General features: G+C 67.8%; 225 protein-coding genes, 3 tRNA genes and 4 pseudogenes (2 of these 232 cut by a window edge). 116 read left to right on the forward strand and 116 right to left on the reverse strand.

The window, feature by feature from the left end; genetic code table 11:
• Positions 1–714: the 3' portion of a hypothetical protein gene (locus ACYVF6_RS36215; RefSeq protein ID WP_460528173.1), read on the forward strand. It extends 252 nt beyond the left edge of the window; the window shows 714 of its 966 coding nt (coding positions 253–966); its start codon lies off the left edge, out of view; its stop codon occupies positions 712–714.
• A gap of 157 nt (positions 715–871) precedes the next feature.
• Here the strand turns inward: ACYVF6_RS36215 and ACYVF6_RS36220 are convergent, their stop codons facing one another.
• The 3 genes and pseudogenes from ACYVF6_RS36220 to ACYVF6_RS36230 form a co-directional block, all read right to left on the reverse strand.
• Positions 872–1,447 (reverse strand): tetratricopeptide repeat protein, encoded by a 576-nt coding sequence (locus ACYVF6_RS36220; RefSeq protein WP_460528175.1) that lies wholly within the window; start codon positions 1,445–1,447, stop codon positions 872–874.
• A gap of 3 nt (positions 1,448–1,450) precedes the next feature.
• Positions 1,451–1,807, reverse strand: a pseudogene (locus tag ACYVF6_RS36225) (tetratricopeptide repeat protein); the annotation flags it as partial.
• Positions 1,808–2,442: 635 nt separating this feature from the next.
• Positions 2,443–3,852, reverse strand: a pseudogene (locus ACYVF6_RS36230) (NB-ARC domain-containing protein); the annotation flags it as partial.
• 126 nt (positions 3,853–3,978) lie between these two features.
• On the opposite strand from ACYVF6_RS36230, the gene ACYVF6_RS36235 reads away from it, so the two are divergent.
• Positions 3,979–4,356, forward strand: a complete 378-nt coding sequence (locus ACYVF6_RS36235) for a hypothetical protein (RefSeq protein ID WP_460528177.1) — start codon at positions 3,979–3,981, stop codon at positions 4,354–4,356.
• 277 nt (positions 4,357–4,633) lie between these two features.
• Here ACYVF6_RS36235 and ACYVF6_RS36240 read toward each other — a convergent pair whose 3' ends face one another.
• Complete coding sequence (locus tag ACYVF6_RS36240; protein WP_460528179.1) at positions 4,634–5,179, reverse strand: esterase/lipase family protein; 546 nt, start codon at positions 5,177–5,179, stop codon at positions 4,634–4,636.
• A 43-nt stretch (positions 5,180–5,222) separates the two neighbouring features.
• On the opposite strand from ACYVF6_RS36240, the gene ACYVF6_RS36245 reads away from it, so the two are divergent.
• The 14 genes from ACYVF6_RS36245 (at position 5,223) to ACYVF6_RS36310 (ending at position 15,620) form a co-directional block, all read left to right on the forward strand.
• Positions 5,223–6,053, forward strand: coding sequence for a hypothetical protein (locus ACYVF6_RS36245; RefSeq protein WP_460528181.1), 831 nt, complete (start codon positions 5,223–5,225; stop codon positions 6,051–6,053).
• A gap of 27 nt (positions 6,054–6,080) precedes the next feature.
• On the forward strand, positions 6,081–6,356 hold the full coding sequence (locus ACYVF6_RS36250; RefSeq protein WP_460528183.1) for a hypothetical protein: 276 nt from the start codon (positions 6,081–6,083) through the stop codon (positions 6,354–6,356).
• Positions 6,357–6,370: 14 nt separating this feature from the next.
• On the forward strand, positions 6,371–6,622 hold the full coding sequence (locus ACYVF6_RS36255; protein WP_460528185.1) for a hypothetical protein: 252 nt from the start codon (positions 6,371–6,373) through the stop codon (positions 6,620–6,622).
• 316 nt (positions 6,623–6,938) lie between these two features.
• Complete coding sequence (locus ACYVF6_RS36260; RefSeq protein ID WP_460528187.1) at positions 6,939–7,088, forward strand: hypothetical protein; 150 nt, start codon at positions 6,939–6,941, stop codon at positions 7,086–7,088.
• 87 nt (positions 7,089–7,175) lie between these two features.
• On the forward strand, positions 7,176–7,373 hold the full coding sequence (locus tag ACYVF6_RS36265) for a hypothetical protein (RefSeq protein WP_460528189.1): 198 nt from the start codon (positions 7,176–7,178) through the stop codon (positions 7,371–7,373).
• The gene (locus tag ACYVF6_RS36270; protein WP_460528191.1) at positions 7,374–8,009 is read left to right on the forward strand and encodes a hypothetical protein; all 636 of its coding nucleotides are present in this window, start codon (positions 7,374–7,376) and stop codon (positions 8,007–8,009) included.
• Between the two features lie 93 nt (positions 8,010–8,102).
• Positions 8,103–8,651, forward strand: a complete 549-nt coding sequence (locus tag ACYVF6_RS36275) for a methyltransferase-A70 family protein (protein WP_460528193.1) — start codon at positions 8,103–8,105, stop codon at positions 8,649–8,651.
• The gene (locus ACYVF6_RS36280; protein WP_460528195.1) at positions 8,638–8,880 is read left to right on the forward strand and encodes a hypothetical protein; all 243 of its coding nucleotides are present in this window, start codon (positions 8,638–8,640) and stop codon (positions 8,878–8,880) included. The genes ACYVF6_RS36275 and ACYVF6_RS36280 overlap by 14 nt, the downstream gene beginning before the upstream one ends.
• Positions 8,881–11,091: a type IV secretory system conjugative DNA transfer family protein gene (locus ACYVF6_RS36285; RefSeq protein WP_460528197.1), complete on the forward strand. Its 2,211-nt coding sequence runs from the start codon at positions 8,881–8,883 to the stop codon at positions 11,089–11,091. It abuts the gene before it with no gap.
• Positions 11,092–11,236: 145 nt separating this feature from the next.
• The gene (locus ACYVF6_RS36290; protein WP_460528199.1) at positions 11,237–12,043 is read left to right on the forward strand and encodes a replication-relaxation family protein; all 807 of its coding nucleotides are present in this window, start codon (positions 11,237–11,239) and stop codon (positions 12,041–12,043) included.
• A 105-nt stretch (positions 12,044–12,148) separates the two neighbouring features.
• Positions 12,149–12,547: a helix-turn-helix domain-containing protein gene (locus ACYVF6_RS36295; protein ID WP_460528201.1), complete on the forward strand. Its 399-nt coding sequence runs from the start codon at positions 12,149–12,151 to the stop codon at positions 12,545–12,547.
• Between the two features lie 72 nt (positions 12,548–12,619).
• Entirely contained in the window at positions 12,620–13,237 is a 618-nt protein-coding gene (locus tag ACYVF6_RS36300; protein WP_460528203.1) for an ImmA/IrrE family metallo-endopeptidase, read from the forward strand.
• A 138-nt stretch (positions 13,238–13,375) separates the two neighbouring features.
• The gene (locus ACYVF6_RS36305; protein ID WP_460528205.1) at positions 13,376–13,897 is read left to right on the forward strand and encodes a recombinase family protein; all 522 of its coding nucleotides are present in this window, start codon (positions 13,376–13,378) and stop codon (positions 13,895–13,897) included.
• Complete coding sequence (locus ACYVF6_RS36310; protein WP_460528207.1) at positions 13,854–15,620, forward strand: recombinase family protein; 1,767 nt, start codon at positions 13,854–13,856, stop codon at positions 15,618–15,620. The genes ACYVF6_RS36305 and ACYVF6_RS36310 overlap by 44 nt, the downstream gene beginning before the upstream one ends.
• Here ACYVF6_RS36310 and ACYVF6_RS36315 read toward each other — a convergent pair.
• The 5 genes from ACYVF6_RS36315 to ACYVF6_RS36335 form a co-directional block, all read right to left on the reverse strand.
• A tRNA-Leu gene (locus ACYVF6_RS36315) sits at positions 15,583–15,665 on the reverse strand. The two genes, ACYVF6_RS36310 and ACYVF6_RS36315, sit on opposite strands and share 38 nt — an antisense overlap.
• A 77-nt stretch (positions 15,666–15,742) precedes the next feature.
• Entirely contained in the window at positions 15,743–17,164 is a 1,422-nt protein-coding gene (locus ACYVF6_RS36320; RefSeq protein ID WP_460528209.1) for a class I SAM-dependent methyltransferase, read from the reverse strand.
• A gap of 10 nt (positions 17,165–17,174) precedes the next feature.
• Complete coding sequence (locus ACYVF6_RS36325; RefSeq protein WP_460528211.1) at positions 17,175–18,563, reverse strand: NAD(P)/FAD-dependent oxidoreductase; 1,389 nt, start codon at positions 18,561–18,563, stop codon at positions 17,175–17,177.
• Positions 18,564–18,686: 123 nt separating this feature from the next.
• On the reverse strand, positions 18,687–19,586 hold the full coding sequence (locus tag ACYVF6_RS36330; RefSeq protein WP_460528213.1) for an alpha/beta fold hydrolase: 900 nt from the start codon (positions 19,584–19,586) through the stop codon (positions 18,687–18,689).
• Positions 19,583–20,071: a cysteine hydrolase family protein gene (locus ACYVF6_RS36335; protein WP_460528215.1), complete on the reverse strand. Its 489-nt coding sequence runs from the start codon at positions 20,069–20,071 to the stop codon at positions 19,583–19,585. The genes ACYVF6_RS36330 and ACYVF6_RS36335 overlap by 4 nt, the downstream gene beginning before the upstream one ends.
• Positions 20,072–20,109: 38 nt before the next feature.
• On the opposite strand from ACYVF6_RS36335, the gene ACYVF6_RS36340 reads away from it, so the two are divergent.
• Positions 20,110–20,367, forward strand: coding sequence for a hypothetical protein (locus tag ACYVF6_RS36340; RefSeq protein ID WP_460528217.1), 258 nt, complete (start codon positions 20,110–20,112; stop codon positions 20,365–20,367).
• On the opposite strand, the gene ACYVF6_RS36345 is transcribed toward ACYVF6_RS36340, so the two are convergent.
• Together ACYVF6_RS36345 and ACYVF6_RS36350 are read right to left on the reverse strand one after the other, a co-directional pair.
• The gene (locus ACYVF6_RS36345; RefSeq protein ID WP_460528219.1) at positions 20,360–21,358 is read right to left on the reverse strand and encodes a P1 family peptidase; all 999 of its coding nucleotides are present in this window, start codon (positions 21,356–21,358) and stop codon (positions 20,360–20,362) included. The two genes, ACYVF6_RS36340 and ACYVF6_RS36345, sit on opposite strands and share 8 nt — an antisense overlap.
• A complete protein-coding gene (locus ACYVF6_RS36350; RefSeq protein WP_460528222.1) occupies positions 21,355–21,726 on the reverse strand; it encodes a VOC family protein in 372 nt (123 codons plus the stop codon). The genes ACYVF6_RS36345 and ACYVF6_RS36350 overlap by 4 nt, the downstream gene beginning before the upstream one ends.
• Positions 21,727–21,770: 44 nt before the next feature.
• Between ACYVF6_RS36350 and ACYVF6_RS36355 the strand changes: the two genes are divergently transcribed.
• The gene (locus ACYVF6_RS36355; protein ID WP_460528224.1) at positions 21,771–22,583 is read left to right on the forward strand and encodes an MBL fold metallo-hydrolase; all 813 of its coding nucleotides are present in this window, start codon (positions 21,771–21,773) and stop codon (positions 22,581–22,583) included.
• Positions 22,584–22,690: 107 nt separating this feature from the next.
• Here the strand turns inward: ACYVF6_RS36355 and ACYVF6_RS36360 are convergent, their stop codons facing one another.
• Entirely contained in the window at positions 22,691–23,407 is a 717-nt protein-coding gene (locus ACYVF6_RS36360) for a hypothetical protein (protein WP_460528226.1), read from the reverse strand.
• An 11-nt stretch (positions 23,408–23,418) separates the two neighbouring features.
• Here ACYVF6_RS36360 and ACYVF6_RS36365 point away from each other — a divergent pair, with 11 nt between their 5' ends.
• Positions 23,419–24,027: a TetR/AcrR family transcriptional regulator gene (locus ACYVF6_RS36365; RefSeq protein WP_460528228.1), complete on the forward strand. Its 609-nt coding sequence runs from the start codon at positions 23,419–23,421 to the stop codon at positions 24,025–24,027.
• Here ACYVF6_RS36365 and ACYVF6_RS36370 read toward each other — a convergent pair.
• Complete coding sequence (locus ACYVF6_RS36370; protein ID WP_460528230.1) at positions 24,024–24,416, reverse strand: MmcQ/YjbR family DNA-binding protein; 393 nt, start codon at positions 24,414–24,416, stop codon at positions 24,024–24,026. The genes ACYVF6_RS36365 and ACYVF6_RS36370 overlap by 4 nt on opposite strands.
• A gap of 87 nt (positions 24,417–24,503) precedes the next feature.
• Here ACYVF6_RS36370 and ACYVF6_RS36375 point away from each other — a divergent pair, with 87 nt between their 5' ends.
• Positions 24,504–24,983: an NUDIX hydrolase gene (locus tag ACYVF6_RS36375; protein ID WP_460528232.1), complete on the forward strand. Its 480-nt coding sequence runs from the start codon at positions 24,504–24,506 to the stop codon at positions 24,981–24,983.
• Positions 24,984–25,002: 19 nt separating this feature from the next.
• Here ACYVF6_RS36375 and ACYVF6_RS36380 read toward each other — a convergent pair whose 3' ends face one another.
• The 8 genes from ACYVF6_RS36380 to ACYVF6_RS36415 form a co-directional block, all read right to left on the reverse strand.
• On the reverse strand, positions 25,003–25,374 hold the full coding sequence (locus tag ACYVF6_RS36380) for a VOC family protein (RefSeq protein ID WP_460528234.1): 372 nt from the start codon (positions 25,372–25,374) through the stop codon (positions 25,003–25,005).
• A 119-nt stretch (positions 25,375–25,493) separates the two neighbouring features.
• Positions 25,494–25,739: a hypothetical protein gene (locus tag ACYVF6_RS36385; protein WP_460528236.1), complete on the reverse strand. Its 246-nt coding sequence runs from the start codon at positions 25,737–25,739 to the stop codon at positions 25,494–25,496.
• 34 nt (positions 25,740–25,773) lie between these two features.
• Entirely contained in the window at positions 25,774–26,553 is a 780-nt protein-coding gene (locus tag ACYVF6_RS36390; RefSeq protein ID WP_460528238.1) for an alpha/beta hydrolase family protein, read from the reverse strand.
• A 139-nt stretch (positions 26,554–26,692) separates the two neighbouring features.
• Positions 26,693–27,199, reverse strand: a complete 507-nt coding sequence (locus tag ACYVF6_RS36395) for a DinB family protein (protein ID WP_460528240.1) — start codon at positions 27,197–27,199, stop codon at positions 26,693–26,695.
• A 114-nt stretch (positions 27,200–27,313) separates the two neighbouring features.
• The gene (locus tag ACYVF6_RS36400; RefSeq protein WP_460528242.1) at positions 27,314–27,829 is read right to left on the reverse strand and encodes a hypothetical protein; all 516 of its coding nucleotides are present in this window, start codon (positions 27,827–27,829) and stop codon (positions 27,314–27,316) included.
• 104 nt (positions 27,830–27,933) lie between these two features.
• Positions 27,934–28,734, reverse strand: coding sequence for a uracil-DNA glycosylase (locus tag ACYVF6_RS36405; RefSeq protein ID WP_460528245.1), 801 nt, complete (start codon positions 28,732–28,734; stop codon positions 27,934–27,936).
• A complete protein-coding gene (locus ACYVF6_RS36410; protein ID WP_460528247.1) occupies positions 28,735–29,562 on the reverse strand; it encodes a M55 family metallopeptidase in 828 nt (275 codons plus the stop codon).
• Between the two features lie 10 nt (positions 29,563–29,572).
• Entirely contained in the window at positions 29,573–30,139 is a 567-nt protein-coding gene (locus tag ACYVF6_RS36415; protein WP_460528249.1) for a TetR/AcrR family transcriptional regulator, read from the reverse strand.
• Between the two features lie 89 nt (positions 30,140–30,228).
• Here ACYVF6_RS36415 and ACYVF6_RS36420 point away from each other — a divergent pair, with 89 nt between their 5' ends.
• Entirely contained in the window at positions 30,229–31,224 is a 996-nt protein-coding gene (locus ACYVF6_RS36420) for an NADP-dependent oxidoreductase (protein WP_460528251.1), read from the forward strand.
• On the opposite strand, the gene ACYVF6_RS36425 is transcribed toward ACYVF6_RS36420, so the two are convergent.
• Positions 31,211–32,080: an NAD(P)-dependent oxidoreductase gene (locus ACYVF6_RS36425; protein ID WP_460528253.1), complete on the reverse strand. Its 870-nt coding sequence runs from the start codon at positions 32,078–32,080 to the stop codon at positions 31,211–31,213. The two genes, ACYVF6_RS36420 and ACYVF6_RS36425, sit on opposite strands and share 14 nt — an antisense overlap.
• Before the next feature lie 68 nt (positions 32,081–32,148).
• Here ACYVF6_RS36425 and ACYVF6_RS36430 point away from each other — a divergent pair, with 68 nt between their 5' ends.
• Together ACYVF6_RS36430 and ACYVF6_RS36435 are read left to right on the forward strand one after the other, a co-directional pair.
• Complete coding sequence (locus tag ACYVF6_RS36430; RefSeq protein WP_460528255.1) at positions 32,149–32,493, forward strand: winged helix-turn-helix transcriptional regulator; 345 nt, start codon at positions 32,149–32,151, stop codon at positions 32,491–32,493.
• Between the two features lie 180 nt (positions 32,494–32,673).
• Entirely contained in the window at positions 32,674–33,450 is a 777-nt protein-coding gene (locus ACYVF6_RS36435; protein ID WP_460528257.1) for a hypothetical protein, read from the forward strand.
• A 75-nt stretch (positions 33,451–33,525) separates the two neighbouring features.
• On the opposite strand, the gene ACYVF6_RS36440 is transcribed toward ACYVF6_RS36435, so the two are convergent.
• From ACYVF6_RS36440 to ACYVF6_RS36460, 5 genes are all read right to left on the reverse strand, one after another.
• Entirely contained in the window at positions 33,526–34,461 is a 936-nt protein-coding gene (locus ACYVF6_RS36440; protein WP_460528259.1) for a Ppx/GppA phosphatase family protein, read from the reverse strand.
• Positions 34,452–34,940, reverse strand: coding sequence for a DUF501 domain-containing protein (locus ACYVF6_RS36445; RefSeq protein WP_460528261.1), 489 nt, complete (start codon positions 34,938–34,940; stop codon positions 34,452–34,454). The genes ACYVF6_RS36440 and ACYVF6_RS36445 overlap by 10 nt, the downstream gene beginning before the upstream one ends.
• Positions 34,930–35,580, reverse strand: a complete 651-nt coding sequence (locus ACYVF6_RS36450; protein ID WP_460528263.1) for an FtsB family cell division protein — start codon at positions 35,578–35,580, stop codon at positions 34,930–34,932. The genes ACYVF6_RS36445 and ACYVF6_RS36450 overlap by 11 nt, the downstream gene beginning before the upstream one ends.
• A gap of 21 nt (positions 35,581–35,601) precedes the next feature.
• Entirely contained in the window at positions 35,602–36,891 is a 1,290-nt protein-coding gene (gene eno / locus ACYVF6_RS36455) for a phosphopyruvate hydratase (protein WP_460528265.1), read from the reverse strand.
• A 96-nt stretch (positions 36,892–36,987) separates the two neighbouring features.
• Entirely contained in the window at positions 36,988–37,887 is a 900-nt protein-coding gene (locus tag ACYVF6_RS36460) for a LysR family transcriptional regulator (protein WP_460528267.1), read from the reverse strand.
• 126 nt (positions 37,888–38,013) lie between these two features.
• On the opposite strand from ACYVF6_RS36460, the gene ACYVF6_RS36465 reads away from it, so the two are divergent.
• Positions 38,014–38,898 (forward strand): SDR family oxidoreductase, encoded by an 885-nt coding sequence (locus tag ACYVF6_RS36465; protein ID WP_460528269.1) that lies wholly within the window; start codon positions 38,014–38,016, stop codon positions 38,896–38,898.
• Here the strand turns inward: ACYVF6_RS36465 and ACYVF6_RS36470 are convergent.
• The 4 genes from ACYVF6_RS36470 to ACYVF6_RS36485 all read right to left on the reverse strand — a co-directional run bounded on the left by ACYVF6_RS36470 (position 38,895) and on the right by ACYVF6_RS36485 (position 43,057).
• Complete coding sequence (locus ACYVF6_RS36470; RefSeq protein ID WP_460528271.1) at positions 38,895–39,881, reverse strand: nucleoside triphosphate pyrophosphohydrolase; 987 nt, start codon at positions 39,879–39,881, stop codon at positions 38,895–38,897. The genes ACYVF6_RS36465 and ACYVF6_RS36470 overlap by 4 nt on opposite strands.
• A gap of 7 nt (positions 39,882–39,888) precedes the next feature.
• Positions 39,889–40,497: a SurA N-terminal domain-containing protein gene (locus ACYVF6_RS36475; protein ID WP_460528273.1), complete on the reverse strand. Its 609-nt coding sequence runs from the start codon at positions 40,495–40,497 to the stop codon at positions 39,889–39,891.
• 189 nt (positions 40,498–40,686) lie between these two features.
• Positions 40,687–41,619, reverse strand: a complete 933-nt coding sequence (locus ACYVF6_RS36480) for a DUF1996 domain-containing protein (protein WP_460528275.1) — start codon at positions 41,617–41,619, stop codon at positions 40,687–40,689.
• 28 nt (positions 41,620–41,647) lie between these two features.
• On the reverse strand, positions 41,648–43,057 hold the full coding sequence (locus ACYVF6_RS36485; RefSeq protein ID WP_460528277.1) for a carbohydrate-binding protein: 1,410 nt from the start codon (positions 43,055–43,057) through the stop codon (positions 41,648–41,650).
• A 166-nt stretch (positions 43,058–43,223) separates the two neighbouring features.
• Between ACYVF6_RS36485 and ACYVF6_RS36490 the strand changes: the two genes are divergently transcribed.
• Positions 43,224–44,393, forward strand: a complete 1,170-nt coding sequence (locus ACYVF6_RS36490; protein ID WP_460528279.1) for a LacI family DNA-binding transcriptional regulator — start codon at positions 43,224–43,226, stop codon at positions 44,391–44,393.
• Between the two features lie 191 nt (positions 44,394–44,584).
• Here ACYVF6_RS36490 and ACYVF6_RS36495 read toward each other — a convergent pair whose 3' ends face one another.
• The gene (locus tag ACYVF6_RS36495) at positions 44,585–45,031 is read right to left on the reverse strand and encodes a carboxymuconolactone decarboxylase family protein (protein ID WP_460528281.1); all 447 of its coding nucleotides are present in this window, start codon (positions 45,029–45,031) and stop codon (positions 44,585–44,587) included.
• Between the two features lie 83 nt (positions 45,032–45,114).
• Here ACYVF6_RS36495 and ACYVF6_RS36500 point away from each other — a divergent pair, with 83 nt between their 5' ends.
• Complete coding sequence (locus ACYVF6_RS36500; protein ID WP_460528283.1) at positions 45,115–45,990, forward strand: sigma-70 family RNA polymerase sigma factor family protein; 876 nt, start codon at positions 45,115–45,117, stop codon at positions 45,988–45,990.
• Positions 45,991–46,086: 96 nt separating this feature from the next.
• Here the strand turns inward: ACYVF6_RS36500 and ACYVF6_RS36505 are convergent, their stop codons facing one another.
• Positions 46,087–46,935 (reverse strand): aldo/keto reductase, encoded by an 849-nt coding sequence (locus tag ACYVF6_RS36505; protein ID WP_460528285.1) that lies wholly within the window; start codon positions 46,933–46,935, stop codon positions 46,087–46,089.
• An 82-nt stretch (positions 46,936–47,017) separates the two neighbouring features.
• On the opposite strand from ACYVF6_RS36505, the gene ACYVF6_RS36510 reads away from it, so the two are divergent.
• Genes ACYVF6_RS36510 through ACYVF6_RS36520 form a run of 3 tightly spaced genes read left to right on the forward strand, consistent with a single transcriptional unit; the run spans position 47,018 to position 50,652 of the window.
• Positions 47,018–47,488 carry a GNAT family N-acetyltransferase gene (locus tag ACYVF6_RS36510; RefSeq protein WP_460528287.1) on the forward strand — a complete coding sequence of 157 codons (471 nt, stop codon included), beginning with the start codon at positions 47,018–47,020 and terminating at the stop codon, positions 47,486–47,488.
• Positions 47,475–50,438, forward strand: coding sequence for a protein kinase domain-containing protein (locus ACYVF6_RS36515; protein WP_460528289.1), 2,964 nt, complete (start codon positions 47,475–47,477; stop codon positions 50,436–50,438). Before ACYVF6_RS36510 ends, ACYVF6_RS36515 begins: the two co-directional genes overlap by 14 nt.
• Before the next feature lie 19 nt (positions 50,439–50,457).
• Positions 50,458–50,652 carry a hypothetical protein gene (locus ACYVF6_RS36520; RefSeq protein ID WP_460528291.1) on the forward strand — a complete coding sequence of 65 codons (195 nt, stop codon included), beginning with the start codon at positions 50,458–50,460 and terminating at the stop codon, positions 50,650–50,652.
• Between the two features lie 32 nt (positions 50,653–50,684).
• Here ACYVF6_RS36520 and ACYVF6_RS36525 read toward each other — a convergent pair whose 3' ends face one another.
• The 6 genes from ACYVF6_RS36525 to ACYVF6_RS36550 form a co-directional block, all read right to left on the reverse strand.
• Complete coding sequence (locus ACYVF6_RS36525) at positions 50,685–51,455, reverse strand: CAP domain-containing protein (protein ID WP_460528293.1); 771 nt, start codon at positions 51,453–51,455, stop codon at positions 50,685–50,687.
• A 144-nt stretch (positions 51,456–51,599) separates the two neighbouring features.
• A complete protein-coding gene (mfd, locus tag ACYVF6_RS36530) occupies positions 51,600–55,244 on the reverse strand; it encodes a transcription-repair coupling factor (RefSeq protein ID WP_460528295.1) in 3,645 nt (1,214 codons plus the stop codon).
• Positions 55,245–55,357: 113 nt separating this feature from the next.
• Positions 55,358–55,723: a tetratricopeptide repeat protein gene (locus ACYVF6_RS36535; RefSeq protein ID WP_460528685.1), complete on the reverse strand. Its 366-nt coding sequence runs from the start codon at positions 55,721–55,723 to the stop codon at positions 55,358–55,360.
• Between the two features lie 169 nt (positions 55,724–55,892).
• Complete coding sequence (locus ACYVF6_RS36540) at positions 55,893–56,777, reverse strand: sulfotransferase family protein (protein ID WP_460528297.1); 885 nt, start codon at positions 56,775–56,777, stop codon at positions 55,893–55,895.
• Positions 56,774–57,478: an AMIN-like domain-containing (lipo)protein gene (locus tag ACYVF6_RS36545; protein WP_460528299.1), complete on the reverse strand. Its 705-nt coding sequence runs from the start codon at positions 57,476–57,478 to the stop codon at positions 56,774–56,776. The genes ACYVF6_RS36540 and ACYVF6_RS36545 overlap by 4 nt, the downstream gene beginning before the upstream one ends.
• On the reverse strand, positions 57,453–59,408 hold the full coding sequence (locus ACYVF6_RS36550; protein ID WP_460528301.1) for a hypothetical protein: 1,956 nt from the start codon (positions 59,406–59,408) through the stop codon (positions 57,453–57,455). Before ACYVF6_RS36550 ends, ACYVF6_RS36545 begins: the two co-directional genes overlap by 26 nt.
• 391 nt (positions 59,409–59,799) lie before the next feature.
• Between ACYVF6_RS36550 and ACYVF6_RS36555 the strand changes: the two genes are divergently transcribed.
• The 5 genes from ACYVF6_RS36555 to ACYVF6_RS36575 are packed head-to-tail and all read left to right on the forward strand — an operon-like array spanning position 59,800 to position 65,288.
• A complete protein-coding gene (locus tag ACYVF6_RS36555; RefSeq protein WP_460528303.1) occupies positions 59,800–61,218 on the forward strand; it encodes an O-antigen ligase family protein in 1,419 nt (472 codons plus the stop codon).
• On the forward strand, positions 61,215–62,441 hold the full coding sequence (locus tag ACYVF6_RS36560; protein ID WP_460528305.1) for a hypothetical protein: 1,227 nt from the start codon (positions 61,215–61,217) through the stop codon (positions 62,439–62,441). The genes ACYVF6_RS36555 and ACYVF6_RS36560 overlap by 4 nt, the downstream gene beginning before the upstream one ends.
• Complete coding sequence (locus ACYVF6_RS36565) at positions 62,438–63,646, forward strand: YveK family protein (RefSeq protein ID WP_460528307.1); 1,209 nt, start codon at positions 62,438–62,440, stop codon at positions 63,644–63,646. Before ACYVF6_RS36560 ends, ACYVF6_RS36565 begins: the two co-directional genes overlap by 4 nt.
• Positions 63,643–64,383 (forward strand): CDP-alcohol phosphatidyltransferase family protein, encoded by a 741-nt coding sequence (locus tag ACYVF6_RS36570; protein ID WP_460528309.1) that lies wholly within the window; start codon positions 63,643–63,645, stop codon positions 64,381–64,383. Before ACYVF6_RS36565 ends, ACYVF6_RS36570 begins: the two co-directional genes overlap by 4 nt.
• Complete coding sequence (locus tag ACYVF6_RS36575) at positions 64,380–65,288, forward strand: glycosyltransferase family 2 protein (protein WP_460528311.1); 909 nt, start codon at positions 64,380–64,382, stop codon at positions 65,286–65,288. The genes ACYVF6_RS36570 and ACYVF6_RS36575 overlap by 4 nt, the downstream gene beginning before the upstream one ends.
• On the opposite strand, the gene ACYVF6_RS36580 is transcribed toward ACYVF6_RS36575, so the two are convergent.
• The 4 genes from ACYVF6_RS36580 to pssD form a co-directional block, all read right to left on the reverse strand.
• Positions 65,285–65,776, reverse strand: a complete 492-nt coding sequence (locus ACYVF6_RS36580) for a DUF6653 family protein (protein ID WP_460528313.1) — start codon at positions 65,774–65,776, stop codon at positions 65,285–65,287. The two genes, ACYVF6_RS36575 and ACYVF6_RS36580, sit on opposite strands and share 4 nt — an antisense overlap.
• Positions 65,773–66,384 (reverse strand): TetR/AcrR family transcriptional regulator, encoded by a 612-nt coding sequence (locus tag ACYVF6_RS36585; RefSeq protein WP_460528315.1) that lies wholly within the window; start codon positions 66,382–66,384, stop codon positions 65,773–65,775. Before ACYVF6_RS36585 ends, ACYVF6_RS36580 begins: the two co-directional genes overlap by 4 nt.
• A gap of 85 nt (positions 66,385–66,469) precedes the next feature.
• Positions 66,470–67,027, reverse strand: coding sequence for a glycosyltransferase (locus tag ACYVF6_RS36590; protein WP_460528317.1), 558 nt, complete (start codon positions 67,025–67,027; stop codon positions 66,470–66,472).
• Entirely contained in the window at positions 67,024–67,515 is a 492-nt protein-coding gene (pssD, locus tag ACYVF6_RS36595; RefSeq protein ID WP_460528319.1) for a PssD/Cps14F family polysaccharide biosynthesis glycosyltransferase, read from the reverse strand. The genes ACYVF6_RS36590 and pssD overlap by 4 nt, the downstream gene beginning before the upstream one ends.
• A gap of 236 nt (positions 67,516–67,751) precedes the next feature.
• Between pssD and ACYVF6_RS36600 the strand changes: the two genes are divergently transcribed.
• The gene (locus tag ACYVF6_RS36600) at positions 67,752–69,464 is read left to right on the forward strand and encodes a hypothetical protein (protein WP_460528321.1); all 1,713 of its coding nucleotides are present in this window, start codon (positions 67,752–67,754) and stop codon (positions 69,462–69,464) included.
• On the forward strand, positions 69,461–72,190 hold the full coding sequence (locus ACYVF6_RS36605) for an MATE family efflux transporter (RefSeq protein ID WP_460528323.1): 2,730 nt from the start codon (positions 69,461–69,463) through the stop codon (positions 72,188–72,190). The genes ACYVF6_RS36600 and ACYVF6_RS36605 overlap by 4 nt, the downstream gene beginning before the upstream one ends.
• Positions 72,191–72,373: 183 nt before the next feature.
• On the opposite strand, the gene pth is transcribed toward ACYVF6_RS36605, so the two are convergent.
• From pth to ACYVF6_RS36640, 7 genes are all read right to left on the reverse strand, one after another.
• Positions 72,374–73,003, reverse strand: coding sequence for an aminoacyl-tRNA hydrolase (pth, locus tag ACYVF6_RS36610; RefSeq protein ID WP_460528325.1), 630 nt, complete (start codon positions 73,001–73,003; stop codon positions 72,374–72,376).
• Between the two features lie 42 nt (positions 73,004–73,045).
• Positions 73,046–73,681 (reverse strand): 50S ribosomal protein L25/general stress protein Ctc, encoded by a 636-nt coding sequence (locus tag ACYVF6_RS36615; protein ID WP_460528328.1) that lies wholly within the window; start codon positions 73,679–73,681, stop codon positions 73,046–73,048.
• Between the two features lie 188 nt (positions 73,682–73,869).
• Entirely contained in the window at positions 73,870–74,814 is a 945-nt protein-coding gene (locus tag ACYVF6_RS36620; protein WP_460528330.1) for a sulfite exporter TauE/SafE family protein, read from the reverse strand.
• A gap of 212 nt (positions 74,815–75,026) precedes the next feature.
• A complete protein-coding gene (locus ACYVF6_RS36625; RefSeq protein WP_460528332.1) occupies positions 75,027–76,007 on the reverse strand; it encodes a ribose-phosphate pyrophosphokinase in 981 nt (326 codons plus the stop codon).
• A 124-nt stretch (positions 76,008–76,131) separates the two neighbouring features.
• Positions 76,132–77,583: a bifunctional UDP-N-acetylglucosamine diphosphorylase/glucosamine-1-phosphate N-acetyltransferase GlmU gene (glmU, locus tag ACYVF6_RS36630; protein ID WP_460528334.1), complete on the reverse strand. Its 1,452-nt coding sequence runs from the start codon at positions 77,581–77,583 to the stop codon at positions 76,132–76,134.
• Positions 77,584–77,670: 87 nt separating this feature from the next.
• Positions 77,671–78,129, reverse strand: a complete 459-nt coding sequence (locus tag ACYVF6_RS36635) for a hypothetical protein (protein ID WP_460528336.1) — start codon at positions 78,127–78,129, stop codon at positions 77,671–77,673.
• A 147-nt stretch (positions 78,130–78,276) separates the two neighbouring features.
• Complete coding sequence (locus ACYVF6_RS36640) at positions 78,277–79,071, reverse strand: class I SAM-dependent methyltransferase (protein ID WP_460528338.1); 795 nt, start codon at positions 79,069–79,071, stop codon at positions 78,277–78,279.
• Positions 79,072–79,145: 74 nt separating this feature from the next.
• Here ACYVF6_RS36640 and ACYVF6_RS36645 point away from each other — a divergent pair, with 74 nt between their 5' ends.
• The 3 genes from ACYVF6_RS36645 (at position 79,146) to ACYVF6_RS36655 (ending at position 82,915) form a co-directional block, all read left to right on the forward strand.
• Positions 79,146–79,715 carry a hypothetical protein gene (locus tag ACYVF6_RS36645; RefSeq protein ID WP_460528340.1) on the forward strand — a complete coding sequence of 190 codons (570 nt, stop codon included), beginning with the start codon at positions 79,146–79,148 and terminating at the stop codon, positions 79,713–79,715.
• A 207-nt stretch (positions 79,716–79,922) separates the two neighbouring features.
• Positions 79,923–80,675 carry a DinB family protein gene (locus ACYVF6_RS36650; protein WP_460528342.1) on the forward strand — a complete coding sequence of 251 codons (753 nt, stop codon included), beginning with the start codon at positions 79,923–79,925 and terminating at the stop codon, positions 80,673–80,675.
• Positions 80,676–80,821: 146 nt separating this feature from the next.
• Positions 80,822–82,915 (forward strand): ligand-binding sensor domain-containing protein, encoded by a 2,094-nt coding sequence (locus tag ACYVF6_RS36655; RefSeq protein ID WP_460528344.1) that lies wholly within the window; start codon positions 80,822–80,824, stop codon positions 82,913–82,915.
• Positions 82,916–82,940: 25 nt separating this feature from the next.
• Here the strand turns inward: ACYVF6_RS36655 and ACYVF6_RS36660 are convergent, their stop codons facing one another.
• On the reverse strand, positions 82,941–83,504 hold the full coding sequence (locus tag ACYVF6_RS36660; protein WP_460528346.1) for a dihydrofolate reductase family protein: 564 nt from the start codon (positions 83,502–83,504) through the stop codon (positions 82,941–82,943).
• Between the two features lie 238 nt (positions 83,505–83,742).
• Between ACYVF6_RS36660 and ACYVF6_RS36665 the strand changes: the two genes are divergently transcribed.
• The gene (locus tag ACYVF6_RS36665; RefSeq protein WP_460528348.1) at positions 83,743–86,583 is read left to right on the forward strand and encodes an AfsR/SARP family transcriptional regulator; all 2,841 of its coding nucleotides are present in this window, start codon (positions 83,743–83,745) and stop codon (positions 86,581–86,583) included.
• 80 nt (positions 86,584–86,663) lie between these two features.
• On the opposite strand, the gene ACYVF6_RS36670 is transcribed toward ACYVF6_RS36665, so the two are convergent.
• Positions 86,664–87,203: a hypothetical protein gene (locus tag ACYVF6_RS36670; protein WP_460528350.1), complete on the reverse strand. Its 540-nt coding sequence runs from the start codon at positions 87,201–87,203 to the stop codon at positions 86,664–86,666.
• Positions 87,204–87,491: 288 nt separating this feature from the next.
• Positions 87,492–88,799: a hypothetical protein gene (locus ACYVF6_RS36675; RefSeq protein WP_460528352.1), complete on the reverse strand. Its 1,308-nt coding sequence runs from the start codon at positions 88,797–88,799 to the stop codon at positions 87,492–87,494.
• A gap of 683 nt (positions 88,800–89,482) precedes the next feature.
• Here ACYVF6_RS36675 and ACYVF6_RS36680 point away from each other — a divergent pair.
• The 5 genes from ACYVF6_RS36680 to ACYVF6_RS36700 all read left to right on the forward strand — a co-directional run bounded on the left by ACYVF6_RS36680 (position 89,483) and on the right by ACYVF6_RS36700 (position 92,562).
• Positions 89,483–89,836 (forward strand): hypothetical protein, encoded by a 354-nt coding sequence (locus ACYVF6_RS36680; protein WP_460528354.1) that lies wholly within the window; start codon positions 89,483–89,485, stop codon positions 89,834–89,836.
• 1 nt (position 89,837) lies between these two features.
• Entirely contained in the window at positions 89,838–90,302 is a 465-nt protein-coding gene (locus tag ACYVF6_RS36685) for a phage holin family protein (protein WP_460528356.1), read from the forward strand.
• Positions 90,278–90,853 (forward strand): DUF3618 domain-containing protein, encoded by a 576-nt coding sequence (locus ACYVF6_RS36690; RefSeq protein WP_460528358.1) that lies wholly within the window; start codon positions 90,278–90,280, stop codon positions 90,851–90,853. The genes ACYVF6_RS36685 and ACYVF6_RS36690 overlap by 25 nt, the downstream gene beginning before the upstream one ends.
• Before the next feature lie 153 nt (positions 90,854–91,006).
• Complete coding sequence (locus ACYVF6_RS36695; protein WP_460528359.1) at positions 91,007–91,387, forward strand: hypothetical protein; 381 nt, start codon at positions 91,007–91,009, stop codon at positions 91,385–91,387.
• On the forward strand, positions 91,384–92,562 hold the full coding sequence (locus ACYVF6_RS36700) for a zinc-dependent alcohol dehydrogenase (RefSeq protein WP_460528360.1): 1,179 nt from the start codon (positions 91,384–91,386) through the stop codon (positions 92,560–92,562). The genes ACYVF6_RS36695 and ACYVF6_RS36700 overlap by 4 nt, the downstream gene beginning before the upstream one ends.
• A gap of 146 nt (positions 92,563–92,708) precedes the next feature.
• Here the strand turns inward: ACYVF6_RS36700 and ACYVF6_RS36705 are convergent, their stop codons facing one another.
• The gene (locus ACYVF6_RS36705; protein ID WP_460528361.1) at positions 92,709–93,578 is read right to left on the reverse strand and encodes a manganese catalase family protein; all 870 of its coding nucleotides are present in this window, start codon (positions 93,576–93,578) and stop codon (positions 92,709–92,711) included.
• 194 nt (positions 93,579–93,772) lie between these two features.
• On the opposite strand from ACYVF6_RS36705, the gene ACYVF6_RS36710 reads away from it, so the two are divergent.
• Positions 93,773–93,973, forward strand: coding sequence for a hypothetical protein (locus ACYVF6_RS36710; protein ID WP_460528363.1), 201 nt, complete (start codon positions 93,773–93,775; stop codon positions 93,971–93,973).
• Positions 93,974–93,979: 6 nt separating this feature from the next.
• Here the strand turns inward: ACYVF6_RS36710 and ACYVF6_RS36715 are convergent, their stop codons facing one another.
• Positions 93,980–94,111, reverse strand: a complete 132-nt coding sequence (locus ACYVF6_RS36715; RefSeq protein ID WP_460528365.1) for a hypothetical protein — start codon at positions 94,109–94,111, stop codon at positions 93,980–93,982.
• A 105-nt stretch (positions 94,112–94,216) separates the two neighbouring features.
• Here ACYVF6_RS36715 and ACYVF6_RS36720 point away from each other — a divergent pair, with 105 nt between their 5' ends.
• A complete protein-coding gene (locus ACYVF6_RS36720; RefSeq protein WP_460528367.1) occupies positions 94,217–94,564 on the forward strand; it encodes a VOC family protein in 348 nt (115 codons plus the stop codon).
• Between the two features lie 385 nt (positions 94,565–94,949).
• Here the strand turns inward: ACYVF6_RS36720 and ACYVF6_RS36725 are convergent, their stop codons facing one another.
• On the reverse strand, positions 94,950–96,197 hold the full coding sequence (locus tag ACYVF6_RS36725) for an acyl-CoA thioesterase/bile acid-CoA:amino acid N-acyltransferase family protein (protein WP_460528369.1): 1,248 nt from the start codon (positions 96,195–96,197) through the stop codon (positions 94,950–94,952).
• Positions 96,198–96,505: 308 nt separating this feature from the next.
• Between ACYVF6_RS36725 and ACYVF6_RS36730 the strand changes: the two genes are divergently transcribed.
• Entirely contained in the window at positions 96,506–97,279 is a 774-nt protein-coding gene (locus tag ACYVF6_RS36730; protein ID WP_460528371.1) for an aminoglycoside phosphotransferase family protein, read from the forward strand.
• A gap of 218 nt (positions 97,280–97,497) precedes the next feature.
• Here ACYVF6_RS36730 and ACYVF6_RS36735 read toward each other — a convergent pair.
• A pseudogene (locus ACYVF6_RS36735) lies at positions 97,498–97,656 on the reverse strand (helix-turn-helix domain-containing protein); the annotation flags it as partial.
• A 23-nt stretch (positions 97,657–97,679) separates the two neighbouring features.
• Between ACYVF6_RS36735 and ACYVF6_RS36740 the strand changes: the two are divergent.
• Positions 97,680–98,384: a hypothetical protein gene (locus ACYVF6_RS36740; protein ID WP_460528373.1), complete on the forward strand. Its 705-nt coding sequence runs from the start codon at positions 97,680–97,682 to the stop codon at positions 98,382–98,384.
• 57 nt (positions 98,385–98,441) lie between these two features.
• Here the strand turns inward: ACYVF6_RS36740 and ACYVF6_RS36745 are convergent, their stop codons facing one another.
• The 3 genes from ACYVF6_RS36745 to ACYVF6_RS36755 form a co-directional block, all read right to left on the reverse strand.
• A complete protein-coding gene (locus tag ACYVF6_RS36745) occupies positions 98,442–98,633 on the reverse strand; it encodes a hypothetical protein (RefSeq protein WP_460528375.1) in 192 nt (63 codons plus the stop codon).
• Positions 98,634–99,247: 614 nt separating this feature from the next.
• Entirely contained in the window at positions 99,248–99,766 is a 519-nt protein-coding gene (locus tag ACYVF6_RS36750; protein WP_460528377.1) for a DinB family protein, read from the reverse strand.
• A gap of 108 nt (positions 99,767–99,874) precedes the next feature.
• Positions 99,875–100,447 (reverse strand): DinB family protein, encoded by a 573-nt coding sequence (locus ACYVF6_RS36755; RefSeq protein WP_460528379.1) that lies wholly within the window; start codon positions 100,445–100,447, stop codon positions 99,875–99,877.
• Positions 100,448–101,010: 563 nt separating this feature from the next.
• On the opposite strand from ACYVF6_RS36755, the gene ACYVF6_RS36760 reads away from it, so the two are divergent.
• Entirely contained in the window at positions 101,011–101,625 is a 615-nt protein-coding gene (locus ACYVF6_RS36760; RefSeq protein ID WP_460528381.1) for a DUF2637 domain-containing protein, read from the forward strand.
• A 51-nt stretch (positions 101,626–101,676) separates the two neighbouring features.
• Here the strand turns inward: ACYVF6_RS36760 and ACYVF6_RS36765 are convergent, their stop codons facing one another.
• The 3 genes from ACYVF6_RS36765 to ACYVF6_RS36775 form a co-directional block, all read right to left on the reverse strand.
• Positions 101,677–102,888 (reverse strand): ThiF family adenylyltransferase, encoded by a 1,212-nt coding sequence (locus ACYVF6_RS36765; protein WP_460528383.1) that lies wholly within the window; start codon positions 102,886–102,888, stop codon positions 101,677–101,679.
• Between the two features lie 293 nt (positions 102,889–103,181).
• Positions 103,182–103,541: a hypothetical protein gene (locus tag ACYVF6_RS36770; protein WP_460528385.1), complete on the reverse strand. Its 360-nt coding sequence runs from the start codon at positions 103,539–103,541 to the stop codon at positions 103,182–103,184.
• Positions 103,538–103,795: a multiubiquitin domain-containing protein gene (locus ACYVF6_RS36775; protein WP_460528387.1), complete on the reverse strand. Its 258-nt coding sequence runs from the start codon at positions 103,793–103,795 to the stop codon at positions 103,538–103,540. The genes ACYVF6_RS36770 and ACYVF6_RS36775 overlap by 4 nt, the downstream gene beginning before the upstream one ends.
• A 761-nt stretch (positions 103,796–104,556) precedes the next feature.
• On the opposite strand from ACYVF6_RS36775, the gene ACYVF6_RS36780 reads away from it, so the two are divergent.
• The 6 genes from ACYVF6_RS36780 (at position 104,557) to ACYVF6_RS36805 (ending at position 115,517) form a co-directional block, all read left to right on the forward strand.
• Positions 104,557–105,384 carry a hypothetical protein gene (locus ACYVF6_RS36780; RefSeq protein WP_460528389.1) on the forward strand — a complete coding sequence of 276 codons (828 nt, stop codon included), beginning with the start codon at positions 104,557–104,559 and terminating at the stop codon, positions 105,382–105,384.
• Between the two features lie 27 nt (positions 105,385–105,411).
• Positions 105,412–106,797: a hypothetical protein gene (locus tag ACYVF6_RS36785; protein WP_460528391.1), complete on the forward strand. Its 1,386-nt coding sequence runs from the start codon at positions 105,412–105,414 to the stop codon at positions 106,795–106,797.
• A complete protein-coding gene (locus tag ACYVF6_RS36790) occupies positions 106,790–108,568 on the forward strand; it encodes an ATP-binding protein (RefSeq protein WP_460528393.1) in 1,779 nt (592 codons plus the stop codon). Before ACYVF6_RS36785 ends, ACYVF6_RS36790 begins: the two co-directional genes overlap by 8 nt.
• A gap of 447 nt (positions 108,569–109,015) precedes the next feature.
• Positions 109,016–109,420, forward strand: coding sequence for a hypothetical protein (locus ACYVF6_RS36795; protein WP_460528395.1), 405 nt, complete (start codon positions 109,016–109,018; stop codon positions 109,418–109,420).
• Between the two features lie 239 nt (positions 109,421–109,659).
• On the forward strand, positions 109,660–113,916 hold the full coding sequence (locus tag ACYVF6_RS36800; protein ID WP_460528397.1) for a hypothetical protein: 4,257 nt from the start codon (positions 109,660–109,662) through the stop codon (positions 113,914–113,916).
• Positions 113,913–115,517, forward strand: coding sequence for an LA2681 family HEPN domain-containing protein (locus tag ACYVF6_RS36805; protein ID WP_460528399.1), 1,605 nt, complete (start codon positions 113,913–113,915; stop codon positions 115,515–115,517). The genes ACYVF6_RS36800 and ACYVF6_RS36805 overlap by 4 nt, the downstream gene beginning before the upstream one ends.
• Positions 115,518–115,552: 35 nt before the next feature.
• Here the strand turns inward: ACYVF6_RS36805 and ACYVF6_RS36810 are convergent, their stop codons facing one another.
• Complete coding sequence (locus ACYVF6_RS36810) at positions 115,553–116,284, reverse strand: helix-turn-helix domain-containing protein (RefSeq protein ID WP_460528401.1); 732 nt, start codon at positions 116,282–116,284, stop codon at positions 115,553–115,555.
• A gap of 486 nt (positions 116,285–116,770) precedes the next feature.
• Between ACYVF6_RS36810 and ACYVF6_RS36815 the strand changes: the two genes are divergently transcribed.
• The 3 genes from ACYVF6_RS36815 to ACYVF6_RS36825 are packed head-to-tail and all read left to right on the forward strand — an operon-like array spanning position 116,771 to position 117,710.
• On the forward strand, positions 116,771–117,130 hold the full coding sequence (locus ACYVF6_RS36815; protein ID WP_460528403.1) for a hypothetical protein: 360 nt from the start codon (positions 116,771–116,773) through the stop codon (positions 117,128–117,130).
• Complete coding sequence (locus ACYVF6_RS36820; protein WP_460528405.1) at positions 117,127–117,351, forward strand: hypothetical protein; 225 nt, start codon at positions 117,127–117,129, stop codon at positions 117,349–117,351. Before ACYVF6_RS36815 ends, ACYVF6_RS36820 begins: the two co-directional genes overlap by 4 nt.
• Positions 117,348–117,710, forward strand: coding sequence for a DUF3846 domain-containing protein (locus tag ACYVF6_RS36825; protein WP_460528407.1), 363 nt, complete (start codon positions 117,348–117,350; stop codon positions 117,708–117,710). Before ACYVF6_RS36820 ends, ACYVF6_RS36825 begins: the two co-directional genes overlap by 4 nt.
• Positions 117,711–118,107: 397 nt before the next feature.
• Here the strand turns inward: ACYVF6_RS36825 and ACYVF6_RS36830 are convergent, their stop codons facing one another.
• Positions 118,108–119,457, reverse strand: a complete 1,350-nt coding sequence (locus tag ACYVF6_RS36830; RefSeq protein ID WP_460528409.1) for a GAF domain-containing protein — start codon at positions 119,455–119,457, stop codon at positions 118,108–118,110.
• 413 nt (positions 119,458–119,870) lie between these two features.
• Between ACYVF6_RS36830 and ACYVF6_RS36835 the strand changes: the two genes are divergently transcribed.
• Entirely contained in the window at positions 119,871–120,425 is a 555-nt protein-coding gene (locus tag ACYVF6_RS36835) for an HD domain-containing protein (protein WP_460528411.1), read from the forward strand.
• Here ACYVF6_RS36835 and ACYVF6_RS36840 read toward each other — a convergent pair.
• A complete protein-coding gene (locus tag ACYVF6_RS36840) occupies positions 120,422–120,898 on the reverse strand; it encodes an NUDIX hydrolase (protein WP_460528413.1) in 477 nt (158 codons plus the stop codon). The genes ACYVF6_RS36835 and ACYVF6_RS36840 overlap by 4 nt on opposite strands.
• Positions 120,898–121,638: an XRE family transcriptional regulator gene (locus ACYVF6_RS36845; protein WP_460528415.1), complete on the reverse strand. Its 741-nt coding sequence runs from the start codon at positions 121,636–121,638 to the stop codon at positions 120,898–120,900. The genes ACYVF6_RS36840 and ACYVF6_RS36845 overlap by 1 nt, the downstream gene beginning before the upstream one ends.
• 399 nt (positions 121,639–122,037) lie before the next feature.
• Here ACYVF6_RS36845 and ACYVF6_RS36850 point away from each other — a divergent pair, with 399 nt between their 5' ends.
• The 6 genes from ACYVF6_RS36850 to ACYVF6_RS36875 all read left to right on the forward strand — a co-directional run bounded on the left by ACYVF6_RS36850 (position 122,038) and on the right by ACYVF6_RS36875 (position 126,718).
• The gene (locus tag ACYVF6_RS36850; RefSeq protein ID WP_460528417.1) at positions 122,038–122,448 is read left to right on the forward strand and encodes a hypothetical protein; all 411 of its coding nucleotides are present in this window, start codon (positions 122,038–122,040) and stop codon (positions 122,446–122,448) included.
• Positions 122,445–122,636 (forward strand): hypothetical protein, encoded by a 192-nt coding sequence (locus ACYVF6_RS36855; RefSeq protein ID WP_460528420.1) that lies wholly within the window; start codon positions 122,445–122,447, stop codon positions 122,634–122,636. The genes ACYVF6_RS36850 and ACYVF6_RS36855 overlap by 4 nt, the downstream gene beginning before the upstream one ends.
• 9 nt (positions 122,637–122,645) lie before the next feature.
• Positions 122,646–122,810, forward strand: coding sequence for a hypothetical protein (locus tag ACYVF6_RS36860; RefSeq protein ID WP_460528423.1), 165 nt, complete (start codon positions 122,646–122,648; stop codon positions 122,808–122,810).
• Between the two features lie 1,031 nt (positions 122,811–123,841).
• Positions 123,842–124,186, forward strand: coding sequence for a hypothetical protein (locus tag ACYVF6_RS36865; RefSeq protein ID WP_460528425.1), 345 nt, complete (start codon positions 123,842–123,844; stop codon positions 124,184–124,186).
• Positions 124,167–126,230, forward strand: coding sequence for a hypothetical protein (locus ACYVF6_RS36870; RefSeq protein WP_460528427.1), 2,064 nt, complete (start codon positions 124,167–124,169; stop codon positions 126,228–126,230). The genes ACYVF6_RS36865 and ACYVF6_RS36870 overlap by 20 nt, the downstream gene beginning before the upstream one ends.
• Positions 126,231–126,460: 230 nt before the next feature.
• On the forward strand, positions 126,461–126,718 hold the full coding sequence (locus ACYVF6_RS36875) for a helix-turn-helix domain-containing protein (RefSeq protein ID WP_460528429.1): 258 nt from the start codon (positions 126,461–126,463) through the stop codon (positions 126,716–126,718).
• Here the strand turns inward: ACYVF6_RS36875 and ACYVF6_RS36880 are convergent, their stop codons facing one another.
• A complete protein-coding gene (locus tag ACYVF6_RS36880; protein ID WP_460528431.1) occupies positions 126,719–127,027 on the reverse strand; it encodes a winged helix-turn-helix transcriptional regulator in 309 nt (102 codons plus the stop codon).
• Positions 127,028–127,090: 63 nt separating this feature from the next.
• Between ACYVF6_RS36880 and ACYVF6_RS36885 the strand changes: the two genes are divergently transcribed.
• On the forward strand, positions 127,091–128,248 hold the full coding sequence (locus tag ACYVF6_RS36885; protein ID WP_460528433.1) for a tyrosine-type recombinase/integrase: 1,158 nt from the start codon (positions 127,091–127,093) through the stop codon (positions 128,246–128,248).
• Between the two features lie 80 nt (positions 128,249–128,328).
• Here the strand turns inward: ACYVF6_RS36885 and ACYVF6_RS36890 are convergent.
• Positions 128,329–128,404 (reverse strand) — tRNA-Gln (locus ACYVF6_RS36890).
• A gap of 17 nt (positions 128,405–128,421) precedes the next feature.
• The gene (locus tag ACYVF6_RS36895) at positions 128,422–128,964 is read right to left on the reverse strand and encodes a P-loop NTPase family protein (protein ID WP_460528435.1); all 543 of its coding nucleotides are present in this window, start codon (positions 128,962–128,964) and stop codon (positions 128,422–128,424) included.
• Positions 128,965–128,981: 17 nt separating this feature from the next.
• Between ACYVF6_RS36895 and ACYVF6_RS36900 the strand changes: the two genes are divergently transcribed.
• Entirely contained in the window at positions 128,982–129,395 is a 414-nt protein-coding gene (locus ACYVF6_RS36900; protein WP_460528437.1) for a hypothetical protein, read from the forward strand.
• Positions 129,396–129,941, forward strand: coding sequence for a GNAT family N-acetyltransferase (locus ACYVF6_RS36905; protein ID WP_460528439.1), 546 nt, complete (start codon positions 129,396–129,398; stop codon positions 129,939–129,941).
• Positions 129,942–129,952: 11 nt separating this feature from the next.
• Here ACYVF6_RS36905 and proS read toward each other — a convergent pair whose 3' ends face one another.
• Complete coding sequence (proS, locus tag ACYVF6_RS36910) at positions 129,953–131,365, reverse strand: proline--tRNA ligase (protein ID WP_460528441.1); 1,413 nt, start codon at positions 131,363–131,365, stop codon at positions 129,953–129,955.
• A 227-nt stretch (positions 131,366–131,592) separates the two neighbouring features.
• Complete coding sequence (locus ACYVF6_RS36915; RefSeq protein WP_460528443.1) at positions 131,593–132,387, reverse strand: helix-turn-helix domain-containing protein; 795 nt, start codon at positions 132,385–132,387, stop codon at positions 131,593–131,595.
• 87 nt (positions 132,388–132,474) lie between these two features.
• Between ACYVF6_RS36915 and ACYVF6_RS36920 the strand changes: the two genes are divergently transcribed.
• The 3 genes from ACYVF6_RS36920 to ACYVF6_RS36930 are packed head-to-tail and all read left to right on the forward strand — an operon-like array spanning position 132,475 to position 134,306.
• On the forward strand, positions 132,475–132,924 hold the full coding sequence (locus ACYVF6_RS36920) for an OsmC family protein (protein WP_460528445.1): 450 nt from the start codon (positions 132,475–132,477) through the stop codon (positions 132,922–132,924).
• A gap of 35 nt (positions 132,925–132,959) precedes the next feature.
• Positions 132,960–133,820 carry an LLM class oxidoreductase gene (locus tag ACYVF6_RS36925; protein ID WP_460528447.1) on the forward strand — a complete coding sequence of 287 codons (861 nt, stop codon included), beginning with the start codon at positions 132,960–132,962 and terminating at the stop codon, positions 133,818–133,820.
• Positions 133,821–133,856: 36 nt separating this feature from the next.
• Positions 133,857–134,306 carry an HIT family protein gene (locus tag ACYVF6_RS36930; protein WP_460528449.1) on the forward strand — a complete coding sequence of 150 codons (450 nt, stop codon included), beginning with the start codon at positions 133,857–133,859 and terminating at the stop codon, positions 134,304–134,306.
• Between the two features lie 18 nt (positions 134,307–134,324).
• Here the strand turns inward: ACYVF6_RS36930 and ACYVF6_RS36935 are convergent, their stop codons facing one another.
• Both ACYVF6_RS36935 and ACYVF6_RS36940 read right to left on the reverse strand, forming a co-directional pair.
• Positions 134,325–135,134, reverse strand: coding sequence for a CPBP family intramembrane glutamic endopeptidase (locus tag ACYVF6_RS36935; RefSeq protein WP_460528451.1), 810 nt, complete (start codon positions 135,132–135,134; stop codon positions 134,325–134,327).
• Between the two features lie 11 nt (positions 135,135–135,145).
• Complete coding sequence (locus ACYVF6_RS36940; protein WP_460528453.1) at positions 135,146–136,120, reverse strand: LysR family transcriptional regulator; 975 nt, start codon at positions 136,118–136,120, stop codon at positions 135,146–135,148.
• Between the two features lie 143 nt (positions 136,121–136,263).
• Between ACYVF6_RS36940 and ACYVF6_RS36945 the strand changes: the two genes are divergently transcribed.
• Entirely contained in the window at positions 136,264–137,106 is an 843-nt protein-coding gene (locus tag ACYVF6_RS36945; RefSeq protein ID WP_460528455.1) for a DMT family transporter, read from the forward strand.
• A 5-nt stretch (positions 137,107–137,111) separates the two neighbouring features.
• Here ACYVF6_RS36945 and ACYVF6_RS36950 read toward each other — a convergent pair whose 3' ends face one another.
• The 5 genes from ACYVF6_RS36950 to ACYVF6_RS36970 are packed head-to-tail and all read right to left on the reverse strand — an operon-like array spanning position 137,112 to position 140,020.
• A complete protein-coding gene (locus tag ACYVF6_RS36950) occupies positions 137,112–137,969 on the reverse strand; it encodes an NAD-dependent epimerase/dehydratase family protein (RefSeq protein ID WP_460528457.1) in 858 nt (285 codons plus the stop codon).
• 29 nt (positions 137,970–137,998) lie between these two features.
• Positions 137,999–138,343 (reverse strand): GatB/YqeY domain-containing protein, encoded by a 345-nt coding sequence (locus ACYVF6_RS36955; protein WP_460528459.1) that lies wholly within the window; start codon positions 138,341–138,343, stop codon positions 137,999–138,001.
• Positions 138,344–138,354: 11 nt separating this feature from the next.
• On the reverse strand, positions 138,355–138,717 hold the full coding sequence (locus ACYVF6_RS36960) for a VOC family protein (RefSeq protein ID WP_460528461.1): 363 nt from the start codon (positions 138,715–138,717) through the stop codon (positions 138,355–138,357).
• Complete coding sequence (locus ACYVF6_RS36965) at positions 138,714–139,220, reverse strand: GNAT family N-acetyltransferase (RefSeq protein WP_460528463.1); 507 nt, start codon at positions 139,218–139,220, stop codon at positions 138,714–138,716. Before ACYVF6_RS36965 ends, ACYVF6_RS36960 begins: the two co-directional genes overlap by 4 nt.
• Complete coding sequence (locus ACYVF6_RS36970) at positions 139,220–140,020, reverse strand: class I SAM-dependent methyltransferase (protein ID WP_460528465.1); 801 nt, start codon at positions 140,018–140,020, stop codon at positions 139,220–139,222. Before ACYVF6_RS36970 ends, ACYVF6_RS36965 begins: the two co-directional genes overlap by 1 nt.
• 149 nt (positions 140,021–140,169) lie before the next feature.
• On the opposite strand from ACYVF6_RS36970, the gene ACYVF6_RS36975 reads away from it, so the two are divergent.
• The 4 genes from ACYVF6_RS36975 (at position 140,170) to ACYVF6_RS36990 (ending at position 142,548) form a co-directional block, all read left to right on the forward strand.
• Positions 140,170–140,688, forward strand: coding sequence for a MarR family winged helix-turn-helix transcriptional regulator (locus tag ACYVF6_RS36975; protein WP_460528687.1), 519 nt, complete (start codon positions 140,170–140,172; stop codon positions 140,686–140,688).
• 176 nt (positions 140,689–140,864) lie between these two features.
• The gene (locus ACYVF6_RS36980; protein ID WP_460528466.1) at positions 140,865–141,317 is read left to right on the forward strand and encodes an RrF2 family transcriptional regulator; all 453 of its coding nucleotides are present in this window, start codon (positions 140,865–140,867) and stop codon (positions 141,315–141,317) included.
• Between the two features lie 182 nt (positions 141,318–141,499).
• Positions 141,500–142,309 (forward strand): LLM class oxidoreductase, encoded by an 810-nt coding sequence (locus ACYVF6_RS36985; RefSeq protein ID WP_460528468.1) that lies wholly within the window; start codon positions 141,500–141,502, stop codon positions 142,307–142,309.
• 154 nt (positions 142,310–142,463) lie between these two features.
• A tRNA-Tyr gene (locus ACYVF6_RS36990) sits at positions 142,464–142,548 on the forward strand.
• Here the strand turns inward: ACYVF6_RS36990 and ACYVF6_RS36995 are convergent.
• Positions 142,521–143,138 carry a dihydrofolate reductase family protein gene (locus ACYVF6_RS36995; protein WP_460528470.1) on the reverse strand — a complete coding sequence of 206 codons (618 nt, stop codon included), beginning with the start codon at positions 143,136–143,138 and terminating at the stop codon, positions 142,521–142,523. The two genes, ACYVF6_RS36990 and ACYVF6_RS36995, sit on opposite strands and share 28 nt — an antisense overlap.
• A gap of 86 nt (positions 143,139–143,224) precedes the next feature.
• Between ACYVF6_RS36995 and ACYVF6_RS37000 the strand changes: the two genes are divergently transcribed.
• The 3 genes from ACYVF6_RS37000 to ACYVF6_RS37010 are packed head-to-tail and all read left to right on the forward strand — an operon-like array spanning position 143,225 to position 144,542.
• Positions 143,225–143,572: an ArsR/SmtB family transcription factor gene (locus ACYVF6_RS37000; RefSeq protein WP_460528473.1), complete on the forward strand. Its 348-nt coding sequence runs from the start codon at positions 143,225–143,227 to the stop codon at positions 143,570–143,572.
• Positions 143,569–144,084, forward strand: coding sequence for an SRPBCC family protein (locus ACYVF6_RS37005; RefSeq protein WP_460528475.1), 516 nt, complete (start codon positions 143,569–143,571; stop codon positions 144,082–144,084). Before ACYVF6_RS37000 ends, ACYVF6_RS37005 begins: the two co-directional genes overlap by 4 nt.
• On the forward strand, positions 144,081–144,542 hold the full coding sequence (locus ACYVF6_RS37010) for a VOC family protein (RefSeq protein ID WP_460528477.1): 462 nt from the start codon (positions 144,081–144,083) through the stop codon (positions 144,540–144,542). Before ACYVF6_RS37005 ends, ACYVF6_RS37010 begins: the two co-directional genes overlap by 4 nt.
• 7 nt (positions 144,543–144,549) lie before the next feature.
• Here ACYVF6_RS37010 and ACYVF6_RS37015 read toward each other — a convergent pair whose 3' ends face one another.
• Complete coding sequence (locus ACYVF6_RS37015; protein WP_460528479.1) at positions 144,550–145,629, reverse strand: cellulose binding domain-containing protein; 1,080 nt, start codon at positions 145,627–145,629, stop codon at positions 144,550–144,552.
• Between the two features lie 283 nt (positions 145,630–145,912).
• On the opposite strand from ACYVF6_RS37015, the gene ACYVF6_RS37020 reads away from it, so the two are divergent.
• Both ACYVF6_RS37020 and ACYVF6_RS37025 read left to right on the forward strand, forming a co-directional pair.
• Positions 145,913–147,937 carry a hypothetical protein gene (locus ACYVF6_RS37020; protein WP_460528481.1) on the forward strand — a complete coding sequence of 675 codons (2,025 nt, stop codon included), beginning with the start codon at positions 145,913–145,915 and terminating at the stop codon, positions 147,935–147,937.
• A gap of 68 nt (positions 147,938–148,005) precedes the next feature.
• Entirely contained in the window at positions 148,006–149,475 is a 1,470-nt protein-coding gene (locus tag ACYVF6_RS37025; RefSeq protein WP_460528483.1) for an ABC transporter substrate-binding protein, read from the forward strand.
• A 6-nt stretch (positions 149,476–149,481) separates the two neighbouring features.
• Here ACYVF6_RS37025 and ACYVF6_RS37030 read toward each other — a convergent pair whose 3' ends face one another.
• Positions 149,482–151,290, reverse strand: coding sequence for an ABC-F family ATP-binding cassette domain-containing protein (locus tag ACYVF6_RS37030; protein WP_460528485.1), 1,809 nt, complete (start codon positions 151,288–151,290; stop codon positions 149,482–149,484).
• A gap of 55 nt (positions 151,291–151,345) precedes the next feature.
• Here ACYVF6_RS37030 and ACYVF6_RS37035 point away from each other — a divergent pair, with 55 nt between their 5' ends.
• Positions 151,346–152,617, forward strand: a complete 1,272-nt coding sequence (locus ACYVF6_RS37035) for a mandelate racemase/muconate lactonizing enzyme family protein (protein WP_460528488.1) — start codon at positions 151,346–151,348, stop codon at positions 152,615–152,617.
• 93 nt (positions 152,618–152,710) lie between these two features.
• Here ACYVF6_RS37035 and ACYVF6_RS37040 read toward each other — a convergent pair whose 3' ends face one another.
• Together ACYVF6_RS37040 and ACYVF6_RS37045 are read right to left on the reverse strand one after the other, a co-directional pair.
• Positions 152,711–152,920: a DUF397 domain-containing protein gene (locus ACYVF6_RS37040; RefSeq protein WP_460528490.1), complete on the reverse strand. Its 210-nt coding sequence runs from the start codon at positions 152,918–152,920 to the stop codon at positions 152,711–152,713.
• Positions 152,826–153,803: a helix-turn-helix domain-containing protein gene (locus ACYVF6_RS37045; RefSeq protein WP_460528492.1), complete on the reverse strand. Its 978-nt coding sequence runs from the start codon at positions 153,801–153,803 to the stop codon at positions 152,826–152,828. The genes ACYVF6_RS37040 and ACYVF6_RS37045 overlap by 95 nt, the downstream gene beginning before the upstream one ends.
• A 307-nt stretch (positions 153,804–154,110) precedes the next feature.
• On the opposite strand from ACYVF6_RS37045, the gene ACYVF6_RS37050 reads away from it, so the two are divergent.
• Entirely contained in the window at positions 154,111–154,392 is a 282-nt protein-coding gene (locus ACYVF6_RS37050) for a hypothetical protein (RefSeq protein ID WP_460528494.1), read from the forward strand.
• A 204-nt stretch (positions 154,393–154,596) separates the two neighbouring features.
• On the opposite strand, the gene ACYVF6_RS37055 is transcribed toward ACYVF6_RS37050, so the two are convergent.
• Positions 154,597–155,163, reverse strand: coding sequence for an ArsR/SmtB family transcription factor (locus ACYVF6_RS37055; RefSeq protein ID WP_460528496.1), 567 nt, complete (start codon positions 155,161–155,163; stop codon positions 154,597–154,599).
• Between the two features lie 82 nt (positions 155,164–155,245).
• Here ACYVF6_RS37055 and ACYVF6_RS37060 point away from each other — a divergent pair, with 82 nt between their 5' ends.
• Positions 155,246–156,676, forward strand: coding sequence for an alpha/beta hydrolase family protein (locus ACYVF6_RS37060; protein WP_460528498.1), 1,431 nt, complete (start codon positions 155,246–155,248; stop codon positions 156,674–156,676).
• Between the two features lie 36 nt (positions 156,677–156,712).
• On the opposite strand, the gene ACYVF6_RS37065 is transcribed toward ACYVF6_RS37060, so the two are convergent.
• The 7 genes from ACYVF6_RS37065 to metG all read right to left on the reverse strand — a co-directional run bounded on the left by ACYVF6_RS37065 (position 156,713) and on the right by metG (position 164,585).
• Complete coding sequence (locus tag ACYVF6_RS37065) at positions 156,713–157,309, reverse strand: pentapeptide repeat-containing protein (RefSeq protein ID WP_460528500.1); 597 nt, start codon at positions 157,307–157,309, stop codon at positions 156,713–156,715.
• A gap of 31 nt (positions 157,310–157,340) precedes the next feature.
• Positions 157,341–158,351 (reverse strand): serine protein kinase RIO, encoded by a 1,011-nt coding sequence (locus tag ACYVF6_RS37070; protein ID WP_460528502.1) that lies wholly within the window; start codon positions 158,349–158,351, stop codon positions 157,341–157,343.
• Between the two features lie 227 nt (positions 158,352–158,578).
• Entirely contained in the window at positions 158,579–159,487 is a 909-nt protein-coding gene (locus ACYVF6_RS37075; RefSeq protein ID WP_460528504.1) for a 4-(cytidine 5'-diphospho)-2-C-methyl-D-erythritol kinase, read from the reverse strand.
• Positions 159,484–160,383, reverse strand: a complete 900-nt coding sequence (rsmA, locus tag ACYVF6_RS37080) for a ribosomal RNA small subunit methyltransferase A (protein ID WP_460528506.1) — start codon at positions 160,381–160,383, stop codon at positions 159,484–159,486. Before rsmA ends, ACYVF6_RS37075 begins: the two co-directional genes overlap by 4 nt.
• A 160-nt stretch (positions 160,384–160,543) precedes the next feature.
• Positions 160,544–161,689 (reverse strand): ubiquitin-like domain-containing protein, encoded by a 1,146-nt coding sequence (locus ACYVF6_RS37085; RefSeq protein WP_460528508.1) that lies wholly within the window; start codon positions 161,687–161,689, stop codon positions 160,544–160,546.
• Between the two features lie 268 nt (positions 161,690–161,957).
• On the reverse strand, positions 161,958–162,791 hold the full coding sequence (locus ACYVF6_RS37090) for a TatD family hydrolase (protein WP_460528510.1): 834 nt from the start codon (positions 162,789–162,791) through the stop codon (positions 161,958–161,960).
• A 204-nt stretch (positions 162,792–162,995) separates the two neighbouring features.
• On the reverse strand, positions 162,996–164,585 hold the full coding sequence (metG, locus tag ACYVF6_RS37095) for a methionine--tRNA ligase (RefSeq protein WP_460528512.1): 1,590 nt from the start codon (positions 164,583–164,585) through the stop codon (positions 162,996–162,998).
• A gap of 26 nt (positions 164,586–164,611) precedes the next feature.
• Here metG and ACYVF6_RS37100 point away from each other — a divergent pair, with 26 nt between their 5' ends.
• On the forward strand, positions 164,612–165,178 hold the full coding sequence (locus tag ACYVF6_RS37100; RefSeq protein ID WP_460528515.1) for a HEAT repeat domain-containing protein: 567 nt from the start codon (positions 164,612–164,614) through the stop codon (positions 165,176–165,178).
• A gap of 8 nt (positions 165,179–165,186) precedes the next feature.
• Here ACYVF6_RS37100 and ACYVF6_RS37105 read toward each other — a convergent pair whose 3' ends face one another.
• Together ACYVF6_RS37105 and rsmI are read right to left on the reverse strand one after the other, a co-directional pair.
• Positions 165,187–167,436: a serine/threonine-protein kinase gene (locus tag ACYVF6_RS37105; RefSeq protein ID WP_460528517.1), complete on the reverse strand. Its 2,250-nt coding sequence runs from the start codon at positions 167,434–167,436 to the stop codon at positions 165,187–165,189.
• Positions 167,437–167,613: 177 nt separating this feature from the next.
• Positions 167,614–168,459: a 16S rRNA (cytidine(1402)-2'-O)-methyltransferase gene (rsmI, locus tag ACYVF6_RS37110; RefSeq protein ID WP_460528519.1), complete on the reverse strand. Its 846-nt coding sequence runs from the start codon at positions 168,457–168,459 to the stop codon at positions 167,614–167,616.
• A 104-nt stretch (positions 168,460–168,563) separates the two neighbouring features.
• Between rsmI and ACYVF6_RS37115 the strand changes: the two genes are divergently transcribed.
• The 3 genes from ACYVF6_RS37115 to ACYVF6_RS37125 all read left to right on the forward strand — a co-directional run bounded on the left by ACYVF6_RS37115 (position 168,564) and on the right by ACYVF6_RS37125 (position 171,116).
• The gene (locus ACYVF6_RS37115; RefSeq protein ID WP_460528522.1) at positions 168,564–170,231 is read left to right on the forward strand and encodes a dolichyl-phosphate-mannose--protein mannosyltransferase; all 1,668 of its coding nucleotides are present in this window, start codon (positions 168,564–168,566) and stop codon (positions 170,229–170,231) included.
• A 52-nt stretch (positions 170,232–170,283) separates the two neighbouring features.
• Positions 170,284–170,814 carry a DinB family protein gene (locus ACYVF6_RS37120; protein ID WP_460528524.1) on the forward strand — a complete coding sequence of 177 codons (531 nt, stop codon included), beginning with the start codon at positions 170,284–170,286 and terminating at the stop codon, positions 170,812–170,814.
• A gap of 125 nt (positions 170,815–170,939) precedes the next feature.
• Positions 170,940–171,116: a DUF397 domain-containing protein gene (locus ACYVF6_RS37125; RefSeq protein ID WP_460528689.1), complete on the forward strand. Its 177-nt coding sequence runs from the start codon at positions 170,940–170,942 to the stop codon at positions 171,114–171,116.
• Here ACYVF6_RS37125 and ACYVF6_RS37130 read toward each other — a convergent pair.
• The 6 genes from ACYVF6_RS37130 to ACYVF6_RS37155 form a co-directional block, all read right to left on the reverse strand.
• Entirely contained in the window at positions 171,096–171,518 is a 423-nt protein-coding gene (locus tag ACYVF6_RS37130; protein WP_460528526.1) for a hypothetical protein, read from the reverse strand. The genes ACYVF6_RS37125 and ACYVF6_RS37130 overlap by 21 nt on opposite strands.
• Before the next feature lie 4 nt (positions 171,519–171,522).
• The gene (locus ACYVF6_RS37135) at positions 171,523–171,954 is read right to left on the reverse strand and encodes a hypothetical protein (RefSeq protein ID WP_460528528.1); all 432 of its coding nucleotides are present in this window, start codon (positions 171,952–171,954) and stop codon (positions 171,523–171,525) included.
• Entirely contained in the window at positions 171,941–172,654 is a 714-nt protein-coding gene (locus ACYVF6_RS37140; protein WP_460528530.1) for a hypothetical protein, read from the reverse strand. The genes ACYVF6_RS37135 and ACYVF6_RS37140 overlap by 14 nt, the downstream gene beginning before the upstream one ends.
• An 18-nt stretch (positions 172,655–172,672) precedes the next feature.
• Positions 172,673–175,537 carry an ATP-binding protein gene (locus ACYVF6_RS37145; RefSeq protein ID WP_460528532.1) on the reverse strand — a complete coding sequence of 955 codons (2,865 nt, stop codon included), beginning with the start codon at positions 175,535–175,537 and terminating at the stop codon, positions 172,673–172,675.
• 103 nt (positions 175,538–175,640) lie between these two features.
• Positions 175,641–176,162, reverse strand: a complete 522-nt coding sequence (locus ACYVF6_RS37150) for an SRPBCC family protein (protein ID WP_460528534.1) — start codon at positions 176,160–176,162, stop codon at positions 175,641–175,643.
• The gene (locus ACYVF6_RS37155) at positions 176,152–177,339 is read right to left on the reverse strand and encodes an ROK family transcriptional regulator (RefSeq protein ID WP_460528536.1); all 1,188 of its coding nucleotides are present in this window, start codon (positions 177,337–177,339) and stop codon (positions 176,152–176,154) included. Before ACYVF6_RS37155 ends, ACYVF6_RS37150 begins: the two co-directional genes overlap by 11 nt.
• 53 nt (positions 177,340–177,392) lie before the next feature.
• On the opposite strand from ACYVF6_RS37155, the gene ACYVF6_RS37160 reads away from it, so the two are divergent.
• From ACYVF6_RS37160 to ACYVF6_RS37205, 10 genes are all read left to right on the forward strand, one after another.
• Complete coding sequence (locus ACYVF6_RS37160) at positions 177,393–178,556, forward strand: MFS transporter (protein ID WP_460528538.1); 1,164 nt, start codon at positions 177,393–177,395, stop codon at positions 178,554–178,556.
• Between the two features lie 51 nt (positions 178,557–178,607).
• Positions 178,608–179,792: an MFS transporter gene (locus tag ACYVF6_RS37165; RefSeq protein ID WP_460528540.1), complete on the forward strand. Its 1,185-nt coding sequence runs from the start codon at positions 178,608–178,610 to the stop codon at positions 179,790–179,792.
• A 66-nt stretch (positions 179,793–179,858) separates the two neighbouring features.
• On the forward strand, positions 179,859–181,430 hold the full coding sequence (locus ACYVF6_RS37170; protein WP_460528542.1) for an alkaline phosphatase D family protein: 1,572 nt from the start codon (positions 179,859–179,861) through the stop codon (positions 181,428–181,430).
• A 104-nt stretch (positions 181,431–181,534) separates the two neighbouring features.
• Positions 181,535–182,521: an aldo/keto reductase gene (locus ACYVF6_RS37175; RefSeq protein WP_460528544.1), complete on the forward strand. Its 987-nt coding sequence runs from the start codon at positions 181,535–181,537 to the stop codon at positions 182,519–182,521.
• Between the two features lie 156 nt (positions 182,522–182,677).
• A complete protein-coding gene (locus ACYVF6_RS37180; protein ID WP_460528546.1) occupies positions 182,678–184,261 on the forward strand; it encodes an acyl-CoA synthetase family protein in 1,584 nt (527 codons plus the stop codon).
• A 143-nt stretch (positions 184,262–184,404) separates the two neighbouring features.
• Positions 184,405–188,700 (forward strand): galactose-binding domain-containing protein, encoded by a 4,296-nt coding sequence (locus ACYVF6_RS37185; protein WP_460528548.1) that lies wholly within the window; start codon positions 184,405–184,407, stop codon positions 188,698–188,700.
• A gap of 59 nt (positions 188,701–188,759) precedes the next feature.
• Positions 188,760–189,137, forward strand: a complete 378-nt coding sequence (locus tag ACYVF6_RS37190) for a YciI family protein (protein WP_460528550.1) — start codon at positions 188,760–188,762, stop codon at positions 189,135–189,137.
• A 12-nt stretch (positions 189,138–189,149) separates the two neighbouring features.
• The gene (locus tag ACYVF6_RS37195; protein WP_460528552.1) at positions 189,150–190,418 is read left to right on the forward strand and encodes an RNA polymerase sigma factor; all 1,269 of its coding nucleotides are present in this window, start codon (positions 189,150–189,152) and stop codon (positions 190,416–190,418) included.
• Positions 190,419–190,494: 76 nt separating this feature from the next.
• Positions 190,495–191,211, forward strand: a complete 717-nt coding sequence (locus ACYVF6_RS37200) for a hypothetical protein (RefSeq protein ID WP_460528554.1) — start codon at positions 190,495–190,497, stop codon at positions 191,209–191,211.
• 71 nt (positions 191,212–191,282) lie between these two features.
• Positions 191,283–191,981: a DUF899 domain-containing protein gene (locus tag ACYVF6_RS37205; RefSeq protein ID WP_460528556.1), complete on the forward strand. Its 699-nt coding sequence runs from the start codon at positions 191,283–191,285 to the stop codon at positions 191,979–191,981.
• Positions 191,982–192,018: 37 nt separating this feature from the next.
• Here the strand turns inward: ACYVF6_RS37205 and ACYVF6_RS37210 are convergent, their stop codons facing one another.
• The gene (locus ACYVF6_RS37210; protein WP_460528558.1) at positions 192,019–193,806 is read right to left on the reverse strand and encodes an AMP-dependent synthetase/ligase; all 1,788 of its coding nucleotides are present in this window, start codon (positions 193,804–193,806) and stop codon (positions 192,019–192,021) included.
• 4 nt (positions 193,807–193,810) lie between these two features.
• Positions 193,811–195,112, reverse strand: coding sequence for an acetyl-CoA C-acyltransferase (locus ACYVF6_RS37215; protein ID WP_460528560.1), 1,302 nt, complete (start codon positions 195,110–195,112; stop codon positions 193,811–193,813).
• A gap of 80 nt (positions 195,113–195,192) precedes the next feature.
• Between ACYVF6_RS37215 and ACYVF6_RS37220 the strand changes: the two genes are divergently transcribed.
• Entirely contained in the window at positions 195,193–196,575 is a 1,383-nt protein-coding gene (locus tag ACYVF6_RS37220) for a 3-oxoacyl-ACP reductase (protein WP_460528562.1), read from the forward strand.
• Positions 196,575–197,420 (forward strand): MaoC/PaaZ C-terminal domain-containing protein, encoded by an 846-nt coding sequence (locus ACYVF6_RS37225; RefSeq protein WP_460528564.1) that lies wholly within the window; start codon positions 196,575–196,577, stop codon positions 197,418–197,420. Before ACYVF6_RS37220 ends, ACYVF6_RS37225 begins: the two co-directional genes overlap by 1 nt.
• Here the strand turns inward: ACYVF6_RS37225 and ACYVF6_RS37230 are convergent.
• Positions 197,394–198,047, reverse strand: coding sequence for a TetR/AcrR family transcriptional regulator (locus ACYVF6_RS37230; RefSeq protein WP_460528566.1), 654 nt, complete (start codon positions 198,045–198,047; stop codon positions 197,394–197,396). The two genes, ACYVF6_RS37225 and ACYVF6_RS37230, sit on opposite strands and share 27 nt — an antisense overlap.
• Positions 198,048–198,132: 85 nt before the next feature.
• Here ACYVF6_RS37230 and ACYVF6_RS37235 point away from each other — a divergent pair, with 85 nt between their 5' ends.
• The 3 genes from ACYVF6_RS37235 (at position 198,133) to ACYVF6_RS37245 (ending at position 201,894) form a co-directional block, all read left to right on the forward strand.
• Positions 198,133–199,341 carry an acyl-CoA dehydrogenase family protein gene (locus tag ACYVF6_RS37235; RefSeq protein ID WP_460528568.1) on the forward strand — a complete coding sequence of 403 codons (1,209 nt, stop codon included), beginning with the start codon at positions 198,133–198,135 and terminating at the stop codon, positions 199,339–199,341.
• 14 nt (positions 199,342–199,355) lie between these two features.
• A complete protein-coding gene (locus tag ACYVF6_RS37240) occupies positions 199,356–200,021 on the forward strand; it encodes a VOC family protein (RefSeq protein ID WP_460528570.1) in 666 nt (221 codons plus the stop codon).
• Between the two features lie 103 nt (positions 200,022–200,124).
• Positions 200,125–201,894 carry a hypothetical protein gene (locus tag ACYVF6_RS37245; RefSeq protein WP_460528572.1) on the forward strand — a complete coding sequence of 590 codons (1,770 nt, stop codon included), beginning with the start codon at positions 200,125–200,127 and terminating at the stop codon, positions 201,892–201,894.
• 36 nt (positions 201,895–201,930) lie between these two features.
• On the opposite strand, the pseudogene ACYVF6_RS37250 reads toward ACYVF6_RS37245, so the two are convergent.
• The 7 genes and pseudogenes from ACYVF6_RS37250 to ACYVF6_RS37280 form a co-directional block, all read right to left on the reverse strand.
• Positions 201,931–202,445: pseudogene (locus ACYVF6_RS37250) on the reverse strand (GrpB family protein).
• A 6-nt stretch (positions 202,446–202,451) separates the two neighbouring features.
• Complete coding sequence (locus ACYVF6_RS37255) at positions 202,452–203,381, reverse strand: NAD(P)-dependent oxidoreductase (protein WP_460528575.1); 930 nt, start codon at positions 203,379–203,381, stop codon at positions 202,452–202,454.
• Positions 203,378–204,103 (reverse strand): ABC transporter ATP-binding protein, encoded by a 726-nt coding sequence (locus ACYVF6_RS37260; RefSeq protein ID WP_460528577.1) that lies wholly within the window; start codon positions 204,101–204,103, stop codon positions 203,378–203,380. The genes ACYVF6_RS37255 and ACYVF6_RS37260 overlap by 4 nt, the downstream gene beginning before the upstream one ends.
• Positions 204,104–204,110: 7 nt before the next feature.
• A complete protein-coding gene (locus tag ACYVF6_RS37265; protein WP_460528579.1) occupies positions 204,111–204,842 on the reverse strand; it encodes an ABC transporter ATP-binding protein in 732 nt (243 codons plus the stop codon).
• Positions 204,839–205,792 (reverse strand): branched-chain amino acid ABC transporter permease, encoded by a 954-nt coding sequence (locus tag ACYVF6_RS37270; protein WP_460528581.1) that lies wholly within the window; start codon positions 205,790–205,792, stop codon positions 204,839–204,841. Before ACYVF6_RS37270 ends, ACYVF6_RS37265 begins: the two co-directional genes overlap by 4 nt.
• Positions 205,789–206,667 carry a branched-chain amino acid ABC transporter permease gene (locus tag ACYVF6_RS37275; RefSeq protein WP_460528584.1) on the reverse strand — a complete coding sequence of 293 codons (879 nt, stop codon included), beginning with the start codon at positions 206,665–206,667 and terminating at the stop codon, positions 205,789–205,791. Before ACYVF6_RS37275 ends, ACYVF6_RS37270 begins: the two co-directional genes overlap by 4 nt.
• A gap of 6 nt (positions 206,668–206,673) precedes the next feature.
• Positions 206,674–207,906, reverse strand: a complete 1,233-nt coding sequence (locus tag ACYVF6_RS37280) for an amino acid ABC transporter substrate-binding protein (protein ID WP_460528586.1) — start codon at positions 207,904–207,906, stop codon at positions 206,674–206,676.
• Positions 207,907–208,030: 124 nt separating this feature from the next.
• Between ACYVF6_RS37280 and ACYVF6_RS37285 the strand changes: the two genes are divergently transcribed.
• The 5 genes from ACYVF6_RS37285 to ACYVF6_RS37305 all read left to right on the forward strand — a co-directional run bounded on the left by ACYVF6_RS37285 (position 208,031) and on the right by ACYVF6_RS37305 (position 211,719).
• The gene (locus tag ACYVF6_RS37285; RefSeq protein WP_460528588.1) at positions 208,031–208,405 is read left to right on the forward strand and encodes an FKBP-type peptidyl-prolyl cis-trans isomerase; all 375 of its coding nucleotides are present in this window, start codon (positions 208,031–208,033) and stop codon (positions 208,403–208,405) included.
• Positions 208,406–208,739: 334 nt separating this feature from the next.
• Positions 208,740–209,174 carry a hypothetical protein gene (locus tag ACYVF6_RS37290; protein WP_460528591.1) on the forward strand — a complete coding sequence of 145 codons (435 nt, stop codon included), beginning with the start codon at positions 208,740–208,742 and terminating at the stop codon, positions 209,172–209,174.
• A 195-nt stretch (positions 209,175–209,369) separates the two neighbouring features.
• A complete protein-coding gene (locus tag ACYVF6_RS37295) occupies positions 209,370–210,014 on the forward strand; it encodes a class I SAM-dependent methyltransferase (protein ID WP_460528594.1) in 645 nt (214 codons plus the stop codon).
• A complete protein-coding gene (locus ACYVF6_RS37300; protein ID WP_460528597.1) occupies positions 210,011–210,865 on the forward strand; it encodes an AAC(3) family N-acetyltransferase in 855 nt (284 codons plus the stop codon). The genes ACYVF6_RS37295 and ACYVF6_RS37300 overlap by 4 nt, the downstream gene beginning before the upstream one ends.
• A 5-nt stretch (positions 210,866–210,870) precedes the next feature.
• Positions 210,871–211,719 carry a phosphotransferase family protein gene (locus ACYVF6_RS37305; RefSeq protein ID WP_460528599.1) on the forward strand — a complete coding sequence of 283 codons (849 nt, stop codon included), beginning with the start codon at positions 210,871–210,873 and terminating at the stop codon, positions 211,717–211,719.
• A 121-nt stretch (positions 211,720–211,840) separates the two neighbouring features.
• On the opposite strand, the gene ACYVF6_RS37310 is transcribed toward ACYVF6_RS37305, so the two are convergent.
• Positions 211,841–212,794, reverse strand: a complete 954-nt coding sequence (locus ACYVF6_RS37310; protein ID WP_460528601.1) for a phosphotransferase family protein — start codon at positions 212,792–212,794, stop codon at positions 211,841–211,843.
• A gap of 34 nt (positions 212,795–212,828) precedes the next feature.
• Positions 212,829–213,737, reverse strand: a complete 909-nt coding sequence (locus ACYVF6_RS37315; RefSeq protein WP_460528603.1) for a transglutaminase-like domain-containing protein — start codon at positions 213,735–213,737, stop codon at positions 212,829–212,831.
• Between the two features lie 57 nt (positions 213,738–213,794).
• On the opposite strand from ACYVF6_RS37315, the gene ACYVF6_RS37320 reads away from it, so the two are divergent.
• Positions 213,795–214,352 carry a GNAT family N-acetyltransferase gene (locus ACYVF6_RS37320; protein ID WP_460528605.1) on the forward strand — a complete coding sequence of 186 codons (558 nt, stop codon included), beginning with the start codon at positions 213,795–213,797 and terminating at the stop codon, positions 214,350–214,352.
• A gap of 83 nt (positions 214,353–214,435) precedes the next feature.
• The gene (locus tag ACYVF6_RS37325) at positions 214,436–214,912 is read left to right on the forward strand and encodes an early set domain-containing protein (RefSeq protein WP_460528607.1); all 477 of its coding nucleotides are present in this window, start codon (positions 214,436–214,438) and stop codon (positions 214,910–214,912) included.
• Between the two features lie 174 nt (positions 214,913–215,086).
• Here the strand turns inward: ACYVF6_RS37325 and ACYVF6_RS37330 are convergent, their stop codons facing one another.
• Positions 215,087–216,223 (reverse strand): peptidoglycan recognition protein family protein, encoded by a 1,137-nt coding sequence (locus tag ACYVF6_RS37330; protein WP_460528609.1) that lies wholly within the window; start codon positions 216,221–216,223, stop codon positions 215,087–215,089.
• A gap of 215 nt (positions 216,224–216,438) precedes the next feature.
• On the opposite strand from ACYVF6_RS37330, the gene asnB reads away from it, so the two are divergent.
• From asnB to ACYVF6_RS37350, 4 genes are all read left to right on the forward strand, one after another.
• Positions 216,439–218,292: an asparagine synthetase B family protein gene (gene asnB / locus ACYVF6_RS37335; protein ID WP_460528611.1), complete on the forward strand. Its 1,854-nt coding sequence runs from the start codon at positions 216,439–216,441 to the stop codon at positions 218,290–218,292.
• A gap of 100 nt (positions 218,293–218,392) precedes the next feature.
• Positions 218,393–219,640, forward strand: a complete 1,248-nt coding sequence (locus ACYVF6_RS37340) for an erythromycin esterase family protein (RefSeq protein ID WP_460528613.1) — start codon at positions 218,393–218,395, stop codon at positions 219,638–219,640.
• A gap of 64 nt (positions 219,641–219,704) precedes the next feature.
• On the forward strand, positions 219,705–220,577 hold the full coding sequence (locus tag ACYVF6_RS37345) for a transglutaminase domain-containing protein (RefSeq protein ID WP_460528615.1): 873 nt from the start codon (positions 219,705–219,707) through the stop codon (positions 220,575–220,577).
• Between the two features lie 29 nt (positions 220,578–220,606).
• On the forward strand, positions 220,607–221,110 hold the full coding sequence (locus ACYVF6_RS37350) for a GyrI-like domain-containing protein (protein ID WP_460528617.1): 504 nt from the start codon (positions 220,607–220,609) through the stop codon (positions 221,108–221,110).
• A gap of 18 nt (positions 221,111–221,128) precedes the next feature.
• Here the strand turns inward: ACYVF6_RS37350 and ACYVF6_RS37355 are convergent, their stop codons facing one another.
• Complete coding sequence (locus ACYVF6_RS37355) at positions 221,129–221,515, reverse strand: MerR family transcriptional regulator (RefSeq protein ID WP_460528619.1); 387 nt, start codon at positions 221,513–221,515, stop codon at positions 221,129–221,131.
• A 65-nt stretch (positions 221,516–221,580) separates the two neighbouring features.
• Here ACYVF6_RS37355 and ACYVF6_RS37360 point away from each other — a divergent pair, with 65 nt between their 5' ends.
• Positions 221,581–222,687, forward strand: coding sequence for an alkene reductase (locus ACYVF6_RS37360; RefSeq protein WP_460528621.1), 1,107 nt, complete (start codon positions 221,581–221,583; stop codon positions 222,685–222,687).
• An 871-nt stretch (positions 222,688–223,558) separates the two neighbouring features.
• Here the strand turns inward: ACYVF6_RS37360 and ACYVF6_RS37365 are convergent.
• Positions 223,559–224,455, reverse strand: a complete 897-nt coding sequence (locus ACYVF6_RS37365) for an NAD(P)-dependent oxidoreductase (RefSeq protein ID WP_460528623.1) — start codon at positions 224,453–224,455, stop codon at positions 223,559–223,561.
• Positions 224,452–224,751, reverse strand: partial view of a hydroxypyruvate isomerase family protein gene (locus ACYVF6_RS37370; RefSeq protein ID WP_460528625.1) — the 3' end only. It continues 516 nt past the right edge of the window; the window shows 300 of its 816 coding nt (coding positions 517–816); the start codon falls outside the window, past its right edge; the stop codon is at positions 224,452–224,454. The genes ACYVF6_RS37365 and ACYVF6_RS37370 overlap by 4 nt, the downstream gene beginning before the upstream one ends.

Consider the following 224,751-nt stretch of genomic DNA (forward strand, 5'->3'; position numbering starts at 1 on the left):
AGCGATGCCATGGTCAGCCAAGCCGTTCAGGCCCTGCTTCCCGCCTCAGCTGAAGGACACGACGTCTACGGAGTCCCGGGGCTGCGGTTCCGGCAAGTCGATGAACGCAGCATCGAGCTCTACCGCGCCGGGACGACTACTTCAGTGCTGCTCGCCGGCTTCGAGCCCTGGGTGTGGCACCAGGCAGCCAAGGAGTACGAGGCCTCGGTGGCCGAGATGGGGCTTGAAGCCTACTGGCCGGTCAGCACCGACACCTTTGTCGATTACGAGGCGGAGTTCGACCAGCGATACGAGAAGCCGTACGAAGGCTCGGCCTGGCTTGGGAGTGGGCTACTGCGCCGAACTCGCCTGATCATCGCGGTCGGACGTCACGTCAGGACTACCGCCTGGGCCAACGCCGCGACCCGCGGCACCACCTGGTGTATCGAGATGGAGCACGACCTCGGCGAGCGGATCGACCACGGCGAATACGCCCGCGCCCTCGCCCTACCGAACCTCGGACTCCCCGTGGAGGTCAGCCGGGTATGGTGCCATTGCGACAAGGAGCGGCCGTACTGCGTGGTCGACCTCGACGGCACCAACGGTCACCTCGGACGTGTGAACCTCCGGTTCATCCAATACGCTGACCGGTTCTCCGATTACGACAAACAACCCGATCCTATTCAGAGCATCAAAAACCTCTGGGCCAAAGATCGGCAGCGACTTCCTGGATAGCGATATCACCCCTCATGTGATTCAAGGTGCTGGCACCCGAGTAGGACTTCGTTGTCGCCGTGCGCGGTAGCGGCTTAGGGGAGTTGGTTACGAGCGATGACTGCAATTCGGTCTGACGGTCCGACAACGACCGGCGGGCGCGATCGACGAACTCGGCTCATCCGTCTGGGCGTGGATGTACCGGCACTCCACATGACCGGTACAGCTGGTCGGCCTCCGCAAAATTATTCTGTGCAGCCGACTTGTCGCCTGCGTGGTATGCCACGTATCCGAGTCCTTCAAGCGCACGCGCGCGGTGATACACGGCTTGGATCTGAGCAGCTATTTGCTCCGCCGTGTCGTAGTTTTCGCGTGCCTCATCGAAGCGACCCCAGCTCCTCAGGCTGTCCCCGTAATCGATTCTAAACTCGGCATCCAGTTCCGGGTACGTGGATGCGTCGTTGACCGCCTCTTCGTGGTATCTGGTTGATTCCTCTTGCCTGCCGAGCAGGCGCAAAGCGATAGCGATGTTATTGTGGGTTGAAGCCTCGTGCGCTCTCCGGTTGGCCCGGGTCTGCCGGTTAAGAACATTCTGGAACATTTCGAGGGCCTCTTGCTCGCGTCCTGTCTTTAGATATACAACGGCCTTGGTTCCGAGCGCATTAGTGATACCCTCCTCATCTTTCTCGTCCACGAGAATCGAGTACGCCTGCTCCAGGTACTCCAACGCCTCCGAGTACATCTCCATGCGCATATACATGGAGCCTACATTGCTGAGAGCCCTGCCTTCCCCTCGACGATCCCCCACGTCGCGACAGACGGCCAGAGACTCCTTGAACCAGCGAAGGGCTTCGCGATGCATTCCCCTGAAGGCGTAAGTGTTCCCGAGGTTGAGGAGAGCCCGTAGTTCCGTTGGGCGGTCGCCGCGCTCCCGCGCCCGCACAAGCACCTGCTCGGCACACTCGGCTGCTTTATCGAACTGGCCTGTTGCTCCATAAAGCAGTCCGAGATTTCCATAAGACCATATTGCTCCCTCATCGTCTTGAATACCAGTAAACAGTTCGGCGGCCTGTGAAAGTGCGGCTTCTGCCTCGGAGTGCTTTCCAAGTCGAATGCATGCAACCCCAGTCTCATGAGTGCGCCGGCCTCGCCAGCAACCTCCTCCCGAGCATGAGCCAGTGCTGCGGCGTCGCTGTGAAGCTCATATCCCTGCCAATACAACGCGGTATTATCGTAGTATCCGTACAGGGTGGCCGAAAGATCGATCACCGCTTCGGCGAAGCCATCACGCTTGGCGAGCTCGATGATGGCTGTAAGGTTTTCGGACTCGTCTTTCAGCCAATTGTGTGCGAGTTCAGGGCTGTCGATCACGGGTAAGGCGCCGCCAAAGGTTGGTAGAGTTGGGCGACGTTTCATGTACTGAGGTGCTACGAGATTTACGCACTCCAAGGCGACGTACTTGTAGTAGTCGACGAGTCGAGTGAGAGCTTGCTGAACCTCGGCAGAGTCGTCCTCGTCCCTTGCCTGCTCACGCGCGTAGGCAGACAAGAGATCGTGCGTTGTATAACGGTGCGCGCGCATCTCCTCGAATAGGGATACACCGACAAGCGCTTCCATTTGCCGACGCGCCACCGCCTCGTCGCTGCCGACGAGCGCCGCGGTTGCGTACTTGTCAATATTTGGTCCAGGATGGAAGCCGGTGAGGCGAAATGTAAGTGCCACCCTCGGCTCAAGGTACTTGTACGACCACGAGAAGACACTGCGAACCGCCATCTCGGGGTTCTTGGCCGGTGACATCACCTGCAGACGTTGTTGCTCGTCTTCCAAATCGGCCGCGAGGGCATTGAGCGGAACGTTGCGGCGGACCTTTGCGGTAGCTGCCGTTACGCGCAGCGCCAGCGGAAGACGGGCGCATCGCGCCGCCAGCTTGCGCAGTGCTTCAGGATCGGCGTCGACCCGTTCGTCGTCGATCGCACTCCGAAGGAGGTCAATGGCGTGCTCCATGTCAAGGAGCCACAGACGGCGATGGTGTGCGCCTCTCGCCGCGACAAGGCCTGACAGGTCATCCCTGCTGGTCACCAGAACTGTGCACGCGACACTTCCAGGAATGAGATTTCGGACGTGCTGGGAATCGTGGGCGTTGTCGAGAAGGACCAGCATTCGCCGTCCGTGAAGTTGAGTGCGATAGAGCGCTGCCCGATCCTCTTCGTCGGCGGGGATATCGGCGTCACCGACGCCTAACTGCCGCAGCAGCCTGGCGAATGCCTCGGCAGGGGCGACCGGCTCGCCGGCGCTGTAGCCGCGCAGGTCGATGTAGAGGTCTCCGTCAGGGAACTGGTCGCGCATTTGATGAGCCCAGTACAGCGCCAACCCGGTCTTGCCAACACCCGGCGGTCCTGTAATGGCGGCTATCCGCGGGGCTGGGCTCGGGCTTGCGAGGATGCCGTCCAGCCCTTGAAGCTCGACACGTCGCCCAACGAAGTCGGGAACGTTTGGCGGTAGGTTCCGCGGGGTGAGCCCAGCTAGCACATCTCGGTGAGACTCAACGGCTTCCACCTGCTCGTCGGTTACTGAGGGATCGAGGAGGTACTTGGTTAACCGGGATTTGACAGCAGGCTTGGCTACGTAACTGGAGATGCCACTCAGCAACGCCTCAAGAAGTGCATCCTGATTGCGTTTGCCGACGTTGTAGCTGATGCTTCGGAACCAGAGCGCGGCATTGGACTCGAGGCGTCTCTTGGTGCCGTCATGCGCATCGTCCTTTTCCAGCTGCTCCTGCCAAGCGTCTTCGGTGATCTTGTGCCAGGAGCGTAGCTGCTGCAAGCAAGCCGGATCGCTTATGGTCAGCAGTTCGCCGGCCGCAGCAACCTTCACGAACGAAGCGGCGTGACTGAAGTTGCGCATGAGGGTGGCCTGCTCGGCTTCAAACTGTTCCATGGCCCGCGCTCGGTTGGTTTCGACAGTCCCGACCAAGACACGCTTGAGTACCGTTATCAGCTGGCCTGTGGAGGGCTGACCAGAAATGCGCAATTCATGCAGTATGTGAGACGCCAGGCGGTCGCACTTGCCCAGGGCTTCATCACTGAGGCCCTTCTCTGCTGCCAGGTAGTGCAAGTTGCTCAGCTCTGTGCCGCCTGGCGACAGCTTCCTAGACGCCATGCCCACCCCTTCGGGTCTTGCAGTGAAGGAATCGTACCGACTCACGGCAACTACTGAGCGTTGCACTCAGTAGCACAATGTGCGATAAGTGAAGGGTGGTTGACGGTTCAACTAAAGAGGGGTGCCATGAGTTGGTCGAGCACGTTCACGAACGACATCGTGCTGAGCTTCACGATGTTTTGCCAGGACCGGTTTCCGCCGTCTGGCTGGATGGAGGGCAGCGGCCGGCCGAACAGCCTGCTGGAGTACATCGGGGCTTGGCTATTCGCCGACGAGGGCGCGCGGATCACCTGCGGCAGCTACGAAGCGTACTTGCAGGCGATCCTGATCATCATCGACGCCTACGACAAGGATCCGAGCATCATCAACTTCCACGGCAACGGCAGCGGCAGCCCACCGACAGAGCTCCGCACCGTCACCCGGCTACTGGACCTGCACGATCAGGGAGACACCTTCCTGGACGTGCATGTCTACCGCAAAGCGGTGGCAGGTCTGGAGTTCTAGGCCTGCCTAGCCGTCCGACCGCCCGTCTCTCCGAACCAGGAGGGGCGGGCTTCTCCATACCTGGATCTCATCAGCCCCCAACCTGTCCCGAAGTGGCCCTGTGCAGTGTCTTCGGGACACGCTCGGGTCACTTTCGGGATGTTTCTCGCATATCGCCGACGGCGGCTCTACGTTTCGCCGTATCGAGCCCAGCGCGACGTGACGGTCCCGCCAGCGACGATCAGAACCTTGAAACCTCAACAGCGCTCACACGACTGCGGGGCTCTTCAGTCCTCAATCAGAGAAGCCCCCGCAGCCGGCCAGCGAAGACACTGAGTGCGAGGAAGATCGTCGCGTTGTGCCCAATCGTCGGCAGCTGCTCGCAGCGCAGGCCACGACGGCGGCTCTTGGGCACCGGCACGCGCCAATCACGCAGGCCGTACACAGAGACGATCTTGCCTCGCACCTGCGGGCCGGCAGCGCCTAGGAACGCATGCGCCTGGTCGATCGACGCCGCCAGGAGTGGCACCGTCGGGCGATCCTTCGGCCGGAGCGGCGAGGCCACGGTCACGACGTTGCGGATCGTCGACCGCGCACTGAGCAGGTTGACGGCTGCGGTGCCGCCGGCACTCGCGCCGACCACGTACAGACCGTCCGCGCCGATGGCGTCGACGTAGGCCAACAGCGCCCGCTGTCGGGCGCCGAGCTCGTCAGCCCGACCTGCCCAGCCAAATCGGAAGATATGCGGCTCGTACCCCAGCCGCCGCCACAGCGGCGTGACGAGCCGATACAGCCATACCCGATCACCAAGACCCGGGATGAACAGAAGGTGAGGTCTAGTCATGCCTGAGCCTCAACATGTCAACTATTAAGGCAAAAGCGGACGATTGTACCGTCTGGCGAACTATCTCCAGCAGGCCCGTGCCACGAGCGAGCTGACCGGTAGCGCGCCCCTCGCGGTTGCCGAGGCGTTCCGGCGCGCCGGCGTCGCCGTCCGTGTTGAGGGCGACCTGCGAGACCTTAACAACCCGAGCAGGGGCGCCCTGCTGGTCGGTGATCACCGCTTGGGCATGGAATTCGCGCCCCTGCTTGCAGTGCTCGGCCAGCTCGGACGCCACGACGCGTACTGGCTGGCCAAGCCGTTCTCGAGGAACGCCAAGATCATGGCGTTCCTGAGCCCAGAGACCGACATGGTGTTGCACGTCGTGCCGAGGACGTTGGCGCGCGACAGGGCCAACATCCTCAACAGCGACCTGGGCTGGCGCCTCATCGAACGAACACGGCTGCTCCAGCTCGACGAGTTGTCCGCGCTCAACCAGAACACACTCACCCGCGCCAGCGGCCTACTCAGCGATGGCCACATCGTGACCGTCTACCCGGTTGGCCGCGTCGCTGACGCGACGCGCAGGCGGTGGCAACGCGGCGTCGGCTCGATCATCAAGATGGTGGAGCCCTCGAAGCGCGACAGCACTTCGATAGCGCTGTTCCGCTTCGACGACTTCTCGCAGATAAAGCTGCTGCGCTCACTGGTGCTCCGAAGCCATGGCTTCGCACCTCGCCCGTACACGATCACCTTGCGCGTCGGCGTCTGCGGCTCGATCAGTGAACTGCTCGGTGGGCAGGCAGCTGCCGATGAGCTCAGCCCGGCTGAGGTCACGGCCCACCTGCGCCGACAGTTTCTCTCGGCCTTCCGCGGCACCGCGTTCGCGGAGTTGTAGAGCACGTCCTCAACGAAAGGAGAACGTATGTCAGGAACCGAACTCTCTCAATGGTTCGCCAGCCCAGCCGAGCGCCAACACAGCCGGGACTTGGCTGCCATCGAGCGCCAGCGAGACAAGGGAATGGCCCGGATCAGAGCCATCGCCCAAGTCGCCGATTTCGCCATGATGGCCGGCGCGGCCGTCACGCAGACCCGCAACCAGGCCGAGCGCATCGTGCCGGACGGCGCCGAGAAGTTCGCCATGATCGACACGGCGTCGACGGCGGCCATCATGAACGTCGTCATCGACATGGGCCGGTAGCCATGGCCGTCTTCATGACGCTCCTGGTCGTCGGGCTGATCTTCTGCGCTGCCTGGACCTTGGCGGAAGGGATCGCTGACGACCGCGAGCGACGAGAACTGGAACACCGCCAGCGTCAAGCCGAGGCCGAGATTCTGGCCATCGCCCAACAAGCGCAGATGGCGATCCTGTCCGAGGCGATGCGTCGGCAACAGAACACCATCCGACCGGAGGACGGCTCGTACTACCCGCCGGTCATCCAAGGCGAGTGGGAGGAGCGCCGCTAGCCGGCGTACCTCGCTCCGTCCTCAACATCTCACACCACAGCAACCGAGGAGCCACGATGTGCCACGACAACAACGCAAGAAGTTCGTCGGCAAACGGCGAGAGAACGGCCAGCTGGCCTGCCAGGAGCGCGAAACTCGCGATCTGGAGAAGCGACTACGCAGGGAGCAGCAGCTTCAGGACTTCTGGCGAGCCGCCAGGCGGGCGAAGCAAACGCGCGACCTAGCACGGTAGCCGAAGGAGGGCCGCTGCCCGGTCGGGCAGCGGCCTCCCCAGCTCCGATCCCCCACGGCGATCAACCGAAAGGGAAGGTGATCAGTGGCAAAAGGCGGCAAGTGCCCGCAGTGCGGGTACTACCTGTTCGTCAGCGACGAGAAGTGGGAGCCCAAGGGAACCACCGTCTGGTACAGCTGCGCGAACGGCAACTGCAACTACGCCATCAAGACGTTCGTCCCGAAGGACGACTAGCTAGGGCCTGACCATGGCCCGCCCACCAGTGAAGGCCGTCAGGCAACCACAGCCTGGCGGCCTTCGCCATGCGCGAGGAGGATTCATGTGTTCGATAATCACGGCCGAGGTTTCATACGACGCGCGATCGCGGCGCTGCTGTTCATCCCAGCGTGCTTCATCGGCCTGGCGCTGCTCAGGTGGTTGGTGGAGCTGCTGATCTGCTGGCTCACGCCGCTCTTACCCGGCTTCATCGTCGCCGTCATCGTGCTCGGCGGCGGCTACCTCTGGTACCGGAGGCGGTAGGTGCCGGAGGTGCAGCCGGTCTACGTCGGCCGGATCGCCGTCGTCATCCGCCGCGGTGTCACGGCTGCAGCATTCGTGATCGCCGGCTTGTCCTTCGTCTTCGGCTTCGGCAACGCCTGGGCCCTGGGGCTCCGACTGCACGTCACCGGATGGGTGGCTCCGCTGGTCGCCCCGGCCGTGGACCTGTCCGTGCTCGCGCTGCTGGCCGCGCTGCAGTACTTGCGCGCCAACGGCGCGACCGGTCAACTGCGTGCGCCTCGGCTGCTGCTGGTGTTCTGCGGCGTCGTCACCCTGGCGTTGAACACCGCCGAGCCCATCTTGGTCGGCGCGTACGGCCGCGCGGCGTTCGACGCCGTGGCACCGCTGCTGCTCATCGGCTGGGGCGAGGTCGGCCCGCGGCTACTGGCGCTCCTGCACGCAGGCTCGCCGGACGCAGCCGTCCCGTCGTCCGATCTCGTCCCGGACGACAGGACCGAACCCTCGTCCGAGCTGCTGAACCTGGCTCGGAAGTTGGACGCCGAGCACCGCCTGGCGACCGGCCGCTCGATCAGCCGGGACAAGCTGCGGGCGGCCTTGAAGGTCTCCAACGCCACGGCTGGCGAGCTGCTCCGCGCCGTCCGTCAGGACCAGGGATGAGGCCTGCCTGTTGTGGTTTTGACGGCTAGTGCGTCCTCACACGACACCGCACAATGCCGGGCTGAGAGACAACCGAACCGAAGGAGGCGCCTATTGACAGACAAGCATGCACACCAAGCCCGGACGGATCAGCTCGCCGGGAAGCGGTACCGCACCCTGCTCGCCGATCCGCCGTGGGACATCAACCAGCGCGGCAACAAGGGCGCGATCCGGCACTACCCGCTGATGAGCCTGGACGAGATCAAGGCGTTGCCGGTGCGCTCGGTCATGGCCGACGACAGCCACGCCTGGGTCTGGGTAACAAACGGCACCATCGATGCCGGACGCGAGGTACTGGAGGCGTGGGGCTACCAGTACCGCTCGATCCTGACCTGGATCAAGCCGCGGCTGGGCCTCGGCCCCTACCTCCGCAATCAGACCGAACACGTCTTGCTCGGCACGCGCGGCTCGGCACCGATCCAGTTCCGTGGACAGGGGACGTGGCTCTACGCTCCGCAGCAGGAACACAGCACGAAACCCCAAGAGCAGTACGCCGTGATCGAGCGCTGCTCGCCGGGCCCGTATCTGGAGCTCTTCGCCCGCGCCAAACGGGCTGGCTGGAACAGCTGGGGCATGGAGGTTGACAGCGATGTCGAGCTCTGACGATCACCGGTCGGCCGGATCGGCCGGCCAGCAACCCAATGAAGCCAAGGGGAGGTCTATGGCCAAAGACAAGAAGATCATCGTCATCGGCAAGCAGCGCGAGACGCTCGACGTCGACCTAGCCGTACAGATTCTGCTGCTCTACGTCAAGCGCCTGGTGCAGGAGCAAGCCGACCAGGAGGCAGCGTCGAACCCAGCCAGCGACGATGACCAGACGGAGGCGTCGTAGATGGGGAGCACACTCGTCGCCCTCGTCGTTGGCCTCGGCCTGCTGGGCAGCCTGCTCGCTGCTCGCTACGCGCAGGCGCTGCTCTGGCGCCGGCAACTGGTCGCCTACCGGCTCCATCCCCCGAAGGGCTTGGACGCAGCCACCGTCACCGCCTGGTTGGGCATGCTGGCACCGGTCAGCCGGTGGAGCCCGGTCGCGGTGGAGATCGTCGCCACGCACAAGGAGATCGGCTTCTACGTGCTGATGGCCTTGCCGCGGGCCAGCACCGTCACGGCGCAGCTGCGCACGGCCCTGCCCGGCAGCCGTATCGAGGAGGCGCCGGACTACCTGTCCAGCCGCCCGCGCATCCGCGCTGCCGTCGAGCTACGCCTCTCCAGCCTGCTGAAGCCCTTGGCCCACGACCGGGCCGAGACGGCCGTGACTGCCTTGTTCTCAGGGCTGCATCCCTTCGCGCGCGGCGAGGTCGTGCGCCTGCAGCTCCTGCTGTCCGGGACACGAGCGCTCCGTCCTCGGCAAAACGACCCCGCCGAACTGGCGGCCAGCCTGCGCAAGAAGAACGCCGCACCGGCCTTCGACGCGGTGATGCGCGTCGCGGCCAGTGCTCCCAGCGCCGCCCGGGCGAGCAACCTGCTCAGCCGCGTGGTCGACGCGCTCCGCGTGATGGATGCGCCCGGCGCATCGGTCGTGCGTCGCACACTTCCTTGGTCGATGGTGGCGACTCGCGTCTACAAGAGGGCCATACCGCTGACGGTCTGGCCGATGCGCCTCAACGCCCTTGAGGCACCAGCGTTTGCCGGTCTCTGCCTCGGCGGCAGCTACGTGCCGGGCCTGAGCCTCTCGGCCAGCCGCCAACTGCCGCCACCGGACGGCATGTCCACCAGAGGCGTGATCGTCGCCGAGAGCACCTTCCCGGGCATGGAGAAACGCAAGCTGACGCTGACGGCCGAGGATCGCACCCGACACAGCCTCCTCATCGGCCCGACCGGCGTTGGCAAGTCGACGCTCATCGCCTCAATGGCGATATCCGACATTACGGAGAAGCGGGGCGTACTGGTCGTCGATCCGAAAGCGGATCTAAATGAGTCGATCCTCAGCAGACTGCCGGAGGAGGACAAGGATCGAGTCATCGTCCTGGATGCCGCGGCTACCAAGGATCATGTCGTCGGCTTCAACCTTCTCCGTGCCAACAACGACGAGCAGTCGCGCGAGCTGGCCGTCGACAACGTGACCCACATCCTGCGCAGCCTCTGGGCGGACAGTTGGGGACCAAGATCAGACCAGTACCTGCGAGCCGGATTACTGGCGCTGGTGCACGCCCGCGCCACGGATGGTTCGGCGTTCACGCTGGCCGATCTGCCCGTGCTGCTGGAGCACGACAGCTTTCGCCGCCAGGTGCTGGCCCAGCCGACGATGCCGGAGCAGGTGCGCCGAGCCTGGGCATCGTTCGAGAACCGTTCCGACGCCGAGAAGACGACCATCGTCGCGCCACTCCTCAACAAGCTCGGTGCCTTCACCTTGCGCTCCAGCCTCCGGCTGATCCTCGGTCAGTCTGAGGGCATCAACTTCGACGACCTTTTCGCCCAGCGTCGCTGCCTGCTGGTCAGCCTGCGGAAAGACGCCATCGGGCAGGACTCGGCCCAGCTCCTCGGCGCGTTGCTTGTGGCCTCCATGTGGCAAGCGACCTTGCGCCGAGCGCGCATCCCGGCCGAGCGGCGCCATCCGTACATGGTCTTCCTCGATGAGTTCCAGGACGTCGTGCGCCTGCCGCTGGACCTGAGCGACATGCTGGCGCAGAGCCGCTCGTTCGGCGTCGGCCTGCACCTGGCGCACCAGTACATCGACCAACTGCCGCGAGCGGTGCAGGCAGCCGTCCGGACCACGGTCAGGACACACGTGAGTTTCCAGCTCAGCCCATCCGACGCGCGCACGTTGGCGCCGATGTTCGCGCCGCTCTCCGCCGACGACCTGACGAACCTGCCCACCTACGAGGTCGCACTGAAACCCTGCGTCAACGGCGCCACGGCGTCAGTCGCCACCGGCAGGACGCTGCCGCTCCCCGAGCCCGTCCGCGACGCCCAGGATCTGGCCGAACAAAGCCGACAGCGCTTCGGGATGCCCCGCGCCGAGATCGAGGCTGGCCTGCGAGCACGCGTGGAGGTGAGCAGAACCAAGGGCCGCTTCGGACGCAGCAGCGGAGGAGGCGCGGGATGACGAGCAGTGTTGAACTCCCTGTTGACCTGCTCGCAGACCTCATCCTGTGTTGTCCCAGGTCATCCCGCCTTCCTCGCCAGCTAACGCCAGTGAAAGACCGAGCCCTACAGGAGGGCTCGGTATGAGCAGGCATCCAGCCCATCGAGTGCGCGAGGAACGGGTCATCGAGCTGGCCGAGCGGCTATCGGAACGCGACTGGCACATCCTCGACACGCTCAACCGGCTCAAGCTCGCCACCGGCGCTCAGCTCGAGCGAGCGCACTTCCACGAGTTGGACGGCAGGAGTCGCGCCGTCGTCCGATCGCGGATCCTGGGGCGACTGGTCGAGGCGCGCGCCATCGTGCCATTGCCTGAGCGCGTTGGTACGGGTGCACGCGGATCCGGCCGTTTGGTCTATGCCCTGGACTCGGCGGGCGTTCGGCTGCTGCGCCTGCGTGGCAACCTTCGCGACGAGTCTGGTCGGATCCGACGGCCGGGCGTCCCAGGCGCCAAGTTCATCCGCCACACGCTTGCCACGTCAGAGGTCTTCGTCGGTCTCGGCGAACGCGTCCGCACCGAGCCGCTCGTGAGCTTGGACGAGTTCGACAGCGAGCCGGCCTCCTGGTGGCCCAGCGGCATCGACCGGGTGTGGCTCAAGCCGGATGCCTACATCGCGCTCTCCACCGTCGACGCGACCGATCACTACTGGTGTGAGGTGGACCTCGCGACCGAGGCGCTCAGCACGCTCCACGCCAAGTTCTCCACCTACCTGGACTTCGTGTACCGCGGCCAGACGGGGCCGCGCGGCGTCATCCCCCGCGTTGTAGTGACGGTGCCCACTGAGCCGCGACTCGCGGCGGTCGAGCGGGTACTTCGCAGACTTCCTGATCCTGCTGCACACCTCTTTGCGGTTGTGCGGCACGAACAAGCGGCGGACTTCCTGCTGCGTGAACTGCGAGCGCCTGATGAATAGGCCTGTCAAGGCAGCACCGTGGAGGGCGTTGTGAATACTACTCATACTTTGCCGTTTCCAATTGTGAACAAGTGAGCAATAATGAAGTTCTGGAGGACAACATGCATGGATGCATCACGTAGCAAGAATGGTTCCGAGTTAACGCTTGGCCAAACGCTCCGGCGTAATCGCGAAGCGGCGGGACTCACAGTTCGCCAACTGGCGGCCCACTGTGACATCAGTATCGGCTACGTATCGAGGTTGGAGAACGACTTCCACAAGCACCCCAACCTGAACGTGCTGAACCGCCTGGCCAGCTGTCTCAACCTTGACTACAGCGAGCTCGTAGGCCTGACCGGCCAAATAGCACCCAGGCAGACTCCGCCGCTTCCGCGCTACATCGTCAGCCGCTATGACGTAACTGAGGAACAAGCGAACGAACTGGCTGCACAATGGCAGCAAATTCTGAATCAAGCCCATATCCACGAAAGACCAAGCCAGCCGCACCTGGAAAACTCGAAGTAACACCACCAACGCACCGCAGCAAGCTGCGAAGCGTCTTCACACCACAAACTAAGAGGAGAGGAAGGTTCTGTTATGAAGGGAGAGAAAATAGACATTATCGAAGAGATGCGCCGGCTATTGCCGCAGCGCGCACTCGACGTTCAGGAAGCGCAGCTGGTCGCCGAATACCAGGCCTTGCGGCTGTTGGAGCTACTAGGCCTGACCACACCGGCGGTCGACGTCGGCATCATCACCGAGCTGCCGCAGGTCAGCGTCAAGATCCGATCAAAGCTGGCAGCGTCAGGCCTGGCTGGCCGACATGACGGTCGTTGGGTCATCGCCATCCGCGAGGAGGATCACCTCTGCCGGCGACGGTTCACCCTCGCCCGCGTCTTCAAGATGATCATCGACGACGAGTTGCACGAGACGCTCTACCAGCCCAGCTTCAGTGGGTCGACGATCGACGTGGCCGAGACGGCGTGTGACACCTTCGCCGCCAACCTGCTCATGCCTCGCGCATGGGTCCACGAGGCCTGGCAACACCAGAGCCGGTCGGTCGGACAGCTGGCCGCCCTGTTCTGCGTATCACGAGTCGCCATGGGACGGCGCCTGCGCGATCTCGGGTTGGTTGATCAGGCTGACAGGAAGCCAGCAGGACACGCCACCGCATCGGTTCGCGGCTACTTCCAGCCGGTAGGGGCCAAGGGGTAGCCGTGGCGAAGTCAGGAGGGACCCACGCCACCTGCACGTATGGCCTCGGCTGGCGACTCAGCGCTGATCGAGGCCCACCCTGACGGCAAGCCCGTTAGTTGTACCAAGCACCTATAACTAACTCCGAAAGGACACTGCATGAACCAACCACAGACCGTATCCAAGCACGCGGTGCTGTTCATCCGCGCCAACCGAGCAACCGCGGACAGCAAGCAGCACTTCGACACACAAGTAGAGGAACAGCGGCAGCGCGGCCACGAGCACGCCAAGCGACTCGACGCCGCCGTCGTCCGCGAGTACCTCGACCGCGGACCCGCCCGAGAACTCGGCCGCCGCAACGTACTGCTCGCCATGCTCGGCGACCTGGCACTCCGCCGCGATGCGCAGCTGGTTATCACACAGGACATGTCCCGTCTCTCACGGAACACCATCGACCTGAGGACGATCCGCGACAGCGTAGCGGAGGCTGGGGCGCGCATCACGTTCTCCAGCAACAAGATTCCACGACAAGGGGAGACGCGTTTGGACGCTGATGCGGCCTTGTTCGACCTCGCCGAGAGCTACGACGAGCGCGACAGAAAGGAACTACGAAACCGACGACTGAGAGGAGGTGGTCGTGCCGAACCTGAACAGCCAGAAGACACTGCGAGCGGCCACTAGCCGCAAGCGAGCCATCCGCTACCTGCGGGTCTCCGACCCGAAGCAGGTCAACCGCGACTTCGACCCCGAAGGCATCTCCATCCCCGCGCAGCGGCAAGCCTGCCAGCGCAAGGAGAAGGAGTTGGACGCCATATGCGTCGACGAGTACGTCGAACCCGGCAAGTCAGCCACGAGCATCGACAACCGGCCGATCTTCCGCGAGATGATCGCTCGCATCCGCACCCAGCGCGACGTCGACTACGTGATCGTCTACCAGCTGTCCCGGTTCGCCCGGAACCGCTACGACGACGCCATCATGATCATGACGCTTCGCAAGTACGGCGTGAAACTGATCTCGGCGACGGAGAACATCGACGAGAGCCCGATGGGCGAGGCCATGCACGGCATGATCGCCGTGATGAACCAGTACCGTTCGCAGTCGGACGGGCAGGACGTCAAGAACAAGATGGCGCAGAAGGCCAGAACCGGTGGTACACCTCACCGGGCGCCGCTGGGCTACCTCAACGTCCGCGAGCAGTTCGAGGGCCGCGAGGTTCGCACCATCGCCATCGACCCAGAGCGAGCGCCGCTGGTCAAGCTGGCGTTCGAGCTGTACGCCACGGGGACCTACACCATCGAATCTCTTCGAGACAAGCTCGAAGAGATGGGCCTGCGTACGCGTGGCACACGGCGCCACCCGACGAAACCGATCCCTCGTAGCAAGCTCGGCAAGATGCTGCGAGACCGCTACTACATCGGGTACGTCAACTGGAACGGCATCGAAACCAATGGACGGCATGAGCCTCTAGTTTCAGTCGAGCTGTTCACCCGTGTCCAGGAGATCATGGACGCCCAGCACGGCGCCGGCATCCGCAACCGGAAGCACAACCACTTCCTCAAAGGACTGCTGTGGTGCCACCGCTGTGGGAGACGAATCATCGTGATGCCCGGCAAGGGCAACGGCGGGACGTACTTCTACTTCATCTGCCGAGGCCACCAGGAGCATCTATGCGACCTGCCGAACCATCGGATGGGAGACATCGAGCGAGCAGTCGAGGACCACTTCGCCACGGTGGTCTTCTCCGAAGAGTTCCGCGAGGAAGTCAGGATTGCCCTGGAGTCCGGGCTCGGGCAGGACCTCGACCACAGTCAGAAGATCCGCCGCAAGCTCCAAGCCCGGATCAGGGAACTCGACAAGAAGGAGGATGCCTACCTAGACCTGGTTGGTGACCCGAACTGGCCCAAGGCCAAGCTCACAGCCAAGGTGCAGGCCGTCCGCGAAGAGCGGGAACGCGTCCGCATCGAACTTGACGGCCTGGTCTCCGACATCAGCGGCGGCAAGCAAGTCATCACCGCTGCCCTCGATCTACTACAAGACCCGCAGGAGCTCTACCGCCGCTGCGGCCCTGAGGAGAAGCGACTCCTGGCCCAGATGGTTTTCGTCAAGCTCAAGATCGACAACGGCGAGATCGTTGACGAGGAGTTGGCCGAACCATTCGATGCCGTCGTCCCAGCCGGACGCTGGTACGAACAGTGGGCACAAGCGTGGGAGCGCACACCCGAGATTCGGACGGATGACCATCAGCCAACACAGGACACCACAACCAAAAGAGGCGTCCCAAGCACCTGGAACGCCTCTTCACGTGGTCTTACCGAACCCGCCTTGCTTGTCACCGTTAGTAACGGTGGTTCAAGTAAGGCCGGTTTGGTGCCCCCGGCGGGACTCGAACCCGCAGGAAATTGACACCGATTTTAAGTCGGCCGCCTCGACCAATTGGGCTACGGGGGCTCATGCTTCGTAGCGAACCATGCAAGGGCAAGAGTAGAGCGTTCTGGCCAATCTTGCCCTATCTCTGGCCGCTTTAGCTACGAAGGTAAGGCCTCGCCTGGGCGAGTCGCCGGGGTTGGGCGGGTGGCGAGCAACTGGTGCATGCCAATCCGGCCGGCGTCGAAGGCGACGGTGGAGGCGGCGAGGTAGAGGTGCCAGACACGCAGGCGGCCGGGGGTTACGCCAGGGAGGTCGGCGTGGCCGTCGGTGGTGGCCAGGCGGGACTCCAGGGCGGACGTCCAGGCGCGCAGGGTGGCGGACTGGTGCACGCGAAGCGAGTCCACTGAGCACACCTCCAAGTCCGCGGCCTCGACGGCGTCGGCGATTTCGCCGAGCCTAGGCAATTGTGCACCCGGCGCGACGTAAGCGTCCACAAACGAGCGCTCCGGGGCGACCGGGCCGGCCTTGCGGCAGACCTGATCCAGCAACAACCGCCCACCTGGCACCAGCATGCCACCCAGCGCCGACACCTGCTCCCCGAACTCCGCCGCGCCGATGAAGTCGCCGAGGCCACTGCCGGTCACGGCGTCGAATCCGGCGTCGGAGGCGAGGGAACGCCAGGAGCCGTGGACGATGTGGACGCGGTCGGCGACGCCCGCGGACTCGGCGAGCTTCGTCGCGGCCCGGGCCTGTTCGGCCGAGCGGGTTACGCCGACCGCGGAGACGCCGTAGTCGCGGGCGGCGTGGACGACGAAGCCGCCCCACTCGCAGCCGATGTCGAGCAGGCGGGCGCCCGGCGTCAAGGCGAGCTTCCGGCAGGCCAGGTCGGCGCCCGCGAGTTGCGCCACCTCCGTTGCCGACTCAACCGACGCTTCAGACTCAGCCGACTCGGCCAATTCGGCGGATACGTCAGATGAATCGGCCCAGAAGCCAGGTCCACAGAGGTACGACGGGCCGAGCAGGGTCGAGGCGAACGTGAGCGTCAGATCGTCGAACCGCCCAGCCCGCTCCACAGGCGTCTGATCATCCGCCAGCGCCTGCCTGCGTTCAGCCCCGGACAGCTCCTCCGGCGGCGGCTTCGGCTGTGGTCCCACGGCGCCGAGCGCGACCGCCGTACGCAGCAGGTCGGTCCGGTCAGCTGTGGACAGCTCCGGCCGCGCACCGATCGACCGCGCGTACGGCGCCAGCGTCTCGAGCACTTCCAGCAAGCTCCCGGAGACCTCGATCTCGCCGGCCACCAGCGCCCGCGCGAGCCCCAGCTCGTCGGGCCGCCAGAGCAGCCGACGCACCGCGCGCCGCGACCGCACCACGACCGTCGGCGCCCCCGGGGGTCCGGACTCCGAGCCGTCCCAGGCCCGGATCAGCACGGGCGCGGGCAGCCCGAACAGCCGCCCGAGTACGTCATGGATCCGGGTCGCCGCATCAGGGGCGGCGGTGGGCCCGGGCGCAGTCGCTGCGATCCCGGACGCGGAGCCGCCCGGCACGGGCGACTCCCCTGCGGCCACCGATTCGGTCTCCATCTCCTCAAAGTTACTTCGTCTTCGCGGGTTCCGGCTGTCCGGCCGACTCGCCGGCCAGCACGGCCGTCTTCCGCGGCTGAGCGGACCGCTCCCACGCCTCCCGCGGCCGGTGGAACGAGCCGAGCGAGACCACCTCGCGCCGGAAGAACAGCGCGAGCGTCCAGTCCAGCACGATCCGGACCTTGCGGTTGAACGTCGGCATCTTGCCAACGTGGTACGTGCGGTGCATGAACCACGCCGGCCAGCCGCGCAGCTTGATGCCGTAGATCTGCGCGACCCCCTTGTGCAGTCCGAGCGACGCGACCGAGCCGAGGTACTTGTGCTTGTACTCCTTCAGCGGCCGGCCCCGGAGCGCGGCAACGATGTTCGCCGCCAGCACCTTCGCCTGCCGCACCGCGTGCTGCGCCGACGGCCCGCAGATCGCCCCAGGAGGCCCGGTCAGGTCGGGTACGGCGGCCGTGTCGCCCGCACCCCACGCGTCCGATACGCCGTCGACCTGCAGCGTCGGCAGGCACCGCAGCCGCTGCTTCTCGTCCAGCGGCAGGTCGGACGCCGCCAGCACGGGGTTCGCCTTCACGCCCGCGGTCCATACGACCGTGTCGGCGTCGAACTCCGTGCCGTCGGACAGCACCACGTGCCCGTCGACGGTCGACTTCAGCTGCGTCTCGAGCTTCGCGTCGATGCCGCGTTCACGCAGCTGCTCGACGGCGTACTTGCCGAGGTCCTCGCCGACCTCCGGCAAGATCCGGCCGGTCGCCTCGACCAGCACCCAGCGCATCTGACCAGCGCCGATGGAGTTCTTGTAGTACGTCTTGCAGACGTCGCGCGCCATGTCCTCCAGCTCGGCCAGCGCCTCGATGCCGGTGTAGCCACCGCCGACGAACACGAACGACAACGCCCGCTTCCGCAGCGCCTCGTCCTGCGCCGACGCGGCGACGTCGAGCCGCTCCAGCACGCGGTTGCGCAGCCAGATCGCCTCCTCGACGGTCTTGAACCCGATGCCGACCTCGGGCAGCCCGGGGATCGGCAGCACCCGCGTCACCGACCCGAACCCGACGACCAGCTGGTCGTACGCCAGGTCGTACGAAGGGCCGGAGTGCGGCTCGACCCGGACCTTGCGGTTCGCGTGATCGATGCCGACGACGCTGCCGGTCACGACGTTCACCCTCGGCAGGACCCTCCGCAGCGGCACGACGACGTGCCGCGGCTCGAGGCTGCCGGCGGCGGCTTCGGGAAGGAACGACTGATAGGTCATCAACGTGTTGGGATCAACCACCGTGATCTTCACTTCGCCCCGCTTCAACTCACGGCGAAGCTGTTTCTGCAGGCGGAAGGCCAGCGACATCCCCACCAGGCCGCCTCCCGCGATCAGGACGTGTTGCGGATTCGCTTGGTTCACGTCCATTCACCTCCTCGGTGCCGATCTCACGTTAACCGCTCGTGAATGCGTTCACAAAGTGCAACAGGTGTCCTGTTGCTCACATTCCCCAGGACTTGTGCCCACACGTCCAGCTGCCGAAGGTCACCTACCGGCGGGAGCGAAGAAGCCAAGCAGCGCCCGCGCGGTCTCGTCCGGCGCCTCCTCCGGCAGGAAGTGCCCCGACCGCAACGCCTCCCCGCGTACGTCGGAGGCCCAGCCGCGCCAGATCGCGAGCGGGTCGTCGTACCACGCAGCCACCGGGCCGGTCGCGCTCCACAACGCGAGCACCGGGCAGTCGATCCGCCGGCCGCCCGCCTGGTCGGCGGCGTCGTGCTCGACGTCGAGTGTCGCGGCCGCGCGGTATTCCTCGCAGATCGCGTGGACGGTCGCCGGGTCGCGGAACTTCTCGATGTAGGCGGCGCGCACGTCGGCCGGGAACGCGTCGCCGCCGTCTGCCCAGGAGTCGAGCATGTACGACACGAACACGTCCGGTGCGCCGGCGATCAGCCGCTCGGGCACCGGCTCCGGCGCGGCGAGGAACGACCAGACCCAGTAGCCGAGGCTGAAGTCCATGTCGGCCAGGCGGAACGCGTCCCAGGTCGGCACGATGTCGAGTACGGCGAGCCGGGTCACGGCGTCGGAATGGTCGAGCGCCATCCGGTACGCGCACCGCGCGCCGCGGTCGTGCCCGGCGACCCCGAACCGGTCGAAGCCCAACGTACGCATGACGTGCAGCTGGTCACGGGCGAGCTCGCGCATGGTGTACGGCGTGTGGTCGGGGGTGCTCGCGGGCTTGCCGCTGTCGCCGAACCCGCGCAGGTCGGTCGCGACGACGGTGAAGCCGGCCGCGGCGAGTGCCGGAGCGACCCGGTGCCACATCAGGTGAGTCTCGGGGATGCCGTGCAGCAGGAGCAACGGTGGCCCGGAGCCGCCCTTCCGGCCGTGGATCCTGGCGCCAGGCGTGTCGAGGTCGAAGGGCTCGAAGTCGTCGAATCCGCTCATAGGTAGTCCGCTGTGCTCCGGACGGCACCGAACCGCGGGAAGATCCGCTCGACCGTGAACTGGTGCTCGTCGGCCGCGAGGCCCGACATCGCGTCGTGGACGAACTCGAGGTCGTAGCCGTGGTCGCTCGCCTCCCGGCCGGTCGACTCGACGCCCATCGTGGTGACCAAGCCTGCGAGCACGACGGTGGTCGCGCCCACCGCCTGCAGTTGCTCGTGCAGATCCGTGCCGTGGAACGCGCCGATCGTGCGCTTGACGACCACCGGCTCGCCGGGCTGGGCGAGGCCGTCGACCAGCTCACTGCCCGGCGGCTGCTCGGCGACGCCGGGCCGGTCGACACGTACGAGCACAACCGGCTGGTCCTTGGCACGGAACGCCGCGGCGAGCTGTGTGCAGCGTCCGAGCACCTCTTGGCCGGAGTACGGGGCGAGCGGGAGCGCGATGATCCGAGGCATCAGGTCGATGAGTACGAGGGCGGCAGTCATATGCAGGAGACTATGCGCGGCCACCCTACGATGACCCGATGGACGCATGGTGTGTGCTGCTCGAGGAGCCGTCGCCCGGACGGGTACCCGACCTGCGGCCGGTCCACTACTGCGAATCGCGGGAGCTGGCGGTCGAGCAGGCGCTGAAGTTCGCGCGGGAGTTCGAGCCGCTGGAGCCCGCCCAGATCGTCGGCAGGCGGGTGTTCCGGGCTGCCGGAGACACCTATCTCGTGCTGTTCGAAGGCCTGACAACCCGCCGTTTCGTACGCCTGCACATCGTCGAGAACCTCACCTGAGCGCGCCCGGGTCGAGCGCGTACAACGTCCGGCCGCCAACGCCTGTCGTGGTGACGGCAGAGAGCAGCGAGTTGAGCACGGCCTCCTCGACGATGTCGAGCGTCGCCTCGAACAGCGGGCTCAGGCGCGCGTCGGGTACGGCCGCAGCGCCTGGGCGAGTCGAGAAGGCGATGCCGTAGTCGCCGCTGCCGTTGCTGTACGACGCGCCGACCCGGCCGAGCCCGTACACCGCTCGCCGCGCGACGCGCCCCAGCTGCCGGGCGTCCAGCGGCGCGTCGGTCGCCACGACGAGCATGCAGGAACCGTCGTCGGACGGCTGGCGGGCGGGACTCTTGGGCCTCGGCACGATTTGGCCGCGCACCCTGAGCGTGCCGCCGAAGTTCGCCTGGACGAGCACGCCGACCGTGACCTCGGCGCCGGCCAGTTCCAGCCGGCGGGACGCGGTGCCGATCCCCGCCTTGAATCCGAGCGCTCCCGTTCCGGTGCCCGCGCCCACGCACCCTTCGGCGACGGCGCCGCCGGCCGCGGAGTCGATCGCCGCGCGAACGTGCGACTCCTGGATCGGCCGCGCCCGGATGTCGGAGAGGAAGCCGTCGTTGCACTCGCCGACGACTGGGTTCATCGACTGGACGTCCGTACAGTCCGGCCGGTCGAGCATCCAGCTCACCACGGCGTCAGCGGCGCGGAACGCCGAAAGCGTCGCGGTCAGCACGATCGGAGTCTCGAGTTGCCCGAGCTCGGACAGCTGCGTGGCGCCGATCAGCTTGCCGTACCCGTTGCCCGCGAACATCCCGGCCGGCAACGGGCTCAGTGGGCTCACGGGGCTCACTGATCCGGGCACGATCGCCGTCACGCCGGTGTGGATCTCCGGCGGCCGGCGTACGGTCGTGTGCCCGACCCGTACTCCGGGGACGTCGGTGATCGCGTTCAGCGGGCCCGGCTCGCCCTCGCCGGCCACCAGGCCGAGCTCGCGGGCCCGCTCGGTCGTCACGAGCGCTCGGCCGCGCTGCGCTCGATGCAGAACTCGTTGCCCTCGGGGTCCTGCAGCGTCACCCAGCCGCGGCCGTCGGGCAGGCGGTGGTCCTCGTACAGGCTGGCGCCCATCCCGAGGATGCGCTCGACCTCCTCGTCGCGCGTGCGCTCGGTGGGCATCCAGTCGAAGTGGATGCGGTTCTTGACCGACTTGCCTTCCGGAACGCGGATGAACAGCAAGCCAGGCAGCGGCTCGGGCGCCACGACCAGCACCTCGTCGTCGCTGGGCTTGTCGTCGCCGTGCAGGGGCCAGCCGGTCACCTGGCTCCAGAACGTGCCGAGCTCGTACGGCTCGGCGCAGTCGATGGTCACATGTCGAAGTTGCACAACGCTGGACCCTAACGGTCATGGGGGTTCTAGACTCGCCGGCCATGCGGATTGGTGAGATCGAGGTCGTGCCGTTGTCGGACGGTACGTTCGTCGCGCGGCCGGAGTACTTCGGTGCGCACGCTGTCCCTGACTCTCCGCTGCATCCGTTCGACCCGGAGGGCTTCGCCTGGCTGCCGATCGGGTGCTTTCTGGTGCGTACGGGCGACCGGACCGTACTCGTCGACGCCGGGCTCGGGCCGGCGCGCGACGAGCTGCCGCACGGGATGTCGTTGGTGGGTGGGCAGCTGCCGGCGGCGCTGCGGTCCGCGGGGGTCGCTCGTTCCGAGGTCACCGACGTGGTGCTGACGCATATGCACGCCGATCACGTGGGCTGGCTGTACGACCGGGCGGGCGAGCCCTGGTTTCCGGCGGCGCGGGTGTGGTTCGGCGCGGGCGACTGGGAGCGCTTCGTCGACGGGCCTGGTCAGATGGCTGAGCACATCAGGCACGGCTTCCGTACCGCCGGCACCGACCTCAACCCGCTCTCCGGCGACCATACGATCGCCGCCGGGCTCGACCTCGTGGCGACGCCGGGACACACGCCGGGCCACCTGTCGGTGATCGTGTCGTCCGGCCGTGAGCGCGCGATCCTCCTCGGCGACGCGATCACCTGCCCCGTCCAACTGGACGAGCCGACCTGGCACTCGATCGGCGACGTGGATGCGGGGGTGGCCGCGCGTACCCGGGAACGACTGTGGCGCGAACTCTCCGGCGAGGGGACGGTCGGGGCGGGGGCGCACTTCCCGGAGCTGCGCTTCGGCCGCCTGATCGTCGCCGAAGGCAAGGCGATGTGGAGCGTCCACGGCACCGGCTGATGAGGCATAGGCGGCGTGCGTGCGGACGGACCGGGGCGCACCAGCTCCACCCCACCCCGCCGCGCGTGAGGGGGATGCGCGACGGCGCGGTACCGGTGGCGGCGGGCTCAGGCGGGCTGAGGCTGGGGTTGTACTCCTGCGGTCTGGACGCGGAGCAGGGTTACTCCGTACCAGACGAGCCAGACCACCCAGATCACCCAGCCGGCGAGGCCGATCAAGCCCAGCGGGCCCTCCTTCTCGATGACCAGGGAGCCGAGGGTCGCCGACGTGAACTGGAGGGCGGCGGCCAGCAGACCGGCCCGGCCGTGCCAGCGCTCGATCAGCCCGGCGCGGAGGCCGCCGATCGAGAGGCCGGTCAGGGCGAGGGCCAGGAACGTGCCGTTCAGCGCGAAGAAGCCGTCGTGCAGGGCCCAGAGTGCTGTCGTCGCGCTGGAGTCGGAGCCGGCGGTCTTGCCGAGGGCGAGCCGGGTCGCGATCACGGCGGTGAACGTGCAGTTCTGCAGCAGCATGCCCGCGAAGCCGACGAGCGACCACGCCTCACCGCGGTCGCGTTCGGAACGCCGGAGGGCGCCGAGCGCACCCGCGGCGAACACCGTCGCCAGCGTCCACGTGATCGGGCCGAGGCCGGCCGCGAGCGCGCGGAGGCCGTCGTTCGAGCCGAAGAAGACGGTCGCCTCGCTGGTCGGGGCGCCCGCGAGCGGCAGGCCCGCGGGCAGCAGGAACACGTTGCCGAGCACGATCAGCGAGGCGAAGCCGATCCCTGCCGCGCCGGCGAGTTGGGTGAAGCCGGTGGGTCCTGTTCGGAATTTCGTTTTACGCTCCATATAATCAATATATGCGACGTTACGAATCCGCGCGACGGGCCGAGCAAGCCGAGCAGACCCGGGCCGACATCGCCGACGCCGCACGCAGGCTGTTCGTCGAGCGCGGCTGGGCCACGACAACGATCCGGGCGGTGGCGCAGGAAGCAGGCGTCTCGGTGCCGACGGTCTACGCGACGTACGGCGACAAGCCCGGGCTCGTCCGCGCGCTCGTCGAGTCGGCCGACCTGGCCGCGGACGGCGCCCAGCAGCTTGCCGACCTCGAGGCTTCCACCCTGGACCCGCAGCGGCAGCTCGCGGCGATGGCGGCGTACGACCGGCGGCTGTTCGAACGCGCCGGCGACCTGATCACGCTGATTCGTGACGCGGCCCGCACCGAGCCCGACCTCGCGACCGCTTACCTCGACGGGCGCCGGCTCGGTGACCAGACACGTGTACGTGTGTTCTCGGCCTGGCCCTCCGGCGTCCTGCGCGCTGCCCTGGACGTCCCGACCGCCGTCGACATCTACGCGGCGATCTGCAATCTGGACGTCTACAACACGCTCCACCTCGAACGCGGCTGGTCCGCGGACCGGATCGAGTGGTGGTGGAGCGCCGCGCTGGTACGCGAGCTGCTCGCCTAGCGTTCCTTCGCGAGGTACGCCTCGGCCAGCTTGGGCGGCGCGAACACCAGCCAGCCGTCCAGCAGCGCGTCGTGCAGGGCGGCCTCCGACACGTTCGACAGCTGGATCAGCACCGCGGCGAAGCCGTCGAAGTGGGGAATCGTGAAGAACCCGCGGTGTCCGGCCGCGAGGACGGCTTCCTTCTCGCCGAGATCTTCGACGCGGACGGCCAGGATGGGACCGTCCGGGGGAGTCTCGGCGCCGAACCGCTTGATGTCGGCCTTGCTGAACGGCCGTTCCCACGCGAACGCCTTGCCGTGGACCTGCCAGGTGCGGTTGCCGTAGCGTTCGCCGACCTCGGTCTCGGGCAGGTCCGCGACCAGCCGCTCCACATCCTCGAGCGTCGCCATGGGCGTCACGCTACTTCAGCTCGCGGGACGGCCGGGCGCATCTCAGCGAGCAATTTCTGGTTGCCCGCCTGAATAGGCTGACGTTTCGTGCCCGAACTCATCCCGCGGCCGAGCGCACGGATCGTGCTGCTGGACGACGCCGACCGGCTGTTGCTGTTCTCACTACGCAACGACGACGGCTCGTCCCGCTGGTTCCAGCCCGGCGGTGGCGTGCGGCCGGGAGAGACGCACGAACAGGCGGCGCTGCGCGAGCTGCGGGAGGAGACCGGCCTCACCGGAGTGCCGCTCGGGCCGGAGATCTGGCGCGGCCGGCCCTGGACGACCGTGCGGGACGGCGTGACGTCCGAGGTGCGGCAGCGCTACTTCCTGGTCCGCGCGCCGGCGTTCGAGATCGACACGTCGGGCTTCGAGGAGCTGGAAAGCTCCACGATCACCGGCCACCGCTGGTGGACCCTCTCCGAGCTCACGGCGACGACGGACTTGCTCCGCCCTGCCGAACTCGCAGAGCTGATCGCGCGCCTGCTGTCGGACGGACCTCCCGACCGGCCGATCACGGTCGCGGGGTGAGTTCCGCGTTGCACTGCGGTCAGAGTTGCTGCGTCAGGTTGACCGAGTTGCCGTCGGGGTCGGCGATGTGGGCGACTCGGTGGCCCCACGGCATGTCGTTGGGTGGGCCGAGGACCTTGCCACCGGCTGGTTCGACGCGGGGCAACAGGTCGTCGACGGAGTCGACGAAGACGGCGAGCGCGGATCGGCCCGGGGCGGTGCTGGCTCCTCGTTCGTCGGCGACGAGGCCGAGGGTCAGGCCAGGAGCGCCGAGGTCGAGCATGACGTAGAACGGACCGCCGTCGCCGGGGACGCAGGTCTGCTCTTCGGCGCCGAGGAGGTCGGCGTAGAAGGTCTTCAGCCGCTCGATGTCGTTGGTGCAGAGGACGAACTGGGCTCCGGTAACGGTCACAGCGTTGGTCATATCGAATACTGACCGAGGGCCGGCTGGAAAGTCATCGCTCGAGCGTGGCGCGGACCTTGCGGGCCGGCGCAGCGTAAACCCGGCACCCAGCTGTGCGACATCGCGGCTCAGGCGAAGATCGGCTGCCAGTTGGTGCGCCAGCTGCTCTCCGGCCGCTCCCACTCGCGTACGTGCTGGTCGGTCACCCATCGTGGGAGACCCTCGGTTGGCAAGGGCACTAACGGCTCGACGTGGTACCACCGCACGCCGTCGCGCACCTCCGCCGAACGAATCTTGCCCACGATCCACCGATCCTCGCCGAAGATGTCCGGCGCCGAGCGGTATTCAACGTATCCAAGGTCTGTCGAAAACATGTTCGAAAGCCTAGCACCGCCCACCCCCACCCGCCTATGGGTCGACGGCGTGTCGCTGGGTGCGCTCGAACAAACCATCGATGCCGAGCGCCTCGCGGAGCCAGGCTCGCCGATCCGCCCGCGCCGGTGGATGATCGACCAGGTTGTGGTCGCAGTCGTAGTCCTTGCGGTCCTTCGATGCGTCGATCGACTGCCAGAGCTCGTCGGCGTCGCTTGGCGGCACGTTCTGGTCGTGACTGCCGACCTGGAACAGCACTGGATAGGCGAGCGGCCGGTCAAGCTGGACGATCGGGTCGATCGCGGACAGCTCCTTGACGTACGCCGCCCGGTCCGCCGTGCGCGGCCCGAACGACCACAGGAACTCCGAGAGATGCGCGCCCGTGCCTGCCAGCACCAGCGTCCGCAGCGACGCGCCGCCTCCGGCAACGCACGCGGCCTGGGTGGCACCCCACCCGTGGCCGACAAAGCCAATTCGAGTCGCGTCGACCTGCGGATGGTTACGCAGGACAGCCAACGCATGTCGCTGGATCTCGGCCGCGCGCTCGACCATCGCGAGGTCGGTCGCAGGGTCGCCGACCACACCGAACTCGGTCAGCGCGGTGATCACCACCGCACCGTCGCGCGCGAGCTCCAGCGCCTCGTCGAGGAAGCGATCCTTGACGCCGCCCTGCCCTGCGTACACAACGCCCGGTGCGCGCCCGCCCGAGCCGGGCGGAAGCAGCAGGTAACCTTCCGTACCCCCGAACTCGATCGAACTCAGCCGCACGCCGTCGCGGTCAGCCGTCTCCACCGTCCTGAAACCCTCGTCAGTCACGTCTCGAAACCCTAACCGAGACCACCCCCACCCTCCGATGCCTACAGCGGGTGCGCAAGTTCCTTGGCGCGCTCGAAGCCGGCTTCCATCATCTGCCAGACCACCGCCGGTTCACCGTAGGTCGGCCTCGTCGGCGGGTTCATTCGCCGGTGGCGCCGTCGATGCGTTCGCGAAGCAGATCCGCGTGGCCGTTGTGGCGTGCGTACTCCTCGATCATGTGCAGATAGATCCACCGCAGGGTGTAGTCCTCGCCAGGGCTGGCCTCGTCGAGACTGCGCCCGGCCACGGCCGCGCGGGACCGGGCGACACTCGTCTGATAGCCGGCCAGGTCGTCCGCGGCCCGCGTGCTGTCGGCGATTTCGAAGCCGTTCGCCGCGCCCGGCACGTAGTCCCAGAAATACCTGTGGTCCGGTTGGCCGTCGTACGAGTGGAACCAGGCCTCGACCCCGGACATGTGCCGGACAATTCCCAGCAACGACATCGTTGACGGCGGCACCGATCGGGTTGCCAACTGCTCCGGAGTCAGCCCACCACACTTCAGCAGCAATGTCGTGCGCTGGAAGTCGAGACGGTCTTCGAGCGCGGTCCGCTCATCCGCGGGGTTGACCGGTGGCTCGACTCGCTCGGGGACCGTCCATATCGTCATGCGGGCGACGTTACATGCACGCCGATCGCACAGTCATCCGGTCAGGCCCGGCCTCCCTACCCCTGTGGCGGAGCCTGATCTAGACCGGCGTATTCCTTGACCCGTTCGCACCCGTCACTCATCGGCGCAACGGATCCCGTGGCTTCTGAGGAATGTGCGCACCTGGGCGGAGTGAAGCTGGAGGTGGACCACACCTCCGACGAAGATGGCCGCCAGCGATGTCCCGCCGTTTCGGTGCGGCTCTGGGAGTTGCGCGGCGGCCTGCTCATCGGTCAGGTCACCAAAGATCTTGTCGACCTTCAACCGGCAGTGATCGATGTAGCCGAGCAGCTGTTCGCGAGTGTATGTGGGCGGGATGACGTAGGCATCTTCGTCGCCGATAGAGAACGGGGCCGGAGGCGCCCAATTGGCATGCGTGGGGGACAAGTCGAGATCGGTGAACCAGAGCGCGTGGGCGGCGGTTCGCCATACTGCACTGTGGATCTGGAGCTTGCGCTCGCTGACGGCTGGGTCATCGAACGGGCGCCCGTCGCGATCGGTCGGAGGCCACGCCCACTGGTCGGTCTTCCTTACCTCGTAGAGGCTTGCCTCCCACAGCTCATCTGGACATCCGCGCAACACGATGGCCATGTCCTCGAGGGTTGACCCGTATTGAGCTGCGATTACCGAGCACCAGATCCTGGTCATCTCTGAACTCTCCATCCCGGCGTACCGGAGCTTTGGATGATCTGCGTTCACACGCCCGCGTAGTCCTTGACCCGTTCGAAGACGGCCTCCATCATTCCGGGCGTCAGCTTGCCGGTGAAGGTGTTCTGCTGGCTCGGATGGAACGAGCCGATCAGGAGGAGCTCGCGGCCGTCTGCCGCCAGGATGGTCGCCTCGGCGGCGTGGCCGAACTTCGGCTTCGGACGCGGGACGCCAAAGCCGGCGGCCTTGAAGGACTTCAGCGCCGCGTCCCAGCCGTACGAGCCGAGCGCCACCACGCTGCGCACGTACGGCCCCACGTACTCCACTTCCCTTACCAGCCAGGGGAAACAGGCGTCTCGTTCGACGGGCAACGGCTTGTTGTCGGGCGGCGCGCACCGTACCGCCGCGACCATGCGGCCGCCGAGCAGGCGCTGGCCGTCCCCCGCGTGGACGCTGGTCGGAAGGGCCGCGAGGCCGACCGAGTGCAGTGCCTCGAACAGCCAGTCGCCCGAACGGTCGCCGGTGAAGATGCGGCCCGTCCGGTTGCCTCCATGGGCGGCCGGCGCCAGCCCCACGATCAGGAACCACGGTTGCTCCGAGCCCCACCCGGCGATCGGGCGGCCCCAGTATTCCTCGGTGGCGAAGGACTTTCGCCGTTCGCGGGCGACCTGTTCCCGCCATGCCACCAGCCGCGGGCAGGCGCGGCACACCGACTGCCGGGCGTTCAGCTCGGCCAGCGAAGGCGCCGACGCGGCCAGCGACTCGACCGAGGCCACCGAAGCCGCCACCGGCGTGGAAGCGACAGCGGGATCCTCCGGCCACCCCGACCCGGGCGGAACGAACGACATCTACGCCAGTCCCGCGCTGCCGAGCACGGAGATCAGCGACACCAGCCCGTACGCCGTGGCGTAGTCGGGCGCGACGTAGCGCAGCGTGCACCCAGCCGGCCGCGTCATGCCGGGCACCAGCAGCGCGTGCTCGGCCAGCGCGGGCTTCTGCACGTCGACCTCGAGCACAACCTCGCCCTCGAAGACAGGCGCCTGCACCGACATCAGCTCCGCCATCGCCACCGGCACCGCCGCCTCGATGCGCGCGCAGGCCTCCGACGGGTGCAACGACTCCGCCGCCTTGGCACCGTGCGCCCACTTCACGATCACCGTGTGTACGCCGGGTACGACCGCGGCCGCTTCGGCGGCGACCGTGTCGTCGCCCGCCACCAGTACCGGCGCCGCGCCGTGGGCAGCGGCGAACGCCGCGTTCAGCCCGATCTCGCCGTACGACTCGCCGTTGATCCGCACGTCCGCGATCACCGCGCCGTTGACGGTGTGCGACAACACGGAGTGCGGCGTCCCGGCGCGCCCGTGGTAGCCGATGAACAGCACCGCGCCCACGTTGTGCTGCACGCCCGCCAGCATCCCGCCCGGCTTGGGCTTGCCGCGGATCAGCCGCGCCGCCCGGTCCAGCTCCTCCGGCAGCAGGTTGCGGAACTGCGCGTGCGCGTCCGACACCACCACCTCGGCGTCGGGCTCGAACGCGAGCACACCGCGGACGGCCGAGTTCGCCTCCGCCGTCATCAGGTGCCGGTTGCGCTCGTACTCCGCTTCACCGGGCCGGACGTCCTGCGGGTCGACGATGCCCGCGATGCCTTCCATGTCGACAGAGATCAGTACGCGCACGTCGCTCACCCTACGGCTCGGCGCGCATGCCGTTGAAGACTATGCCGAGATAGCGCCGCCACCGCTCGGGCTCGGACTCCGCGTAGTGCTCGGCCGCCAGGCAGACGCCGCTCATCAACGCCCGGACGTCCTCGCCGGTGAGGTCGGGACGCAGCCCGCCCTGCCGCCGCGCCTTTTCGGCCAGTTGCTCGACGACCTTCGTCAGCCGCGTGCTGGCCGACTGCACGGTCGCGTCGGCCATGAACACCCGCGTCGAGATCTGCGTGAACGTCCGGTCGCGCCCGTGCATCGACGCTCCCGCCGCCATGAACTCGCGAACGGCCTCGACCGGATCGGGCGCGTCCAGCAGGCCCTCGGCGACCGCGATCAGCTCGGCGAACCGGTCGCAGGCGATCGCGGCCAGCAGGTCCTCCTTGGTCGCGAAGTGCCGGAACACCGTGCCCTTGCCGACGCCCGCGCGCTGCGCGATCTCGGCGATCGACACGTCCATGCCCCGCTGGGCGAACGCTTCCGAGGCGGCGCTCAGCACCAGCCGCCGGTTACGGACGGCGTCGGCGCGCAGCGGTCTCTCGGTCACAATTTTCCATCATATCCAAGTTGACCGCGCGGTCCGGTTAGATGCTACTGTCGTCAACCTGACCAACTGGTCCGCTTATGGAGGTCCCAATGCAGGCGTTGCAGGCCAAGGAATACGGCCCACCCGAGGGATTGAGCGTCGAGGAGGTCGATCCGCCCGCGCCGGGTCCTGGGCAGATCCTCGTCCGGATCGCGGCCGCGTCGGCGAACCCCGGCGAGCTGAGGCTGCTGAGCGGAGAGCTCCGCGAGCAGATCCCGCTCGTCTTCCCACACGTTCCGGGACACGACTTCGCCGGCACGGTGACCGAGCTCGGCGCGAACGTGACCCGTTTCGCGGTGGGAGACGAGGTGTTCGGGTTCGCGGCGCCCCGGGCGTTTCCGGGTGCCGAGATGGTGAGCACGCCGCCGTCGTACAGCACTGGAACGGTTGCGGAGTACGCCGTGTTCGAGGCGGACACGCCCGCGCTCGGCCGCCGCCCTACGCAGTTGCCGGCGGACCAGGCGGCGGCGCTGCCCACCACCGGCATGACCGCCTGGCCCCTACTACGGCAGCTGGATCCGCGTCCCGGCCAGACGATTCTGGTGATCGGCGCGACGGGAGGCGTGGGCACCGTGTTGCTCCCGCTGCTGGCGACGGCCGGGGCGCACATCCTGGCGACGGCCGGACCGGCCGACGAGTCCGCGATCCGTGCCCTGGGTGCTGCCGAGGTGCTCGACCACACGTCGGTCGATGTGGTCGCGGAGGTAGCGCGCCACTACCCGGACGGCGTGGACGCGCTGGTCAACCTGGCCTTGCCGTCGTCGGACGAGGTGGTCGCGGCGGCTCGTGTGGTCAGGCGGGGTGGCCGGCTGATCACGATCACCTCGATGCTCGAGCAGACCGTGCCCGGACGGGACGACCTCACCGTGTGGTCCGGCTTCACCCACATCGAGCCCGGCGACCTCGACGAGCTGGCCGTTCGCGTCGTCGACGGGCGCCTGCCGCTGACGATCAGCCGGCGCTACCCACTGGCCGAGGCCCGGCAGGCCTACGTCGATCTGCTACGCGAGCACACCTTCGGCAAGCTGGTCATCACCGTTCCCTGAGCAGCGGGCCGACCAGACCCGCACCGTCCTCGTCGCCGTGGCCGGCGTCGACCCGGCGGCGCATCAGGTCGTGGTAGGGCGCCAGCAGCTCGTTGCTGACGCCCTGCTCCTCGGCCGTACGTTCCAGCGTGGCGCTTCCGACGGCCTGCATCGCGAGGTTCGACACGACGCCGGTGGTGTAGTCGCCGCTCTCCAGCCGCTCGGCCATCCGACCGACGAACGAGGCCATCGCGCCGAGCCAGCCGGCGAGCAGGGGCGCGAACTCCTTCGGGGCGATGTTCTCCTTATGTACAAGGGCGAACGCGTGGGTGACGCCGGCGAACATGCCGTCCATCGCACTCAACAAGGCAACGTCATGAAGGGCGGCGAAGCCGGGATCCACACCGACGTACGTCGTCCCGGCAGGGACGGCCAGCGTCGGCTGGTGCTCGTCGAACAGCGCGGAATCGCCGCTGTAGAAGACGTATCCACCGCCGGCCGGTGCGCCGATCATCGGTGGTACGGCCATGATGCCGCCGTCGACGTACCGCGCGCCACGGCCGGCGGCCCATCGCGCGCGGGCGCGGGCCTGGCCGGGCGTACTGGTGGTGAGGTTCACGAGGTCCTTGCCCGCGAGATCGGCGCCGGCCAGGGTCGCGCCGACCGAGGCGTCGTCGAGCAGGCAGGCGACGACCAGCCGGTTCGCGGCGACGGCATCGGCCGCGCTCGCCGCGACGGCCGCGCCTGCGGCGGCGAGGGGTTCGGCCCTCGCGGGCGTACGGTTCCACACGGTCACGGCGTATCCGGAGTCCATCCAGGCGCGGGCGAGGGCGGTGCCCATCGCACCGAGTCCGAGCAACGTCAGCGATTTCTCCATGTCGCATAGGCTGACTTCGGATCGGCCGACGGACAAGTACGCACTTCGAGGTGGGTGGTGGATTCCAGATGTTGGGCACACGCAGGCCAGGCGCCTACGTCTGCGGCATCGACGCGGCGATGGACGTCATCGGCGGCAAGTGGAAGGTGCTGATCCTCTGGGCGCTGAACGAACGCCCGTGCCGCTTCGGCGAGCTGCGTCGCGAGTTGCCGGGCGTCACGGAGAAGGTGCTGACGTCCCACCTGCGCGAGCTCGAAACCGACGGCATCGTCCACCGCGAGGACTACGCCGAGGTGCCGCCGCGGGTGGAGTATTCGCTGACGCCGCTTGGCGTCTCACTGAACGAGGCCCTCGCCCCGCTGGGCGCCTGGGGCCGCCACCACATCCTCGGTGGCGTAGGGAACGGGCACTGATCGAGACCCGGTCCTGGCCAGTTCGATTCAGGTCGTCGGCCCCTTTAGGCGCGGGACCATGCGCACCGCACGTTCCTGTCGGACGTCCCGATTGTTCGCGATCTGGTAACTGGACGTCGTTCGGCCCGACTTGACGGTCGATCCCAGTTCTCTGCTGGGACTCATGAAATGGGGCGAACAATGTCCAGATTCACTCGAGGCCTGTGCACACTCGCGATCGCCGTGCTCGCGAGCCTCGCTCTGGTCGGTACCGCGTCGGCCTATGCCAACACCGTCAGCTACAGCGGGCAGGGTCTCATCGCCGATGGCTTCGGCGGCTACGACCTGCGCACCGAGCTCTGCGGTGTAGCAAACGGTGCGGACGCCGATGGACCGTATGTCCTGTGGGTGCTGACCGCGACCGGCTCCAACAACGCTGACATCACCGGCCCGTGGGGCACGGCCGCGATGACCAAGTCGGGCGGCGGCACGTTCAAGTACGTCAGCGGCTGGTACGACCCCGACACGTTGCCGGGAACGGTGACCGCCAGCTATGACGGCAAGCCCAAGAACCCGCAACTCGTCATCAGTCACGGGTGCCGGCCGTTCAAGCAGGGTGCCTGGTGCTCGCCCGGATTCTGGTCCAACGCCGCCGACGGCGCCTGGGCGCTCACCGGCTACAGCCGCGGCGATTTGTTCAACAGCACGGTCTACGACGGCTTCTTCGGTGCGAGCTTCGGCACGGACCCGACGCTGAACACCGTGCTCACCACCGCCGGTGGAACCTACAAGGGTGCGGGCGTCTCGGGCACCGACTCACGTACGCAGAGCCCGTGGCCGGCGCTGAACGCCTTCAACGCGACGGGAGCGTTCCTGACCGACCACATCCCGGGTTACGCCTACGACCCGGCCGTTCTGAGCCAGGACGAGAGCGACACCTGCCCGATCGACCACTTCGGCAACGTCAAGAACCCCTAGGAGGAAAGTGTGGCGGAGCCGTCCCATCGGGGCGGCTCCGCCACACGTTCTGACGTTCGGTTGGCTGGACGCCGGTCAGCCGTTGTCGACCAGGCTGAAGGCGATCCCGTCGAGGATGTCGTGTTCGGAGATGACGACGTCGGCGCCCGAGAGGTAGGGCTCGATCCTGGCCGCGATGCGCTCCAGGATGAGCGATCCGCCGCCGATGACATCGACGCGGCCTGGGTGCATGAACGGCAGCGCCGCGCGTTCCGAGTGGCTCATCTCCAGGTAGCGTTCGGCGATCGAGCGGATGTCGCCGACGGGGATGCGGGAGAGGTGGATGCGTTCCGGGATGTACGACGGGAGGTCGAGCGCCATCGCCGCCACGGTTGTCGCCGTGCCGGCCAGGGCCACCAGCGCGCTCGCCTTCGAGAAGTCGACCGTCAACGCCACCTTGTCGATCAGCCGGTCGACCTCCTCGCGTGCGGCGGCGACAGACGCAGCTGAGGGCGGGTCGCCGTCGAGGTGGCGTTCGGTCAGGCGGACGCAGCCCATGTCGACCGAGATCGCCTGCTCGGGCTGCCGCGCGCCGAGCACGAACTCCGTCGACCCGCCGCCGATGTCGACCACCAGGTAAGGCGAAGGTACGCCCAGCGGCGCCAGCTCACGCGTCGCGCCGTCGAAGGACAGCCGCGCCTCCTCGTCGCCGGTGATCACTTCGGGCTCGACGCCGAGGATGTCGCGCACCCCCGCCACGAAGTCCGAACGATTCGACGCGTCCCGTGTCGCCGACGTCGCGACGAACCGCACCCGAGAGGCGCCGAGCTCCGAGATCAGATCCGCATATCGCTTGCAGGCTTCGAACGTACGCGCCAGCGCCTCCGGCGCGAGCCGTCCGGTCCGGTCGACGTCCTGTCCCAGCCGGACGATCTCCAGCCGGCGGTCGATGTCGACCAGGTGGCCGCCGGTGATCTCGGCCACCAGCAACCGGATCGAGTTCGTACCGCAGTCGATCCCAGCTACGCGCATGCGTCCTCCAGTCGTAGCAATGCCTCGTCCCCGAACGGGTTCACGCCCGGTCCGGCCGCCAGTGCGTGTGCGACCAGCGCGTGCAGGCATTTCACCCGCGTCGGCATGCCGCCGGCCGACACGCCCGCGATCTCCGGCACGTGGGCCAGCGCCTCCCGATGCGCGATGTACGAGCCGTGCGCCCGCTGATATGCCGCCGCCAACTCAAGATCAGAGTCCAGCCGGGCCGTCATGTCCTGCATCAGCCCGCTCGCCTCCAGCGTGCCGATCGCCGACGCCAGCCGCGGGCAGGTGAGGTAGAAGACGGTCGGGAACGGAGTGCCGTCGGGCAGCCGCGGCTCCGTCTCCACCACGCAGGGATGGCCGGACGCGCAACGCGCCGCGATCCGGCGTACGCCTCGCGCCGGCCGGCCCAGCTGCGAGTGCAGCGTCTCGAGGTCGCCGGCCGTGGGCACGCCGAGCCGGGTCTCAGTTGCCATCTTCCTCGGAGATCTCCGTCTCCGGCGTGATCGTCTCGGCCGGCTTGGGTTTCTTCGGCTTCGGCGCGGGCTTCGGCGGTGGGTCGCCGGCATACTCGACGCTGCCCCACAGCGTGCTCCACCACGCCGGCTCCTTGGTCTGCGGAGTGGCCGGGTCGGCACGCTGGCCGCTCGCCTCGTCGAGCGCGTCATCGCCGCCGACCACGACGTAGCCGGTCTCGCCCGGGAGCACCCAGCCGAATCGCTTGCGCGCCTGCGCTTGCACGTAGGCGGGGTCCTGCCAGCGCCGCAACTCGGTGTCGAGCTCGGTGACGGCCTTCTGGCGTTCGGCCTGCTCGGCTTCCAGGGCGGCGATCCGCGACTGCTGGTCGGCCCACGCGCGCAGGCTGGAGGCGTACGACACGACCAGCGCGGCGAGGACGAGCAGCAGCACCGCCGCGCGCCCGGTCAGCCCGGTCGAACGCGACCGCCCCGCCGAGCGGGAACGCGACGACCTGGCACCGCCGCCTGCTTCGTTGCCGGAAGGCGCGTGCCGATGCCGGACCGGAGCGTCGCCGCGACCCGGCGCGGGTGGACGGGCGCCGGGCCGCGAGCGGTCGCGCGGCGACCGTCCTCCCGGCCCTCGGCGTCCGTCACCCATCGCAGGTCACCTCGACGGAGCTCAGGCGCCGGTGTAGCGCGGGAACGCCGACCTGCCGGCGTAGCGCGCGGCGTCGTCGAGCTCTTCCTCGATGCGCAGGAGCTGGTTGTACTTGGCCACGCGGTCGGTGCGGGCCGGCGCGCCGGACTTGATCTGGCCGACGTTGGTCGCGACCGCGAGGTCGGCGATCGTGGTGTCCTCGGTCTCGCCGGAACGGTGGCTCATCATGCACGAGAAGCCGTTGCGGTGGGCCATCTCCACGGCGTCGAGCGTCTCGGTGAGCGAGCCGATCTGGTTGACCTTGACCAGCAGGGAGTTGGCCGCGCCGTCCTTGATGCCGCGGGAAAGCCGCTCGGGGTTGGTGACGAACAGGTCGTCGCCGACGATCTGCACGCGCGACCCGATCGCCGACGTCATCGCCGTCCAGCCGGCCCAGTCGTCCTCGGCCAGCGGGTCTTCCATCGAGACGAAGGGGTAGCTGTCGAGCAGCTCGGAGTAGTAGCCGATCAGGTCGTCGGCCGACTTCTCGGCGCCCTCGAAACGGTAGACCGACTTCTCGGCGTCGTAGAACTCCGTCGCCGCCGCGTCGATCGCGATCGCGATGTCGGAGCCCCAGCGGAAGCCGGCCTTCTCGACGGCGGTCGCGATCAGGTCGATCGCCGCGCGGTTGGACGGCAGGTTGGGCGCGAAGCCACCCTCGTCGCCGAGGCCGGTGGACAGGCCCTGGCCCTTGAGCACCGACTTGAGCACGTGGTAGGTCTCGGCGCCCCAGCGGATCGCCTCGCTGAACGTCGACGCGCCGATCGGCGCGATCATGAACTCCTGGAAGTCGACGTCGTTGTCGGCGTGGGCGCCGCCGTTGATGATGTTGAGCATCGGCACCGGCAGGACGTGGGCGTTGGGCCCGCCGACGTAACGGAACACCGACAGGCCGGCGGACTCGGCCGCGGCCTTGGCGATCGCCAGCGAGACGCCGAGGATCGCGTTGGCGCCGAGCTTGGCCTTGTTGGGCGTGCCGTCGAGGTCGAGCAGGCGGGCGTCGATCAGGCGCTGCTCGCTGGCTTCGTAGCCGACCAGCTGCGGCGCGATCTCGTCGACGACACCCTGTGCGGCCTTGGTGACACCCTTGCCGGCATAGCGGTTGGTCTCGCCGTCACGCAGCTCGACGGCCTCGAACGCACCGGTCGACGCACCGGACGGCACGGCGGCGCGGCCGATCGTGCCGTCATCGAGCCCGACCTCCACCTCGACAGTGGGGTTACCGCGCGAGTCCAGAATCTCGCGGGCGATGATGGCGTCAATCGTGGCCACGGGCCAGCCTCCCAAGTGTTACGACATGGCTATTCCAACGTGGCTGAGCCTACCGGCGGCTCCTGAACATCCAGCGAACCGACCCGCCCGGCGAGGTTACGGGTGTTCGTGGTCGTGGGGTGCGGGCGTGAGGTGGGTGCGGGCGATCTTGCCGAACGCGGCTACCAGCCGGTTACGGTCGCCGGCGCGGGTGGCGAGGACGACGTGGCTCGGCTCGACGTCGTCCAGGGGGATCGCGGTGAGGTCGGGACGGACCCGCGTCCCGAGGAAGCCCGCGGCCACGATCGCGACGACCTCGCCGGTGGCGATCAGCTCGAGCTTGTCCTCCACTGCCTGGATCAGTGGCCCGGCCGGCGCCGGTCGGCCGTCGGGGCGGGGGTCGATGCGCCAGAACGCGTTCCAGTCCGGATCGGGGAGGCGCGGCATCGGCTCGTCGGCGATGTCGTCGAGCGTGACGGATTCCTTGCCCGCCAGCCGATGGTCGAGCGGCACCACCACCAACCGGCCCTCGTCGTAGAGGACGGTCACGGAGAGCCCCTCCGTGCGCATCGGCAGCCGGTTGACGGTCACGTCCACGCGATGCTCGAGCAGCGCCGAGCGCGGCTCGCTCCACTCCAGATGATGAGACCGTACGTCAGCGTCCGGGTGCTGCCGCCGCAGCTCGCGGACAGCCGGCGTGATGATCAGGCCGGCGGTGTAGCCGATCGTGATCCGGCTGGGCTCGGCAGCGGCCCGCGCCGATGCCGCCGCCGAGGCGGCCGAACGCAACAGGGCTTTCGCCTGCGGCAGGAACGCCGACCCGGCATCGGTGAGCCGGCTGCCCTGCGGAGTGCGGTCCAGCAGCCGTGCGCCCACCTGCTGCTCCAGCCGCCGGACCTGCCGGCTCAGCGACGGCTGCGTGAGGTGCAGCGCCTCCGCCGCCCGGCCGAAATGCCCGCGCTCGGCAACCGCCACGAAGTAGCGCACCAGCCGAAGGTCGAGATCCAGATCAGACACGACAGCCATGCTACCTGCGGTGATGCCTCAACCGTATTACCTCATACGAAACAAGCTTTGGACGCCAACCAGCTCCCGACCCACCATGGAAGCAATCCCCGACCTCTTACTCGAAGGAGTGCGACCATGCGTGTCTTCGTCACCGGCGCGAGCGGATTCGTCGGTTCCGCCGTCGTCCGCGAACTGATCGGCAACGGCCACCAGGTCCTCGGCCTGGCCCGCACCGACGCCGCCGAGGAAGCCCTGAAAGCCGCCGGCGCCGAGCCCCACCGCGGCGACCTCGCCGACCTCGACAGCCTGCGCGGCGGCGCGGCGCAGGCCGACGGCGTGATCCACCTGGCGTACAGCCACGACTTCTCGCAGATGGCCGCCGCCGCGGAGACCGACCGGCAGGCGATCGAGGCGATCGGCGAGGTGCTCGCCGGCACCGGACGTCCGTTCGTCGTCACCGGTGGAACCGGCGTGCTCGGGCCGGGCCGCGTCGTCACGGAGGAAGACGCACCGCCCGAGCCCTGGACCCATCCCCGCCGCACGGACCAGACCGCGCTGCCGCTCGCCGAGCGCGGCGTACGGGTCTCGCTCGTCCGGCTCCCCCAGGTGCACGGCGAAGGCGACCACGGCTTCGTCCCGTACCTCATCCAGATCGCCCGTACGAAGGGCGTCGCCGCCTACCTGGGCGACGGAAGCAACCGCTGGCCCGCGGTACACCGCCTGGACGCCGCGCGCCTGTACCGGCTGGCCCTGGAGCACGCGCCCGCCGGCGCCCGGCTGCACGCGGTCGCGGAGGAGGGCATACCGGCCCGCGCGATCGCCGAGGTGTTCGGCAAGCATCTCGGCCTGCCGGTGCGAGCCATCCCCGACGCGGAGGCTGAGGACCACTTCGGATGGATCCGGATGTTCGCCTCCCAGGACCTGCCGGCGTCGGGCGCGCTCACCCAGGAACGGTTCGACTGGAAGCCCGAGCAGATCGGGCTGATCGCGGACCTCGAGGCCGGCCACTACTTCGGCTAGGAGGACTCGGCGGCCCGGATCCGTTCGATGTAGCGGCGGATCGCGTCGCGCAACGCCTGCTCCGGATCGATGCTCTTGGCACGGGCGTCGGCCGCCAGCTGGAGCAGCGCGTCGCCGAGGTCGCCTCCCGGCTCCGAACCGCGCAGCGGCACCTCGAGCCCGGCCTTGGCCGTACGTTCCAGCAGCTTGTCGGCCAGGCCGAGGGCTGGCAGCGCCAGCGGCACTCCTTCGACGGCCGACGACCGGGCCTTCTCGGCGGCCTTCAGCTCGTCCCAGTTCGCCTCGATCTCGGCCGCGTCGGAAGCCGAGACCGAGCCGAACACGTGTGGGTTACGCCGGATCAGCTTCGCGGTGAGGTCGGCCGCGATCTCGTCGATGGAGTACGGCTCCGCGGCGTCCTCCTGCGCGATCCGCGCGTGGAACACGACCTGGAACAGCAGGTCGCCGAGTTCCTCGCGCAGGTGGACGCGGTCGCCGGTCTCGATCGCCTCGACGGTTTCGTACGCCTCCTCCACGAGGTAGCGCACCAGCGACCGTGGCGTCTGCTCCTGTACCCACGCGCACTCGTTGCGCAGGCGGTCCATCACGGCGATCAGGTCGAGCATCCGCGCGCCCGGCAGGTCGTACGACGCGAGCAGCACCTCGAGCTCGGGCAGCCCGGTCTGGCCGGCCTCCGAAACCGAGGCGAGCCGCAACGCCAGCGCGCCCGCGAGCTCGGAGTCACCGGACTCGGCGGCGACCCACACGACAACCTCGCCGGCCGCGGCCCGGGCCACCAGTTCCTGCGCGCGTACGAAAGGAGCCTCCGCGGCGCCGGCGATCTCGAGTGATACGCCGGCGGCCTCGATCGGAGCTCGTTGCGGATGGTCGGCGGACTCGATCAGGACGGCGTCGGCACCGCGCAGCGCCTCCCAGGCAGCCCAGGCGTACAGGCCGGGTGCGACCCGCGGGCTGCTGAGCAGGAAGACGATCCGGCCGGACACGAAGGGCTTACTGCTCGGGCGCCGGCTGGCCGACCTGCGGCAGCGCGGGCTGGGTCGGCTGGGTGGCCGGCTTGACGAGCGCGCCGCTGCCGAACGAGTCGGGCCCGGTGCGCATGAAGTCGGCGTTGTTCCAGGTTCCGTAACGCGGGTTGATCCGGACGCCCACTTCTTCCGCCTTCTTCTGTACGGCGGCGACGTACTGCGCCTCACCACCGAGCTTCGCCTTGAGGCTTTCCTGCAGCAGGGTGCCGCGCGCGATCGTCGTCACCATGTCGGGCGAGATGGGGCCAATGGTCTTGGCCCGGGACTTGAACTCGGCCTCGGCCTGGCGGATCTCGGCCGCCGTCGGCGTGACGCCCTCCTGCTTGCCCAGGTCGTCGAACAGCTGGACCACGACCAGCTGCCAGAGGATCAGCTTGGTCGACGGCGGCTCGCTGGCCGCCTTCGGCTGGTTGTGGTACCACTGCACCTGCGCGTCGAGGAAGCTCATCGAGATCGTCTGGTCACCGACCTTCGCCGCGACGCCGGGCTGGATGTTCCCGCAGCCGGCCAGGGCGAGCCCGACGGTGACGGTCAACGCGGCTGCGGCCAACCGAAGCGACTTACGCGAGATCACGAGAGCGGACCTTCCCTCTGACGAATCCTGGTCGGGCTTGATGCTACCGGGACCGACCCGCGGCTTCCCCAGGCGTTCCACCGCTACTCGCACTGCCCCGACCACCGGCCCGGCCACCACCCCGGCCGGGCCGCCTTCAGCTCCGCGTACGCGAGCCGACGGAAGGGATGGTGGCCGGTCCCGAGGACGTCACTGCATGATGGGCCTGCCGTCCGTTCCGCACTTGTAGCCCGCGACGATGCAGTCCCGCACCCGCTGCTCCAGCGCCGCCTGGTCCCAGGCGTTGATGAAGTCGCCGTGGAAGGTGTAGCCGGGCGCGTTCGTGACGTTCACACCGTTCCGGGTGCCGGCGAGCGAGAGCCCATCGCCGGTGACGGGATAGGTGATCAGGAACTCCAGCCGGGGCACCACGACCGGGTGAGTACCCGGGCACTCACCGGCGACCGCGAACGCCATGTGGTCGCGGTGGTTGGGGCTGTCCAGCCGGGTGCCGTCCCAGCAGGTCGGGAAGTCGAGGTAGGTCTCGAGCTTCGAGCCCGCCGGGCAGCTCAGGAAGTCACGGCTGGCCTCCGGATGCCCCACACACGACCAGCGGGCGGACGGGTTCTGGTCCGGGTTGGTCGCGGCCGCGTTGCCCACGACGTAACGCAGTCCCTGCGGATGCGCGACCGCGCGTTCGTGATGGGTGATGCCCTGGTAGTAGACCGTGACGCGTTCGGGCGCGACGGGATTGCCGTTCTGGTAAAGGGTCGGCACCCAGTAGGCTGCCTTGTCCTCGACCGGGCTGCAGGTACTCGTGCCGGCCTTCAGCGACTCCAACGTGGAGTTCGCGTTCGTCGTACGGTTGCCGAAGAACTGGTGGAGGTGCGAAACGCCTGCCTGGTTGGGGAAGACGATCGGGTCGTCGCCCTGCCGGTGGCTGGCCGTGCAGTCCGCGAGAAACTCCGAGCCCCGCAGTGGAGCGAGCGCGGCCTGGGCCTCGATCGCCTTCACTTGTTGCTCGCTGAACGTGTAGCCGTGCGCGGCGTGCATCGCCGAAGCATCCGGCGAGGCCAGGAACAGGCCGGCCGCGGCCAGAACTGCTGCCGTGGCCAGAGGAGCAACTCTTCGCATACTGAGCATGGCGGTTCCTCCTTCGAGACGCGGAAAGCTAGCGGGAGAACGTGAACCAGTTGACGTTGACGAAGTCGGCGGGCTGGCCGCTGCTGAACGTCAGATAGACGTCGTGGACGCCGGTGATGTTGTTCGCCTGGCCCGGAACGGTTGTCCAGGTCTGCCACCCACCGGTGCTCGCGAGCGCGAACTGTGCCGCGACCGCACCGGTCGGACTGTCCAGCCGCACTTGCACCAGCCCGCTGATCCCTCCGGCCGCGCCGGAAGCGACCCGCGCGCTGAACGTGTGCGCCGGGCTCGACCCGAAGTCGACACCGTTGTAACGAGCCCAGTCTCCGTTGGAGATCCAGCCGATGTTCTGGCCGCCCTCACTGCAGGCCTCGGTCTGGATACCGCTTTGTGCGTTGTAGTTCTCGGCCTGGATCGTGGAGTACGCGCTGGTGCCGCCGGGAGGTGGCGTGGTCGTACCACCGCCGCGGGTGTAGACCGCAACGTAGTCGACGACCATCGGCCGGCCCGGCACGGTGTCCGCGGTCGGAGTGCCGAAACCCGCTACACCGTTGGGGAATCCACCGCCCATCGCGACATTGAGCAGGATGAAGTAGCCCGCGTGGTTGGTCATGTTCGACCAGTGCGGCTCGCCGACCTGCGACTGCGAGACACTGTGGAACTGCTGGCCGTCGACGTACCACCGCAGCTGGTTCGGCGTCACCGAACGGTCCCACTCGAAGCGGTAGGTGTGGAACGCCGACTGGCAGCTGCTGCCCGGGCAGGCGCGGTTGGCGCCGATGCCGTTGAACTCGTTGCACGGACCGCCCGGCGCGACGCCGCAGTGCAGCACGCCCCAGACGGAGTTGATGCCGTTGACGTTCTCCATCACGTCGAACTCGCCGATCGCCGGCCAGTTCTGGTAGTTGCCGCGGTACGGCGAGCCGAGTGCCCAGAACGCCGGCCAGTAGCCCAGCGCCGCGTTGCCGGTGACGTTCGGCATCTGGATCCGGCCCTCGATCCGCATCACGCCGCCGTCCGGCGGTTTGAAGTTGGTGCGCTGGGTCTCGATCCGGGCCGACGTCCAGTTGCCGGAGCCGTCGCGCAGCGGGGTGATGCGAAGGTTGCCGCCGCCGTCGAGGCTGATGTTGGACGGGCTGTTCGTGTAGTTCTGGATCTCGCCGGTGCCCCAGTTGCCGGGGCCGCCGGGGTAGCTGTGGCCGAGGTCGAAGATCCAGTTCGAGGAGCTCGGGAGGCTGCCGGCGGAGCCGTTGAAGTCATCGCTCCAGGCCAGCGACCAGCCGGAGTCCGGCGGCGGCACGGCGGCCGCTCCGGCTTGCGGGGGCATGGCGGCGCGGGCTGGTTCGGTCGGTGCCGCCAGACCCGCGGCCAGGGCGGTGGCTCCGGTGACCGCGGCGGCGGTGACCAGCAGCGCGACGCGGCGAACGTGGGTGAGCATCAGCTCGTCTCCTTCGTTGCGTTCGGGTCATGCGTTCGAGCCGTAAACGTTTCCGGACCTATGTGTACGGGGATTCCGTGCGATGTGGGATTTCGTTCAGGCTGATCCGACGCGCGAGCGATGTCAAGAGTTCCGGATACGTTTTCGTAGCGGCTAGGGTGGCGCTGTGGTCGACATCCGGGAACTGGCGCGGCAGAGCGGCGTCTCGGTCGCGACGGTCTCACGTGCGCTCAACGGCCATCCGGAGGTGAGCGCGCGCACCCGGCAGCGGATCGTCGATCTGGCCGACCGGCTCGGGTACCAGCCGAGCCAGGCCGCGCGGGCGCTGGTGCGTGGACGCTCGGACATGATCGGCCTGATCTGGGACACGTCGTACGAGGCCGAAGGGCGCAGGCAGCCGTTCCTGCAGGACATGCTGACCGGCGTGAAGCGCGCGCTGTCCAACAGCGGATACCACCTGATGCTGCTGTCGACGGTGGCATCGCGCACGGAGGCGGCCGACGTCGAGGCGTACGTGCGGGTGGCGCGGCAGCACCGGCTGGCCGCCGTCCTGCTGATGGGCATCGACGAGCACCACCCGGCGGTGACGGCACTGGTCGACGCGGCCGAGGTGCCGTGTGTCGGGCTCGACCTGCCGGTGCATGGGCCGCGCGCGACGTACGTGACGTCCGACAACCGCGTCGGGGCGGCGCGGGCGGTTCGGCATCTGCACGCGCTGGGCCACTCCCGGATCGCCACGATCACCGGGCCGCTGGACCTGATGCCGGCAACCGAGCGGCTCGACGGGTACCGCTACGAGCTGGCCCGGCTCGGACTGCCGTGCGAGCCGGCGTACGTACGCAACGGAGACTTCTTCCTGGCGTCGGGTTACCGGTGCGCGCAGGAGCTGCTCACACTGCCGTCGCCGCCTTCGGCGCTGTTCGCCGCGGGTGACGAGATGGCGATCGGCGCGCTGCAGGCGGCGCTCGACGCGGGCCTGCGGGTGCCCGAGGACCTCGCGATCGTCGGCTTCGACGACGTGGAGGCGGCGGGGTTGGTACGGCCGGGGCTGACCACGGTCGCGCAGGACAGGGAAGGGCTGGCGAGGGCGGCGGTGGGTGCGCTGCGCGACCTGATCGACCAGCCGAGAGCAGCCGTGCGGCGGGCCGGAGGCGCCCGGAGTGGTGGAGGCGTCGGGAGTGGTGGAAGCGCCCGGAGTGGTGGAGGCGCCCGGAATGGCGGGGGCGACGATGGCAGCCAGGAAGCCCCCGAACCGGCGAGCGTCACGCTGCCACCGCCCCGCATCGTCGCGACCAAGCTGATGATCCGCGCCTCCTGCGGCGGCGCCACCTCCTGAGCGGCCGGAGCCGGTCCGTCAGTGCCCGCCGCGAATGACCACGTTAACCACGTGTTTGGCTGGTTAACGTGGTCATTAGGGCCGCGCGGCGGGGTCGCGGCCTCTGCGCTTCGCCACGCCAGTAGGTGCTTCGCCACGCGCCGGGGCGTGGTTAACCCGCTGATTGCGTGGTTAACGTGGTCATTCGCGGGTCAGCTCCAGGTGGCCTGGCCCGCGGGCTGGCGGACGGCGACGTTGAGCCGGTTCCATACGTTCACGGTTCCGATCGCCATCAGGAGGGCGGCCAGCTCTTCCTCGCTGAAGTGCTTGGCGGCTTCGTCCCACAACTCGTCCGGCACGGGGTCCGGACGGTCGGCGATGCGGGTGACCGCCTCGGTGAGGGCGAGCGCGGCGCGTTCGGCATCGGTGAAGTACGGCGCCTCCCGCCACGCGGCGACCGCGAACAGCCGCAGCCGTTCGGTCTCGTCGTCTCCCGCGTGCTGGCCCGCGCTGACGACGCAGAAGCTGCACCCGTTGATCTGGCTCGCCCGCAGGTGGACCAGCGCGAGCGTCTGCTGGCCGAGCGTCTTGCCCGCCGCCTTCCACATCGCCTGCGTACCTTCGCCCATCACGGTGGTGATCGACGCGGGGCTCTTCATCCGTGCTTCCATTCGCAGAGACTCCTCGGTCACATCGACTCGGTTTGAACCGTCAGAGCCATGACGGACCCCGAGGAAAGAATGTGACCGTGATCGACGACGACTTCCTGGCCGGCCGGTTCGAGGCGCACCGCACGCACCTGCGAGCGGTGGCGTACCGCATGCTCGGCTCCCAGGCCGAGGCCGACGACGCCGTACAAGAGGCATGGCTGCGGCTGCACCGCACGGACTCCGCCGCCGTCGACAATCTCGGCGGCTGGCTCACGACCGTCGTCGCGCGAATCAGCCTGGACATGCTGCGAACGCGGAAGAGCCGGCGTGAGGACCCGCTCGAGGTCTTCGAGGCACCGGACGCCGCCGACCGCGAAGCCGCCGGCCCGGAGCAGCAGGCACTGCTCGCCGACTCCGTGGGGCTGGCCCTGCTCGTCGTGCTCGACACGTTGCCGCCGGCCGAGCGGCTGGCATACGTCCTGCACGACATGTTCGCGGTGCCGTTCGACGAGATCGCGCCGATCGTCGACCGTACGCCGGCAGCAGCCCGGCAGCTGGCCAGCCGGGCCAGGCGGCGGATCCAGGCCGCCGACACCCGGCCGGACACCGACCTGACCAGGCAGCGCGCCATCGTCGCGGCGTTCCTGGACGCCGCCCACAACGGCGACTTCGAAGCACTCCTCGCGATGCTGGATCCCGACGTGGTTCTGCGCCCGGACGCGGTGACCCTGCGGTACGGAGCGCAGGCGAAGGTGGGCGCGCACGCGGTCGCGGGCACGTTCACCGGCCGGGCGCGCGGCGCCCAGCTCGCGCTCATCAACGGGATCGCCGGCGCCGCCTGGACGGTCGACGGCAGGTCGCGAATCGTGTTTACGTTCACGATCGCGGCGGGCAAGATCGTCGCGATCGACCTGACCGGCGACCCAGACAGCCTCGCCCGCCTCGCCGTCACGCCCCTGGCCGAATGACCACGTTAACCACGCTAGTAGGACCTTCGCCACGTCCCGGGGCGTGGTTAACCCGCCAATTACGTGGTTAACGTGGTCATTCGCGGCCGAGGGCGGTCAGTTCACGTCGTACGGGTGGCCGCCCACGCGGCCGTCGCTGTCGCGGTCGAGACCGCCGATCTCGGCGAGCTGCTCACCGGTCAGCTCGAAGTCGAAGATCTCGAAGTTCTCCTTGATCCGCGACGGCGTGACCGACTTCGGAATCACGACGTTGCCGACCTGGGTGTGCCAGCGCAGGATCACCTGGGCCGGCGTCTTGCCGTGCGCGGCCGCCAGCTTCGCGATCACCGGGTCGTCGAGCAGACCGGCTCCACCGGACGCCAGCGGGCTCCACGCCTCGGTCGCGATCCCGTGCTCCTCGTGGAACGTCCGCAGCTCGCGCTGCTGGAGGTAGGGATGCAGCTCGATCTGGTTGATCGCCGGCACCACGTCGGCCTCCTCCAGCAGCCGCGTCAGGTGCTCCGGCAGGAAGTTGGACACGCCGATCGCGCGGATCCGGCCGTCGCCGTAGAGCTTCTGGAACGCCTTCCAGGTCTCGACGAAGCTGTCGCGCTTGGGCGCCGGCCAGTGGACGAGGTAGAGGTCGACGTAGTCGAGGCCGAGCTTCTCCACGCTCTCGTCGAACGCGCGCAGCGTCGAGTCGTAACCCTGGTTGGAGTTCCACAGCTTCGTGGTGACGAACAGCTCCTCGCGAGGCACGCCCGCCTCGGCGACCGCACGACCCGTACCAGCCTCGTTACCGTAGATCGCGGCGGTGTCGATGTGGCGGTAGCCGACCTCGATCGCGGTGCGGATGGCAGGCGTCGCCTCGTCGTCCGGCACCTGCCAGACACCGAAGCCGAGCTGCGGGATCTCCACACCGTTGTTGAACGTGACGGTAGGAACCTTGGGGGAAACGTTGGGCATGCTGTGCGCATCCTCCTGTAAGGCTGATATCAGCTGCTTTATCGATTCACTCGCCTCCACCGTACCCGTAGGCTCTACCCTCGTGGAGCTGCACGTTGTCCCCTACGACCACCCCGACGCGGTGCGGTTGATCGCCGAAGTCCAGCAGGAGTACGTCATCCGTTACGGCGGAGTCGACCGGACACCTACCGATCCGGCGGAGTTCGCCCCGCCGGAGGGCAGGTTCGTGGTCGGCTACCTCGACGGAACGCCCGTGGCCTGTGGCGGCTGGCGCGTGAGCGGAAGCGGCATCGCCGAGGTGAAGCGGATGTACGTCACGCCGGCCGCGCGCGGTCGCGGGTACGCCCGGGTGTTGCTCGCGGAGCTGGAGCGGACGATCGCGGACGCCGGCCTGCGGCGGGTGATCCTCGAGACCGGCCTGGCGCAGCCGGAGGCCATCGGGTTGTACACCTCGGCGGGCTACACGCCGATCGAGAGTTTCGGCATCCATCGCGACAGCCCCAACAGCCGATGTTTCGCCAAGGCGGTCGGGAGCTCCCTTGCGTCCGGGTGACCGGTTCGTCCGCCGCGAGGAGCTCGCCGCGGACGTCTGGCTGGCCCGCGACGAGTTGCTCGGGCGGGACGTGGTGTTGAAGCGGGCGGCGCCCGGGGAGCCGCGGGCCCAGGCGCGGCTCAATCATCCGCACGTGATCACGGTGTACGAGCACGTGGGCGATCAGGTTGTGCTGGAGTACGCGCCGGGCGGCAGCCTGGCTGGTGCGCAGTTGACTGTCGTGGAGGCGGCCAGGATCGCCGCGCAGGTCGCCGAGGCGCTGGTCTACATGCACGGCAAGGGCCTGGTGCACTGCGACGTCAAGCCCGGCAACATCGTGCTCACCGACAACGGGCAGGCCAAGCTGACCGACTTCGGCTCGGCCTACCGGATCGACCCTGAACAGACCATCACGCCGGTCAGCCGGCTCAGCTACACGCCGGGCTACGCCGCTCCGGAACTGATGCGCGGCAGCCCGATGCCCGCCTCCGACGTCTACTCCCTAGCCGCGACGGTACGTGCCCTGGCCGCCGCCGATGACACAGCCGCCGCCGATGATCTGGCGGGCACTGTCGCCAATCCTGTCGGCAATCCTGTCGGCAATCCTGTCGGCAATCCTGTCGGCAATCCTGTCGGCAATCCTGTCGGCAATCCTGTCGGCAATCCTGTCGCCAATCCTGTCGGCAATCCTGTCGGCAATCCTGTCGGCAATCCTGTCGGCAATCCTGTCGCCAATCCTGTCGCCAATCCTGTCGCCAATCCTGTCGCCAATCCTGTCGGCAATCCTGTCGGCAATCCTGTCGGCAATCCTGTCGGTAGGAGTGTCTACAAGATTGGCGATGATCCTGTAGACAAAGCCGGCGACGGCGCGGCGAGGCGCGGCGCGCTGGGACGGGTGCTGGCGGACATGCTGCGGGAGAACCCGCACGACCGGCCGGACGCCGCCGGTGCCCGCGCGCGTTTCCAGGCACTGGCCGACGGTGTGCCGCTCCCGGCCGGCGCGGGCGGACCGGCCGGCGGTGCTGTGCCGGCGCAGCTTCCGGCCGACGTGTTCGGCTTCACCGGCCGCGACGCTGAGCTCGACCTGCTCGACAGCCGGCCCGCACCGGTCGTCGCGATCTCCGGGACCGCCGGCGTCGGCAAGACCACGCTGGCCGTCCACTGGGCGCACCGGATCGCCGAGCGTTTCCCCGACGGCCGGCTGTATGTCAACCTGCGCGGCTTCGACCCCACTGGTCAGGTGACCGATCCTGCCGACGCCATCCGCGGCTTCCTCGACGCGCTCGGCGTCGCACCGGACCAGATCCCCGTCGACCTGGACGCGCAGGCCGCGTTGTACCGCTCGATCCTCAGTACGAAACGAGTCCTGGTCGTCCTCGACAACGCCCGCGACACCGAGCAGGTCCGGCCGCTCCTGCCCGGCAACCCCGCCTGCCTGGCGATCATCACCAGCCGCAACGACCTGCTCGGGCTGGTCACCAAGGAGGGTGCGCGTCCGGTGACGCTCGACGTACTGAGCGACGCCGAGGCGCGGCACCTGCTCGACCACCGGCTCGGCCCGGAACGTACGGCCGCCGAGCCCGAAGCCGTCGACCAGATCATCCGGTCCTGCGCGCGGCTGCCGCTGGCGCTGGCGATCGTGGCCGCCCAGGCGGTGACCCGGCCCGGCTTCCCCCTTGCGGTGTTGACCGACGCGCTCACCGGCGAGGACCTCGACACCGACATCCGCGCGGTGTTCTCCTGGTCGTACCACCAACTCAGCCCGCAAGCGCAGCGCATGTTCCGGCTGCTCGGCCTGCACCCCGGACCCGACATCTCGGCAGCAGCAGCCGCCAGCCTCGCCGGCAGCCGCCCACCCCTCACCGAGCTCACCCGCGCCCACCTGGTCTCCGAACACGCACCCGGCCGCTACACCTTCCACGACCTCCTCCGCGCCTACGCCACCGAACTCACCCACACCACCGACACCGACACCGACCGCGCAGCCGCCACGCGCCGCATCCTCGACCACTACCTCCACACCGCCTACGCCGCCGACGACCTGCTCGGCCCGCGCGACCGGATCACGCTCGGGCCTGCCGAGGCCGGCACCGCTCCGGAACGACCGGGCGACTACGAGCAGGCGACGGCCTGGTTCACCGTGGAAAGCCCTGTGCTGCACAGCGTGATCTCCCTGGCCGCCGGCACGGGTTACGACAGGCAGGCCTGGCAGCTGGTGTGGAGCATGTACAGCTACCTCAACCGGCGTGGGCTCTGGCACGAGGAGATCGACACCTGGCAGACGGCGCTGGAGGCCAGTGGCCGGCTCGGCGACCTCTCTGCCCAGGCGCGGGCCCACCGCGGCCTGGCCGGTGCGTACACCAGGCTCGGCCGGTTCGACGAGTCGTCTGCTCATCTCCTGCGCGCCCGCGACCTCTACGCCCACCTCGGCGACCAGTTCGGCCAGGCTCGTACGCACCGCAACCTCGCCCGCATGTACGGCGCCCAGCAGCGCTACGAAAACGCGCTCGACCACGCGCAGGCCGCACTCGCGCTGTTCGAGCAGGCCGGCCACCGGCTCGGCGAGGCCGAGTCGCTCAACTCCGTCGGCTGGTACCACGCCCTGCTCGGCAACCACGGCACCGCCCGCGTCTACTGCAACCAGGCCCTCGTGATGTTCCAGGAGCTCGGCGACCGGGAGAACCAGGCCAACACCTGGGACAGCCTGGCCTACGCCCACTACCAGGCCCACGAGCTCCCCGAGGCGATCGACTGCTACCAGCGCGCGCTCGACCTCGCCCGCGAGTTGCGTATCCCTCACATGGAAGCCGACATCCTCGCCCGTCTCGGCGACGTCCACCACACCGCCGGCGACCACGACACGGCCGCCGGAAGCTGGCGACAGGCCCTTGCCCTCTACGAAGAACTCGGCCACTCCGACGCCGAAGCCGTCCGGGAACGAGTGCAGCGAGCAGCACCCAACCGGCCGTGAGTCGTGCTAGGCAGGAGGTGTGAACAAACGAGTGTGGTTGAGCATCCTCGGCGTCGTGCTCGTGCTGATCGGCGGTGTCTGGTTGTTCCAGGGCGTCGGCGTGATCGGCGGCAGCTTCATGACCGGTGAGCCGCTGTGGGTGGTGATCGGCGGGATCGTCGCGCTCGGCGGTGCGTGGCTGCTGGTCAGCAACCTTCAACGCCGGCGGCGATGACGGTCACGGTCCCGGTCGTCGCCGTGGCCCCTTCAACGGTAGCCGAAGTCCTGTGTCCAGTACGGACCGTCGCCGCCGAGGCGGACGCCGACACCGATCGCCTGGATCTGGCAGTTGAGGATGTTGTTGCGGTGCCCCTCACTCATCAGCCAGGCCGCCATCACCCGGCGCGCATCGCTTTGTCCCTTGGCGATGTTCTCGGCGGCGGGTGAGGTGTAGCCCGCGTCGCGCATCCGGTCCCACGGCGAGCTGCCGTTGCGCCCGGTGTGGCTGAAGTAGTGGTTGGCCGCCATGTCGTACGAATGCTTGCGCGCGGCCGTCCGCAGCCGGTCGTCGAGCCGGACCGGGCCGCAACCGGCTTCCCGGCGGGCCGCGTTGGTGTACTGCACGACCTCGTTCTCGTACGCCGCTTCCTGCGCGGTCGGCCCACTCGGGCCAGGCTTCTTGCGCTTGGGCTTCGGCGCGGGATCCGGGTCGTCGGTGTCCTTCGGCTCCGGAGCCGGCTGCCGGGTCGTCTTCTCCGGTTTCGGCGCCGGCGGCCGCGTGGGCGTCGGCTTGACCGTCGGAGTGGGTGTCGGCGTGGAGGACGCCGTCACGGTCGGCGTGGCCGGGTCGACGGTCTCGCCGTCGTTCGCCGAGTCGCTCGGGCTCGGCTGTGACTGGAGCGCGCGGAGGTCCGCGGCCGACGCCGACGGATCACCGCCCCACCAGTTGAAAGCCATGCCAAGCAGGCCGATCGAGCCGGCGAGCATCAGCGCCCAGGCTCCTACGGCCGCGACGATCCACTTCCCTTGCTTCTGCACGTGCCCTCCCAGGCAGCTTGCAGCGAGTAGCACCCCCGCCGGTGCCGGGCGACAAATGTAGCGAAACCCACACTGAGTTCGCTACTTGGTGCCGTTACATCAACGATTGGACGTACGGAAGGACACGGGGTTCCGTCGCATGCGCTACGAAGACACCTTGGCCGGCGCGTCGATCAGGACCGCATCGATCAGATCGCCGGCCCACTTCAGCAACTCCAGATCGCGCAGCGGCTGCCCGCCGAACGTCGCCGTCGCCGGCCGCGGAACCAGGATCGTCTTGATGGGCTTCTTCACGACCGTCCGCGGATACAAGCGCTCCAACCGCAACTGCTGGCTGTCTCGCAGGTCCACCGGCGCGAACCGGATCTGGTTCCCCTGCAACGTCACATCCGTGAGCCCAGCCTGCTTCGCGTGCAGCCGGAACCGCGCCACCTCCAGCAGGTTCGTCACGGCCTCCGGCAACGGGCCGTACCGGTCCTCCAGCTCCTCCGCGATCTGCACCAGCTCCTCGGCCTTGCGCACGGCCGCGAGCCGCTGGTACATCTCCAGCCGCAGCCGCTGGCTGTCGACGTAGTCGTGCGGCAGGTGTGCGTCGACCGGCAGCTCGACCTTGACCTCGCGCTCCTCCTCCGGCGAGTCGCCGCGGTATTCGGAGACGGCCTCGCCCACCAGCCGGATGTAGAGGTCGAACCCGACATCGGCGATGTGCCCCGACTGCTCGCCACCCAGCAGGTTGCCGGCGCCGCGGATCTCGAGGTCCTTCATCGCGACCGCCATGCCGGCGCCGATCTCGGTGTTCTGCGCCAGCGTCGCCAGCCGATCGTGCGCGGTCTCGGTGAGCGGGCGCTCGGCGGGATAGAGGAAGTACGAGTAGGCCCGCTCGCGTCCACGCCCGACCCGCCCGCGCAGCTGGTGCAGCTGCGACAGCCCGAAGTTGTCGGCTCGTTCGACGATCAGTGTGTTGGCGTTCGAGATGTCCAAGCCCGCTTCGACGATCGTCGTGCACACGAGCACGTCGGCGCGCTTCTCCCAGAAGTCGACCATGACCTGCTCGAGCTGGTGCTCGTTCATCTGCCCGTGTCCGACGATCACCCGCGCCTCGGGCACCAGCTGCCGGATCCGGGCCGCGGCCTTCTCGATCGTGCTGACCCGGTTGTGTACGTAGAAGACCTGGCCCTCACGCAGCAGCTCGCGGCGGACCGCGGCGACGATCTGCTTCTCGTCGTAACCGCCGACGAACGTCAGCACCGGATGGCGTTCCTCCGGCGGCGTCATGATGGTCGACATCTCGCGGATGCCGGTGATCGCCATCTCCAACGTCCGCGGGATCGGCGTCGCCGACATCGAGAGCACGTCAACGGCCGTGCGCAGCTGCTTGAGCTTCTCCTTGTGCTCGACGCCGAACCGCTGCTCCTCATCGACGATGATCAGCCCGAGGTCCTTGAAGCCGATCTCGTTGCTGAGCAGGCGGTGCGTGCCGATCACGACGTCGACCTGGCCCAGACCGATGCCGAGCAGCGTCTCCTCGGCCTCCTTGTCGGTCTGGAACCGCGACAGCGGCTTCACCGTGATCGGGAACGGCGCGAACCGCTCGGAGAACGTCCCGAAGTGCTGCTGCACAAGGAGAGTCGTCGGCACGAGCACCGCGACCTGCTTGCCGTCCTGCACGGCCTTGAACGCCGCGCGCACCGCGATCTCGGTCTTGCCGTAGCCGACGTCGCCGCAGACCAGCCGGTCCATCGGGACCGACTTCTCCATGTCGGCCTTGACCTCGTCGATCGTCGACAGCTGGTCGGCGGTCTCGACGTAGGGGAAGGCGTCCTCGAGCTCGCGCTGCCACGGCGTGTCGGGGCCGAACTGGTGGCCCTGCGTGGCCTGCCGCGCGGCGTAGAGCTTGATCAGCTCGCCCGCGATCTGCCGGACGGCCTTGCGGGCGCGGCCCTTGCGCTTGGCCCAGTCTCCGCCGCCCATCTTGTCGAGGGCGGGCTGCTCGCCACCGACGTAGCGCGTCACGAGGTCGAGTTGGTCGGTCGGAACGAACAGCCGGTCGCCGGGCTGGCCGCGCTTGGACGGGGCGTACTCGATGACGAGGTATTCCCTTGTCGTGCGGTGCTGGCCGGTGCCGACCGTGCGCTGCATCATCTCGACGTAGCGGCCGACGCCGTGCTGCTCGTGCACGACGTAGTCGCCGGGCTTCAGCTCCAGCGGGTCGATGGTCTTGCGCCGCCGGGTCGGCATCCGGCGCATGTCCTTGGTGGACGAGCCGCCGCGGCCGAGCACGTCGTCCTGGCCCAGCACGGCGAACTTCAGGTGCTCGGCGACGAAGCCGTGGTCGATGCTGCCCTTCACGACGTGGACGATCGACGGCTCGGGCTCGGCGTCGAGCGATTCGCACAGCCGGGCAGGGATGTCGCGGCCGCTCAGCAGCTCGGCCATGCGCTCGGCCGAGCCGTGGCCCTCGGAGACGAACACGACCCGCCAGCCGTCGGAGAGCCACTTGCGCAGCTGGAAGATCGCGCTCGCGGTGTCGCCTTGGTACGCGACGACCGGCCGGGCGTCGATCGTGTGCGACTCGACCGCGCCGGCGTCGATGTCGACGTCGAGGCTGACGATCTCGCCAGTCTCGGTGCGCAACGGCACGCGCTCGACCGGGACCTCCGGCCCGTCACCGTTCAGCGCGAACGGCGAGACGCTCCACCAGGCCAGGCCGAGCGTCAGCGTGTGCTGCCGGACGTCGGCCAGCGAGTGGTAGGCCGCCGCGCCGAGGTCGATCGGAGCCTTGCCGCCGCCGGCCGCGGCCGCCCAGCTCGCGTCGAGGAACTCCTGGCTGGTCTCCACCAGGTCGTGCGCGCGGCCGCGGACGCGTTCGGGATCGCAGACGATCACGTGGGTGTTGGCCGGCAGCAGGTCGACCAGCAGCTCCATGTCGTCGACCAGCACCGGCGCCAGCGACTCCATGCCCTCGACCGCGTGCCCCTGGTGCAGCTTCTCGAACAGCTCGCCGAGCTCGGGGTGGCGCTCGGCCAGCCGGCCGGCCCGCTCGCGTACCTGCTCGGTCAGCAGCAGCTCGCGGCAGGGCGGTGCGTAGAGGCCGTGCTCGGCTTCGCCGAGCGAGCGCTGGTCGGCGACCTTGAAGTAGCGGACCTCTTCGACCTCGTCGCCGAAGAACTCGACGCGTAACGGATGCTCCTCGGTGGCCGGGAAGACGTCGACGATGCCGCCGCGAACGGCGAACTCACCACGGCGTTCGACCAGGTCGACCCGGGTGTAGGCGGCAGCGGCCAGGCGCTTCACGAGGTCGTCGAGGTCGACCTCCTCGCCCTTGTGGAGCAGGACGGGCACGAGGTCGGCGAGACCCTTGACCTGGGGCTGCAGGACGCTGCGGACGGGCGCGACGACGACCTTCGGACGGGGGTTCTCGGCGTCGGGGTGGACCAGGCGGCGCAGCACTGCGATCCGGCGGCCGACCGTGTCCGAGCGCGGGGACAGCCGCTCATGCGGCAGGGTCTCCCAGGCGGGGTAGTAGGCGACCGCGTCGGACGAGCCCAGCAGGCTTTCCAGCGACGCGGTGAGGTCTTCGGCCTCGCGGCCAGTGGCGGTGACGGCGAGCACCGTGCGGCCCGCGCCGCCCCGCTCGGAGTCGGCGGCGATCGCGGTGATCGCGAACGGCTGCACCGACTTGGGTGCGGTGAGATCGAGCGGCGGCGAGCCGCTCTGCAAGGCCTGCTGGACGGCGGCCGAAAGCGCTGGATCAGCGGTGATGAGCGAGGTGAGTCCGGTGAGGCTCATGGGATCCAATGCAGTTGCGGAATGCGGGAAGTGCGGCAACACAGCCGCCCCGGTTCGCCAGGCGACCCGGGGTGCCCGACCAGGTTACTCCTGCCCTCCGACAGCCCCGCCAGTCAATTACGCGACCCGAAACCGAATCGCGTCAGGCACTTGGCGCCCCGCGTTCGAGCGTGGCCCGGACGGCCTCGGTCGCCGGTGGGGGTGGTCGGGGGTAGGGCGGGATCGAGCCCCTCGAAGATCGCCAGCGCGCTCCGCCACGAGTGGTAGGCCGGCTTCTGGTCGCCTACGACGGCCTGCGTGTCGCCCAGGTGAGAGAGCGTGTGCGCTTCGTAGCTCGGGTCGCCGAGCAGCCGCGCCAGGTCGAGAGAGCGCTGGTAGCAGGAGGTCGCCAGGTCGTACTGCCCGAGATGGTGGTGGGCGTAGCCGAGGCTGTCCAGGGTGGCCGCCTTGCCATCGGTGCTCCCGATCTCGCGGAACAGGTCGAGGGCCTAGCAGGACGTACTGCCAGCCGAGGGAGTTGAGTGCCGACGCCAGCCCGACCTGGTTGCCGATCTCCCGGTGCAGGTCCGCCGCCTGCTGGTCGTGCTCGATGGCCGAGCTTCACCGGCCCTCTTTGCAGGACACGACCTAGCGCCCTGGGGAGTGTGCCTAGCGTCGCCAGGCGGGCTGACGCCCGAGCAGAGCCTCGAGCGCCTTGTCGTGCGGCGCGTAGTAGTCCTCCAGCCGTTCCCGCTGCTTGGCCTCCAGCGCCTTGCCCGGCCGCGCGTTGTGCCGGTCGAACGCCGCCGGCATCCAGTCGGGCAGGCCCAGGAACTCCAGGACGGCGGCGTACGTCGTCACCGGCGCCTCGAAGAAGTCCTCGCTGTCGAGCACGTGCACCCGGTCGCGCGGGAACACCTCGAACAGCCGCTCCAGCTGCTCGGCGTACCGTCCCCGCGCCAGATAGGCCTGGTGCCGGTGAGCGTGGCTCTGGTAGCCGGGCTCGGTACGCAGCCGCTCCTCCTCGCCGGAAAGCCGCTGCGTCTCCAGCTCCAGCGCCCGTTCGAACGTCGCGGTCTCGAAGCCGCGCGCGACCTCGTGCTTGTACGCGGAGTAGGCCCGCTCGACCGGGTTGCGCAGCATCACGAGGAGCTTCACCTCCGGCAGGTCGGAGGCGATCCGCGGCAGCGCCAGCGGGTGGTAGAGGTAGTAGCCGCTGGACTCCATCGCCTGCGGCTCCGCCGATCCCAGCCAGCTGCGTGCCTTCCGGCGTACCGACGCCGTACGCGGGAAGTGCCCGCGGTACCACTCCCCGCCACGGTGGTAGTTGACGTCGAAGTAGTTGACGCCCTTGTGGAAGACCGGCCCGGTCACCAGCGGATGCGCGATCAGCGCGCGGTGCAGCGACGTCGTGCCGCACCGCTGCCCTCCGACGACCAGGAACGAGGGCAGCATCCGGCTGTCAGCGGTGTAACGGCCGTACGTCCGAGCGACCTTGCGGCCGTTGCGTTTGACCCACGCCGGGGCCGACGACCGCATGGTTCCGGCGCTCATTTCTCCCGAACCTCCACCACGAGCCGCGTCGGTGACGAAAGGGGACGCACCCGGAACTCGGCATCACTGTCGAGCCCGACGGCGAACCGCAGGCTGCCGCCGAGGTTCTGCACGAGCAACATTTCCTTGACGAGCGGCAGATCCGGCTGCAGGTCGGGCTCGACCGCCATCCGCCCGTCGGTGTTGGGGTTGGTCAGCTTGAAGCCGACCTCAAGGAACGCGTTGCCGGACACGGCGATCGGGTCGTCCTCGGGGTGCGCACGCACGACGTCGACGTATCCGACGTCGAACTTCGGCAGCACCTTGGTGTCGGCGAACGTGAACGTCACCTGCTCGATGTCGCCGTCGTCCTCCTCGTCGGCGTCCAGCCCGACCAGCCGGGCCTTGGCGTCGCTCTCGTGCCGGATCGGCGCCTTGCCGAACTCGCCGGACGCCTTGCCCATCCGGGTGCCGGGTGCGGCGGTCGGCTCGCCGTGGTCGGGCGCGATCGCCGTGGCCGTGGCGTTCGGATCATCCGACGGCGACGAGCGCTTCGACGGGTCCGACTTCGACTGCGTCACCTGCTGCCCGGACCCGTCACCGGAGTCCGAACAGCCTGCCAGCGCGGGCGAAACCGTCAGCGTCGCGAGGAGTACGGCTGTGCAGAGAGCCCTGCCGTTCCGCCGGTGGAGAGAACTACTGGGGAAAGACGTACGAACCACGCGTTCTCCAGTCGTTGCCGTCCGTCTTCGGGCCGCTCACGATCGCCGAGGTGTTGCTGACCGGCTTGCCGCCGCTGAAGTCGACGCGGACGAGGTTGCCGCTCGAGGAGTCGGCGTAGTAGAGCTTGCTGTTGGCCAGGAACACGCCCTGCGCCTGGGAGAAGCTGACCCCGGAAGCGTCGGCGGTGAAACGGGTCGCGCCGACCGCACCGCTCTCCGGCGTGAAGTAGCGGTAGTACAGCGACGACCGGCCCGAGACGGTGTAGTAGAGCCGGCCGCTGTAGAAGAACATGCCGGTCGCGCTCGCCAGATCGGTGTGGAACGCCGTGTCGGTCGTCAGCGCGTCGGACGTGGCGATCGTGGTGCCGGTGCCGTACGACGTGCCGTTGAACGTCCGGGTGATGAAGCTGCCGTTGGACCAGCCGTAGTACATCCGGTTGCCGAGCATGGTCGCGCCGCGCTGGCCGTTCCAGTTGATGCCGCCCGTCGGGACGGTGGAGGTGGTGCCGACCGACGTGCCGTTGAACGACCGCTTGATCGGCGCCGCACCCGACGTCGTGGGCTGCAGGTGGACGTCACCCGGCAGGGTGCCGACAGCGAGCTGCGGTACGGACGAGCCACCGCTGAGCGGCATGAACGCGATCCGCGCGTGGTATTCCGAGTTGCCGATCCGGTCGGTGTCGCTGCCGACCCACAGGCCCTTCGACGTCGCGAGCAGGTCGAAGACGCCGACGCCCTTGGTGCGGCCGGGGTTCCAGCGCAGCGGCAGGCCGTTGGCGGGGTCGAGCGCGGCGATGCCCTCGCGGCCGATCGCGCCCGCACCGGGCGAGTCGCCGTCGAGCGTGTTGGGGTTGTTCTGCCAGCGGAAGTGGCCGCCGATGTAGACCGCGGGGCCGGTGATGGCGATGGCGTACATCGTGTCGCCGCCGCTGTAGCTGGTCCAGCTCGGCTTCAGCCCGGTGCCGGTCGAACCGACCTCGAACCGCGACGTGGTGTCGCACGGGCCCTGGTTGCCGCGCCAGGCGCCGGTCGTCGTCACGACGAAGTACTTGCCGTCGGGCGAGATGTCGACGTCGTGCATGTACGTGTCGTAGGCCGCCGCGCACTGTGTGCTGTAGAAGTCGCTCTGCCAGTTGGCGACCTTGGCGGAGGTGCCGCTGAGGTCGAGCATCGCGAGCTGCGGGCGGCTCTGGCCGTCGACCGTGCTGAAGTTGCCGATCGCGACGAGCCGCTGGCCGTTGGGCGAGACGTCGATCTTCAGGACCTGCATCGTCGCGTTGTTGTACGGGGCGGCGAACTTCACCCGGTTGTAGCCGTCGAACGCGCCGGAGGTGGCGTTGAGCGTCGCGAGGCCGGGCTGGGCGTAGTTGCCCGCCACGTGGGTGAACGTGCCGGCGATCCAGAGGCGCCCACCGGCCAGCCGCATGTCCTTCACGCGACCGGTGAGGGCCGGCGCGGTGAAGCCGGACTTCAGCTTGCCGTCCGAGAGGTTGACCTTCGCCAGGCTCTTGCTGGCCTTGCCCGCGACGTTGTTGAAGAAGCCGCCGACGAACAGCGACGTGCCGTCGGGCGCGACGACCAGAGAGGACACCTCGCCGTCGGGGTTGGGCACGAACGTCGTACTGACCGCACCGGTCGAGGCGTTGAACGCCACCATGTTGTTGCGGTTGTAGGTCGTCTTGCCATCCGCCGACGACACCTTGGTAAAGGATCCGCCAAGAATGATGGTGTCGCCGGTCTGGACGATCGCCTTCACCCGGCCATCCAGCACGTGTGGCGTCCAGCCGACCGGATCCGCGCTGACGATCGACGTCTGAGCGGTCTGGACGGCGACGGCCGGTCCGGATGTGGCCATGGTGATCGCGGCGGTCATGGCCGCGGTGACGGTCAGCGCGGCAACAGTGACAGCGCTACGTCGACGAACGAACACGTGGGTTGCCCCCCAAGGCGTGTGTTTGTTGTGGTGATACCTGGCGGCACTGTGGGATGTATGCCGCGTCCTCATCCGATGACGCCTGCGGCACCCGCGTGGTTGCACCCGTGTGTCCCACCCCTGGGTCGGGATGCGTCGCACGAGCTTCGCGAGCTCCTCCACCGCCTTGGTTTTGACCAATGGCACTCAGGGAGGCGCGGCACAGCAGACCGCATCTTGCCGGTTTTGTCAGGCTGCGCGCAAGTGCCGGACTACCTCCTGTTCCCCCATCGTGACCATCGGCTGCCACCGCGGTCGTCTGCCCATCCGAGATGCACTATCCGTCCCACATCGCGGGCGCGTATCGTCGTGCTGCTACGTACTCGTAGCGCCTCGGGAGGGAGGGGCGGTGGGAGGGAGCAGATCCGCCGCGGCCGGTTCCGGCAGTGCCGGCAGCGCTGAACCGGCGCTGCCGTCAGCAGCTCCTTCGGCGACCCCGCAACCGGCCGCCCGCACCCATTCGTTCCTGCCCGGCGGATGGCCGCTGACCCTGCTGTTCCTGCTCTTTCCGCTGTGGTGGGTGCTCGGGTTGTCGACGTTCATCTTCATCGTCGTCGCGATCCCCATGGCCGCGTTCCTGATCCGCAAGCGCGACCTGTGGGCGCCGCGTGGGTTCGGGTTCTGGCTGCTGTTCGTCGCGTGGATGCTGATCGGCATCACGATGCTGTGGGCGGACGCACCCGGCGCCGAGCCGGGCGGTGGAGGAGGCGGACGCCTGATGGTGTTCGGTTTCCGGGCAGCGACCTATCTCGCCGTGACGATCGTCTTTCTCTACGTACTGAACAGTGACGAACGCGACCTGCCGACCCGACGTGTGGTGCGGTTGTTGGCGCTGATGTTCGTGTTCACCGTCTGCGGCGGCGTGCTCGGCGTCGTCGCGCCGAAGTTCGAGTTCACGTCGGCGCTGGAGTTCGCACTTCCGCACGGCCTGGCCAAGAACGAGTTCGTCAACAGCATGATCCACCCGGCGGCGGCCGACATCCAGAAGGTGCTGGGATACGAGCAGAGCCGGCCGATCGCGCCGTTCTCGTTCTCGAACTCCTGGGGCGCGAACCTCTCGATGTACCTGCCGTTCTTCCTGCTGGCCTGGTTCGGCAAGGACGCCGGCTGGCGCCGGTTCGTCGCGCCGATCGTGCTGGTGGCCGCGCTCGCGCCGATCGTCTACTCCCTGAACCGCGGGCTCTGGGCGGCCTTGGCGGTCGGCTGTGTCTACCTCGCGGTACGGCTCGCGATGCTCGGCCGGTTCTGGCTGCTGCAGCTGATGGGCGGTGCGCTGATCGTCGGCGTGATCGTGTTCTTCGCCAGCCCGCTGGCCGGGATCGTGCAGCAGCGGATGGAACACCAGCACTCCAACGACCGCCGTGAGCAGCTCGCGACCGAGACGATCCGCAGCGTCGTCACCGGATCGCCCGTCCTCGGCTTCGGCTCGACCCGCGACGTGCAGGGCACGTTCGCGTCGATCGCCGGTGGTTCCACGCCTGACTGCCCGGCGTGTGGTGTGCCTCCGCTCGGAACGCAGGGGCAGTTCTGGCTGGTGCTGTTCTCGCAAGGGCTGGTCGGGATCGCCTTGTTCTGCGCGTTCTTCCTGCGCCGGCTCGTCGCGCACATCCAGGACCCGTGGCCGGTGGCGATCGCCGGGTGCTGTGTGCTGCTGTTCTTCGGGCTCGAGCTGCCGATCTACGACACGCTTGGTGCTCCACTGATCACGGTGATGATCTCGCTCGGCCTGATGGCCCGGCGACAGCGGTCGATGGGGCACGTGACATGACGGCACCGTCCTACGACGCGCTCGCCGAGACCGCGGCGCTGATCTGGCCGGCGCCCGCGACGGTCGGCTCGGCTCGCCACAGCTCCGGTGGCGATGCCGCTGTCGTCCGTGAGTTCCTGCTCGCGCCCTCGGCCGCCAGGCCGCGGATCGCCTTGCCCGCCGGGGCTCCGCAGGCCGCTGCCGACGTCGTACGAAAGTACAGCCAGGGGCTCGGCACCAGGGAGTACGTCTCGCGCACGCTGCTCGGCCGGCTGCTCGGCGCGCGTCCCGTACACGCGCTGGTGTCGAGGCTGCTGCCCGACCGGCTGCGGATCGTCGCTCCCGCCGGTGCCTGCATCGACTCGCTGGAGCAGCATCTCGCCGAGCTGCTCGGCGAGGACGTGCTGCTCGGCATCAGCGTCGGTCCGAGCCGCGCCAACCGGAAGCCCGTGCTGCAGGCCGTCACGCCCGAGGGCCAGACGCTGGCGTACGTCAAGGTCGGCATCTCCGACCTCACCCGCTCGCTCGTCGCCGGCGAGGCGGCAGCGCTGTCGGCGTACTGGTCGGCCGGCGACGAGGAGAACACACTGCGCGCCCCGCACGTCCTGCATCACGAGACCTGGCGCGACCTCGAGATCCTCGTACTGGAGGCGATCCGGCCGCGGCACGCCGGCATCCTGGCCCACCGCAAGCGCCGGGCTGAGGAGCCGCTCGCCGCGATGCGGGAGTTCGGCGAACGGCTCGGCGTGACCCGCGATCGCCTGACGGGCAACCGGTTCTGGCGCCGGATCGCCGCCACGCCGGACCAGCTGCTCGACTCCGGCCAGGCCACGCGATACGCCGAAGCCGCCAAGCGGGTCGAGGCCTGCTACTCCAGCGCGGATGTCGCGTTCGGCTGCTGGCACGGCGACTGGACGCCGTGGAACATGGTCTGGGACGCCGAACGCGTGCTGCTGTGGGACTTCGAGCGGTTCAGCACCCACGTGCCGAGGGGCTTCGACCTGGCCCACTACCGCCTGCAGACCCGGCTGCTGCGTGGTGGCGAGGACGCGGCCGAGCAGCTGATCGCGTTGCCCGGCTGGACGGGAGCCGAGGGTACGAACGATCCCGCGCTCGTCGCGGCGGCCTACCTGCTCGAGCTCGCCCGGCGCTGGGCGCTGGCGGCCCAGGTGCCGGAGGGCGAGCCGTTGCGGCGGCGCACCCAGTGGTTGTTCGAGCAGCTGGACCGGGTGGTGTGCCGATGACCGGCACCCTGCCCGACACGGCACTCAACCCGGCCGGCCCGACGGGGCCGGTCAAGACGCCCGAGGGCGCGGAGGTCCGCGAGTCGCTCGACCTCGACCGTTACTCCCGTACGGTCCGCCGGCACATCAAGCCGGCACTGCTGGGCGGCCTGATCGGGGTGCTCGCCGGACTCGGCATCAACCTGCTGACGCCGGCGGAGTACCAGTCGACAGCGGTCGTCCACGCACCGGCTGTGCCGACGAAGGTGGTCGTCGACCTCGAACCCGGCGCGAATCCGTACCGGCCGCGCGAGCAGACCCAGGACACCGACGCCGCCATGCTGCTGGCCGGCACCACATTGAGCCACGTGGCGCGGCGGCTCGACGACGGCACGACCCCGCGGGAGATCCGCCGGCGCATCGGCATCACCGTTCCGCCGAACACGCGCGTGCTGCGCATCTCCTACACCGCTGGGAGTCCGGAGGGCGCCCAGCGCGGCGCGCAGGCGGTCGCGGCCGAGTTCGTCCGTACGCGCGAGGCCCGGCTCGCCGACCGCGCGAACCGGATCACGCAGGCGCTGTGGAAGGAACGCGAGCAGCTGCAGAATCGGATGGACGCCGCCAAGCCGCAGAGCGACGCCGAGGCCGAGCTCAACGAACAGCTCAACACGCTGGACGGCTATCTGGCCGAGCTGGCCGGTGCGGAGGGTGGCACGACCGTGGTCCGGGCCGCGAATCTTCCGACGTCGGCGGTACGCAACGGAGACGAGATCCCACCGGTGTCGGGTGTCGCGGTCGGCGTGCTCGGCGGACTGGCGCTCGGCGTGCTGCGCGAGCGCCGCAAGCGCGTGGTGTTCGACCGGCGCGACGTGTTCAACGCGACCGGCCGGCGTACGGTCGACCTGGCCAACATCGCGGTCGAGCTGCAGGTCACCATGGCACAGCGGGTGCTGGTGACCGGGCCGGCGTCCAAGGCCGTGCTCGACATCGTGGCCGGCGGGATCCGGACAGGGCTCGACCAGGTCGGTGCGCTGACCTGCCGGGTGGTGCCGTCGTACTCCGCGGTCTCGGGCAACACGATCCGCGCCGCGATGACCGCCGACCTCGTGATCGTGGTGGCCGAACGCGGTCACAGCACGCTGCGCGACCTGCGCCGCATCATGCACCTGCTGGACCGTTCGAACGCCGAGGCCGTACTCTTCCTTGCCCGGGGAGGGACATCGTGACCGATACCGCGACGACGGGTGCCAAGGCGCAGGAGGCGATCTGGACCCGGCTGGTGATCGACCCGCCGGCCGATTTCCTGGTCCGGCCGCTGGCGAGGCTGCCGTGGGTGACGCCGAACCGGATCACCGCGGTCGCCGGCCTGCTGGCGCTTTGTGCCGCCCTGTCGTTCTCGCGTGGCTGGCTGGTCGCCGGTGCCGTCCTGTTCCAGGTGCGGTTCCTGGTCGACTGCCTCGACGGACGGCTGGCGCGGATCCGTGGCGTGTCGACGTTGTGGGGCGCGTCGCTGGATCTGGTCGTCGACGTCATGGGGATCGCGATCTGCTACGCCGCACTGGCGTGGTACCTCGTGGCCTCCGACGCCGCCGGGCCGGCGCTGATCGCGGCACTGGTGGCCGGAAACGGCTTGTACGTATGGACTCTGGCGCATCGCAAGTCGCTGCCGGGCGGTGCGCAGCGCGACTGGCTGGCGGCGGGTGCGTCGGTCTCGGTGGCGCCGGCGCCCTCGGCCTGGGGGCGGTACGTCGCGTTCATGGCGCGGCACGGGATGGTGCCGACGCCGTACGCCGTGGAGCTGGAGGCGCTGGCGCTGACGTTGCTGCCGCTGGTGGCCGGGCTGACCGGATCGCTGTGGCTCACCGTCGCGGGACTGTGGGCGGCGACCGCGTTCTACGGCGTGGCCTCGGCATTGAACGTCTATCGCACCTGGCGGCTCACCGCCGGGCTGGAGCGCTCGTGACTGCTGACTTGCTGCCCTCGGTTTCCGTCGTGATCGCGACCCACCACCGGCCGGAGCTGCTGCGCAAGGCTTTGGACGCGGTCGCGGCGCAGACGTACGCCGGCCGGGTCGAGTGCGTCGTGGTGTTCGACCAGGCGCCGGTCGACGGGGCGATCGCGGCACCCTCGGTGCGGGTGGTCCCCAACGCGCGGTCGGCCGGGCTGGCGGGCGCGCGCAACACCGGAATCGACGTGGCGGAAGGCGAGCTGATCGCGTTCTGCGACGACGATGACGAGTGGTTTCCGGCCAAGCTCGCCTCGCAGGTCGAGCGGATGGAGTCGTCCGGCGCGGATGTCGTGGTGTCGGGCATCGAGGTGCACTACGGGGACCGGGTGGTGCCGCGCGTACCTGCCGAGGCCGATCTGGTGGTCACCGAGCTGGCCCGGCGGCGCGTGATGGAAGCGCATCCGTCGACCGTGCTCGTGCGGCGAACCGCTTTGCTGGAACGGATCGGGCTGGTCGACGAGGAGATCCCCGGCGCGTACGGCGAGGACTTCGACTGGATCCTGCGCGCCGCCCAGGCCGGTCCGATCGCCGTGGTTTCGGAGCCGCTGGTCAAGGTGCGGTGGGGCGCGCAGTCGTACTTCCAGCAGCGGTGGCGCACCATCATCGAGTCGATCGACTACGGCCTGCGCAAGCACGCCGTCCTGTCGGCCGACCCGCGCGGGCACGCGCGGCTGGTGGGGCGGAAGGCGTTCGCGCATGCCGCGCTGGGCGAGTCGCGGCCGGCGTTGCGCTTTGCCTGGAAGGCGTTCCGGCTGAACTGGAAAGAGCTGCGGTCGTACATCGCCTGCGTCGTGGCGCTTCGCCTGCTGACGGCCGACCGCGCGCTCCGGCTGGCCCACTCGAGAGGCCGCGGCATCTAGGCCGGCGTCTGCTGGCTGCGCTCGATCTCGTCGTAGAGCAGGCCGAAGCGGTCGATCCGCCACAGCTGCCCGAGCACCACGAGCGTCGCGCCGAAGACGGTTGGCCAGATCTCGAGCGCGACCAAACCCCAGATCAGCAACGCGAAACCCGCCGTGCCGACGACCACGAGCAGCCTCAGGACGGCGCGGTGGCCGGCTGGCACGAGGTCGCGGTGCAGCAGCCACAGCTTCTCGCCGTAGATGCCCTTGGCCGCCCAGGACGTCGGACGTTCGACGGCTGGGAACGCGTGGGGGTTGATCCACAGCCAGACGACCACTGCCGCGATCGGGACGAGGCACCACCAGCCGAGCCACGTGCGGCTCCAGATCGCCAGCAGCATCGCGGGGATCGCCGCGAACCGCGTCCAGACGCTCCACGGGTTGGCGTGCCGCTTCCATGCCTCGTCCGACATGCGGAAGCTCTGCGCGACCCGCTCCAGAACCTTCATGATCCCTTCTTTCCCTTGCTGAGACCGGTGGCCAGCGCCTGGATGGTGGTGTCGAGGACCTGCTCGTAGTCGTCGCCGAACTCCTCGCGATGCAGCACGATCAGGCTCGCGGTCCGGATGACGCCGAGCACCACTTCGGGCTCGACGGTGCCGACCAGAGCGCCGGAGTGCTGCCCGCGCCGGATGAACTCGATCACTGGCGCGACGACGACGGGGTGGACGCGGGCGGCGTCCTCCTCGCTGACGCGACGGCGGACGGCGCGTAGCTCGTCGGGATGCGTGAGCAGCCGCCGGTAGAACGGGTCGGTCGTCCAGACGTCCGTCATCACCCGCATCAACTCGGCCAGCGTCTCCCGCCCCGGCTCGCGGCTCCAGACCTTCGCACCCCGCTCGGCGATCTGTGGCGCGCGGCGGAGCATGACCTCGAGGTAGAGCGCCTCCTTGGACTCGAAGAACGCGTAGAAGCTGCTCTTCGCGATCTCCGCCGGCTCGACGAGCTCGTCGAGCGACGTCTTCCTCAGGCCGTGGGTGGCGAACAGCTCCTCGGCCGTGTCGAGCAGGATCGCGGTGATCCGCTCCCTGTCGGCAGCGCCGAAAGCGACCGCCATGTCGCGCCTCCTGGACAGCTATGAACAACTCGTTCATTCGTTCATAGCAGAGCTTACCCCTGACCGGACGGGAAACAAGGGGAGCTCAGCGGCGCCGGCGGGAGCGGGTCTTCCCGTTCGCGAACAGGCCCGACACGAGGTCGCCGAAGCGGTCCACCGCCGCGGTGTTGGAGCCCTCGTCGACCGCTGTCAACCGGACCGACGACGGGTCGGCGAGCACCTGCTCCAGCAGGTCCACCAGATCGGCCGTCTCGTCGACCAGCGTGACCTTGCCGGCCGCCGCCAGGCGCCGGGTGAACCGCACCTGATGATCGTCGACCTGCTCGCCGTAACGCTCGCGGCGCGGCATCACGATGGGCCGCACACCTCGACGCCGGGTCTCCACGATCGTCGACGGGCCGCCGTGCGACACCACGATGTCGGCCGAACCCATCTTCGACGTCAACGTCTCGTGCTCGAGGTAGGCCGAGCGCTCGGCATGGATGGGCGCGTCCGCGGTGCCGTACTGCACGAAGCAGTCGACCTCCGCGTGCTCCTTGCTCCACTCGTCCATCGCGCGGACCAGCCGCGGGAACGGGTGGTAGTCGGTGCCGACGACGACGAGTACGTTCAGCCGGCCAGGATCGCCAGGAGTTCCCGTCATAGCAGGGTTCCCACGACTTCCGCGTCCTTGTAGAGGTCGCGCTGCTCCTCCCACTGCACGCAGAACAGGGTTGACAGCGGACGGCACAACTTACCCGTCAACGTCGCGCTGTCGAGCCGGTCGTACACCTCGAGATAGACCGTCGGAATCCCGAGGAGCCGGGCGATCAGAAAGAAGGGCACAGCAACGCCCGCACCTGTCGAGACCACCACATCTGGACGGGTCCTACGCAGAACGGTTACAGCGAGCCGTAAGTTGCGCAGCATGTTCGGGATGTGCCGCGTCGTCGGATGGTAAGCCCACTCGACGTTTTCTCCACGCAGCTTGGATCGCGCATCCTCGGTCGAAAACGTCACCCAGGTGCGTTCCCGGGTCGCCCACCACGGTCGCAGGGCAACCAGCTGTGCCAGATGCCCACCACTCGATCCGACCAACAAGATGCTCGACGGCATGTCCTGCGAGTCCCGCACGTCTCGCGCTGCCGGCACGTCCCACCCTTCCGACAATGTCGCATGTCCCCCCGGACCATTTTCACTACTTCTGGTTACCCGAAGCTCACGCTAGCGACCTGTGCGCCGTAGCGGAAGACGTACGCCAAAATCAGTGCAAAGCTGGAGCACTGGCGCCACGGCCGGGCCGTGTGCTGGCCCGGGTAACAACCGAACTGTACCGACTGCGCCTCGGGATAAAGTCACGGGAAGCACCAGCAGACGAAGGGGAGGACATGCGCGACGCCGAGGGGACGTCAGTTCCCGCGTCATTCTGGGTCAACGCACTGCGCAGGAACGTGGTCCTGATCCTCGTCTTCGGAGTGCTCGGTGCCGGTGCCGGCCTGGCGTTCTCGATCAAGCAGGGCCAGGAATACGTCTCCACCGCCGCGATCCTGATCGAGCCGCTGCAGGGCAACCCGTACGAGCCCGACAGCAAGGGCGACCAGCTGGTCAACCTCGAGACCGAGGCCACGCTCGTACGCACCGACCCGGTGGCCAAGCTCGCGGGCGGCCAGATCCCCGGCAACCAGGAAGCCGGTGCGTTGCTGGCCCAGGTCGACGTCGAGGTGCCCAGCAACACCCAGGTCCTGGAGATCTCCGGCACCTCGACCAGTCGCACCGAGGCCCGCGACGTCGCGCAGGCGTTCTCCGACGCCTACCTCGCCTACCGCCAGCAGCGTGCCGACTCCTCGGTCAAGAAGCAGTTGCAGCGGATCAGCCGCCAGCAGGACGGCACCCGCGCGCAGATCACCCAGGCGAGCTCCGAGTTGCAGTCCGACGACGTCACCGAGTCGCGCAAGGCCTACCTCGAGGAACGCATCAACAACCTCAACGCCCAGCTGGCCGCGCTGGAGAGCCAGCAGTCGACGATCTCCGCGACCGACCTCACCCCCGGCCAGGTCATCACGCCGGCCTCGACGCCGCCGGGCGCCGGCATCCTCAACCTCCTGCTGTTCGGTGGCGCGGGCGCGTTCGTCGCGCTGTTCGTCGGCTTCGCGTTCGCCGTCGCCCGCACCCGCCTCGACACCAGGATCCACGAGTCGCCCGAGGTCGAACGGCTGGGCGTCCAGGTGCTCGGCTCGGTCGGCAACCGCTTCGGCGGGCACGGCGGTGGCGGCCGCGCACCCGACCTCTCCGAGATCTACCGCGAGATCCGTACGGCCATCGTCACCTCTCTCGACTCGCCGCCGGTCGGCCTCACGGTCGCGAGCGCCGATCCCGACGCCGACGCCTCGCCCGAAGCGGCCGCGCTGGCTGTCGGGCTGGCCCGGTCCGGGTTCACCGTCGCTCTCGTCGATACCGTGGGCGAGCCGACCAGGCTGCTCTCCGACCGCGTGCGCATGCCCGGGCTCACCGAGCTCCTCACCGAGCAGGCCGACCTGCAGTCGCTGGTGTTCCAGCCGGAGGAACGGCTCAGCATCCTCGCCCCTGGCGCACCCGACGGGCAGACCATGGACCGCCTGCTCTCGCCGCGCATGCGCCACACTCTGGCCCAGCTGAGCGAGTGGAACGACTACGTCATCATCGCCGGCGCGCACGCCCACAGCGCTGACGGCCAGGCGCTCGCGTCGCTCACCGGCGCGGTCCTGCTGGTCGTCGCGCGGCACCAGACCCGGCTCAACGACTTCATCGAGTGCCTCGACGTGCTCGACCGGGTCGACGCCGCCTGCATCGGCGCAGTGCTGGTCAGCGCCGGCGGAGGTCCGCGGCGACGGGCGGGCGCCGGCCGCGACTCGGCCCGCGACTCCGACGACGTGAGCGCGATCCGCGAGCGTTACGACCGGGCCGCCGATGCCGCGCTCGGCGACGTCCCGCGGCGCAACGGCCGGCCGGGGACTCCGTCCGAATCCGGCCGTCCGACGGCACCCACGCCGCGCCGCCAGGCGCGGCGCACGGGCACCGCTGCTCCATGGACCGGCTCCGACCAGGGCAACAACTTCCGGTGAGCGCGCCTGCCCCCACTCCGACCCCAGCCCCGGACCGAGCCCCGCTGACGAAACTGGCCCGAGGCGGCGCCGTCAACCTCGCGGGTACGTTCGTGGGCGGGCTCGCCGGCATCGCGCTGGTCATCGTCGTCACCAACGGCTTCCCGCAGGTGATCGCCGGCCTGCTGTTCACGGTCACGTCGTTCTTCCTGATCGTCTCCGCGGTCTGCGGCCTCGGCGTCGACGCCGGGCTCGCCCAGCTCATCCAGCGCGCGCTCGCCACCGGCCGGCCCGAACGTGCGAAGGCGACGCTGTGGGTCGCGTGGCGTCCCGTGCTCGCGCTCAGCGTCGTACTCGCCTTGGCCGGTTGGGTTTTCGCCCCCGGGCTGGCGGGCCTGCTGGGCGCCGACGCGGCTCAGCACGACCAGATGACGTGGATGCTGCGCGTGGTCGCGGTGACGCTGCCGGTGGCGACGGCGTACGACACGTTCCTGTCGGCGACCCGGGCCTACGGCACGATGCGCGCCAACGTCATCGTCGAGAAGCTCGGCCGGCTGCCCCTGCAGATCCTTTGCGTGGCAGGGACCTGGGCGCTCGGGCTCGGACCGGTCTGGCTCGCCGCGGCGTGGGCCCTGCCGTACTTCCTGGGTTTCGGTCTGGTGCTGGCCGCCTACCGGCGGATCGCGCCGCGCGACACCGGCCCGCAGGATCGCGAGCTGAACAAGGAGTTCTGGTCGTTCACGGCCCCACGCGCGCTGGGACGGATCTGCCAGGTCGCGCTGCAACGGGCCGACATCGTGCTGGTCGCGGCGCTGCTCTCCCCCACGCACGCGGCGATCTACACCGCCGCGACCCGCTTCCTGACCGTCGGGCAGCTCGGCACCCAGGCGATCCAGCAGGTGCTGCAGCCGCAACTGGCAGGGCTGTTCGCGCGCGGCGACCTGGCCGGCGCCCGGCAGGTGTTCCAGACCTCGACGGCGTGGCTGATGGCGCTGGCCTGGCCGGTCTACCTCGTGTGCGCGACGTTCACGACGTTGCTGCTGCAGGTCTTCGGCGACGGATACGACGAGGGCCATGCCACCCTGGTCATCCTCGCGCTGACCATGCTGGTCGCGACGGCGTGCGGGCCGGCCGACGTCGCGTTGCTGATGGCCGGTCGCAGCCGGCAGAGTCTGGCCAACAACGCGCTCGCGCTGGTCGCCGATGTCGTGCTCGCGGTCGTGCTGATCCCCGTGCTCGGCATCACGGGCGCGGCGATCGCGTGGGCGGGCGCGCTGCTGGTGCGGAACGCCCTGCCGGTCCTGCAGGTCTGGCGGGCGTACGGCCTGCTGGCGTTCGGCCGGGGCGTGGCCTGGGTGGCGCTCGCGGCCGGGATGTGCTTTGGTGTGGTGCCGTTCGCGGTCGTGAGCTGGTTCGGCCCGTCGATCGTGGCAGCGGTGATCACGCTGCCGGTTGTGTGCCTGGCGTATGCCGGTGTGTTGTGGAAGGGGCGGAAGGCGTTGCAGCTGCAGGCGTTCAGGAAAGTGGTTCCACGAAGGCTTCGGGTCGGCATCTCCAAGGTCGTGCTGCGCAAGCCGGGACTGGCCGAGGTGCCGGTCGACCGGCTGCTGCTCGGCCAGCAGGACGGCGTGACCGTCCAGCGGTACGCCGAGGAGACCGGCGACCTGCTCTGGGGCTCGACGCCCATCTCCGAGGGACCGCACGTGGCGCTGCTGCGGCTGGCGTCGGAGTCCGGCACACCGCCGTCGAACGCCGAGATCCTCGCGTCGCCGTACGGTGAGCACGCGCGGCGCTGCCTGGCGCTGACCGGCCGCTACTTCTGGGCGACCGACGAGGCCGGCATGGTGGAGGTGGCGCGCGCGTTCCTGGAACGTTCGGAGGCCAACGGCTCAGCCCCGGCTGGGGAAACGCCTGCTCGGGCCGGGCAGAGCGGACCGGACGACCCGATCCTGGTCGCGCCCGTACGCGACTCCGACTGCTTCCAGGTCCTCGACGGCCACCACCGGCTCGCGCTGGCGGCGGCCCGCGGCGAGGCGGCGGTCCAGGTCAGCGTGAAGCGCTCGCCGGTGACCACGCCGTTGCAGGACCACCTGCGCAAGATGAGCTGGCTGGGCGGCGCCAAGGAGCTCTACCAGCCGATCGACGCGCCCGAGCTGAAGCAGTCGTGGTCGACCGTACGCCAGTGCACCGACAGGCTCGACAAGATGACGGCGTTCCTGGCCAAGCGCAACCTCGGATCCGTGCCGACCTACCTGGACGTCGCCAGCTTCTACGGCTGGTTCGTCGCGGAGCTCGGCGCCCGCGGGTACGACGCGTACGGCGTCGAGCGCGACCCGCTCGCCCCTGCGGTTGGCGACGCGTTCTACGGTCTCGACCCCTCACGCATCTGGATCGGCGACGCGGTGGACTTCATGCGCTCCGCCGACAAGCGCTGGGACGTGGTCTCGTGCTTCAGCCTGCTGCACCACTTCGTCCTCGGCCGCGGCAGCACGTCGGCGGAGGAGCTCGTGCAGCTGCTGGATTCCGTCACCGGCTCGGTGCTGTTCCTCGACACCGGGCAGGAGCACGAGCGGTGGTTCGAACGCTCCCTGGCCGGCTGGAACGCCGACCGCATCACGTCGTTCCTGCTGGAGAACTCGACGTTCGACGATGTGGTCGATCTCGGCCCGGACGCCGATGACGTCGGACGCTATGCCGGCAACTACGGCCGCCACCTGTTCGCCTGCGTCCGGACGACCGGCCGCTAGCCGGCCGGAAAAGGGGTGGGCGCGGGCTCCGCACACCCCCCGCGTGCGAGGCCCGCGCCCGCAATGGAGGACCCCCAACGTTAAGGGCGGGTTGCATAGGTTGACCAAACCGTGACCTTTGGCCCATCTCGTCCGGCAGAAGTCCCGACCCGGACAAACCGGACGCTGCGGCGAACAGCCTGGTCAGGGCGCTCCGTGGAACGCGTTCTGCGCGCGCTCGAGACCTTCGGTGACCAGCAGCTCCAGAGCGTCGACCGCCCGGTCGAGGAAGAACGGCAGCTCTTTCCGCTCGGCCGCGGAGAACGGCGACAGCACGAAGTCGGCCGGATCCTGCCGGCCAGGCGGCCGGCCGATGCCGAACCGTACGCGATGGAAGTCGCCCGTCGCGATCGAACGGCGGATCGACCGCAGGCCGTTGTGCCCGTTGTCGCCGCCGCCGAATTTCAGCCGGACCTCGCCGTACGGAATGTCCAGCTCGTCGTGGACGACGACGATCCGCTTCGGCGGGAGCTTGTAGAACGTCGCGAGGCTGGCGACCGGACCGCCCGACTCGTTCATGTACGAGCGCGGCTTGGCCAGCACGACACGGGTGCCGGGCAGCGCGCCGACCCTGTCTTCCACGACCTCGGCGCGACCTCTGGGGTGTGACCGCCAGATCTTCGCCGGGGACGACCTCGGACCCTGCTGTGTTGCTCGCAGCCGGCCGCCCAGCTCGTCGAGCACCATGTGCCCGACGTTGTGCCGGTGCGCGGCATAGGTGGGCCCGGGATTCCCCAGGCCCACGACAAGCCACACGCCACCGTCGTCGGACACACGTACCTACTCTGCGGGCCCTGTCGAGACCTCGAGTCCGGTTTACTCCGACTCGGAGTCGGACTCGGTGGCCTCTTCGGCGCCTTCGCCTTCGCCGGCCGCTTCCGTCTCTTCCTCGGCAGCGCCTTCCATCTGCTCGGCCGTCGGCGCCGCCGTGATGTTCACGATCAGCGTCTCGGGCACGGAGTGGAGGGTGACACCGCTGGGGAGCGAGATGTCGCCGGCGTGGATCTGGGAGCCGATCTCGGCGCCCTCGATCGAAACCTCGAACTCGGTCGGAATGTGGGTGGCTTCCGCCTCGACCGACAAGGTGTTGTGCTCGACCTGGACCAGGCTGCCCGGAACCGGCTCGCCAGTCGTCACGATCTGCACCTCAACGACGACCTTCTCGCCACGCTTGACGATCAGCAGGTCGACATGCTCCAGGAAGCCTTTCAGCGGGTCACGCTGCACCTGCTTGGGCAACGCCAGCTCGCTCGTGTCGCCCAAGTCGACGTCGAGCAGGACGTTGGACGTCTTCAGGGCCAGCATCAGCTCGTGGCCGGGCAGCGTGATGTGAACGGGAGGGGTGCCGTGGCCGTACAGCACCGCAGGCACCAGGCCCGACCGTCTGATCCGACGTGCCGCGCCCTTGCCGAACTCGGTACGGGACTCGGCCTTGATCTTGACCTCGGACACGGGAACTAACTCCTAAGTAGCAACAAGAAAAGATGGGCGGCGGTTTGCGGCCACGGCGACGACAGGCGGGCGGCAAAGCCGCCGCGTCGATCACGGACACGGGCAGGGGTGTCCCTCGCCGAGGCAACTGCGCAAGAATACCCGCCCGGTTACGCGCCGGTGAACGCCGGGGTCGGCGTTCACACCGGCTAACGGACGGAGGCCGCCGGCTGGGGAACTTCCGTGGTTTCTGCCCGCTTCGTCCTGCGTGCACTCATCAGAGCGGTGCCCGCGGCGGTGGCCGCCAGCGCGGCGCATGCGGTGAGCAGGATCGCCGACGGAACGTGGAGCAGCGACAGGCCCGAACCGAGCAGGACGACCGCGAGGATCCAGCGCAGCGCACCACTCGGAGCGCGGACCGAGACCAGCGCACCGATGACGACACCGGGGATCGCGCCGATCAGCAGGACGGCTGCCAGGCCGAGGTTGGCGTCGCCGAAGATCAGATGACCAGCGGTGGCGGCTGCGACCAGCGGAATCGCCTGCACCAGATCGGTGGCGACCAGGTGGTTGGCACGCAACCGCGGATGGGTCAGCATCAGCAGGACGATGATCAGCGAGCCCGAGCCCACCGACGTGAGCCCGACGAGCAGCCCACCCGCCAGGCCGATCAGCGCGATCGCGAGCGGGCGCGCGCGTACCGGCTCGTCATTGTCACCGGCACCGGCACTGGCACCGGCACCGGCCTGAGCCGCTCCGGGGTTCCGGCGCCGGTCGAGCAGCATGCGGATCAGGACACCGCAGACCATCAGCAACAACGCGGCACCGATCAGCAGCTTCGCGCGGTCCTGCAACTCCTGGCCGTCGCCGAGCAACTGGAGCAGGAACGCGCCGGCGAACGCGGCCGGGATCGCGGTCGGCAGCAGCCAGCGCACGATATCCCAGCGCACGGTGCCGGCCCGATGGTGTACGGCCGCGCCGAACGGCTTCATGAACAGCGACGTCGCGAGGTCGCTGCCGATCGCCGCCGTCGGATTGATGCCGAAGATCAGCACCATGATCGGCGTCATCAGCGCGCCGCCGCCCATCCCCGTCATGCCGACGACCAGGCCGACGAGGGCACCGGCCAGCACCAACGGCCACGAGATGTCCAAGTCGACTCTCCCTAGCTGTCCTACTGTCCCGGTCGGTTAAACACCATACGTAGGAAAGGTAAGGATGTCGAAGGGTCGATGCCGCACTTGGACACCGCCGGCTGGCCGCCCACCCACGATGACCACGATTGCTCGGTCATTGCGACCTACCCGTGGCAGATCTGCCTGGCAAAACCTCAATGACCGGCCAACCGTGGTCGTTGCCGGTCGAGCTAGCTGGCGCCGCCGAAGAGAGAGGTCACCGAGCCGTCCTCGAAGACCTCGCGGATCGCCCGCGCGATCAACGGTGCGATCGACAGCACCGTGAGGTTGTCGAACCGCTTGTCTTCCGGAATCGGCAGCGTGTTGGTGAGGACGACCTCACGGATGCCGGAGTTCTTCAGCCGGTCGACCGCCGGGTCGGACAGCACGCCGTGCGTCGCCGTCACGATCACCTCGGCCGCGCCAGCCGCGAGCAGCGCCTCCGCGGCCTTCACGACCGTGCCGCCGGTGTCGATCATGTCGTCGACCACGAGTGCCGTACGACCCTCGACGTCGCCGACGACCTTGTTGACCGCGACCTCGTTGGGCTGGTTGATGTCGCGCGTCTTGTGGATGAACGCCAGCGGCGTGCCGCCCAGCCGGTCGGTCCAGCGCTCGGCCACGCGTACCCGGCCCGAGTCAGGCGCGACCACCGTCACCCGCGAAGGGTCGACGCGCGACTCGATGTGCTCCGCGAGCACCGGTAAGGCAAACAGGTGGTCGACCGGTCCGTCGAAGAACCCCTGGGTCTGCGCCGTGTGCAGGTCGACCGCCATCAGCCGGTCGGCGCCGGCCGTACGGAACAGGTCGGCCATCAGCCGCGCCGAGATCGGCTCGCGCCCACGGTGCTTCTTGTCCTGCCGTGCGTAGCCGAAGAACGGCGTCACCACCGTGATCCGCTTGGCCGAGGCCCGCTTCAACGCGTCGATCATGATGAGCTGTTCCATGATCCACTGGTTGATCGGCGCGGGATGGCTCTGGATCACGAACGCGTCGCAGCCGCGTACGGACTCCTCGTACCGGACGTAGATCTCCCCGTTGGCGAAGTTGTAGGCAGTGGTCGGAACGAGTTCGACCTCGAGCAACCGGGCCACCTCGTCGGCGAGCTCAGGGTGCGCACGGCCCGAGAAAACCATCAGGGTCTTCTGCGTTGTGATCTTCTGTCCGCTCACGTGCTGGACTCCTAACCCCGCGAATGGTGCTGACGACCCTTCTACGCTAGCCGTTCACCTGCTCTTCAATTCCAAGGGGACGACCCCCCTGAGACCCCCGATGGACGTGCTGCACGTAACCGGCCTATTCCGGCCGATCCCCGGCTTCCCGCTCGGCGAGGGCGCGCTGAGCGGCTTCGTGCGTCTTGGTGCCGTTCCGCTTACGCTCCACCCAGCCGGCGATGTTGCGCTGCTGCCCGCGCGCGACGCCGAGCTCTCCGGGCTCGATGTCCTTCACCACGGTCGACCCGGCGGCGACGTACACGCCGTCGGCGATCGAACGCGGCGCGACCAGCACGGAGTCGCTGCCGACGAACACGTGCGACCCGACGTCGGTGTGGTTCTTCTCCACCCCGTCGTAGTTGGCGAAGATCGTGCCGGCGCCGATGTTGGTGCCCTCGCCGATCGTCGCGTCGCCGACGTACGACAGGTGCGGCACCTTCGTACCAGCGCCGATCTCGGCGTTCTTGGTCTCCACGAACGTGCCGATCTTGCCGCCCTCGGCGAGCTTGGTGCCGGGCCGGAGGTAGGCGTACGGGCCGACGTTGGTCCGCGGGCCGACCTCGGCGCCGTCGCCGTGGCATCGGATGATCCGAGCGTCCGCGCCAACCCGGCAACCGGTCAGCGAGGTGTCCGGGCCGATCTCGGCGCCCGCTTCGACCGTGGTGCCGCCACGCAGGATCGTGTTGGGGTGCAGCGTGACATCCGGCGCGAGCGTCACAGTGTCGTCGATCCAGGTGGTGGCCGGGTCGGTGACGGTGACGCCTGCGAGCATCCAGGACTGCAGGATCCGGTCGTTCAGGCGGCGGCCGGCGTCGGCGAGCTGGGAGCGGTCGTTGACGCCGAGGATCTCGGTGTGATCGCCGGTGGCCACGGCGAGCACGGTCTTGCCGTCCTCGCGGAGGATGCCGAGCACGTCGGTGAGGTACTCCTCGCCCTGGCTGTTGTCCGCCTTGACGCGCAGCAGCGCGTCGCCGAGCGCGTTCGCGTCGAACGCGAAGATGCCGGAGTTGATCTCGGCGACCTCGCGCTGCTCGTTGGTCGCGTCCTTGTGCTCGACGATGCCGGTGACCTGGCCGTTCTCGCCGCGCAGGATCCTGCCGTACCCCGTGGGATCAGGCACGATGGCCGTCAGCACGGTCGCGGCTGCTTGGCCCTGGACGTGAGTCTCGACCAGCGTCCGGAGCGTCTCGGTCATGAGCAACGGCGTATCGCCGGTGGCGACGACGACCGTCCCGTCGAGCGCCGGTAGGGCCTCCAGCGCGGTGCGCGTGGCGTGTCCGGTGCCGAGCTGCTCCTCCTGCACGACGGCCCGCGCCCCGGGATCGATCTCGGCGAGGTGAGCGGTGACCTGCTCCCGCCCGTTCCCGACGACCACCGCGAGATGCTCCGGCTGCAGGGCACGCACAGCACGCACCACATGACCGACGAGGCTGCGCCCGCCGATCTCGTGCAACATCTTCGGCTTGCGGGACTTCATGCGCTTGCCTTCACCTGCGGCGAGCACGATGACAGCGGCGGGAACGAAGCTGGGCACCGGTGTAACTCTCCTCGACGAAAGTCGACGGCCAGCGGACTGCTTCAGCGTAATGCCGCTGTTATCCGCCCCCACAGGCGGCGCCCGTCACCTGACGGTCAGAGCTGCCGACGTCCGAGACCTGCAGTACTGCACGTCATGGATCTTCACGATCGGGTTGTACTCCACGCTGTAGCCGACCGCCCGCTCATCGGAGAACCCCAGGCCGTCGACGCCGTCGTCACGTACGAACGTCGCGTTGCCGCTTGTGCTGGTGTCGGTCTCACCGATCCGCACGCCGGTCGCCGGGCCGGTGCCGTCTGCCTTCCTGAGGCGTACGAAGAACGCCAGCTCAGCCCCGCCGACCGGCCTGCCCTCGCGATCGGTGAGTCTCGCGGTGAGCGTGAGCGGCCGCACCGGGTCGGCGAGCGTGACGTCCGCCGCGCTGATCCTCGTCTCGGTGCAGGCACCAGAGCCAGGCTCGACGCCACAGCCGCTCAACCCGACCGCGAGCACCAGCATCAGGCCGACCCCGGGGCCGCCGAGCCCTTTCAAGGTTCCGGTCATGCGCGAGCACTTTATGCGCGTACCGGACGATTCCGCCCCGCCTCGCCTCAGAAGAACGCGACCAGGCAGCGATCGCGCCCGGGTCGAGCCGTTCAGAAGCCTCCTGCTTGCGGCCCGTCGCGCAGGTAGACGGCTTGTCGACGATTGTCACGTCGACGTCGACGACAGCGCGGAGTCGGCGGCTTCCTCGCGTTCGAAGACGAGCAGCCAGCTGGTCTCGTACTGGGGACCGTCGTCGAGCGACGGCAGTGCCGCCTCGATTCTGGCGAAGCCTGCCTCGACGACCTCCTGGCTGAGGTGCTCGAAGACGGAGACGGCACGCAGCCGCAGCCGCTCGTAGTCGTCGGCGAGGCTGGCGGAGCGGGGCCAGGTGACTTCGGCGTGGCCGGCGAACGTCCAGCCGGCGCTGGTGAAGTCGGCCGTCACGTCGGCCTCGGAACGAAACTGTGCCCGGCCGGCTTCTCTCCACTCGGGTACGACGCGGAACCACCAGACGTCAGGCATCCGGTCGGAGAAGTTCACCACCACGAAGAGCCTGCCGCCCGGCTTGACGACCCGGCGGAGCTCCCGCGCGGCGGCCTCGTGGTCGGCTACGTGGTGCCAGACGAAGAAGAGCAGGGCGGCGTCACACGACGCGTCCGGCAGCGGGATGTGCTCTGCGGAACCGGCCGCGTAGGCGACAGCGGGATGCCCGGCCTCGGCGATGGCCTGTGCCCGCATCTTGTCCGACGGCTCGACACCGTGGACGGGGCCGCCGAAAGCGTTCGCCAGTGCGGGAGTCAGGCGGCCGGTGCCCGAGCCCAGGTCGAGCCAGGCCAGTGGCCGGGCCGCCGGGAGATGCCGGGCGAGCGCCTCCATCCAGGTCCGCAGCGCGTCGGGCGACAGCTGCCGCCCGGCCGCGTAGACGGCGTGCAGGCGGGTGTCGTAGTCGATCTTCTCCATGGTCCCCTCCAAAGGTCCGGCCCGACGAGATCAGCGTAGGACTCGCGACCGGCTTTCCCGGTTAGCCTGACGGCATGGTGACGAGGGACAAGGACGGGCGGAGCTGGCGGATCGGCGGGAGCGCGGAGGTGGCCTGGATCGCCGGCGCCACGCCGGCGGGACAGACGATCAGCGCGGCCATCCCGCCGGTCTTCGAGGCCTACGCCACGATCGACCTTCCGTACGGCGGCGAAGGCCAGGCCGGCCACGACCGCGCCATCGTCGAGCTGCTGAGCTCGCATACGACGCCCGCGCAACCGTGGTGGCTCGGCTACCTCGACACCGGCGCCGACGACATCGTCTTCCCGGACGCGCCCAAGGTGATGCTGTACGCGGGCTGGCCGTACGTCCTGGTCGAAGCCGGTCCCGCGCAGGCCTCCACTTGGCGCCGGACCGGGGACGCGTCGTTCTGGCAGGGTGCCCTGCCCAACCTGCTGTTCCCCGCCGACCGCACATGGCTCGTCTCGACGTTGTGGGACGACGACTGGACCTGCGTCGGCGGCCCGGCCGGCCTGGTCGACGCGTTCGTACGGCATCCGGAGCTGCGGGCCAGGCCGGTCGGCCTCGCCGACGAAGCGGCCCCGCCAGGGCGCCGAGCGCTCTAGGTCGTGTTTCAGAAATAGGGCCGGTCAAGCGCGCGGCGCATGGCGCCGCGCTGCCGGTTCCGCGGGATGTCAATGAGCACCGTGTCCGGCATACTCGCGAGGCGCCGCGGGGCCGGCAGCGTGGATGCCAGGCGTCGCGCGTCAGGCGATATTTATGAAACACGGCCTAGCCTGGTGCCCCACCACGACGACCGCAGAGGAGCTGCCATGGCTACGTTCGGCCGGTCCGACGACCTGCAGGGCGCGAGGTTCGTCAACGTCAACCTGCGCGACGCCCGCTTCGCCCAGTCCTACCTGTCCGGCATCGTCATGCGCGGCGTCGACGTGAGCGGCGCCGACATCGACGCGCCATGGCTGCCCGACGGCACCTTGTACGTCAACGGCGTCGACGTCGTCCCGTACGTCGAAGCCGAGCTCGACCGCCGCTTCCCCGGCCGCGCCCAGCGTCGCGCCGCCGATCCGGACGGCCTGCGCGCCGCCTGGGCCGTCCTCCAGACCACCTGGGCGGCAACGTTGGAACGCGCCGCCGCGATGCCGCCGGGCACGGTCGACATCTCGGTGGACGGCGAGTGGTCGTTCGCCCAGACCCTGCGCCATCTGATCCTCGCCACGGACATGTGGTTCCGCCGCGGCGTCCTGGAGCTCGAGCAGCCCTTCCATCCGCTCGGCCTGACCGACGGCAGTATGGAAGAGAGGGGCTGGGACACGTCCGTCTTCGCGACGACCCAGCCCACGTACGCCGAAGTCCTCGACGCCCGGGCCGGTCACGTCGCGATGATCCGCGACTTCCTCGCCTCCGTCACCGCGGACGAGTTGGCCGAGCCCCGCAAGAACCCGCACGACCCCGAGCATCAGGAGACGACCCGCTCCTGCATCCACGTCATCCTCGAAGAGGAGTGGGAACACCTCCGCTTCGCGATCCGCGACCTCGACGCGATCGAGGCGAAGAACAACGCCTGAGCGCGGCTCACGCCAGGCGGCTCGCACGGCGTCACCGGGCGACCAACCGTTGACGGCGCGATCGCCAGGGTTTACGGTCATGACCACAATTGGCGGCGGGGCCCGGAACTGGACCGCCGACGTTCACGAACCGCGTGAGGTGGGGCATGAGCAGGCGGACGCAGCTGTGGCGCAGGATGCTGATCGCGGGCGCGGCCCTGGTCGCCGGGCTCGCCGGCATGGGCGCGACGTACCCGGCGGCGATCACCCCGACGACGCCGCAGTGGTGGAACCGGGGGACGATCCCGCTGTACTCCACGACCGCTGCCGGCGGCGAGACCGCGCGGATGCCGGACGGCACCGTGCGTACGTATCTCGCGTTCAGCGGCAAGCCCGGCTACCTCGCCGAGATCGACACGCTGACCTCGAAGGTCATACGGATGCTGCCGCTCTACGTTCCCGGATCGTCGGGCGAGGTGCCCGCCGACCAGGGTGCGCAGGGCGCGTGGGGCGTCTCGATCGACAAACGCGGCACGGTGTACGTCAGCACGTACGGCTTCGGGCACGTGTACCGCCTGCCGTGGCGGGCCAACACTGTCGAGGACCTCGGCCGCCCCTCGCCGCGTACGAGCTTCACCTGGGAGGGCGACACCGACGAGAGCGGCGTCTTCTACTTCGGTACGACCGAGGGCTTCGGCCCGGCGCCACTGCCTGGCGGCCGGTTGTTCTCGTGGGATCCGGCCACGCGGAAGTACCGCGACTACGGCGACTGGGGCTCGTCCTTCCTCTACGTCCGTTCGGTCGAGGCGGTCGGCTCGAAGATCTATGCGGGCCTGGGGCAGAACACCGCGCTCTGGCAGGTGGACGCGAAGACCGGCAAGCGGGTGGAGATCCCGCCTCCGCCGGGGATGCCGACGGACAAGTACACGTACCAGATGGAGGACGAGGCCGGCTATCTGTACGTGCTGTTCGCCGGCGGCACCACCGCGCAGGTCGGCTGGGTGCTGGATCTCAGGACGCTGAAGTGGAAGTACGAGATCCCTGGCTACATGGGCCAGACGATCACCCAGGCCGACCGCCAGGGGCGGGTGTACCTCAGCGTCGACGGAGAGTTGACGCTGTTCGACCCGCGGACCGGGACGTCGACGAAGACGGGCTTCAAGGGCGGGCCCGAGCAGGCGGACAAGGGCGGCCTCGGCGCGGGCAAGGGCCTGGCGCGGGCCGTCGACAAGCGGACCGGTCGCGAGCTGATCTACGGCTCGACCGGCGGTGGCGAGCTGTGGCGCTACGACCCGGCGACCAAGCAGGGCACGTTCAAGTACGCCGACGGTCTGGTCGGCACGCCGACTGCTCCACGTTCGCTGGCGAAAGGCCCGGACGGGCGGATCTATGCCGGCGGCTACTTCCAGGGCGGCCTCGTGGCGTACGACCCCGCGACGACCAAGTGGACGGAGTACGTCTTCAAGCATCAGATCGAGGGGATGAGCGCGCACAACGGCAAGATGTACTTCGGGGTCTACCCGAACGCGCAGCTGTGGGAGTTCGACCCCGCGCTGCCGTTCGGCGACGCCAACCCGAAGAAGCTGTTCGAGCTCAAGGACGAGGGCCAGGAGCGCCCCTGGACCGTGGTGAGCGCGGGTCCGTACGTCGCGATCGGAACGACGCCGAAGAACAGCCAGGCCAACGGGGCGGTCACGTTGTACAACCCCGAGACCGGTGAACGCCGGACCTGGAACTCCGGTCTGGTCGACGGCGCCAACGGCATCTCGACGCTGACGTACCGCGACGGCGTTATCTACGGCGGCTCGCTCGGCTGCTGCAACCCGATCGACAACTCCAAGCATCCGGGCCAGGTCTTCGCCCTCGACGCGGCGTCGGGCAAGGTCTTGTGGAGGTCGACGCCGCTGCCTTCGGAGGACGGCGTGAACGGCCTGACGTTCGACGGGCAGGGCCGGCTGTTCGGGATGACGTACGGCACGGTGTTCGAGATCTCGCCGGCCGATGGTGCGCTGATCCGCTCGGTGAAGGAGTTCGACTACAACTGGTCGACGGTGACGAACTTCCAGCCGCGTGCGGTCACCATGGAGTACGACCCCGCCGACGGCGCGATCTACGCCACCAACGGCATGACAAGGCGGATCGACCCCGACACTCTCGCCGACGTGGGGCCGAACTACCGGACCAGTTTCGCGGCGGTATCGCCTGGAGCGAGCAAGTTCTACGTACAGAACGGTGTGCTGCTGGAGGTGAAGTGGTACTGAGCCGCCGGTCGCCGGCACATCGACGTCAGTCCGACTTGTTGCGGGCGCGTCCGTAGCGCTCGTAGATCAAGCGCGAGTCGAACGTCCGGGTCTCGACCAGCTCCAGACGGACGTCCGAGGTGACCGGCGGCAGGAACGGCGTGCCGCCACCGACGACGACCGGGTGGCGGATCATGCGCAGCTCGTCGACCAGGCCGAGCTCGACCGCCACCGCGGCCAGGCCGGCACCGCCGATCGCGACGTCCTTCGCGGTCGCGTCGAGCGCCGCTGCCACCTCCTCGGCCACCGAAGCCTTGGCGAGCCGGGCGTTGCCCTGAACGCTGTCGAGCGTCCGGCTGAACACGACCTTCGGGACCGTGCACCAGGCGTCGGCGAACTCGGCCCCGAGTTCGTTGTCGCGCAGGGACGGGTCGGTCTCCCACACCAGCATGGTCTCGTAGAGCCTGCGGCCCAGCAGATAGCCGCCGAGCTCGCGGGTCGCCTCGATGTGGAAACGGAACTGCTCGTCGTCAGGGACCGTCCACCCGAACTCACCGTTCCGATCGGCGATGAAGCCGTCCACCGAGACGCCCATCGTGTAGGTCAGCATGGCCTCAACCTCCTCGCAGCCGGCTCGTCCAACCGGCCTCCTACCCCCACTACGAACGCCCCGACGCGGATCCGACAAGCCGCGACGGTAATTCTTCGACGGGCCGACCCCAGGGGCGATGAATGTCTCCCACGCCGGCTGTTTCGAAAACCGCGAACACCCACAAAACCCGGTACAGTACGGCGCCTGGTGAGTGATGTAGGTGGTCTACCTGTCAAGCGCCTGGACCAGGGAGGGGATGGTCAAGCTGGCCGCAAAGCAGCCAGTCGGCCGGCACACGGGAACCGGCCCGCGGATCTGCCTGCTGGGACCATTCGAGGTCTTCCAGAACGAAACTCTGGTCGACATACCGGCAGGCAGGCAGCGAGGTCTGCTGGCCACCCTCGCCTTGTCCGCCGGCAGCACCGTCCCGATCGGCGTGCTGGCAGAGCGGATCTGGGACAACAAGCTCCCACTTCACCCCCGCAGTGGCATCCACAACAACGTTCTCCGGCTGCGTCAGTTGCTCGGCGCCGACCTCATCCGTACCGGCGCCGGTGGATACCTCCTCGACGTCGATCCGGATAAGGTGGACGCCCTGCGGTTCCACAGTCTGGTCCGCGCGGCCGGCCAAGCCAACACCGCCGAGGCCCGCGACCTGCTGACCGAGGCCCTCGCCCTGTGGCGCGGCAACCCCCTGAGCGACGTCGGCTCGGACGTGCTCGAACGCGAGCACGCACCGGTCCTGACCGAGCGCTACCTGGCCGCGGTCGAACAGCGCATCGACCTCGACCTCAGCCAGCAGCCGGAGTCGGCCGGAGAGCTGATCCCCGAACTGCACGCCCTCACCAGCCGGTTCCCGCTGCGCGAGCCCTTGTGGGAAAGGCTGCTGACCACTTTGTGCCAGGCCGGGCGGAAGGCCGAAGCCCTCGAGACGTACGAGACCGTACGCAAGCTGCTCGCCGAAGCGCTCGGATCCGACCCGTCGGCCGAGCTCAAGCAGCTTCACCACCAGATCCTGACGGCTCCCGACGCCACGACCCGGAGCCAGCCACCCCCTCGCGCTGCGAGGCCCCACGTACCGCCCACGCCGAGACAGCTGCCACCACCGCCCGGCAGGTTCGTCGGCCGTTCGCCGGAGCTCACCGCTCTGGGAGAAATCCTGTCCACCTGGGAGTCGGCGCCCCGGTCGCTGGCGGTCGCGGTGGTCCACGGCATCGGCGGCATCGGCAAGACGGCACTGGCAGTGCACTGGGCGCACCAGGTGCAGGAGCACTTCGCCGACGGCCAGCTCTATCTCGATCTGCACGGCTACGGCCCTGGTCCCGCCGCGGAACCCGCGACCGCCCTGGCTTACCTGCTTCGTGCGCTCGGCGTGCCGGAGACCCAGATTCCGATGGCGGAAGCAGAACGCACGGCCCTGCTTCGCACCACGGTTGCCGGGCGCCGGATGCTGCTCGTGCTCGACAACGCCCGTGATGCCGAGCAGGTACGTCCGCTGCTGCCAGGGTCCGGCTGCGTCGTGGTGATCACCAGCCGCAGCCGGCTGCGCGGCCTCAGCATCCGCGAGGGTGCCCGAAGCCTGCTGCTGAACGAGTTGCCGGAGCGGGCGGCCACCCAGCTGCTGTCCGACATCCTTGGCGCCGAACGGGTCGAGTCCGAGCCGGAGGCCGTCGCCGAACTGGTCGAGCTCAGCGGTCGACTGCCCTTGACGCTGCGAATCGCCGCCGAGGTCGCCGAGAGCTATCCGGGTCTGGCGTTGTCGAAGCTGGTCGACGACCTGCGCTCCTCGCGTGGGCCGCTGGACGCGCTCGCCGACGACGAAGCAGGCAGTGACCTGCGCGCGGTCTTCTCCTGGTCGTACGACTCACTCGCGCCCGGCGTGGCCCAGGCGTTCAGGTGTCTCGGCCTCCATCCCAGCCGGGACATCAGCCTGCTGTCGGCCGCAGCGCTGCTCAACCGCGACGCGGCCACGACCCGCGGGTTGCTGGGCAGGCTGGACGCCGTACACCTGCTCGACGAGTTCCAGCCCGGGCGTTACCGGCTGCATGACCTCTTGCGTGAGTACGCGATCGAGCAGAGCCGCGCGGCCGACCCCGCCGATCAACGCGAACGGGCGTTCAGGCGCGTGCTCGACTGGTACCTCCACGCCGCCAACCACGCGCGAAACGCGCTCGGGGCCGGGCGATCCATCCAGCTCACCGAGGCCATCGCCGCACCGGTGGTGCCTCCGCCCGACTTCGCCGGCCGGGCCGAGGCGTTCGAGTGGTTCGAGGCCGAACGCTCCGCCCTTGTGGCGATCACCCGGGCGGCAGCCGACAGCGGCTACGACGCCCATAGCTGGCAGCTCGCCCGGACGATGCGTGACTTCCTGGCGCGTCGTCAACACCTCAACGACTTTCTCGTGGTCGGCCACCTGGGCTTCACCTGTGCCCAGCGCACTGGAGACCCGCTGGCGGGCTACCACGCGGCCCACGTCCTTGCCAGCGGCTACTTCAGCCTGGAGCAGTACGACAAGGCGATCGAGTACATGCAACTCGCGGTCGCCGGCGCCCAGACGCTCGACGACGGTGCGACGATCTCGAACGCCCTGAACGTACTGGCGCTTTCCTGCGGCTACGCCAAGCAGTTCGAACGAGCCGTCGGCTACCACGAGCAGGCCGTGGCGGCAGCCAGGCAGCCCGTGGACCTGCGAGCGCTCGGCCACGCCGAGCTGAACTTCGGGTGCACGCTGATCGGCATGGGCGACCACGCGGAGAGCATCCAGCACACAGAAGCGGCACTCGCCATCTACCGGCAACTCGACAACGCCGAGTTCCAGCAGGCGATCGCGCTGACCAACCTCGCCGAAGCGAACCTACGGAGCGGGAAGCACGAAACGGCAATCGATTACTGCGACCAGGGGCTGGCCGTGCACCGCGACCTCGGGGACGACTCAGGCATCGTCAACGCCCTCGTCACCCGCGGCCAGATACTCGCCGCCGCAGGCGACTCCTCCGGTGCACGTACCTCCTGGCGGGAGGCACTCGACCTGCTCGACGAGGGCAACCCACGGTTTCCGGAGGTCACCGAGCTGCTCGCCGGTCTCGATCGCCCTTGAGCGGAACCGCGTTCGTCACGGGCGGGACGTACGTCCGGCGGGAGCGGTGTTCGCAGCCGGGCACCGCTCCCGCCCGGCCTCTACTGAGCCGATCCGGTGAAGATCGCAGGCTCCTTGTCCAGCGCCCCCAACTCCAGCTGCAACGTGACATCGGCCAGCTCGGCTTTCGGAATGGCGAAAGCCCAAGGCGCCGACATGGACTTGCCGGGCAGGACTTTGCCGGCGAATCCAGCACCTGCCTTGTCGTCGAAGACACCCTCCGCGGTCTCGCCCGCATCTCCGTAGGTCACCGACGGAACGGAAAGGGTCGCGTCGAAGGGCGCCTTCGAACCGTTGGTGATGCGAAGCGTGAACGTCGTCATGTCGCCGCCGGGCTTACCGCCGCTGGCGAGATCGCTGATCTTGCCGTGGGCGATTCCCGTGACCTCTACCTTCAGACCGTCCTTGTAGGTAACGGCGTCCTTGAACGATGCGACCGACTTCTTCTCCGACTCCTGGTTCGCGGAGTTCGCCTCCGCATCGCTGTCACTGTCCTGCTTCTTCTCCGCCTGGTTCGTCTCAGGCGCGCTCACGGCACCGGTATCGGTGCAGCCACTCAGCGCCATCGCCGCCATCGCCACGGCGACAGCGGGCACAACGTACCAACGAACACCCATCGTGGGACCCTCCCGAAGTGGCCGAACCATTGTGGTTCGGCGAGGAGGAGATCCTTCTCCGCGCCGCTCCGATTTCGCTCTCACTCCGCTCTCACTTGGCCAGTTCGAGGCACTCGATGGCGCTCCTCGACGTTCTGCAGGCGACCTGCCGTTCGCGGCGTTGCCGCGGTTGCCTCGGTGGGCGAGGAACGCCGCCGGTCGACCGTACGAGGTGTGGGGGCGTGGTGCCAGGTCAGATCAAGTCAGCTCAGGTCAGCTCAGGTCGAGAATCGACAGGACGGTCTGCGGCAGGTCCCGCGCGCTCATCCAGACCGCCATCACCCGGCCCTCGTCGGCCGCCAGCGCACCCGACGCTCCGCTGAACGTCGTACCGAGCGTGATCGGAGCGCCGAACTTCTCCCCTGGCCGCGCCACCGCGACCTGCTGTCCGTACGACGTGGGTCTCCCGTTCCAGGTCGCGACGAAACTCCCGTCACTTGCGGCGATCACGCTCGCATACCTGGTGGAAGCCTGTATATCGGCAAGGAGGACCGGCTTTTCCCACGCCTCACCCGCCGGCTTGCGCGCCGAGAACAGGACCTGGATACCCGACTCCGGGTTGTAGGTCTCGGTAATGAGCATGACGTCGCCATCCGGGCTCATCGCCATGGAGCCGGTCGGAGTCGGCGCGAAATCGGTCGAGGGGAGCCCTTGGATCCAGTCCGACCAGGTACCGTCGTCCTGTCGCTCCATGGTGTAGACGCAGGGGTTGGTGATGGCTCCAATCATCATGTCACCGGCGTCATTGACCAACGGCTTGAGGACATTCCCGCAAGGCGAACGCCGAGTCGTCGTGGACGTCCAAGGTCCTCCCCGGGCGTTGCCGGTCCTGACATGGACGACGGAGTCCGGGTCCATCCAGGTGATCAGCGTGTTTCCGTTCGGGCTGACTGCCACGTCGAGACTACTCAGACCCCCAAGGGGCACGGCCGGTTCAACGGTGCCGTCGGAGTCGATCCGAATCATGCTCGCTCTCGCCGGGTCGGTGCCCCGCCCGAGAGTCCCGAAGACGACAACCGCGTTGCCCGCGTCGTCCATACCCCAGTGGAAGTCGACGCGGTCCTGGCTGCCGGTCAACTGGCGAGGCGCGGTCCACTGCCCGTCCGCCGAGCGCCGGCTGAACCACCGCTCGTAGCTTCTTGCCCAGACGAGGATCGCCTGGCCGTTGTCCGCCAACCTCACCGTCGGCGAAGCCCCCGGACCGAACTCCGTAGGCCCGGAGACAACGCCGTCGGCAGTCCGCGAGAAAACCGCGACGCGAGTCGACGATCCGGTACCCAACCGCGCCGGGATGAGTGCGTTGCCGGCCGCGTCGATCGCGGGCGTGTAGTCGTACTGGTAGGTCGCCTCGCCGACATTGACCGGCAGCGACCACCCCGCGAGCGACGCCGCCCGGGATTCGGAGTCCCCCGGACTGGCGTTCGCGGCCGGCAACGTGCTCACCACGCCGACGAGAGCTGCCACAGCCACGCCTGCCCCCATCCGCTTGAGCAGTCTCGAGCAGCGGGTCTGTCTGTTCACGTTCACTCCTTTTGTCTCCAGCGCGCGATCAGCGCGAGTGACGTACTTCAGCAGACCCCGCTCTCCGGCGGCTCCTCTTCGCCTATCGTCAGGCTCTCAAGACCGTTTGTCCGATTTCGCCCCCCTTAGTGCTCGTGAAATCGCTCGAATCATCGCAAAACCTGCCGGAACGTACTTCCCACCGCGGGTATCCAGCTGCCCGCGGAGTCGTCGAACTCCACCGAAACTCATTCGAATTAGTCGTCGTCCAATTCGGTCCGGCACCGCGAAAAGGCGAGGTTGGGGATGGAGTAACCCATCTGTCCCGAGCCACTTGGCCACATTTCGGCTGCGGCTTTGTTGGGTGCGTTCGAGATGTTTCTCGTAGCGCCGTCGGGTAAGGCATGTGAACCCAACACACATGCTGAGACGAGGAGGGGGTTTGGGTGAGCGAATTCCCCAACCAATCGCCTGACCCGACAACTACTGATACCAAACAAGCGGCCCGCCAGGTGGCCGGCACTGCGAAGGAGCAAGCCCAATCCATCGCGCGTACGAGTAAGGAACAGGTGCGGGAGGCCGCCCGGCACGTTGGCGGACAGGCTCGCGGGGAGGCTGACAGCCAAACGAAGCGCTTGGCGCACGGTGTTCGCAGCTTCGCCGACGATCTGAGCTCGATGTCAGGCGAGGCGACGTCAGGTTCGGTGGCACGAGATGTGGTGCAGCAGGTCGCGGACGGCGGGCGGCAGGCGGCCGACTGGCTGGACCATCGCGGCTTCGACGGCCTGCTGACCGAGGTGCGGTCCTTCGCCCGCCGCCGTCCGGGGACGTTTCTGCTTGGTGCGACAGTCGCGGGCTTCATGATCGGCCGACTTGCGAAGGCGACGGCCAGTTCGGAACCGGAGCAAGGCTCCAGTCCTTCGGACTTCGCACCAGGCGAGTCGAGCACCGACCGGGACGCCTACTCGACGCAGAACCGACCGCCGTACGAAACGCCGGCCGCGATGGCCGCGGAGCCAGGCACCGCCGCCTGGTCACATCCGACGGAGGAGAGGTGACATGATGCCGCCCGCCGAACCGCGGCTCCCTGACCAGGGTGTCCACGCCGAAGGTGGTCCCGGCCTCCCGGCGAGCCAGCCAGACGACTCCGGCGAGAGCATCGGCAGCGTGCTCGCGGACATCACCCAAGACCTGCAGACGCTCTTTCGTCAGGAGGTCGACCTGGCCAAGGCCGAATTCCGCGAAGAGGGGATCAAGGCCGCCAAGGCTGCGAGCCTGGTGGGCGCAGCCGGATTCGCCGGCTACATGGTCGTCGTCCTCCTCTCGCTGGCTGCCGTGTTCGGACTCGCGAACGTGCTCGGGCTCGACTGGTCAGCTCTGATCGTCGCCGGTCTCTGGGCGGTGGCCGGACTCATCCTCTTCGTCACAGGACGCGGGCGGATGCGAGAGGTCTCGGTCACGCCAGAACGAACCACCGAATCTCTGAAGGAGGATGCTGAATGGCTTCGGAACCCGACAGGCTGAAGGCGGAAGCGGACCAGACCAGGGAAAGGCTTGCCGAAGATGTCGACCGGCTGGCCGACCGGACCAGCCCGAAACGCAAGCTCAAGCGGAGCTCGGACCGCGTAAAGAACGTCGCCCGCAGTACGAAGGAACGAGTGATGGGCACCACGGATCAGGTGCAAGAACGAGCGCACGGCATGGCCGAAACCACGCAGGACAAGGCAGAACAGGCCACAGAAGCCGTACGGTCCATACCTCAGCAGGCCCGGCGAAAGACCGAAGGGAACCCCCTCGCGGTCGGGCTGATCGCCTTCGGTGCGGGGCTGCTCGCCGCCACGCTGATTCCGGAGTCCCAGGCGGAACAGAAGGCCGCGGCCCAGCTGTCCGACATCGGAAGCGACGTGGCGGCGCCAGTCGCCACTGCTGCCAAGGAATCCGCGGCTCACATCGCCGAAGAGGCGAAGACTGCCGCGCGTACCGCGGGCCAACGGATCACCGAGACAACGCAGGAGGCCGCTCAGACCACAGGGCAGGAAGCTCGAACCCACCTACCGTCCGGGAACCAGGAATAGCGATCACGGTTCACCTGACCACGTACGACTGGTATGGCCTTGACCGGCAGCGCTTCGGGCTGGCAGTCAAGGCCATACCGACTCTCCCAGGAGGCGTTTCAGCGCAAGGTCGTTGCTGTGTTTGAGCCTCTCCTGTGAGGTCACATGGCAGCCATGAAACGACGATTCAGCTTCGTGGTCGCAGGCTTGGCCGCCGCTACGGTGGCGAGCAGACTGCTGCGTGCACGGCATGGCAATCAGGGATATTTCGCACCGATCGTCTGGATCAATCGCGATGCCGAGGACGTCCGTGAGGCGCCTGGCCTCCTGGGTCTTTCCGACCAGCATGAGGTGGAGATCAAGGCAGAGGGTGCCGGAACAGTCGTTCGGTCCAAGTCCGGCAAAGGACCGAGTTGGAGGAAGCTGCGCGAGACCCGGCAATTGCTGGAGACCGGCGAGGTGCTGAGCGTGGAGGGACAGCCCCATGGCGCCCGCAAGCCGGTGGGTGCTCTCCTCGAACGCGCCGGGCAAGCTGTCAAGGAGCGTAGGAGATGAAGGCACTGTGCTGGTCTGGTCCCAATCGGCTGACGGTCGAGTCCGTACCCGACCCCACGATCCTGAACGAGCAGGACGCGATCATTCGGGTCACCGCGTCGTCGGTGTGCGGGTCCGACCTGCATCTGCTCGGCGGGTACGTACCGGGCATGCTGGCCGGCGACATCATCGGACACGAGTTCATCGGTGAGATCGTCGAAGTCGGCCCGGGAGTAAGTCACCGCAAGCAGGGCGAGCGTGTCGTGGTCTGCTCGATCCTCGGCTGCGGCCGCTGCTGGCACTGCAGCCAGGACGAATGGTCGAGCTGCGACAACTCAAACCCCAACCCTGCGTTGACCGAAGCCGCCTACGGGCACTCCGCGCCCGGGATCTTCGGGTACTCCCACGCCTTCGGCGGATTCGCCGGAAGCCACGCCGACTACATCAGGGTCCCGTACGCCGACTACGGCACATTCCGCGTTCCCGAAGGACTTCCCGACGAGAAGGCGGTCTTCGCCTCCGATGCGGTCCCCACCGGATGGCAAGGCGCGGACCTCGCCGACATCGAGCCCGGCGACACAGTGGCGGTATGGGGTTGTGGCGGCGTCGGACTGATGGCGATCCGGGCCGCGTACCTCATGAACGCCGAACGAGTCATCGCGATCGACAGAGTCCCCGAACGCCTGGACATCGCCGAACAGCAGTACGGCGCCATCCCGCTGAACTACCAGGACACCGACGATGTCGTCGACGCCCTGCGTGAGCTGACTGCCGGTCGCGGTCCCAGGCGTTGCATCGAGGCCGTAGGCATGGAAGGACACAGCGACGGTCTGCAGTACGCCTACGACCGAGTCAAACAAGCCGTACGTCTGGAGACAGACCGCGCGCCCTCGTTGCGGGAAGCGATCATAGCCTGCGCCAAGGGCGGAACCGTCAGCGTGCTTGGAGTTTTCGGCGGACTCGTGGACAAGTTCCCCATGGGTGCGGTGGTGAACAAGGCGCTGACCGTCCGCAGCGGCCAGCAGGCCGGGCAGCGTTACATCCCAAGGCTGCTGGAACAGATGGCAGCCGGCCAGATCGACACCGGCCCGCTCCTGACCCATCCCATGTCCCTGGACGAAGGACCGCTGGGCTACGACCTCTTCAAACACAAGAAGGAGGGCTGCCTGCGTGCGGTCTTCTTCCCCGAACGCTGAGCTCCGCTGCCGATCCGGCGGGATCCAACACCTGGCCGCAGCCGGTGTCCGGCCGGTGCGTCTGGCGGGTCGAGGTGCCCGCCAGACGTACCATCGGCTCGCGGCGTCACGTTCTGGCGCTCAACCGCGTGATCTTGTGTCGCTCTCTAGCTTCTGGCCTTCTTCGCGGCGCTCTTCGCCGCGGTCGCGGCCTTTCCCTTGAGGTTCTTGGTCATGGAGTAGGTCGCGAAGAGACTCGGGTCCGGCTTGGGTGCGCTGGCGGGGCCTCCGAGAGGCTCCGGGTCCTGGACGTACTCCAACGGGTCGTCACCTTTGGTCCAGCCGCCCTGCTTGCCTTCGGTGCCGTCGGACAGCCGCCAGATCGTGTGGTTGTGATCCTGGTCCTCTTCGTCGAAGAGTGCGTCGGGCACGATCGGTGCCTCCAGGCCGTCGGACTCGAGTTCCTCGATCGCCTTCAGCCATTGCTTCTGATGGACGGTGTCGCGGGCGAGGTTGAACCGCAGCATCGCCTTCACACCGGGGTCGTCGGTCATGTTGTAGAGCCTCGCGGTCTGCAGTCGCCCGTGGGCTTCCGCGGCCGCGTTGGCGCGGAAGTCGGCCAGCAGGTTGCCGCTGGCCACGATGTACGCGCCGTTCCATGGCACGCCCTGGCTGTTGACAGCGAGCGCACCACCTCCGGCGACGATGGCGTGCTGCGGGTCCATTCCGCCAAGGACGGCGGCAATGACCGGGTCCTCCGCCACCTCGGCGGTCATGGTGGCCGGCGCACCCTCGAGAAGACGCGCGACCATCGTGGCGAGCATCTCGACGTGGCCCATCTCCTCTGTGGCCGTGTCCAGGATGAGATCCTTGTACTTGCCTTCGATGCGGCAGTTCCAGCCCTGGAACAAATACTGCAGTGCGACGGTCATCTCGCCGTACGCTCCTCCGATCAACTCCTGCAACTTACGCGCATAGAGCGCGTCGGGCTTCTCTGGCTTGGCCTCGAACTGCAGACGCTTCGTGTGCCGAAACATTCCGGGTTCCTCTCGCTCGATTCGGAAGGCTCGGCGTACCCCAGGGAACGCGACCTATCGCATGACGGCGACTTTCTTTCTCAAAATCTGCCGGGTTTCGCTGAATGAAATCTGGTGAGCGAACTGTCGTGGAAATGGCATAGGCAGGACTGCGGCGGGTGCAGAAAGCCCCCACCTCATCTGGAGCGTGCCGAATGTCCAACGAACGTCGCATTCCATGGCGAATCGCCGTGGGCTGCAGCGTGGACCTGTGCGGCCTCGCCGGCCTCGCCCTGGCCGTATGGGGCACGGCGACGTCGCAGGTCCTGATCATCTCACTGACCTTGCTGGTCACCACCCTCGCCGGCTACTGCTGCCGGCCGCCCCTCGAGGTTTCGCCCAACGCGGAGGTGTGAGCCACCTCAGCCTTCGCGCTCGCCGACGAGCCGTTCTTCGGCACGCTCACGTACGAGCACCTCCTCCGCTGCGACATCCCAGACGGCGGCGTACTGGCCGTCCGAGCTGGCCGCCGAAGCGCTCTGGGAGATCATCACAGCCGCATCCGAGTCGACGGCGCACCGATGAGTTTTGCCGTCAGGTTCGGTCTGTCCTCCAAGTGCCCTGACCGATGGGGGCTGATATCGAGCAAGGAGACAGGTATGGCGGTAGGAGTGTTCGCGGGCATCCCGGTACGCGACTATGCCGGCGCACTGGAGTGGTACACGCGGCTGTTGGGTGCCGACCCGGCGTTCTACCCCAACGACATCGAGGCGGTCTGGCAACTGGCCGAGGACCGGTACGTATACATCATCCAGGACCCCGCCAGAGCCGGCGGAGCCGTCGGCATGATCTGGGTCGACGACCCCGTCGCCGAGGCCGCGAGGATCTCCGGACAGGGCCTGGAGCCGGTTGACATCGAGAAGTACGACTCAGTCTGGAAGTACGTCTTCCACGACAGCGACGGCAACGAAACCGGAATCGGCGGCAACGTCTCGACGCCTGGATAATGGCGCGCCTCGGGATGCGTCACGGGCACCTGGCACCTGACGCGAGCGGCGACATCGGTGTCACCGGATCCCAACCCACGGGTGGCAGGGCATAGCGCCCTGCCAGCCCGGCGTTGGCTGACGGTCCTGTGTGCCGAGACCGCGGACGATGCTGCCGGTCTCGGAATCGACCTCGTCGCCAACCATCCACGCCGCGATGCCGCCTTTGCCGAGTGATCGTCATCGTGCGCGACGAACAGGGTGCGGCACCGAGCTGGTGCCTCCGGCCGACTGGGAGATCTGCTGGGGCTGACGCGAGGTTGGCGAACGGTTCGCGGCTCTCGCCGAGATATTCGGCCCGTGAGCCGGTCCCCCGGCATCAGACCAAGCACCCTGCTGCTGGTGGCTATGTCTGCCGGGCGAGGTAGTGCAGGAGCTTGGGCCAGGCGTTGGTGATGGCGTGCTGGTTGGCCGACGGGTCGTCGCCGTCCAGGCGGGGATCAGAGGATGCGAGGTTGGGGATCATGAACGCGACGCCGTGGCCGGCTTTCGGGTAGGCGAGCACGCTGGTGTCCGCGGGTGGATCCTGGGCGCGGCGTCGCTCTGCGATGGCGTCGGCCATCGCGCAGGACTGCCAGATGTGGTCGACCCTGCCGCAGACCAGCAGTACCGGCCCACCGATCCGCTCCACCGGAATCTCGTACGCAGGACTGACCGCCAACGGCCCGAAACCGTCATGGGGCAACGGCTTTCCATCACGTGTCCAGGACGGTCCATAGTCGGTCCCGCTCACCACCACATTGCTCGGAACAAGACCGACCACACCGTGCACAAGCTCGGGAAAGTGCGCGGCAGCCAGGAGCGCGGCCTCACTGCCCCGTGATGCACCGATCACCACGATCCGCTCCGGGTCCACGCCAGGCTGCTTGGCCAGCCACCCCAGCGCCTTGGCGAAGTACTCCAGCGGGATGTTGCTGAGCTCGTCGGGCAGCCCCGGCTCGTCGAAATAGCCCACTGCGAGCGCCCGATAGCCATGGGAAGCCAGCAAGTTCCCCATCAGTTCCCCGGACGTGCCACCCTCGGATCCACCGAGCACCATCACCGCCGGCTTGCCCGAGCTGATGCCGGCGGGAATGAGGAACTCGCCGTGGAAGCCGTCCTGCCGCACCCTCAACGAAACCTGGCGTACGCCCGGACCGCGCAGGCTCCGCACGAAACTCGCCGACGCCACCCGGCGCCCATCCACATCGGCGGTTACGGTGACCCTCTGTCCGGCGAAGGCAGGGATGTCGAGCCATTCATGCTGCCCGTTGGGGCGCATCGACCACAGCAGCCCGGTGGCAGCGACACCGGTGTAGGTGCCGGCAAGTGGCGCGTCACGCCGAACGTCGACAGTGCCCTGTCCATCAGCACGAAACCTCGCCCAGGAAGCGAACGCGCGCTTGTTCACGCTGCTGTCGTTCGCACGAAGCACGACCGTGCCGCCGGCTTTCAGGCCGGTGACAGATATCGGAACATTCTCATCGACGAGCACCATGCGTTCAGGCAGGTGGATGACGACGTCGGCCTGCTGCCCTGTGCACGCCGCCGATCCTGCACACAGCATCACCGCTGAGGCAACCGCCGCTCCACATATCCCCACCCTCAACCCCACCCCGCCACCCTATCGCCAACCGAAATGGGCTGCCGTGTCTGCACTCCCGGAAGATCACCTAAGGCGCTGACGCCCATCATGTCGCCTGGACGGTGGTAGACACTCCTTCCCCTAAGATCGCCTACCGGGAAGTCCGTCTGTTCACGTACGAGTGAGGCAAACCAAGGGGCTGATGCATGACGACTGCGCTTCGAATTCCGGATCGGCTGGAGGACTTCGTCGTCAAGGCATTCGGCGATGTCGGACGCGACTGGCTGGCGCGACTGCCGAGTCTGGTCGCTGACGCGGCGAGTGCCTGGCAGCTGGATGTGGGCGCTCCGTTCGAGCCGGGCGGCAACGTCGGGTGGGTTGCTCCCGTACGTCGAGCCGACGGCAGCGACGCGGCGTTGAAGGTGTCGTGTCCGGCTCATCGCAATCCCTGGGAGGCAAAGGGCCTGCGACACTGGGCTGGTCGTGGAGCGGCGCGACTTTTCGACTCCGACGAGGCGAGTCAGATCTTGCTGCTCGAGCGGTGCGTGCCCGGTACGAACGGTGATGAACTCGACGTCGCGACCGGGAACGAGGTCGTTGCGTCGCTGCTGGCCGAGTTACACGCGGTCGATCCTCCTGCAGACGACGAGTTCGAGCCACTCGCGACATTGGTGGAGGGCTTCCGCGAGACGATGTGGGACTGGTTCGATCGATTTGAGCGGCCCGTGGATCGAGGCGTCGTCGCGCAGGCGGACGAGCTGTTCACGTCCCTGACCTCAGCTTCGACGGACGCGGTGTTGCTACACGGCGATCTTGGGCCGGGGAACGCGGTGCTCTCGGAGCGTGGATGGTTGGCGATCGATCCGCATCCGGTGCTGGGTGATCGCGCGTTTGATGTGAAGCAGGTCCTGTCGCTGCGTGACCTGCGTGACGCGCGGGAGCAGGTCGACTTCTTTGCCGATCGTCTGGATCTCGATGCGCGACGGATCGCCGGCTGGACGTTCGCGTGCAGTGTGCAGTCCGCGCTATGGGGCAGGTCGGTCGGCGACGCCATGACATTCCGCAAATACCTCGACCGTACGGAACAGCTCTCATCGCAGCGCCTGGTTTAGCAAGGCTCAGCGATCCAGAAAGTTCGATCACACGATGCTCCGACAAGTCGGTCTTGACGGATGGGTTCCGGGTGGCCTGGATGACAGGAACGATCTGATCCTTGCCCATCACGCCGTACTTGCTCACCACGAGCGCGTCACCACGTAAAGCCGTGGCGCAGAACGCGCCGTCACCTTCACGGTTCGCCCACCACATGTCGTTCTCGAGCTCGATGCGGGGCGAGGGCGGCGAGCAAATCGATCGCCTCACGCAGGTACCGCCACACGGTACTGACCGACACCGCGAACCCGACCGCCAACCGCACGAGGGTGTCACCATTGCGCAGGTGGGCCAGTGTCATCAACGCCTGCTCATGTACTGGTAGCCGCCGGCAGCGCATAATGAGCCGTGGAGATCGGTATGACGAAGAAGGAAGCTCTGAGGTTGCTCCGCCTGATGGTGAAGCTGGCCCCGGAGACCGATCCGGACCCGCTGTGGGCCCGCGAACCCTGGGACGAAGGATTCACCAACGCGTCCCTGTCGGAGCAGGTGCGTTACCGCGAGGCCGCCGTGCTGCTCGCTACGTCCCGGCATCCCCGGTGTCCGACCTATGTCTGGGACCTGCTCACCCTGAACGGCGTCGAGTCAGACCAACTCGCCCGCCTTGTGCGCCTGTATATGACCGACCCCGAGTCCGGCGCAGGCAGGATCCTGTCGGCTCATCCCGAACAACTTCGCGACGCCGACCTGGACGAGCTCACCCGGGTGTTCGTAGCCGACGTGGGGCGGCACTTGTGGCTCGCGGAAGCCCTGCTGACGCGCCGACCACGCGACGAGGCGTGGGACGCGCTGACTGGCTTCCTGACGACAGTCGAGGACCCATGGCAGGTACGTACGGCTTGTGTCGTCCTCGCACGTGTCGACTCGAGGTTGTCCCAGCTGGGACCGGGCGATGAGCGGCGGCGCGCATACCGGCGGATGTGCGCCTTCGTCAAGGTCATGAGCGGCAGACCGCCAGCGTTGATGGCAGGCGCCAATTCGTACGTTCAGGAGGAGTCCCGGCCGGGGGATGTCAGCCTGCTCGAATGCGATGGCAAGCTCATCTGCTACACCTGCGCGGGTTAGGCCCAGGCTCAGAAGTGGTTCTGCCGTGTGGATTGCGCGCGTTCTGGCTCATGGTGGTCAGCGGCGGACGGCCGTTGGGTCGAGTGGGGAGAGTTCCTCGGCCCAGGTTAGGCGTTGTTCGCCTACGCCTTCGGCGGTGAAGGCTCGAGCTTGTTGGATCTTTAGCAGTGTGTCCCGCTTGTCCAGGCCCGAGGTGCGCAGCAGTGCCAAGGTGAACATGCCGGTGCGCTTGTGCCCGACCGTCGACATCGAAGACCAGCGCGGCGTGCGCGCGGCCGGTGCGCACGCGTTCTTCCTTGGCGGCGCGTTTGTCGAGGCCCTCCTGCCAGCCTTCGGGGTGGCCGCTCATACACCAGCAACCACCGAAGATGCCACCGTTGCGCTCGACCAACTCCGCGAAATCGTCCCAGGTCGATGCGTCGAGAGGGCGAACCACTGCTGGCCGATGAGTACAACCGCCGACTATGGCAGCCGTCCCTCCAGCACGCCTTCGGCGGGCGACCCGGCAGGCCGGGCGTACATGCGCGCTAACGCGACGCCGCCGCACCCGCCACGTCTCGGTGAGAACCCCGCGCATGGTGTGCCGTGGACCGCGCGGCGAGCAAGGCTCGAACGCGCACTGCTCGGGTCAGAATGTCGACCCAGCAGTCCTGGCGGCCTTCCGCGTGGCGCTGCGCAGCCCCGTGTCGGCGATCACGTGATTCCCACACTGACGATCAGTAGAGTCCCCATACAGACGGCGTATAGATTTCCGATGGGACGACGTACGAAGGACCTTTGGGTGTCTCGTGGTGTCCATTTGGGGATCCCTCAGCGGACACCGCGCACACCGGTATGTAGCCAGCCAGGCAGTCGTTAGCACTTCAGTGGCCGGTGATGCCGTCGATCGCCTCGCGGATGATGTCGGCGTGGCCGTTGTGCCGTGCGGTCTCCTGGATCATGTGGGCCAGGATCGCACGGAGGTTGACCGGCGCACCCCAGGGCGTGGTGACGACGTCGTCCAGCTCGCCTGCGGCCACCACCTCGCGCGCACGCTCGCATGTGCGCATGTACAGCCTGACCAGCCCCTCCGCGGTCTCATCCGGGTCGACCCGGAACTCGGCACCCGGGTCGAACAGGTCGGGCTCCTCAATCCCTGCGTAGATCTTCAAGAACCAGCCCTGCTCAGTGGCGGCCAGATGCTTCACCAGCCCCAAAAGGCTTAGGCCAGACGTCGTCATCTGCCGGCGTAGCTGCACGTCGTCAAGGCCCTCCAGCTTGTACAGCAGCGTTGCCCGGTGAAAGTCGAGCTGCCCGGTCAGCATCTCGCGCTCACCGGCCAGGCGGTTCGGACTCGCTCGCTCGACAAGGGCGGTGAACGGCGGCGTGGGAACGGGGTTCATGACATCTCCGTCGGTGTTCAGGCTGAGCGTCGCGTCCGTGGCTTATTCGGCTTGGAGCCCGTAGGGCTCGGCACCGCCGCATCACGATGGCGGCGCGCCGACCTGCGTTCACGGGACCGGGAAGTCCCCAGGCGGCCCTTCTCCAATGGCGCCGTCGACTGCTTCGCGGAGCAGGTCGGCGTGGCCGGTGTGCCGGGCGTACTCCTCGATCAGGTCGGCCAGCAGCCGTCGGACGCTCATCCCATCGTGGGTTGCCTGATCGAGCCCGCCGTGGGACAGCGTCTCTGCCAGGGAGTCCCTGGAGCGGTGTACGGCCTCAGTCCACAGCGCGTGCAGCGCACGCGGGGCGTCATCGGCGGCAGTACGCCATGCCCAGTCCTCCCAGTCGGCCTCGAGGTCGAGGCCGTCGAACGGCGCCATGGGCGCCCTTCCCGCCAGCCGGTGTTGGAAGTAGAGCTCTTCAACCCAGGCCAGGTGCTTGAGCAGACCGCCCAAGGTCACTGACGACGGGCCGAACCGCAGGGCCATGCCAGCTGCGTCGACGTCGGCACATTTCCACGCGAACGTGCGCCGGTTTCGTTCGAGGGTTATCAGGGCCGTGTCGACCTCATCGCCGTGCATGAAACGCTCGACGTCCCACTTTGGTGGCTCGCCAGCCGTAAAGCCGGGTGCACTCGTCATGTCCGACCTCCTAGGTTCAGACGGCCAGGTAGCCGTGCGGGCCATCGTAGGACCGGTTCCGGACGATGTACTTCCGCATTGACACCCGCGCTCACGAATCCATAGCCCGATCCCTGTGACCGGACGGCGAATGGAACGGACTGGGCGCGCCTGAGCTGGGCCTCGACCCTTGAGACGCTTCGAACACGGGATCAGCGACTTCCATCGCCATAGGCAGTTGCTCGGCAGAGGCGTGCTCGAGTTGAACGAACCCGGTGAGTTTGGCCGATGCCCGAAGCGTCGTTGTGACGCTTGCGCCGAATGTTCGCACCACGTTTGATGGCATGCGTGGCTCGGCCGCGCCGACCGAACCTACGTTTCCGCAGGTCAGAAGTGGCTCCCGGGGAAGGATTCGAACCTTCGTTGACGGATCCAAAGTCACATACGGCAGATCCGGCACGTCCAGCGTAGTCCGTTTCCGCAGGTCAGGGCTCAAAGGTGTCCAGCTCGGACGCCCTCGTCCAGAGCCGTCCACCACGTTTGTGAGACGGCTGTGAGAGCTCCAGATCTGTGGAGGTGCCTTCATGCCGGAATCCGTAAGCCCAGCCGAACGCGTAATCAAGTGGTCCACAGCCGCCGCCGTCCTGTGCGTGGCGACGGTCGCCGCGGTCGTGTCGTACGACCACGCCTACGCCCTCGTCCGCTCCTACGGCGAGGACGGCTGGACCGCCCGCCTCGTCCCCCTCACCGTCGACGGCCTCATCTACGCGAGCAGCATGGTCCTACTCCACTCCGCCCGCCGCCGGCTACCCGTCCCCCGCCTCGCCCGCTGGCTCCTCGGTGTCGGCATCGCCGCAACCCTCGCCGCCAACGCCGCCCACGGCTTGGACCACGGCCCGATCGGCGCGGTCGTCGCCGCCTGGCCGGCCGTCGCTCTCGTCGGCACCTACGAGCTACTCATGCTGATCATCCGCCGTACCAGTGCCCTACCCGCCGAGATACCCGAGCCTGGACACGTACCCGACGCCGATCCTTACCAGGTACGGGCCACCGAGATGTTCGCGGACGAGCTGGCTGAAGGCCGCATGCCGTCGATCCGCGCCATCAGGAACAAGATGCGCGTAGGCCAGCCACGCGCGCAGCAGATTCGCACCTACCTCTCGAGCATCCTGGCAGCCAGAGCGGAGAGCCGGACATGACTTGCATCCGCGTCGGTTCGTTGATGAGATGTCTTTCGATTACATGGCAGCTCAGAGAGCAGCCGGAGGCCGTGCCCACAAACGCTGGGCGGCGGCAGCGGCTTCTTCGATCAGATTCTGCGCAAGTCGCCCTACGCGCACACACAATAGCTGTGCGTTCGTCTCGCGCTCTTGGCGAGCGGCTTCGGCTGCCAGGTGCCGACTGCTAAGAGTTGGACGTTGGTCGCCCGCCCAGGTGTTCCGCTCGTACGTGCAGGCGGTATGTGCGCTGACACGCAAATGCTCAAGCGTATGGGTCGCCAGCGAGAAGCGCAGCGGACCTGGGGCACCTTGGCCTCCGGGCGCTACAACGAGGCTCACAAACTGTCCAAGCAAGGACGCCGTGACCGAAGGGGCGAGCAGGGAGACATTCTCTCGCGATGGCGTCTTGAGACCGGCAGACCTGACGTAGGTCTCGTCATCGAGGAGACCGGCACGATCGCGGGCAACCTGTGCGCCGGTAATCTGACCGTTGCACTGAAGGCATGGCCGCTCCGGCGCAATGACATGTGTCCGCCAGGTGGCGTTGCGCATGCCGCGATCGGGAAAGGGGTCGACCGCTAGTCCGCCGTCGATCACGGGGATGAGGTCGCTGTAGGCGAGCTGGTTGAGCACAGCACGTGGCCACGGCCGGTCCACGCAGCTGAAGATGACGTCATGATCGAGCGCAACGCGCTCTCCATCTGGCTCGCAGACGCTCAGGTCGTAACCGCTGAGAACGGGCCTAACGGCCGTAGCGGCCGCTCGGACTGCCCGCAAGGCGACGTCGACCTTACTCCGGAATAGGGCCGCATCCATCGGGGTCGCCGTTAGGAGGCGGTCGAGGTTTACGTGCTCCACAGTGTCGAAGTCCATAACCGAGACGTGCTGGACGCCTGCCTGGACTAAACGGATGGCGACATCGAGCCCTACCGTTCCGGCCCCTACGACCAAGACACGAAACCGGGAGATGTCGGCTTGCACAGCGTTGCCCCACGCGGACACTGTCCGAATCTGTGCAGACGTGGGCAGAGGCGCGGGCCGAAGCCTGTCGTTCCAGCTCACCCGCAGCGTGGGGCCCACGACCCGGACGCTTTCGGCATCGCCATGGCCGCGGCTGCAGTCCCATGACCTGGCCGACCAGGTCCGATCCCCCGCAAGCGTCATGCCGACGAGCGGGCACCCGGTGATCGTTTCCGCCACGCGGGCGTAGGCCCGTTCGGTCTCGCGATCGGCGTCACTCATCCCTTGCCAGCCCTCTCCGTGCGGATGAGAGTGCATCAACGCGACGCCAAGCCCCTGGGAAGCTGCCTGGCTGGCAGCCCTGACGACATAGTTGCCAGAGAACGAGGCGTTTCCGTGAACGCTTCGCTCGCCCTCTAGAGGTAGAACGAGACCCGTCAGCACGGCTGTGGTCCGCCGGCTACCGGTAGAGGGTGCGTACGTCGCCAGGCAGACATCTTCCTGACTATCCGTTCGGAGTAGGTGGCCGCATGCCTGCAAGTCGAAGGTGCTGGTCATCGCTACGGATTGGCTGGTCACGTGGCACTGCCGAGAACCCCGCGCACGTGGGCGAGCCACGCGGCGATCGAAACATGCGCTGTCCCCCAGCGGGGAACATCGCGAGAATGGGCTGCCCACCCCCTCATTGGGGACACACCGACGTTGGTGGCCAGGAAGACGACTTCCTCAGGCAGATGAATCCAGTGTGGCGGTACCGCTGGCCACGGTCCGACCTCATCCACGCTGACTCCCGTGCGTACAGCGTGGCCAGCCAACGCTCCAGTCACCGGGGTCACCGTGTAGGTCACCAGGGCAGACTCGATGGCGGGCTCGGCACCGAACTCCAGAAGTGCGGCCAGGAACGCCTCGACGCCGGTGGCGGCTTGGATGGTCACGCAACAGTGCCCTGCTGGCTGACGCTCACGAACACATCGCCGTCCTTGATGTTTACCTTCGCCTCGTCACGGAACGTCTCCACGTCGCCGTGCTTGCCCACACGGGTGAGGTCGTAGCCGGACGCTGGGAGTCCGGCGAGCGCCAACAGCTCCGCTGCGGTGTAGTGACGGTCCTCCACTGAGAACTGCTGTCCGTCGATCGTGATCTGGACCTTCTTGCGGTCACGCATGGGGTTCGCGTCCGCTGCAACCATGGTGTGCTCCTCCTGACGGTGGCGACCTGGGACCTGTTTCCGAAGGTCGCTTCGTCCGTCTTTGACGTCGCACCGGTCCGTGTCGTCCGGCAGCGGAGCGGCTCCTGAGCGACTACCGTGAGTGAGAGCACGCGGTAGGCACACAAGTTTCAACCCGTGCCGGACAGAACGGAACGGTGCGACGTCTGGGGGAAGTAAGGCCGTCCGAGACCGACCATGCGGGAGGGTTTCGAGTACATGTCGCGCGACAATGGTCGGTCCCACGCCCAACTCCCCCGGAGAAAGGGGGACTCGGGCGAACCGTTCTTGCCGAAGGTAGGGGAGCTGTATCTCGTAGCCACGTTCATCTATTCGACCTTCGACCCGGCGGCCGATCGCCCGGTGGTTGTCATCATGGTTCCGCCAGGACCCGAATCACGCTTCCCGATCCAGTTCGTCACACGAACGTCGAAGCAGGCCCCTGGCGTACCGCATCCTGTGGACATGCAGCTTGGTTGCGACCGTGACGGGGTGTTCTCCAGCCTTGCGTCCGCTGAGCAGCAACTTTGGACGCCACAGAACGTTCAGCGTCTAGGCGTCTTACCGGACCCTTACTGGTCCAAGGTGCGGGAGCGGTTCTCATGACGCCGCGCGAAGAACTGCTTAGTACCGGCAAACTCGGACACGCTGGCGCCGAGCTCCTGTACAGGACGGTCCGACTAGTGGCCATTGGCCATCGGTTCCCGTCGCCGGAGGGTTCGGCCGGCTGGGACGAGACTGCAGTGACCGAAGCCGCCCATGACTTCGTTAAGGACGAGCGCGGAGCCAATCGCCTCCTCGACATCACTGTCCGCTCCGTAGATGACCGGTCGTTCGAGCGGCTTCTCGAGGCCGCGGTCCTGAACTTCCTGCGTGACGTGGCAAGAGGAACCGATCTGGGCAAGCTCATCCTGAGGGTGAAGGAGATTTTGCGCGGCCAAGACGACTTCGAAGCGATGCCCGGCCGTCCCGAGCGGTGGACTCTCACTGGAGGCCTAAAGGAGCCAAGTCGGGCGGGTCCGAACCAACTCGCCTCTGCGACAGTCGGAGTGAAGGTTGACACGCCTAAGTGGACGAGTGAGCGCCGTGATCCGCCATTGGCTGATCGACCCTCCTTCGTCCGTCTGATGACGAGCGTGCTGACCGTCGCAGCTGGCAGCCTGACTGCTGTGGACATCGCTCACGCTCTCGTCGCGCGACTTGATCATCGCAGGACACCCTTGACGGTGGCCCTGGATACCCGTGAGGAGATATCCGAACCTCAGGTGCCCGGTGGCGATCCGGCGACCCAGACGGTCGCCAAGCTTCACGCCGCGGAGATCTTTGACACCCTTAGTGACAGGGAGCGCATCATTGTCACTGTTCTGGAACGCAACGTGCGCGATCTGGGGCAACTGATCGGCACGGGGAAGTCGCAAGCAGCGCTCATCCGCCAGCGTCTTATCGATCGGCTCCACGACGAACTCGGCGACGATGATCTCTCGGACGACACTGCGATCACGCTGCGCGATCTTTGTGAGGATTGGCTCCTGCAGCGGACAGGAGTGGACGATGCAACGTCTGATGAATGACGAGGGCAATCAAAGGGGTGACAACCGATGACAGCGAACGTCCATCCCTCATCCATTGAACTGCTGGCAGCTCTGACCGACCCAGATGGAGCTGCTTTGATCCTCGAGCACATCGAGGAGTGCCTAGCATGTCGTATCCGCATGTCCCGCATCCGCCGCGCCTCCGGTCCTGTGACAGCGAGTAGCAACAGCCTCCAGCGCATCGTGGATGCATCCATCCCGCTGCCGCAGTCCATGGCTGACTTGGTGGTGGGCGGAAGCGGTCAGAGGCCCCAGCCGAACGACATTTGGCGTGTTGGACGGAGCGAGGCACTGCTCGTGTGGGTCCGACAGGTCTTCGACGACGGCGTAGCCGACGTAATCCCGATAGTGCTCGACGTCGAACTGGCAGACCAAGAAAGCGTCATAGTCGAAGCTGACGCGACCCCTCTCGCCACCAAGACCGTCGCCATGGTGGCGTTGCGAACCCATGCCCACATCGGCGCCTTCATCAACCAAATTGGCGTCCTTGACATTGGTAGCGACGTCTCCGAGGTGATGACCGCAGCTCAGGAGGGCCGCCCGCCTCGCGGTGTTCAAGTAGGGCCGCCGATCGAGGACAATGACGACCAGCGCCTCGAGTACCGGCAAGCGCTGCGCGATCTCCTCTCAGAACTCTCACCGGGTGCCTGGCTCGAGGCGCAACAAGATCCCAAACCGAACTCCGAGCAGCAGACACACGGCCCCGCCGCAGATCGCTCATTAGAGGAGATCCAGCGGGAACTTGAGGAACGGCTGTGGGGCGTAGAGTGCCATGAGATCTCGCCGAACACATACCCAGTTGATGCGACGACACGTGCCGAGACTGCCTTCAAAGCCAGGTATCTGGATACGACGGTTCTCGTCGCGACGCTTCACGGTGGGTGCCTCGCCACGTTTCCCGAAAGCGAGGCCATAGCCGCGGCCTGCCGTCAGATGACGCTCATCGAAACAGACGCCGATGCGGTAGCCATCACTATCCCTGGCGGCGACTGGCGGTCGCTGCTCTTCACTCCGGCCCATATGCGTCGCGCCTTTGGGGTACCTGGCGGCGCTAGCACAGGCCCAACTGCTGCCCTGGAGGGCTACGGACTCGTCGATACGCTTTGCAAGCACCTTGACACCCTTACGACGGCATGGGAGGTCACTGAGCGCGCGGACAGTCGGATCGGACGGATCGACCTCCGACAGGTTGCAGCAAAGCACGCTAGCGCATCTATACAGAAGATCACCGCAGATGGAAGGCGCGCGCATCAGACTGCCAAGCGATCTGGATGGGGGAATCTTCCTGAGGACTTCGACGATCGAGCGGTGAGGTTCGTCGTCGCAGTAGTCAATGGGGTGGAACTAGACGAGGCTATAAACGAGCTCGGGCTGGAGGCGACCGATGATTAGGCGACTAACGCTGAAAAACTGGCGCAACTACGAAGACGCCACAGTTGACTTCAGAGCGGGAACGACATTCGTGGTCGCATCAAACGGCGTAGGGAAAACGTCGTTGGTCGAGGCTGCGCGATGGGCACTTTTTGGGAGGATCGCACCAGATGGGACCCCCGTTCGCGCCGGCGCAGTTTTTGCTACAGCGACCGTCGAGCTGGAGCTTCCCGATCTGCGGGTTCTTGTGGTCGAGCGAGAATTAGTGGCAAAGTCAAGTGCATCTCGAGGGACCGGATCACCGCCTATAGTCCGTCTTGATGGAGCACTGGTCCCCCCGGAAGAACTCGATCAGCAACTGTTCGCTGCCTACGGCACTGAGCCAAGCTTTCTCGTCGGCTTGACGATGCCGGTTAGTGATCGAGAGTTCGACAAGCCGTCAACCCTCGGCCTCGAGGCGCATCTCGGTCGCTACTACGGAATCGATGGGCTCAGGAATGCGGTCGAGCGTCTCAGGGCAATGCGAAAAGCGACTGATGCTCGGATCAGAAAGATCAAGAATGCGAACGCGACAAGCGCCCAACGGCTAGTCCAGTTACAAGACAATGTAGAGCAGAAGGCACGCCTACTTAGGGACGCTACCGAGATTCATGAGGCTTCACAGAAGCAGGTAAGAGAGACCCAAGAGCAGGAGCGCCTTAAGGCCAATATGCAAAGGTGGCTAGACGAAAGTATAGCCCGTGAAGAGGCAGTTGAGAGGCTCGCTGCGCAGGTATCCGTCGACCTACATTTGCCCGTTACCAGTCAAAACCTGGAGCTCCTGCTCGACGAACGACTGGCAGAACTGGACCTGCAGATTGAGACCGTCCGTATAGAAATCGCCGTCAAGGTGGCGAAGGACGAGGAGTTGGCCGCCAACGAAGGGCATCTAGATGCTGCACATGATGATTGCCCAGTCTGCCGACGACCGCTCGACGAGACGACAGTCGCATTGGCCCACCATGCCAACCAACAGGAGCTCGCCTCCATTCGAGACTCCATACTTAGGGCCAGGAGCACCGAGGACGATTTGCTCACCCAGCGTGAACTTGTCAAGAATGCTCGTGCTCAGTGGCAGAAGATCCCACGCCCTGGGCAGCCGCCACAAGAGCCTGATGCCAACGACGAACTGCTCCCGCCATCCCAACTCGAGGTCATGGCCGAGACGGCCCTAACCACTCGGTTGAATGCCCACGCAGCGCATGCCCAGGCGGAAGCGGAACTTGATCAGGCCCGCGCGGCCGACCAGGCCATGCGCGAGCTCGAGTCGCTGTTCAGACAAGACGCAAGGCTTCGAGTCGCCATCGAAACAACCGAGGAGACGCTCACAGAGCTACTCAACGAGACAATCCATCCGCTCGCTGTGGAGGTCGACAACCGATGGAAGGAGTTGTTCCCTAACCGCGGGGACCTGACTACCCATTCCGATGGAAACATCACCAGAACACTCAACGAGCGCACGCTGCCGTATAACTCACTAAGCACCGGCGAAAGTATGGGCGCGACAATCCTCCTGCGGCTCCTCGTGGCGCAGATGGCCACGATGGCGACCTTCTGCTGGTTCGACGAACCCTTAGAGCACCTTGACCCCGACATCCGTCGAAAGGTGGCAAACCTCCTGTCACGCGTCACTCGCGGAGAGGGTCCGTTGAAGCAGGTGGTGGTGACCACATACGAGGAGCCGCTAGCCCGTCATCTCCGAGCACGAGACGATCAGCATGTGGACCTTCTCGACGTACGCCAGACGAACTGAACAGGCCGAACGACATGTTCGCATGCCAATGCCCGATGCCGGGACGCTCACGCCAATGTCGGAAGCTGCGGCCTTCTAGGATTCCGGGGACTGCCCGATGCAGTCTTCGGCAATGCTCGAGAGTTGGGCGATCATCCGCTCTAGCCCCCGTGAGGGTCGAGGATCGGACGATTGTGCAAGCGAGACTCGCTCGTCTCTGGTCGGTTAGCAACTCTTCATGGTCGTCCTCTGGCGCAAAGATCGTGACGACTCGGGATGGATGGATACGGAAGTGATCAATATAGGGGAAGTCACAGGTGACGCGTCTCCACCTCTACATACCTAGACAAACTGGATGGTTCAGGCGGGCAGCCGTTCGGGGCGTCGGATGCCGCTTCGTGGACCCTGCTCGCAGACCACGCGTAACCGTTTCGTCCATTTCTCCGACAAGATCCTGGGAGTGGAGGAATGATGCGACGTCTGCGATCAGTCATGCTTGTGCTTGGGATGTTGATGTCGGCTTCCGCTTGCGGATACGTGAGGTTGGGCGCTGGCTCTGGTGGCGGCTGCGCCGAGTACGTTGAGGATGCGCAGAGCCAGATTGACCGGGCTACGCAGCATCTGCGTGCGGTCCAGAACGCGGCATCTGAGATGGATGCCCGCCAAGAAGCTAGCGATGGCATGGCCGCGTTCCGGACTGGTCTGATGATTATGCGCGACCGTGGGGACTGCTTTCCTGAGGATGATCGCGCATGGGCGGTCCAGAGTCTTGAGATCTGGCAAGACGACAAGGCGTTCACGAATGTCATGGGTTGTTACTACGTTAAAGTGCGTGGAGAGACCGTACCGAACTTCTGCAACTTCGAAGAGTGAGGGCATCCGTGCTGTCTGCCAGGCAACGGCTCGGTCGTGGTCACTTGAGTTGCCTAGGTATGAAGTTGTGAGACGAATGCGTCATGGGCTCGCATAGGAATCGGAAACGCAACACCGGACGCCTAGAGTCTGCGAAACGCCCTGCATCAAAGCGTCGGGCACATCAAGCGAGCGACTCGACTGGCCAGTTGGATGAGTTGTTTGCTTCGTTGCGTAGCGGTGCGGCGACCGTTGCCGGTGTGAGTTTCCAGGTTGCGGTCAGCGCCATGCTGCTTGTCGCTGGCCGCGCAGGAACGGTTTCGGGTCTGAACGTGGCTGCGGTTCGCCCAGAGGGCTTTGAGGACGTTGACTGCGAGCTTGATGACGGCTCGTGCATGTTGGTGCAGTCCAAGGAACGCGGACGGGGTGCGCGGGCGATCGCCAACGCCGAGTTGGCGGACATCATTGTGCACGCCGTACCGGCCATGCTGGCCCTAGCTAAAGGTTCTGCTTATCGCGGGGCGAGCGACAAGCCTGCGCGTGCCCGCGACGACCTGCCGGCGCTCGATGCATTGCGGTTCGCGATAGTAACCGACGGCAGGTTCGGAAGCTCTCTGCCTACGACAGGCTGGGACAACAGTCTGGCTGATGTCCTTGCGAACCGACCTGGAGACTCCGATGTTCGGGAGGCTTTACTAGCGAAGCTACGGGATCGTCTTGGGGAGAATGAGCACCCAAGTGACCTGGCGGATGAACTCCTTGCAAGGACGCACCTCGTCATCTTGCCGCAGGACCTTGCGGCCCAGACTCTGAGGCTTCTCAACGAAGACATAGGCCTTCACCCAGTGATAGCTGGTCTCGCTCGAGCGCGACTTCTGTCTGACTTGACCGAGGCGGCCGCAACGCAACGCGAGGCCGAGCTACGCAACGCGCATCGCCGCACGCGGGCTGACCTGGACACACTCGTTAACCAGATATCGCAGACCACCGACGTTTCGAGTCTTGAGGAAGCCGTTCGGCACGGAGTGTGTGAGCCGGCCGATTACACCACGCCATCCCCGGTAGGCGCTGCGGCGTTCTTCGACGGCGTGGCGGTCGCACCGACGCATATTGCCGCAGGCTTGGATGTTGTAAGACCAGAAGAGACCAACGCGATTCTTGAAGGTCTTGCAGATCGGCGGCACGCAGTAATCGCCGGACCCAGTGGCAGTGGGAAGTCGGCTTTGCTGTGGCGCGCAGCACGTCTCCTTGGGAGGGGACCCCGCATCGTCCGGGTGTTGCGGGTTGCCGACTCGAGCGATGTCCAGTTACTGATACGGCACGTCAGACGTCAAGAACCACGCTTGGACATGCAGGTGCTGGTCTGCGCTGATGACCTCGGGCGCGACCGAATGGCGTTGTGGCCAGAGGCCCGCAGGCAACTGGAGGAGTTGCCAGGCGTCCTCCTCCTCGCCGCAGTTCGGCAGGAGAACTTGACCCCAGCAGCGAGCGCCGACGCCGCCATCATCGATCCACGCCTCAGCGACACATCAGCCGGGCAGATCTATGACGCGATCCAGACAGCCGGCATGCCCGCGGTGCTGGAGCGAGAGGAAGCGTTGCAGCAGGCAAATGGACTGCTCATGGAGTTCATTGCTTTGACGACGACAGGACGTCGGCTCCGCACGGTTCTTGCGGCACAGGTCGAAGATCTAGGTCAACCCGGGCGAGAGCTCCAACGCGAAGCACTTCGCCTAGTGTGCGCAGCACATACGCTGGGATTCTCGGTCCCGGCCGACAGCCTCCCAAGTGCACTCAGCGCGGAAGCCGCGCCGGTGGGCGATGCCATGAAGCGGTTGGTCGGCGAACACCTAGTTGTTGGAGCCGAGTCCGCCTGGCAGGGCGTCCACGACTTGCGCGCCGAGGTACTGCTCGAACTGCTCCACGCGTCACCCCCACCCTCACTGGCAGCCACGTATGGTGCGTCAATCACCGCGCTTCCGGACGCGGCACATGCGCACGCGGCTCGGCGCGCTGCAGTCCAGCTCGCACGAGCGACCGTTGACGCCAGTGCGATTGGCGTTGCGGCTCCACAGGAGCGTCTTGCCGAGATCCAGCACGTGTTCAGGCCCGTGGCCGAAGCGCTCGGACACGCCCTCGGCCAGCTGGCTGAACGCGCACTTGGCGCCGGTGACTCTGTGGCCGAGTACGCCGCCGGCATACTGGAGACAGCTGATCGGCTAGATACGATTGCCTACGCGCACGCCGTACTGCCGCTCCTCGAGGCTTCATGCCCACCGACACTCGACGTCTCCGCGTTGGCCTTCATGACTTACGGCGCAGCGGTCGATGGAGTGACCCTCGGCATAGACGCTCTGGATTGGGCACGCGCGCTAGCTCGGCGGTTTCCCTCGCGCGACGACGCCTGCGCACGTCTCGTTGCCAGGAGGCTCTTGCCGAGCCTCTTCGTTAGGTTCGCTGCAAGTGCGAATCTTGCGTCGGCCGTTCGTCTGTGCGAGGCAGCAGAGGGAATCGTCACCATCTCGGCTGAGCAGGCGCGCGAGGTATACCGACTCCACGTACCACGACTCCCGCAGCCGCCGGGAGACACACCCGTCGAGTACGCCGAGCTACGCTTTCGCCTGACAGCCAGCCTCTCAGTCTTAGCGGAGCTGTATGGCAACGCCGTCGCTGAGTCTTTCGGCCCAACGATGGCCCGAGCCGAGGACGCTGTCGCAGTCGATCCCTACGGCTGCGAGGTCGAGCTAACCTTCAGGCCAGCCGACCTCGTCCCAAACATCGTGGCAAACCAAGCCCGGCAAACGACGTATGACGGTGAACGGATGCTGGTTGCTCGCGCAGTCACCTTCACCCGCCTCGGTGAGGAAGCACCTCCTACAAGCTACCGCACTCAGCCTGGCGACAAGCCGACATCCCTCAATTCACAGGCTGTCCTGGTCGCGCGACGACTCTTCGACGCTTGCCCTGAGATCGACCAGGTGGACATCGCCATATGGCAAGCAACCCGTCGACCTCTACGCATACTCGACAGCGAACCCGGTACAAAGTCACTGCGTGCAGGCGTCCTCAAACGCGTGAGTGAGACCGCAAGAAACGTCGCCTTCCAGGCAGCTGTAGCCGAGGCCCGCGGCGCAGAGAACTGGACCAGCCGACTGCGGCAACAGTCCAAGCTCGCGCAAGATCTTATCCCACTGCTGGAGGAACTGCCCAGACGGTTGCGCCCCTTCGACAACGCACGACAGCGGTCAGAGTGGAGGCGGCGCGTTGAGGATGCCGCCACCCAAGTAGCACGACTCCCCGGCCGCCCGCCAGAACGTCCCGCCGCCGTTCTCGCCGGCTCCGCCGCTGCAACACTGGCGCGAACCGCGGCCCAGATCGACGAAAGCCTCCGGGAGAAGGATCAGGCAAGGCATGCTTTGGATACTGTCACAGGGGCACTCCTTCAATGCGCACGAACGCTGACAGACATCGGCTCCCTGCGGGGCGCAGGAGTTAGGCTCGCCGGTGCACCCGGAGAGCTCCGCGAAGGACGCCAACAAGGAGCTCCCACCTTAATTGGAATCGGTGATGCGCTCCCGCCAGCGTTGGACTCGCTCACTGCCTTCTCCGCCAAGCTGCTGACCGCCGTTGGTCAACCAAAGATCGACAGCGCGCTAGGTCGAGGAGTCATTGGCCGCGCTGACCTGACTGCGCTGTTGACCGAACTCGCGCGCGACAGTAGCCGATATGACGCTCAGATCGTCGAGCGGAGGCTCGCAACTGCCGGCATATCATCGATGTCCGTAACTGTGCCGGACTCAGATCCGCTTGAACCATGGCGCGACCAACAGACCATTACCTTGCTAGACATCGCAGACTGGTTCGCTGCAGTCACAAGCCTTCAGTCCTGGCCTGTAGGAGAACGTGAGGCAGGCAACCTTGCTGGACGTGTCATCGCCATGCCTACCGCCGGCCAATTCCTCCTGCCGATGGGACTGCAGACCTTGAGGGCCAGTGCCGTGCTCCCCCTTCGTGCAGACGCATATTTGAGCGTGAGTGAAGTACTGGGCACGCCACTCCAAACAAACCGGGCGGGCGCCGATATAGCCGAACTGGCTCAGCAGTTGAACGAGTACTCCTACGAACAGGTACGTCGTGCCAGTCGCGACCCGTCATGGCAGCCGCAGTCCACGAGTGCGCCCACGCCGCAGCAGACCGCCGAGCAGATTGCCCGATGGTTGGAGACAACAGTCGTACGAACAGAACCTGGTTCAGTCGAGTCACCATATACTCGCATGGTTGAGGCCGTTAACTCGTTACTACACCTCAGCGAGCTTGTAGCAAGAGAAGCCGGCGACGACGAGGGACTCGCTCACCAGCTCGCCGAGGTGGACTTGACTGACCTTACAAATGGCACACCAAAGGAGGCTCTACGATTGTTCATGGCTGCACACACGGCAGCGCTTGAGGCCGATCACCTCAGCGCATACATGTCAGTGGATTTATACGGTGACGAGCCAAGGCGAGCCGAGACATGAAGCAAGAGAACCTTCGGGCCGCCCAGCAAACGATTATCTTTCTTGACGGGCAAACGGACGAAGATCCCGAGCGTGTTATTGCGTTGACTTCGGCGGTGGTCTTGGAGGTACTCGGCGATCGATTCGAGCTGGTCAGCATCGAACGGGCAGCAGTGCTCATGAACGCCTCGGGTGTGCTCGTCAACGCCGCGGTACGCACCTCGGACGTCGGAGTACTCGAGGTTGCTGAAGACTGGATGTCCAAAGTGGTCGACAGCCAATTGCTTCGCGGTACTGCGTACGAGTCGACCGCTGCATACAACCTGGCAAACAGCCGCATCGCAATCGCGGACATTCGGTGGGCAACCGCTTGGCATGCCAGCAACGAGGGCAATCGAATTGTGGCCTGCGCTACGGCGCGATGGGCCGATAGAGAGAGGCTCCGTCAAGCACGTCATGGACTGGACTCTGCCGCCAGAGTTGCCCGCACCAACGAAGCCGCAGGGATGCAGCTCTGCAACTTGGCAAACACGTACGACCACTCGGGCAGGTGGATCGAGGCCTATGATGCGTACGTTCGTGCACTCGAAGCGGATCCAACCAACGGGAACGCCGCAGGAAACGCGGCGATCCTTATCAGCAGGGCAATTGCGGCTGGCTGGGACTTCGAGGGCCATTTGTGCCTGTTGTACGACCGATATGTGCGTCTAGCCCATGCGAATCGAGCGAGGACGGTTGCGGTGGCTGGCGAGCATGCCGCCCAGCGTTTCGATGCACTGGAGACGCTTGGAGGTGCTGCAGCTGAGACAGGCTCGCATGCAGGTTCAGATCCGTACCGAGCCTGGGTTGTACGTCATCGCCTTGCGCTTGTAGCCGCCCTGGAAGGTGCAGGCACTTCTGGCGGACGATGGGACACCCTCACACTCCGATCGGTGACGACTCCGGCAGATGTCGAGGATTCACCGGCCATTTTTTCCATTCTGAATATCCTGAAGGGTGACTTTCTCGTTGCACGCCGGCTCGCCTTCGAGGCCCACCAAGTTATTCAAGATACCGACTGTTGGTCGCAAGACGACTCGGACCCTGGCGTCTACACCGACACCTTGAACCACGCAGTTTACGGCGAGGTGGCGTCGAGGCTGGTTCTCGCCCACAGAGCAGCCCTCGATATGCTGGACAAGACCGCCGTCGCAGTCAACGAGCATCTTAAGGTCGGCGACAACCCGAAAAGAGTCTCGTTTCGCAAGTTTTGGTTCGAGGACGATACGAGAACACAGCTTCGATTCGCACTGATGCAGCATACTGAGCTAGCAACGGCCGTACTATCGATGGCTGAACTAGCTCTCGATATGTCACAGGGGAGCATCTACGGCCACGCCCAAGATGTTCGCAACGCAGGAACGCACAGGTTTGTACTTCTGCACCACGGACTTCGCGAGGTCTCCACGACGCCGACGATTCAAGCGGTGACTGTCGATGCAATGATGGAGACAGTCATCCAGTCGTTGACCGTCGCTCGGGCCTCCTACATCTACTTGGTTGCAATGCTGACGGCCCACGAGACGAAGAAGCCCGATTCTACAGGAGCTACTCTGCCTGTGTACCTGCGGGATTCCTTCTAGTTACTTGCCATATTCGATCCCAGGCATAGCCCACTTCAATGACTGTTGGGTTGTGCGCTGGTCCAGATGCGTTTGAAGCTTTCGAGGTAGCTGGCGTACATGTCATCGCCTTCAGTCCTCTGGAGATGGAAGGCGGGCGAGTGGGCTGCGGGGATGCCGTAGGCGTGTTGGTTGACGAGTAGCTCGTCGTCGGTCAGGTACAGGGAGTTGTAGAGGACGGTTCGGTGGAGGCGGAGTCGTACGCCGTCGACGTCGAGTAATGGTCGGTAGAGGGCGAGTGCGTTGCGGATCTTGGCCGCCATGGCATCGCCGATGCCTTCTTCGGTTCCGCGTTCGGCGACGTGGGGGCTGGTGGGGTCGCCGAGGCAGATGCGGACCTTGACGCCGGCTCGTGCTTTGTCGGCGAGGATGCCGAGGATCTCGGCGTCTTCAGCCAGGAAGAGTCCGCTGTAGGCGAGGATGCCGATCTCGCGCTCCGCTGAGGCGAACAGGTTGCGCCACGCCTCGCGCGTGACGGACCAGCGGTGCGGGTAGACGGCCTTGACCTCATCGGGCCGGGAGCGTGCCGCGCGGGCGATCCGGAGCTCGGGCCACAGCTCCTCTTCGTCGACATCGAGCAGGTTGGACAGGGCGATCCGGAAGCGAGCGAACGGGGTTCGGCCGTTGATCCATCGCCGGACGGTCTTGGGGACGACCTTCAGTGCGGTGGCGACGTCCTCTTCGGTCAGGCCCTTGGCGAGGATGGCGCGTCGCAGGGTCTCGTTCAAGGCTTCTGCCCTTCTGCTCGCGGGCTCGGTGTCGCCGAGTCCGTCAAGACGTCCGTAGTCGTCCGTGCCACGTTAACACAAGACGTCCCAAGTCGTCCCTACTGGGAGTAGCGACGTCCCAACGTCCTGCGGGAGCGTTTTGCCTGTGACCGCAACCGTCGTCGCTTGGACTGCGATGCCGCGCCCGAGACCTCGGCGTGGAGGCATCGCCTCCTTCGGTTGCCGTCACCGAGCCGCGTGGCAGCTCTCGTGGTTGCGCCTGCCAGCCATGAGAGGTGCCGCGCCTTGGAAGGACGCGGGCGACCTGCGTTTGCATCTGCACCACCCCCGTGGCGCATGTGGTCCGCGCCCTTCCCCCCTCAAACTCCCTGGGAGCCCGGACGTTGACGTCGCGTCTACCCACTGCGGATTCCCTGTGCCCGCCGCGGTGGCGGCCTCATTTCCCGGGCTCCCAGGGCGTCAAGTACGACAAGCAAGGAGCCTCCCGTGGCGACGACCTATGCCGAACGCAAGCAGCAGACGTACCGGCAGCTCGCCAAGCTGCAGACCATCCTTGACAACGCCGAGCCGGACTCCCTGGACCACGGCTTCCGGGCGGAGGTCCTCGAGACCGTTGAGCGGCTGCCGAAGCGCGAGCAGGAGCACTGGAAGCAGAAGTACGGCCAGGCGCTCAGAGCCGCGGTGCGAAACGCCCACACCAAGATCCCGGACATCGCGATCGAGGTGCCCGTCCTCATGCCAGCCGCGTTGGCTGACCAGTTGGCCAAGACCTGTGTGGAACGTGGCATCGATCCAGACTCGGCGGTCTGCGAGGCGATCGCGCAATGGTGCAAGGAGAAGTCGTGAACGTGCTTAACGCCGAGCGACAGATAGCCGCACGGAGACGCTTACGCGACCTCGCCGAGACCTTCCCCTTCGGCGGGACCGGCGAGTTGCGCGGCGAACTCCTCGACGACGCCGTACGGATCGAACTGGACAAGCTGCCTCTCGTGGAGGCCGAGGTCTGGCTGTCGGTACACGGCTACGCGCTGTGCATGGCGCTCAAGTACCCGGCGAAACGGCCGTGACCACGCCGCCCGCCGACTACACGCCCGGCAGCGTACATGCGCTGCTGGTCAGCCCAGACGGCGAAATGAAGGTTGCTCAGCTCACGCCGAGTCTAAGCACCTATCAGCGGGTCGTCGGCGCGTTCGTGGCCATCTACTACCCCGACCTGCGCTGGCACGTGTACTGCCACGAAGCCACCAGCCTCAACGTGCACACCGACGTACCCGGCAACACCATCGCCACCGACCTCGCCCAATGGGCCGACCCGTCATGGAAACGCCTCATCCGCGGAACCGCCGTGCTCGTCGGCACCGGCCGCAACGGACAAGACCTCGACGTACCCGCCGACGTACTCCGGCACCTCAGAGGCGAGCTGTAGCTCTCCGCTGTCGGATAGACGACGGAGGGCATCGCCGAGACGACCAAAGATAGAGAGGGGGACCGTCGTGTCCAAGCCTGGGATGACTCTGTGCCCGACCTGCAAAGGCAGCGGACTGCAACCCAAGCTGAAGAGGATTCCGAAGGACAACAACGACTACGGCTCGATGACCATGGAGGACTGCCGCTCATGCAATGGACAAGGCGAGATTCCCGGTCCGCCAGCGTGACAGGTCATCCACTTGGCGAGTCCGTGATAGCAGCTGCGAATTCAGGCGAAGCTGATGAAGGCGATCTTTGGGGCATAGCGGAGTGAGGGCGTCCGTAGCGCGCTCCACTAACCTAATGATCCCTTTCACAGCCAAGTATCCCACCGAGCGATCGGGTTCGCTTGTTGACTAGCGGGTCGGCCCATCAATGAGTTCGTACACCGGGCCGTCGATTCGATCCTTCGCGCCTGCATCTACCTGGCGCGCCGACAGGTTCCGCACACCGCGCAGCATATCGGCGATCCGTTCATCTACAAGTATTACATTCCTGTCTCTCGGCGCAATCTCACAAATCCGCGCAGCCCGGTGGACAGTTGCCCCGAGAACTACGTGCTCTCTGTGGCGGCTCGGACCAATAACAGCCTCACGGAATGGTCCGTATGCAATGCCGATCCGGCTGAAAACACTCCGAACCTCCCAGCGCGAATCTAACCAGGACTGCTTCACTTCGCCGAATGCCATCGTCGCGCCGAGTGCGGCATTGCATGCCTTTGCGGTCGCCGAGTTTCCTGACGTGGCATCAAGCTCAGGTAGAAACTCCTCGACGAAACGGAACATTGCACCGTCGCCGAGATACTGATCGATCGAGCCTCCGGCCGATAATACTATCTCGCCAACTTGGCTCAAGTAGTCGTTGATGCAGATGACTGCACCGGATTCGTGAAGAACGTTAAACAGGCTGGACGATCTGCTCATATCACAGAACATGACAGCCGCCTCGGCCAGTTGCGTGGCCGAGTACATCCCCAGCTGCACGAAGTTGTCCGTATCGCGCACAAACTCTGCAACCTTAAGGCCAATTGACGCTGTGGCTGTTGTGGCCACTTGCGCTGCCTCTGCGCTGAAGCCTCCCACATTTTCTGGATTTAGGAACTCGGCGACGCCAACGATCGTAGAGCCTGTATAGAGTGGCACGGTTAGCATTTGCCGCGTTACGTGATGCGCGCGCTTATCTGCGATTGGAGAGAATTCGTCGTCGCCATATGGATTGTCGATTATCTCGGGGCGACCCTGTCGAAGAACCCGACCAGCAATGGAGTCTGGACCGACCAGCATTCTGCGAAGTTTGGGGGCGGCTGGCCCATGCGCAGCGAGAAACATTAGGTACTCTGAACCTGGTTCTGGGTCGCGCACAAGGGCGGCGCACTCCGTTGCCCCAAGCTCCTGCATTACGTAGCGAAGGTCCGACTCTATCTCTTGCTGAAGTATCTGCCCTGGGGAGTATCCTTTGCCGCTCTGCGGTATACGCTCACGCAGCTCTACCAGGAGTTGATGATCGAAGGCTGTTTTCGCTTCGGCGGCAGTGAGTTCTGCCCTATGCACGCGGCTTTCGGCCTCCGTAACCGCCTTGGCCGTCGCCGCCTCGGCCATCGCCACTCTGGCTTCCGCCAAATGTCGCGCTACCCACCACGCAGCGCCAACGGCGGCGACCAGAATGGCAACAAGAACACTGATCGTCGTCCACTCAACGGGGCCCATTGGCGAGCCTCCTCCGCATCGGTAGTCAGACAATGACTATATGCGAACTTGCTAGCGCATGCAGGAGATCTTGGAGGTCCGGCTTTCGTCAGATCGTCAGGGCGGGATGCACATCTCCTGCTCGCTATGCTGCCCGCCTGGCTGCCTCTGAGGTAGCAACCTGAGTTCGCCGCAACGGATGTCTAAGGGCATTCGGTGGCTCGGAGCATCGCCTGCCGCAGACGCGTGGTGTTTCCAGGCAGGCCTGTATAACTCGCTCGGTGACGATTAGGGCCGGAGCACATCGAGTTGGCGAGGGGCCTGTGCTGTGGCTGCCGGCCCCGATGCGGGGACGTCTCAAGACCGCTAGGACGTCTTGAGATGGCCGGCTACGTCCCTCGAAGTCCCACCGATGTGGCCTATGGTCGTGAGACGTGACCAGAGCTGAATGGGCCGAGCAGACGGCCCGAAACCTCCTCGCTAACCCGCTTCCTCAGCGCTGGGCGCACTCTCAAGGGGTGGCCGCGCGAGCGCGCACTCTCGCCCCGATTCTCGGCGAGAACGCCGACCTAGTCGAAGCCGCCGCATGGCTGCACGACATTGGGTACGCTCCCTGGCTCGTCGAGGTGGACTTCCACCCGCTGGACGGTGCTCGGTACCTGCGAGACAGCGAGCAAGCTGACGGGCTGCTGTGCGGCCTGGTGGCGTACCACTCATGCGCCATCAACGAAGCCCACGAGCGCGGATTGGACAAGGAGCTACTCGCCGAGTTCCAACTGCCGCCGCGTGACCTGGAGAAGGCACTGATCTACTGCGACATGACGGCGAACCCCACCGGTCAACCAGTGACCGTGGAGGAACGGATAGCCGACATCTACACGCGGTATGGCGACGATCATCCCGTGACGCGCGCGATCCGCCGTTCGGAGCCGTGGCTGGTGGGCGCGACTCATGCCATCAACCGACAGTTAGCGGAGTCGGAGCGCTAGCCGATATAGGGCTTCGGCTCTTGCGCTAGGTAGGTCTGGATCCGCTGACGCATCGAACGATCCATCTGGAGTGCGGGAATGTCGGCCGTGGGGATCCAGCGGACTTCGGTGCTCTCGCTGCTGAGCGTGGGCTGGCCGCCGGTTGCTCGGCCTGTGAGGACGATGGAGAACTCTTGGCGGGCTTCGCCGTTGCTGGTGTAGAGGATGATGTGCTTGGGTTCGGTGAAGATGCCGACGAGGCCGGTGACCTCGCAGTCGATTCCGGTCTCTTCCTTGGTTTCGCGGATGCCTGCCTGACTGACGGATTCTCCGAGGTCGATGGCGCCGCCGGGCATGGCCCAGTTGCCGTTGTCGGAGCGGCGGATCAGCAGCAGTTCGCCGACGTCGTTGGTAACGGCGACGTTGACTGACGGGACAAGGCTGTTCGGCTCCGGCGCGTCGGGGTCGTCGTAATAGTCGATGCGGCTTGCCATCACAGCTCCGTGACCGGTCGCGCGTTTTGCCAGACTCGCTCGTAGCTCTCCATGTAGGTGCTCATCAGTTCCCCTCCGGCGACCTTTCGGAGGTGCCAGGCCGGGCCGCGGGCGGCTGGCATGCCGTAGATGTGGGAGTTGACGAGGAGCTGGTCGTCGGCGCGGTAGATCGAGTTGTAGAGCGGCGTGTCGTGGAAGCGGATCTCGACCCCGTCGCGGCCGAGGAGTGGGCGGTAGTAGACGAGAGCGCCGCGGATCTTCGGGCCGACCATGCCTTCGACGCCCTCTTCCATGGCGCGTTGAGCGACATAGCGTCCATCTGGATCTCCGAACAGGAGGCGGAGCTGGACTCCGGAGTTCGCCTTCGATGCGAGCAGTTGCTGGATGCCGGCGTCCTCAGCTAGGAACTGTCCGGCGTAGACAAGCATGTCGATCTCGCGCTCAGCCGAAGCGAAGAACCGCTTCCACACATCGCGCGGGACTTCTGAGCGGTGGGCGTAGACAGCCAGGATCTCGCTCTCGGACGCTTCGGCCACCTGATCACCAGGAAGCGCGTCCGGCCACAGGTAGCTCTCCTCCAGGCCGAGTTGGGCCGCGACGGCGTAGCGGAGGCGGCGGTAGGGCAGCCGGCCATTGATCCAGCGCTCGACGGTCTTGGTGTTGACCCCGAGCGCGTCGCCGAGCTTGGTCGGCGTCAATCCCCGTTCGAGCAGCGCCGCTCGTAACCGTTCGTTCGGCATGCACCCAACCCTAGGACGTCTTAGGACGGCATCATCCTAACCGGGACGTCCTGACACTCCGCCACCGCTCAGATGCGTAAGACGTCCCAAAGGACGTCTCGGGACGTCCCCGCCGTGGCTAGACGTCTTTGAGCTGTCCGGTTGCGTTGTAGTGGCGTCCCTACGCTTCGTCGCATCCTCGTTGACGTGCAAGTTCACGTCGAGACGAGGGAGGTCAGCGATGCGACACCACTTGGAGATTCTGGACGAGATGCGCTGGGGCTGCCCGTGCGGCGCCCGAGCCGAGGAGCCGTACGGGCTGTGCCGCAAGTGCCGGGCACGGGCCATCTGGCGCCGCCGGAACGCGCTGGCTCGGCGCATCGCGCGCCGAGGTCGCCGACGCGGAGAGCGGAGGGCGGCATGATGCGCGAGCACTACACCTACGAGATCGCCACCAGTTCCGGCGACGGATGCTGGAAGGTCGCCGTCAGCCGGGCGCACACGTTCACCCGCGACCCCGGATCGATTGCGCGGAGTGTGCTGGAGACCTGGATACTCGAGCGGCGCGGGGACCTGCCCGGCGGGGCACGGGTGATGGTCAAGAGCTGCTTCACGTTGGCCGAGCCGGCCGTGGCCTATGTACGGGTCCGCATCTTCGTCGGGCACGTCATACATCCGGACACACGACCGATCGCTGTCGCATATCTCGCCGATCCGGCGAGCGGGCACAGGACGAGTCGACGGCGTAGAGGGCTGTGGCGGTTGCGGTGGGAGTACCGCCGTCATCTGGCCAGCCGGCGCGACCGGAGCGCGAGGGGTGAGGCGGCATGAGTCTCGCTGTCTCGGTTCCATTTGTTGTGGCGCTCGGCGTCCTGATCCTGCTCCTGCACAAGTTCGCCGGGCTGAAGTGGTGGCACGCCGCGGTCTGCGCTTTGTTCGGGTTCTACCTCGCTGCGTCGACCTTCGCTCCGGCCGTGACCGAGTTCATCAGTCGTGTCGTGCGCCTGGTGTCGGGCTAGGTGGTCGCCATGTTCGACGAGACCAACGAGCTTCGGGCCGTGCTCGCGCTGACGCGACTGGCGTACGCCAACCTGGCCGCTGCCGCTCGCGCCACGTTGGCGGCTGCCGATGAGGGCGAGGCCGACCCGCTCTACTACCTGCGAGACGAGCTGCACGCCGGAGGGTCCCAATGAGCGAGCAGCCGACCGCACCGAAGCCCGACGCAGAGCCACAGCCTGAGCCGGCTGGCGAAGAGAAGCCGAAGCCCAACAACGCTCAAGCGCCCGCGACCATGGCGCCGCTCGTCTTCGCAATCACGATCCTCGCCATCCTTGGCGCGCTCGGGCTTACCCAGCTTGGCTGGCCCGGCATCGTCGCGGTTGGGGTGCTGCTGGTCCTCTACGTCGTGGCCGTCGTGGTGATTCGACTCAGGTGGGGACGGCAACGACGGTGGCGGTTCCCGAGACTCCCGAGACAACGCGGGGCGCGGAACGCTCCGGTTGCTCAAACCCGTAACGGTCGCTCGGGCCGACTCGGCGGAGGGAGTCGAGGCCGCTCGCACGGGAGCACTGGCCAAGGGTCTGCCCAACGCGGCGGCGTCGGATCGAAGCTGCGCGGCTTCGGCAGGAGCAAGCGCCGTAACCCGAGCGACGGCCCGAAGCCACGTGTCCCCTTCACACGAAGGAAGGCCGACCGCAGCAAACCACGGTCCGGAAACGAGCCGAAGCGCGTAACGCCGCCCAAGCAGCGGAACGTGTCCCGGCATCGACAGCCGACACAGCCATCGCGGCAAGCCAAACCGCAACCGGCGAAGCGGACGAGGCCGTTCGGCAACCGGAGCGGCGGGAGCCGATCGAGCGAAACGGGTCGGACGGCAGGGCCTGGCAGATCTGGCCGTGGTTCGGCGGGTGCGCCGCGTTCCGGTGGCTGGCGAAGGGCACGCCGGCCGGGTGCGCCGCGGCAAGCCGCCGGACACAATCCGTCGCCCCGACGCAGGAAGCCAGCGGACAGCCGTCAGAAGACGACCCGAAGACGTCGCGGGCTCCTGCGGCGCGCGTGGGCAGCGTGGCGGAACAGACGCCGCCACAAGCCGCCTGAGCCGGCGCAGGAAAAGACCCAACAGCCCGAACGGACGACAGCACGTCATCGCCCGCCGAAGGCCAAGCCAGGCAAGCCGAAGCGACGCCCGAACGAGAAACCCAAACGAGAGAAGGGAGACACCACTATGTCTACTGCCCCAATCGAGAGCGCGGCCGAAGCAATCATGGCGATCGGCTCGTGGGAACCGGAGAACATCACCGAAGTCGACATCTTCCTACGGGACCTCGGACAGCTGTATGAGGCTCTCGCCACCACTCAAGGGAGCCTCGCGCAGCGGTTCGCATCCGACCTGCCGGTCGGTTCGGCGGTCTCCGACCATCTGAGCGAGCTGGCATCGGCGGCCAGCTCACTGACCGACTGGGCCGGCCAGGCACGCGACATCTTCCGCTCACACCACTCCGAGGAGTTCGAACGGCTGGAGAACCCACGACCGCGAGAGGAGATGTGGGATGTCCGCGCCAACCAGTAAGCCCAGGAGCCGAACGTGGTCGCTCCTGGAGATGCCGTGGCGCTGGTCGGTCATCAGTACACCGATCCTCGCCGCGCTCACCCTCTACACCCTCGGCGCCCTGCTCGACGTCCTGAACGTCCACGTCCTGTACGTCGCCCCCGTCGCACTGTTCGCCCTGTTCGGGACCGTGACCGCAGTACGGCGGACCGATCTCGGCAGCTTCCCGCGCACCTACGCCATCACGGTCGTCGCGCTGGCCGGGCTGTGGCTGATCTGGACATCCGGAACGACGGCATGGTCCAAGACCGCCGTCACGGTGCTGGCCTGCGGGCTCGGCCTGTTCGGGCCGCTGTGGTTCCTCGCCCGCCACTCCGAGCACCGCAAGCGCATGCGCGAAGAGGACGAGCGACGTCGGCAACTCGCCGCGGCCGAGGCGCGGCGCTGGCCCGACCTCCTCGCGATGCTGGGGATGCCAGGCGTCGTGCAGCGGGATCGGATCGAGCACAGCCACGGCTGCTACACCCTCCGGCTGCTGCTGCCGGTCGACGGGAAGGTCAAGTACGCCACGCTGCGGAACAAGACGGAAGAGATCGAGATCGCCGCCGGACTCCGCTACGGCGCGATCTACGTCGAACGTGGGCAGACCGCCGCCGAGGTGTGGCTGCACGTCAACGAGGTCGACATCCTGTCCAAGACGATCCCGCTGCCACGCGACAACGCGCCACTGACCATCAACGAGCCGTTGCCGCTCGGCGTATACGAAGACTCCACCACCCTGGAGGTTCCGATGCAGGGCCGGGCGTCCAAGACCGTCGGCTTGCGCGGGAAGGGCAAGTCGAACCTGATCAACGTCAAGACAGCAGCCTTCACCCGCTGCGTGGACGTCGTGGTGTGGATGATCGACGGCAAAGGCGGGCGTACCGCGCGGCCGTGGCTCCAACCATGGTTCGAAGGACGTACGCACAGGCCGGTCATCGACTGGGTAGCCACCAACCAAGCCGAGGTCGACAAGATGCTCCGGGCCGCCGAGGCAGTGATCGACTACCGGGCCAACAGCGCCGCCGGCGGGGACAAGATCACTCCCACGCCGCAGCTTCCCGAGATCATGATTCTGTGCGAAGAGGTCGCGCTGATCTTCGGCCAACATGACGTCTCCAACGCCGCCAACGCACGGCGTGGGTTGAAGATCGTGCAGCTTGGCCGGTCCGAGGCGGTCAGCGTCGACCTGGTCGCGCAGCGAGGCACGGTCACGATGCTCGGCTCAGGCGATCTCAAGTCGCAGCTTGAGAACACGTTCGGGCTCGGCGTGGCCGACGCCAACGACGCGCGCTACATCTTCGGCGACACCAAGATCGCCGCCGACTTGGCCAAGCTGGAGCATCCCGGCGCCATGCTCGTCCAAGCCGGGCTCGATACGCGCATCCTCCCCGCCAAAGCGTGGTGGGTCGCCTACGAGGAGATCGGCGGACCCGGCGGAATCGCCGAACGGAACACCTACCTCGGCCTGGACCTCGACGCGGGTTCGGCGGCTGCGGCGCAGGCAGCCGGCGGGTACTACAGCCGGTGGAGTCCGGAACGCTCCAGCCACCTCGTTCCCGGCGCGAAGCCGCAACCGCGTCAGACGTACGCGCCGCCGAGCGAGCCGACCACGGCCGAGAAGCTCGGGCTCGAACCGTCCAAGCTCATCCCATCCCCGTTCCGCCGCGACGAGGGGCGGCCGGACCTCCACCTCGTGGAGGGCAGCAAGCCGGACGTGCCGCCCGTACTGGCGGCCGTTCACGAGGTCTTCAAGGCGAGCGGAGCGGACCGACTGCACACGACGCGGTTGCTTGCCAACTCACGTCTTGCCGGGCTGTCCGGTAAGCGGCTCGGGATGCTGCTCACGGCTTGCGGTGTGCAGCCCCACAGTGAGCCGTTCTGGGAGAACGGCGAACGCGGACGCGGCTACCACTACAGCGACATCGCAGCCGCCGTCCAGCGCATCAACGACGGACGCGTCAAGCCGCCCGACTACGCGTACGGCTGGGACGGACCGGCCGAGAACGGCCCAAACGATCCGTGACGCGATCCGTGCACCGACACGGATCGATCCGTGACGGCACACAGATCCGCTCACACATCGAAACACCGTCTGACCTGGTCGAACACCACCGACCGACACATGTCACGGATCACAGGAGGGATGCCCAGGAGGCCCGTTTGAGGGCCAATATCGAGGGTCCGGCCAATCTTCGATCCGTGTGTCACGGATATCCGTGACGGTCCGCGAAGCCAAGAGGAGGGAGGCTGACCATGACCACTCACGACTCAGAAGATCAGCACCACGACAAGGCACTCACGCGAGCCGAATTGCTCGCGCTGCCCGTCATCGTCGACATCGCGACGGCAGCACGCGCGCTCGGGCTCGGCCGCTCGACCGGCTACGAGCTGGCGCGCCGCGGCGAGTTCCCCTGCCGCGTGCTCCGGATCGGGAGCACCTACCGTGTCCCCACCGCCGACCTCCTACGAGTGCTCGGCGTCGAGCCGCCCGACCAGTCGGCAGCGGCATGACTACGTGCCCGAGCGGAAGTCCTCTCGTTCCGCCCACGCGCGGAGATTCTCCAAGTGGGGAAGGAGCTTCCGCCCCTGGTCACTCAGGCGGTAGCCTCCTGAGTGCTCGACCAGTCGCGCGGCACGCAAGTCCCGCAAGCGATGGGTGAGGACACTCGTCGACAAGCCGGCGATCCGCTCGGCAAGCTCGCGATACGTCAAGGCCTCGTCTGAGCGCAGCTCCCACAGGATGCGCAGCGCCCAGCGCTGCCCGAGCACCTCGAACAACTCGAACAGCGGGGCATCCTCGCGCCTTGACTTCCGATGCATACCATCGCAGACTAGTCGTGCATCTGAATTCGATGCAAGATGCATAGCGAGAGGAGAAGGCAGGTGAAAGATCCAATCCGCAAGATCGTCCTGGCGGACAAGAGCGTGCGCTACCGGTTCGTCGTGGACGTCGGGCGGGACGAGAACGGCAAGCGGCTACAGCTCACGCGTACCTTCGACACCCTGAAGGAGGCACGCGCCGAGCTGTCGCGGATACGCCACGAAACCAACAGGGGCGTGTACGTCAAGCCGTCCGAGGAGACGCTGAACCAGTACCTCGACGAGTACCTCAAAGGTGCGACTCGCGGGCTGCGCGTATCCACGGCTACCTCGTACCACGTCGCATTGCAGAGGGCGCGGGATCGGCTCGGGTACAAGCTGCTCCAGGCGATCACCAAGAAGGACGTCGAGGACCTCGTCGATCACATCCTCACGGCCGCCCGGAAGAGCGGCGGCACGAAGGGGACCGGGCTCACGGTTCGGTCGGCGAGGTACACGCTCGGACGGCTCACGGCGGCGCTGGAGATGGCCGTCAAGGAGGGCAAGCTCGCCCGCAACCCGGCGAAGCTCGTCACACCACCCACCGGCCGGCCGAAGGCCCACCCGACGTGGAGCAAGGAACAGGTACGCCAATTCCTCGCCGCTGTCGAGGACGACCGGTTGCACGCCGCCTGGCGGCTGACACTCTACGGGCTGCGGCGCGGTGAGGTACTCGGGCTGCGGTGGTCGGATCTCGACCTGACCGCCAAGTCCCTGACGGTCAGGTGCGCTCGGATCGTGGTCGACAAGAAGGTACGGGTCGAAGAGCCGAAGAGCGAGAACGGGAAGCGCACGCTCCCACTCGACGACGTCCTCGTATCCGCGCTCAGCGACCTACGCGAGCAGCAGGTACGCGACGCCGAGCTAGCGGGTACGGCGTACCAGGAAGACGAGGACGCGTACCTCGTCACGGATGCTCTGGGTACACCAGTGCACCCGAACTGGTACTCCCGCGAGTTCGCAAGGATCTGCGCTCGCACCCAACTGCCGAAGATCCGGCTGCACGACTCACGGCACACAACGCTGAGTCTGATGGAGAAGGCCGGGGTTCCGATCTCGGTCATCAGCAAGTGGGCGGGTCACCACGACGCCGCGTTCACGATGCGGACCTACGTCCACGCGAGTAACGACGACCTTCAGTACGGAGCCGTCGCGCTCAACGACCTGTACAAGATCGCTTAGCGAGATGTGAGAAATTGTGAGACGACCGGACCGTGATACGGTCGGATCACTGCAACGCAAGTCTCTGACCTGCGGAAACGTGGCTCCCGGGGAAGGATTCGAACCTTCGTTGACGGATCCAAAGTCCGCTGTCCTGCCAGGCTAGACGACCCGGGATCAAGGTTGTGCGCAGCTTAGGCTACCTGCTCCACTCTTGCGAGCAACGAGGCCGCCTCTTCGCGGGACCGGACGTGGTGGAACGCGAGGTGGGCGTTGGCCGGGTCGGCCATGGCGCGTGGGTACCTCTGGCGCAGTTCGGCGTGTTGGTTCCAGGACCAGCGGATGATCGAGTCGGTGCCGAAGGGGGCGTAGAGGTTGCTCCACGGCTCGCGGATGCCGTTCCACAGCTCCTCCCGCGTCACCACGCGGCGGACGGTGCGCTTGACGACCTGCCACATCACCGCCGAACGAGGCGGGTCGAGCCAGATGACTGTGTCGGCGCGGGACCAGACGAGGTCCTGGACGCTGCTGTAGTTGCCGTCGATCACCCAGCGGTCACCGGCGACCACCTGCGCGACCGACGAGCGGAACGAGTCCGGCGGGCGGTGGGTCCAGCCTGGGCCGACCCAGTAGACGTGGTCGAGTTCCACTACGGAGGCGCCGATGCGCGACGCGAGGGCGTGGGCGAGGGTCGACTTGCCCGATCCTGCACTACCTATGACGGAAACTCGGCGCATGGTGGAAGATTCTGCCCATGACCTCCGTTCCTGACCAGCCTATTCCCGACGACAACGAGCCCGGCCCCCGTCCTGACCAGCCAGAACAGCAGCCGGAACGCCAACCGGCACCCGAACGCAAGCCGCTCAACGGGGCGGGCTGGATCGGCTTCGGACTGTCCGGCGCCGGGTTTCTGGCCAGCTTGGCCGTCGGCTGGTCGGGGGCGATCCTGGTCGCGGCGATCGGGTTGGCGTTCGCGTTGACCGGGCTGATCCGCACCAATCGCGGGCGGGCGACCAACGGCCGGTACGCGTTCGCCGGGTTGATCCTTGCCGTCCTGACGATCGGGCTCGCGTTCTTCTGGAGCAGCCGCGCGCAGCCCTGCCGGCCGCTGTTGAACGACGAGATCAAGTTCAGCTCCTGCTACAACGACCACGCCGGCATCTTCTAGATGCTCCCCGCAGGCGCACAACCTCCGCCCGAGCTGGTCCACAGCGCGTTCGTCGCCACCCCGCTCACGGCAGAGCTGGTCGACCTCGACCTCGCCGCCTACCTCGCCAGCCCGGACGTCATCCGCGTCCATTCCGACGGCAGGTGGCCGGTCGACGGATTCACGCGGGAGCAGGACGCGAAGCTGATCGCCCGGCACGAGGCCGACCACCGGGCCGGCACGGCGTTCACGTTCGTGCTGCTCGATCCCGCCAGGAGCACCGGCCTCGGCTGCCTCTACCTCAACCCGCTCAGATCCGACGACCGAACGCCCAGGGTGACGTTCTGGATCCGCCAGGACCGCCAGGACACCGACCTGCCGTACGAAGTCGTCCGGGCCACGGACACCTGGCTCGCCAACGACTGGCCCACGACGAGCCACGTCTTCCGCATCCTGCCGGCCGAGCGCGCCTCCAGGGCAGCCCTCGAGCGCGCCGGCCTACGCCAGGTCAGCGTCCGCCAGCCAGAGCAAGAGACCCGGCTGTACCTCTACTACCGACGGCCCTAGCGCAGGACGAGTCAGTACGACCGGCCCACCAGCGCGAGCAGGTCCGGCTCGTCCTCGGAGTCCGGCACCGACCCGTCGGGCCGGATCAGGCAGCGGACGGTCACGGAGCTCTCGCCGAGCTTCGCCTCGCCGGCCTCGCCGACCGATGCCCACGGGATCCGCGCCCAGCCGGTCGAAGCGGCCTCCACGGCCTCCGACAGCGAGGAGACGTCGACGATCGACGCGTCCCGGCGCTCGCGGGCCTCGTTGAACAGCGCGTCCTGGTCGTCAGAGAGCGCCGCGACCACCGACGACGTCACCGACCCGACGGCCACCTGGTCCTTGACACCCACGATCCGCCGTACGAGCGTCGCCTGTCCCTCGGCCAGGTCGCGCGGCCCGATCTCGACCCGGATCGGCACGCCCTTGAGCTCCCAGTCGACCGCGCGCCGCCCGAAGCCGGTGTCGACCCGATCGTCGACCTCGACGCGTACGCCGGCTGCCAGCAGCTCCGCCGCCAGCTTCGATGCCGTCTCGCCCACGCCCTCGCCGGCCTTCACGACCATCAGCACGACCTGCGTCGCGGCCAGCCGTGGCGGGAGTCGCAGCCCGGCATCGTCGCCGTGCGCCATGATCAGACCACCGATCATCCGCGTGGTCGAACCCCACGAGGTGGTCCAGGTGTACTCCTGCACACCGGCGTCCGAGAGGTACTTGATCTCGAACGCCTTCGCGAAGTTCTGCCCCAGCTCGTGGCTCGTGCCCATCTGCAGCGCCTTGCCGTCGCGCATCATGCCTTCGAGCGTCATCGTGTTGATCGCACCGGCGAACCGCTCGTGCACGGTCTTACGTCCGACGATCACCGGCAGTGCCAGCACCTCGGTCATGAAGTCGGCGTAGACGTCGTGCAGGATCGTCCGTGCGTACGCCGCCGCGTCCTCCTGCGTCGCGTGCACGGTGTGGCCCTCCTGCCAGAGGAACTCCGTCGTACGCAGGAACACGCGCGGCCGCAGCTCCCACCGCACGACGTTCGCCCACTGGTTGAGCAGGAGCGGCAGGTCGCGGTAGCTCTGCACCCACTTGGCCATGTACTCGCCGAAGATCGTCTCGCTCGTCGGACGTACGACGACCGGCTCGTCGAGCTGCTTGCCGCCCGCGTGGGTGACGACGGCGAGCTCCGGGCTGAAGCCTTCGACGTGCTCCGCCTCGCGGCTGAGGTAGCTCTCCGGGATGAACAGCGGGAAGTACGCGTTCTTCGCACCGGTCGCCTTGATCCGCGCGTCCATCTCGGACTGCATCCGCTCCCACAGCGCGTAGCCGTATGGCCGGATGACCATCGTTCCGCGGACTGGGCCGTTGTCGGCCAGCTCGGCCTTGGCCAGTACGTCCTGGTACCAGCGCGGGAAGTCTTCTGCCTGCGGGGTGAGCACGCCCTTCTTCGCCATGCGCGAATCCTAGACGCCTGCCGGTGACGGTCCGACCTGTGGACCGGCGCGACTCGGGATCCCGGGGTCGCAGGACGCCGGCCGCGGTCGCTCCGCGAAGCCGGATCGCCGACGCCACACCCGGCGGCATGCCTCGGGTTTGGTCGGAGGTGATCCGGCTCGGTCGCGCGGTGGTGACGTATGGCCGATAGGCGCGACGGCGAAGTCACTCGGCTGATTGCTCATACTCATCGGCCGGCGAGTTCGCGGAGGAGTTCGGCACTGTTGTGATCGGCGGGGAGGAAGGTTTCGATCGCGAGGTTGGCGGCCGTGACCTCCAGCGGTGCGCCGAGCGTGGCGATGATGGTGAAGAGCTTGACGGTGCCGAGGCGTGTACGCAGGTCGAGCGTGACCATCGGCTGGTGGGCGGCGGCGTCGGGCAGGTGGTCTGGGAGGTAGGACTCGACCTCCTCGACAAGGCGTCCGAGTGAGTCGTCGGCGTTGTCGTTGTACTCACGTCTGAGCTGCCGGATCAACGGTGTGCTGCACGCCGCGGTCATGGAGGAGATGCTCGGCAGCCCGTGCGGGTGTACGGCGAGCCGGAGGATGTTGACCGGAGGTTCGAGCAGCGCTTGGTCGACACCGTCCCAGAGCAGCGCGGCCGCCGGGTTGGCCGCGATCAGGTTCCAGAGCCCGTCGACGATCAGCGCGGGGTTGGGCTGGTGCGCCTCGAGCAGGCGATGCAGCGACTCGCGCAACGGCCGCATTACCTCGGAGTCGTAGGGCTGATCGAGGTAGATCGGCGCGAAGCCGCCGGTGAGCAGGAGCCGGTTGCGTTCGGCCAGCGGCAGGTCCATGTGCTGGGCAAGATGCAGCAGGAGCTGGCGGCTTGGCTTGGCCCGGCCGGTCTCGACGAAGCTGAGGTGCTTGGTCGTGAGCTCCGCCTCCAGTGCCAGGTCGAGTTGACTGAGTCTGCGACGCGTACGCCAGTAGCGGATCAGCTCGCCAACGGTCCGCGGCTCCTGTGCGATGTCGTTCCTCACGCCGGCAACGCTACCGGCGCAGCGTCCGGGATCGATTACCAAAGAGGTAATCGACAGGCCGCCGGCCGCCGGTGGACGCTGAGTGCCATGAATACCGAAACGCACCGAACCGACCCACACGAAAACGCCGTCTACACGACCCTGGCCACCTCGTCCGGCAGGGATCGCCGAGCTGTGTCGGACGATGGGCTACTGGACGTTCCGCTCGCGCTCCCGAAGGCGTTGGGCGGCAATGGCGACGGAACCAACCCCGAACAGCTCTTCGCCGCCGGCTACGCGGCCTGTTTCGCCACGTCGATGAGGTACGTGGCACGGCAGATGCGGCTCGACGCCGACGATGTCGCCGTGACCGCACGCGTGAGCCTGGTGGAGAAGAACCCAGGTTCGGGCTACAACCTGGCCGTCTCCCTGACCGTCGACCTGCCCGAGCACCTACGGGGAGACACCGGGGCGAAGTTGCTCGAGGCGACGCACGGGGTCTGCCCGTACTCCAAAGCCACCCAGGGCAACATCCCCGTTGTCATCGGCTTGGCGTAGCTCGGAAGTACGGAAGGAATACGGAAGGAATACCGATGGAGATCGGGATCAGCCTCCCGGCCCTGGTGGACGGTGTCGATCGAGGCACGCTGGTCAACTGGGCGCGACGGTCCGAGGCCGTCGGGTTCGCTTCGCTCAGCGTGCTCGATCGGCTGGTTCATCCGGGCTTCGAACCGTTGATCACACTGGCCGCCTGCGCGACGGTGACGGAACGGATCAGGTTGCTCAGCAACGTGCTGATCGCGCCGTACCGCGCGAACACCGCGCTCCTCGCCAAGCAAGCCGCGACGATCGACGCGGTCGCGGAGGGACGGCTCACCCTCGGCGTCGGAGTCGGTTGGCGCAAGGACGACTACGACGCCAGCGGTGTGCCCTGGAACGGGCGCGGCGCCCGGCTGGACATGATGCTGGCCGAGCTGGCCGGCATCTGGAGCGGTGCCGAACGTGGTTCGGCGGGTGCGGTGGGACCGCTGCCGGCGCGCGGCAACGTGCCGCTCCTGATCGGCGGGCGTTCAGAGGCGAGCTTTCGGCGGGTCGCGCGTTTCGGCATCGGCTGGACACAGGGCGTCGGCGGGCCGGCAGACCTGGCGGCCGGCGCAACCGCCGTACGCCGGCTCTGGAAGCAAGCAGGGCGTGCGGGCCGGCCGCGGATCGTGGTGCTGAGCTATTACGCGCTCGGCCATGACGCCCGGAACGTCGCCGGTAACTACCTGCGCGACTTCTACGCACCATTGGGCGAACACGCAGAGACGATCGCGCGGTCAGCTGTCGTCGACGCGGCGACGGCGCGCCAACTCCGGGACGCCTACGCCGAGGCCGGAGCGGACGAACTGATCTTCGTGCCGACGACAGCCGGCCTGGATCAGCTGGACCTACTGGCGAAGGCCGTGCTCTGAGCCCGGCCGCGGTCACCCATGGCCCACTATGGGGCGATGGGTGACTCCGAGTGCGGCTTCTGCCGGCTGGACCGCTTCCGCGCCGCGGACGTGTACCTCGAGAACGAGCACTGCGTCTTCTTCGCCAGCAGCGATCCGAGCGTCCAGGCGGAGGCCGGGCTCCCGCCGGACGTGCTGCCCGGCTCCGGCGTGGTCGTTCCGATCGTGCATCGCCGGTCGCCGTTCCAGCTCACCGCCGCCGAGTGGGTGGCGACGCACGACCTGCTGGTTCGGGCGCGGGCCGCGCTGCACGAGTGGCTGGCGCCCGACGGCTACACCCTCGGCTGGAACGACCAGGCCCGGCTGCACGCCCACCTGCACGTTCTGCCGCGCTTCGAGGACGAGCCGAAGTGGGACCAGGGCGTACGCTCCGCGGTCAAAGGCACGGACAACCGGCGGCCGGACCCCTGGCGCCCCGGCACCGGCCGCCCGCTGCTCGAGCCGTGAGCGCCGGCCCCGCAGCGCCTACAGCCAGGACACCTTGCCCGCGAGCAGCGCGTACCCGACGAACGAGACCACGTCGAGCAGGGTGTGGGCGAGCACGAGCGGCCAGATCCGGTTCGTTCGCTGCCACAGCCGTCCGAAGATCAGCCCCATGATGAAGTTGCCCACGAACCCGCCCGGCCCTTGATACAGGTGATAAGACCCTCTGATCACCGCCGACAGCAGGAGGCCGGCGTTCTCGGCCCAGCCCAGCTGCCGCAGCCGGGTCAGCAGGTACGCCACGATCAGGATCTCCTCGATCCACGCGTTGCTGAACGCCGACAGGATCAGCATCGGCGTCCGCCACCAGGTGTCGTCGAGCACCGATGGTTGGACGTTCAGGCTGAACCCCGCGGCGTACGAGGCGAGATACAGCCCCAGCCCCGGAAGACCGATCAGTGCCGTCAGCCCCACACCCGACAGCAGGTCGCGCCACGGCCGGGTACGGTCCAGGCCGACCCGCAGCAGCGCGAGACCACCCCGCCACAGCAGGTACAGCCCCAGCGCGCCGAACACGAACCGCCGTCCCGACACGGCCAGTTGCGACAGCAGGTCCAGCAGGCTCGCCTCCGCCTGCGGCGCGTTCAACGCCACCGACTGCTTCGACAACGGCTCCGGCCGCAGGTACGAGTCGACCAGTGACAGCAGGCTGGTCACCGCGGAGTACCCCAGCGTCGCCCCCAGCACCAGGACGATCTCGACCGTCAGCGCGCGCCGCTCCCGCGGCTCGGCGACCCGGGGCGGAGCCGACGGACGCGGAGGGTTCGCCCATCGGCGTAGGACATCGCGCACAGAAGGGGAAACTACCCGGTCTTCCCGGATGTCGGACGGATGCCCGCCTCCGGGTCGGGAAGCCAGGCGCCGGCAGGAAGCTCGAGCCAGTTCGCCGCGGCCCCGAGTTCGCGAGCCGCTTCGAGCAGCGCGGTCAGGCCCGGGTTGCCGGCGTCCTGACGCCAGATCATGCTCCACGGGTACACCGCCGCCGGCTGGACGAGCGGGCGGAGCACGGCACCGGGTACGTCGGGCTGGCTGGCGATCGTCAGCACGGGCATGTCCCACTGCTGCAGGTGGTACGCCAACTCGTCGATCCCGCGGACGTTGGGTCGCGGCGGGAACGCCTCGACGCCGGTGCCGGCGAAGAGCTGCAGCACCGCCTGTTCCCACTGCGCGGACGCGTGGTCGCCGCAGTGCCAGCAGGCGTCGGCCTCGCGCAACAGAGCGAGCGGGATCTCGTCGTACGCCGCGAGCGGATGGGTTTCGCGAAGCAGCACAGCGATCCGCTCATACCTGATCAGCTCCGTCGCAAGCCCCACCGGTGGCTCGCCGCTGACGCCGTGCCAGCGGCCGAACGTCACATCGAGCTGGTGACCGGCGAGCAACGGCAGGGAGGCGTCCAGCCCGCCGTGATACCTGGCGAAGAAGTCCCACCGCTCGACCCGCGAGCGAGCAGCGGCGAGCACCAGTGCCGGCGTGAGCCGCTGACCGACGACGTCGACGAGCAACGACTGCTTCTCCCCACGCAACTCGCGCAGGGTTTCGTCATGCAGGGCGAGGATCTGCCGCGCGCGGACCAGCAACCGCCGCCCGGCAGACGTGAGCTGCACCCGGCGCGTGGTGCGGTCGAGCAGCGGCGTGCCGACCCGCTCCTCCAGCTTGCGTACGTCGCGGCTGAGCGCCTGCTGCGCGACGAACAGCCGCTCGGCCGCCCGCGTGAAGTGCAACTCTTCGGCCACCGCGGCGAAATGACGCAGCAGGCGGAGCTCCAGTTCGTCGGCCATTCCTCTGTCTACCGCATTCACACATCTGCTGTGTAGATCAGGCGAGAACGGGTGTTGGACCTGCCCCGGCGGAGCCACGACGATCAATCGTGAGGAGCTCGTGAGGTGCTCGCCTCGGCACGATCGCATCGAAGGGGTACGAAATGGTGGCTGTCCTGCTGGCCTTGGGTGCCGGTCTCGGCTGGGGAACGTCCGACTTCCTCGGCGGGTTGCGGGCGCGTAAAGTCCCGCTGCTCACGGTCCTGCTGGTGTCGCAGGCCACCGCGCTGGTCGTCCTGATCGGGCTCGTCGCGGCCACCTGGAACGCCCCGCCCGACGGCCGGCACCTGATCTGGGCCGCCGTCGCGGGAGTCGGCGAAGCGGTGGCGATCGCGGCCCTCTATCGCGGCCTCTCGGTCGGAACGATGAGCATCGTCGCGCCGGTGGCGTCCACCGCACCTGTCGTACCCGTCGTGGCGGGGCTGTTCCTCGGCCAGGTGCCAGGCCCGCTGCAGAACGTCGGCGTCGGGCTCGCACTCGTCGGACTGGTGATCACCTCGACCGGCCCCAGAACCGCGGCGGCCAGGATCGGTCCGAGCGTGGGATACGGGCTGCTGGCCGCGCTCGGCTTCGGCGCGTTCTTCCTCGCGCTCGATCAGGCCACCGAGACCGGCCTCCTGTGGCCGTTGCTCCTCAGCCGGCTCGTCTCAGTGAGCCTGATCGCATCGATCGTGGCCGCCCGGAAGACACGCGGGCACCGGCTCGCGCTGAGCCGCTCCGACGTACTCCCGATCGCGCTGATCGGCGTTCTCATCGTCGCTGCCGACTCGCTGTACGCCCTGGCAACCACCCACGGCCTGGTCGGCGTCGTCGCCGTCGTCGGTTCCCTGCACACGGTCGTGACGATGGGTCTGGCCAGGATCTGGCTGAACGAGCGGCTCAGCCGCAGGCAGCAGCTCGGGATCGCGACCTCGCTCTGCGGCGTCCTCGCGCTCGCCGCGTCCTGACGCCGCTACGACTCCTTGCCGTACAGCAGTCGGGCGATGTCGGGAGCGAACCGCACCTCGGAGTCGTCCTCCGGCGCGTATCCGATCACCTCACGCGCGTTCGTGATGCTCCAGAACGTGCGCGCGTTCCCCGAGACGCCGTAGAAGATGTGGAACGGCACGCCGTACTTGTCCTCGATGGACTGCGTCTCGATCGACTTCACGAACAGCTGCCGCAGGTCGCGCTCGGAGATGTAGCCGGCCAGCTCCCGGATGTACCGCTCGCGGGGCGCCGACTCGAAGTTCGCGGCGTCGATCTCGCGCGGCACCACGATCCGCAGCTGGATCACCTCGAGCTTCGTCCCCAGGCTGCCGCAGGCGTACAGGAAGCCGAGAGACTCGTACGCCGCCTTCGCCCAGCCGTAGAACGTGTCGGGCCGCGGGTAGTCCTCGGGCGTCACGCGGTCACGCAAGCCCTGGTAGAACGGCTGCTCGTACCACTTCGCCGCCTGGTTCGTGCTGGCCGCCACCACGCGCGGCACGCCGTTGTCCACAGCCGCCTGGTAGACCAGTTGCATCAGGTCGACGTTGCGCCGCTCGGCCTCGTACCGCGGCTTGCCGACGCCCGGGCTCCCAGCCGAACGGTCGCTCTCCGGCGGCCGGTAGTACGCCGAGTGCACCACCACGTCGACGCCGGAGAACAGTGCCGCCAGCTCCGCGTCCGTGGCCGAGAGCAGGTCGACCACCTCCACGCCCTCGACCGGCTTGCCGTCCCGGTCGGTGGAGCGGACGTCGACCAGCCGCAGGTCGTAGCGTTCGCGGAACTCCGGCAGCAGCTGGCTCGCGATGTACCCGGTCGCTCCTGTGAGCAGCACACGTGTCATGGCTCGCGAGCCTACGGTGGTATGCGCCCTCAGGCGGAGAGGTAGCGCGCCAGAACGCCGGATTCGGCCCGCAGCCGTTCGGCCGCGTCCGTCCGGCCGTGCGCCTCGGCGTGCTCCAGCGCCGCGGCCCGTTCGTCGGCGTCCGCCCGGATGACGGCGAGAATCTCGGCCTCGGTCAGCTCCCGGCGATCCACCTCGCCCACGCCGACGCCGACCGCGCCCAGCGGTGCCACGCTGCGATCCTCCGCCGGCGCCTCCACCGCCTCGGCGTTGGCGATCGCACCGAGCAGCGAGCGGATCGTGGAGCTCGCCACCCGGTCGCGCGCCTTCAGCGCCGTCTTCAGATCGGCCTGCAACTGGTCTCGTACGGACATGTCAGATCCGTCTACCCAACCGGGGCGAGGATCTCAACCCGGTTTCCGTTGCCGTCCGCGGTGTAGAACCGGCGGTAGCCCGGAAACAGGTCGTCCCACTCGACGGGGAACCCGGCGTCCTCGACCTGTGCGGCCAGGCCGTCGATGTCGGAGACGACGAACGCCGGATGGGCCTTCTTCGCCGGCCCGAACCCCTGCTCCACGCCGACGTGCACCTCGGCGTCGCCGGTGGCCGAGCGGAACCATGCGCCGCCCCGCGCTGCCAGCGCCGCCGGCTTCTCGACCTCCACCAGCCCGAGCGCACCGGCGTAGAACGACCGGGCCGCGGCCTCGCCGTCCGGCGGGCACGACACCTGAACGTGATGCAGCCTCACGCCTGGCCCTCGGCGTCCGGAGCGAGGTTGAGCTTCATGCCGAGGTGACTGCCCACGAAGCCGAGCCGCTCGTAGAACCGGTGTGCGTCCTCGCGCTGCAGGTTCGACGTCAGCTGCACGCGCATCGCCCCACGCCGCCGCGCCTCCTCGATCACCCACTCCATCAACGTCCGCCCGATCCCCTGGCCGCGCAGGTGCGTGACCGTACGGACCGACTCGACCTGCGCGAACAGCGGCCCGCGGTAGATCAGGTGCCGCAGGAACGTGACCTGGCACGTCGCCACGATCTCGGTGCCCAGTTCGCCGACCAGCAGCAAGACGTTCGGGTCAGCGGTGATCTCCTCGAACGCCGAGACATACTCCGGCGCCACCGGCGAGCCGTCGGCCGGGTAGTCGTCGGCCAGCGCGTCGCTCACGCCGGACCGGATCGCGTCGGCCGCGAGCATCCGGATGATCGCCGGCAGGTCCTCCGGCGTCGCTTCCCTGACCAGCAGCTCACCCATCACGCATCCGTTTCGTTCGGCTTCTGGGCAACGGCGAAGATCCGCCGGTACGGCAGCACGGTGCCGTACGGCCTTGGTGGGTACGCCTCCCGCAGCCTCTCACGGTAGGCGTCCTCGAACGCGCTCCTGGTCTCGTCGTCGGGCAGCGCCTGGAGGTACGGCCGCGCGCCCGTGCCCTTGATCCACTCCAGCACGGGGTCCTCGCCCTGCAGGAGGTAGAGATACGTCGTCTCCCACGCGTCGACGACGCAACCGGTCCGCTCCAGCGCATCCAGGTAGATCGCCGGGTCGTAGGAATGGGGTACGCGCAGCTCGCGGCCGGTGAAGTGCTCGGCGAACGCGGGCGAGCTGGCCAGCTCGACCAGCAGCCGGTGGCTCGGCTCCTGGAAGTTGCCCGGCACCTGGAACGCGAACCACCCACCGGGCACGACCTGCTCGACGAGTGACGGGAGCAGCTCGAGGTGGTCGTCGATCCACTGCAGCGTGGCGTTGCTGATCAGCAGGTCGACGGGCTGGCCGGACTTCCAGTCGCGCAGGTCGCCGACCTGGAACGACAGCCGGCCGGCCTGCTCCAGTCGCTTGGCCGACTCGATCATCTGGGGCGAGGAGTCGATCCCTTCGACATACGCGTCCGGCCAGCGGTCGAGCAGCGTCTCGGTGAGGTTGCCCGGCCCGCAGCCGAGGTCGACGATGCGTATAGGCGAGTCGGCGCCGACCCGGGCCATCAGGTCGTAGTAGGGGCGTGCGCGCTGGTCAGCGAACCGGAGGTACTGCTGGGGGTTCCACTCCACGGTCGTCATGCCTGCTCTGTGCCTTCCCATTTGTCTTGACGTCGAGATAAGTTGTATCTCGACGATTGTCTTGATGTCAAGATTCTTGACCGAAATCTGGGCTCGGTAAGCTGGACCCCGTGGACAGTGTCAATCACCCGGCGGCCGCTGAGCAGGCGCTGGGAACAAGCGGTCAGGGCGCAACCGACGAGGTCGACCGCCTGGTCGCGGCCTGGCGGCGAGAGCTGCCGGAGCTCGACGTGTCGCCGTTCGAGGTGCTGTCCCGGATCAGCCGGCTGGCGCGCCACCTCGACCGGGCGCGGCGCCTGGTGTTCGCGGCGCACGACCTCGAGCCATGGGAGTTCGACGTGCTGACGGCGCTGCGGCGAGCCGGCACGCCGTACGAGCTGTCGCCGACCCGGCTGCTCACGCAGACGCTGGTCACCAGCGGCACCATGACCAACCGGATCGACCGGCTGACCAGCAAGGGGCTCGTCGAGCGACTGCCCGATCCCGCCGACCGGCGAGGTGTACGCGTCCGGCTGACCCAGGCCGGGCAACAGCGGGTGGACGCCGCACTGGCCGGGCTGCTGGAGCACGAGCACGCACTGCTCGCGGGCCTCCCCGACGACGACCGGCGAAACCTGGCCGGTCTCCTGCGCCGCCTGGTGATCCCGTTCGACGAACGCACGCACTGAGCCGGGCGCTGCTGCCCGCGCTGCCACTGGATCGGCCACCCTCAAGGACTACGGCATCCGCCGGTCGGCGAACCAGCCCCAGGCGACGTCATCTGACGCTCTCACGTGGCCGTTCGCGGTGAGTGGATCGCCAAGCTGCCGTACCACTGGGTCACGACACAAGGCATGATGAGGGCGTGCAAATCTCGGCACGAGCGGACTACGCCGTCCGCGCAATGTTGGAACTGACGGTCGCACCGGCGACGGTGACCGCGCAGGCGCTCGCCGACGCGCAGTCCTTGCCGTACAAATTCACCGAAGCGATCCTCGCCGACCTCCGGCGAGCCGGGCTGGTTCGCAGCCAGCGCGGCGCGGAGGGGGGCTACACACTCAACCGGCCGGCAACCGAGATTTCGGTGGGCGATGTGCTGCGCGCGGTCGACGGCCCGCTGGCGGGAGTTCGGGGGATGCGACCTGAACAGGCGCGTTACGCCGGGGTAGCCGAGCATTTGCAAACGGTGTGGGTTGCGACCAGGGCGGCTGTTCGCCGCGTACTGGACGAAACCAGCCTTGCCCAGGTCGCCACGGGCGACCTACCCACGCACGTCCGCGAGCTGCTCGACTCCCCCGACGCTTGGAAACCGCGGTGATGCCAGAGCGTTGTGCAATTCCGCGCACTTTTATCGTGCGCTCACGCTCTGCGTCCGGGGAGGACCTCAAGTACCTATCACTGGGGACCTTGGTCCCGTTACCGCGCGTCGTTTTCTTTCGTTGAGGGCCGTTACGCCGGTTTTCGGGAACAGGCCGGCGACCGTGCCGGTTGCGGGCTGATGTGACGATCGAGATCGGCGCGATCCTGCCGACTTCCACCCCGGATCCCGCCCAGCCGATCCTCGGCGACGTCCGCGAGAGCGCGCGGTTCGCCGAGGCGGCCGGGCTCGGCTCGGTCTGGTCCACCGACCACCTGGTGGCCAGCGCACCCATGCTGGACAGCACGGTCGTCCTCTCGACGGCCGCCGCGGTGACGGATCGGATCAGGATCGGGTACGGCGTCCTGCTGCTCGCGCTTCGGCCGGTCGCGTGGGCGGCCAAGCAGGTCAGCAGCCTGCAGCTGGTGTCGGGCGGGCGGCTTCTGCTCGGCGTCGGCACCGGCAATCCGGTGCACGGCGACGTCGGATGGCGCGCGGCGGGTACGTCGTTCGAGGACCGCGGCCGTCGTACGGACGAGGCGTTGCGGGTGCTGCCGGGGCTGGTCACGGGCTCGCCGACCGAGCTGGCGCCCGATCTGGAGGTCACGCTGGCGCCGGGATCCGCGATGCCGCCACTGCTGATCGCGGGGAACGGGAAGGCGGCACTGCGCCGGGCCGCCGAGTTCGGCGACGGCTGGATCTCGATCGGGCTTTCACCCGCCGAGGTGGCCGGCCAGCTCGCACAGCTCGGCTCGCTCGCGGATCGGTACGGCCGCGCGGTCCCCCGCGCGACAGTCGTGGGACCAGCGCTCGACAGCGAGCCGGGGAAGGCGGCCGAGCAGCTGGCCGCGTACGCCGAGGCCGGTACGGAGCGCCTGATCCTGGCGCCGACCGGGGCCGGCTGGAAGCGCGACTACGAGTTCGCAGCGGAGCTGCGGGCCGCATCGCACTAATTCGATTGCGGGCCGACTCCCGTTCCGGCCATGCTGGCGGTCATGGAAGGACCCCTGAGCCGGCGATATCGCACCGCGCGTTCCGGCGCGCGCCGCGGCTCGGTCCTGCCTGTTCTCGGCTGACCCCCGAGTGCGCGCCGCCGACCTCGTACAAGGGGCGGCGCCGACGTTGGAGAGTCGGGCCCGGCTGTAACCCGGGTGGCGCTGGTTCTCAGTGGGTTCGAATCCCACCCGCCCCACAGCGATAGACCAGGTGGGTCACGCCGATTCCGTCGATCACCTCGGCCCGGGTGAAACCGAAGGGTCCGGCGTCGCCGACGTCCGGCAGCATCGGAGTGCCGCCGCCGAGCACGACCGGAACGACGTCCATCAGCAACTCATCGAGCAGGCCGGCCTGCAGCGCCGCGGTCACCGTACGGCCGGGTCCGACGCCGACGTCCAGATCGCCGGCCACCGCCCGCGCCTGCGCGATCGCACTCTCCACGCCGTCACCGACGAACGTGAACGGCGTCGAGGGCTCCCATCCGGCGGGCGCCGGCCGGCTGGTGACGACGAACACCGGCAGGCCGCCCGGGTGCCGGCCGTTCCATCCCGAGGTCAGGTCGAACAGCATCCGGCCGATGACGTAGGCGCCGGTGTGCCCCTGCACACCACGGAGATACCGGGCGGTCGCCTCGGAGGTGCGGTAGGTCAGCCGTTCCGGATCGGCCGACGGCGTCTCGACGGGACCGGCCGTGCACCAGGCGAACAGCTTGTCGAAGCCGGTCTGACCAGGGCCGGCGATGTAGCCGTCCAACGAGACGGACGCCTGCGCGTAGACCTTTGCCACTCGCGTTCCTTCCTGCGTGGAGCTTGACAAACCGGGACCTTAGCACGTAGAAAACCATCAGGTTATGGAACCGAGAGGTTATGGGAATGGCTGCAATCGACACGCTGGACGCCACGTTCGCGGCGCTCGCCGACCCCACCCGGCGGGCGATCCTCGCCCGGCTGGCCGCGGGCGAGGCGACGGTCACCGAGCTGGCCGCGCCGTTCGCGATGAGCCAGCCGGCTGTCTCCAAGCACCTGCGGGTGCTCGAGCGGGCCGGCCTGGTCAGCCGCGGGCGCGACGCGCAGCGCCGGCCGTGCCGGTTGGAAGCCGAGCCGCTCAAGGCGGCGACGGCCTGGCTGGCCGACTACCGCGACTACTGGGAGTCGAGCTACCAGCGCCTCGACGACCTCCTGAACGACCTGCAGAACGACCTGCGGGACGGAGCAGCGTGACCTCTCCACATCCCGGGCTCGGCCTGCGGGTCACCGCGCGCGGAGACACCGATCTCGTGCTCACCCGTACGTTCGCCGCTCCCGCGCCGCTGGTCTTCGCCGCGCTCACCGAGCCGGACCTGCTCACCCGCTGGCACGGTGCCCGCGGCTGGCAGCTCACCGTCTGCGAGGTCGACCTGCGACCTGGCGGCGCCTGGCGGTTCGTCTCGGCCGGACCGGACGGCGCCGAGATGGAGATGTACGGCGAGTACCGCGAGGTCACCTCGCCCGTACGCATCGTCCAGACCGAGATCCACGGCGGCTGGCCCGAGGGTGAGGCGCTCGTCACGACCATCCTCGACGAGGCCGACGGCACGACCGCCATGACCGTGACCGCACGCTACTCCTCCTCCGAGATCCGCGACCTGGTTGTCCGAACCCCGATGGAACGTGGCGCGGGCGAGGCGTACGACCGCCTCGCCGCCGCCCTCGCCGACCTCCCCCACCTCGACAACGAAAGGCCCCAGCCATGAGCGACACACCCACCCCCACCACCGAGGTCCCCGCCCACGCTTCGGAAGTCACCAACGAACCCGGTAACCCGCCGGTGCCGCCCGGAGCACTGCTACTGGAGCTCGTCATCGTGCCGGTCACCGACATCGACCGGGCCAAGGCGTTCTACCAGGACAAGCTCGGGTTCCGGCTCGACGTCGACGTCACGCCGGGCGAGGGCGTACGCATCGTGCAGTTCACGCCGCCCGGCTCGGCCTGCTCGATCACGCTGGCCGAGGGCGTACCGAACGTCGACATGCCTCCGGGCACGTTGCGCGGCCTGCACCTCGTGGTCGCCGACATCGAGGCCGCGCGCGCCAAGCTCGTCGAGCAGGGCGTCGAGATCAGCGAGGTCGAGGACCTGGGCGGCGTCCTCTACGCGTACTTCGCCGACCCCGACGGCAACACCTGGTGCCTGCAGCACATGCCCTGGAGGTAGACACCGTCTAGGCGGCCGGCGTACAGGTCAGCGCGGCCGGTGGCGGGTTGGTGCCGTTCCAGCTCGCGATGAACCCGGCCGACACCGACTGCCCCGGCTCGAGCCGGCCGTTCCACGTCAGGTTGCGTACCGTCACGTTCGCGCCCGACTGGGTGAGGACACCGCTCCAGGACTGCGAGATCACCTGACCGTTCGGGAACGTCCAGGTGACGACCCAGCCGTTGATCGGCACCGTGCCGGTGTTCGTCACGGTGATCACGCCCTGGAACGCACCCTGCCACGCGCTCGCGACCTGGTAGGTCGCCGCGCAGCGCGCACCCGGCTGAGCGGTGGGGGTCGTGGGCGTCACGGTCACCGTCGGGGTGGTCGTCGGCTGGGTGCCGGAGAGCGCAGCGGTGAGCGGCGGGTACCACCCGTTCGACATCTTCTGGTCGCCGGCGGCGTTCGGGTGCACGCCGTCGTAGGTGTCGGTCGCGGTGTTGAACCCCGTCCACTGGTCGACGACCGTGATCGGCGACTGCGCGGTCGTCTTGCCGCTCGCCCAGGCCGGAATCGCGTTGTTGAACGCGACGACGCGCTGGCCGCAGTCGGCGCAGTTGCTGGGGTTCATCGGGATGATCTTCGCGACCAGGATCTTCATCGCCGGGTTGCTGGCGCGCATCTGGTCGACCAGCGTGCTGAACGCGGCGAGGATCGTGGCCGGCGGGATGTTGCTCCAGACGTCGTTGGTGCCGAAGTGCATCATCACGATGTCCGGATGCGTGGCCGCCAGCCAGCCGACGAGTTGGTTCTGGTTGGCCACGTTGGTGGCGAGGAACCCGCCGTGGCCTTCGTTGTCGCCGTCGTAGGTCACCCCGCACCCTTGCGGCGGCAACGTTCCCACCATGTCGATGTTGGTGTAGCCGGTGGTCTGCAAACGATTCCACAGCAGCGCGCGCCAGCAGCCGGGCGAGCCGGTGATCGAGTCGCCCAGCGCCATGATCCGTACCGGCGCGGCGGCCGCCGGCAGCGCACGTCCGATCGCGACGACGGACAACGCCAGCAACAGCGCGACGAGTAGAGCAGGGAACGCGGACTTTCTCAGCATGACCAGTTCTCCGCTTCAGGGTTAGGTGATCATGCGCCCAGGCCTCGTATCGATGATAGGTCCGATCCGCCGCGCGTAAAAGGCCCTGTCGAACAGAGCAGGAGCCGCCGCGTCGCTGCAGGGCTGGGGCGTGGAATCCGGCCATTTCGGCTTCGCGAAAAGTCAGATCAACTACTTTTGCCGGAATTCTTGCCATGCCGTCGCGCGGCTGCCATAGTCACTTCCGGAGGCCGGGGTAGGGAAAGCTATTTGGCCCCTTCTTCTCTGTTAACGGGTAGGGACTGTGGAAGACTCTGGAAACGCGACGTATGGGCGGGCAGGGATCGACCAGTTCATCCAGGACTGCTTGGTTCCCGAGACCACGGAAAGCGGTCGTCCGTTGCCGATCATCATCCTGCTCGGCCCGCCAGGAGGTGGTAAGACGGCCCTCCTGGACGCGATGCGGGTGCGCCTCAAGAAGGTAGGATCGCTTCCTTTCCTAAAACTGGATCTTGCCGAATTCCCCCTTCCAGCAATTACACCAGTTCTCGACCGAATGGTTGGCGCCCTGTGCCGACCGTGGACCGGATTCGGCCGAGTCAGGTTTCCTCGCTACGCGATCGTGCGGCTCGCTTTGACCGCGGCGGACCGGGAACCGGAGCGCACTGCCGTCCTGAAGGCCTTGCGCGACAAGTCCGGGCTGAAGGACGTTGAAGCGCTCGCCGATCCCGGCCTTCAGGTTCTGACAGGCGCGTTCGGCCTGAGCGGCTGGATTCGCTCACTTAGCCCTTTCATCGCCCGTATAGCAGCCACCGAGCGGGCGCTCTATGCGCGTTACAGCCGCGCACTGTCCTGGTATGAGGAGCAGTCGGATCAACAGGCTGGATCTGGCCTCGAGGCGCTCCTTGAGTTCGCGCTGTCCGACCGGTCGACCGAATCAGCCGCGGAACGAACAGAGCACACGCTCTGCGCTGCCTTCCTGGCCGATCTGAACGCCGCCTTCAGGTGTGGGGGAACCGCCCGCGAGGACGGCCGATCCGTCAAGTGTGCGGTCCTGCTCGACAACGTCCACGCTCCTGCGGGAATCAGACTGCTGCGGGCAATCGTCCACGCTCGAACCAGAACGGCCGACCCGGCCTTGGTCGTCGCGACCAGCAAACGCTGGCTCGAACCGCTGAGCAGGCACTGGACCTGGCTCGCTGCACCTGAACACGGAACCGGCAGGACGCAGCGCTCTGCAGCACGGCAAGAGCTCCAGGTTCGTTCGCCTGAGAGCGCCAGCCGCGCGGACTGGTGCGAGGTATCCGCGGCCTGGGCGGACTCGACCCAGTCCTGGTACCCAATCGCGCTGCGGGATCTCAGACCGAGCGAGGTCGCGGAATTCGTGCGCGACGAACTGGGCTCGAGGTACGAACACCTGGCTGACTTTCTCCATCGGCTGACCGCCGGCCACCCGAGAGCGGTAGCACAGGTGGCGCGGGCGGTTCGGGACGCTGTCGCCACCTATGCCGACGTCGATGAGGCCGGCCTCCGGGCCGTTCTGGACCAACCGCCGTTCGACGACGAAAAGATGCTAGCCGGTCTGCTCCCAGATCTTTCGAAACGCCAACTCCAAGCGCTGATCAGTTCGGCCGCGGCTCCTGACCTGCAAGCGGGACTCGCCGCTTGGCTCGACTCGCGGGCGGCCGAAGAACTCCACGCCGAGTTGGCGGACCGACTATGGCTCGCCCGGCCCGAAGCCAAGGACCTTCTGGGCGTCACGAAACCTCTGTCGGTGATCCATCCCTGGGTGCGTCGTTTCCTGCTGACAGAGTTGGCCCAGCGCAACGACCGCGATGCCCCTGACTGGACCGCGGCACATCACGTATTTCGATCCGCTCCTACGGGCAACGAGCCAATCGCGACGCGGCGGCTGTACCACGCACTCGCACTCGGCGAGCTGCCGCAGGTCGTGCTCGAACTCGTCGAAGCCCTACAGCAGCAGCGGCCCGTCGACACCCAAACTTGGCTGGCGGCGCTGAACGCGATCACGTCCGCTCCGGTGCAACCGACTCAGCGAAGGGCTGGCGAGTCACCTGAAGACAGGATGGATCGACTGGTCGCTGATGCGGTGCATGCGTCAGAGGCGCCCTTCTGCAGGGAGTACCCGATCACCACGTCACTTGTCGCAGCGCTCTGGGTCCACAACGATCCCATGCTCGATCCTCACCGGACGCTCGGTTCGGTGGTAGCGAGCAAGCTGCGTTCGGTCTCCGACGAAATCCCGGTCAACACAGCGCAGCTGCACGCAGCAGCCAAGCGTTACAAGGATGAGGGCCGCCTCTCATGACATCAACGATCGCTCCAACCCCCATCGCTGCGCCGACGAGGCGACGACGAAGCCGGCGGAGACTGCTGATGATCTCCGCTGTGATCTTGCTCGGTTGCCTGATTGGACTTGTTGTCCGGACGGTCAACCGCCCGGCTACGTGCGGACCTGGGGTTGTCAAGCTCGGACCGTTGAAGGAATGCGTCGGCGTTACCGATGGAGAGGTGGTCTTTCGGCGCGACCTCGCGGACGTCGAGGCCAAGATTCGTCGAGAGAACCGCTGGGTTCGGCAGCAAGAGTCATACGTGAGCGTCGTGCTGCTCGGACCGATCACTCGCGGCAAGAACGACATCATCTCGGCAGAAGGCATACTCCACCAACTGCAAGGTGCGTTCGTCGCCCAGCGGGCGGCCAACCGAACCAAGCAGTACGGCGGGACGCCGTACGTCCAGCTGCTGATCGCAAACAGCGGCAGCCGAGCGCAACAGTGGCAATACGCAGTCGAGGAGATCAAACACCGAGGCGGCTCATCGGACCGCGTGGTGGCGGTCGTCGAGCTCGGACCGAGCACACCAGAGCTCCAGGCAGGCGCCGTGGCGTTGGCCGCCTACGGTGAAAGAAATCCCATCCCGGTAGTTGGTTCGGTCATCACGGCCGATCAGGTCGCCGTCAGCAAGGCCGGTCTGCCCACGCTTGTTCGGGTCGCGCCGACGAACAGTCAGGAGGGCGCGGCCGCCGCGACCTACGCCAAGCAGGCACTCGGAGCGAGGACGGCCCTCCTGATCCAGGACGTCGACGACCTGTACTCGAAGTCGTTGGCTACCGCGTTCGTACGGGAGTTCGCCGACACGAGCCATCGCTTCGTTGCCAGGCCGGAGAGTTACAGCTCCGGATTGGACGATCCAGACCCAGCGAACCTCGTACTGAACATGCGTCCGGAGATCTGCGGTGGTGGCGGCGAAAAGCCTGATGTCGTGTACTTCGCTGGTCGCAGCAGCGCACTTGAGGCGTTGCTGGATCAGCTTGGTGCGCACCCCTGCGACAACGACCGGCCTGTCACCATTCTAACTGGCGACGATGCCTCCAACCTCCCCGCAGGCCGGATGCGCGCGGGCATCGAGGAAGGGCTGGTGCAGCTGCGTTTTACCTCGCTCGCACATCCGGACATGTGGAAGCCGGGCGATGGACGCGACCCCCTTGCCATGCGGTTCACGGACGCCGAGACGTCGGACAGCTTTCCGGCTTTGTTCCAGGGCGAATCGCTCGACGATGGGTTGGCGATCATGGGCCACGACGCTGTGCTGGTGACCGTGCGGGCGATCCGCGCGACGCATCGCAACGTCATACCGGCGAACGTGACGCAGCAGCTGTCACAGCTCCATGGCAGGAGCGGCGCCGTTGTGGGCGCAAGCGGAGCTATCTCATTCGACCAGCGCGGTAACCCGGAAGACAAGACGATGGCCATTCTGCAGTTGCGGGGGAACGGATCGGGGTGCTTCCTGGGGCTGGTGTCGCCGTCGACGAGCGGGAAGCAAGCCAGCCCCTCGTGCGCCGACTGAGCCAGCTCACTCCACGAACTCGGCGAGCTCGAGCCAGCGGGTCTCGGCGGCTTCCTTGTCGGCCTGCACCTCACGTAGTTCGGTGTCCAGCTCCATCAGGCGTTCGTAGTCGCTGGCGTGCTCGGCCTGGGCGGCATGCAGCTTGGACTCGCGGTCGGTGAGCTTGGCGAGCTGGCGTTCCAGCCTGGCCAGCTCCTTGGAGGCCGCGCGTTTCTCGGCCGCGTCCGACCTGCGTTCGGCCGCGGCGGCCGTCGGCGGTGCCGGCGCCGCGCTGCCGGAGCCGGCAACAGTTCCAGCCTGGCGGCGCTCGAGGTACTCGTCGACGCCGCCGGGCAGCATGCCGAAGCCGCCGTCGCCGAGGAGGGCCCAGACGGAGTCGGTGACCCGCTCCAGGAAATAGCGGTCGTGGGTGATGACCACCAGCGATCCAGGCCAGCCGTCGAGGTAGTCCTCGATCACCTGCAGCGTCTCGATGTCGAGGTCGTTGGTCGGCTCGTCCAGCAGCAGGACGTTCGGCTCCTCCAGCAGCAGCGCCAGCAGCTCCAGCCGCCGCCGCTCGCCGCCCGACAGGTCGCCGACGCGGGTCTGCAGCATGCCGCCGCGGAAGCCGAAGCGTTCCAGCAGCGGCATCACGCTGACGTCCGGGCCCTTCGCCTGCACGACGCCGCCGCGCACCTTGGCGGCTCCGAGCTTGATGACCCGGCGGATCTTCTCGATCGCGTCCAGCACCTGATCCTGTGGGTCGAGGATCCCCGGCTCCTGTGCCAGATGTCCCAGCGCGACCGTCTTGCCGAACGTCACACGCCCGGCCGTCGGCTCGTCCTCACCTGCGAGTACGCGCAGCAGGCTGGTCTTCCCGGCGCCGTTGACGCCGACCACGCCGATCCGGTCCCCCGGGCCGAGTTGCCAGGTCAGACGCCCGAGCAGGGTGCGCGTACCTCGGACGATGTCGACGTCCTCCAGGTCGACCACGGTCTTGCCCAACCGGGTCGTCGCGAACTGCGCCAGCTCAACGGTGTCGCGGGGCGGCGGCTCGTTCCCGATCAGCGCGGCGGCCGCGTCGAGCCGGAACTTCGGCTTCGACGTACGCGCCTTCGCGCCCCGGTGCAGCCAGGCCAGCTCCTTGCGCATGAGGTTCTGCCGCCGCGTCTCGGCGGCCTCGGCCTGCCGGCCCCGCTCGGCCTTGGCCAGAACGTAGGCGCTGTACCCGCCCTCGTAGGCCTCGACCCGCCCGTCGACCAGCTCCCAGGTCGAGGTGCACACCTCGTCCAGGAACCACCGGTCGTGTGTCACCACGACGACAGCTTCGCGGCGCGCCACCAGGTGCTTGGCCAGCCAGTTCGTGACCTCGATGTCGAGATGGTTGGTCGGCTCGTCGAGCAGCAGCAGGTCGTGCTCGTGCATCAGCAACCTGGCCAGGTCGGTTCGCCGCCGCTCGCCGCCGGACAGCATGCCGATCTGCTTGTCATACGGCACGTCCGCGAGCAGTCCGGACAGGATGTCGCGTACGCGGCGGTCGGACTGCCACTCGTGCTCGGGCCGGTCGCCGACCACGGCCGCCGCGACGGTCAAGGCCGGGTCGAGGGTGTCCTGTTGCGCGAGCAGGCCGGCTCGCAGGCCGCTCGCCTGCGCGACCCGCCCGGAGTCGGGCGGCTCGACACCGGCGAGCACGCGCAGCAGGGTCGTCTTGCCCGTGCCGTTCGCACCGACGACGCCGATCCGCTCGCCCTCGGCCACGCCGAGGCTCACACCGTCGAGCAACTTGCGTACGTCGTACGCTTTTCCGACTCGTTCCAGATTGACCAGGTTGGCCATCAAGCTCCCGTCTTGGTTAACGCCGTCGTCGAGAGTATCTGGGCACCATAGAAAGATGCCGATTGCTCCGTTGAAGATCACCGACGTCGAGCGCACTGTCGTCAACGTCCCGTTCACCCCGCGCTGCCAGGAGTGGAACCAGCTGAAGGTCTGGGACTGGTCGGTCGTCGAGGTGATCAAGCTCAGCACCGACGCCGGCATCACCGGTTTCGGCGAGACGATCCTCTTCTACAACTGGAGCCGGGTCAGCGACGCGGCGATCGCGAAGGTCCGGGGTCGCAACGCCGCCGACTTCCTCGGCGACGACTCGCTCGGGCCGGGCCTGCAGATGGCGATCTACGACGTGGTCGGCAAGGCCCTCGAGGTGCCGGTCTCCACGCTGATCGGCCCGCGCGTCCGCGAGTGGTGCCCGATCGCCTGGTGGAACACCAAGATGCCGCCGGCCGAGCTCGCCGCCGAGGCGCGGGAGGCGGTCGCCGCCGGCTACGCGTTCCACAAGTTCAAGCCGCGCCCGTGGTTCGACGTCTACGAGCAGGTCGAGGCGATCACCGCTGCCACCCCCGACCACTACAAGCTCGACCTCGACTGGAACGGCATGCTGGTCACGGCCGCGGACGCGATCCCCGTCCTGCAGGAGCTCGACCAGAGCCCGCGGGTCGCGATCTACGAGACGCCGATCCCGCACTACGACCTCGAGGGCTACTCCCAGATGCGCTCGAAGATCGCCCGGCCGCTCGCCGCCCACCTCAAGGCCCACCCGTTCCACGCCTGGATGCGGCAGGAGGCCGTCGACGGGTTCGTGGTCGAGCGCGGCATCAACGAGATGGCCCGGCAGGGCGCGCTGTGCGCGGAGTACGGCAAGAACTTCTGGCTGCAGATGGTCGGCACCGGCATCACGACCGCGCTCTGCGCGCACATCGGATCGGTGCTCACGAACGCGCGCTGGCCCGCGGTGACGGCGATGAACAACTACGCCGACGACCTCCTGGTCGACCCGCTGCTGATCCAGGACGGCTACGTCAAGGCGCCCGACACCCCCGGCCTCGGCATCGTGGTCGACGAGGAGGCGGTGGAGCGCTACCGGATGCCGAAGCCGCACTCCATCCCTGAGCGCAAGCACATCCTCACCGTGACCTGGCCGTCCGGCCGGACTGTGCACTACGTCAGCTCGAACCAGATGTGGGTCGACTTCCTGGCCGGCAACCATCCGGTGCAGGAACGTGGAGTGCGGTTCGAGGTCCGCGTCGACGACGGAACGCCGGAATGGGCGGAGCTGTTCGAACGGGCCGGCCGGCAGCCCGTTCACGACATCCGCCGCCAGGCTTAGCTTTTCCGGACACGAAAAACCCCCGAACGGAGAGAGGCTCGTTCGGGGGTTTTCCAGTTGAGACTCAAAAAACGCTCGTACGCTAGGCAGGCGTTAGCGCAGAGCGAAGAGTCCCTTTTTGGCTTCGGCCGTGAAACCGGCCCAATCAGACACGTCGAAGATCAGGGCTGGACCGCTCTGATCCTTGGAGTCGCGAACCGCAAAGCAGTTACGGTCGAGACTCGCTACCTCGACGCAGTTGCCGTTGAGCTGCGAGGCCCGTGACTTCCGCCACTGGGCCTTGCGTAACAGCTCGTTCCGCATTACTCGCCTCCTTCTCCTTCTTTCGTTGATCCATTTCCCTGGCGATCTTCATGACCAACCGCGCGGATTCGCCGGGGCTGAGGGCGACCGCTGTCATGTGGCCGAACGCCAGGTTCGCCCGTTTGATGTCCGACTCCTGCTCCAGGTAGAAAATCCCTGCTTGGCTGTCCACGTAGACGACTGGATCATGAATGTCCTCTTCGAAATCGAAGATGGTCATGTTGCCAAGCGTTCCTGGGTAGCCGCCGGCTTCGAACGGGACGACTTGAAAGGTGCACTGCGCGGTGAGCTCGAGGATCCGCATCAGCTGTGCATGCATGACAGTGGGTCCACCGACCTCACGCCATAGCGCTGCCTCGTCAACGATCGCCCAGAACCGCGTGGGGTCGGCCTCCCCAGTCCAGAACTGCTTCTGGCGCTCCATGCGGGTCTCGACGATCTTCTTCCGGGTCAACGGAGGCGCAAGTGTGTGCATAGAGTCGATGGCCTTGGCGTACTCCTCGGTCTGCAACAGGCCGGGGATGACCATCGGTTCGTACATACGAATGCGCAAGGCGGAGGACTCGAGGCCGATCAGGGTCGCGGTGTGGCGGTTCAGCGTTCCGAGCTTGACCCACCAGCCCTTGTTCTTGCCCTGTCTCTGCCAGTCGAACAGAACCTCGCGAAGCTCTTCGTCTTCGACCTTGTAGAGCTTGTTGAGCATGTATTCGAGCTCGGCCTTGTCGACGCCGACGACCCCCGCCTCGATCTTCTTGATCTTCGACGGGGAACAGTCCAGCTCCGCGGCGACGGCCTCAGGGGTGAGTCCCTCTTGCTCGCGCAGTTCCTTGAGCTTGGCTGAGAGCCGCCAGCGCGGGATCGTCGGTCCACTAACTCTGGGCATCCGAGCCTCCCCTATGCGTGACTAGCGTTCAGTCTGACTCGCTCGGGCGGATTGCGCAACCCTTTCAGACTCATCTCTTCTTACCTCGCCAGCTCTCTCCGACACGTTCGCACCGGCAGACGTGATCCAGAAAATTTCCTGGGAAGATTTGCTTGACCTTCCGTGCCGAGCATGTAACGCTAGAGATCCCTGCGGGCCGTCGTAGACCCCGGCCCATTCCCTGCGCGGCGGCCCGTAGGACTCCACTTAGGACACATCCACCCGGACAAACGTGGTGGTTCATTTAGTGGACGGAGGGGACCAGGCCATGTCCATCGCCACAGCGGTGACGGTGATGCCATGTCGGTTTCAGCTTTTTCGCAGCCATGACACCTCTGGCGTTTCAGGCACAGGGGTGGTGGCCTGGGGCACTGTCTACCCCAACGGCAAGGTCAGCCTCGCCTGGTGCGGTAAGCGCCCATCCGTCAACGTCTACGAATCCCTCGCCGACGTCGAAGCCATCCACGGACACGACGGCAGCACCCGTCTCGTCATGTACGACGAGCTCCCGGTTGCCGACGGCTCGATGTCCTCACCACTGGACTGGTAGGTGATCAGCTTGGAGGGTGTCTAGGAAGTAGGGGCGGGAAAGCGCGAGCTGGCCATTGACCTGGTGGCGCACCTCCGACAGCGTCGCCGGGCGGTCTCGCCCCCGATGCCGAACGCGTACCGGCCCTACTTCTTAGAGACCATCCAAGCTGACATGGTCCAAGCCATCGCGATCGCGAGCGGCCCGAACCGCGGCTGACAGCCGTCAGTCCTCGTCCGCGGGGAGCGCGAAGAGCCGAACATAGACGGGACGCGCGCCGGGTGGTGCGTCCTCGGCGCGATGGCCGTGCCTTCGCAGCAGTTCCAGATACGCCTCGAAGAACTCCGCGAGATCCGCCTCGGTCATGTGGGTGAACCCACGCGACACCCTCGTCCACTCGCGGTCCCGTTCGTATGCCGCCGGCAGCCGGCCGAGCAACGCCTGGTCTTCGGTGTACCAGACGGTCATCAACTCGGTGAGCGCCGGCCGGTCCTCGGGGCTCAGCGCCTCCGGTGTGGGCAGGCGAAGGTCGCGCGGGGTCCTGGCGATCCGCCACCAGCGCTCCCGCCCACCGGCTCGTTCGGGGACCTCCTCGATGAAGGCATGCTTCTCCAGCTGGCGCAGGTGATAGCTGGTCGTGCCCGTGTTGGAGCCGAGCACCTCGCCGATCGTGGTCGACGTCGCCGGGCCGTGGACCCGGAGCTGATGCAGGATCTGCCGGCGCATGGGGTGGCTCAGCGCCTTGAGCTGTCCCGGATCCTCCAGGATCACAGGGACGGAGTCATCGCTCATGGAGGCAGCATAGCGGGGTTACAGAGAAATTTATGCAGAGAAACCTATGCAGAAGTTTCTCTGCAGACTACTGTCGGGCGACATGAGGAGATCTGCTCTCGTTCTGCTGCTGGCCCTGCTCGGCCTCACCGGCCTGCCCGCCGCCGCGGCCACTCCTGACGGCGGATCGATCCCGGCGCCGGCAGGGCTGACGTCCACCGACCTGAGCTTCACCGGATTCGGTGGCCTGACCCTGCACGGCACGGTCCTGGCGCCCGCGAAGCCCGAGGCTGCCCGGGTGCCGGGCGTCGTGCTCGTCACCGGCTCCGGGTCGGGCGTTCCGCGCGAGCATCTGCTCACCGAGGCCACGGAGTTCGCACGCCAGGGCATCGCGACTCTGATCTACGACAAGCGATCGGCCGGCTATACGCTGTTCCGCCGCTCGTACTCCGAGCTGGCCACCGACGCGCTCGGGGCCGTGGACGCGCTGCGCGGCCGGCCCGGCGTCGACCCCGCCCGGGTGGGCGTCTGGGGGCTCAGCGAGGGCGGCTGGGTCGCACCGCTGGCCGCGTCCCGGTCGAGCCACGTCGCGTTCGTGATCGTCGTGGGCGGCAACGCGATGACACCGATCCGGCAGCAGCTCTGGAACGAGACCACCTCGCTGCGGCGGCAAGGCGTGACGGGCTCACTGATCGACCGCGGGAAGCGCAACTTCATGCGGCTCGGGGCCGATGCGGGCCTGTTCGCCGAGGCCTACTTCGACGCTCAGGGCGTGCTGGCAAGGGTCCGGCAACCACTGCTCGCCATCTGGGGCGGCGGTGACCAGCAGACACCGCCCGAGGACAACCCGCCGTTGTTCGCCCAGGCTTTGCGGCGTGGCGGCGACACGAGCTACGCGTTCCACTTCTTCCCAGGCGCCGACCACGCCGCGCACGCCAGCCCCGACGGCGGGATCACCCGGGGAGCGGAGCTGGCACCCGGCTACGCCGAGCTCGTCGGTTCCTGGGTGCGCTCCGGCGGACACCTGGCCGCGGGCGAAGGGACGTCCGCGGTGCCCGAGCAGGAGTACCGAAGCATCGAGCTGCACCCGTCGGCGTGGTGGGAGTCGCGCTGGGTACAGCTCGCGGTCTTCGCCCTGTTCGTCGTGGCGTTCACGGGCTACCCACTGGTCGCACTGGTGCGCCGGCTGCGCGGGCGGCGGGTCGAACCGGTGAGCCGGTGGGCCCGGCTGGTGTCCGGGGCGGGGCTCACGGCTGCCATCGGTCTCCTCGGCTACCTCGTCTACCTGATGGCCGCGGGCAGGACGCCGAACCCCGGACCGGTCATCGCGGGCAGACCGCTGCCCTGGCTCGTCCTTCAAGGGCTCGCGCTGGTGACCGTGGTCGGCGTCGTCGGCGTGGTCGCCACGGCGGTCACCTGGTGGCGTGCGGGCGGCACGGCCCGGCGTGGAGAACGCGTTCGGCTCGGGCTGCTCCTCACTGCCGGCGTCGCGTTCGTCCCCTGGGCGGTCTACTGGGGCCTGCTGCTCCCGTGATGCGGGCCTGGAAATCCGCCGGTCAGCAGCGCGGGCTCAGCCCGGCTCGACGACGGCTCCATAGGCTTCGGCCAGCGCCACCGCGCCTGCCACGTCGAGCTTGGTGTCCTTCAACACCGCGGCCTTGAGGTCCACGGCCTCGAGGCGTGCACCCCGAAGGTCGGCACCCTCGAACCGGGTCCCCCGCAGCGTGGCGTACGACAGGTCCACATCGCGCAGCACCGCGTCGGTCAGGATCGCGTCCGACAGGTCGGACTCCTCCAACCGCACGCCGGTCAGGTCCACGCCAGACAGGTCTTCGCCGCGCGCCACGACACCCCGCCACAACCCGCCCGACACCTTCAACGGCCTCAGGGTGCACTCGAGGAACACGGTTCCACTCAGCTTGCACCCGTCGAGCACCGCCGAGAACAACGACGTCCGCCGGAACTGACACCCCACGAACGCCGACGCACGATGCTCCGACGCGTTGAGCTTGCAGTTGTGAAACGCGCACTCCTCGAACACCGCACCATCGCTGCGCGCCTCGGTGAGGTCGACATCTCGGAACTCGCAGCGCAGATACCGCTCCTTGCCGAACTCTTTGCCATACCAGTCGAGCCCGGCGAACTTCTGATCCGCGTACTCCTCCATGCGACCTCACCCTAGGCGCACCTACCGACAGTCAGGGCATGCCGGCCACCTCGCAGATCTCGTCGACCAGCCCAGCCTCGTCCCGCACAGAGTCGGGCAGCCCCCGAGCGGCGAACCAGCCGCCGATGTTCTGCACGTCCCGCCGGACGAACTCCCGTCCCTGCGGGTTCGACACGATGTCGACGACCTGGGGCAGGTCGATCAGGATCAGCTCGCCCTTGTGGACGAGGACGTTGTACGCCGAGAGGTCGCCGTGCGTCCATCCCTGCCGCCCGATCGCCTCCAGCCCTTCGACGAGCTGCTCCCACAGGTCGACCAGCTCCGACTCCGACGGATCGGTCTGCGCCAGCCGCGGTGCGGCTGTCCCGTCGGAGGTGCCGATGAACTCCATCATCACCTCCGTACCGATCCGCTGCACCGGGTATGGCACCGGTGCACCCGCCGACCACAACGTCGACAACACGTCGAACTCGGCGATCGCCCACCGCTGCGCGATCAGGTTGCGACCGAACGCGGACCGTTTCTCCATCGCTCGCATCTCGCGGGACGCACGTACGCGACGCCCCTCGAGGTAGCTCGCGTCGCGGTGGAAGTTGCGGTGATCGGCAGCCCGATACCGCTTGAGCGCCATCAACGTCGCCGCTTCGGTCTCGGGCAGCGAACGTTCCAGCAGATAGACCTCGGCCTCCTTGCCGGTTTTCAGGACTCCGAGCTCCCGATCGACAGCCGCCAGCTCGGTGATCACCCATTCGGGCATCGGCTCCGGACCACGGGCTTCGGCGTCGTCCCAGCTGGACCACTTCAGGCCCTCGCCAGGCCCGTCGTCGGTCGTGCCGACCGCCTCGCGTTCCTCGGCCAGCCGTTCACGGGCTTCCTCAGTGAGCCGGCCACGTGCATGTGACTCGGCCCGGTCCGGCTCCCTGCGCCCGATCCGGCTCTGCACAGGTGCGTCGAGCTCGTCGTAGAGCTCGTCGATTTCGTCGAGATTTCCAGAATGACGAACGCCTGACGTCAGCAGACGCTCGAGGTCGCGCTTGCGCAACGCGGTTTCTCCTTGGGGATTTCGCACCCCCACCGAGGAGCCTCTGCGCTTAGAGGATGCTCCGGGAGAGGTGCTGACATGGACGGACGAAGACGCCGTCTCTGACAGTCGTCGACATGTCGCACCTCCTCATGAGCAATGAACAGCCGGGCCCGCAGAGTAACCCGATCAGCGGGAAGTTTGCACTAGGACCAACCGCGCGCGCAACCGATTTATTCGTAGACCTCTCAGCCGGAGACCACGCGGGCACCACTGACCGGCCCGGTCGCGGTCGTGACCGAGCTGCACAGTCCCGAGCTGGACAGGCGTACGGCCAGGTCGAGCGCGTGATCGCCGGTGCGCGCCAGGAACACGCAGGTCGGCCCGGAGCCGGAGACCATCGCGCCGAGCGCGCCGTGTTCCTCACCCTCGGCCAGCAGGCGAGCCAGCGTGGGCCGCAGGCGTACGGCGACCGGCTGCAGGTCGTTGACCAGCGTCTGGCCGAGCCGGGCGACGTCGCCGGTACGCAGCGCCGCCAGCAGGTCGGCCGGCACCTTCGGCGAGGCGACCGGCTCGTCGCCGCGCTGCTTGTCGAGCTCGGCGTAGACCTGCGGCGTCGACATGCCGTTGGAGGCCAGCGCGATCACCCAGGAGTAGCTGCCGCGGACCAGCGCGGGCGTGACCAGCTCGCCGTGCCCGGAGCCAACGGCGATGCCGCCGAGCACGCAGAACGGCACGTCGGAGCCGAGCTCTCCGGCCAGCCCGAGGAGTTCGGCGCGGTCGAGGCCGGTACGCCACAGTGCGTCGCACGCGACCAGCGCGGCGGCCGCGTCGCTGCTGCCGCCGGCCATGCCGCCGGCGACCGGGATGCCCTTGTGGATCTGCAGGTGCACGCCGTCCGACACGCCACAACGATCGGCGAGCAGGCGGGCGGCCCGGATCGCGAGGTTGTCGGAACCGTCGGGTACCTCGGCGGCGTTCGGCCCGGTCGTGGTGACCGTGAGGGTCCCGTCGGGTACGGACTCGGCCGCCACGTCGTCGTACAGCCCGACCGCCTGGTAGACGCTCGCCAGCTCGTGGAAGCCGTCACTGCGCAGTGGTCCGACGACCAGAGCGAGATTGATCTTCGCCGGCGTACGCACGATCACGCGGCTCATGTCAGCACCCCCACCTCGACCAGACGCTCCGCGATCCGGGCGAAGTCTGCCACGTCGAGTTGCTCACCTCGTGCGGACGGGTCGACGCCGGCCTCGCGGAGGGCGGTCTCGGCCTGCGGGCCGGAACCCGCGAGCGCCGAGAGCGCGGCCCGCAGTGTCTTCCTGCGCTGCGCGAACGCGGCGTCGACGACCGTGAACACCTGCTTACGCCCGGCGGCGGTCGTCGGCGGGTCGGTACGGGTGAACGCCACCAGGCCGGAGTCGACCCTCGGCGCCGGCCAGAACACGTTGCGCCCGACCAGCCCGGCCTGGCGCACGGTGCCGTACCAGCGGGCCTTGACGCTCGGCACGCCGTAGACCTTCGAGCCGGGCGCGGCGGCGAGGCGTTCGGCGACCTCGAGCTGCACCATGACCAGCGCGCGGCGCAGGCTCGGGAGCTCCTCGAGCACGCGCAACAGCACAGGAACGGCCACGTTGTACGGAAGGTTGGCGACGAGCAGCGTCGGCTCGCGCGGACCGGGGAGCGGCGGGAGCTTGACGGCGTCGGCCCGGACGACGGTGAGGTTGCCGTGCTGGGCCGGCGCGAACCGCCGGATCGTGGCCGGCAGCGCGTCGGCGAGCGCCTGGTCGATCTCGACGGCGATGACGTGGCCGGCGTTCTCGAGCAGGCCGAGCGTGAGCGAGCCCAGGCCGGGGCCGATCTCCAGCACGACGTCCTGCTCGCCGACCTCGGCGGTCCGGACGATCCGGCGGATGGTGTTGGGGTCGGTGACGAAGTTCTGGCCGCGCTGCTTGGTCGGGCGGATGCCCAGCTCGTCGGCCAGCGAACGGACCTCTGCCGGGCCGAGCAGGCGGGGAGTTCCGGTGCCGGCGGAGGTGTGCGGGGCCTCGTTCACATCCGAACGTTATCCGCCCGCACGGACAGTGCCGGCAAGGACCACGCGTGCGGCGCCTCTGAAACGCAGCGGGGCGCCCGAGGCTGGTTTCCCAGCCGCGGGCGCCCACAGCGTTCTGCTCTTGTCAGCTCTACCGAGCGACGGCCTGGCCGGCCGCTCGTCAGCTGTAGAGCCGGCTACCGCACACCGGCCACGGGTTGGAGCCCTCGCGCTGGTACAGCAGCTTCGCGCGATAGGTCTGCTCACCCGCGCCGTAGTCGGTCGGAGTACCGGAGCCGCCCACCGAGTGCCACGTACTGATCGTGAACTGGTAGAGCCCGTAGTACCCGGCCGGGTTGTAGGCGTCCGGGTTGCCGCTCGACTCGCAGTCGGCCAGCGCGGACCAGTTCAGGCTGTCGACGCCCCCACCAACGGGGCCACCTCCGCCGTCACCGTTGCCTCCGCCGTCGCTCTGCGGACGTTCCTTGGTGCCGTACCGGACGATCTGGTCGACCGGCTTCTTGACCCACTTCTCCGAGGTCACCGTGACCTTGGTCCGGCGGCCGTCCAGGTAGAGCACCTGGAGGACCTGAGCCTTGAGGCCCTTCTGGCCGGACCGCTCGGTCTTGGTCGTGCCCTTGTACAGGGACGAATCGGACTTGCGGACCTTCTTGTAGCCGACCGGGACGTTGCGCTTCTGCGCCTTGACGTCCACCCGGGTGACCGCGAGGACCGAGCCGTCGTAGACCCGGGCCGCGAGTCCCGGCTTCAGCCGGTCGTCGGCGTCGACCTTGACGTTCGCGTCGTTGAGGGCTTCCCCGACGGTCACCGCGGTCGTCTGGAGCGGCGTCGAGCGGCGGTCGTGCTTCACCGTGACGTGCTTCAGCGTGCGGATGTCGAGAGTCATGCCCCTCCGGCCGATCCCCGCGCTCCGGCTGGCCGACAGCTTGGCGCCGTCGTACCGCAGGTTGAGCTCGGAGAACGCCTGGTCGACGTTCAGTGCTGTGACCCAATGTGTCCGTTTCTGACCGTCGACGGTCAGCGACAGCGGACGCGCGTAACGGACCACGATTCGGGTGCCGTCGGAAACGCTTGCAGCAGGGACTGGGGCCACCAGATCACGTGATGCCAGGTTGATGCTCTGATCAGCCAAAACATCCGACACATTGCTGCCGAACGTGTGAATCGTGCGATCTTTACCATCCACGGAAAGTGTGACGGCTTTATCGATACTTGCATAAGCGGCGGCGCCAATGCTTAATGCGCCGACCATTCCGATGCAGGCTGCACCGATGATGATCCCCTTGCGGGAAAATGCAGTACGCACAGTGCTCCGATGCTTGCACTTTCCGGGTACGGATTCCGGGCCTGCACACGAAACGAAGCCCTCCGCTCCCAACTCGGCTACCCCGACGAGCTATTGAACGAAAAGGCTTCTAGTGCACTGCCCGGGATTTAAGTTCCGATCCCGGCCAACGTCACGGGACCATAACGGGCGCTTTATGGGTGCGCAAGTCGATCAAGAAGAAATGCCGGGTAAAAACACCGTCCGTAGATGTAATCCATCTCACAGTCGGGGGCGGTTTATCCGATTTTTACCAGCCGCCAAAGACACTTTCCGTAGTCGTAGTCAATTCACTACAGAGCTCGGACTCGCCTATTTCTTTCACTTGTGTTAAGTAACGCACAGTGAGAGGGAGCAGGTAGCTGGCGTTCGTCCGGCCGCGATGAGGCGTCGGCGTGAGATACGGAGCGTCAGTCTCGACCATGATTCGTGACGTCGGGACTACACTGAGTGCCTGGCGGAGTGAATTCGCGTTCTTGAAGGTCACCGTTCCGGCGAACGAGAGGTAGAAACCGCGCCGGACGCACTCGCGAGCGAATTGGACATCTCCGGAGAAACAGTGCATAACTACGCGGTCGGGGGGCCCTGCGTCATCGAGGACCTTGAGGATGTCGGCGTGGGCGTCGCGATCATGGATCACAAGTACCTTGTCGTGCCGCTTGGCGAGCTCGATGTGGGCCCGGAACGCGTCTTGTTGGGCCGTGTGACCTGCGGGTTTGGTCCAGTAGTAGTCGAGCCCGGTCTCGCCGACGGCGCGTACGCGAGGGCTGGATCCGGCGAGCTGGTCGATCTCGTTCAGCGCGTCGTCCAGCTGTCCGGCGGCGACGAAGTCACCGATCTCGCTCGGATGCAGGGCGACGCCGGCGACCAGCTGGGGGTGGCGATCGGCCGCCTGGACGGCCCAGCGGGCGGCCGGCAGGTCGCAGCCGATCTGGACGATCCGGGACACACCGACGCTCGCGGCGAGCTCCAGCGCCTCCTCGACGGGCAGCGGCGGCTCGCCGTCCCGGCCGGAGTCGAGGTGACAGTGCGAGTCGATGACCGTGCCTGCCAAGGGCTCCGGTAGCGGCGGCCGCTCACTCATGCGCCGCCCACCCTCGGTCCGCCGCGAATGACCACGTTAACCACGCAATCAGCGGGTTAACCACGCCCCGGCGCGTGGCGAAGCACCTACTGGCGTGGCGAAGCGCAGAGGCCGCGACTCCGCCGCGCGGCCCTAATGACCACGTTAACCAGCCAAACACGTGGTTAACGTGGTCATTCGCAGGCCGCGCGGCGGTGCTGGTGGTCATGAGGCGTCGGGGTCCTCGACGCGCGGGAACAGCGCGTCGCCCTTGGTCACGTGGGCCCCCGCCGGCAGCTGGCCCCAGGTGCCCGCGTCCTGCGCCCGTTGGGTGCTCAGCTTGCCAATCGCCTGCTCAGCGCCCAGTTGCGTCCACAGCGACTCCGCCGTCTTCGGCATCACCGGGTTGTGCAGGACCGCGATCGCACGCAGCGACTCGGCCGCCGTGTAGAGGATCGTCGCCAGCCGGTCCCGGGCCTCCGGGTCCTTCGCGACCTTCCACGGCTCCTGCTCGGTGACGTAGACGTTCACCGCGTCGACGAACGCGTCGACCGCGGCCAGCCCGTCGTGGAAGCGCAGTGCCAGCATCGCCTCGTCCGCCGTCTTCACGGTCTCCGCGAGCTTCGTCGCCAGCGTCTCCTCGGCCGGCCCGACATCGGTCGCCTCGGGCAGCGCGCCGTCGAAGTAGCGGCCGACCATCGCCGCCACTCGCGACGCGAGGTTGCCGAGCCCGTTCGCGAGCTCCGAGGTGTACACAGCGTGCAGGTGCTCCCAGGAGAACGACCCGTCGGAGCCGAACTGGATCGCGCGCAGGAAGTAGTAACGCAGCGCGTCCGAACCGAAGACGTCGACGATCTGGCTCGGGTGAATTCCGGTGAGCTTGGTCTTGCTCATTTTCTCGCCGCCGACCAACAGCCAGCCATGCGCGAAAACCTTGCGAGGCAACGGAAGTCCGGCCGCCATCAGCATCGCCGGCCAGATCACCGCATGAAAGCGAACGATGTCCTTACCGACGAAATGCACGTCGGCCGGCCAGGTTCGTTCGAACGTCAACGGGTCGGCGCGATATCCCGCGGCCGTGACGTAGTTGAGCAGTGCGTCGATCCAGACGTACAACACGTGTTCGTCGTCCCAGGGCACCGGAATACCCCAGTTGAATGTCGACCGGGTGATCGAGAGGTCCTGCAATCCCTGTCGTACAAAGGAAACGATCTCGTTGCGGGCGCTCTCCGGCTCGATGAACTCCGGGTGTTCCTCATAATAGGCGAGCAGCTTGTCGGTGTATTGGGAGAGCCGGAAGAAGTAATTCGTCTCCTGAATGATCTCGACCGGACGGCCGTGGATCGGGCAGAGCTTCTCGCCGTTCTCACCGTCGAGCAGCTCGGACGGGAGCTTGAACTCCTCGCACGAGACGCAGTACGGGCCCTCGTAGTTGCCCTGGTAGACCTCGCCCGCGTCGTCGAGGTGCTGCCAGAACTCGCGTACGCGTTCGGTGTGGCGGCGCTCGGTCGTACGGATGAAGTCGTCGTTGCTGGCGTCGATGACGTCGAGCACGGGGACCCACTCCGTGCGCACCAGCTGGTCGCACCACTCCCGCGGCGACATGCCGTGCGCCTCGGCGGTGCGCATGACCTTCTGGCCGTGCTCGTCGGTCCCGGTCAGGAACCAGGTCGACTCGCCGCGCTGCCGGTGCCATCTCGCGAGCACGTCCGCGGCGATCGTCGTGTAGGCGTGCCCGATGTGCGGGGCATCATTGACGTAGTAGATGGGCGTCGTGATGTAGAACGCCTTGCGGTGCTCGTGGTCCAGCGGCATGGTCCCCGATCCTAAAGAATCTGTGTATGACTGAATCCGGTGCCTCGGCACAACGGCCCACTCCGGCCCAAGTCATCCGCGCCGCCGTCGCCTCGTGGGGCGAGGCGGAGCTGGTCGCTGAGTGCGCCACCCTCGTCCTTGACCGTTCCTGGCGGGACAAACCCGACCTGCTGGTGGCGATCACGAACGGCGGCGGTGAGATGGCGCTGAACGGCACCTGGGGCAACGCCGGCTACTGGACGCGGACCTGGGCGCTGCGGGTGATGCTGTACGCCTGGGCGCCAGCCGGTGAGCCGGCGGTGCTCGCCGGCTTGTCCGACGAGCACTGGCGGGTGCGGGAGATGGCGGGCAAGGTGGCGGCGCTGCGGGAGCTCGGCGCGGCGGCGGAGGCGGTCGCCGCGCTGACGTCCGACCCGACACCGCGGGTCCGGGCGGTCGCGGCGCGGGCTTTGGCGGTCATCGGGGAGGCCGAGCACGCCGCGCCGTTGCGTGCGCTGCTCGAGGACCCCGAGCCGTCGGTGCGTACCCAGGCTTCGAGGGCGCTGCGGCGCATGTCCGAACGCCTCGACCGCGACCTCACGGGCCGCGACTGAGCCGCGAGTCAGAACCGGTTGTCGGTGTTGACCAGCAGACCTTTGCCGTCAGCGGTCTCGATCAGGCCCAACGTGTGGCGTTCGCTGGACGTCCGGCCGCTGTTCATGACGAAGCGGACCGTGCCGGTGACGGTCTTGCTCGAGGGGTTCGCGCGCAGGTTGGAGACGCTGACGCTCCGCACCGACGACCACCAGGTGGTGTACGAGCGGAAGCCCTGGGCCTGCAGCTTGGGGCCGAGCCAGTTCCAGGCCTCCTGCTGCCGGTTGGGGAGCAGGGCGTAGTAGTCGGACACGCGCGCGGTCATCGCGTCCGCCCGCATCGGCGAGCCGGGCGGGGTGGCGGGCGGCGTGGTCGGCTTCGGCTCCTTGGTCGGGGTTTGCTTGTTGGTCGGCTGCTCGGACGGCTGCGGCTTTTTGGCCTTCGCGGTTTCCTTGGGCTCCACGGGCGTGTTCTGCGTGGTCTCCGTCGGACCGGCGTTGAGGTCGCGGTCACGGTTGCCGAGCAGAAGGTACGACCCCAGGCCGGCGACGGCCAGCATGAACGCACACGCGGCGATCAGCACGATGCCGCGCTTCCGCAACCGGCCTCGGCGCGGATCCGGTAGCGGCTGGTCGTCGTACTGGTCGCTGCCCAGGTCGAGCCCGCCTGGCGGAGCCGCAGGGGCGAGCGTCTCGTAACGTTCGGCTGGCTCAGCGGGCGCCTCGGAGACCGACGGCTGCTCTCCCGCCGGGGCGGATCTCCGAACATCCGACGATCCGAACAGCCATTCGTCGCGCTCCCACGCCTGGTCTGTGGACCAGGGCTTGTCCGAGGATTCGCTGTACCGAGCCGTCGACCCTCCAGTAGCCGCCACCCCGGGCCGCGCGGCGTCCTCGCCATCGCCAGTGTCGATGTTCGCGCTGTCCCCCGCTGCTTCATCGGACGCCGCGCCAAGCTCGGCCTCGCCGGCCGAGCTCGGTTCGGCAGCTCCAGCGGCTGCCCCACCCACGTCGGCGTCGTCGCCGGCAGCCGGTCCAGGGCCCCCTGCCTCGTCACCGGCATCCGCGTCGGCCTGAGCCGATCCGGCGTCCAGTTCGGCCGCGTCGTCCGCATCATCAGCGGCAGCACCGGCATCCGTACCGGCTGCATCGGCGTCGGCGTCCACCGGTCCATCGGCCTCCAACTCCGGTGCGCCATCCGTTCCATCATCATCGGCACCCGCTTCGGCCGAGTCAGGCTCAGCCTCACCGGCTCGGGTACCGGCCTCCGCCGATCCGGCATCCAGCTCCGCCGCGGCATCCGCTCCACCAGCACCAGTGCCCGCTTCGGCAACCCCGGCCAGTCCGGCGGCGTCCGGCTCCGGCGAGTTGGCGACGACCGGCTGCTCCACGACCTTGGTCTTGTCGGGCGCGTCGGTTATCGCGTCGTTCTCTTCGGTGTTCGGCTCGGCGATCAGTACCGGTACGTTCGAGATCGTCCCCGCGATCGTCGACAGCATGGCCCGGGTCTGCCGCATGGTCGGCCGCATGATGGGGTCGCGCGACAGCATCCGGAGCAGGACGTGCTCCAGTTCGCCCGCGTGTACCGGCCGCTGCACCTCCTGCGAGGCGATCCGCCCCAGGAGTACCAGCGGGTTGTCGTCCGTACCGAACGGCGGCATGCCCTCGACCGCGTAATACAGCGTCGCGCCCAGCGACCAGACGTCCGTCGCCGAGGTCGGGCCGGTGATTCCGCGGGCCAGCTCGGGGGCGAAGTAGGCCGGCGTGCCGGTCACCAGTCCCGTCGCGGTCAGCGTCGCGTCGTCGTTGCCGCGCGCGATGCCGAAGTCCGTGATCTTCGCCCGGCCGTCCTCTGTGATCAGGATGTTGGAAGGCTTCACGTCCCGGTGGACGATCTCCAGCCGGTGCGCCTCGGCCAGCGCGCCCGCGATCTGCGCGCCCAGCGCCGCCGCCTGCTTCGGCGAGATCCCGCCCTGCTCGCGTACGACCTCGGCGAGAGTACGTGACCGTACGTACTCCATCACGAGCCACGGGTCACCGTCATGCACCGCGACGTCGTAGACCGCGACGGCATTCGGATGATTCAGCCGGGCCGCGATCCGCCCCTCACGCATGGCGCGCTGGCGCGCGATCTCGGCCGCCTCGCCGAAACGCTGGTCTGTGTGCGACACCTGTTTGACCGCGACCTCGCGACGCAACTTCTCGTCGCGCGCGAGCCATACCGTGCCCTGCGCTCCAGCACCGAGCTGGCGCACGACCGTGTAGCGGTCGACAAGCACGCGCGGGCCACCCATTGAACCTCTCGCCTCCCCAAAGGTTCGCGAACATCTGTAGACACCCGGCAACGGCGTCCGTCGACTATGGACGGCAACGCAGCCGGAGTGGTTGCCTGGCGCCGCTCTCCGCCCCTGCCGCCAAGCCGCACACAAGGCTAAACGAGCAAGCCCAGCTTGCGTTCACTGCCGGTGCGCGACGGCGGCGTTGTAGACCGTACGTCGCGGAACGCCCAGCTCAGCGGCGACCTCGGCCACCGCGTCCCGCTTCGTGGCACCGGCCTCGACGCGCTCTTCCACCAAGCGGGCCAGCTGCTCACCGCTCAGCTCCTCGGCCGCGGCGCGCGCCGGGGCGCCACCCACGACGACCGTGATCTCGCCACGTACGCCACCGTCCGCCCACTCGACGAGCGCGGCGAGCGAGTCGCGGCGTACCTCTTCATAGGTCTTGGTGAGCTCGCGGCAGACCGCGGCCGGCCGGTCGGCGCCGAACGCCTCGGCCATCGCGCGCAGGGACTCCGCCAGCCGGTGCGGCGCCTCGAAGAAGACCATCGTGCGTTCCTCGGCCGCCAGCGCCCGCAGCCGCGTCGAGCGCCCGCCGCCCTTACGCGGGAGGAAGCCCTCGAAGCAGAACCGGTCGACCGGCAGCCCGGACAGCGCGAGGGCGGTCAGTACGGCCGACGGACCGGGTACGGCCGTGATGTGGATGCCGGCCTCGATCGCGGCGCTGACCAGGCGATATCCGGGATCCGACACCGACGGCATGCCCGCGTCGGTGACCAGGACGACCCGCTTGCCATCCTCCAGCTCGGCGAGGAGCTGCTCGGTACGGCGCGCCTCGTTGCCCTCGAAGTAGGAGAGGACGCGACCGCGTACGACCACGCCCAGCCGGTCGGCCAGCCGCTGCAGCCGGCGGGTGTCCTCGGCCGCGACCACGTCCGCCTCCGCAAGCTCGGAACCGAGCCGGGGGGCCGCGTCGTCGATCGAACCGATCGGGGTTCCCGCGAGTACCAGCACACCTTCGGACACCCCGTCATCCTTCCAGGCAGGAGTGGGGTGGGCCCGGGCGGCCGCGCGCCACGTGGGCCGGATGAGTGCAGACATCCATAGGCGAGATCCGTACGATGGCCCGCGTGACGACGACCGCAGACGAGTTGGAGCCGCGTGCCGACGCGCCTGAGCCGCGGCCGCGCCCGATGCCCAAAGAGGTTGCCGTAATGGGTCGCGACACCGACGGCCGGCCGTTGCCGCCGTTGCGTGAACGACTGAGCCCGGCGATGCCGTCGGACCGTTTCCTCGGCTGGCTGGTGCCGCTGTTCATCGCCGCGTTCGCCGGTGTCGTCCGGTTCTGGCACCTCGGCTATCCGGCGAAGTTCGTCTTCGACGAGACGTACTACCCCAAGGACGCCTGGAGCCTGCTGCAGTTCGGCGTGGAGCGGCAGTACGTCGAGAAGGCCAACGACATGATCCTCGGGGGCAACCTCAACGAGGGTCAGCTCTTCCAGGGCGCGTCGTTCGTAGTCCACCCGCCGGCGGGGAAGTGGGTGATCGCGCTCGGCGAGTGGCTGTTCGGCATGAACCCGTTCGGCTGGCGGGTGGCCGTCGCGCTGCTCGGCACGCTGTCGGTGCTGCTGCTCGCGCGGATCGTACGCCGGATGACGCGTTCGACGCTGATGGGCTCGATCGCCGGTCTGCTGCTGGCGCTGGACGGGCTGCACTTCGTCGAGAGCCGGATCGCGCTGATCGACCTGCCGCTGATGTTCTGGGTGATCGCGGCGTTCGGCTGCCTGCTTCTGGACCGCGACTGGATGCGACGGCGGCTAGCGCTTGCCGCGGAGCCGCTCGGCCGCTTCTCCATGCCTGGCGGGTGGGGGCCGGGGTTGCTGTGGCGCCCCTGGCGCCTGGCTGCGGGCGTGTGCTTCGGGCTGGCGGTCGCGACGAAGTGGAACGCGCTGTTCGTAATCGCGGCGTTCGGCTTGCTGACGTGGTTCTGGGACCTGGGCGCGCGGCGAGCCGTGGGCGCGGTGCTGACGGTGGAGAACGCGCTGCGTGCCATCCGCGACGCTGTGCTGGCGTTCGTGACGATCGTGGTCTCGTCCGTCGTCGTCTACCTCGCGTCCTGGTCGGGGTGGTTCGCCACCAGCGACGGCTGGGACCGGCAGTGGGCGTCGTCGGCGGGCGGTGGGTACGCCGGCGTACTGGGGCTGCTTCCGGCGCCGCTGCAGTCGCTGCTGCACTACCACGCGGAAATCTGGAACTTCCACACGACGCTGCACGAAAGCCATCCGTACGCGTCCAACCCGTCGGGCTGGATGATCATCGCGCGGCCCGTGGCCTTCTACTGGGTCGAGAACATCGGGCCGTCGCAGGGCTGCAAGACCAACAACTGCGTCCAGGAGATCCTCGGCATCGGCACTCCGGCGCTGTGGTGGGCGGGCGTGGCCGCACTCGTCGCCTGCCTGGTGATCTGGATCGCCCAGCGCGACTGGCGCTTCGGCGTCCCGGTGATCGGCGTGGCGGCGACCTGGCTGCCGTGGTTCATGTACGCCGACCGGCCGATCTTCTACTTCTACGCGGTCGTGATCCTGCCGTTCATGGTGATCGCGGTGACGCTGGTGCTGGGGAAGATCCTCGGACCGTCGGACGCGTCTCCGAACCGCCGCATGTGGGGCGCGGCTGTCGTCGGGGGCTTCCTGCTGCTGGTGCTGCTGAACTTCGCGTACCTCTATCCGATCCTGTCCAGCGAGGTGATTCCGAAGGAAGCCTGGCTGGACCGGATGTGGTTCCGCTCCTGGTCGTAGGCGGGTTTAATCGCAAGACTTTCTTGCCTTTCGGGTGACATCATCGACGGGTATGGAGAGTCGAATTAATTTGTTGCGGTGGCAGCTTGAGGTGGCGTATTCTTTGTTGGAATTGCACTTGTCCGATTTGACGGATGAGGAATATTTCTGGCAGCCCGCGCCACGCTGCTGGACCGTACGCAAGTCCCCTTCAGGGCGCTGGGTGGCCGACTGGGAGGTGCCCGAGCCAACGCCGGCACCTGCGCCAACCATCGCCTGGCTGACCTGGCACGTTGGGTCGTGGTGGACGAGCGCTTACGACCACTCGTTCGGTGCCGGGACGCTTCGACGCGAGGACGTCGACTGGCCCGGCTCCACCGAGGCGACGGTTGACTGGTTGCGCATGTGCAAAATGCAGTGGACGTGTGGACTAGAATCTATTTCGGATTCCGAACTTGATTCTTCCGAGCGGAGCCAATGGTTTATGCGCGGCACAAAGCCTTTCGGACACGTGGTCGCCTGGGCCAACACCGAACTCATGAAGAACACGGCGGAAATCGGCTACGTCCGCCATCTGCACGACGCCGTCACTGAGGTCGCCTAGTTCCCCCACGCCGAGATCAGCCACGCCAGATCGGTCTCGGCCGTGTGTCGCGCGGCCTTGGCTCGGGTGAAGAAGCAGCGATAGCCGATCTGGAGTGAAGCAGGAGGGCGTGCCGGATGCCGAACATGAGGTGGCGCAAGAGCAGCTACAGCAGCGGCGGTGGAACGAACTGCGTAGAAACCGCGTCACTCGGCAGCCAAATCGCAATCCACGACAGCAAGGACCCAACTGGCGCCGCCCTCAACTTCCCGGCCGCATCCTTCTTCGCCTTCACGTCCGCCCTACGCGACGGTCGCCTCTAGCCGTTCCTGCGCTTCGGCGAGCAGCATCTCTTCGACGGTCAGCGTGCCGACGAGCTCAAGCAGCAGGGGACCCATCAGTGCAGTGTCCTCGCCCGTGAGCCCCTGCAACGCCTCCCGATCACCCAGGACTCCCCATAGCAATCGCTCAGCGATCCGGGCATCGAGGTCCTCTGCATTCGATGGCTGCCTTGCCCGAACATCGCCCACGAACCGAATGATGTCCGCTCGTGTCGCCCTCGGCCCAAACTTGCGCCAAGCCGCTTGCTGGAACGTCGCCTTGAAGAACAGGCCATATGCGTCGGCGGCATCTTCTCGATCGATCTGTCGAAGCAGACTGGCATGCGCTTCCAGATCACGCGCCAGGAGAGCCCGCACCGCTGCCACGTGGACTTCAGACACCATTTCCTCAGCTCATAATCTCATCCGTCAAGCCGCGAACCTTCGTCAGGAAGGCATCCAGGCCCGGCTCGTCGAGACCTTGCTCCTCAAGCAAGAAGAAGAGGAGCATCATCTGGTGTTCAGCTTCGGTGTTGAAGTCGATGCCGTCAGTTGACCCCTTGCCGAAGACCCACAAGACAAGCCGCTCCGCGACACCGGGATCGATCCTTCCTCCCGGATCTTGACTGGCACGAAGATCAGCGATCCACTCGACCATGTCACCGCGCGTCTTGCCCCGGAACTGAGCCCTCACCGCCTCGGTGAAGGCCACCAGAAGCAGCCGAAAGTAGCCCTCCTTCTCTCCACCGTCGACCAAGGAGGACCAAATGCGGTCGTATTCCTCGCGGTCCTCGGTCAGGAAGGCTCGTAGGGTCGCCACCTGCTCGTCAGTTGTCGCCATCGGGCCGATCTCCTCTCGACTGCCTGAGCTCGTTGAACTGCTTGCGAATGAACTGAGCAGTTCGTTCCGACCCTATCCAGGCGAGCACGGACAACGGAGCCAACAGGCCGAGATCCGGAGAGCCTTGGGTCTGCGCGTTGACCGCTGGCTCGTTGGGTGTGCCGACGTAGGCACCAGTCGCCTTGGGCCTGTCTTGCACAGCCTCCCAAGCGGTTTGACCGAGCCCTTTGCCGGAGTCCTGTAAACCCTCGATGAACTCCTGCGAGCTTGCCTTGTCCCGCACACGGTCGTAGGTCGGCTTGTCATCATCGTCGAACACCTCAGTGAGGTCTTGCCCACTGGGGTCGTCGGGGATGGGCTTGTTGGAGGGTGGGACGTCGTGGACCTTGTCGCCCTTGCCCTCGTAGGCGAGGCGCTTGGGATCGTCCGTCGAACCGGTTTGCCCAACGACGAGGAGCGTGCCGCGCGGATGCTTCGGGTCGTAGGCCTCGAAGTCGATGTCTGCCGGCCCGGACTTGTCATCCTGGCTGATCGCCGTGGCCAGACCCGCCGCCGATGTGCGCTCCACGTTCTGACCGGCGGTTGCCCTCGGCGCCTCAGCCGGCGCCGCGACCTCGGCCGGCCGATCGGGATGATCGTCCCTGCCCGGTGTTTCCAAGCTCCCCATGTGCCCACCCGTATCCCTGGCTGCCCCGTCCACGCTCACCATAACAGCCCATCACGTACCGTCACCGTCGAAGGCGTGGTCACCCAAGATGAGGTACCCGTCAGCCCAGGGAGCCCCCACCTCCGCGAGCATGCGCCGGACGGCGGCTGGCCAGTCCGCCTCGTCTCGGCGGAGGTCGATCGACGATTCCAGGGCTGACACCGGAGCCGTGCCGAACACCAGGTTGTTGGCGCGATCGTCGTCCAGGGCCTCCAGCCTCATCCGGCGTACCTCCTCCAGTTGTTCGGTCGCCTCCTTGGCGGTGAACGTCCGGTTCAACGCCGCCATCCAGTGGCGCAGCCGAGGGTGGGGCGGCATGTCGCCTTGTTCCGCGCGGACTCGGAGGAGCAGGACCCTGAACTGCGGCTCCCAGACGTACGGTTCGGCCAGCCAGGCCCACTCGACCGGCGTCTCGCACTCGGGCGGCTGGTTCTCGACCAGCGCGGTGAGTACGCCCGCCATGTGCTCGGCGAAGGCCGCCGGGCTCATCTGCTTCACAAGTGCACTGCTCCGCGCCGCCACCGCCTCGTCGACGGCGTATGCGAGCGCGCAGGCGATGACCTTGGACTCCGGCGTACGACCCAGCAGATCGCGCACGCCCGAGGGAACGTCCGGCGTGGCGGCGCCCACCAGATGGGCGATCACGGCGATCTCGGCCCACCAGCGCACCAGCGGGTTGTCCTCGACCAGCCGCTGGCCACGCACCATGTCGGCCAAGGTCGTGGCGGTCAGCCCGTAGTCAGCCTGACAGCGCCCGGTGAACGGCTGGACGATGCCGCGGGCGTCCAGGGTCGCCGACGAGCCCGAAGTCTCCACCGACGTGCCGTCCGGCATGCGGACGAGCAGCGGCTGGTCCATGCCGTCCGAGAAGACGCCGGCGGTGCCCGGCTCCAGCGTCACCAGGTACGCCGACTGCGCCGCCGACAGGTTCATCGTCGCCCCCACCGCGTCGCGGTCGTCGCGCGCCGGCAGGCGGTGGACGATCTTGACCGCGGTGTTCTTGATGACGTCCGGGATGAGCTTGGCCGGGATCTGCTCCGCCACCACCAGGCCCTCGCCGTACGCCCGCACCTCGGCCAGCAGCGACGCGAACATCTCGACGGCCTGAGCCGCCGCACCATGGCCCTCGGTGCGACGCAGCAACCGGTGCGCCTCCTCGATCACCGTCAGGTGCCGCAGGCCGCCGCCCTCGAACGCCGCCGAGCGCTGCGCCACCCGCAAATGCTCGGTCAGCGCGATCAGCACTGTGCCGATGATGAAGCTCTTGTCGCGGTCGTCGCCGACGTCCTCGATCTCGAGAACGACGTTGCTACGCAGGAGTTTCCCGATGTCGAACGGGTGCCCGCCCTCCAAGAACCGTCCAGTCGTTCCCAGCCGCAACGACGCCAGCCGCACCCGCACGAAGCCACGGACGTTGTCGGCCACCTCCCGTCCGTACCCGATGTCCTCCACCACCTGCAGCGCCGTCTGCTCCAAATCGGACAGCGTCGGATACCGCGGCGTGTGCGACCGATCCAACGGCTCCCCGAGAGCCACATCCCAGCCCTGCAAGGTGTACGCCTTCGTCAGCGCCGCCGACAGCACTTGCGGGAACGGCTCGTCCGCCTCGAAAGCCGCCAAGAACAAGGCCCGGACGAGGTCCAGGTGCGTCTGTAACGGAAAGCCGGAAGCGGGCCGCAGCGGGTCGATCCCAGCCGCGATCGCGGAGGCGTCCCCCGGACGCACGACGATCACCGAGTGCGACGGCAGCCGCGCCGCCATCCGGGCGTACTCCGCCTTCGCCGGCTCCAGCACCAGCCACGGAACCCCTTGTTTCGTTGCCTCTTCGAGCAGATGCCGTACGGTCTGCGACTTGCCCGCACCCGTCGCGCCGCAGACGAACGTGTGCCGGTTCAAGCTGGACAGCGGCAGCCGCAGCCCGCTGGACGGGCGCAACGCGTGGTCGAGCACCGAACCGATCTGTACACCGTCGCTCCCGGTCTCACGTGACTCGGCCGTTACGTCGAACTCCGACTGCAGCACCAGCCGGATCCCCGGCACCTCCCGCGTCGGCGTGCGCGCCATCGACGCGACCAGCTCCGCCCCCGCCAGGAACGCCGAGCCCTTGGTCGCGGCGATGTCAGTGACCGTCGCCCCTGGCGCCAGGGTGTACGGACGTCCGGTCAGGTCGACCGACGCCACGGTCAGCCCGGCCACCTGCTTCGAGGCGGCCGCGTCCACCCCGCCGGCCCACGCCCCGACCCACCACAAGCCGGACGACTCGGCCTCGCGCAGCTCGCGGTGCCAGGCCCGGACCCGCTCGTACTCCACACCCCGGTTCGGGTCCGACTCGGCGAAGCGCCGATGCTCCCGCACCTGGTCAGCCGCGGCCCGGATCGCCTCGGTCAGCTCACCGCGCCGGACGGGAGCGGCGAACACCGCCAGCGCGAACGGCGCGTCCCATACCGCCAGCAGCCCGGACTCGAGCGACGGCCGCCGCCCGGCGGCGTCGCGGTCGCGCTCACGTTCGGACGTCAGCCGCAGCTCGTCGAACCGGCCGGTGAGCGACGTCCACGCGCCGAAACCCGCCAGCCGTTCGGCCGGCGCGGGAGCGGCCACCGGCTTGGTACGGGCGGACAGCGGGAACACCGAGCGCCCCAGCCCGAGCAGCTCCACCGGCCCGCCACTCGGCGGCCGCACCCACAGCAAGCCCACCGGCTCCGCACCCGAATGGAACGCCGCGGTCAGCAGCGCCAGCCGCTCCAGCCCGAACGGATCGGCCGGCAGCACCTGACCCTCGGGAACGTACGGCCGCGGCAGCTCGACGACCCGCACCATCGGCGCCGAGCCGACCCAGCCAAGCCACGGCGCACCCGAGTCCGGCCCAGAATCCGGCACAGCGTCTCCTCATTCGACGGTCGGTGAGTCCCCGTCCCTTTTACCCGAACGAGGACAGCGGAGGGGTAACGGCCCACCGGATGCCGGACCCCGCGATTTGCGGCTACCGCAAATCGCGGCCGTCGCGAAAGCCTTCGACCTCACCGTCAGGGCTCGGCGAAACGTCGTAGCCGTCTCCGGCCGTCCAGGCAAGCAGCACACGCTCGAAGCGCCCCAATGCGAACGAGAAGAAGGGCTTCCCGAGCCAGGTGATGAACGCCAACGGCTGCCGGAGGTCCTCCTCCCACCGCACGACACAACGCCCGGTGCCGTACGGCGCGACCTCGAACGTCCCAGTCCCGCGCAGCACCTTGCCGTCGTGCCGCATCACGCAGCGGAGCGGCGGATCCCACTCGACGATCTCCATCGGATCGGCAACAGCGACCGGCCCGACGCCCGTCACCGCCTCGATCCGGGTGCCGATGCCCGCGCCCACTTCCGGCTCCGACAGCACCCGGACCTCCGTCAGCGGCATCCAGCTGCCCTGGCTCTTCCAGTCGACCAGCGCCTCCCACACCTCTTCAGCAGGCGCGGCGATCTCGCGTACGGCAACGACCTTCATGCCGCCCAGTACATCACTTCGCATCCGTCCCGGCACCCCATGCGGCCAACCCTTCGCTGGAGAGGATCGTGTCGAAGGCCGCGTCGGCGGCGCCGGTCAACGGGCCCGCCGCGCCAAGTCGCGAGGTGACCAGCGGCGGCGGATCGGTACGGCGGAAGCGCATCAGGCCGGCGCGGTAGCTCGCCCGCAACTGCTCCGGCGCGGTCTCCGACAGGCCGATCGCCAGCCCGGACAGGCTTACGAGGTCCGGATCGAGTGCGTTGACCAGCCCTGCGATGCCCCGGCCAAGCCAATGGGCGGCAGTCCCGGCCGCGGAACGAGCGGCCGGGTCGGTCGCCGCCGCAAGCAGGACCCGTTCGGCCTTCGTACGTGGATCACGCGGTGGCGGTTCACCCAGGGAGCGCGCCATCGCCCGCCCGTCGACCGTCAGGTCCCAACAGCCGAAGGCGCCGCACTGACAGCGCAACGACGAATCGCCGAACGGCATGTGCCCGAACTCGCCGCCCGCGCCGGTCGCGCCGTCGATCGGCACGCCATCCACGACCAGGACGCCCCCGAGGCCCACCTCGACGGTGAGGTGCAGCACGACCCGCGCGTCCGCACCCACGCCCCGGCGTGCCTCGGCCAGTCCGGCGAGCGTCGCGTCGTTGCCGACCAGCAACGTGGTTTCTGCCTGTGGACGCAGCGTTTCGAGGCTGACGTCACGCCAGCGCAGGTTCGTCGCCTGGACCAGGCCGGCGCCACGCACAGTGCCGGCGACAGCAACCGAGACCGCCTGCAGCCGTGCGCCGTAGCGACGCCAGCAGGCCCGCACCTCTCGGCGAAGCTCCGCGAGGACGTCGGCCGCCTTCCTGCTCGCATGCCGGCCCGCACGATCCTCTACGAGCGCGCCACCGAGCTCCACCGCGGCCACCCGCCAACGCTCGTGACTGATCTCGACCGCGCAGACCAGCGGCCCGCCCGGATGCGCCACCAGCACGGGCGAAGGCCGTCCCCGCGCTCCAGTCGGCTCGGGATTGCCCTCCGCGACCAGCCGCAGATCCTTCAGCCGGCCCGTGATCTCGGTGGCCGAGCCGCTGCTGATGCCGAGCGCCCGCGCCGCCTCCGACCGCGTCGAGCCGGGGTTCGCGTGCACGTGCCGCAGCACGGCCAGCGCACCCTGCCGGCGCAGGGTTGTCGCGCTGTGAACGGATGACTGCATGGTGGCATTCTGACGCAGGTCTATTTTCCTCGTACGACGAGTATATTTGATCCATGAAGCGGACCCTCGAAACCGTCGGCATGTACGGCACGTACGGCTGCCTCGGTTACGTCCTCGCCGGGCTCGGCGCGATCCTGCCCGAGCTGAGGGCCGAGCGTGACCTGCCGCGCGCCGAGGCCGCTTTGTACCCTTCGGGTTTCGCGGTTGGACTGCTCGTCGTCGGGCTGTTCGGACACTGGATCACCGAACGCCTCGGCCGGTTCGCCGTACCCGCGGCGCTGGCCTGCCTCGCCGTCGGCACAGCCGTTCTCGCGACCGGAAGCAGCCGGATCGACAGCGGTGCGGGCGCACTCGCGCTGGGCCTGGGCGGCGCCGGACTCGTGCTCGTCGTACCCGCGAAGTTGCGCGCCCTCCACGGCGACGCCAACAGCACGGTCGCCATCGGCGAGGCCAACAGCGTCTCGAGTACAGCCTCGGTGCTCGCGCCCCTGGTCATCGGCGCCGCGCTGGCCACCGGACTGGGCTGGCGGGCGGGCTTCGCCGGCCTCCCGCTGGTGGCTGCCGTCGTCGTACTCGCCGTGCTCTTCGGCGCGAAGCCGCAGCCCATTCCCGCCGGAAACGCCGACCCGGCGGCCGGCGAGTCGGCGGCCGGTCGCGCGCCTCGGCCGTTCCTGGGGTGGTGGCTGTTGCTCGTCCTCGCGGTCGCCGCGGAGTTCTGCATGATGTTCTGGGCCGCGGACTACCTGCGTACGGTCAAGGACCTGCCCGCCACGCTCGCGACCGGCGCCTCGGCCGGATTCCTGCTCGGCATGGCGATCGGCCGGGCAGGCATCGGTGTCGCGATCCGTCTGTCCGGCCATCCGCTACGCCTGCTGGTCGCCGGCGCCACGGTCGCGATCGCGGGGGTCCTGGTGTTCTGGGCCGCACCGCTGCCGCTGCTCTCGGTCGCCGGGCTGGTGGTCACCGGCCTCGGCATCGCGCTGCTCTATCCCGTCGCGCTGGGCCAGGCGGTGGCCAGCTGGCCGTCGCACCCGGCACGCGCGTCCGCACGGTGCGCGCTCGCCTCCGGAGCCGCGATCGGCTCGGCCCCGCTCCTCCTCGGCGCCCTCGCCGACGCGACGGGCATCCGCACGGCGTTCCTGATCGCGCCAGGCCTGCTCGCGCTCTTTCTGTTCGCCGTCACGCAACGCCTGGCAAAGGCCGTACCGGCACGGTGAGGTCCGAAGCCCGCCAGCCTGGAACGCAGGAGGCTGGTGGAGTCGGTGGACGTGTCCATCGCAACCACGAGCCCGCGAACGGGCTACGCCTCGGTCGTCACCATCGCGGTCGGGATCTTCTCGATCGTCACTACGGAGATCCTTCCGATCGGGTTGCTCTCCCCCATCGCGCGGACGTTCGACATCTCCAAGGGGACGGCGGGGATCATGATGACGATTCCCGGTCTGGTCGCCGCCGTTGCCGCGCCGGTGTTCACGGTCGCTACGGCGCGGCTCGACCGGCGGACGATGCTCGCCGTGTTGATGGTCGGGCTGGCGGTGTCCGATCTGCTCGCGGCCTTGGCGCCGACTTACGAGGTGATGTTGTTCGCCAGGGTTCTGGTGGGGTGTGTGATCGGTGGCTTCTGGTCGATCGGGTCGGGGCTGTCGGCCCGGCTGGTGCCTGAACGCTCGGTGGGCCTGGCTACCGCCGTGATCTTCTCGGCGGTGCCGCTCGGCTCCGTGCTGGGCGTACCCGCTGGGACCCTGATCGGTCATGTCGCCGGCTGGCGGACGGCGTTCGTCGTCATGACGGTGTTCACGGCTGGCTGCCTGGTCGCGCTGTTGTGCTCGGTACCGCCGTTGCCGGCTGAGCGGCCGGCGAGCCTGCAGGCGATCCGCGGCCTGCTCGGCCAGCCCATAATCCGACGAGGACTGGTCGTGACCGTTCTCGTCGTGGTCGCCCACTTCGGGACCTACACGTACGTGACCCCGCTGCTCCAACAGGTCGGCCGAGTGGACGACGACCGGATCAGCGCGTTCTTACTGGTCTACGGCGTCGCCGGAACGGCCGGGAACTTCCTTGCGGGACTGACGATCAGCCGGAGGCTGCGGGCTACGTTCGCGGTGAGCGCGACACTGATCGCACTCGCCACGCTGCTGTCCACCGTCATGGAGTCCAACGCGGCGCTCGTCTTCCTGGTGATCTGGGGGCTCGCCTACGGCGCGGTGCCGGTCTGCTCCGGAGCCTGGTTCGCCGCCGCGGCCCCCGAGGCGCGGGAGGCGGCCACGATCCTGTTCGTCTCCTCCTTCCAGGCCTCGCTTTCGGCCGGCGCCCTGCTCGGCGGCCTCGTAGTCGACCACACGACGCTGCGGACGACCGTGCTCCTCGGCGGGACGCTGGCTCTCCTCGCCACCGTGGTCCTCACCGCTCCGCCACGTCGACGGCGATCCGGATTTGCGGAAACGCGGCGGTGAACAGAGTTCGCCAGCGCTCTGTCTGGGATTCTTGTCCCGGTCACCACGCGGTACTAGAAAGCAAGGGTGATCGAACGTCGGAAACTGTTGCGGGGTGGCGCGCTCGCCGGGCTCGGCTTGGCGGCTGGTACGAATGCCGTCGCCCCGGCTCGGGCGCTGGCCGCCCCTGCTCTCGTACGCGCCGCCCGTCCCGAGCTCACGCATGGCGTTCAGTCGGGTGATCCGACCGCGGACAGCGCGGTGGTCTGGGCGCGCGCGGACCGCGAAGCCCGCATGCTGGTCGACGTCAGCTCCAGCGCCGACTTCAGGCGCGCCACGACGGTCAGAGGCCCTGTCCTGCTTGGCGATTCCGACTTCACCGGGCAGGTCGACCTGCGCGGGCTACCATCCGGGCGGGAGCTGTACTACCGCGTCCGCCTGGAGGATCCCGACCGCCACGGTGTCACCGGCCGGCCGCTCACGGGACGGCTGGTGACCGCGCCCTCGCCGTACGCCAAACCACGTAAGGACATCCGCTTCGTCTGGTCCGGCGACGTCTGCGGCCAGGGCTGGGGCGTCAACCCCGACCTCGGCGGCATCCAGATCTACGACCGGATGCGTGCGCTGCGGCCCGACTTCTTCCTGCACTCCGGCGACTCCGTCTACGCCGACGGTCCGGTGCAGAGCCAGGTCACCCTTCCCGACGGGAGGATCTGGCGCAACCTCGTCACGGAAGCAAAGAGCAAGGTCGCCGAGACGCTCACCGAATACCGCGGGCAGTGGGCGTACAACCTGCTCTCCGACTCGATCCGCGCGTTCGCCGCCGAGGTGCCGCAGATCAACCAGTGGGACGATCACGAGGTCCTCAACAACTGGTACCCCGGCGAGATCCTCGACGATGCGCGCTACACCGAAAAGCGCGTGGATGTCCTTGCCACAAGAGCACGGCAGGCGTTCTTCGAGTGGATGCCGATCCGTGAGCACGGCCGCCAGGACGACGGCAGGGTCTACCGCAAGCTGTCGTACGGCCCGCTGCTCGACGTGTTCGTGCTCGACATGCGCACATACAAGGATCCCAACACCAACGGGCTGGAAACGGTCCCAGACGGTGGCGTGCTCGGCTGGCGCCAGCTGCGCTGGCTGACGCAAGGGCTGCTGGAGTCCCGGGCGAAGTGGAAGGTGATCGCGAACGACCTGCCGCTCGGACTGGTCGTACCGGACGGCCCGATCATCGAGGGCGTCGCGCAGGGCGATCCCGGTGCGCCGAAGGGCCGGGAGCTGGAGATCGCGCCGCTGCTGTCGACATTGCGTCGCCACCAGGTCCGCAACGTGGTCTGGCTGACCGCCGACGTGCACTACACCGCCGCGCACCACTACTCCCCCGACCGGGCGGCCTACCAGGACTTCGACCCGTTCTGGGAGTTCGTGTCCGGCCCGCTGAACGCCGGCGCGTTCGGCCCGAACGTGCTCGACCCGACGTTCGGCCCGGAGGCGACGTTCGTGCACGCACCGCCGGTCGCCAACGCCTCGCCGATGGAGGGCTACCAGCACTTCGGCGAGGTCGAGATCTCGGCGGAGACGGGCGAGCTCACCGTCAACCTGCGCGACCACGCCGGCGCCGTCCTCTACAGCAAGACGCTCGCTCCGGAAGAGCGCTAGAGGGTCGTTCGATCGGCCCGGCCACATCAAGGGTGAAATTGGCACGGGGCTCTCAGCGCGAATTGGCTCGGGATGCAGCGATACGACGGGCCTAGCGTTCCTGCATGGAGTATCGGAGACTTGGTAGCACTGGCCTGAAGGTCAGTGAGTTGTGCATGGGGACGATGACGATGGGCCGGGCAACCGACGAGCAGACCGCTCGCGTGCTGCTGGACCGGTTCGCCGACGCGGGAGGGATCTTCCTCGACACCGCGGACGTCTACACCGAAGGACGGTCGGAGGAGATCGTCGGACGCTGGCTGAACGGCCGGAGACGTTCGGACTTCGTTGTCGCCACGAAGGTACGCGGCCGTACCGGCCAGGGGCCGAACGACGCCGGCCTGAGCCGCAAACATATCTACGCGTCGGTGGAGACCAGCCTGCGCCGACTGCAGACGGACCACATCGACCTCTACCAGATCCACAGCCTGGACTACGAAACACCGATCGAGGAGACTCTCGCGACGTTGGACGACCTCGTCCGCTCGGGCAAGGTCCGCTACATCGGTACCAGCAATGTCTCGGGCTGGTATCTCCAGAAGGTGATCGAAGTGGCGCGGCGGAACGGTTGGGAGGCCTATGTCTCGACTCAGCCTCGTTACAACCTGCTCGCCCGCGGACCGGAACGGAACGGCCTGGTGTCGGTCTGTCAGCAAGAAGGGCTCGGCCTGCTTCCGTGGAGTCCTCTGTACGGAGGCTGGCTGTCGGGCAAATACCGCCGCGGCATGGGCGGAGCACCGGACGGCTCGCGGATGGCCGAGCGGTCCTGGATCCCGACCTGGACCTGGGAGCTGATCGATCGGGACGACGCCTGGCCCGTGATCGACGAGGTGACAGCAGTCGCCGGCGAGACCGGCCGGACGCCTGCCCAGGTGTCGCTGCGCTGGTTGCTGCAGCGTCCCGCCGTCACAGCACCGATCATCGGCGCACGAACTCTGGAACAGCTCGACGACAACCTCGGCGCACTCGGATGGGAACTGTCCGCCGACCACATGGACCGGCTCACCTCGGTCAGCCAGGCCTTCACTGACCCATTTCCGGCGCACGACTGAACACCGCCGCCACGTCCACGGACCGTCCAACCCACGGGTGATCCGGCGCAAGAGGCCCAGTACGCCCGGGCGCGAGGCGCCAGGGGATTGACAATCTCGCAGGTGCAACGCAGATTCGGTGGCAACCGTCCAGCGTCTGCACGGGAAGGCGTCGCCATGTCCTCGATCATCCAGAGCCGTTACGCAGAGATCACAATCCCTGACGTCTCGCTACCAGAGTTCGTGCTCGCCGGCGCCGGGGAACGCGCGGACCGGCCGGCCCTGGTCGACGGGGCGAGCGGCCGCACCATCACCTACGGCGAGCTCGCCGGTGGTGCCCGCAAGGTCGCGGCCGCGCTCGCCGCGCGTGGGCTGCGGCACGGCGAGGTGTTCGCCATCTACAGCCCGAACGTTCCGGAGTACGCGCTCGCCTACTACGGCGTCCAGCTGGCCGGCGGCACCAACACGACGATCAACCCGCTCTACACCGTGGACGAGCTCGCGGCCCAGCTCGCCGACGCCGAGGCGAAGTTCCTGCTGACCGTTCCGCCGTTCGCCGCCAAGGCACTGCAGGCCGCCGAGAAGACGGGTGTACAGGAGCTGTTCATTCTCGGAGACACCGGCGGCATCGCCGGCAGGATTCCGGTCACGCCGTTCGCCGACCTGCTGCAGACCGACGCGCCGATGCCGGACGTCACGATCGACCCGGCCAACGACCTCGCGTCGCTGCCGTACTCCAGCGGCACCACCGGCCTGCCCAAGGGCGTGATGCTGACCCACCGCAACATCGTGGCGAATCTCCTGCAGTCACACGGGATTCTCGCCCTGCAGGCCGAAGAGCGGGTCATCTCGGTGCTGCCCTTCTACCACATCTACGGCCAGACCGTCCTGCTCGCCGGCGGTCCCTGGAACGGCGCGACGCTGGTCACGATGGCGCGCTTCGACCTCGAGCAGTTCCTGCAGATCATGCAGGACCAGCGGGTCACCTGGGCGTACCTCGTCCCGCCGATCATCCTCGCGCTGGCCAAGCATCCGCTCGTCGACCGCTACGACCTGTCGGCGCTGAAGTACATCTGCTCCGGCGCGGCACCGCTCGACAAGGACCTCGAGATCGCTTGCGGGCAACGGCTCGGCTGCCTGATCCACCAGGGCTACGGCCTCACCGAAGCCAGCCCGGTCCTCACCACGCAGCCCGCCGACGACTCGCTGATCCGGCACGGATCGGCCGGCCTCCTGCTGCCCAACACCGAGGCCAAGATCCTCGACCCGCTGAGCGGCGAGGAGCTGGAGGACGGCCGCAACGGTGAGCTGTGCTTCCGCGGCCCGCAGGTGATGCGCGGCTACCTCAACCGGCCCGAGGAGACCGCGCAGATCCTCGACGGCGACGGCTGGCTGCACACGGGCGACATCGGGCACATCGACGACGACGGCTACATCTACGTCGTCGATCGGGTCAAGGAGCTGATCAAGTACAAGGGCCTGCAGATCGCGCCCGCCGAGCTCGAGGCCGTCCTGCTGTCGCATCCCGACATCACCGACGCTGCGGTCGTACGTTCTCCGGATCCGGAGGCCGGGGAGATTCCCAAGGCGTTCGTCGTCGCTCGGACCGAGCTGACCGAGCAGGAGGTCATGGACTACGTGGCCGCGCGGGTGGCGCCGTACATGAAGGTCCGGGCGGTCGAGTTCATCGACGAGATCCCGAAGGCCGCGTCCGGCAAGATCCTGCGTCGCGTGCTCGTGGACCGGGCCGCCGGGAAGTAGCCGCTGGGCCAACCTTCCGGACCGCTGTTGAGTTTTTACGAGTTTTCGTTTCATTCTTGCGGAGACCAGTTCGCGATCGTATAACGGTAGGAAACAGTGCGCCCCGGCCGGGTTCCACTCCGCAGAGTGAGGAGCCCACCTCCATGTTCAGGTACAGATCGGCGGCGCTGGCCGCTGTGCTCGCGCTCCTGCCCGGTATCGCGGCCGCAGCGGTGTTGCCAACCGCCCAGGCCAACGCGGCCGGCGGCCCGAACCTGGCTGCCGGCCACAGCGCCTCGGCCAGCAGCTCGACCGCGCCGTACGTCGCCGCCAACCTCACCGACGGCAACCAGGCCACCTACTGGGAGAGCACCAACAACGCGCTCCCGCAGTCCGCCCAGGTCGACCTCGGCAGCAGCCAGAGCATCGACCAGGTCGTACTCGAGCTGCCGAGCGGCTGGGAGCCGCGCAACCAGACCCTCGCCGTCCAGGGCAGTCCGGACGGTTCCGGCTTCAGCACGATCGTCGCGTCGGCCGGGTATGCGTTCGGCCCGGGGAGCGGCAACGCCGTCACGATCAACTTCCCCGCCACGAGCACCCGCTACGTCCGGGTCTCGATCACCGCGAACACCGGCTGGCCGGCCGGGCAGCTGTCCGAGCTGCAGGTGTACGGCGCCTCGGCCAGCTCGTCCGGAAACCTCGCGCTCGGCAAGCCGATGACCGCCGGCGGCACGGCCGCGCCGTACGTCGCCGGCAACGCGAACGACGGCAACCAGGCGACGTACTGGGAGAGCGCCAACAACGCGTTCCCGCAATGGATTCAGGCCGACCTCGGCTCGTCGGTGAGCATCAACCGGCTGACGCTGAAGCTGCCGGCGGGCTGGGAGACCCGCACCCAGACGCTGACCGTGCAGTCGAGCCCGAACGGGACCACGTTCGGCACACTGGTCGCCTCGGCCGGCTACACGTTCAATCCCAGCAGCGGAAACACCGTGACGATCAGCTTCGCGGCGGCCGGCATGCGATACGTCCGGGTCTCGATCAGCGCGAACACCGGCTGGCCCGCAGGGCAACTGTCCGAGCTGGAGATCTACGGTCCGGCCACCGGCGACACCCAGGCGCCGACCGCGCCCGGCAACCTGGCCTACACCGAGCCCGCGACCGGGCAGATCCGGCTCAGCTGGACCGCGTCGACCGACAACGTGGGCGTGACGGCGTACGACGTCTACGCCAACAACGAGCTGCGTACGAGCGTCGCCGGCAACGTACTGGTCTACACCGACACGCAGCCGGGCAGCGCGACCGTCTCGTACTACGTCCGCGCCAGGGACGCGGCCGGTAACCAGTCGCCGAACAGCAACACGGTCACGCGCACCGGATCCGGCGGCGACACGCAGGCGCCGACCGCGCCCGGCGACCTCGCCTACACCCAGCCCGCGACCGGGCAGATCCGGCTCACCTGGTCCGCATCGACCGACAACGTGGGCGTGACGGCGTACGACATCTACGCCAACAACGCCTTCCGGGCCAGCGTCGCCGGCAACGTGCTCGCCTATACGGACACGCAGCCGAGCTCCGCGACGGTGTCGTACTTCGTGCGCGCGAAGGACGCTGCCGGCAACCAGTCCACCAACAGCAACACCGTCACCCGTACCGGCACGCCGCCCGCCGGCAGCAACCTGGCCGCCGGGAAGCCGATCACCGCGTCGGGTTACGTGCACACGTTCGTTCCCGCGAACGCCAACGACAACGACGTCGCGACGTACTGGGAGGCCAACTCCAACGCCTACCCCAACACGCTCACCGTCCAGCTCGGCGCGAACGCCGACATCTCCTCGCTGGTGCTGAAGCTCAACCCGGATCCGGCCTGGGGCACGCGCACCCAGACCATCCAGGTGCTCGGCCGGGAGCAGTCCGCCCAGGGATTCGCCAACCTCGTCTCGGCGGCGACCTACACGTTCAACCCCGCAACGAGCAACACCGTCACCATCCCGCTCACCGCGACCGTCTCCGACGTGCAGCTTCGCTTCACCGCCAACACCGGTGCGCCCGGCGGGCAGGTCGCGGAGTTCCAAGTGCTCGGCACGCCGTCTCCCAACCCGGACCTGACCGTCAGCGCGATGTCGTTCGCTCCGGCCGCTCCGGTCGAGACCGACGCCGTCACGCTGTCCGCGACCGTACGCAACGCCGGCACCGCCGCGTCCGGCGCGACCAACGTGAATCTCTATCTGGGCAACACGAAAGCAGGCACCGCGACGGTCGGCACGCTGGCCGCCGGCGCCTCGACGACCGTCTCGGCGAACATCGGCGCGCAGAACGCGGGTACGTACCCGCTGAGTGCCAAGGTCGACGAGGACAACACCGTCATCGAGCAGAACGAGGCGAACAACTCGTTCACCAACCCCACCTCACTGGTCGTACGTCCGGTCGACAGCTCCGACCTGGTCGCGTCGTCGGTCAGCTGGACACCCTCGACGCCGGCGAACGGCAACACCGTCACGTTCTCGGTGGCGATTCGCAACCAGGGAACGGTTGCCTCGGCGAGTGGCGCGCACGGCATCACGCTGACCGTGCTCAACGACGCCGGCACGGCCGTCCGCACGCTCACCGGCTCCTACTCCGGAACGATCGCGGCCGGTGCGACCACGAGCCCGGTCAGCCTCGGCACCTGGACGGCCGCGAACGGCCGCTACACCGTCCGGGTCGTGCTCGCGGCCGACACCAACGAGCTGCCGGTCAAGCAGGCGAACAACACCAGCGAACGTCCGCTGTTCGTCGGCCGCGGCGCGAACCTGCCGTACGACATGTACGAAGCCGAGGACGGCTCGGCCGGCGGCGGGGCGCAGGTGATCGGCCCCAACCGTACGGTCGGCGACCTCGCCGGTGAGGCGTCCGGCCGGCGAGCGGTGACGCTGAACTCCACCGGCGCGTACGTCGAGTTCACCACCAAGGCGAGCACCAACACGCTCGTCACGCGGATCTCCATCCCCGATGCCTCAGGTGGCGGTGGCACCAACGCCACGTTGAACATCTACGTGGACAACGTGTTCCACAAGGCGATCCCGCTCACGTCGAAGTACGCCTGGCTCTACGGCGCCGAGGGGAGCCCGGGCAACTCACCGGGTGCGGGCAGCCCGCGGCACATCTACGACGAGGCGAACGTCTTCCTCGACATGACCGTGCCCGCCGGCCACAAGATCAAGCTGCAGAAGGACTCCGCGAACAGCAGCCAGTACGCGATCGACTTCGTCAACCTCGAACTCGTGTCGCCGCTGGCGAATCCGGACCCGGCGCGCTATGCGGTGCCGACCGGTTTCACCCACCAGGACGTGCAGAACGCCCTGGATCGCGTACGGATGGACACGACTGGAAACCTCGTCGGCGTCTACCTGCCGCCGGGCGACTACCAGACCGCGCAGAAGTTCCAGGTGTACGGCAAGGCGGTGCAGGTGCGCGGCGCCGGGCCCTGGTACACGCGGTTCGTCTCGCCGGCCACGCAGGAGAACACCGACGTCGGCTTCCGCGCGGAGGCGACGGCGAACGGCTCGACGTTCACCGGATTCTCGTACTTCGGCAACTACACCTCGCGAATCGACGGGCCGGGCAAGGTCTTCGACCTCGGCAGCGTCGCGAACATGACGATCGACAACATCTGGGTCGAGCACATGGTGTGCCTCTACTGGGGCACCAACACCGACAACATGACGATCCGGAACTCGCGGATCCGCGACCTGTTCGCCGACGGTCTCAACATGACCAACGGCAGCACGGGAAACCACGTCACGAACATCGACGCCCGCGCGACCGGCGACGACTCCTTCGCCCTCTTCTCCGCGATCGACGCCGGCGGTGGCGAGCAGACCGGCAACGTGTACGAGAACCTCTCGACCACGTTGACCTGGCGAGCCGCGGGAGTCGCGGTGTACGGCGGCTACGACAACACGTTCAGGAACATCTACATCGCCGACACGCTGGTCTATTCGGGCATCACGATCTCGTCCCTGGACTTCGGTATCCCGATGCTGGGGTTCGGCGCGAGCCCGCCGACGTCGTTCTCGAACATCTCCATCGTCCGCGCTGGTGGACACTTCTGGGGCGCGCAGACATTCCCAGGCATCTGGTGCTTCTCGGCGTCGAAGGTGTTCCAGGGCATCCGGGTGAGCGACGTCGACATCGTTGATCCGACATACCACGGCATCATGTTCCAGACCAACTACGTCGGCAGCCAGCCACAGAATCCGGTCACCGACACAGTGTTCACGAACATCTCGATCTCCGGGGCGCAACGCAGCGGCGACGCGTACGACGCGAAGTCGGGCTTCGGGATCTGGGCCAACGAACAGCCGGAAGCGGGTCAGGGTCCGGCCGTCGGCTCGGTGACGTTCACCAACCTGCGGTTCAGCAACAACGTCCAGAACATCAGGAACACGACGAGTACGTTCACCATCACCGTCAACTGACCCGATCGCGTGTGGCGGCCGGGCTCCCGCTCGGCCGCCACGTAGATAGGATCCGGGCTATGGCGCCGGAACCTCGAAGCGACGAACCCGATCGGCCGAGCAAATTCATGTTGATCTTTCGCGGGGGCGCTGTCGGGGAGCACGATCTGTCGCCCTCGCGCCTTCAAGCCCATGTCGAGAAGTGGTATCGCTGGTCGGATGAGCTGGCCCGGCAGGGTCGGCACAATACCGGGACCGCGCTGGACGACCAGGGGGTTACGGTCCGGGGCCGCGAACGGGTGGTCACCGACGGCCCGTACGCGGAATCGAAGGATCTGGTGACCGGCAGCATGATCTTCGAAGCCACTTCCCTGGAAGATGCCCTCGAGGTGGCGCGCAGCTGCCCGACCTACGAGTTCGGCGGTTCGGTCGAGGTGCGACCGGTCCAGGGTTATTAGGACCCGACGCTCGTGGACGAAGGGCAACCCGCGGCAGCACCGACGGTGCTGGTCGAGGACCTGTTCCGGAGGGAGTACGCACACCTGGTCAGCGCGCTGACCCGGGTGCTGGGCCCGTCCAACCTCCCGCTGGCCGAGGATGTCATTCAGGACTCGCTGGTGAGCGCGATGCACGCCTGGCGCTTCGGGCCGCCGCGGGACCCGAAGGCGTGGATCATCCGGGCCGCCCACAACCGGGCGATCGACATCATCCGCCGCGAACAGCGCCACAGGTCGTTGCTGCCCGAACTGGCCACGATGACGGCGCTGACCGGCACGATCGAGGCGGCCCTGGCCCCAGCCGAGGAGGGCGCCAGCCAGTTGGCCATGATGTTCGCGGTTTGCGATCCCGGCCTGAACCGAGAGACACAGGTGACCCTGATCCTGCGGTGGCTGTGTGGCCTGTCGCCCAAGGAGATCGGTCAGGCATTCCTGGTCGACACTCAGACCATCGACCGGCGCCTGCACCGGGGCCGCGGCCGGCTGCGTCAGCTGGGCAGGCTCTCCGACGTGGACGACCTGCCTGACATCGACACCCGGCGCGGCTCGGTCCTGCAATCGCTCTACCTGCTGTTCAACGAGGGCTACCACGGCAGCAACCCAGAGGACCCGGTACGTCCGGCCCTGTGCGACGACGCGCTGCGTCTGACCGAGCTGCTGCTGGACGCCACGGCGACGGCGCATCCGGACGTGCACGCCCTGGCCGCCTTGTTCTGTTTCGACGCCGCCCGCCTGTCGACCCGTCTCGACGAGGACGGTGTGTTCGTTCCCCTTGCCGACCAGGACCGCGGCCGCTGGGACCGGGCGCGCATCGAGCGTGGTTTGATGCATCTGGCCGGCGCGGCCACCGGGGATCACCTGTCCCGATGGCATCTGGAGGCCGGCATCGCCTGCGAGCATGCGATAGCGCCATCGGTCCAGGAGACCGACTGGGACCGGATCGTCGGCTTCTACCAGATCCTCGCCCAGCAGTCCTGGAGCCCGGTCGTCGCGCTGAACCGCGCGCTGGCCCTGGCCGAACGGGACGGCATCGAGGTGGGCCGCCGCGAGCTGATCGCCCTGGCCGAGGAGCAGAAGCTGTCCCGATACCCCTTCTACTGGGCGGCCCGCGCTGACCTGGAACGACGGGCCGGCGACCACACCGCCGCCCGGAAGGACTACGAGCACGCCATCGCGCTGGCCCGCAGCCCGGCCGAACGCCTGTCCTACCAGCGGCGGATCGAGAATCCGAAAATTTCCTAGCCGGCGTGTCCGGTTCCGCCACCCGCCAGTCGTCGTCCCCCTGAGATCACCCGATCAGACCAGGAGGACTCAGACGATGAACGAGCTACTCGACAACGCGGTCGCCGCGCATGGTGGCCTGGACCGGTGGAACGAGGTCCGGTCGATCACCATCGACGCCTCGATCACCGGAGCTCTTTTTCACGCGAAGAGCCAGGCCGACGCGCTCGAGGATGTTCGCCTCGAGGTGGAAACCACGCGCGAGCTTCTGACGATCGACTTCAACGGCCAGGACAAACGAGCGGTCTTCGAGCCCGGCCGAGTCGCTGTCCATCGCCGTGACGGCACGCTCACCGGCGCGCGAAACGACCCGGAGAGCTCGTTCGACGGCCATGGGTTCGAGACTCCATGGGACGACATCCAGCTCGCCTACTTCACCGGGGCGGCGATCTGGACGTACCTGAATACGCCGTTCCTCTACACCTGGCCCGGATTCGTCACCGAGGAGATCGCCCCCATCGAGGTCGACGGTGAAACGTGGCGGCGGCTGAAGGTGACGTTCCCTGATCACATCAAAAGCCATACCCGCCAGCAGATCTCGTGCTTCGGCCCGGACGGTCTGCTGCGCCGCCACGACTTCACGATCGACATCCTCGCCGGCGCGCCCGGAATGCTCTACGCCACGGGCTACCGCGACGTGGACGGCATCCTCATCCCCACCACGCGGCGGGGTTACGCCTGGCAGGGCGACTACCAACTCGTCCCCGAGCCGCTGCTGGTCGCCATCGACCTGGGCGAGATCACCATCCGCTGAACGCGCGCATCCCTGCCGTACAACCTGGCAGGCGACCCAAGTCTGGAACCGATTGGAAGGTGGACACCACGATGAACACGATGAACACGCCCGCGATCGTCACGCCGTCGGAGTGGGAGGCCGCACGGCAACGGCTGCTGGTGAAGGAGAAGGAGCTGACCCGTGCCCGGGACGTCATGGCCGCGGAGCGTCGACGGATGCCGTGGGTGGCGGTAGAGACGCCGTACGAGTTCGACGGGCCCAGCGGCAGAATGCGTCTCGTCGACCTGTTCGAGGGTCGCCGTCAACTCCTGCTCTATGGCGCCTTCTTCGGGCCCGATGTGCACGGCTGGCCCGACCATGCCTGCGTAGGTTGCTCCCTGATGGCCGACCAGCTGGCCCACCTCGCCCATCTCCACGCGCGCGACATCACGTCCGCCTTCGCCTCACGCACGCCGCAACCAGACATCGAGCGGGTGAAGGCGCGGATGGGTTGGACCATGCCCTGGTACACGATCACCGACAACTTCGATACCGACTTCGGCGTCGACGAGTGGTACGGCACGAACGCGTTCGTTCGCGACGGCGACCGCGTGTACCGCACGTACTTCATCAACGGTCGCGAACACGAACCAGTGGGAGGGACCTGGAACACTCTCGACATCACCGCGTTCGGACGCCAGGAGGACTGGGAGGACTCACCCGGGGGCTACCCCCAGGACCCCCAATACCACTGGCTGAACTGGCACGACAACTACGGCCCCATCAAGCCGGCAGGCGATCAGCCGTGACCAGCATGCCAGCCCGGCCCGCCGGCATCACGGCCGTCTAGCGCTTCTTGTAGAGCTCCTCGATCTCGTCGGCGTAGGCGCGCATGATCTCCTTGCGCTTCGGCTTCCACGACGGCGTCAGCAGGCCGTTGGCCTCGGTGAAGTCGCCCTCCAGGATCGTGAACTTGCGGATCGACTCCGCCCTGGACACTGACGTGTTGGCGTCGTCGACTGCCTGCTGGATGGCGTCCCTCCGCTGTTGTTCATCGGGATAGTCCTTCGCGGCCGCCTCGTCGAGGGTAACGAGGGCTGCGATGAACGGGCGGTTGTCGCCGATGACGAGGACTTGGCTCACGAGCGGATGCGCGCGGATCCGGTCCTCGAGCGGAGCCGGTACGACGTTCTTGCCGCCGTTGGTCACCAGGATTTCCTTCTTGCGGCCGGTGACCTGGAGGTAGCCGTCGGCGTCGAGGTCGCCGAGGTCTTCGGTACGAAACCAGCCGTCGGTCAGGGCGTCGCCCGTCGCGGTCTCGTTGTTCCAGTACGCCGAGAAGACCTGGCCGCCCCTGACCAGGATCTCGCCGTCGTCGGCGATGCGGATCGTCGCGCCCGGCATCGGGCGGCCGACCGTTCCGAAGCGTGGCGCCAATGGTGGGTTGACGGCGATCGCCGCCGTGGTCTCGGTCAGACCGTATCCCTCGTAGACGTTGATGTCCGCGCCCGCGAAGAACAGCGCCAGCCGCCGGCCGAGCGGCGACCCGCCGCAGATGGCGTAGTGCAGGCGGCCGCCGAGCTCACCGCGGATCCGCTGGTACACAAGCTTGTCGTACAGCGCGTGCTGCAGCCGGAGCACCAGACCCGGCCCACGACCACGGCCGAACAGCTGCTGCTCGACCGCTTCGGCGTAGCGCGTCGCGACGGAGGCCGCGCGGTCGAACGCGCTCGCCCGGCCGATCCGCTCCGCTGTCCGCCGGGCGCTGTTGTAGACCTTCTCGAAGACGTACGGCACGCCGACGACGAACGTGGGCCGGAACGATCGCAGCGCCGAAAGCAGCTCGTCGCGCGAGATGCTCGGTTGGTGCCCGACCCGCACACCCGCGCGGACACAGCCGATCTGCACCATTCGCCCGAGCACGTGCGCGACCGGCAGGAACAGCAGCGTCGACGGCGAGTGGCGCGAGACCGCCTTGAACACCGGGAACAACAGCTCGATCGCGTTGTCGACCTCGGCGTGGAAGTTCGCGTGCGTGAGCACGCAACCCTTCGGCTTGCCGGTGGTGCCGGATGTATAGACGATCGTCGCCGGGTCGGCCGGGTCGACCGCCTGCCGGAGGCGCTCGACCTCCGCCTCGGAAACGTCACGGCCGGCGTCGGCGAGCGTGTCGAGCGCGCCGCGATCCATACACCAGACCTCGCGCAGCCCGGACAGCTCCGACCGCGCGGCTTCGACCTCGCCGGCGTGCTCCTCCGTCTCGACGACGCAAGCGACCGCGCCGGAGTCGCCGAGGATCCAGGCGACCTGGCTCGCGGACGACGTGGGGTAGACCGGCACGGGGCACGCGCCGATGCTCCACAAGGCGTAGTCGAGCACGGTCCACTCATACCGTGTCCGCGACATCAGCCCGACTCGATCCCGCGGCTGGATACCCTTCGCCAGCAGGCCTTTCGCGACCTCCACCACCTCGTCACGGAACTCGGCAGCGGTCACGTCGACCCACTCGCCGCTGGAGTTCAGCCGGGCGAACGCGGCGTTGCCGGGATCGTTGGCGGCATTGCTGTAGACGACATCGGCCAAACCCTCGTCGGCCGGCTCCACCAGCGGAGGCGAGGTGTATTCGGTTGTCACTCGATCAGTCCCGCTCCAGAATCGCCGTCACTCCCTGACCGCCGGCCGCACAGATCGAGATCAGCCCGCGTCCGGAGCCCTTCTCCGCAAGGAGTTTCGCCAGCGTCGCGACGATCCGTCCACCCGTGGCGGCGAACGGATGCCCGGCTGCCAGCGACGAGCCGGCGACGTTCAGCTTCTCCGGGTCGATGCTGCCAAGCGGCTCGTCGCGGCCGAGTTTGTCCTTGCAGAACGAGGGATCCTGCCAGGCCTTCAGCGCCACCAGCACCTGCGAGGCGAACGCCTCGTGGATCTCGTAGTAGTCGAAGTCCTGAAGGGTGCGGCCCGCCTGGTCGAGCAGCTCCGGCACGGTGTACGCGGGCGCCATCAGCAGGCCCTCGGCCCCGTGCACGAAGTCGACCGCGCCCGTACGTGCGTGGGTGATCCTGGCCAGCACCGGAAGCCGGCGTTCGCGCGCCCACTCCTCCGTCGCCAGCAGCACGGTGGAGGCGCCGTCGGTCAACGGCGTGGAGTTGCCGGCGGTCATGGTCGGCTCGCCGTCGCCATTGTCGGACAGCGCCTTGCCGTAGACCGGCTTGAGCCTCGCGAGCTTCTCGATCGACGTGTCGGGGCGCATGTTGTGGTCGCGCTGCAGCCCGAGGAACGGTGTCACCAGGTCGTCGAAGAACCCGCGATCCCAGGCGGCCGCGAGCTTGTGGTGCGTGCCGACGGTGTATTCGTCCTGCTCAGCGCGGCCGATCTCCCACTGCTGCGCGGTGACCGCCGCGTGCTCGCCCATCGACAGGCCGGTACGCGGCTCCGCGATCCGCGGCGTGTCGGGAACGATGTGCCGGGGCCGCATCCTGACCAGCTGGCGTGCGCGTTCCGGCAGGCTCCTGGCCCGGTTGGTGGCGAGCAGGATCTGGCGGAAGTCGTCGTTGAGCCCGATCGGCGCGTCGCTCGTGGTGTCGACGCCGCCCGCGATCCCGGCCTCGATCTGGCCGAGCGCGATCTTGTTGGCGACGGCGATGACGGTTTCCAGGCCGGTGCCGCAGGCCTGCTGGACGTCGTAGGCGGGCGTACGCGGGTCGAGCCGGCTGCCGAGCACGACCTCGCGGGCGAGGTTGAAGTCTCTGCTGTGCTTGAGCACGGCGCCGGCGACGAACTCGTCCAGGCGTTCACCGGCCAGACCGAACCTGGCCAGCAGGCCGTCGAGCGCGGCGATCAGCATGTCCTGGTTGGAGGCCTGGGCATAGGGCCCGTTGGAGCGCGCGAACGGGATTCGGTTGCCGCCGACCACCACGACCGGCCGTGGAGCGGAGATCATCCACCCGCCTCCTTGCTAGACCGTAACCTACTCTGGAGTAAGTTTACCTTGAAGTAGCTGCCGCGCCGAGGAGGATCGCGATGGCCGACCGTTACCAGAGGTTCGTGTCGTCCGGCTTCGGCCGTGGCGTCGCCAAGCGCCTCGGTCTGCCCCAGCCTGCCACGTTACGCCGATACGACCCCGATGAGCCGTTCCTGCCCGGGCCAGTGTTGTGCGGCGAGGCCAAGGGCTCCGCACTCGCCGAACCCGTGATCGGCCTGCTGACCACGGCAGGCGTCGACGTCGTACGACCGGCTGCCAAGCAGTCGGAGCAGCCGGCGCAGGCCGAGCTGCCGAACGGCACCGAGTCGTTCGCCGCGCTGGTGTTCGACGCGAGTGGCATCTCCGACACCGAGGGCCTGCGGTCGCTGTACGACTTCTTCCACCCCGTCGTCCGGCGGATCCGTCCCAGTGGTCGGGTGATCGTGCTCGGCCGGCCGCCGGAGGCTTGCGACCAGCCGCGGGCGGCGATCGCGCAGCAGGCGCTGGAGGGCTTCGTCCGTTCGGTCGCAAAGGAGCTCGTCCGGGGTTCGACCGCGCACCTGCTCTACGTCGCCGAGGGCGCGCCGGTCGCCATCGAGTCGACGCTGCGGTTCCTGCTCTCCGGGCGGTCGGCATACGTGTCGGGCCAGGTCGTGCGGATCGGCGCGGCGGGCTCGGGCCCGGCAGCATCCGTCGACTGGAAGCGTCCGATGGCGGGCCAGGTCGCGCTCGTCACCGGAGCCGCCCGCGGGATCGGCGAGGCCATCGCGCGTACGCTCGCTCGCGACGGCGCGCAGGTCGTCTGCCTCGACGTACCGTCGCAGGGCGACCAGCTGGCGGCGGTCGCCGGCGAGATCGGCGGGACGACGCTGCAGATCGACATTACGCGCTCGAGCGCGCCGGAACTGTTGACCGACCAGCTGCTCGAGCGCTTCGACGCCGTGGATGTGGTCGTGCACAACGCCGGCATCACCCGCGACCGGACGCTCGCGCGGATGAGCCCGCAGGAATGGGACAGCGTGCTCGACGTCAACCTGCGGGCGCAACAGGACATCGACGACGCCTTGCTGGACAGGAAGGTCCTGCGGTCCGGCGGGCGGGTGATCGGCGTCTCGTCGGTCAACGGCATCGCGGGCGCGCGCGGGCAGACCAACTACGGCGCCAGCAAGGCCGGCGTGATCGGGCGCGTCCGGGCGATGACGCCGGTGCTGCTGAAGCGCGGCGTCACCATCAACGCGGTCGCGCCGGGCTTCATCGACACGGCGATGACGCAGGCGATGCCGTTGATGCTGCGTGAAGTTGCCGGGCGGATGAACAGCCTCGCCCAACCCGGACTGCCGATCGACGTCGCCGAAACCGTTGCCTGGCTGGCGACTCCCGCTTCATACGCCGTGACGGGCAACGTCGTCCGCGTGTGCGGCCAGCACCAGACGGGTGCCTGATGCGCGTCGTCCTCGAGGAGCCGCCGAACAGCCTCGCACTGCTGGCGAAGGCCGCCGTCTCGCGCGGGCACTGTGGCGGACAGCTGCCGGACACAGAGCTGGCGTTGCCGGAACAGGCGATCGACCGTGCGCAGCTCGCGGAGTATGCGCGGGTGTGCGGCTACCCGATCGGTGACGAGCTGCCGGCCTGCTATCCGCACGTGCTGGCGTTTCCGCTCGGGTTGCAGCTGATGACATCGGAGGACTTTCCCTTTGCCGCGAAGGGATTGGTACATGTCGGCAACTCCCTGACCGTGCAGCGGCCCTTGCTGGCCGGCGAACGGCTCACCGTGAGCGTACGACTGGACGCGCTGCGGCCGCATCGGCGTGGCACGCAGTTCGACGTCCTGGCGGAGGTCGCTTCCGGCGGCGAGACGGTGTGGTCGGAACGCAGCACGTACCTCCGCCGTGAGCGGCGGCCGGCGGATCCTCAGGCTTCGCCGAAGCAGGACAGCGAACCGGCGCCGCTGCCGTTGTCGGCGCGCTGGCGCGTGCCGGGCGACCTGGGCCGGTCGTACGCGCACGTGTCCGGCGACTACAACCCGATCCACCTGCATCCCTTGTCGGCAAGGCTGTTCGGCTATCGGCGGCCGATCGCGCACGGCATGTGGACGAAGGCGCGTTGCCTGGCGGCGTTCCAGGGGCGGTTGCCGGACGCCTATACGGCCGAGGTCTCGTTCGCGGCGCCGATCCTGCTGCCGTCGACGGTCTCGTTCGGTGCCTCGCGTTCGGCGCAGGACTGGGACTTCGAGGTGCGCACTCGTTCGGATCGAGTCGCGTTACGCGGTACGGTTCGAGCGGCCTGACGGACGCCAGATCTCGCCGTTCATGATGTCGCCGAGGCCCACCCAGGAGATCGTCATCAGGCGGCGGGCGGCGACCTCGGGCGTGACCTCCGGATGGTCGGCCAGCCAGTCGGCCACCGACTCGGCGGCGCCGACCAGGGCGTAGGCGCACATCTGCAACTCCTCGGCATGCGCCTTGCGGCGGCGGCCGGTCGTCCAGGCCTTGGCGAGCAGTTGACGGACGACCTCGACGGTCTGGTCGCGTAGGCCGGCGGCGCGCTCGCCGAGCGCGCCGGTGGCCTTCGTACCCTGACGGTGGAGGACGTTCCAACCGTCGCGGTGCTCGCTGACGACGGTGAACACGGCGTGCAGGGCGCGCCAGAGCTGCTCGTCGGGCCTGAGCTCGGCATCGACCGCCTCGGCGATAGCTGTGAGCAAGCGGTGCGACTCCTGCTCGAGGCAGCGGGCGAACAGCGCTTCCTTGGAACCGAGATAGAGGTAGACCATCGGCTTGGAGATACCGGCCTGGTCGGCGATGTCGTCCATCGAGGTCTCGTGGTAGCCCCGCTGGGCGAACACGGCGACGGCCGCGTCGAGCATCTGCTGCTCGCGTACCTTCCTGGACAGCCGCTTCGGTCGCTCGGTCACCTTGCCAGTCTAGGCTACGGCGGCGTAAACTTACTCGCGCGTAAACTTACTCATCAGTAAGGTCTGATCGATTGAGGGTGGCACGATGAACGCGTTCGAGCTCACCGAAGAACAGAACGACCTGCGCCAATGGATCCACGGCTTCGCCGCCGACGTGATCCGGCCAGCCGGCCGCGAGTGGGACGAGCGCGAGGAGACGCCGTGGCCGATCATCTCGGAGGCGGCGAAGATCGGCCTGTACGGCTGGGAGTCGCTGGCCAACCTCTGGGCCGACGAGAGTGGCCTGTCGCTGCCGCTGGCCAACGAGGAGCTGTTCTGGGGCGACCCGGGGATCGCGATGTCGATCTTCGGTACGACGCTCGCAGTCGCGGGGATCTTCGCGGCGGGCACGCCCGAGCAGCTGATGGAGTGGGTGCCCCAGTGCTACGGCGACGCGGCTTCGCCTGCCGTGGCGGCGTTCTGTGTCTCGGAGCCCGAGGCCGGGTCGGACGTGGCGGCGATGCGCACCCGAGCCCGTTACGACGAAGCGTCGGACGAGTGGGTGCTGTCGGGCCAGAAGGCGTGGATCACCAACGGCGGAATCGCCAACGTCCACGTGGTGATCGCGTCGGTTGATCCCGCTTTGGGGTCGCGAGGACAGGCGGGCTTCATCGTTCCGCCGGGCACAGCCGGTTTGCAGGCAGGCCGGAAGATCGCGAAGCTGGGCTTGCGTGCCTCGCACACGGCCGATGTGTTCCTTGACGACGTACGGGTGCCGGGCTCGTGCCTGCTCGGTGGCAAGGAGAAGCTGGACCGCCGGCTGGCGCGGGCGCGGGAGGGTTCGAGCTCGCGCGGCCAGGCGGCGATGAGCACGTTCGAGATCAGCCGGCCGACGGTTGGGGCGCAGGCCCTGGGCGTGGCGCGGGCGGCGTACGAGTACGCACTCGAATACGCCAAGCACCGCGTGGTGTTCGGCCGTCCGATCATCGAGAACCAGTCGATCGCGTTCGCGCTGGCCGACATGAAACTCGAGATCGACGCGGCCCGCCTGCTGGTCTGGCGGGCGGCGTGGATGGCCCGCAACGAGAAACCCTTCGAGTCGGGCGAGGCCTCGATGGCCAAGCTCAAGGCGGGCGAAGTCGCCGTGGCGGCGACCGAGAAAGCCGTCCAGATCCTCGGCGGCGCGGGCTACGACCGCGAGCACCCGGTCGAGCGTTGGTACCGCGACGCGAAGATCTACACCATCTTCGAGGGCACGTCGGAGATCCAGCGGTTGCTGATCGCCCGCGCGATCTCGGGGGTCCAGATTCCCTGACAGTATGGGCTCTCGTGGAACGAAAGCTTGGCCGGCGCGAGGCGTCGGACGCGGTTGGGGAGCTGGGCTGGCGCTTCGTGCTGGGCACCCTGCGTACGTCGGTGCCCGTCGGCTCGCTGGGCGAGGGCGCTGCGCTGGCCGCCGGGGTGGTGGCTGCGTGCGGGAGCAGCGCCGACGACCACCTGCGGGTCGACCTCCGGCCGGCACTGGTCGTCCTCACGCTGCGGTCCCACACGGGGGTGACGACCGTCGACGTCGAGTTGGCCCGCCGGATCTCCGAGGTCGTACGCGAGGCCGGGCTGCGCACGTCGACGCGATCCGTGCAACTGCTGGAGATCGCGATCGACGCCCTCGACATCCCGGCGATCCGGCCGTTCTGGAAGGCCGTCCTGGCCTACGCCGACGAGTCAGGCGCCGGCGGACCGTCCGATCCGCTTGTCGACCCGGCCGGCCAGGGTCCGGCGCTGTGGTTCCAGCAGATGGATCGCCCGCGCCCGCAACGCAACCGCATCCACTTCGACATCTCCGTCCCCCACGACGAAGCACCGGCCCGCATCGAAGCCGCCCTCGCCGCCGGCGGCCAACTGGTATCCGCGACCAGCGCCCCCGCCTTCTGGATCCTCGCCGATGCCGAAGGCAACGAAGCCTGCCTCACCACCTGGCAAGGCCGCGGCGACTGACCGGCGACTGACAGCGACTGACTGTGCGGGTTCGACCAACGCTGCCCGAAAGGTTGCCCGTCGGGGCAGGGGCGGGTTGGGCCAAGGCACCTAACGTGCACCCATGGCTCACGCGCACGGCAGACGCACCGGACGCACCAGTGAGGGCCAGCAGGGACGGCGAAGCACCGGCGACAGCGCCAAGGCGGCGAATGGCCCGTACGCGGGCATTCTGCGCCTCCAGCGCACAGCGGGCAACATCGCGGTCAGCCGGCTCGCGGGCGAGAAGCGTCCAACCATCCAACGCCATTCCTCCTGGGAGCACGTCCTGCTGGGCGACACCCCGCCGGGCAAGCTGGGCGACGCGACCGTCACCGCCGAGGCGCGTAAGCACGTGCTGTACAAGGAGTGGCAGCGCGCGATCTTCTTCCAGAACGATCCGGCCCGCGACCCGCGCAGCGCGTTTCCCGAGGTGCGCTGGGTCCAGCTCAAGGGCAGCGGCCTCTGGGTGAGCTACGGCGAGCTGAACGCCCTCGCCGACTACCTGCCAGGCCCGGACGTGTACGACACGTTGAGCAAGGCGGAGCTCGTCCCGGTCCTGCAGCGGATGCGGTCCGGCGTACGGGAGAAGGCCGGAGGCGAGTTCGGCCTGCGTGGCAAGGCGATGGCGGGCATGTCGACCAGTTGGCTCGACTTCGTGAGCGATGCCGCCGGTGAGGTGAAGGCGCTCGACAACGCGACCGAGCAGCTCGGCACCGACCGTTACACCGGCCTGGTCGCACGGAACGCGTGCCACTTCGCGCCGTTCAGCTGGCAGCGGTGGGCGCACCACCACACCGAGGCCCGCGCCGCCGCGCTGGCGCACAACCAGTCTCGCAAGGACACCGTTCCGGTGAAGGACATCCCCAAGGACGCCGAGGACCACCTGCGTACGGCCTGGCTCACCAACGGCTACGGCGACCACTTCCTGCAGGACTCGTTCGCGGCCGGGCACCTGGCCAACAAGACGCTGGTCATGCAGTGGTGGCTGGACTACCTGAACGCGAACGACCGCAGGTTCAACGACCCGGCCCCGCACCTGCGAGGGACCAGAGGAGCCCCGGGCCCGCCGGTCTCGGGCCTGCCGGATGACGACGTACGCAGGCGGATGGGCAGCCGGGAGCAGCCCGGCGTGGCCGGCCGGGAGCTGTACAACACGCCGATCACGGACGTCGGCAGTGCCGGCGGCGACCGCGAGCTCGGCGATACGGTGACCGATCCACAGACAGCGCAGGAACGCGAGAGCTACAGCGGCCGGGTCGCGGGCTCCGGCGTCGACGGCAGCGGGTTCGTCGGCGAGAGCTACGAAGACGCCCGGCAGCGCAACTACCAAGCCTACTTGCGTTTCCTCAACAGCGCGGTCCTGCAGGCAGGCGCCGGCGCGGCCCACGACTACCTCAACGAACGCGGCCTCACCGTCACCAACAAACGCGGCGACACGATGTGGATCGGCGGCGACGACACGTTGCTCAGCAAGTCCGGTCCGGTGGGCGCGCGGATCGCCGGAGAGGCGTCCGAGCTGTCCAGGAAGGCGATCGAGGAGATCCTCGACAAGGGCGAGACCGAGATCAGCGTCGAGCAGATCTTCGAGCTGGTGCCGACCAGCGTCGTGGTCGACGACGCCAAGGGCGGGTTTCGCACTGTGGGGTTGGAGAACTGGCAGGACGAGGTGCTCCACCAGCTGTGCCTCACCACCATCTTCCCGGAGTTGCTGCACAGCACCAAGCTCTCGATCATCGGCGACTTCAGCCCGGAGATGGTCGAAGGCGGCATCTCTGGCGACGCCGGCAAGGCCGCACCCCCACCCGCCAAGGGCGACTTCCCCGCACCGGCAGGCGCCGACCTCCCGGCGTGACGTTCTCCCGAGCGAGCCGTCGCCACAAGCTCGGCCTCACTCGGCCGTTCGCCGCGCCTCGGCCAGGAGCTCCCGCACGAGATCGGCCTTGGCGTCGACGTACGCCTCACGGTCGGCCAGAAGCAGGTGCGCGACCTCGTGCTTGCGCCGCGCGTAGCGTTCGGCCGCGGCCGGATGCGAACGCAGATAGTCGCGCAGGTCCACGTGGTCGAGGTACGGCGGCGAGCCGTCACCACGACGTACAGGTGGTGGTACGGCATGCCCTCCGGCTGCCGGAACGCCTCCCGCCCTGCGATGCCCAGGTCGCCGACGTGCTCGTAACCCAACCCCACCAGCCGATCCGTCACCGCCGGCACCAGCGGGGCAGCCGGCACGACGACGTCCAGGTCGATGATGGGCTTGGCCGCCAGCCCCGGCACGGCAGTGCTCCCCACGTGCTCCAGCCGTACGTCGAGCCCGTCCAGCGCCGGCGCGAGCAGCGCGCACAAGGTCGCGAACACCGACGGCCAGGCCGGGTCGTACGGAACAACGGTCGCGCGTGGGTCGGTCACGACGAGCTAGTCTGACAGCCCGTCCGAGACCTCGACGTCCTCCGGGGCCAGCTGCATCCCCGCCGCCCGCGCCGCCTCCACCAGCAAGGCCGCGAAGTCGTCCTGCCCGTGCCCGTAGTCGATCGCCCGGTCCACCAGGCTCCGGGTCAGCTCGGTCGCCGGCATGGGTACGCCCAGGCCCTCCGCCGCGGACAGCCCGAGGTCGAGATCCTTGCGCAGCAGCTCGCTCGTGAACGTCGGCGTCAAATCCAGGTGGACGAAGGCGGGCGTCTTGTACCGCGTGAACGTCGACCCCAGTACGGACTTGTTCAGGAAGTCCAGGAAGACCGATCGCTGCACGCCGCCCTTCTCCGCCAGCACGGTGACCTCCGCCATCGCCTCGGTGAGCACGGCCAGCAGGACGTTGTGGGCGATCTTCACCATCCGCGCGACCGAGCCCTCGCCGACGTACGTCACGCCCGCCGCGACCGTCTCGAGCAAGGGCCGCACCTCCTCGAAGGCCGAGGAAGGCCCCGACACCACGACCGCCAGCCGCCCCGCCGCCACCGCCTTCGCGTTCCCCGACACCGGAGCTGCCAGCACCGCCACACCATGGCCCGCCGAACGTTCGATCACCTGCTCCGTCGCCTCCGCCGACACTGTGGAGAAGTCGACCAGGATCCGCGGGCTCTGGGAACCGCCGACAACACCGGATGATCCGGTCGTCACCTCGATGTAGTCGTCGGACGCCGAGACCATCGTGAACACCACGTCACAGTCGGAGAGCTCACCGATCGTGTCGACGATCCTCGCGCCCAACTCCGCCAACGGCTCGGCCTTGGACCGCGTCCGGTTGTAGACCGCCACCTCGTGGCCCGCCCTCAACAGGCGGCTGACCATGGCGTATCCCATCCGACCCGTGCCGATCCACCCCAACCGGAGCGCCGAGTCGCTCATGTTGCCTCCCTACCTACGTCCGCACCTAGGTACAGCCTGCCCACATCAGGGTCGGCCAACAGCTCACTGCCCGTCCCAGTCAAGCGGACTGCTCCCGACACGAGCACCGCGCCACGGTCGGCCACCGCCAGCCCGGATCGCGCGTTCTGCTCGACCAGGAGCACCGACCGCCCGGCGCCGGCCAGGCGCCCGATCGACTCGAACACCAACCTCCGCGACCGCGGCTCCAACCCGATCGACGGCTCGTCCAGCAGGATCAGCCGCGGCTCCAGCATCAGCGAGCGGGCCAGCTCGACCTGCTTCTGCTCACCGCCCGACAGGCTGCCCGCCCGCTCGGCCCGCCGCCGCGCCACGATCGGGAACCGCTCCGCCGCGCGTTCGGCCCGCCGCCGGATCTCCGCCCGATCCCGCAGGATGTACGCGCCCAGCAGCAGGTTCGCCCACACGGTCAGCGCGGGAAACAGTCCGTGCTCCTGGGGTACGTGCACGATCCCGCGCGCCAGCCGCTCCCGGGTGCTCAGCCGGTCGACGAGCTCACCGTCGAACACGACCTCGCCCTTCCTCGGCCGCAGCAGCCCGCTGACCGTCGCCAGCAGCGTCGACTTGCCGGCTCCGTTCGGCCCGATCAGGCACACCACTTCGCCGTCGCCCACCTCCAGCGACACGCCGCGCAGCACGTCGCCGGCGCCGTACCCGGCCACCACGCCCGCGAGCGTCAGCACCCCCAGATCACTCCCCAAGATACGCGTCGAGGACGGCGGAATCGCGTTGCACAGCAGCGATCGGACCCTCCGCGATCCGGGCACCCCGGTCCAGCACGATGACGGGATCGCACAGCCGCGCCACCAGGCCCATATCGTGCTCGACCACCAGGAAGCTGGTTCCCGCCTCGTGCTGGGTACGGATGTGCCGTTCCATCGTCTCGACCAGCACCGGGTTGACGCCCGCCGTCGGCTCGTCGAGCAGCACCAGCCGGGGCCTGCTCGTCAGCACAGCGGCGAACTCCAGCAGCTTGCGCTGCCCGTACGACAAGCTGCCGGCCGGCAGATCCGTCACCTGGTCGAGCCCGAACTCCGCGAGCAGCTCCTTCGCCCGTTCGGCTTCGGCCTTGCGTACGCGCGGAGTCAGCACCGACCATCTCGGCTGCCCGGCGGCCGCGACGAGGTTCTCCAGCGCCGAGAGGCCGCCGAACACCCTGGCCCGCTGGAAGGTACGAGCCAGCCCGCGCCGGTACATGCCCGCAGGCGTCGGCCGCGCGACCCGCCTGCCCGCGAACGCGAGCTCGCCGCTGTCCCTACGCAGATAGCCCGTGACGACGTTGAACGCGGTCGTCTTGCCCGAACCGTTCGGCCCGATCAGACCCGTGATCGTGCCCTCGCCAACGGAGAACGAACAACCGTCCAGCGCCGCGATCCCGCCGAACCGCTTGCGCAGCTCGCGCACCTCCAGCAGCGTGGTCACAACCGCACCCCCAGCCGATCCGCCAACGTGGGCAGGATTCCGCGCGGCAACAGCAGCATCACCAGCAGGAACACCGCCGCGTACGCCACCAGATACAACTGCGCACCGCCGAACTGATAGGCGAGATACTGCTGCGCCGGCGCCAGCAGGAACGCGCCGATCACCGGCCCCCACAACGTCGCGCGCCCACCGAGGAATGTCATCAGCACCATGCCGATCGTGATCAGCGGATCGATCGCGAACTGCGGATAGATGAACGAGACGTAGTACGCCCAGATCGCGCCGGCCGCGGCCGTGAACAGCACCGAGACCCCGAACGCGGCGAGCTTGACCAGCGTGACGGGCACGCCGACGCCGCACGCCTTGTCCTCGTCACCGCGTACGGCCAGCAGGAACAGCCCGGTCTTGCTGCGCGCGATCGCATGACTCGCGGCCATCGCGACGAGGAGCAGGCCGAGAAACGAGTAATAGAAGGGCCTTTCGAACGTGTCGGGGTCGAACGGTGGCACCGGCATCGCGAGCCCCTGCGCGCCTCCGGTCACCCCGCGCAGGTTGAACGCCAGGCTCTGCACGACGAACAACAACGTGATCGTGACGATCGCGAACACCGCCGCCCGGGTACGCATCGCGATCCAGGCGACCGGCAGCGACCCGATCGCCACCGCGACACCGATCGGCAGGGCGATCAGGATCGGCTCGTATCCGTTGGTCAGCAACGGGTGATCCTGGAAGTACAACGCTTCCGCGTACGCGCCGACGCCGAAGAACGCCGCGTGCCCGAGCGACGGGTAGCCGGCGTATCCGCCGACCAGGTTCCAGGCAACGGCGAGCACCGCGTACAGCAACGTGAACACCGCGATGTTGAGCAGCCAGTGCTCGCCCAGCACGAACGGCAGCGCCACCAGCGCGCCGGCGAAGCCCGCGGCCCGGACCGGTCCCGGCACCGTCATGCCGCACCCCGCAGCCGTACGCCGAACAAGCCCTGCGGCCGCAGCAGCAGAACCACCAGCAGTACGACGAAGAACGTGAAGTCACCCCAGATCGGCGACAGCTCGACCGCGACGACGCTCGACACCACTCCCATCGCGATCGCGGCCAGCACCGCACCGCCGACGCTGCCCAGCCCGCCGAGCACGACGATGCTGAGCATGCGGGCGATCAGGTCGTAGTGACTGCCGGAGTTGAACGGATAGACCAGCCCGTAGACCGATCCGGCGGCCGCGGCCGTGGCTGCACCGAGCCCGAAGCCCACCGCCGCGATCCGGTTCGTGTCGATGCCCAGCAACCTCGCGGCGACAGGGTTCTGCGCGGTCGCCTGGATCGCATGTCCCAGCCGCGTCCGGTTGAGCAGCAGCACGAGCGCGACGATCAGCACGACGGACAACGCGAACGCGTAGAACCGCACCACAGGCACCCGGAACCCGGCGATCAGCCAGCTGTCGTCCTCGTAGCCGGGCTGGATCGAGCGGTACGTCGTGAGATAGACGAACGACAACGCTCCCTCGATGCCGAGCGCGACCGCGAACGTGACGAGCAGCGAGAGGTCGGCCGCCTCCTCGTGTCGTAGTGGCCGCAGAAACGCCAGCTGCACAAGCATTCCGAGGCCGAACAACAGCGGCGTCGTGATCAGCACGGACACGAACGGGTCGATGCCGAGCTGTGTGAACAGCGTGAACGTGAGGTACGCCGCGAGGACCACCAGCGCACCCTGCGCGAGGTTCACCACGCGCATGATGCCGAAGATCAGCGTCTGCCCGGACGCCATCAACGCGTACACACCACCGATGAGCACGCCGAGAACGACGGCCTGGATCAGCGTGTGCACAGGCTTTCACTCCGCCCAGGCGAGCGGGTCGGTGAGCGGCTCGTGCTGCGCCTGGTCGGCCGGGAAGACGGGCGTCAGCCTGCCCTCGATCCACTGCACCAGAAGGTACGAGCCCTTCGGCGCGCCGGTCGCGTCCCACGACAGGTCGCCGACCAGCGTTCGCCAGGTGCCGGAGTGCAGCGAGTCGATGACGGTCGCGTTGTCGACCTTCCCGGTCTTCTCCGCGACCTGCTCCAGCAGCATTCCGCACGAGTAGGCCTCCGCCGACGTCGTGTCGATGCCCGCGGCTTCGCCGCCGTACTTGGCGACGTAGGCCTTGATGAACGCCTCGTTGCCGAACGCCTTGGTCGCAGGGAACCAGTCGCCGGAGGTGTAGACACCGTTGACGTTCCCCGCGCCCACCTTGTCGGGGAACTCCACCGGCGAGCTCGCACCGTTCGACATGTACAGCCACTTCGGCGCGAACTTCAGCTGGATCATCGACTTGACCATCGCGTACGCGTCCTCGACCTGCGTGCCGGCGACCACGACGTCCGGATTGGCCGCGGCCATCCGCGAGACCACCGGCGTGAGGTCGGTCTGCTTGGCGGGATAGATCTGCGCGTAGACCGTCTTGATCCCGGCCGCCTCGAACTGCTTGCGTACGTCTTCTGCGATCGGAGAAGCGAACGGATCGTCCAGCGCGGGATACGCCGCGGTCTTCGGCCGCTGGTCCGGTGGCAGCGACAGGATGTACCTGGCGAAGATGTCACCCTGCTTGACCGCGGGCGCCGGCTGGACGAAGAACAGGTTGCCGAGCTTCTGCTCGAACACCTTCGGTCCACCGCCGGCCGGCTCGAGATAGGCGTACTTGTAGCGAGCCGCCACTCGCGAGGCCGGCACCGTCAGCAGCGTGGAGAACCCGCCGAAGACCAGGTCGACACGGTCCTTGGTGATCAGGGTCTGGTAGTTCGTCACGACCTGGTTGGGCTGCGAGGCGTCGTCGACTATCTTCAGCTCGACCTTCCGATCGAGGACGCCGCCTTTCTTGTTGACCTCCTGCGCCCACAGGTCGTACCCGCGTTTGGCCGCCTTGCCCGGGTCGGCGAAGTCGCCGGTCAACGACAGCGAGATCCCGATCCGCAGCGGCTTGCCGGCGGCGCCGGGAGACGTACTGTCGTCTCCGCCGCACCCGGCCAGCGCGAGCGCTCCGACCATCACGGCGGTGGTTGCGACTCTCAGTCGAGCTCTGCCGGTCATCGCCACGTACCTCCTCTGCCGGGAGGGGTTTGCCGCGAACGTAAACGCGCCACCTGCCGCGGTCAACCCCGTCGCCGACTAACGTGGACGGTTCGTTCCACTCAACGAAACTGGGAGCAAGCACATGGCACTCGAGCGACCTGAGATCGACCGGCCCGACGGCAACCCGCCCCCGATGCTGGACGTCACCGACATCACGGTTGGCGACGGCCCGGAGGCGGCCAAGGGCCAGACGGTCGAGGTCCACTACGTCGGCGTGTCCTGGTCCACCGGCGAGGAGTTCGATGCCTCCTGGAACCGCGGGTCCACCTTCGAGTTCCCGCTGGGTGCGGGCCGGGTCATCAAGGGCTGGGACATGGGCGTCGCCGGCATGAAGGTCGGCGGCCGGCGCAAGCTCGTCATCCCGCCGCACCTGGGCTACGGCGACCGCGGCGCCGGTGGCGCCATCCGGCCCGGCGAGACCCTGATCTTCGTGGTCGACCTGGTCGGCGTCAGCTGAGGCCGAGCCGGTGGCCGGCAGCCGCGCCCCAGTCAGCTGACGTCAGCTGACCTTGGTGAGGTGGGAGGGCTTCGGGCGGTTCAATCCGGCCGAGGGCTCTCCCACCTGCTGTTTCGTGCGACTGTCACGCTCTGTGCGGGCCTTTCCCCGACGTTCCAGCGCCGATTCGATACGTCCGATTTGCGGCACGCCGAGATGTTTTTTGACTTTATGTGCGCATATGGCTACGTTCGGTTCGCGGGCGACATGCTCGAGCGTCGCCCACCCGTTGGAGCAAAGGGGCTACGAGGGGCTTCGGCTGCCTGGGCCCGGACAACCAAGGAGATACACACACATGCGCAACAGCGTTCGTAAGCTGCTGCTCGTCGCGGGCATCGCGGTCGCGGGGTTCGCGATGACCATGGGCACCGCGTCCGCCGCCACGCCGTCGGGCGACTACAACCCCTCGTCCTGCGACCTGATGGACCGCGGCTGGAACAACTGGGACACCGGCTCCGCGGAGCTCGGTGGCGGCGCCGCCAAGCTGGTCAGCGGCGCCTGGATCGGTGCCCCGTCGAGCGTCCTGGAGCTCGGCAGCCCCGTGAGCTCGCCGAAGACCCAGGCTGCCTGGGAAGACTGGAACGAGGGTGGCGCCGAGGGCGTCGGCGGCGCCGGCAAGATGGTCAGCGGTGCCTACATCGGCGCTCCGTCGGCCGCGGTCTGCCTCGCCGACGCGACCGCTCGCGACGCCGGTGACATCGGCGACGTCGACGCCGGCATGGACGACTGAGAACGTCCACACTCCCTCGGGTCGATGTGATCTGAGGACTGTTCGCCATAAGGAACGCGGTTGCTCGGGCGGTAACGCTCGGGCAGCCGCGTTTCTGCCGTTTCCAGGGTGGTTTCCGGAGCCGGAACAGGACCGGCCGGACCCGCTCGGCAAGGCATTGGAAGGCCTTCCGCGGGACAGGTTAGGTTGACGCACGTGGAATCTGTGGAACCGGACTCGGCCGAGGTTCGATACGACGACCTGCTGGCGAGCTTGCGTACGTCATACGACGGCGGCGCGGCCACCCGAGACACTGTGGAGAAGGGCGACTGGAAGCTCGCCCAACGTTCGGCGTTCCTGGAACGGCTGCGTGCCGAGGGCGCGCGCCGGCTGCTCGAGGTCGGTGCGGGAACCGGGCAGGACAGCTCGTACTTCCTCGATGCGGGACTCGACGTGCGGGCCACCGACCTGTCGCCGGAGATGGTGGAGCGGTGCCGCGCGAAGGGCATCGACGCGCAGGTCATGGACTTCCTGCACCTGGACTTCCCACCGTCGTCGTTCGACGCGGTCTACGCGATGAACTGCCTGCTGCACGTGCCCAACGCCGACCTGCCGGAGGTGCTGTCCGCGATCGCCGGACTGCTGGTGCCCGGTGGGCTGTTCTTCCTCGGTGTGTACGGCGGCAAGTCCGGCGAGGGCGTCGCCGACTGGGACAGCCACGTGCCGCCACGGTTCTTCTCCTGGCGGAGCGACGAGCAGATCCAGGCGTTCGCCGCGCAGGCGTTCGAGATCGTCGACTTCCACGTGGTCGGCGCCGACGACTACCGCTTCCAGTCGCTGACGCTGCGGAGGCCGGCATGAGCGTCACCGAGTCGCAGATCGCCGACGGGTTACGCCGGCTCGGACTCGACCAGTCGTCGGCGGTGATCGTGCACGCGTCGCTGAAGTCGTTCGGGTACGTCGAAGGTGGCGCCGAGGCAGTCTGCCGCGCGCTGGTCGACGTCTGCGGGACGGTGCTGATCGCGGCCGGTGCCTGGGACTCTGTCGTGGTGCCGGCTCCGCCGGGTTTGGTCCGGCCGCGCAACTCCTACCACAACGCCGCCGACTGGGACGCGTTCGAAGCCGCGCTGGACCGAGCGGTTCCGTACACGCCTGACCTGCCGGTATCCGGATGGCTCGGCACGATCGCGGAAACCCTGCGGGCCTCGTTCGCCCACGAGCGTGGTGCGCATCCGCTGTTCTCGTACCTCGCGGTCGGCACGCACGCGCGGCGGCTGATCGAGGCGCAGCGGCCGGACTGGCCGCTCGGTCCTCTCGAGGAGCTGGCGGCACTGGACGGTGACGTACTCCTGCTCGGGGCGGGTCACACGTCCAGTACGACGATTCACCTGGCCGAGCAGCGGCTGGGCCGCGGCCGGTTCTTCCGGTACGCCAAGACCGCGCCCGGCGTGTGGTCGGAGCTGCCGAACGTGTCGGGTGAGAGCCACCGCTTCGACGAGATCGAGCCGGAGCTGCGTCCGTACACCGCCGAGACGACGATCGGCGAGTGCCGGGCGCGGCGGGTCAAGGTCAACGACGTGCTCGCGGTGACCGAACGGCTGATCGGCGAGGATCCCGCGGCGCTGCTGTGCACCGACGATCCGGAGTGCCGGTGTGCGGGGGCTTTGCAGCAGCTGGAGCACCTGCGGTCGCAGGCGTCGAGGTCGGCCTGACGGCGATGCCGATGGATGCGGAGCTCGCGGCGTTCGTCGAGCGCGCCGTCGGGCCCTGCCGGCTCGAACGCGACCAGTCGTGGGGACACGGCGGCTCCCAGGTCCTGGCGCTGCGTTCCGCGGACGGGCTTCAGTGGTTCGTGAAGCGGCCGGCGCGGACGGAGCAGTACGAGAGGGAGCGCACGGCGTACCTTCGCTGGGTGCCGGCACTGGGCGATCGGGCGCCGGCGTTGCGCGCGTACGACGACAAGCTGGGGGTGCTGCTGCTTTCCGCGGTGCCGGGCGCGCTCGACTACGCCGCCGGGGCCTCGGCACACCAGGACGCGGGCCGCGTACTGCGCCGGCTGCACTCGGCAGAGGCCCTGCCGGTGTGGGACGACTTCGCGGCGGAGAAGCTGGCCGAGCTGGAGTCGTGGACACCGCGGGCCGCGTCGCTGCTCGATGCTGCCGAGCTCGACTTCGCGTACGGGTCGCTGCGTGCGCTGGAAGGACTGCCGCCGCCGGTTCGAGTGCCCTGCCACCTCGACTACACGCCACGCAACTGGCTGATCTCTTCCTCCTCCGATGGCGGCGGTCTCCGCGTCCACGTGATCGACTTCGAATGGGCCACGCCGGAGGTATGGGTCAACGACATCGCGCGGCTGCACTACGGCTACTGGCGCGACCGCCCCGACCTCCGCGACGCCTTCCTCGACGGCTACGGCCGGGTCCCGACCGAGGACGAGCTCGCCCTCATGCGCGGCTCGTACGCGCTGTCGGCGGTGTGGATGATCGTCTGGGCCCACGACCACGGCGAACAAGCCTTCGAGTCGGGCCTGCGGGACAACCTGAAGGCACTCGCCCACGAAAGCTGAGCCGGCCCGTTCAGCGGCTCAGCTCGGCAGCGCAGCCCACCCGGCCACCTCGCTCGGCGAACTCGAGCGCAGCACCCGCACGCTCAAGCCTGGCCGGCCGGCGTCCCGGCCGTTCGGGTGCTCAGCTGAGCAGTGCGGCCAGCCGCTGGTAGGCGGCTTCGCCCTCGTCCAGCATTGTGGCGGCTGGGGTGGGGCCGGCGCGTTCGGCGACGGCGCCGACGAACATGCCGCAGGTGAACCAGGTCGACCAGGCGAGGTCGAGCTCGAACAGGGGCGAGTCAAGTGGTGTTCCGGTTGCCTGTTGCCAGCTGCGCGAGTACGCCCGCAGCCCACTACCCGTTCCACGGCCGACCGCGACATCGAGCATCGCGGGGCCGACCCGGGCGCTGCCCCAGTCGACCAGGCGCGGCGGCCGGCCGTCGGCGACCAGGACGTTCAGCCCGTACACATCTCCGTGCAGGAACGTCACCGGCAGGCGGGACAGCCCTTCGTAGAGCAGCGCGTCGTTCCCCCACCGGCGCAAGCACTCCAGCCCGCGGTCGTGGACCGGGCTGGGTCCGTCGGCTGCTCGCGCCGCCCGGCGGAGCGAGTCGGAGGCGAACTCGAGCAACGTGCGCCGGCAGAACTCCGCGTCGACGCGCGGCACGTCCGCCGGCAGCTCGTCGGTCCGGCCGAGCCAGCCGGCGTGCAGCCTGGCCAGGTCGGCGTACACCTGGTCGGGCGGCGAGGCATCCCAGCTGAGCGGCTCGCCCGGATAGAACGGCATCAGCAACCACGGGCCAGCCTCGTCCCGGCCCGAGTCGATGAGTTCCGGGAACGTCGGAAGCTCGGGTGGGGAACCGATTTCTCGCATCGCGACCAGCTCGCCCCGCGAGGCGCGCTTGGCCAGGACGGCCACCGCCTCCGTCCGTCCACCGGCCAGTTCGACGCCGAGGTCGACCCGCTCGACCAGCGGCGACGCGACCCCACCGGTGAGCCGGCGGCGTGCGAGCACGCGAGTCCCGAGCACGTCCGCGCCGAGAAACCGGTTACTCAGCCACCCCAGTACAGCAGGCGTGTCGATCGGAATGCTCAACGCCCGCGACGCCTCTCCCAGACCCGAATAACAGCTAGATGGCCGGCTGCCGCGTGGTCAGGTCGATGCGCGCGAGGACGCCGGTCGGCGAGGTGCAGATTACCCGCTCGCCGGGGCGCAGCGCGGAGTCGGACGCATAGCGCTCGGCCAGCTCACGTTCGGCCGCTTCGTCACCGTCGTCGGCGGCCAGCAGCAGGGCGGCGATCTCGTCGATCAGGCCGAGGTCACCGGACAGGTCGTTGCCCATCGCGCCCCAGTTGTCCCACAGCAGGAGCTCGTCCCGCTGCCGGTGCGCCAGCTCCATGACGACGTAGTTGCGGACGAACCAGTCGCCGCGGTACGGCAGGTCCGGCGCGACGCCGTAGCGGTCGGCGTCCAGCTCGCCCGCGCGGAACGCGGTCCAGGCCTGCGCCGCCGTCCGGAAGTGCGGCGTCGACTCCGGCTTGGCACCAACCAGGTAAGGAATGTCGGCCGGGTCGAACGGCAGCTGCTCGCCGGCCTCCAGCTCCGCGTCGGTGAAGACCCAGCGGTCGCCGTTCCAGTACTCGACGATCACGTGGTCGTTGCCGAAATCGCGCGTGAAGTACTCCGCGAAGCCCACCCGGCTGCGAGCCGGCACACCCTGGTGCCGCAACGCGGCGACGGTCAGCAACGTGAAGTCACGGCAGCAGGTCGCCACCCGTTCGTACTGCCCGCGCGGCTCGCTGAGCGGCATGCCGTGCCGGCTCTGGTCGGTGTCGAGGATCTGCTCCACCCAGCGGCTGTCGATCTCCGCCAATCGCTTTCCCTCGAACTCGAATCCGGCCGCACGATAGTGAACGAGGACATTCCGGACGACAGCGGTCAACGCGCGGATATCGGTTGGTAACGGGTCGAGCAAGGTCGCATATTTACCAGGATCGGAATACACGGACTGCTGTGAGTAGTCTTCGAATGCGCGCATTTCGAGCGCTCCTCCCACCATTCGAATCGACATCAGAAGGGGACCCTACGCCAAGCCATGTTCGATTTTTCGGGGTTTCCGGTCCTCACCACGGATCGTTTGGTGCTTCGTGAGTGGATACCTTCGGATGCCGCGGATATGTATGCCTTTCGTAGCGATCCGGTTGCGCAGTACTTCAACTCCGAGCCGATGCGCGACGTCGCCGAGGCCACGGCCCTGATCGAGCAGCTGCGGGCGGGATTCGCCGCCGGCGAGCAGATCCCGTGGGCGGTGACCGTCCGGCCCGACGATCGGGCTGTCGGGTTGTTCACCGTCAACTACTGGAACCGCTTCCACCGGCGCGCCGAGATCGGGTACGACCTGGCCCGTACTCACTGGGGACGCGGGCTCGCGTACGAAGGCATGGCGGCGATCGTCGCGTTCGGCTTCACCGAGCTCGGCCTGCACCGGATCGAGACCGAGACGATCGCCGACAACGTGCGCTCGGTACGCCTGCTGGAACGGCTGGGCTTCCAGCGGGAAGGCGTCCGGAGGGAGTACTCCCTGGAGGCCGACGGCGTGTTCCACGCGAGCACGGTCTGGGGTCTGCTCGAGCAGGAATGTCACATCTTCTGACGTTTTCTGGGTACATGGCCCGACAGCGGACCCGTACGAAACCGGGATGCGGGTCCGGCGGCCGAAAAGACAGGACCAGACCAGTGCTACACCGCGAGCTGCTACCCAACGGACAGACACAGCTGACGTTCAGCCTGCCCGCCCACGATCCGCCGGGTGAGGTCAGCGTCGTCGGAGACTTCAACGGCTGGCGCGCCGGCCTGCACCAGATGCTGATGTCGGAGAACGACGTCCGCCAGGTGTCGGTGACCGTCGAGCCAGGAATCCACTACTTCAGGTATCTCGCCACCGGCGGCCGCTGGGCCGACGAGCGGGAGGCCGACCTCATCACCGAGCACGGCAGCGTCGTGCACTGCGCCGAGACGGACGTGATCGAACTGCCGGAGCAGGCGACCGGCGAGCGTCGCCGCGGCGACATGATGGACGCGCGGCTGGACCCGCCACCCGGGCAGCACGCCGACCGCCCGACCGTCACCCCGATGCCCGCGGACACGCCGGACCAGCCCGGCCCGCGAATGGACACCGACTCCGACCTCGCCCCGGAGTCGAGCCGCCGCTGAGCCACCGATCCCCTGCGCGCGCGAATGACCACGTTAACCACGCAATCAGCGGGTTAACCACGCCCCGGGACGTGGCGAAGCACCCACTGGCGTGGCGAAGCGCTAATGACCACGTTAACCAGCTAAAAGCGTGGTTAACGTGGTCATTCGCAGTCCGGCTACGGAGCCGGCAGGTCAGACCTCGAACGACTCCCGCACGACGCCGCCCACCGCGGCGCACCACGTGGCCTTGTCGGCCTTGCCTGTGCGGTCCAGCCCGTGCAGCCGCTGCAGGCCCTTCACCGCTGTCGCCGTCGCGTCGTCGTAGGTGTTGCTGGCCGTCGCCAGGAAGCCCTTCCGCGTCAGCATCAGCTGCAATGCGCTCACCGCAGGCCCGGTCGCGCCCGCGCGCAGGTCCGGTGCCAGCGTCTCCCAGGTCGGCGCGGTCAGCGTCGCGTCGACGTCGACCGGGATGCCGTTCTTCGCCTGCCAGTCCTGCACCGCCGCGACCGTCGCTGTGCCGAAGACGCCGTCCACGGCCAGCGCGTAGCCCCGCCCGTTCAGTAGTCCCTGCGCCACCCGGACGACCGGGCCGCCCACGAACCGCCAGGTGTCGGGCCACCGCCGCCGAGGGATCGTCGACAGCCGGGTACCCAGGGCAGCGCGCACCATCCGCCGCAGCATCGGGAACTGCGCGTAGAACGCCTTGCCGGGGCAGTCGGTCTCCCGCGCGTCCCAGTGCCCGAAGATGTCGTGCGCCTTCAGGCCGTACTCCTGGCAGATCGCCACGGACAGCTTCACCAGCGACTTCAGCAGCGCGTTCGGCGGCGTCTCGGTGACGTACGTGCCCTCGTTCTCGATGCCGATCGCGCGCCCGTTCTCGCCCGGACAGTGCGCGGCAATCACCTGCGGCTTCCCGCCGGACAGCTCCTCGAGCGAACGGTGCCGGCCCTCCAGCACGTACCCGCCGCGGCTCACCGTGAAGTGCTGCCCGGTGTCGAGCCAGCCGTTGCCGTCCATGTGCAGGTCCTGGCAGTCCTTCGCCAGCTTGATCGCCTGCTCACGGGAGTAGTCCGTGACGTTCGGGAACGCCATGTGGTGCCAGATGATCTTGTTGGTTGCCGTTCCGCTGAGGCTGACGTCGCCCGCGGGCGGGCGAGCACCCCAGCTGTCGCAGTCGATGATCCAGGGGAAGTCCGCGCTGGGTACGGCGAACGCGGGCGATGCGGTGAGCTGACCGCCGACGACCGTGGCGGCGGCCGCGCCGAGACCGGCCTTCAGGATGCTGCGGCGAACCGGACGACGGCCGGATTCGGCACCCGGGTGATCCATGTGAACCCTCTTTTACATCGATGCCCATGACGGGATGTAAAACTTCCTCTTCGAACCCCGTAGGACTGAAGGTAATTGCCGACCACGCCGGTCGGCAGATGTTCATCCCAGATTGGCCACAGCCTGCCGCGACATAGCTCGGCGTGACGGACCAGTATTGACTTGCGCACGGAGATGGGCCGTAGAACAGGTACCGACAAGGCAGAGGCAATCCCATGTGTGGAATCACCGGCTGGATCGGATTCGACCGCGACCTACGCGCCGAGGCGGAGACGCTCGACGCCATGACCGAGACGATGGCCTGCCGCGGCCCCGACGACAGGGGCGTCTGGCTCGCCCCGCATGCCGCGCTCGGCCATCGCCGTCTCGCGGTCATCGACCTGCCCGGCGGCCGCCAGCCGATGCGCGCCGAGACGCCGGACGGCCCGGTCGTGCTGGTCTACTCCGGCGAGGTCTACAACTTCACCGAGCTACGCACCCAACTGGTCGCGCGCGGGCACACGTTCACCACCAGCTCCGACACCGAAGTCGTCCTCCGCGGCTACCTCGAGTGGGGCGCCGCGGCCGCCGAACGGCTCAACGGCATGTACGCGTTCGCGATCTGGGACGCCCGCGACCAGAGGCTGCTGCTGGTCCGCGACCGGCTCGGCGTCAAGCCGCTCTACTACTACCCCACCAGCGACGGCGTGCTGTTCGGCTCCGAGATCAAGGCCCTGCTCGCCAACCCGCTCACAGAACGCACGATCACGATCGACGGGCTGCGCGAGATGTTCGGCTACATGCGTACGCCCGGCTTCGGCATCTGGCAGGGCTCGTACGAGGTCAAGCCCGGCTCGATCGTCACGGTCGACGCGTCTGGCCTGCGCGAGCAGTCGTACTGGTCGCTTTCGACCCGGCCGCACACCGACGACCAGCCGACCACGGTCGCCCGCGTTCGTGAGCTGCTCGAGGACATCGTGGCGCGGCAGCTCGTCGCCGACGTGCCGCGCTGCGTGCTGCTGTCCGGCGGCCTCGACTCCTCCGCGCTGACCGCGATCGCCGCCCGGCAGCTCGCCGAGCAGGGCGAGACGATCCGCAGCTTCGCCGTCGACTTCACCGGTTACGACGCGGGCTTCGTCGAGGGCCGGGAGATGGGCCGGCCGCAGCTCACCCAGGACGCGCCGTTCGCCGAGGAGGTCGCCGCCAAGTCGGGCACGCTGCACGAGACGCTGGTGTTCGACTCCGACCAGCTCGCGGATCCGGCCGTCCGGCTGCAGACCATGCGCTCCCGCGACATCCCCGCCGGCCACGGCGACACCGATACCTCGCTTTACCTGCTCTTCAAGGCGATTCGCGAGCATTCGACGGTGGCGCTGTCGGGCGAGTCGGCCGACGAGGTGTTCGGCGGGTACACGCAGTTCTTCGACCCGGTGGCGCAGCAGGCCGACGAGTACCCCTGGGACGCGCACTACGCCAAGCACAACGCGGCCGAGCGGAGCCGGTTCACGCCGGAGTTCCGCAAGGCGCTCGACCTGGACGCGTACACCGCCGACACCTACGCCACGGCGGTCGCCGGCATCCGGCGGCTCGACGGCGAGAGCGAGTTCGAGTACCGCATGCGCAAGATCTGCAACCTGCACCTCACCCGCTCGGTGCGGCACCTGCTCGACCGGAAGGACCGGATCAGCATGTCGGTCGGGCTCGAGGTGCGGGTGCCGTTCTGCGACCACCGGCTCGTGGAGTACGTCTACAACACGCCATGGTCGCTGAAGACCTACGACGGCAGGGAGAAGAGCCTGCTGCGCGGTGCGGTCGCCGACCTGCTGCCGGAGTCGGTCGTACAGCGGACCAAGAGCGGTTATCCCGCGACGCCCGACCCGCGCTATGTCGCGATGCTGCAGAAGCAGGCCGCGGAGTTGCTCGGTTCGCCCGAGCATGAGGTGTTCGACCTGGTTCGCAAGGACTGGCTGAGCGACACGGTCGGCCGGCAGGCGACCTCGCTCTCGCACTCCGACCGGCAAGGACTGCAGCAGTTCATCGAGCTCGCGCTCTGGCTCGACGACTATCGTCCGACGATTCGCTTGTACTGAACGGTATTCAACGCGAAACGCTGCCTAACCGCCTACTCTGCGGGGAAGATTGGGGTTAGTTGCCGCGAGGCATTTGACACCGCAGAAGGCGGGGTGCGTTGTGACGGACACCGACGAGATCCGGGACAGCGCGCTGCCGCTCGACGCCGCACGCGACCTGGACCCGTTGCTGGAGCGGATCGGCGACGCGCGTTACGTACTGATTGGGGAGGCGAGCCACGGCACGCACGAGTTCTACGCCTGGCGTTCGGCGCTGACGCAACGGCTGATCGCCGAACTCGGCTTCGGACTGGTCGGGGTGGAAGGCGACTGGCCGGCCTGCTGGCGAGTCCACCGCAGCGTGACGCTGGCCGAGCCCGGCGACCCGCTGGCTGTACTCGACGGCGCGCGGGCCTGGCCGAGCTGGCTGTGGTCGAACCACGAGACGGCCGACTTCTGCCGCTGGCTGCGACAGCACAACGCCGAACTGCCTGACCAGCGGCGAGTGGGCTGGTACGGCCTCGAGGGCTATCCGTTGTGGGCGTCGACGCGGGAGGTCGTGGGCGTACTCGACAAGCGGATGCCGGGCCGGGTCGGCGAGGTGCTCGACGACTACCAGCGGGGTGGCCGGCTGGCGCCCCCGGACCTCACCGACGAGATCGTCGAGGCGCTGCTGCGGATGCACGACTCCTGGCGGCCCACCGTTCTGAAGAATCGGTGGGAGACGTTCGACGACGTGCTCAACATCGCGCTGCGGCCTGGGGCGGCGGCGTACTTCCGTTCGATGCTGGCGGGCAGGCCCTCCGCATGGAACGACCGCGACGAGCACATGCTCGTGATGCTCGAACGGCTGCGGGCGTTCCACGGCGTGGGGACGCGCGCGGTGGTGTGGGCGCACAACACACACGTCGGCGACGCGCGGGCGACCACGATGGGCGCAGAAGGGCTGCTCAACATCGGGCAGCTGATCCGGGAGAAGTACGGCCAGGACCAGGTCGTCGCGGTCGGGTTCGCCGGTGGTGCGGGCGAGGTGCTCGCGGCCCCCCGCCGAGGCGCGTCGATGGCCGTGCTGCCGGTGCCCGCCGCCCGGGCCGGCTCGGTGGAGGCGCTGCTGGCCGATGCCGGGCTGGAACGCGCGCTGTTCGTGTTCCCGCGCGCCGACCAGGCCGACAGGTGGCCCGCATGGCTGCGCATCGAACGCCCCCACCGCGCGATCGGCGTGGTCTACGACCCGGCCGAGCCGGCCTACTTACCCACCCGAATGGGCGAACGCTATGACGCGCTGCTGTGGATCGCGCGTACGTCGGCGGTGCACGCGCTGCACCTGGCGGCCGCACAGCGGGGTGAACTGGAGGCACTCCTGGAGTGAGCCCGGCATCGGCTGGACGGCGAGCCGTTGACCTTGCCCCTGGGGCAGACCCCACACTTCCGGCATGACGAATGACAGCTGGGCCCGCACCGCCCAGATGACCTCGCCCGGCAGGTACGCCGGGCTGTACGACGGCCTGCCCGACTCCGTCGCCGGGCTGGCGGCGGTGGCCCAGGGGCTGCTGATCCACGAGCACATCGCACCTGCGTACGGCGTGAACCTCTCCGCCGAGGACCGCGCACCGGTGCACTTCCGCCGGATCGAACAGGTGCTGGAGCGGATCGTGGCGACGGACGGCCGCCCGCTCACCGAGCCGCGTGATCCGGGCGAGCGCATCTCCGGCAACTGCCGGCACTTCACCGTGCTGCTGGTCTCGATGCTGCGCACCAAAGGCGTCCCGGCCCGCGCGCGCTGCGGCTTCGGCGGCTACTTCGGCACGAACTCCTACGAGGACCACTGGGTCTGCGAGTACTGGAATGCCGCTGACCAGGCCTGGCACCTCGCCGACGCCCAGATCGACGAAGTGCAGCGCGCGATGTTCCCGATCGACTTCGACCTCATGGACGTACCGCGAAACCGGTTTCTCGTGGCCGGCGACGCCTGGTCGCAGTGCCGGAACGGAGCCGCGGATGCCGCCAAGTTCGGCCTCAGCATGATGAAAGAAACCGGTTTCTGGTGGATCGCCGGCAACCTCATGCGCGATGTCGCGGCGCTCGACAACGTGGAGATGCTGCCCTGGGACGTCTGGGGTGCGATGCCCGGCCCACAGGACCAGATCGACGACGAGCTGAACGGGCTGTTCGACCGCGCGGCCGCCCTCACGCACGAGCCCGACGCCACGATCGGCGAGCTGACCGCGCTCTACCGCGAGGACAAGCGGCTGACCGTTCCGGAGACCGTCCGCAACGCAGTCCTCGGCCGCGACGAACCGGTGTAGAACAGGACGTAGGAAACAGGAGAAACAACGTGATCACCGATCCGACCATCGTCGAGCGCCCTGCGCAGCCGTACGCCGGCATCCGCGTCACCTGTCCGATGCGGGCGATCGGCCGGTCCGCTCCGCCGCTCATCGGCGAGCTGTTCGGCTGGCTCGGGCAGCACGGCGTCGAGCCCGCGGGCGCACCGTTCTTCCGGTACGACGTCATCAACATGGAAGGCGACATGCAGCTCACCGTCGGCATCCCGGTCGCCGAGCCCGTCGACGGCGACGACCGGGTGGAGGGCGGCACGCTGCCCGCCGGCCGGTTCGCGACGCTGACCTACACCGGGCCGGTCCGGGGGAAGGGCCTGTTCAAGGCGACGGTCGCGCTGCTCGAATGGGGCACCGCGGCCGACGTCACGTGGGACCGCCACGACGTTGAGGCCGGCGATGCCTGGGCCTGCCGTCTCGAGATCTACGACACCGACCCGGACGTACAGCCCGACACCAGCAAGTGGGAGACCATCCTGGCGTTCAAGCTGGCCGGCTGAGCTCGTAGGTGCCTGGTCTCAGCTCGGCGGGTCGGTGCCCTGCGCCCCGGCGCTCGCAGCTGTGTCGATCACGTCGTCCAGGACGTCGCGGGAGCGGATCAGGTCGGAGATCATCCGGTCGATCCGTTCCCGCTCCTCGGTGAGATCAGTGACCAGTTGCGGAGTGGCGATCTCCGACGGGCCGCCGTCGGCGTCGCGCATGCACGGGAGGATCTGGAAGATCTTCTTGCTGCTCAGGCCCGCGGCGTAGAGCTCCTGGATACGAATCACCCGGTCGACCGCCAGGCCGGGGTACTGGCGCTGGCCGCCCGACGTTCGCGTGGACACCAGCAGGCCCTGCTCCTCGTAGTAGCGCAGCGAGCGCTCGCTCACGCCGGTGCGCGCCGCCAGCTCACCGATCCGCACGGAACATCACCTCGCCCGGCCAAAGACTTGAAGCTGACACTGGTGTCAGATTTTACCGTGTCAGCATGACGAACTCCTCGGCAGTTTCCCGCCTCCTCGAGCCCGCCCGGCTGGGTCCGCTCCAGCTTCCGAACCGCCTGGTCATGGCGCCGATGTCGCGTACCCGAGCCGCCGCGGATGGTACGCCGACCCCGCTGATGGCCACCTATTACGCCCAGCGCGCGTCCGCCGGGCTGATCATCGCTGAGGGCACCACTCCGAACGCGGTCGGGCAGACGTATCCCAACATCCCGGCGATCCACACCGCGAGCCACGTCGACGGCTGGCGGCGGGTGAACGACGCCGTGCGCGCGGCGGGCGGGAGGGCCTTCGTCCAGTTGCAGCACGGTGGACGCAACGGTCATCCCGAGACCAGTGGCCTGCTCCCTGTGGCGCCGTCGCCGATCCGGCTGCCGGAGGAGATCCACACGCCGAGCGGCCGGCGGCCGTCGGTCGTTCCTCATGAGCTGAGCACCGGCGAGATCGCGCAGACGATAGACGACTTCGCCCAGGCGGCCCGCAACGCGGTCGCGGCGGGCTTCGCCGGGGTCGAGGTGCACGCCGCCAACGGACACCTTCTCCACCAGTTCCTCTCGCAGAACACCAACCACCGTGCGGATGCCTACGGCGGCTCGTTCACGGCCAGAAACCGGTTCCCCGTCGAGGTTCTCGAGGCCGTGGCGGCGGCGATCGGCCCGGAGCGTGTCGGCCTGCGAATCTCACCCCGCAACACCGTGAACGGCATCGACGAGGGCGACACCGCCCGCATCTACGCAACGCTGATCGACGCGCTGGCGGGGAGCGGGCTGGCCTACGTCCACGTCGTCTTCGCCGACCCGGACGATGCGGTTTACCAGCGGATCCGCAAGCACTGGCAGGGCAGGCTGATCGCCAACCCGGCGCTGCCATGGCCCGGGCCGTTCCCCGCAGACGGCGGCGTCCCCGAGGCCGGGCGGCTACTCGCCGCCGGCGCCGACCTGATCGCCCTCGGCCGCGCGTTCATCGCCAATCCCGACCTGGTCGAACGCATCCAGCTGGGAGCGCCGCTCAACCAACTGCGCGGAACCGAGTTCATGTACGTCGGCGGAGAAACCGGTTACACCGACTACCCCACGCTGCAATCGGCTGCCTAGCCCTGCGTCCGGACGGCCGCAGTGGCCGGTGCGGCGCGCGCCAGGAACCGGTTCCCGCAGCCCAAGCCGCCCTCAGCCCAAGCGGTTCTCTGTGCAAGCGGGCTTCTGTGAAAGCGGGCCTTTGTGCAAGCACCACGCGCAAGAAACCGGCTCCCCTCCACCAGCAACGGGCCCAAGGCCGAAGCTGGCACGGCCGCAACAGAAACCGGTTCCCCGCAGCCAGCCACCCGCCTCAGGACCACGGGCCGAGCGGGCCGCATCAGAAACCGGTTTCAGCAGCCGGCGGCCCGAGACCCGGCCGATCCGACGCGGCCGAAGGGCCGCAGCGGCCAGTGCGGCACGCTAGAAACCGGTTCCCCGGCAGCCAGCCGTTCGCCACAGGCCTACAACCGATGCCATAGTCTCTCCAGAAACCGGTTCTCCACCGTGCCTGCGGCTCTTAACCTCGACCGTCGCCTGACGGGCGCACGGCCGGATGACCGCAGTGGCCAGCGCGGCGCGCGCCAGAAACCGGTTCCTCCCAGCCCAACGAGCCCTCAGCGCAAGCGGGCCTCTGTGCAAGCCGCCCTCTGTGCAAGCGGGCTTCTGTGCAAGCGGGCTTCTGAGCAAGCACCACGCGCAAGAAACCGGTTCCCTGCGACCAGCACCAGCCACAGGCCCAAGGCCGAAGCTGGCACGGCCGCACCAGAAACCGGTTTCTCGACAGCCGGCGGGCCCGAGACCCGGCCGATCCGACGCGCGGCCGAAGGGCCGCAGCGGCCAGGCCGGCACGCCAGAAACCGGTTCCCAGCGGCCAACCACCGCCGCAGGAAGGCCCCACGGGCCGGAGCGCGGCCGCGACAGAAACCGGTTTCTCGGCAGCCCTGCAGGCCTAGTCCCGGCTGTCCGGCGATCGGCCGGACAGCTCCTCCACGAGCTTCAGCAGCGCTGAGTGGTCCAGTCCGCCGTCGCCGCGGGCGACGAGGGCGGCTACGAGTTGGGAGACCAGCGCGCCCAGCGGGGTCACCACGCCTGCCTCTCGGGCGGCGGACTGCACGATTCCCAGGTCCTTGTGGTGCAGCTCCAGCCGGAATCCCGGCTCGAACCGTCGGGCCAGCATGGCCGCTGCCTTGCGGTCGAGGATCGCGTTGCCGGCGAGGCCACCTGCGAGCACACGCACCGCGGCCTCGGTGTCGACGCCCTGGGCTTCGAGGAACACGATCGACTCGGCGACGAGCTCGATCGTGCCAGCCACGATGAGCTGGTTCGCCGCCTTCACGGTTTGGCCGGCGCCGGCCGGGCCGACGTGGACGATCGTCTTGCCAACGGCGTCGAAGACCGGCTGGGCCGCCTCGAACGCGTCGGCGGCGCCGCCGACCATAATCGACAGCGCTCCGTCAATTGCACCTTGCTCGCCACCGCTGACCGGAGCGTCCAGTACGCGCAGGCCACGCTCGCCGCCGTCGGCGGCCAGCCGTGCAGACACGTCGGGGCGGATCGTGCTCATGTCGATGACCAGCGTGCCCTCGGCCGCGTGCGCGAACACCCCGTCCGAGCCGAGCATGACCGCCTCGACGTCCGGTGAGTCCGGCAACATCGTCACCACGACCGATGCCCCGGCCACCGCCTCCGCGATGCTCGAAGCCCCGCGCCCGCCGCCCGACGACACGAACCGCTCGATCTTCTCCGCGCTCCGGTTGTAGCCCACCACGTCGAACCCGGCCGCGACGAGGTTCCGCGCCATCGGCAACCCCATGATGCCGAGTCCGATGAATCCCACCGTTGTCATGCCGACCGCCCCTTCTCCAACCAGGCCAGGCTTTCCGTCGTGTTCCCCGTGCTCGGCTTGTACTCCAGCGAGACCCACCCGGCATAGCCCGCCCGCTGCAGCGATCCGAGGTAACGGTCCAGGTCGATCTCGCCGCTGCCGGGCTCACCTCGCCCGGGCGCGTCGGCGATCTGCACGTGCGCAACCCGATCCGCGTACGAAGCGACAACCGCGTCCAGGTCGTCGCCGTTCACATACAGGTGATAGAGGTCGCAAAGCAAGCCCGCACTCGGCGACCCCACCCGGTCGAGCACACC

This window comes from Flindersiella endophytica, assembly GCF_054779015.1.

Bases quoted from the DNA above. Each gene is read 5' to 3' on its own strand.
- ACYVF6_RS36220 (WP_460528175.1), bottom strand. From the start codon at position 1,447: ATGCGCATGGAGATGTACTCGGAGGCGTTGGAGTACCTGGAGCAGGCG.
- ACYVF6_RS36235 (WP_460528177.1), top strand. From the start codon at position 3,979: ATGAGTTGGTCGAGCACGTTCACGAACGACATCGTGCTGAGCTTCACG.
- ACYVF6_RS36240 (WP_460528179.1), bottom strand. From the start codon at position 5,179: ATGACTAGACCTCACCTTCTGTTCATCCCGGGTCTTGGTGATCGGGTA.
- ACYVF6_RS36250 (WP_460528183.1), top strand. From the start codon at position 6,081: ATGTCAGGAACCGAACTCTCTCAATGGTTCGCCAGCCCAGCCGAGCGC.
- ACYVF6_RS36255 (WP_460528185.1), top strand. From the start codon at position 6,371: ATGACGCTCCTGGTCGTCGGGCTGATCTTCTGCGCTGCCTGGACCTTG.
- ACYVF6_RS36280 (WP_460528195.1), top strand. From the start codon at position 8,638: ATGTCGAGCTCTGACGATCACCGGTCGGCCGGATCGGCCGGCCAGCAA.
- ACYVF6_RS36285 (WP_460528197.1), top strand. From the start codon at position 8,881: ATGGGGAGCACACTCGTCGCCCTCGTCGTTGGCCTCGGCCTGCTGGGC.
- ACYVF6_RS36295 (WP_460528201.1), top strand. From the start codon at position 12,149: ATGGATGCATCACGTAGCAAGAATGGTTCCGAGTTAACGCTTGGCCAA.
- ACYVF6_RS36300 (WP_460528203.1), top strand. From the start codon at position 12,620: ATGAAGGGAGAGAAAATAGACATTATCGAAGAGATGCGCCGGCTATTG.
- ACYVF6_RS36305 (WP_460528205.1), top strand. From the start codon at position 13,376: ATGAACCAACCACAGACCGTATCCAAGCACGCGGTGCTGTTCATCCGC.
- ACYVF6_RS36320 (WP_460528209.1), bottom strand. From the start codon at position 17,164: ATGGAGACCGAATCGGTGGCCGCAGGGGAGTCGCCCGTGCCGGGCGGC.
- ACYVF6_RS36330 (WP_460528213.1), bottom strand. From the start codon at position 19,586: ATGAGCGGATTCGACGACTTCGAGCCCTTCGACCTCGACACGCCTGGC.
- ACYVF6_RS36335 (WP_460528215.1), bottom strand. From the start codon at position 20,071: ATGACTGCCGCCCTCGTACTCATCGACCTGATGCCTCGGATCATCGCG.
- ACYVF6_RS36340 (WP_460528217.1), top strand. From the start codon at position 20,110: ATGGACGCATGGTGTGTGCTGCTCGAGGAGCCGTCGCCCGGACGGGTA.
- ACYVF6_RS36355 (WP_460528224.1), top strand. From the start codon at position 21,771: ATGCGGATTGGTGAGATCGAGGTCGTGCCGTTGTCGGACGGTACGTTC.
- ACYVF6_RS36360 (WP_460528226.1), bottom strand. From the start codon at position 23,407: ATGGAGCGTAAAACGAAATTCCGAACAGGACCCACCGGCTTCACCCAA.
- ACYVF6_RS36365 (WP_460528228.1), top strand. From the start codon at position 23,419: ATGCGACGTTACGAATCCGCGCGACGGGCCGAGCAAGCCGAGCAGACC.
- ACYVF6_RS36370 (WP_460528230.1), bottom strand. From the start codon at position 24,416: ATGGCGACGCTCGAGGATGTGGAGCGGCTGGTCGCGGACCTGCCCGAG.
- ACYVF6_RS36385 (WP_460528236.1), bottom strand. From the start codon at position 25,739: ATGTTTTCGACAGACCTTGGATACGTTGAATACCGCTCGGCGCCGGAC.
- ACYVF6_RS36395 (WP_460528240.1), bottom strand. From the start codon at position 27,199: ATGACGATATGGACGGTCCCCGAGCGAGTCGAGCCACCGGTCAACCCC.
- ACYVF6_RS36400 (WP_460528242.1), bottom strand. From the start codon at position 27,829: ATGGCCATCGTGTTGCGCGGATGTCCAGATGAGCTGTGGGAGGCAAGC.
- ACYVF6_RS36405 (WP_460528245.1), bottom strand. From the start codon at position 28,734: ATGTCGTTCGTTCCGCCCGGGTCGGGGTGGCCGGAGGATCCCGCTGTC.
- ACYVF6_RS36420 (WP_460528251.1), top strand. From the start codon at position 30,229: ATGCAGGCGTTGCAGGCCAAGGAATACGGCCCACCCGAGGGATTGAGC.
- ACYVF6_RS36425 (WP_460528253.1), bottom strand. From the start codon at position 32,080: ATGGAGAAATCGCTGACGTTGCTCGGACTCGGTGCGATGGGCACCGCC.
- ACYVF6_RS36430 (WP_460528255.1), top strand. From the start codon at position 32,149: ATGTTGGGCACACGCAGGCCAGGCGCCTACGTCTGCGGCATCGACGCG.
- ACYVF6_RS36435 (WP_460528257.1), top strand. From the start codon at position 32,674: ATGTCCAGATTCACTCGAGGCCTGTGCACACTCGCGATCGCCGTGCTC.
- ACYVF6_RS36440 (WP_460528259.1), bottom strand. From the start codon at position 34,461: ATGCGCGTAGCTGGGATCGACTGCGGTACGAACTCGATCCGGTTGCTG.
- ACYVF6_RS36445 (WP_460528261.1), bottom strand. From the start codon at position 34,940: ATGGCAACTGAGACCCGGCTCGGCGTGCCCACGGCCGGCGACCTCGAG.
- ACYVF6_RS36450 (WP_460528263.1), bottom strand. From the start codon at position 35,580: ATGGGTGACGGACGCCGAGGGCCGGGAGGACGGTCGCCGCGCGACCGC.
- ACYVF6_RS36465 (WP_460528269.1), top strand. From the start codon at position 38,014: ATGCGTGTCTTCGTCACCGGCGCGAGCGGATTCGTCGGTTCCGCCGTC.
- ACYVF6_RS36480 (WP_460528275.1), bottom strand. From the start codon at position 41,619: ATGCTCAGTATGCGAAGAGTTGCTCCTCTGGCCACGGCAGCAGTTCTG.
- ACYVF6_RS36485 (WP_460528277.1), bottom strand. From the start codon at position 43,057: ATGCTCACCCACGTTCGCCGCGTCGCGCTGCTGGTCACCGCCGCCGCG.
- ACYVF6_RS36495 (WP_460528281.1), bottom strand. From the start codon at position 45,031: ATGAAGAGCCCCGCGTCGATCACCACCGTGATGGGCGAAGGTACGCAG.
- ACYVF6_RS36505 (WP_460528285.1), bottom strand. From the start codon at position 46,935: ATGCCCAACGTTTCCCCCAAGGTTCCTACCGTCACGTTCAACAACGGT.
- mfd (WP_460528295.1), bottom strand. From the start codon at position 55,244: ATGAGCCTCACCGGACTCACCTCGCTCATCACCGCTGATCCAGCGCTT.
- ACYVF6_RS36540 (WP_460528297.1), bottom strand. From the start codon at position 56,777: ATGAGCGCCGGAACCATGCGGTCGTCGGCCCCGGCGTGGGTCAAACGC.
- ACYVF6_RS36560 (WP_460528305.1), top strand. From the start codon at position 61,215: ATGACGGCACCGTCCTACGACGCGCTCGCCGAGACCGCGGCGCTGATC.
- ACYVF6_RS36565 (WP_460528307.1), top strand. From the start codon at position 62,438: ATGACCGGCACCCTGCCCGACACGGCACTCAACCCGGCCGGCCCGACG.
- ACYVF6_RS36580 (WP_460528313.1), bottom strand. From the start codon at position 65,776: ATGAAGGTTCTGGAGCGGGTCGCGCAGAGCTTCCGCATGTCGGACGAG.
- ACYVF6_RS36585 (WP_460528315.1), bottom strand. From the start codon at position 66,384: ATGGCGGTCGCTTTCGGCGCTGCCGACAGGGAGCGGATCACCGCGATC.
- ACYVF6_RS36590 (WP_460528317.1), bottom strand. From the start codon at position 67,027: ATGACGGGAACTCCTGGCGATCCTGGCCGGCTGAACGTACTCGTCGTC.
- ACYVF6_RS36600 (WP_460528321.1), top strand. From the start codon at position 67,752: ATGCGCGACGCCGAGGGGACGTCAGTTCCCGCGTCATTCTGGGTCAAC.
- ACYVF6_RS36635 (WP_460528336.1), bottom strand. From the start codon at position 78,129: ATGACCGGAACCTTGAAAGGGCTCGGCGGCCCCGGGGTCGGCCTGATG.
- ACYVF6_RS36640 (WP_460528338.1), bottom strand. From the start codon at position 79,071: ATGGAGAAGATCGACTACGACACCCGCCTGCACGCCGTCTACGCGGCC.
- ACYVF6_RS36645 (WP_460528340.1), top strand. From the start codon at position 79,146: ATGGTGACGAGGGACAAGGACGGGCGGAGCTGGCGGATCGGCGGGAGC.
- ACYVF6_RS36650 (WP_460528342.1), top strand. From the start codon at position 79,923: ATGGCTACGTTCGGCCGGTCCGACGACCTGCAGGGCGCGAGGTTCGTC.
- ACYVF6_RS36655 (WP_460528344.1), top strand. From the start codon at position 80,822: ATGAGCAGGCGGACGCAGCTGTGGCGCAGGATGCTGATCGCGGGCGCG.
- ACYVF6_RS36660 (WP_460528346.1), bottom strand. From the start codon at position 83,504: ATGCTGACCTACACGATGGGCGTCTCGGTGGACGGCTTCATCGCCGAT.
- ACYVF6_RS36665 (WP_460528348.1), top strand. From the start codon at position 83,743: ATGGTCAAGCTGGCCGCAAAGCAGCCAGTCGGCCGGCACACGGGAACC.
- ACYVF6_RS36685 (WP_460528356.1), top strand. From the start codon at position 89,838: ATGATGCCGCCCGCCGAACCGCGGCTCCCTGACCAGGGTGTCCACGCC.
- ACYVF6_RS36690 (WP_460528358.1), top strand. From the start codon at position 90,278: ATGGCTTCGGAACCCGACAGGCTGAAGGCGGAAGCGGACCAGACCAGG.
- ACYVF6_RS36695 (WP_460528359.1), top strand. From the start codon at position 91,007: ATGAAACGACGATTCAGCTTCGTGGTCGCAGGCTTGGCCGCCGCTACG.
- ACYVF6_RS36700 (WP_460528360.1), top strand. From the start codon at position 91,384: ATGAAGGCACTGTGCTGGTCTGGTCCCAATCGGCTGACGGTCGAGTCC.
- ACYVF6_RS36705 (WP_460528361.1), bottom strand. From the start codon at position 93,578: ATGTTTCGGCACACGAAGCGTCTGCAGTTCGAGGCCAAGCCAGAGAAG.
- ACYVF6_RS36710 (WP_460528363.1), top strand. From the start codon at position 93,773: ATGTCCAACGAACGTCGCATTCCATGGCGAATCGCCGTGGGCTGCAGC.
- ACYVF6_RS36720 (WP_460528367.1), top strand. From the start codon at position 94,217: ATGGCGGTAGGAGTGTTCGCGGGCATCCCGGTACGCGACTATGCCGGC.
- ACYVF6_RS36740 (WP_460528373.1), top strand. From the start codon at position 97,680: ATGACGAAGAAGGAAGCTCTGAGGTTGCTCCGCCTGATGGTGAAGCTG.
- ACYVF6_RS36745 (WP_460528375.1), bottom strand. From the start codon at position 98,633: ATGTCGACGGTCGGGCACAAGCGCACCGGCATGTTCACCTTGGCACTG.
- ACYVF6_RS36750 (WP_460528377.1), bottom strand. From the start codon at position 99,766: ATGAACCCCGTTCCCACGCCGCCGTTCACCGCCCTTGTCGAGCGAGCG.
- ACYVF6_RS36755 (WP_460528379.1), bottom strand. From the start codon at position 100,447: ATGACGAGTGCACCCGGCTTTACGGCTGGCGAGCCACCAAAGTGGGAC.
- ACYVF6_RS36760 (WP_460528381.1), top strand. From the start codon at position 101,011: ATGCCGGAATCCGTAAGCCCAGCCGAACGCGTAATCAAGTGGTCCACA.
- ACYVF6_RS36765 (WP_460528383.1), bottom strand. From the start codon at position 102,888: ATGAGTGACGCCGATCGCGAGACCGAACGGGCCTACGCCCGCGTGGCG.
- ACYVF6_RS36775 (WP_460528387.1), bottom strand. From the start codon at position 103,795: ATGGTTGCAGCGGACGCGAACCCCATGCGTGACCGCAAGAAGGTCCAG.
- ACYVF6_RS36785 (WP_460528391.1), top strand. From the start codon at position 105,412: ATGACAGCGAACGTCCATCCCTCATCCATTGAACTGCTGGCAGCTCTG.
- ACYVF6_RS36790 (WP_460528393.1), top strand. From the start codon at position 106,790: ATGATTAGGCGACTAACGCTGAAAAACTGGCGCAACTACGAAGACGCC.
- ACYVF6_RS36795 (WP_460528395.1), top strand. From the start codon at position 109,016: ATGATGCGACGTCTGCGATCAGTCATGCTTGTGCTTGGGATGTTGATG.
- ACYVF6_RS36805 (WP_460528399.1), top strand. From the start codon at position 113,913: ATGAAGCAAGAGAACCTTCGGGCCGCCCAGCAAACGATTATCTTTCTT.
- ACYVF6_RS36830 (WP_460528409.1), bottom strand. From the start codon at position 119,457: ATGGGCCCCGTTGAGTGGACGACGATCAGTGTTCTTGTTGCCATTCTG.
- ACYVF6_RS36840 (WP_460528413.1), bottom strand. From the start codon at position 120,898: ATGGCAAGCCGCATCGACTATTACGACGACCCCGACGCGCCGGAGCCG.
- ACYVF6_RS36845 (WP_460528415.1), bottom strand. From the start codon at position 121,638: ATGCCGAACGAACGGTTACGAGCGGCGCTGCTCGAACGGGGATTGACG.
- ACYVF6_RS36850 (WP_460528417.1), top strand. From the start codon at position 122,038: ATGATGCGCGAGCACTACACCTACGAGATCGCCACCAGTTCCGGCGAC.
- ACYVF6_RS36855 (WP_460528420.1), top strand. From the start codon at position 122,445: ATGAGTCTCGCTGTCTCGGTTCCATTTGTTGTGGCGCTCGGCGTCCTG.
- ACYVF6_RS36860 (WP_460528423.1), top strand. From the start codon at position 122,646: ATGTTCGACGAGACCAACGAGCTTCGGGCCGTGCTCGCGCTGACGCGA.
- ACYVF6_RS36865 (WP_460528425.1), top strand. From the start codon at position 123,842: ATGTCTACTGCCCCAATCGAGAGCGCGGCCGAAGCAATCATGGCGATC.
- ACYVF6_RS36870 (WP_460528427.1), top strand. From the start codon at position 124,167: ATGTCCGCGCCAACCAGTAAGCCCAGGAGCCGAACGTGGTCGCTCCTG.
- ACYVF6_RS36875 (WP_460528429.1), top strand. From the start codon at position 126,461: ATGACCACTCACGACTCAGAAGATCAGCACCACGACAAGGCACTCACG.
- ACYVF6_RS36880 (WP_460528431.1), bottom strand. From the start codon at position 127,027: ATGCATCGGAAGTCAAGGCGCGAGGATGCCCCGCTGTTCGAGTTGTTC.
- ACYVF6_RS36895 (WP_460528435.1), bottom strand. From the start codon at position 128,964: ATGCGCCGAGTTTCCGTCATAGGTAGTGCAGGATCGGGCAAGTCGACC.
- ACYVF6_RS36900 (WP_460528437.1), top strand. From the start codon at position 128,982: ATGACCTCCGTTCCTGACCAGCCTATTCCCGACGACAACGAGCCCGGC.
- ACYVF6_RS36905 (WP_460528439.1), top strand. From the start codon at position 129,396: ATGCTCCCCGCAGGCGCACAACCTCCGCCCGAGCTGGTCCACAGCGCG.
- proS (WP_460528441.1), bottom strand. From the start codon at position 131,365: ATGGCGAAGAAGGGCGTGCTCACCCCGCAGGCAGAAGACTTCCCGCGC.
- ACYVF6_RS36920 (WP_460528445.1), top strand. From the start codon at position 132,475: ATGAATACCGAAACGCACCGAACCGACCCACACGAAAACGCCGTCTAC.
- ACYVF6_RS36925 (WP_460528447.1), top strand. From the start codon at position 132,960: ATGGAGATCGGGATCAGCCTCCCGGCCCTGGTGGACGGTGTCGATCGA.
- ACYVF6_RS36930 (WP_460528449.1), top strand. From the start codon at position 133,857: ATGGGTGACTCCGAGTGCGGCTTCTGCCGGCTGGACCGCTTCCGCGCC.
- ACYVF6_RS36940 (WP_460528453.1), bottom strand. From the start codon at position 136,120: ATGGCCGACGAACTGGAGCTCCGCCTGCTGCGTCATTTCGCCGCGGTG.
- ACYVF6_RS36945 (WP_460528455.1), top strand. From the start codon at position 136,264: ATGGTGGCTGTCCTGCTGGCCTTGGGTGCCGGTCTCGGCTGGGGAACG.
- ACYVF6_RS36950 (WP_460528457.1), bottom strand. From the start codon at position 137,969: ATGACACGTGTGCTGCTCACAGGAGCGACCGGGTACATCGCGAGCCAG.
- ACYVF6_RS36955 (WP_460528459.1), bottom strand. From the start codon at position 138,343: ATGTCCGTACGAGACCAGTTGCAGGCCGATCTGAAGACGGCGCTGAAG.
- ACYVF6_RS36965 (WP_460528463.1), bottom strand. From the start codon at position 139,220: ATGGGTGAGCTGCTGGTCAGGGAAGCGACGCCGGAGGACCTGCCGGCG.
- ACYVF6_RS36970 (WP_460528465.1), bottom strand. From the start codon at position 140,020: ATGACGACCGTGGAGTGGAACCCCCAGCAGTACCTCCGGTTCGCTGAC.
- ACYVF6_RS37000 (WP_460528473.1), top strand. From the start codon at position 143,225: ATGGCTGCAATCGACACGCTGGACGCCACGTTCGCGGCGCTCGCCGAC.
- ACYVF6_RS37010 (WP_460528477.1), top strand. From the start codon at position 144,081: ATGAGCGACACACCCACCCCCACCACCGAGGTCCCCGCCCACGCTTCG.
- ACYVF6_RS37015 (WP_460528479.1), bottom strand. From the start codon at position 145,629: ATGCTGAGAAAGTCCGCGTTCCCTGCTCTACTCGTCGCGCTGTTGCTG.
- ACYVF6_RS37025 (WP_460528483.1), top strand. From the start codon at position 148,006: ATGATCTCCGCTGTGATCTTGCTCGGTTGCCTGATTGGACTTGTTGTC.
- ACYVF6_RS37030 (WP_460528485.1), bottom strand. From the start codon at position 151,290: ATGGCCAACCTGGTCAATCTGGAACGAGTCGGAAAAGCGTACGACGTA.
- ACYVF6_RS37035 (WP_460528488.1), top strand. From the start codon at position 151,346: ATGCCGATTGCTCCGTTGAAGATCACCGACGTCGAGCGCACTGTCGTC.
- ACYVF6_RS37040 (WP_460528490.1), bottom strand. From the start codon at position 152,920: ATGCGGAACGAGCTGTTACGCAAGGCCCAGTGGCGGAAGTCACGGGCC.
- ACYVF6_RS37045 (WP_460528492.1), bottom strand. From the start codon at position 153,803: ATGCCCAGAGTTAGTGGACCGACGATCCCGCGCTGGCGGCTCTCAGCC.
- ACYVF6_RS37050 (WP_460528494.1), top strand. From the start codon at position 154,111: ATGTCCATCGCCACAGCGGTGACGGTGATGCCATGTCGGTTTCAGCTT.
- ACYVF6_RS37055 (WP_460528496.1), bottom strand. From the start codon at position 155,163: ATGAGCGATGACTCCGTCCCTGTGATCCTGGAGGATCCGGGACAGCTC.
- ACYVF6_RS37060 (WP_460528498.1), top strand. From the start codon at position 155,246: ATGAGGAGATCTGCTCTCGTTCTGCTGCTGGCCCTGCTCGGCCTCACC.
- ACYVF6_RS37065 (WP_460528500.1), bottom strand. From the start codon at position 157,309: ATGGAGGAGTACGCGGATCAGAAGTTCGCCGGGCTCGACTGGTATGGC.
- ACYVF6_RS37075 (WP_460528504.1), bottom strand. From the start codon at position 159,487: ATGAGCCGCGTGATCGTGCGTACGCCGGCGAAGATCAATCTCGCTCTG.
- ACYVF6_RS37090 (WP_460528510.1), bottom strand. From the start codon at position 162,791: ATGAGTGAGCGGCCGCCGCTACCGGAGCCCTTGGCAGGCACGGTCATC.
- metG (WP_460528512.1), bottom strand. From the start codon at position 164,585: ATGCCGCTGGACCACGAGCACCGCAAGGCGTTCTACATCACGACGCCC.
- ACYVF6_RS37100 (WP_460528515.1), top strand. From the start codon at position 164,612: ATGACTGAATCCGGTGCCTCGGCACAACGGCCCACTCCGGCCCAAGTC.
- ACYVF6_RS37120 (WP_460528524.1), top strand. From the start codon at position 170,284: ATGGAGAGTCGAATTAATTTGTTGCGGTGGCAGCTTGAGGTGGCGTAT.
- ACYVF6_RS37125 (WP_460528689.1), top strand. From the start codon at position 170,940: ATGAGGTGGCGCAAGAGCAGCTACAGCAGCGGCGGTGGAACGAACTGC.
- ACYVF6_RS37130 (WP_460528526.1), bottom strand. From the start codon at position 171,518: ATGGTGTCTGAAGTCCACGTGGCAGCGGTGCGGGCTCTCCTGGCGCGT.
- ACYVF6_RS37135 (WP_460528528.1), bottom strand. From the start codon at position 171,954: ATGGCGACAACTGACGAGCAGGTGGCGACCCTACGAGCCTTCCTGACC.
- ACYVF6_RS37150 (WP_460528534.1), bottom strand. From the start codon at position 176,162: ATGCGAAGTGATGTACTGGGCGGCATGAAGGTCGTTGCCGTACGCGAG.
- ACYVF6_RS37155 (WP_460528536.1), bottom strand. From the start codon at position 177,339: ATGCAGTCATCCGTTCACAGCGCGACAACCCTGCGCCGGCAGGGTGCG.
- ACYVF6_RS37160 (WP_460528538.1), top strand. From the start codon at position 177,393: ATGAAGCGGACCCTCGAAACCGTCGGCATGTACGGCACGTACGGCTGC.
- ACYVF6_RS37175 (WP_460528544.1), top strand. From the start codon at position 181,535: ATGGAGTATCGGAGACTTGGTAGCACTGGCCTGAAGGTCAGTGAGTTG.
- ACYVF6_RS37180 (WP_460528546.1), top strand. From the start codon at position 182,678: ATGTCCTCGATCATCCAGAGCCGTTACGCAGAGATCACAATCCCTGAC.
- ACYVF6_RS37185 (WP_460528548.1), top strand. From the start codon at position 184,405: ATGTTCAGGTACAGATCGGCGGCGCTGGCCGCTGTGCTCGCGCTCCTG.
- ACYVF6_RS37190 (WP_460528550.1), top strand. From the start codon at position 188,760: ATGGCGCCGGAACCTCGAAGCGACGAACCCGATCGGCCGAGCAAATTC.
- ACYVF6_RS37200 (WP_460528554.1), top strand. From the start codon at position 190,495: ATGAACGAGCTACTCGACAACGCGGTCGCCGCGCATGGTGGCCTGGAC.
- ACYVF6_RS37205 (WP_460528556.1), top strand. From the start codon at position 191,283: ATGAACACGATGAACACGCCCGCGATCGTCACGCCGTCGGAGTGGGAG.
- ACYVF6_RS37215 (WP_460528560.1), bottom strand. From the start codon at position 195,112: ATGATCTCCGCTCCACGGCCGGTCGTGGTGGTCGGCGGCAACCGAATC.
- ACYVF6_RS37220 (WP_460528562.1), top strand. From the start codon at position 195,193: ATGGCCGACCGTTACCAGAGGTTCGTGTCGTCCGGCTTCGGCCGTGGC.
- ACYVF6_RS37225 (WP_460528564.1), top strand. From the start codon at position 196,575: ATGCGCGTCGTCCTCGAGGAGCCGCCGAACAGCCTCGCACTGCTGGCG.
- ACYVF6_RS37235 (WP_460528568.1), top strand. From the start codon at position 198,133: ATGAACGCGTTCGAGCTCACCGAAGAACAGAACGACCTGCGCCAATGG.
- ACYVF6_RS37245 (WP_460528572.1), top strand. From the start codon at position 200,125: ATGGCTCACGCGCACGGCAGACGCACCGGACGCACCAGTGAGGGCCAG.
- ACYVF6_RS37255 (WP_460528575.1), bottom strand. From the start codon at position 203,381: ATGAGCGACTCGGCGCTCCGGTTGGGGTGGATCGGCACGGGTCGGATG.
- ACYVF6_RS37270 (WP_460528581.1), bottom strand. From the start codon at position 205,792: ATGACGGTGCCGGGACCGGTCCGGGCCGCGGGCTTCGCCGGCGCGCTG.
- ACYVF6_RS37280 (WP_460528586.1), bottom strand. From the start codon at position 207,906: ATGACCGGCAGAGCTCGACTGAGAGTCGCAACCACCGCCGTGATGGTC.
- ACYVF6_RS37285 (WP_460528588.1), top strand. From the start codon at position 208,031: ATGGCACTCGAGCGACCTGAGATCGACCGGCCCGACGGCAACCCGCCC.
- ACYVF6_RS37290 (WP_460528591.1), top strand. From the start codon at position 208,740: ATGCGCAACAGCGTTCGTAAGCTGCTGCTCGTCGCGGGCATCGCGGTC.
- ACYVF6_RS37300 (WP_460528597.1), top strand. From the start codon at position 210,011: ATGAGCGTCACCGAGTCGCAGATCGCCGACGGGTTACGCCGGCTCGGA.
- ACYVF6_RS37305 (WP_460528599.1), top strand. From the start codon at position 210,871: ATGCCGATGGATGCGGAGCTCGCGGCGTTCGTCGAGCGCGCCGTCGGG.
- ACYVF6_RS37315 (WP_460528603.1), bottom strand. From the start codon at position 213,737: ATGCGCGCATTCGAAGACTACTCACAGCAGTCCGTGTATTCCGATCCT.
- ACYVF6_RS37320 (WP_460528605.1), top strand. From the start codon at position 213,795: ATGTTCGATTTTTCGGGGTTTCCGGTCCTCACCACGGATCGTTTGGTG.
- ACYVF6_RS37330 (WP_460528609.1), bottom strand. From the start codon at position 216,223: ATGGATCACCCGGGTGCCGAATCCGGCCGTCGTCCGGTTCGCCGCAGC.
- asnB (WP_460528611.1), top strand. From the start codon at position 216,439: ATGTGTGGAATCACCGGCTGGATCGGATTCGACCGCGACCTACGCGCC.
- ACYVF6_RS37345 (WP_460528615.1), top strand. From the start codon at position 219,705: ATGACGAATGACAGCTGGGCCCGCACCGCCCAGATGACCTCGCCCGGC.
- ACYVF6_RS37360 (WP_460528621.1), top strand. From the start codon at position 221,581: ATGACGAACTCCTCGGCAGTTTCCCGCCTCCTCGAGCCCGCCCGGCTG.
- ACYVF6_RS37365 (WP_460528623.1), bottom strand. From the start codon at position 224,455: ATGACAACGGTGGGATTCATCGGACTCGGCATCATGGGGTTGCCGATG.